Below are 230,686 nucleotides of genomic sequence, written 5' to 3' on the forward strand. Positions count from 1 at the left end.
TTTAATGTACTGGTTTCACAAGATGCCAAAACAGTAGGTAAAATGCTGACTGACTCAGAAGTCGTGCGTAAGTTTACATTTACCGGCTCTACCGGTGTAGGTAAGCAGTTGCTATCTCAATGTGCAGACACAATTAAACGCACCTCGATGGAGCTTGGCGGCAATGCGCCTTTTATCATTTTTGATAATGCAGATTTAGATGAAGCTGTAGAAGGACTAATGGCGGCTAAATTTAGAAATAGTGGGCAGGCATGTGTTGCTGCAAACCGTATCTTTATACAGCGTAATATTCTCGACAAAGTACTGTCAAAAATCACGCCTAAGGTTGCAGCGCTAAAAGTGGCAAATGGTTTTGAAGACGATGTTGATATTGGCCCACTCATTTACCCTAAAGCCAAAGAGAAAGTACAACAGTTAGTACAAGACGCACTCGATAAAGGTGCTACGTTGATTGGCGATAATAGTGACTTAGGTGGCAGCTTTCAAAACCCATTAATAGTAAACAACGTAACGACAGAGATGGATATTTACCACGAAGAAGTATTTGGTCCAGTATTAACGGTTATTCCTTTTGATGAAGAAAGTGAAGTGCTTGCACTTGCTAACGATGTACCATTTGGTCTGGCAGCCTACTTTTACAGCAAAAATATTAAGCAAATTTACCGAATTAGTGAAGGGCTTGAATTTGGTATGGTAGGTGTAAACGAAGGTGTTATATCAAACCCAGTAGCGCCTTTCGGTGGCGTTAAACAATCTGGTTTGGGCCGAGAAGGTGGGCATCAAGGGCTGGATGAGTACCTAGAAGAAAAATACGTTTGTATTAAAATATAACGGCAGTTAAGTATACGAGCGCGAATTTACTTCGCGCTTTTTTATGACGTTAATATGGCAGATATATGAACTTTACCTTTTACTGTTGCTACCCAAAGCGCTAAATGCTACCTTTGGGAACATATTTTTTGTTAATAAAACAACATAAAAAAACAAATAAAAAGTAAAAGGATTTCTATAAGTAGAAATAACCCCGTGTGTAAATGCCACCGTAAGGTGGCATTTTTTTGTTTGGATAGGTATAGGCTGTAATAAGCGCATTTTGAATAAAGGCATGGCTTATAGGTGCTAACTTATAGGTGTGTAACCGGGTAAGTTATCAAAATCTATCTCATCTAGCTGCTCTGGGTTAGCATATTCATTGATATAATTTTTATAGACTTGCGACTCAATAAAAATAGCAAAAATGTCAGCATCAAGATGGTTTTTAGCAACCATTGACCCTAAAATAAATAAACACTCACTGACCGGTTTTGCTTTTTTGTAGGGCCTGTCTACCGCAGATAGCGCTTCAAAAATATCCGTAATAGCCATTAACCTTGCAGGCACCGACATTTGCTCTTTGGTTAAACCTCTTGGGTAACCAGTACCGTCAAGTTTTTCATGATGACCTAAAGCATATTCAGTCACATTGCTTAAGTGTTTAGGGAACGGCAGGGCATCTAAAATATTTTTAGTTACATCCATATGACGTTTCATTACTTCACGTTCGGCTTCGGTTAACGTGCCTCTTCGTATTGTTAAGTTTTCAACTTCATCAGCTGAGAGCAATGGTGTATTAATATCATTTATAACGAGTTGGTATTTGTTTGCAATGCGTTCAATGTGCTCAAGTTCTGCATCACCTAAAAACTCGCCCCCTACATTCACACGCTGTAATAATGCACGGTCTAATGCCAACTGTTTAAGCTCGGTATCAAGTAGGCGTTCAAATTGTTGAACCTCGATAGGTTTTTGCAGCTTCATCGCACAGATGATTTTTTGCTGATACGCTATTTTTAAATCTCGGCTAATTATTTCAAATTTAGCATCTACATATTTTATTCGATCAAAAATAGTTTCTAGTTTTGTCGACTTTTCCATAATGTGATCGGGAGTCGCGATTTTCCCACAGTCATGTAACCAGCCTGCTATATCAAGTTCATGCCGGTCGGCCTCACTCATCGAAAATGAAGCCAAAGGGCCTTTATTTATATCATGTACGGCATCAGCTAGCATTAACGTGAGTGCTGGCACTCGTTTACAATGGCCACCGGTATGAGGAGACTTTTCATCTATTGCCATCGCAATTGTTTCAGCAAAGGTCGAAAAAAGATCTTCCATTCCCTTAATTAGTGTTGAGTTAGTTAGTGAAATAGCGCCTAAAGAGGCAAAAGATCGAATTAGAGTGACAAGCTCTTCACTAAAAGGAATGTTTTTATTTTGCGCATCTTTTACATTTATAAGCTGGATTACACCAATAATGTCATCTTCATGATCTTTTAAAGGAATTGTTAGCATGGACTCAGAACGATAACCCGTGCGTGCGTCCATTTTTCGAGCTGCGCTCATATCAAAAGGCAGGGCATCATACACGTCAGGAATGTTAATCACTTCGCCAGAATTTGCAGAGTGGGCAACAATAGCGGTTTCGTTTGGTTTGCCATCAATAAAAAGATCTATATTAGGAAAATCTACAGGGCTCCCTAAAGTGCCACCTAAATAAAGATTTAATGACTTATTTATTACCGTTTCAAACTTGAGTTGTTTGTTTGGGGTAATAGAGTAAATGCTGCCAGCATCAGAATTTGCTATCGACATCACAACTTGCAGTATTTCATCAAGTAACTTAGACGAGTTTTTTTCTGTTGTTAGCCTAATACTAATATCGATAAAATGCTGAAGGTTTGTTTTGTCTTTAATGTGCTGTCGCATATGTTTACTACTTTTTAGTATGTTTGAAGGCACCATTCCAATCCTTAGCTAGTGTTTGCAAATCAGTGCCCTTAATACGTTCGATAAAAATGGTATAAACGTCAGAGCTAAATACGGTCGTGTTGTGTAGTTCTTTAAATAAGCTAAGCGCTTGTGGCCAGTTTTTATTATAAAAAAGCGTCATGGCCTGCTGTGATTTTTTAACTTCATTTAACTGTTCTTCATCGAGCTTATCTGTAAAATTTATAGGCTCAAACAACAGTACAGCCGTTGTTTTTCCGACAACTTGCACTTTATCTATTAAACGAAATGAAATATGAGGGCATTCCTTCATCGTTTCTTCTGTAACAAGAATAGCTACGCCATAAAATTTGGTCAAGCTTTCTACTCTAGCACCTAAATTAACAGTATCACCAAGAACTGTATAGGCTTTACGGTAAACCGAACCCATATCACCTACATTCATATCGCCAGTACTTAAACCGATACCAATTTTTATTGCAGGCTGATTGTTTTCTGCAAATAACTGATTTACTTGCGTTAACCCGTTAATCATACCCATTGCGGCTTCAACACCATGGCGAGCGTGGTTTTCATCTTTTAGTGGAGCATTCCAAAATGCCATCACCATATCGCCTACGTACTTATCAATAGTCCCGTTATGATCAAATATGATTTTGGTAATAGCCGTAAGATATTCGTTTAAATATTCACTTAACTGATGAGGCGACATACTTTCTGATACTGAAGTGAAACTACGAATGTCGGCAAACAACACCGTCATATTTTTTCGCTCACTTTTTTGAGATAAACTTTTGCCCTGTAGTATCATCTGATTTATACGCTCAGGAGGCATATATTGGTCAAACATAGATTTTATTTTTCGGCTATGTTTCATTTCAGCGATAGAACCAACAATGATGTAATAACCCGCTAATATAATGATGAGTAAAAGGGGCATTAATAAAGATAAACTAATTTTTTGCACTGACCATAAATAAACGTTTAAAAATATAACGACACTTGTGACTGTAAGAGACAAAATTATAATAAAACGTGCGCTCTTACCGTGGCTAAAAAACGACAGTACGCTACCCGTTAATGCAATGATGAGTAAACTTGCTCCCAGTGACCAATTAGGTTTAGATGGCAGTAGCTCTGGGTGCATTAATCCTTCAAATATATTGGCATGAACCTCCACACCGGGATACTGTAAACCAACAGGTGTTGATCTTAAATCAGCGAGTCCAATTGCCGATGTGCCAATAAAGGCTACTGTGCCTTCTAATTCCTCTAAACCAATTTTTTTGGTCAAAATATCGGTAGCCGAATAATAAGGGAAGCTATGTGCACGCCCTTTGTAAGGAATTAATATTTGCCCATATTCATCAGTTTGAATCCACTTATCTTGAAACTTTATACCTTCGAATAAGGTTATACCATCTAATATATTGGAACGGGTTTCTATGTTTTCAGCAAGGGTATAAAGTCGAGCAACTTCAAGTGCTAAAGAAGGGTAGAGCTTATTGCCAACTCGATTTATAAGAGCTGCTTTACGTATAAAGCCATCTTCATCGCTATGTGCATTGATAAAACCGGTGCCCGTTGTAGCATTTTGTAACTGAGGGATATTTACAATAGCACCAGGAAACTGGTTTATCTGTGAATTAGTATGATCCGCATTTGCCCACACAACACTGCTTTTAGCTGGCAGGTTTTGATTAGTGAGTTGTTCATCAATTAATAAAAAACCAAGAACAGTATCATTTTTAGATAATGCGCTTGCTAGTTTTGTGTCTGCATCGACTTGTTTAGTAATTTCAGCAAAGGGGATGGTGTACTTTTTTGATAAATCAGGAATTTCAGACATAATTTTTGTAACAGGGTTTTCTTCCTGTTCAGAAAAAAATATATCGAATGCAATAACAATAACACCTGCATCAGTAAGCTTTGTAACAAGGTCGGCTACTTTTGATCGACTCCAAGGAAAGCGTCCTTGTTCTTGCATGCTCTTTTCATCGATATCAATTATTACAACGGTTTCATCAATACGCCTAGGCGTCTCTGAAAGTGTTAGTAACAACCGAGAGTCGTATATTATACCTTCTACGCGGTTCACTAACTTTGCAAGCGACCCAGTTGAAAATAGCTCTATTGATGCAATTAATAATGTAATAACAGCGCCAATGAAAAAGTGCTTTGAAGTAATTGGTTTTAAGGAGCTAATGAGTAACGCTCCTTGATAGACTAAAAATCAAAAACTCGTCCTTCTCGGCCGCACTCTATTTTTACCTGTTGAGCGTACTGCGTGTGTAAATATTTTTCTATAGCCAATAACTGTTCATCGGTTCTTGATGGATCGTGGCTAATAATAACCACATTTTTAATACTCGCTTTTATAGCAAGCTCAGCCACCTGATCTATGGTGCTATGCCCCCAACCATGTTTAAGAGGCAAGTCTGCATCTATAAATTGAGCATCATGAATTAGTAAATCAGCGCCTTCAATAAAGTTGACCCATTCGCTAATACTTGTGTTTGCTTTTTCTGGCGGATTTAGCTCATTGTCGGTAACGTAAGCCACCTTTTTTTCATCTGCTTTAATACAATAAGCAGTACCACCACCAGGGTGATTTAGTGGAGCAGTCGAAACCAAAAAATCATTAAGTGTAAATTGCTTTTGAGACGATAAATCAGTATTAAGCGTAATGCTGGCAGGTAAATCTTGATAACACACCGGAAAGTACGAACCACTCATTTGCTTTAATATGGCATCTTGGCTTTTTTTATCATCAACGTTACCCACAGTAATAGTTATATCGCGGTTGGGTTGGTAAATAGGTTTAAAAAAAGGAAACCCTTGAATATGGTCCCAATGGTTATGCGTTAGCAAAATATTGATAGGACTTTGTGTTTCTAGTAAACGTGTACCGAGCTCTACAATACCGGTACCAGAGTCTAAAATAAGATCTTTACCGTTACTTTGTTCGATGTACACACATGAGGTATTTCCTCCAAAAATGTGTGTATTACTTCCTGCTGAAGCCATTGAGCCTCTAACACCAAAAAATTCAACTTTCATAATTTAAGGCTAAGCTCCATCTTCTACAAAATTGAATTTAGAAATACTAACATTGTTAGAGTTAGTGTCATTACAGGTGCTGCTTACAACAACTTGGGTGTCATTTTGTAAGATGATTGAAGTAAATACATGTGTACTGGTACATTGGCTTGCTTCATAAAATCCGGCACCACTGGCTCCAAACGTATTATCTAAGGTACCGTCAGTTAAAATACGCGCTAACATTCCTTTATTGTTAGCCATGCCGGCTAAAATAAGTTGATTGCTACTATCGAGCGCTGCACCACTTAGCTCAGTGTTACCGCTTGACGCCAAAGTATATTCACCGACACCATTTACGGCAAAGCTAGTATCAAGCGCACCCGTAACGAGCAACCTAATAACATTGGCTTTATTTGGCGAATCAATAAGGTTTGCTATTAAATATAACTTACCCGTTGTGTCAGTTAAAATCTGCGCTATTTTATTGTTGGTATCTGTGGTTTCTTCACCTACATATTTAAAGACTTCAGTACCATTTGAGCTTAACTTCAATGCGATTAGCTTTGAAGTGCCACTTAATACTGCCTTACCGCCAATGAAAATATCCGCATTGTCGGTATGTACACGGTTATAGTACTCAAAAGCTGAGCCTATGATACTTCCGCCAGTGCCAAAGTTAGGCTCAAGGGTACCTTCTGGCGTCAACATTATAACGATTGGGCTAGGAGTGCCACTTATTACGATTGACCCAACAGTAATAATGTTACCGCTATTATCAAGTGCAATACCTGTCAGGTTTACCAATTCTGCACCACTGACAGAGGTTGTGTATACACCGTCTGTTGCAAATGAAGTGTCTAAATTACCAGACTGATCAACTTTAGCTACAAAGCCCGCTTCACCATTTTCACTATTTTTAGAGCCTGTAATAACTAAATTGCCGTCGCTTTGCTCGGTTAAAGCGACGCGCGACTTACTCAAATCTATGGCAATTTCTTTATGGCCACTTTCGCTAAAGCTAGTATCGATATCACCCGCACTCGTAAAGCGTGTTAGTACTAACTTAGTAATTGAGTCCGATTTAGCCGTTGATGCAAGAATATACTTACCGGCATGAGGGTCATTGCTAAGTTGTAAAACGTGCATTGATTCGTCGTTTGTCGCATCTACTAAATTATTAAGGGTAAAGTAACCATTCGTTTCAAAGTTACTAAATAATGTGGCTTGACTGTCTATTGCTGCAATAAACGGTTTTGTATTTGAATTATCATTAACACCAGCTACCCAAAGAGTGTCATTAGAGTCGATAGCTAAAGTGTTGGCAAATTGCTTACCACTTATACCATCAATTATATTAATGCCGGAGGTGCCATAGGCACTATCTAAAGTACCTTCATTATTAATCCGTGCTGAAAATAATTTTTCTGAGGCTGATACGCCAGTCGTCCCCGACAAACTAATGCCATTGTTACTAGGCTCGTGTTTAATACCTGTAATTTTAGCGCCGCCATTACCATTTCCACCATTACCATCAATATCATAAATTGCTATACCAGCATCACCAAAACTCGTTATAAGAGTACCCGTTTTATCAATAGCCAAAACCACGGCTTCTTTTTCACCACTGTTACGAGTTATGTAACCACCTGCAAAAGCAGTAAATTCAGAATCAACAACTCCGCCTACAGCAAAAAGTTCGTCGTCTTTATCATTATCAGATATATCAATTGTTAGTGCTGCGCCACCATTGAAGTTATTGTCATTATCGCCATCAGATTTTAAATAACGAAGTAGAGAGTCTTTTGTTCCCTCTGCATTGGTAACACTCCCAACCACTAAGTAATCGGAATCATCAAAGTTCTTAATTGCAAAGCCTTCATCATCTCGATTAGCGCCGCTAACATCGACAATAGCTGGAGTAGAGTTCTCAAAATCTAGATCTGATTTTTTATAATGTATCCATAAACTATCGTTTTGAGTGCCATCAAAGCGTTTACCTACAGCCAGTATCTTATCGTCATCAATTTCAAGGTCATTAATAACAAGAGTACTCGCTTGTGAAGTACAGCGAACTCCTGAATCATTCTCACCAGAGTCAGTACTTACAACGCCAGCAGTATTCATTTCCAATAAGCAGGCTTCAGTATTTGTGCCGTCAAAACTAGAATAAGCAATAAAGAGATCTGTACCGTCAGAAATAATAGCTGTGGCTTCTTCATCATCATCTAAATCTAATATTTTTATTCCATTACTATTAAAAGCATTATTTGTTATGCCAGCGTTGGTGTAAGACACAACAATAATATCTTTATCGTCGCCATCAACAAAACCAACAAAATAAAGGTTGCCATTAAGCTCAATACTGTCTTTAAACTCACCTCCAGAAAAAATGTTTGAAAGATCAAGCTCACCTGTAATCGGGCGGCCAAATGTCACATCTTCAGTTGGAATAAGAAGCTCAATTTCATCAGTAATATTAACGGTTATGTTAACGTTTGAACTTTCATTAGGTGTGCCATCATCAGTTATAGTGACATTTAAGATATATTGATTAGTTGTTTCAAAATCAAATGGGCTTTCACCTGCGGTTGATAAAACACCAGAGCTACTATTAATTTTAAATAAAGCAGTGTTACCGCCAGTTAAACTATAAGTTAAAGTCTGGTTCTCAATATCTGACGCGCTAACAGTCCCTATGATGTCGCCATCGGTAGCATTTTCATTAATACTAAAACTTTGAACCGATGCTACAGGTGCATCGTTAACACCAGTTACGGTAATGGCCACTGTGGCTGTATTGGTTCCGCCATTATTATCACTAATCGTATAAGTTATCGTGGCAAGTCCATTGGTATTGGCTTCAGGCGTATATTGAATTTGATTGCCAACTACTGAGACCGAGCCAATATCAGCTGAGGCTGAAGAGATTACCAAGCTGTCTCCATCAGAGTCAGTATCATTTGCTAATACGTTTATCAGTATTGGTGCTGCATCTTCAGCCATGGTCGCGGTATCGTTATTGGCAACAGGCGCATCATTCACGGCAGTTATCGTAATAGCTAGCGTGGCAGTATTCGTTCCACCATTATTATCACTAACAGTATAGGTAACTGTTGCTAAGCCGTTGCTATCGGCTGCTGGTGTGTATTGAATTTGATTGCCAACTACTGAGACTGAGCCAATATCAGCTGATGCTGCACTGATCGCCAGGCTGTCGCCATCTACATCTGAGTCATTTTCTAATACGTTTATCAGTATTGGCGCTGCATTTTCAGCCATAGTAGCGGTATCGTTATTGGCAACAGGTACATCATTCACGGCAGTTATCGTAATAGCGACCGTGGCAGTATTTGTTCCACCATTATTATCACTAACGGTATAAGTAACTGTTGCTAAGCCATTGCTATCAGCTGCCGGTGTGTATTGAATTTGATTACCAACTACTGAGGCTGAGCCAATATCAGCTGAGACTGCACTGATCACCAGGCTGTCGCCGTCTTCATCTGAGTCATTGGCTAATACGTTTATCAGTATTGGCGCTGCATCTTCAGCCATAGTAGCAGTATCGTTATTGGCAACAGGTGTATCGTTCACTGCAGTTATAGTAATAGTGACCGTGGTATTACCTGTTCCGCCATTATTATCACTAACGGTATAAGTAACTATTGCTAAGCCATTGCTGTCGGCCTCCGGTGTATATTGAATTTGATTGCCAACTACTGAGACCGAGCCAATATCAGCTGAGGTTGCACTAATTGTGAGGCTGTCGCCATCTACATCTGAGTCATTGGCTAATACGTTTATTAGTATTGGCGCTGCATCTTCAGCCATGGTAGCTGAATCGGCGTTTGCTATTGGAGCATCGTTTACGGAGGTAATAGTGATAGTTAACGTTGTTGTACTGGCACCACCGCTGCTATCGCTTACAGTATAAGTAACTGTTGCTACGCCGTTGTCGTTGGCTGCCGGTGTATATTGAATTTGATTGCCAACCACTGCGACTGAACCAGTATTTGCCGAGGCAGCACTGATAGTGAGGCTATCACCATCCACGTCAGAGTCATTTGCCAATACGTTTATTAGTATTGGCGCTGCATCTTCATCTACTGTCGCTGAGTCTGCGTTTGCAATAGGAGTATCGTTTACGGGAGCAATAATTATTGATAAGTTTGTAGTTGCAGTACCGCCGTTCCCATCACTTATTGTGTAGTTAATAATTGCTGTTCCATTTGTATTAGCAGCAGGCGTGTATTGGATTTTATTATCAACAACAGATGCAGAACCTATATCTGCAGTAGCAGCTGTTATTGTAAGAGTATCGCCATCAATGTCGGAGTCGTTAGCTAGTACGTTAACTAATAACGCAGGAGCATCTTCGTTCATCGTTGCTGAATCAGTAGTTGCAGTAGGGGCATCATTAACGGGTGTCACGGTAATCGTCACACTTGCTGTTCTGTCGTTTATACCTTCATTACCAGTACTATAGCCATCCGTAATGGTGTAAGTTAGTACTATCTCACCTGAAAAGTTTGCTGGTGGAGTAAACTGTATTTTTCCGGCGACAATAGTCGCTTCTCCAGCAATATTTTCTATGTTCGAAATACTAATCGTATCGCCATCTGCATCAGTGTCGTTAGCTAGCACGTCTAATAAGGATGCAGAGCTGTCTTCGTCTAACGTAAATTGATCGTTATTGGCTTCTGGAAAAGTATTAACGCCGCTTTCACTTAATGTTACTTGAGCTGTTGCAGTTAAGCCTTGCTCATTTGAAATTGAATAAGTAAAGCTATCTACACCAATAAAACCTAAGTCTGGCTGGTAGGTAAATGAGCCATCAACTTTTAATGTAAGCTCGCCATTTTGAGTTGCATTGATTGCCGTGGTGTTAACTGATAAATCGCCAGCCTCAATATTAAAATCGTTAATTAATAAGCCATTTTGTACTGTTACTTCAAATAGTTTATTTTTGCTAAATTGATAGGCATCATTTTGTGCGACAGGGCTATCGGGTTCGCTGTTTATTACTAAAGTTACTGTGGCTGTAGAGGTTGCACCTAATGAGTCTATAGCTTGATATCGAAATTGATCAACACCATTAAAATTAGCATCCGGCACATAACTAAAGCTGCCATCAATTGCTAATAATAGTTGGCCATGTGTTGGTGCCACAATAAATGTTTCATCAACTGAAAAACTGTCATTATTTGGGTCAGTATCGTTACTAAGCACACCATTGGTTGCTGTAACCACAAGTGTTTCATCTTCGCTTAAACTATAGCTATCATTTTTTGTTACAGGGGCTACGTTAGTGTTTGAGCTTACAATAGTTACATTTGCAATAGCCTGAGCACCTTGTGCATCAACAACTCTATACTGAAAGCTGTCTTGGCCTTGCATGTTCTGCTCGCCTTGGTATTCAAAGCTACCATTATCAAAAAGGATTAATTGCCCTCTTGTCGTTTCGCTAACAGGCGTTGTATCAACAGTTAAGTTATCTAAATCAATATCGCTATCGTTAATAAGTAAGCCAGGCGATAGGACAACTAAGGTTCCATTGTTTGTGATGTTATAAGTATTATCAAGCGCAATAGGAGCGTCGTTAACAGCTAAAATGGTTATCTCTACAACTGCGGTGTCTGTCATACCTAGCTCGTTAGCAACTTGATAGCTAAAGGCATCTTCACCATTAAAGTTTGCAATAGGGATATAAGTAAAATCCCCATTTTCATTTATATTAATGGTGCCATGCTGCGGTAGAATTAATGCATCTGCATTTACACGTAAATCGCCACTGTATTGATTCGTATCATTTGTTAGAACGTTGCCTTGCAGAGTTTGATCTTCATTTATCTGAAACTGATCGGCATTAGCTTCTGGTGCAAATGCAAGCTCTCCACCCACTGGTGCTATGTTTATTATATTAGCAAAGCCACTTTCACCACTGCCATCAATACCGGTAATAAGTACTTGATAACTTTTATCTGTAAGTGACTCGGTAATGCTTAATGCAGTATCTTGAATACTTAAAAATTGTTGCCCGTTTTCTAATTCATTAATATTAGTAGATGAAACTCCAGCTTGAGTTGCAATATAAACGTTATAACGATTAAGTTCGGGGTTAGCTTGCCACGAAAGATTAATATTATCTTCGTCTCGCTGAGCTGTAACACCTTCAATTTGATATGGTTGCCAGTTAAAAGTAATTGCATCAGCAAGGACTTGATTATTTAAAGTGTCAGTTATCCATATTTCTAGGCGTATCTCTCCTGGAGTTACACCATAAAGTGCAGGGCTGAGGCCTATAATTGATTTTTCGTAGTCAAAACCACAATCAGAAGAACACAGTGATATGCTTTTATTGACACTAGGGAGCACTAAATTAACTTCAGCAATGCCATCAGTATCCGAAGCTTCAAGTAAAAAAGAAACGTTGCCTTGCACAGTTTCGTTTGTTTGTGAAAAAACAATATTAGCGCGTGTATTAGCTATGCTTGATCCAACTACTCCTCTACTTGAAGTGACAGCACCTAAAACTTTTGTATTCTTGGTTTGATTACTCGCTATAACACCAGCTAAATTTATATAGCTAGTCACCGTTGGCGTTACTACTTCAGCCGTAGGTGATTGTATTGCCTCTTGAGCAGGGCTTTCTTCTGAGCCTCCACAGGCACTTAACAAAAACACCATAGAACCAAGCAAAAATATATTTTTTGCTGTCATTTTAAATACTCCATAATAAAAGCTTTGTATCCAATGTGTTTATGGTTCTAATTTAAAAGAACCGCTAGCATTTACATCAGGATTATTTATTTCGTTAAGATTAAAGTTGCCAGTAATATTGTCTAAGTCATTCAAAAATATTGCATCAACATCGCCCTCGGCTTTATTGTTGCCATGGGATGCAAATGTAACGGCTAAGTCAAGTTCGCTTAAATTTATTAAACCGCTGTAAGCCGCATACCAATTTCCGCCCGCGTCATTAAAACTAATTTCGCCATCAGGCACTGTGCCATTATCAAAATCAACGGCCATAGTCATAGCAAAGTCAGTAACAGCACCCACACTCGAATTTACATTAAAGCTTGATGCTTCATAGTTAAATACACCTTGGCGCTGAGCTATTTGATCGACTAAAGATGCGCTGCTAACTGTTTGAAATTGTTGTTCAGAATATATATCCATAGTATCTGTATCTGCTTCAAAAGCATTTACTTCAACTTCAGTTACAGATGCTTGTTCAGTCTCTTCTTCGTTGTCATCTTTAGGGTCGATCGTTACTATATTTTGATCAAACACACGTGCTGCACGCGTCGTTTTTAATACTTCACCAGAGGCTGTAATTTGTGCAAACGAAAATGCCTCGTTATCACCCAAAGAAACCACGCTATTATTTTCGAGTGTTAAATCTATTGCGCCATCCCATACAGCTAAAAACACATTGCCTTCAACGAGCTGAACTTCAAAATGTGTTCCACGTATACCAATAGAGCCAACGGGGGTTTTTACATTATAAGAGCCGCCATTTTTTTTAATCACACCCGAAATAGAGCGTAAACCACCTTTAAGTAACTCAATAGAAGCAGAACCTTGTTGGGTATTATCATCAAATTCGTAGTTAGCAATATTTAGTTCTGAATTTTCTTTTAAAGCGATTAAACCACCATCCGACATTGAAAATTGCGCTTTGCTTTTCTCTCCGGTCGTAATGCGATCTACACCAAAAACGGTATCTCTGCGCTGCAACTGCCGTTGTTGTTCAGAGCTTCCATCAACCGCTAGTACAGAGCCTCGCGCTAAAATAGTTTTACCAGCAGGATCATTTGCTTGTGTATAAAAACTTACACAAAGTAAAGTGGTAATTACAGGGAGTAAATGTTTCATAAATACCTTAAATTAAAATGAGTAAGAAGCGCTTAAATTGATATCTAAACGGTCATATTCGAATAAAGAAATATTACTGGATTTATCTTGATAGTTGGCAGCCAACTGTATTGCTAAATCACGATTAACTAAATAGCGAACAGAAGTTGAGAACATAAGAAGGTTATCGGCACGTTCTTGTAAAAATAAAGGGTGATCATCTTTATAATTAATCCATTGGTATCCAGCAAGAGATAACAACTGCCAATGTTGAGCTAGTTGAGTGTTCACTTGGTAGTACAAACTCGTAATATTACGGCTATTAAATTCACCTTCAGTAATATCGGCTTCTTCATTTTTAGCGTTAACGCTTAAACTTTGAAACCATTGCTTAGTTGCATAGCTAGCTCCTGCATTTAATGCATAAAACGAATTATCGAGCTTTTCATCAAACCTATTATTCAAAACACCAGCAGTCGCAGAGCTAAATAAATTAACTTGTTTATTCAACTTATAATTAGCACCTGCTGTTAAAGCTGATTCAGTACGATAAAGATCGCCATCAAGCATTAATGGAGTCGTCGATACTTGTGCAAACCAACTTATGTCATTTTGTTTATATTGATAGGCAGCATTAATATGCGCATTTATACGATCGTATTGGCTGAGTTCTGCAAACTTGTACCACCCGGTATTAACACTCAAAGTGATTAAACTTTTCTGATCTATAGGGTGAGAGTACTTTCCTCTATAATTTAGTCGCGCATAGTTGTCTTGCGTACTTTTACTTTCTGGCGATAATAAAAATTCACCAATATTAGGAATTATAATCGTATCTTCTGCCGTACCCGCATTTACGTTGCCATCAACGCCAAGGGCAAGCTCAATATTTTGCTTATAAGAACGTCCAGCTTCTTGCTTTTTAAGTATGGTTGTATCAAGTAACGACTGTGCTGAAGACTTTATGTTATTAGGTGTATTAGGTGAGTTAATCAGTATTAAAGCTTGGGTATCGGCAGCAGGTAAATTATTAACGGTTAAATAAGCACGAACTAAGTACAAGCGAGCTTCATACCATCTAGGGTTGTTTTCAACCACGCGTTCAAAAGCAAATACAGCAGGTGCCGCATTTCCTGTTTTAAGCGCAGAAACCCCAAGTAAAAAATCATAAACAGGCTCACCTAAGTATTGAAATTCACTGTTACTTTTTTCGTAAGCCTGAGTATATTTTTTTTCAGAAACTAATTTTTGCAGTTCAATCAGTAGCTTATTATATTCATCATTGCTTTGAGCCAATGAGTTAAAACTTATTAAGGCCAAATAACTACATAGTAAATTTCTTAAAAGCTGTTTAATCATGCTTAATTTTATATCCCATAGGAAGTTTGATGTTTTGTAATAAAGTGATGTTATACCAATCTGCTTATATGTGAGGTCTATTTAACGTTAAGAAAATCACGCTAGAACTAGGCGAAATTTTTGTATCTAATTGTTCTAAATAAAAAATTTTTAACAACGTTTTAGTGAAATTTAATTCGTTAAGTTGCTCAAATATTTATGCAGGTTGGTATTAGTACTAGAAATCTAGCACTTTTTGTACTTAAGTACAGCCAATGTAATCACATTGGTTAAATAAATGTTATTTAATTGCAGGCTAAATACTTGCTAATAAATCTTCAAGTTAAACTAATTAAAGGGGAGGGGTTGCTGATAAACTAATTTAGCTTAAAATATTAATTAATTTGGGTAACAAAGCTTGGGTATGCTGTATAGAATATTAAAAAATATAATTTAGGGGAATTATTAAAATATAAATAAAGGGTATTACTAGGAGAAAAAGTGGGGCGATTGACGGGGCTTGAACCCGCGACAACCGGAATCACAATCCGGGGCTCTACCAACTGAGCTACAACCGCCACTACACACACCTTGTTTGGTGTGGCGCGCATAATACATAAAATAATAAATGTTGTGAAGTCTAAAAGTGAAATAAATTAAAATAATTTATTTCAGGCAAATATAATTAGTATTTGGTCGTTAATAATTTTCCAAAGTAGGCTTCATTTTATCGCATAATTGCCTCTAAAAAATCGAATGTACTTACATTTAATAGTATTAATTCATTATTTCATGAGAATAAATTGTAAATTAATGTATAATAATGGCCGAAAACGCTTAATAAAAAACATTTGGAGTAAATATGGATTCAGTACTTAATTGGCTTAACGATAACTCAGGCCTAATCTTACACTACGGTATACAAGCTGTTGTTGCGCTTGTTATCTTTTTACTTGGTAGTCGTATCGCTAAGTTTTGTTCTAACTTAACTGAAAAAGGTTTTGCTAAAAAGAAAGTAGATAAAGCTGTAGGGTCGTTTGTTTCAAGCATTGTGTACACACTTGTATTTGCTGTTACTATTTTAATGGCACTTTCGCAAATTGGTATTGAAACAACTTCGTTCATTGCTATTTTAGGTGCTGCAGGCTTAGCTGTTGGCTTAGCATTACAAGGTTCATTATCTAACTTCGCATCAGGCGTACTTATTATTTTACTTCGCCCATTCAAGTCTGGTGACTTTGTTGAAGCAGGTAATAAAATGGGTACTGTTAAGAAAATCGAAATATTCTCAACTGAACTTCGTACTCCAGATAATAAAGTAATCATCGTACCAAACTCTCAAATAATGTCAGGCGCTATTACTAACTTCTCGCGTGAGTCTACTCGCCGTATCGATTTAGTTATTGGTGTTAGTTACGATGCTGATTTACGTCAAGCAAAAGAAGTATTAAAATCTGTATTAGATGCAGAAACACGCATACTTAAAGACCCAGCTTATACAGTAGCTGTATCTGAGCTAGGTGATTCTAGCGTAAACTTTGTTGTTCGCCCTTGGGTTAACGCTGCTGATTACTGGCCTACTTACTGGTCATTAATGGAAAATATTAAAATTGCATTAGATGATGCAAATATTGCAATCCCATTTCCACAAATGGATGTTCATTTACACAAGCAAGACTAATTTTAAATAGTTATTTGATTAAAGTTATTTTTAATTGTTGTAGTGATAAAACGGCTATAGACATAAAATTTCATGCAGTATTTGCTGCATGAAATTTTTTACATTATTACTTAGCTGTTTTGCTTGCTCTAACAAGTAACGCTTTAATAAAATAGATATACATTTATACAAAGGTTATTTTTTAATGAAATTAAAGCTTTTATCAATTTTAGTTGCAGCATCTGCTGCAACAAATGCATTCGCTGCAAACGCAGATCAAAAAACGTGGGAAGTTACCAGTGAACTTGGTGCTATTATCACAAGTGGTAATACAGAAACGACCACACTCAAAGGTGGTATTAAAGTACAGCACAACCTTGAAAACTGGAACAACGAATACAAGCTAGACGGCATCTACAAAGAAGATGAAGTTGAAGATGCTAATGGCGACAAAAATAAGCAGCGCACTAATGAAAAGTACTCGATTTCAGCGCAAGGCAATTACAAATTAAATGAAGATCATTCTCATCTATTCATTTATGGTTCACACGTTTCAGATTATTTTGGAGCATATAGAAGTGAGTCAGTAATTTCTGCAGGTTACGGTCTACGTTTATTAAACGAAAAAACCATGTGGTTAAGTGCCGAAGTTGGTCCTGGTTACAAATATTTTGAATACCCAGATGACAGCACTGAAATAGATGATAACGGTAACTCTCTTGCTGGCGAGTTTGAAGGCGAAGTAATTGCCTTAGGTAAATTAGATTACAACTGGCAAATTTCTGAGAGTGCACGTTTTACTCAATTAGTTGCTGTAGAGTATGGTGATACAAACACTAAAACTCGTTCAGAAACTGCATTGCTTGCAAAAATAAACGGCTCATTACAAATGAAAGTCGCTTTTAATGTCACTAACAACTCAGATGTTGCTGACGACAAAGAAAGCACTGACACAGAAACATCATTTACTCTGGTTTACAGTTTTTAACCAATGTAACTAAGTTAATGACACTAAAGTGACAAAAGGGACGAAAGTCCCTTTTTTATTTGCTCAAAATTAATGTATTATGGCCACCAATTTTGGTTGTAGACCTAGGGATATACCTACTCGTGAAAGTTTTTACACAATTTATTAGTGCTTTTATTCTACTTTGTAGTTTTAGTACTTTGGCTTTTACGCCAACAGCATCTCAAATTGAGCAATTTAAAAAGCTGCCAAAAGCTCAGCAAGAAGCCCTAGCAAAACAGTATGGTGTTGATGTTTCAACAATCACCGGTACAAACCAATCCAATAATCAAAATAATACAGAGCAACAAAACAGTATTGGCGAGCGCGCAGAGCCAGAAAAAGAAAAGCTAACAGATGAAGAGCGCTTCAAACCAAAAGCAGACGAACTAAAACCATATGGTTATGAGTTGTTTGCAGGTGAACCCACTACATTTATGCCAAGCGAAAATGCCGCAGTACCCGATACTTATATTGTAGGCCCTGGCGATCAATTAAAAATTAACTTTTATGGTAAAGAAAGTGACAGTTTTGAAGTCATAGTTGACCGTGAAGGACGTATTAGTATTCCTGACCTGAGCCCTGTAGAAGTGGCTGGTTTAACCTTTGCTGAAATTAAAGAACTAGTTAAAGTAAAAGTAGAGCAGGAAGTTATTGGTGTAAAAGCCTTTATATCGCTTGGCCAACTTCGTAGCATGCGTATTTTAGTGCTAGGAGAAGCGTATAAACCGGGTAGCTACAGTGTTTCTTCATTAACAACCGTTTCGCACGCATTATTCGTAAGCGGTGGCGTGTCTGACATTGCCTCTCTTCGTAATATTCAAGTTAAACGCGCAGGCAACGTAGTTGCAAACTTTGACCTTTACGACTTACTTATTAATGGCGATAGCAGTAACGATATCGTATTAAAGCCGGGCGATGCTGTATTTATTCCATCAGTTGGCGCTCAAGTAAGAGTTGAAGGTGCGGTTAAACGCCCAGCTATCTTTGAACTTAAAAAAGGTGAGTCTGCTAAGCAGTTATTAGCAATGGCCGGAGGCCTTAAACCAAATGCATATGCCAAAAGCGCAATTGTAGAGCGCTTTAACTTCGATCGTAAAGAAGTGCTATCGGTAGATTTTTCAAAATCGCAAATTAACTATATTCCACAAGATGGCGACCGTATTCGCTTTAATTCAGTTAGCTCGCAATATCAAAATTCAGTTAGCTTAATTGGTGCAGTAGCGCGCCCAGGTAATTATCAGTGGCACCAAGGCAAGCGCATTTCAGATGTACTTAAATCAGTACGTGGTGACTTACTACCGCAAGCCGATTTAAGCTACGGACTCGTAATTCGTGAAATCAATATAAATGGTGATATAGAAGCTCATCAGTTCGATGTAGCCCAAGCTATTATCAAAAATTCAGAGAATGACTTACAGCTTCAAGCTAATGACAAGATAGTTGTATTTAGCCGTTTTGAAGAAAAAGAATTAGAGCAATCAACTCTAGCAAATATGGCCCTTAGTCAAGAGCAGCAAGAGCAGCAACAAAAAGCAGAGCAATGGCATAAGTTTGAACAAAAAGAGTTCGAAAAATACATTGGCGTTAATCAAGAAGACGAAGAACTTGTTCTTGAAGACAATAAAATACTCACTATTGCTGAAATTTCTAAGCGCAAAGCAAAAGAAGAAGAAGACCAAGAACTCAAACCTGAAGATTACGCGTTATTTAGCCGCCATAATTTATTAGCTCCAATTATTGCTAAATTTAAGCAGCAAGCATCAGTGCAACAAGCAATGCAACTTGTGGAGATCAGTGGAAACGTTACTTTCCCTGGTATTTATCCATTAATGATTGGCGGTGAAGCAAAAGACTTAATAATAGCAGCGGGTGGCTTGTTAGAGTCAGCCTACGTGAAGCAAGCTGAAATTACACGTATTGTAGCCAGTGATGGTTCTAAAATAGAACACCTACGGTTTGATCTCGAAAGTGCGATGAAAGGTGAACTTCAAAGTAATATTACATTACAAAGCAAAGACAGCATCAATGTTTTTGCAATTCCAAACTGGCAAGAAAATGTAAAAGTAGAGTTAAAAGGCGAGCTTAGATTCCCGGGCACTTATACAATACGCCGTGGTGAAACGCTTACTGAACTACTTGAACGCGCGGGTGGCTTTTCAAAATTTGCAGAGCAAAAAGCAGCTGTATTTACGCGTACATCGATAAAAGAGCAAGAGCAAAAGCAACTAGCGCGTTTATCTACAGAGCTTCGTCGTGATATAGCTTCAAAAAGCTTTCAGAACTCCGTAAGCAGTAGTACGCTTTCATATGAAGAGATGAACAAGCTGTTAAACGACCTCGCGAGTGTTGAAGCCGTAGGCCGTTTAGTAATTGATTTACCTTTAATCGTAAATAATCAACAAAATTTAGTATTACAAGATGGCGATACACTATATGTACCAAGCAAGCGCGATTCAATTAGTGTAATTGGTGAAGTTAACTACTCAACATCGCATCTTTATAAAACAGGTGTAAGTGTTGATGATTATATAGCGCTAAGTGGCGGGCTCAAAGAGCGTGCCGCTGAAGATCGAATTTACATTATTAAAGCTAATGGTTCAGTGAAAATACCAAATACAGGTGGCTGGTTTGCAGCAAATAATGCTGACCAGTTAGAACCAGGGGACACAATAGTAATCCCAATGGATGCAGGGCATATGGATAAGCTAACGCTTTGGAGTACAGCAACGCAGATTCTTTATCAGCTAGGTGTAGCTGTAGCAGCAATTGGAAGTCTTTAGGTGAAAAATGAATAATCAAGATTATATAGAGGTGGATTTCCGAACTTTAATTTCTATATTATGGAAAGGGCGTATATTAATTGTAGGTATTACAGCTTTATTTTCTGTAATAGCCGTTTTATTCTCACTGTCTTTGCCAAATATTTATCGTTCTGAGGCATTGATCAGTGTCGTTGAACAGGGACAGGACTCACCTTTAAGTGGATTATCCTCCACATTTGGAGGACTGGCTTCCATCGCCGGAATAAATTTACAAGCTGGAAGTGGTAGTAAACGTGATATAGCAATCGAAACACTGAAAAGTAGGACGTTTATTAGTGATTTTATCAATATTAATGAGCTAAAGCCCTTACTAATAGGTGTTGAGGGCTGGAATGCTGAGAAAAACGAACTTATTTATGATTCTGAAGTTTATGATATAGAAAATAACATCTGGGTGCGTGAGGTCAGTTACCCTAAAACAAAAACACCTAGCGACTTAGAAGCATACCGCTACTTAATAAAGGAAAACTTGTCTATTTCGGAAGATGAAGACACTGGTTTTATTCGTGTATCTATAAAACATTATTCACCATATATAGCTAAAAGAATCTTAGATAGCCTTATTAACTCTATAAACAATAAATTACGAATGATCGATATTGAAGAAGCCAATAAAAGTGTAGTTTTTTTACAAAGTAAACTTAAAGAAACTAAGAATGTAGATATAAGAAAAATCATGTTCGATATGATTGAAGGGCAAGTGCAAAATCAAATGCTTGCAGAGGTAAGGGATGAGTATGTGTTTAAAACTATCGATCCTGCAATTGTTGATGAAGTTAAGTTTTCACCTAAAAGAGCCATTTTAAGTATTATGGGTGCAATTTTAGGTTTTTTTATAGCTGTATTCAGTCTTTTAGTGTTTTTTATATATAAACGACAAAAGTAACTAGTGTTAAACCTTGAATATTACTTTTTCTTTTCTATATGTCGCTTTTTAGCATTTAATCAGAGATCAAAAATTTGTCAAAAATAATCTTAAAAGAGTCATATTTATACCTTTTAGGAGAAGTAATAAGTAAAGGTATACCTGTTTTTTTACTTCCTTATATGGCTAAAAAAATGGGAGTAAATGAGTTAGCTAATTTTTCTTTGTATCAGTCAATTATCGCAATAGCCTCTGTAGTTATACTATTGTCAATGGATGGTGCAATTGCCCGCTATTATCACAGGTATGGTTTCAGGTCGATCAGTATACTCAGACGTATTGCTGTAACTATAAGTGCAGCACTATGTTTAGTAATTATTACAATCTCCTTGTTATTAGGTGAAAACCACATAGCAATATCGGCTTTAGCATCATTTTGCTATGTGTTACTTATGCTTAACTTCTCTATAGCTCAAGCTTCTAGGCAAGTACATAAATACTTTTTAGCACAAGTGATTAGTGGTGTGACTTTGCTATTTAGTATTATTATTTTATTCGAGTTTACGCAAGCAACATCACAGACCAGAGTTTATGCCGGGGCACTTTCTTGGTTTATTCCTTCTCTCTGGCTATTTTTTACGTTAAAAACGTATACGAATAGAATCAATAAGAAAATAAATAAAAAACATATTTTATATTTATTTTCTTTTGGTTTACCTCTCTTACTACATGCTCTATCAGGTGTGATTAGAGGACATGTCGAAAGGTTTATCATCAATGACTCTTTTTCCAAAAGTGCTCTTGCGGAATACTTTTTAGCAATTCAAATTGCAAGTATTTTTTACCTGCTTTTACTGGCACTAAATAGAGCTTTAGTACCTCATTTTTATGCGAAAATGAAAAATAGGGCCCTTAACACAATAGAAGTAAAGCAACTTGTTTTAAAGTCATTCCTAATTGTGCCTTTGTTTCCTATTTTTGTTTACTTAATTCCAGACTCATTATTTGTTTATATTTTTGGTGATGAGTATACAAATCTAGGTCAGTGGGTTGCTGTTCTAGTGTTAGGATACTCTTTAATGATCCCATACTTCATTCTGGTAAACCTTTTGTTTTATCAAGCAAGAAATAAGTTAATCTCATCGGTTAGCATTTTTGTCGCTTTGATACATATAGGGATATCTTGCATATTCTCATTATATTCAATGGACTTGTTGGTTTACTCATTGTTTTTTTCATCAATATTACAAATATGCATAATGTATTTTTGTACATTTAAAAATATAAGTAAGGTCAAACAATAAATGGAACTTTATATTGCCTCAAAACCCATGCAAATCACGGTTTCTAGTATAATTGCCGGTTCTAAAAAAGAAGGTAGTTGTTTAATAATTATTGATATGTTTCATGATGCAGAAGCTGTTTTTAATAATATTAAATCTGCAGGTGATTGGAAAAAAGTACTGTTTGTAAAAAATCGATTCATGTCATTTGTTAAAGGAAGTCGTTTAAAACCGACAAAAACTTATATCGATGGTGACATAGGTACTAGGTTAGCCTTATACCTCGCTTACTTCAAACTTATATCCAGAACAAAGCAGATTTATGTTTACGAAGAAGGAATTGGTACATATAGAAATGACATATATGTACCTAGCTATAAAACTAAAATTTTTGATGTGTTAGGTATAAGTACTGTATTTGGAGGAAGTTGGTTCTGTAATGGGGTTTATGTATTTGAACCAAAAGAGTATGCAGAGCGAATTAAAATAAAAAAGAAAAACTTTTCTATCTTAAAAATCACTAAAAGTATGAAGAGTTACTGCGAAGAAAACGTAGCTTATTTAAATAAAATTTATAACTTTGATCCAGCAAGTGTCGGTGAGGGGAATAAGTGTTTTATATATATAAGTGACTGGAGTTTTGATAGTCGTTTCATCGATATTGCAGATAGAGTTTATGATAAAAAGTTAGTTAAATTACACCCGAATATCAAAAATAGCTTAGGGCTTGAAGGGGCACTCGGTTTTGAGGTTGTTGAGAATAAAGTGCCTGCAGAGATTTTAATAAATGCACTTTCAAAGAGTTACTCACAAGTTCAAGTTTTACATCATGGTTCGAGTGTCGCGCACTATATGAAGTACGATAATGTGTCTTATTTAAAAGTTTCCAAGTGAGTTATTTTTGAGCAATGTTGATGTGTGAACCTTTTAACAATCTATCATTTAAGGCGTTTAAGTGAATTATTATACAATCGCTAATTATGGGTTGCTACTCATTGCGCTACTGCTCATTTTACTTATTGCTTACAGTGATATTTTGGGAAAAGTTAGTTTTAAAAGCTCAAGTGCGTTGTTATCTATTTTATTTTTATTAGTGCTTTTGATTTCCCGTGATAAAGGCTGGGATTTAGAGTTATATGAAAATATTTTTAATAATGTTAATGATATTGGAATTGGTGGGTGGATAGAGCCAGGTTTTCAGTTTTTAATATTAGCGGTTAAATCAATCAATGGGAACTTTCTCTTATTTAATACTATTTACTCATTGATTATATGTTGTTTTTTATATTCTATTGTAAATAGAGACTTAAGATATGCATCAATAGCAGTATTAATGTTTTTCTTTCTTTATTATTTTAGAGGACCATATGGGCAAATAAGGCAAGCATTAGCAATGCTGATCTTCTTATACTCGCTGAGATTTATTGTTGATAGAAAGATGCTATACATTTTTCTTAACTTTATAGCATTAATGTTTCATAGCGTTGCTATATTTAGTTTTGTTTTTTTAATTTTGGCCAGTTTTTTTAATTTAACAAAGAAGAGATATTTAATATTAATTTCTTTATTTTCAATTTTTTATCTTGCGGGGGTCTTTAGTAACCTCCTAACATACTTAATCGGATTAGATCCAAACCCAGTTTTAATGAAAGTACAATTTTATATTGAAAATGCTAATGTTCAGGGTGGCTGGTTAACGCCTGAATTTCTTAAGATATGGGTTATCTCTATATTAGTTTTGTTGATTGTCCCCGAGTTTGATAAACTTAACACATACCGCAAAATCTTAATTTTGAGCTTTCTTACTGGTTCATGTTTATACATGCTTTTAAGTTTTGATTTAAGGCTTGCATCACGTTCAAGTCGGCTTTTCCTGATTTCTGAATTTTTAATCATTGCTATGTTATTTGAGTATGTGAAAAATAGAGGAAAGCTATTCTTATTTATACTTCTTTATGGTTCTTTCTTTTTAATTTGGGAGTTCTATATTATGTCAAAAGCAGAGGTTATTTACTCGTGGAGTTAAAATGAATATTCAAATTTTAATGGCAACTATGGCTAAATCGTGTATCGGTGATATCGATTGGAAAAATAAATGCATAGTTTCACCGTTATTATTAATCAACCAATCAGATTTCGAAGGTACCGAAACTTTAGATGATATTACTATGATATCAAAAAAAGAAAGAGGCTCCTCAAAAAGTAGAAATCTCGCTATTGAGAATGCAAGCGGTGATATCTGCATCATTGCTGATGACGATGTTAGTTATTTAGAAAACTATGAGAGCATAGTCAAAGATGCTTATATTAAGTATCCAGACGCTGACATTATAACTTTTCAGATACAAACAACAGAAGGTAAGCCTTTTAAACCAAATTACTCTAACGAAGAGTATTATCACACTAAGATGAGCATTCTAAAATGCGCATCTATTGAGATTACGTTTAAAAGAGAATCGATTATTAAAAGTGGTTTGAAACTGGATCTAGAATTTGGCTTAGGTAGTAAATATCGTGTTCATGATGAGATTATTTTTTTGAAAGATGCACTAGATAATGGCCTTAAGTGTGTTTATATCCCATTACCTATAGTTGTTCATCCACCAGAAAGTTCTGGTACAGATTATAATGAGCAATTGTTGTTTTCAAAAGGTGCTGCATTTTACCGTCTGTTTGGCATTTCAGGACTTTTATATGATTTAGCTTTCTCAATCAAGAAATATTCAGAGTACAAAAATGTATTTAGTTTTATACAGTGTCTAAGGCTTATGGTTAAAGGTACATTGAGTTATTCTAAGGAACAAAGTAAATGACTAAAGTGAAATATTTAATTTTGGGTGGCGGTGTTTCAGGGCTAGCCTTCGCTAACTTTGTAAATTCAGAGGATTACCTAATTATAGAGAAAGAGCCTGAGTTAGGTGGTTATTGTCGAACTATTTACCAAGATGGTTTTGTTTGGGATTATGCAGGTCACTTTTTTCACTTTGCAACTGATCAACTAAAAAACTTTTTTAAAAACAAGATTGATGATAGTAAACTTGTTGAAAGAACTAAAGTCACAAAAATTTTCTTTGATGATGAGCTTATAGACTTTCCTTTTCAGTCTAATATACATCAGCTTAAAAAAGATAAATTTCAAGAATGTTTGTATGATCTTTATTTCCGTTCAGACAAAGAAAGCTATAATTCTTTTTTAGATATGCTTTATTCGAAATTTGGTAAGGCTATAACTGACTACTTTTTGAAACCTTATAATGAAAAGCTATATGCTTGTGATTTGAATACACTAGATGTTAATGCCATGGGGCGATTTTTCCCTTATGCTAACTTAGATCAGGTTATCAAATCTTTCAAAAAGCAGTCAGTTGAAAGCTACAACTCAAGTTTTCTTTATCCAAAAGAAGGGGCAAGGATTTTTGTTGATGCTTTAGCTGAGTCAGTCCCAACAACGAAAATTTCACTAAACGAAACTGTACAAAAAATTTGCTATGAAGAAAAGCTCGTTGTTACAAATAAAAGAACAATAGCATTTGATTATTTGATAAATAGTTCGCCTTTGAAAATGTTTTCTAAGCAATTAGATGTAGATAGAGTAAACCTGCTAGCTGATGATTTTAGCTATAACAAAGTACTAGTATTTAACTTAGGTTTTGATAAAAAATCACCTAACCAGGATACGCATTGGTTATATTTCCCAGATAAAAATATCAACTTCTACAGAGTTGGCTTTTACGATAATATTTTGGGTAGTGATAAGCTAAGTATGTATGTAGAGGTTGGTTACTCACCCGAAGATGACGTTGATATAGAGACACAACTACAATTAACGATAGATAATTTGAAGGCTGTGGGTATTATTGATGACCACAAATTGATTTCTCATTGTTCCATTGTGATGGATCCTGCGTACGTACATGTTAGTGACAAATCGAATTCTTCAAAACAAAAAATATTAGAAATTTTGTCTCAAAAAAATATTCATTCCATAGGTCGTTATGGAGACTGGAAATACTGTTCTATCGAGGACTCAATGCTTGACGCAATAAACCTAGCAAGTGAAATTAGCTAATGTTTAAAGAGCACCTAGTTAGTATTATAATGCCAGCTTATAACTGCGAGGCCTTTATCAAAGAAAGTATCGAATCTGTGATGGCTCAAACATATACACACTGGGAACTAATCATTGTTAATGATTGCTCAACAGACAACACTCTAGCAGTGGTCACTGAGTTTTCAGATCCTAGAGTTACTTTAATAAATAATGAAGTAAACTTAGGTGTAGCAAATAGCCGAAATATTGCGATAGAAAAAGCCGAAGGGCGTTTTATTGCCTTCTTAGATAGTGACGACCTTTGGTATAGTACTAAGTTAGAAAAACAAGTAATAGCCCTATGTAAAGCGGGTGAAAATACTGTCTGTTCCCACTCTTCATATGAAAGAATTGATGAATTTGGCAGTGTATTAACTCGAGTAAGTATAAAAAATAGCGTTAATTTTAAAACTCTTTTAAAGAGTAACTTTATTGGTAATTTAACAGGTATAATTGATCGCTCTAAAGTTGTATTACCTAAACAAAAAGAGATAAAACACGAAGACTATGTAATGTGGCTCGAGATTTTATCTAGTGGGCAGGATTTTTACTCGTTAGGAGTACCTGAAGTCTTGGCAAAATACAGAGTTAGAGCTGGTTCCATATCGGCTAATAAGCTTAAATCACTGACTTGGCATTGGCATATACTTCGTTACCATATGAGGTTGAATATATTTCAAAGCTCATTATTTATATTAAATTATTTATATTTTGCTAGCAGAAAGCGAGCATGATCTATCGTAAAATTATTTTTTAGGTGAAATTACGCTTTAGTAATAGCTCTTAAAATAGTCTCATATTGGAAAAGTTATGTTAAACAATAAAACAGTTTTAATCACGGGTGGCACTGGGTCATTTGGTAAGAAGTTTATAGAAACTATTTTAGCGCGTTACCCAGATGTAAAAAAAATAATCATCTATTCGCGCGATGAATTAAAGCAGTCTGTAATAAAACAAAAGTACCCAGCATACGATTACCCGCAATTACGTTTTTTTATTGGTGATGTTCGCGACAAAGAACGTTTAACGCAAGCGTGTGAAGGTGTAGATGTCATTATTCACGCAGCAGCTATTAAGCAGGTTGATACCGCTGAATACAATCCAACAGAATGTATTCGTACAAACATAGATGGTGCTGAAAATGTTATTCATGCCGCATTAGCGTGTGGTGTAAAAGATGTTGTAGCGCTATCGACAGATAAAGCATGTGCACCAATTAATTTATACGGTGCCACTAAACTTGCATCAGACAAATTATTTGCTGCTGCTAATAATATTCGCGGCTCGAAAGACATTAAATTCAGCGTTGTTCGTTATGGTAATGTAATGGGTTCTCGTGGCTCTGTTATTCCTTTCTTTTTAGAAAAACGAAAAGAAGGTATTTTACCAATCACACACAATGAAATGACTCGTTTTAATATATCGCTTCAAGACGGCGTTAATCTAGTTATGTTTGCCTTGGGTAACCATCTTGGTGGTGAGATATTCATCCCTAAAATCCCGTCATACAAAATTTTAGACATTGCAGAAGCCGTAGCACCTGAATGTGAAACGCGTGATGTAGGTATTCGCCCAGGTGAAAAACTACATGAAGAAATGATTACAGATACTGACTCGTTAAATACGATTGATTTGGGTCCATACTACGCAATTTTACCCTCTGTATCGTATACATATACCGAAGAAGAATACCTTGCTCACCATAAAGCTGAAAAAGTACCATTTGGTTTTAAATACAACTCAGGAACAAACACTGAGTGGGAAACAATTGAAGGCTTGCGTGAGCTTATTGTTGAACATGTTGACCCATCGTTTGAAGTATAGAGATAGCTAAATGATACCGTATGGAAAGCAAGATATAACTCAAGCAGATATTGATGCTGTGGTTAATGTATTAAAGTCGGACTTTTTGACGCAAGGGCCACAAGTCCCTGCGTTTGAACGTGCACTGATGGATTCAAGCGGCGCCAATCATGCCTTGGCTGTTAATAGTGCAACGTCAGCTTTGCATATTGCTTGTTTAGCGCTTGAATTAGGGGCCGGTGATATATTATGGACAACACCTGTCACTTTTGTAGCCTCAGCTAATTGTGGTTTGTATTGTGGCGCATCAGTAGATTTTGTTGATATAGATCCCGCAACTTATAATCTTTGCCCTGTAGCATTAAAAGAAAAGCTTATCCGCGCTAAAAAAGAAGGTATTTTGCCTAAAGTTTTAGTTGCAGTGCATTTATGTGGTCAGCCATGTGACATGAAAGCAATCCATGCGTTATCTATAGAATATGGCTTTAAAGTCATTGAAGATGCTTCACATGCAATAGGTGGACGTTATTTAGAACAACCAATTGGCTCATGTGAATACAGTGATATTACCGTGTTTAGCTTTCACCCTGTTAAAATTGTTACCACTGCAGAAGGTGGTGCGGCATTAACTAATAGCAAAGCACTTGCAGACAAAATGGCACTTTACCGAAGCCATGGAATAACACGTGACGAAGCATTAATGGAAAATGCATCGCATGGTGGTTGGTACTATGAGCAAGTGGATTTAGGTTTTAACTACCGCATGACAGAGCTGCAAGCTGCACTCGGTGTTTCGCAAATGAGCCGGTTAAGTGAGTTCGTTTCCGCACGTCATGAATTAGCAGTGCGTTATTACGATAAGCTGGCCAGTTTACCGATTGTACTGCCTTATCAGTTGCCTAACACTTATTCTGGCTTACATTTATATGTTATTCGTCTAAACCTAAATGAAATTAGCAAAACGCATAAAGAAGTGTTTGACGAGCTAAGAGAAAACGGTATTGGTGTTAACCTGCATTATATTCCAGTGCACCTACAGCCTTATTACCAAAAAATGGGCTTTAAACAAGGTGACTTTCCAAATGCAGAGAGTTATTACAGCAATGCTATTTCATTGCCGATGTTTCATGGTATGACCCATGAGCAGCAAGACGAAGTTATCAGTAAGCTAACACTAATATTAGAAGCCTAATCATGAATATAGCAATCATTCCTGCTCGTGGTGGAAGTAAGCGTATACCTCGCAAAAATATCAAAGAGTTTCACGGTAAGCCAATGATTGCTTATTCGATTGAAGCGGCTTTAGACAGCAAGTGTTTTGATAAAGTAATTGTCTCTACAGATGATACTGAAATAGCTGATATTGCAATACAATATGGGGCAGAAGTGCCATTCATGCGCCCTGCTAATATTGCGGATGATTATGCAACTACGCTTGATGTAATAAAGCATGCTGTCGAGTATACCGAGTTACAAGAATGGGGTGTTGAAAATGTATGTTGTATATATGCAACCGCTCCTTTTTTAATACCTGAGTTTATCCAGCGCGGATTTATAGAGCTGACATCGAGTAATATAGATTACGCCTTCAGTGCAACAAGTTTTCCTTTTCCAATTCAAAGAGCTTTAAAGCTTAATGATGCACACTGTGTTGAAATGTTTCAGCCAGAACATTTAAATACTCGTTCGCAAGATCTCGAAGAAGCATACCATGATGCCGGGCAGTTTTATTGGGGCACTGCGAAGGCATTTATAGCAAAAAAAGCTATTTTTGGGACAAGGTCGAAGGCTGTTTTGTTACCACGTAAACGAGTACAAGACATAGATACACCTGAAGATTGGGAATTGGCAGAAGCTTTGTTCCGAGCGATTGAATGCTAAAGGTCGTAATTAGGGCTGATGCGTCTTCTTACATAGGCAGCGGCCATATCATGCGTTGCTTAGTATTGGCTGATAGGCTAAAACTAGATGGTCACGACGTTTTATTTGCCACCCGCCCGCAAAACGGTGATTTAGTCACATTTATAAAACAGCGTGGTTTCTCTATTTATGAATTACAGCAACCTGCAAATTGGCTAGTACCAACCTCGACTGCGGATTATGCCGCGTGGTTGCAAGTCACTGAGTGTGATGATGCCCAAGAATGCGCTACTGCATTTGATAGTCCTGATTTAGTTATTACAGACCACTATGGTATTGGTGCACAGTGGCATAAGGTAGTAAGAAAAGCGTATAACTGTAAAATCATTGCAATTGACGATTTAGTAAGAGAGCACGCTGCAGACTTGATTATAGATCAAACATTGCTTAGAGAGCCAAGCGAATATCATTTATTAAACCCTAAGACCACCGCCTTAACAGGTACGCAATACGCGATTATAAACACTCATTTCTCATCTCGTCATTTGTCGCAGTTGGCAGCAGTAAATACATTAAAAAATAGACCTCGTGTATTACTGTCAATGGGAGGCATAGACGCCCCCAATGCAAGCTTACAAGTACTTAAAGTTTTAAAAGATAGTGTTAACCCGCCTATAACAACTGTATTGCTTAGCACAAGAGCACCTCATTACAAAAGTGTTACAAAGTTTGCTATAGAGCAAAGTGCGTGGTTGACTCACATCGATTTTGTAGATGACATGGCTACTCTCATGTGTGAGCATGATATTGCCATTGGCGCTCCAGGCTCAACGTCATGGGAACGTGCTTGTGTCGGGTTACCGAGTATTGTTATTGCACTTGCTGATAACCAGCAGACTATTTGTAAAAATTTAGAAGCCGTTGGTGCTGCAATTAGCGTTGAGTTAGAGGCGATTAGTAAAAGTTTAATGAAGGCCTATGAGCAGTTAATTACAGACTATTCAAAAATGCGAACAATAAACCTGCAGTTATGTGATGGGCAAGGTGTTAAGCGATTAATGAAGCATATTACTCAATTATTTAGCGGTTCACTAACCCTAAGATTAGCGACGCAGCTTGATGTTGAACAGGTGTATGCTTGGCAATGTAAACCCGAAACACGTCGTTATGCACTTAATAAAGACGTTCCGAGTTTGGCTGAGCATCGGGCTTGGATGACTAAAAAGCTAGCAAGTAAAAATGACTACTTTTATGTCATTGAGCTAACCAATAGCACAGATGAAAAAACGACTTCTGTAGGTGTGGTCAGGTTAGATATGACAGCCGTAGATACGTATATCATTTCCATCTTTATAGCACCAGATCACTTTGGTAAAGGGGTTGCGAAACTCGCTTTAAAACAAGTAGATATATTACATCCTACAAAAATTATACATGCTGTTGTACTAAAAGAAAATGCAGCATCACAAGCTTTGTTTAGCCGAGCTGGCTACCAACGAATTAATGAAGAGCAATTTACTCGACAACCTGTGGAGTGAGGGATTTATGAATAAATTTATTACTATCGATAACAGAAAAATTGGCCCTGGCTATGCGCCGTATATCATTGCTGAAATGTCAGCGAATCATAACGGTGATATCGAAAATGCCTACAAAATAATGGAAATGGCAAAAGAGTGTGGTGCAGATGCAATGAAGCTGCAAACTTATCGCCCTGATACCATAACAATGAAAAGCGATAACCCTGAATTCTTAATTAAAGGTGGGTTGTGGGATGGTAAAACACTGTATGACTTATATGAAGAAGCGCACATGCCGTGGGAATGGCATAAACCTTTATTTGAAAAAGCCAAAGAGTTAGGTATCACTATTTTTAGCTCGCCGTTTGACTTTACTGCCGTTGATTTACTCGAAGAGCTTGGTGCTCCTGCGTACAAAATAGCGTCATTTGAGGCCATCGATTTACCATTAATCGAGTATGTTGCGAAGACTGGTAAGCCAATGATTATCTCAACGGGTATGGCGAACGAAGAAGAAATACGTGAAGCAGTAGAAACAGCAAAAAATGCAGGGTGTAAAGAGCTTGTTGTACTGCATTGTGTAAGTGGTTACCCAGCGCCATCAGGCGATTATAATTTGGCGACTGTTGCAGATATGGCCACACGTTTTGATGTATTAACGGGTCTATCAGACCATACTATTGATAATACGACGGCTATTACATCAGTGGCGTTAGGCGCATGCTTAATAGAAAAGCATGTAACGCTTAATAGAAATGGTGGTGGACCGGATGATAGTTTCTCCCTAGAAAAGCCAGAGTTATTACAGTTATGTAGAGACTCTAAAATAGCATGGGAAGCGGTTGGTAAAGTAAATTACGAGCGAAAAGAGAGTGAGAAAGGAAATGCAATATTCAGACGCTCACTTTACGTGGTAAAAGATGTTGCTGAAGGTGAGTTATTTACACATGAAAATGTAAAAAGTATAAGACCTGGTTATGGCTTAGCTCCCAAGTACTTACATGAGGTACTTGGAAGCGTAGCCACGCAAAGTATTAAAGCTGGAACAGCTTTAAAAAAATTGTATGTAGAAAATAGAAAAAAATAATCTAACATACTTTTTTATGCAATTATTTAAGCTATTTCATGCTAATAGTTATCAAATGATGAAAGGTTTTACACAGAATTTATAATTCTGGGTACAAATAATTGCAAAGTTTTTTATAGCTAGATTGCTCATCTGGCTCTACTTCAAGTATAATACTCAGAGAATCAAGCCGTTAATGCTAAATTCTACAAGGATGGTGCATGTAAATGTATATTATTTTTATCAACCAAAAGATTTTAACGTGAATAAACTTTTTTCTAATTCATATATTTGCCATTTTCTTGGTATCGCTTTCACATCAATATGTGTTGTTTTATCTTCAATGTATCCAATATCTGAAGAGTCTGTTAGAAACTCGCTTATTTTAGTGTGTGGGAGTTATTTGGCAACAGCATTCGCTTTACCTTTAGTTGCAAAGTACCTATTAGTTGATCGTAAATATTATATAATACCCGTAATATTTTCTGTTTATGGTATCTCTTTATCTCTAATATTATTATTACGGTTTGATTATTCTTTGTATCTTTTAGCAATAGGAGCGGCTTTTAGTTTTGTTTGGCTTTTTATTACTACTATTTTGAGAACAGGACATAAAAAGCTTACTTTACATGTAATAGATAACTTTGACACGCAAGATCTAATTGACCATGAAAACCTCGACGTTTACTTTTTAACTGAACCATATAGTCAATCTGCAATTAAGGATGGCTTAGTTGTTGATCTCCACAAAAATATTACTCATCATCAAGAGAAGTTTATTGCTGATTGCAGCCTTAATAACATCCCAGTTTTCCATGCGGATAGTATCAAAGAGATGATTGATGGAAAGGTGCAAATAAAACATTTATCTGACAATTCAATTGGTACCTTACAGCCTAATCCAATTTATCAAATATTTAAGCGCCTTTGGGAGACTGTAATTATTGTTTTAACACTCCCCTTAACTCTTTTAATTATGGTTCTTACAGCTATTGCTATTCGATTAGAAAGTCGAGGCCCTGTTATATTTACGCAAGAACGTGTAGGACAAGCTGGTCGAGTTTTTAAAATTTATAAATTCAGAAGTATGACGGTAAAAACTAGTTGTGCAGAGGATAAGTTTGCTACTGAAGAGCATGCTAGAATAACTCGCATAGGTAAGGTGATTCGAAAAGTAAGAATTGACGAATTACCACAGTTTTTTAATGTTCTAAAAGGTGATATGGCATTAATTGGCCCACGGCCTGAACAAGAATCTTTTGTTAAGCTATTTGAACAAGAAATTCCATTTTATGGCTATAGGCATATAGTAAAGCCAGGTATAACTGGTTGGGCGCAAACTGTACAAGGTTATGCTGATGATACGGATTCAACAAAAGAAAAGTTAGCATATGACCTTTATTATATTAAACACTTATCTTTTTGGCTTGATCTTAATATTGTATTTAAAACCATCAGGACAATGCTAACGGGGTTTGGTGCAAAGTAACCAACTAGAAAGTGTGGAAAGACGTTAATATAAAATTTTGATATTCATATTTAAAAGCTCAATCGTTAAATAAATGGAAGAATCTCCGGTTTGAAATTGCAGCTATTGGTAATAGAAATTTTTAGTTATATATACCGATAGCTGGTATTTAGTAAGCCTCGACAGAAAGGGGTGATTAATATTGTCTTAAAATCACATTTTATCTGCTCGACTAAAGTTTAATATCTGTTAAGTTCTGCCGTATTTTTAAATTGCCAGCGTTATCTCTGCCAAAAAGTCACTTTAACATGGCGATTATTTTTAATACCTAAATTTAATAGTGAAAACATAAAACGAGTCATCGATTAATACAATAATGATTATTTATATAGTAACTTAAGCTTTGTGACTAAACTGAATAACCTAAGTCGCTACTCAGCAAGTAAAAAAATCAGGTAATTACTTACAAAGTGAATTTAAATTTTTGAAATGAGAAGGTGGCTGGGCAGTCCACGCTGTTAATAATTTAGCTTAAGACGATAGCTCACTTAAAAATTCAGTTAATCGAAGAACTCTCACAATTGCACCAATATAATTGCCTTCTTAGTGCTAGGTAAACTTAATTTATTATTTAAAAGTTATTAGCCACAGCACTGGTGCAGGAGCTATTACGGGGATTTACTTTAGACGACCACTTCAAATTTGATATACATACTGCGTAATTACCTTGATTACATTTAATTCAACTCAAAAGTTGTACTTACAGTAAAAAATAGATCTATAAATATTTACTGTTATAAACTACTTTCCAATTTCTATAATTGCACCTCGGTCCAAAACAGCCCTGTACTTATCTGCCAAAGCATTTTTTGCATCATCATCTCCATGCACAATTTTTATCAGGCTTGGCTTTTTATGCATACCTGTAACAAACTTAATTAATCCGTTTTGATCGGCATGGGCGCTGTACCCGCTAATTGTATGTACTTTTGCGTTTATAGTAATGCGAGCATCATTTATAAAAACATACCCATTACGTGGGCCATATTTTTGAATTTCGCGGCCTAACGTTTTATTACCTTGATAACCTACAAACAATACATCGGTGGTTTTATCATTTAAAAATCGCTCTAAGTAATTAACTATTCGACCTCCTGTGCACATACCGCTTGCAGCTAATATTATGGCTGGCGTTTGCCGCGAACTTAAATAGTTAATAATAGCCATGTGTTCTTTGTGTGAATCAACCGTAGTTAGGTTTTTAAAATCGAGCGGGTGTCTGCCATTTGCAACTTTACGTTTGGCCTCGCTATCCCATAGGTGCTTAAACTTTTTGTATTGCTCAGTAAAATTGGCTGCCATAGGGGAGTCGAGTATTACGTGAATGTTTCGCCACTTAGACTTTTTAGATGAGCTATGTATGAATTGTTCTAGCTCGTATAGCAGCTCTTGTGTGCGGCCAATACTAAAAGCAGGTACTAAAACAACACCATTGTCGGCTACGGCGCGTTCAATAATGCTTTTTAGCGTTTTTGTACGCTCTTTACGGCCTTGATGATTTTTATCACCGTAGGTCGATTCAATAACTAGAGTATCGGCTTTATAGGGCGGCTTAGGCGAAGGGAGTAGCGGGGTATATGGCGCACCTAAGTCTCCTGAAAATACAACACGGTGTTTGTTGTTATCACCATTTGTAATATCAATTTCAACGTAGGCAGAACCCAATATATGCCCAGCACGCTGAAATCTCGCTTTAGCTTTATTGAGCCCTTTGCAAGGTAGTTCAAACCACGTTTTATAATCAACAGCTACTATGCGCTTATTTAATAAGCTTAAGCAGGCAGCTATAATTTTAGGGTCGCGGGTTACACCTACTTTTAAAGCATCTTCAATTACCAAAGGTAATAAACTGGCCGATGCAATACTTGTAAAAATAGGGCCCTTAAAACCGGCTGCTAATAAGTAAGGAATTCGGCCAACATGGTCAATATGGCAATGGGTAACAATAAGGGCAGTAACATGGGTAATATTAAACTCAATTGAAAGATCGACTTTAGAGTCTTCGCCTTGAAATAACCCGCAATCAATAAGCACACTTGTTTGCTCGTTAACTACCAGCTCGTGGCACGAACCAGTAACGCCGTTAACCGCTCCGTGGTGAAGTATTTGCATTGTGCTTCCTTGTCATCAATTTGTTACATTGAATTTTAAGGTAGAAGTAAAGCCATAATTATTCAAGGTTCTAACGCTTGAGCTAAATTAATAACCTCACCTTCAACATATCACCTGTAGGTGCGAATTTACTTCGCGCTCTTACCTATATATTTATTTAAAAAATATTAATTAAATTTCTTAATAAATTTTCGCGGCTAAACTTTTGTTTAGCCCAATCTAAACATAGCTTTATAGGTACTAAACTAGCGTTAAAGCCTTTACTCCCTTTAAACTCAATAACAATATTTATTAAAGTGAGTGGCTATTAACCACTAAGGCTTATTTACATAGGGGCTTTATGTTGGCTATAATGTCGCAGCTGTTTAGTTTGGAATTGTATTTTTTGCAATTTAGTTATGTATTAAGGGCTACTATGGAATGTTGGTATTTAGTCGTATGCAAACCAAAGCAAGAAGAACGAGCCAAAACTAACTTGCAAAATCAAGGGATTGAAGCGTTTTACCCCAAATTAACTACCGAAAGGTTGGTTAAAGGTCGTCGGACCGTCAAATACACTGCTTTATTCCCTAATTATTTATTTGTATGCCTTGAATCAAAAAATGGTAATTTTTCTGCTGTAAAAAACACCCGTGGAATAGGCGGTTTTGTTTCTTATGGAGCAAATTATCAGTTGGTTTCTAAGCACATAATTGACCAGCTAAAAAATGAACGTTCACACACTACTGAATCACAAATACCAAAAACAGGTGATGTAGTAAGTGTGAATAACGATTCATTCAGTAATATACAAGCAATATACAAAGAGCCCGATGGCGACTTGCGCAGTATTTTACTCATTAACTTACTTAATCAAAAAATTGAAGTAAGTGTAGATAATAAAGATATTAAGCAATAATAACTAAAAACGTAGCAGCGGCTTTATGCCGCGTAAAATAGCTTTATATCAGTAAGTAGGAACTGTGACCTAAGGGCGGAAGCGTGCCCAAAGCACTTAAACCTACGTGCTAAGTTCACTTGTAGACGCACAGCTTGCTGGCGTGACGAGCAAAGCTCGTAATAGAGTTTATTCACAAAAGGGCTAAGAGCACACTGCACTTTAGAGAAGTAAGCAGCCTAAAGTACTTGTTTAAATGGCTTCTCATTTACTCCTCATTCGCTTCTCTTTGTGCAATAAGGCTTTAAGTGATTTATTCACAAAGAGGTTAAGAGGGCGCTGCGCTTTAGAGAAGTAAAAATAAATAATTACTATGTTTTATGTTTTATGTTTTATGTTTTCTCATTTACTCCTCATTCGCTTCTCTTTGTGCAATAAGGCTTTAAGTGATTTATTCACAAAAGGGTTAAGAGCACGCTGCGCTTTAGAGAAGTAAACAGCCATAAAGTACTTGTTTAAATGGCTTCTCATTTACTCCTCATTTTCTTCTCTTTGTGCAATAAAGCTTTAAGTGGTTAATCTGAAGATGTCGAGCACACTGAGCTTTAAAGAAGTAAACAGCCATAAAGCACTTGTTTAAATGTCTTCTCATTTACTCCTCATTCGCTTCTCTTTGTGCAATAAAGCTTTAAGTGGTTAATCTGAAGAGGTCGCGGGCACTGCGCTTTAAAGAAGTAAGCAGCCATAAAGTACTTGTTTAAATGGCTCCTCATTCACTTCTCTTTGTGCAATTGGTGATGAACGCGTTAAGTGTTTTGCTAAAAACGGCTATCAATTAAATTTATTCATAAAGACCTTATGAAAATACTGATATAATTTCAGTGCTAATTAAAAACTTAGTAACAAAGCTTTTACAAAGCAAAGGCTATTGCTTCACAATAGTGCACATGCTTTAATTAGTCGGTTAAAATACAAGTGCTCACCAAGGTTGGTGAGTAAGTGCAATATTAAAATAATTTTGGGATTCTACAATGGCGTTAAGCTGTAAATCACTCGCATCAATACTCGCAATACTAAGCATGACCGGCTGTACAATAGTACCAGGCAGCCACTTTGAAGGTATAGACTCAGGCGAGCAAACACAAAACCTCGAACAAGATCTCGAAAAAGTAAACATTCAAATAATCGACTCGCTACTAATAAATAAACAAAATCAAGCGCGTATAGCAGCTAAACCAATTTCAAGCACCGATGGTTTAAACGTAAGTAACTACGAATACAAACTAGGTGTTGGCGACGTACTAACAATAGGCGTATGGGATCACCCAGAGCTAACAATACCTGCAGCAGTACAGCGTACCGCAGAGTTTGACGGCTTTAGAGTACAACGAGACGGCACCATTACTTACGCTTACGCACCAAATATACCCGCCGCAGGTAAAACAATAAGCCAAGTACGTAATGAGCTTGTAAAACGCCTAAGCCGAGTAATAGAAGACCCACAAGTAGATGTAAAAGTAGTTGGCTTTAGAAGCCAAAAAACCTACGTTACCGGTGAAGTAAAACAACCTGGTGTATACCCAGTAACCGAAATTCCACTTACCCTAATTGATGCCTTAAACCAAGCAGGCGGCTTAACTGATGCAGCCGATTGGCGCACAGTAACATTTACCCGTGGCAACAAAACAGAAGTTATTAAACTTGATGACTTTTATGCCCATGGTGACATTTCGCAAAACCGCTTGTTACAGCATGGCGACATAGTCCATGTAAACCGTAACGATGCACAAAAAATATTTGTATTAGGTGATGTTAAAAAAGCAGGTTCAGTAACCCTTAACCGTTATGGTTTAAACTTGGCCGAAGCGCTAAGCGACTCGGGCGGCTTAAACGAAGCGACAGCAGACGCTAATGGCGTATTTGTACTGCGTAAAAGTGACGTAGAGCAAACCGGTATTATTGCAAACGTATACCAGTTACACGCTAAAAATATAGCGGCAATGGTACTAGCTGAGCAGTTTGAACTACAACCGCGCGATATTGTATACGTAACATCGGCACCACTTGCCCGTTGGAACCGTGTAATAAGTTTATTATTACCGTCGGTAGCATCGGTTGATAGCCTAGACGATATTTCATCAAACTAAGGGTTTTTAAAAATGTTTGATTCAGTTTTAGTAGTGTGTGCAGGTAACATTTGTCGCAGCCCAACAGGTGAGTATGTTTTAAAGCAAAAGCTTGAAGGCAAAAATATTAAAGTATCGTCTGCTGGGTTAACAGCGCTTGAAGGCAAACCAGCAGATGCAAAAGCAAAACAAATAGCACTTGCACATGGCGTTAATATGGATGCCCACCAAGGGCAGCAACTTACATCAAGTTTAGTAGCGCAAAACAGCGTAATACTCGTAATGGAAGAACGCCATTTAAACGACGTACATGCTCGCTATCCAGAGGCACGCGGTAAAACGTTTTTACTGGGTAAGTGGATTAATAACGCTGAAGTACCAGACCCATATCGTCAAAGCCAAGAGGCTTTTGAACACGTTTACACATTAATCGACAGCGCGTGTAGCGCTTGGCAAAAGTATTTATAAGGAATGGCTAATTTAATGAATACCCAGCCGAATAACAGCGCTAGTAGCGCTAATAATAAAAGCACTAGTAACACACAACCAACGCAAGAAATTGATTTAATGGCGCTATTAGGCGCATTGCTAGATCGCAAATATTTTATAGTAGCGGTAACTGCGTTGTTTATGTTTGTAGGTGTTATTTATGCAGTATTAAGTACCCCTGTTTACCAAGCAACAGCCATGATACAAGTTGAAGACGGCGGCGCATCAGTTCCAGGTTTTGACGATATGGCAGGCATGTTCGAAAGTACATCAGCTGCAGTAACCGAAATAGAGCTATTAAAGTCGCGCAGTATAATAGGTGAGGCAGTAGACACTTTAAAGCTTGATGTAACAGCAGAGCCCAAACTATTCCCGTTTATAGGTAGCAGAGCTTACCGTACTTTTACCCCAATGGAAGATGGCGATTTAGCTGAGCCAAGCTTTGGCGCTAATAGCTACGCATGGGGCGGTGAAAGCATAAATGTATTTAGGTTTGATGTACCACGCACTGCAGTAAATCAAGCATTTACATTGGTTGCACAGGCTAATAATAGCCTTACACTTTTAAATGGTGACGGTGAGCAAATATTATCGGGTAAAGTAGGCGAGGAGCTTACAAACGGTAAGTTTAACTTAACCATTCGTACTTTAAATGCACGCCCTGGTACAGAGTTTACAATTACCCGCAAAGATCGCCTTAATACTATTTTAGATTTGCAAACAGCTATTGGCGCAAGCGAAAAAGGCAAAGATTCAGGCATAATTAACTTAAGCTTACAAAGTACTAAACCAAGCTATGCTGAAAAAGTACTTGATAAAGTAGCTGCTATTTATGTGCGCCGCAATGTAGAGCGCAATAGTGCTGAGGCGCAAAAGTCGCTGGAATTTTTAGAAGTACAATTACCTGAAATTAAAAAACAGCTTGAATACGCAGAGCAACGCTTTAACGACTACCAAATAAAACGCCAGTCAATAAACATAACGCTAGAAACACAAGGCGTGCTTGAGCAAGTTGTAAAGCTTGAAACCAAGTTACAAGAGCTAAACTTAAAGCGTTTAGATATTGGCCGAAAGTTTAAAAAAGATCACCCTTCGTACCAAGGTATACTTGAGCAAATAGAAGCAGTTGAAAGCCAAAAGCAAGAGCTTGTTGGTGAGGTAGGTAACCTGCCAGAAACTCAACAAGAGCTACTACGCTTAAAGCGTGATGTAGAGGTAAGTAACCAAATTTACACGTTACTGCTTAGTAAAACACAAGAGCTTGATATCGTTCGTGCAGGTACCGTAGGTAATGTACGTATTATTGACTACGCTGAGGTAAATACCAGCAAGCCAGTTAAACCTAAAAAAGCATTAATCGTGGTAATGGCCACTATGCTTGGTGGTATGTTAGCCGTGGCTATTGTGCTTATACAAAAGGCAATGCACAAAGGCGTTGAAGACCCAAGCGAGATTGAAGCGCTAGGCCTACCGGTATACGCAAGTGTACCGCACTCAGATTATCAAGATAAGCTAAGTGGCTTTGCCGAGCGAGCCCGCAAAAACAAAGTTAATAAACCTAAAAGTATATTAGCGCTAGATAACCCAGCCGACCTAGCAATAGAGGCACTACGTAGCCTGCGTACTAGCCTACACTTTGCGATGATGGAAGCTAAAAACAATATTATTGCCATATCGGGCCCAAGCCCAAGTGTAGGTAAATCATTTATATCGGTTAACTTAGCCTCTGTGCTTGCACAAAGCGGTAAAAAAGTACTTATTATTGATGCCGATATGCGTAAAGGCTACTTACAAACACAGTTTGGTTTAAAATGGGACGATGGATTAAGTGATTACTTATCTGGCCGTTTAAACCTAGAGCAAGTTACTAAGCCAACTAAAGTTGAAGGTTTAAGTGTTATTACGCGGGGGCAAATACCGCCAAACCCGTCTGAATTATTAATGCATAGTAACTTTAGCAAATTAGTTGAAGAAGTAAGAGCAGCTTACGATATTATAATTATCGACACCCCTCCAATACTTGCAGTAACCGACCCCGCAATTGTAAGTGCGCATACAGGCACTACATTACTTGTAACCCGTTTTGGCCAAAACCATGTACGTGAAATAGAACTCACGCGCAATCGCTTTGAACAAAACGGCATAGATGTAAAAGGCGTGGTATTTAATGGGGTAGTTAAAAAAGCAAGTAATGCTTATGGGTATTATGGATACTACAACTACGAGTACAAAAGCGATAAATAGTTTTTAGTTTAAATTAGGTCCTATTTGGTGCTTTTAAATAAAAGTACAAAAAAATAAATTACAATGAAATAGTTTAAATTTATTTACTCAAAATAGAAGGCGTGGCTCTATGCTCTGTAGTATACCTGTATATTACTATGAAGAAATACAGCTACGGGTAGTGTAATTATCTACACTTATCGGAGTTAAGGGGGCTTATCATTAAAATAATAGATATCAGATTTAATCCATCAAGAATGTTCGGTTTTTTAGAGTTGTAAACTCGCTTTAAACGCAAAAATAGAGTCTTCTATAGAGTTTACTTCGCTGAGTTACTTATCCTTTTTACAGTTTGCGTGATTTTTATATACTAGTAAAAATAACTTATCAATAACCGTTTTTCTATTTGGGTAAATAATTTAGCTTAGTTTTAATATTAGACCTAATAGAAAAATACGATTAGTTACTACTGACTTGCGTAAAGACTCACTAATATATTTAATTTTATTTTCACTAGAAAGTGCAAAGTTCATGTTGCCGTTGAAAGTTAGTCATGTATAGGAATATTATAATTTTGAGATTAAATCAGATAGTTTATGAATAGTTTAAAGACATCAACTTTTTTGATGCTTGAGCGGTATATAAAAGTTGCATCTGGTGCTGTTTATATACTGTTACTAGCAAAGTTTTTGGGCCCTGAGTTGTATGGTTTATACAGTGCTAATTTAGCTGTCGCAGGGTTTTTAGGTGTGTTCTCGTTAGCTGGAATAGATGGTTTATTTCAGAAAAGACTATCAGAATCAAATAACCCTTCTGAGGTTTTTTTTAGCTTTTTTGCTATTAAATTTATTCCACTAATTATTATTATTTCATTATATTACTCTTGGAGTCATTTCTTTTCAGAAGATCCTAGGGAGTTATTAATTTACTTCCTACCATTTACAGTATCAATGATGATGTCTTTTTCTTATCAAGGGCTCCTTTATTTTGAAGATTACTCTAAAATTTTTATAGTGAGTTTTGGAGTCATTATTGTATCAAACTTATATCGTCTGTATATTTTTCAAACTGAAATTTCAATAGAATTTTTCATTTTGAGCTACTCTATCGAAGCATTAGCGTTTCCTCTAGGTTATTCATGTTTTTTTATTTTAAAAAACAAGCAGTTTATAATTCCTAAAATAAAAGTGATTAAAGGCATTTTGAGCGATGGTTGGTATCTAATCATCTCTACAATTATTATCGGTGCAGTTTCAAAGGTTTCGCTACTTTGGCTTGAAAAAAATTCTACTTTAGATCAAGTTGGTAAATTAGCTCTATCACTTAGGGTTTTAGATGCATCGTTAATTTTAGCTGTAGCAACTTCGATGATGGGGTTAAGACTGCTCTTAAAAAGTTATAATACAGATTACTATATAATTAAGAAAAATGAGTATCTAAAAAGAATGTATTTCTTATCGACTCTTGCTACTTTAGTTATTTTTGTTTTCTTCTACTACTTTGCTCCACTCTTTTTTGGAGTAGATTATGCTTATGATCTTGAAACATCTTTGTATATTAGTTTCTTAGTGTTTTTTAACTTTTTAGGTATATATAATGGACGATTATTGGTAGTTGAAGGCCTCTATCATTTTGCATTAATACGAAATACAATTGGGTTAATTCTATTTGTGTGTTTTTGTTTTTTATACTCTGACCGTTTTGATATAAAGATGGCTGTAGGTGGTTTATTAATGTTTTGGTTTTTTTCTTCATTTGTATTTATGGTTCTATTTAAAAGAACAAGAAGGATGGTGTTTCTTGAGTGTTAAAAGTAAAGTACTGAACAGGCTGGGTTTATCTAAAGTTTACTTTGATAAAACAAAATTTAATAATTCTATTACTGTGTTTGATACAAGCATAGGTACTATGAATGTAGGTGATGAAATCATTAATGATTCAGCTAAAAAATGGTTGAAATATTTATTTTCAAATGAACAGTTTATCAACCTAAGTACCCATGATGGGATAAGTAATGTTGGTATTAATAGATCAAGTACTAGTGACTACCGATTCGTTTGTGGATCAAATATTCTTAACTCTAATTTATTGACTTCTCAGCAGTGGAATTTTTCACCATTCGATTTTCTTAGGATTGAGCCTCTTACGCTTATGGGTGTTGGTTGGTCCAATTATCAAAAGAAACCATCTAGCTATACCAAATGGATTTATAACAACCGATTAGAAAAAGATATTATACATTCTGTACGAGATAGTTATTCATTAAGCATGCTCAATACTATTGGTGTGAAAAATGTTATAAACACTTCCTGTCCAACAATGTGGGGTTTAACTGAATCACATTGTAAAAAAATACCACAAGAGCAAGCTGAAAATGTTGTTTTTACTTTAACTGATTACAGAGCTGATTTAATTAAAGATTCTGAATTGATTAAAATTTTAATTTCTAATTATAAAAGTGTCTATTTTTGGATTCAAGGCAGTAGAGATTTATCGTATTTCAATCAATTAGATAAAAATCTAACGAAGCACGTTATATTAGTAGCACCAAGGCTTGATGCCTATGATGTCATTTTAGATAGTTCGGAGTCTCTAGATTTTGTAGGTACGAGACTTCATGCTGGAATACGTGCTATGCAGAAAGGAAGAAGAGCAATAATTTTAGGTGTTGACAATAGGGCGATTGAAAAACAAAAAGATTTCAATCTGCCCGTGGTTTTAAGAGAGAATATTCAGAAAGAATTAACTAATAAGATTAAAAGTAATTTTCCAACAAATGTTAGAATTCCTGAAGAGTCTATTAATAAGTGGATGGAGCAATTTAAATGTTAAAAGTGGCTCATGTTTTTAAATCACTTTCTGCGGGTGGGATAGAAAAATGGTTGACTGATATTGCTATACATAACAACACTTCAAAGGATTTTGAATTACATTTTTTGCTTCAAAGTAAAGATAAAGGATTCTTCGAAGAGCAAATTCCTAATAATTCAGTCCAAATAAAAAAAAGTGATTTGAAAAGAAGTTTTTTTAAATACTGTATAGAGATGTATAAGCAATTAAAAACTGAGAAGTATGATGTTGTTCACTCCCATGTTCATCATTTTAGTGGGATTGTAGTATTTATTGCATTTTTAGCTGGAGTAAAGGTTCGAGTAGCTCAAAGCCACAATGACAAGCGCGATGAGTATAAAAATGTGAGTTTTCAGAAGAAAGCATACTTCGCTGTATGTAAATTACTATTGAAGCTATTTGCTAATAAAAAAATAGCCGTTAGTGATAAGGCTTCCAAGTCACTATTTCAATTATCTAAGAATGTTTATATTTTACCTTGCGGACTTAGGTTGGTTGCACCTTTACCAGAACAAGTAAATAAAAATAATGAACCAATCATAATTGGACATGTTGGAAGCTTTTCAAAGCAAAAAAACCATAACTTTATATGTGAATTAGCAAAAGCTATTAATGATGAATTTCCCAATAGCTTTAAGTTTAAACTTGTTGGTGGTGGAGAGTTACTTACTTCTATACGAGATAAAGTACGGAGATTAAATCTAGATAATACTATCACTTTTCTCGGTCTACGGGATGATGTAAAGGAATTAATGTTATATGACTTTGATTATATAATCCTTCCATCGCTTCATGAAGGTTTAGCTATGGTAGCCTTAGAATCTCAGTATTATGGAAAGCCCTTAATCGTATCGGATACTTTATCCAAGCAACATACATTGTCTGATTATATTCTTTATAAAAGTATAAATGGAGTTGATGATTTCAAAAATACGATTCTAAACTTACAAATGCCTAAAGTAGAAAGTATACTTGAGTGTAGGAGTCGACTCGATAAATCCCCATTGAGTATCCGCTTTAATATGGAGAGGCTCAATGAGATATACGTCAGTTAGGTTGTTATAACCCATATGTATGCATACATTTTTTTTCCAATAATAGTCTCTATTATATTTTTCCTATACGATAATTACTTAGTCAGACTAAAGTCAATTGAGTTTAAAGCAGTTTCATTTATATTGTTATGCCTAACTAGCTTTTTCCTTTCGAGTTTATATGGATGGCGAGTAATAGAAGACGGATATGGTGGAATAGATGCAGATACGTATAAGTCTGTATTTGACGGGCTTTCTTATAGTTATTTTGATGCGCTCGAACAGCAGCGGTACGAAAAGGGATATGCAACTGTAGTTTGGTTTTTTAGGACTGTGATTGATAATTATCAAATTTTCCAATTTTTTTATTTTCTTGTTATGTTGTTTTTATATAGGTTGATTACTAAGTCCATCACAAGTTCTATATTCGGATTGTTTTCTTATTTTTTAATTGCTTTTTTCTTAATAATAAGTTTTAACCTTTCAAGAATGATGTTAGGTGTTTTTATACTTTTTTTTGTAGTTAAGTTTTTATCAAAAAATGAATACAAAAAGGCTGTATTGATTACTCTTCTTTCTTCATTGATACAAATGGTTTGTCTTTGGGGCGTTGTATTTATTATTTATTATTATGTATTGAATAAAGTGAAAAGTAAGACTCTTTTTATCTTCCTTTTTTTATTGGTCCTTGCTAATTCATTTTTGATTGTAGAAGTGTTCAAGGTAGTATTGATTAGTGTTAATTATGGGCATTACTTGTCTAAAGAAAGTGAGGGTTTTTCAGGAGCTAATTATTTATATGCAATCTATTTATCAATTATTTACTATTTATTTTTAAATAAGAGTGTTGTTAGTAATCCTGTATCTGATACGATTTTTAAGCTCCTACCAACAATGGTTTTTATTATTCCACTTTATTTTGCTATCCCTATAGCGTATAGATTTAACTTTATTTACATTCTCTTTTTTGCCTTCATTGTACCCGACCTTTTTATATTTCTAAAAAAGAATAATACTAGCTTTATATTGCGCATTATTATTGCCGTAGTCCCTGTTTTGTATATAACCTCTAAGGTTTATAATTTTTATACAAGAGATGTTTTAAGTGCTGAGAATTGGTCGTTACTACCTGCTTTCTATATTTTTTGAGAATGGTGTGTATGTTGTTTTATTGAAAGGTAGTTATATTGATTTTGTAGTATTAACTTAATTGAATTTGTATTTCGGAGGGCTCTATAAATTCACTTCGATGCGAAACTATATTGCGTAGAATAAAACCCACTTAATTACGAACTACTGTCATACAAAGGGGAACTAATAATGTTATAAAGAGTCTCCAATATTTTATTGAAGATATAAATTATCATAAGCATAAATTTTAAGTGTTATAAAGTACGGTTAATAAATTTTTTATTAAAGTATATACCCTTTGAAATATTTTCTTTCTTTATGATTAATACCATCGAGGTATCATTTTAGCATGGCTTCATATAAGACCTAGTTACGCTATGTAACACCGCATGTCATATCTAATTGATACTCATCGACACCTCTTATCTAGGATAAGTTGAATTTTTATTAACAGATTAAAAAATCTAAAACGTTAGGATGTCACGATGACAAATAAAGTTGTAATTGTACCGGCTTGTACAGACCTTAATCGAGGAGATCAGGCTTTAGTTTGGGAGGCTGCGTACTTATTGGAAAGCTCTTTAGAGGGAGATACCGACATTTCTATAGTTGACTACGGAAATAACGATGAAGACCGGGAAAAACAATCTAGGCAAACTAAAGACGCAGGCTTTAAAGTACTTAGAAACATAGTAGAGAATCCTAAGCGTATATCATCAGAGTCAACAGTGCACAGCTCTAAATTTGGTTTTTTCATAGCAGGTCTATTAGCTATTGCTGACTTTATTAGGCACTTGACTATTTTATTTTTTCCTGTTGATTTTCTATTTAAATTCTTATTTCCTAATGTTGAGCATCAAAAAACTTTTAAAGTATTTAAGGCTGCAGACTCTATCGTAGTTAAAGGGGGCGGTTTTTTACATACATATGGAAAGCTTGGTGATCTCTATTATTTATGGTTTGGCTTATACTATTTATTACTTGGAAAAAGGTTAAATAAAAAAATTATAGTTTTACCTAATTCAATTGGACCGATCACAGGATATGGAAATCGATTATTTACTAAATGGGTGCTAAATAAATGCGATTTATTGTACGTTCGAGAGCGAGTGTCACTTGATTTTTGCAATGAAATAGGGATAAAAAATGCAAAGTATGCATTTGACTTAGGCTATTACGCCGAAGAAAGTTTTCCTGAAGAGAATAATAAAAAGTTAATTCAAGCCTGTATTGAAAAATACAGCACGACTAAACGTAATGTAGGCATTACAGTTCGCCCATATAGGTTTCCTTCATCTGATAATCCTGGTGAAAAATACGAGAAATACATTAAATCTATAGCTAAATTTTGTAATGAAAATAAAAATGAATCTATGTTTCATTTTATTGTTCAAGTGCAGGGCCCGAGCGCCCATGAAACAGATCTTATTGCTATTAAAGATGTCGAATCTCGTCTCGACAATAATTGCGAGTACTCGATCATAGATTTGGATATAAATTACAAAGAAATTATGACTATATACGACAAGTTAGATTACTTAATCGGGACGCGTTTTCACTCTGTAATATTTTCACAAGTTCAAGGGATCCCTGCAGCTGCGATTGCCTATGGTGGTAATAAAACTCATGGGATTATGAAAGAAATTGGTTTACATGAATATGTAGTCGATATTAATGATATAGAATATAGTGCGTTGCAAGCTATCTTCGATAACCTAATAAAGAATAATTTAGATTATAAGGAAAAGCTTGCTGATGCATTTGAAGCCATTGAAATGGATAAAAAATCTGTAGCTTCTGAATTAAGAGGGGTACTTGAAAGATGAAGGTCGGTTTTTTTCATGATCATATATTTACCAAAGGTAATGGTGTAATCCATTCTAGTGGAACCCTGGCTGCACAGGTTTGGGATCGTTTTTTTGATGCTGGAGCAAAAAGCCTTATTGTTTGCGGCCGGTTTTCAGACAGCATAAAATTAGGACCAATAGCTGAAAGAGATAATGTTGGTTTTGTTTTTTCCAAGAATCTGTCGAATATTTCTTCTTTAACATTTGGTTCTAATTGCAACGAAGTAAAGCAAGCAGTAAGTGATGTAGACATCATTGTTGCTAGATTACCTAGTGAAATTGGATTTAAAGCGATTAAAGAAGCTAAAAAACAAAAGAAGAAAGTTCTCTGTGAAGTTGTTGCATGTCCTTATGATGGGTTGAATTATCATGGTGGGTTAATTGCGAAGGTATATGCACCTTTAATAAGGAAGCGAATGCAGTACTGGGTTAACCAGTGTGATGCTGCTCTATACGTGACGGAACATGCATTACAAGAAAGGTACAAATGTGATGGCGTTAAAGCGAATGCTTCAAATGTAGAGATTAGCACTGTCGTTGAAGCCGAGCAGTTGAATTCTAGGCATACCCGATTTATAAATCGAGTTAACAATGGTGCTGTTAAAGTTGGTTTAATTGGAACTATGCAAAATGATTCTAAAGGGATTGATATTGCAATAAAGGCATTACGCAAAATTAAAGGAGTAAGTTTTCATATTCTTGGAAGTGGTAATCCTGATAGATTTTCCGAACTTGCTATCAATTCAGATGTTACTTTAAAGTATGACGGTTTCAAATCAGTTAAAAGTGATGTTTTAGATTGGCTTGATGACGTTGATATTTATATTCAACCTTCTTTTCAAGAGGGGTTGCCAAGAGCTACTATAGAAGCGATGAGTAGGGCCTGTCCTATAATTTCGTCGGATGCAGGGGGGCTTTCTGAACTAACTATGGACTGTTATATTCATAGTGCTGGTGATCACTTGAAGTTAAGAAAAGATATAGAAGCCTTGCTCCATAATTCTGAGCTCATGAAAGACAGCTCTCTACACAGCATATCTGTTTCCTCTAAATATTTGAGTTCTACTCTAAAGAAAAAACGAGCGAACTTTTACTCGCAGTTTATTAAGGGTAATGAGTGCTAATTCAGCTGCGTATAGCAGAAAGGGTTCATTTTGGAGTTGATACAGTTGAAAAAGTTTTTATATGTAATTAATGCTGACTGGTATTTTGATTTGCACTGGGTCGAGAGAGCCCTATATTTTAAAGATGAAGGGTATGAAATACATATTGCTATGCCTATTAATGATCCTTTGATTTTAGATCGGTTAAATCAATTAGGTTTCTCAATACATGCTTTACCCCTTGAAAGAACAAGTATGTCTATTTTTAATGAGTTAAAAATACTAATTAAACTAAAGAAAATTATAATGTTAGTTAGGCCTGATTTAATTCATTCAGTCACAATAAAGCCTAACCTTTACTCAACTATATTATGTAGATTTAATAAAATACCACTAATATCTACATATCCTGGTTTAGGAACTTTAGGCGTATCAAAAAAGCTAAAATATACACTATCTAGAAAAATTATTTTTAGTATATTAAGGGCGTTTTCGTCGAATCAACAAAATATAGCATTTTTTGAAAATGATGAGGATTTAAGCCTTTTTTGTGATAAAAAGGTAATTCCAACAAGCAGATTAGAAAGGGTATTTGGCGCTGGAATTAATTTAGAGTCTTTCTCATTTTCTCCTAGTTATAGAGAAAACTCTGAGGGTTTAAATGTTTTTTTTGCTAGCCGGTTATTAAAAAATAAAGGGCTCACTCTTTTGTTTGACTCTGTTAAAGAGTTGAATGAGCAAGGTGTGAAGGTTCATTTGAAAATTGCCGGAATATTTGATTCTGACTCGCCTTTTGCTTACACGGCAGAAGAAATTGATAAAATGGCGATCTATCCGTTTGTTGATTGGCTAGGGAAAAGAAGCGATATCAAAAATCTTATTTCTGAATCTGATGTGGTTTGCTTGCCTACGACATATGGAGAAGGCGTACCTAGAATTTTGATTGAGTCGTGTGCAGTAGGACGACCTATTATTACGACTCCTCTTGGGGGCTGTAAAGATATTTGTTTAGATGGCTTGAATGGTTTTCTTGTTGAACCAAATTCTCGGCAGTCTATTTCATTAGCATTAAAAAAATTAGCGTTAAATCATGCTTTAATTAATGAGTATGGGTTTAACGGGCGAAAACTTGTTGAATCTAAGTTCTCAAATCAAAGTGTCTTTGAGCAGCATAAAGATAAGTATAGATTTATGTTAACTGAAAATGAGGTATAAGGATGATCGGAGTTACTGGTTATTCAGGCTTTGTTGGCAAGGTCTTACTTGCGCAGCTACAAATTTCAGATATCTTACTCTTAGGGCGTCAAAAATCACCGAATTATAACCAATTTAAGCTGTTTGATTTAAATTCTACTCAAAGTTTAGATCTAGTCGATGATTTACATCTTGTTGATACTATTATACATATAGCAGCACGCGTGCATGTTATGAACGATGGTTCAAGTGATCCGTTAGCTGAATTTAGAGCCGTAAACACTGAAGGAACTTTAAACCTTGCTAGGGAATCAGCACGGGCAAACGTTAAACGTTTTATCTTTGTAAGCTCGATAAAAGTAAATGGTGAAAGTACTACAGGTAAGCAGCCGTTTACTGCTTTTGATATCCCTAGCGCAGAAGATCCTTATGGGATCTCAAAATATGAAGCGGAGCAACAGTTATTAGAGCTGGGTAAGGAAACAGGTATGGAGATAGTGATAATCAGGCCACCACTAGTTTATGGTAAAGGTGTTAAAGCAAATTTTTATTCATTAATGAAATTTGTTTATAAAGGTTTGCCACTCCCTTTTAGATCTATAAAAAATAATAAGCGTAGTTTAGTGTCAGTTTATAACCTAGTTGATTTAATTAAAGTATGCATTGAACACCCAAATGCAGCAAATAAGATATTTTTAGCAAGCGATGACCATGACTTATCAACCGCTGAAATGGTTGCACTGATGGCTAAGGTACAAGGTAAAAAAAACTTAGCTATTCCAGTCCCTGTTTGGTGTTTTAAATTAGCCGGTAAATTACTTAATAAAGGTGATGTAATTGATAGGTTGACTGGTTCTCTTCAATTAGATATTACTCATACGAAGAATACACTTGATTGGGCCCCACCATACTCTGTTGAGCATGGTTTTAAACTTGCAGCTAAAAAGTCTTCAATAAAATAATTAATGGATTTATAAATGATACGTTTACTCGACTTTTTATTTTCACTTTTTGGTTTGCTTTTTGCTTCACCATTTTTAGTGATTTTATATATTATTGGTTTGTTTGACACTGGTTCACCTATATTTACGCAAGAGCGCGTTGGCCGCAATAAAAAACCATTTACGCTTGTTAAGTTTAGAACTATGGCGGTTGATACAGCTTCAGTTGCAAGCCACTTAGCTAGTACTGCATCAATAACGCCTTTTGGTAGTTTTTTGCGAAAAACAAAGTTAGATGAGCTTCCACAACTTTGGAATGTGCTAAAAGGTGAAATGAGCTTGGTTGGACCTCGTCCGGGTTTATTTAATCAAGAAGAGTTAACCCAAGCACGCGATGCCAAGAATATATTTGATGTACGCCCTGGTGTTACAGGCTTGGCACAGGTAAACGAAATAGACATGTCAACTCCAGAGTTGCTAGCTAAAACAGACAAAGAAATGATTGATACACTCACAATTGGTAATTATTTTAAATACATAGTAATGACAGTAACAGGGAGTGGGAGTGGTGATAGGGTTAAATAATTCGAAATATACTTCAGTTATTATGCTTTTATAATACCAGTCTCTCTTTATATTTGACACTTAGAACCTTACCTTATGTATCAGAGGAAAACTTGCAGTGGAAAGTTTTATTCGTACTATTTTGAATGCATCACGGGCTAAAAAGCGCTTAATTACTTTATGTATTGATTCGTTATTTATAATGCTGGCATTTTGGTTAGCATTAATAGTGAGACTTGATAGCCTAGAGCCCTTAAAACAATTAGATAACTGGCTTTTGTTGGCATTATTAACGCCTATAAGTTTATATACGTTTGTAAGTTTGGGGCTATACCGAGCTGTTCTCCGGTACATGAACTCGCAAGCTATATGGGCGATAGTACTAGGTACAGTTATAACAACTGTGATTTTAGTGTTACTTGCCTTTTTTATGGGTATTGATATACCTCGCACAATGCCATTTATATTTGCGTGGTTATGTTTGTTGACTGTGGGCGGTGCACGTGTATTAGTGCGCGCAATTATTGGTAAAATGACCACGAGTAAAAAAGAGTCTGTTATTATTTATGGTGCAGGTTCCGCTGGGCGACAATTAGCCACAGCTTTAAGTGCTGGGCCAGAGTATTTTGTTAGGGCATTTATTGATGACGATGTAACTAAACATGGCTCAATAATTCAGGGTATACCTGTCGTGTGCTTTAAAGATATTTATGAACTAATAAATAAACGTAAAGTGAGTAAAGTTTTATTAGCCTTACCTAGTGAAACTCGCGCACGCCGTAAAGAAATACTCGCTCAATTAGAGCCGCTCACCATTAAAGTGCTTTCTATCCCTGGTATGGCTGATGTTGTAGAGGGCAAAGCTAAGCTTGCTGAAATAACAGAAGTGGGCGTTGAAGATTTATTAGGCCGGGATCCAGTAGCCCCTAGAAAGGATTTAATGACTGCTAACATTTCTAATAAAGTGGTTATGGTAACAGGGGCTGGCGGCTCCATTGGCTCAGAGCTTTGCAGACAAATAGTTAAACAAAAACCAACAAAACTCGTTTTATTTGAGCTTAGTGAATTTGGCTTATATTCAATAGAAAAGGAGCTTAGTGAGTACATTACTAATAATAACCTTAATATTGAATTGATGCCTATAATGGGGTCAGTGCAGCGCATTAACCGCATTGAAACAGTAATGAAAACCTTTGGTGTGCAAACCGTTTATCATGCCGCAGCTTATAAACATGTGCCGTTAGTTGAACATAACGTAGTAGAAGGTGTGCGTAATAATGTGTTTGGTACTTATTATTGTGCTAAAGCAGCAGTTAATGCAGGGGTTGAAAATTTTGTGCTTATATCTACCGACAAAGCAGTGCGCCCTACTAATGTAATGGGCGCCACTAAGCGTATGGCCGAGTTAGTATTACAAGGCTTAGCACAAAAGCAGGGTGTTAATCACAAAACACGCTTTTGTATGGTGCGCTTCGGTAATGTATTGGGGTCGAGTGGTTCTGTTGTGCCGCTATTTCGCAGGCAAATAAAAGAGGGCGGTCCAATAACGCTCACACACCCTGATATAACACGCTTTTTTATGACGATTCCAGAAGCTGCTCAACTAGTAATACAAGCAGGCGCTATGGGTAAAGGCGGCGATGTGTTTGTACTTGATATGGGCGACCCTGTTAAAATTAAAGATCTTGCGACTAAAATGGTACGGCTTTCTGGTTTTGAAGTTAAAAGCGAAACTAATCCACATGGTGATATTGAGATTAAGTGTACGGGCTTGCGCCCTGGCGAAAAGCTCTACGAAGAGCTATTAATTGGTGATAACGTAGGTGAAACAACACACGAGCGCATTATGACTGCCAGTGAAGTAATGCTACCTTTAGCTGAACTTAATGTGTTTATAGAAGCGTTAGATATTGCGTGTCATAACTTTGATCACGAATCAATCCGTCAATTGCTGTTAGATGCACCAACAGGTTTTAACCCAACTGATGGTATATGTGATTTAGTTTGGAACGCTAAGGCTAAAAAGTTAGTTGAGGATGTCGCAAAAGATAATATAGTTAACATAAACAGTTAATTATATAAACTGTACAAGTGCGAAATAAGCCCCATCTAAAGTTTACGTATTTTGTAGGTGAGGTTTTATACCTCGCTTTTAATGAGGTTAAATAACATAAGAATGAGGAAGTTAGCATCTACTACTTGGTGTATATTTCAATATGTTCATCCTTCTCTTACTTATATTATTCTGCAAAAAATATTTAGTAATACATTCGATATTACATTCTAGCTAAAGTCTTTTAGCTAGAGCCTAATTTATAACTCTGATAAAATCATTTTATTACTTATTAACTAATCTTAAAGGATTAATATGAAAATTGCCGTAGTAGGTACAGGCTATGTAGGCCTTTCTAACGCTATGTTGCTAGCACAACACAATGAAGTGGTTGCATTAGATATAGACGAACAAAAAATATCGCTATTGAATGATAAAAAATCACCAATAGTTGATACCGAAATTAGTGAGTTTTTAACACGTAGTGATTTAAATTTTACAGCGACTACCGACAAAGTAGCAGCCTATAAAAATGCTGACTTTGTAATTATTGCTACACCCACTGATTACGATGTTGAAAATAACTATTTTAATACCAGCTCTGTAGAGGCTGTAATTAAAGATACAATAGCGCATAACTCTAATGCAGTTATGGTCATTAAATCAACGATTCCAGTTGGCTTTACGCAAAGTATTAAAGAAAAATTTGGTATTAATAACTTAATATTTTCGCCAGAGTTTTTACGTGAAGGTAAAGCACTACACGATAACCTATACCCATCGCGTATTGTAGTTGGTGAGCAAAGTGAGCGTGCAACTGTGTTTGCAAACTTACTTAAGCAAGGTGCTATAAAAGAAGACATTGAAGTACTGTTTACTGACTCAACTGAAGCCGAAGCTATTAAGTTGTTCTCAAACACTTATTTAGCTATGCGTGTCGCTTATTTTAATGAGCTTGATAGCTACGCTGAAGCTCATGGCTTGAACAGTAAGCAAATTATACAGGGCGTTAGCTTAGACCCTCGCATTGGTAGCCATTACAACAATCCATCGTTTGGTTACGGTGGTTACTGTTTACCAAAAGACACTAAGCAGCTACGTGCAAACTATGCAAATGTACCAAACAACATTATTGGTGCAATTGTTGATGCTAATACTACACGTAAAGACTTTATTGCAGACTCAATAATTAAGCGCAGCCCTAAAGTGGTTGGTGTGTATCGTTTAGTAATGAAAACAGGGTCTGATAACTTTAGAGCCTCTGCTATTCAAGGCATTATGAAGCGCATTAAAGCGAAAGGTATTGAGGTTGTAGTTTACGAGCCAGTACTTGAAGAAAATGAGTTTTATCACTCACGTGTCATTAAAGACTTAAATGAGTTTAAGCAAATATCTGACGTTGTTGTATCTAACCGTATGGTTGAAGAGTTGAGTGATATTGCTGACAAAGTTTATACTCGCGATTTGTTTGGTAGTGATTAATAAACAAAGTTTAAAGACTAAAGGTTAAAGGTTAAAGGTTAAAGGCTAAAGGCTAAAGACTAAAGGTTAAAGTATAAGTCAAAAACTAAGGTAAATTTATATTAGGGGGCGTTGTGCAATTTGAGGACTTAAATGTATGGCAACGCTCTGCCGATTTAGCTTGTGAAGTTTTTATTTATTTTAAGGCAAGTAAGCAATTTGGTTTAAAAGATCAAATTACACGCTCTGCATTATCAATTTCATCAAATATTGCTGAGGGTTATGAGAGAAAGACAGCTAAAGATTACTGCCGTTTTCTCTCTTACTCTAAAGGTAGCTGTGGTGAGCTTCGCTCACAAATATATATTGCCTTAAAAATTGGTGAGGTTGATGCAAAAACAGCAGAAATCTGGATAGAAGAGTCTAGGCAGTTATCAAAAATGATATCTGCCTTAATGAAAACTATTGAAACTTGGGATTAGGCTTTTAGTCTTCAACTTTCAACTTTATCAGCTTAAAGATTAGGAAATTATGAAATATTTAGTAACGGGTGCTGCTGGTTTTATTGGCGCGGCAACATGTCAAAAATTGTTAGCGGCTGGCCATGTAGTAGTTGGTATTGATAACCTTAACGACTATTACGATGTAAATTTAAAACTAGCTCGTTTAGCGCAGTTTGAAAGCCATGAAGCGTTTACATTTATTAAGCTTGATATAAGTGAACGCCCAGCAATGAGCGAGCTATTTAAAGCACAGCAGTTTGATAAAGTTATTCACTTAGCAGCGCAAGCCGGTGTTAGGTATTCAATAGAAAACCCTGATGCTTATGCTGATTCTAATTTAGTAGGGCATTTAAATGTGCTAGAAGGGTGTCGTAATAATAAAGTTAAGCACTTGGTTTATGCTTCATCTAGCTCTGTATATGGCTTAAACGAAAAAACCCCGTTTGAAACAACCGACAGTGTTGATCACCCAGTGTCGTTTTATGCTGCGACTAAAAAAGCGAATGAGCTAATGGCGCATAGCTATTCTCATTTATATAGCTTACCTACAACAGGTTTACGCTTTTTTACCGTTTATGGCCCATGGGGTCGCCCAGATATGGCACCGTATATTTTTACTAAAAAAATACTTGCCGGCGACACTATTGATATAAACAACAATGGCGATATGTGGCGTGACTTTACTTACATAGATGACATTGTAGAGGGTGTTGTTCGTACTGCCGATGTTATACCTGTTGCAAATCCTGACTGGAGAGTTGAAACAGGTTCGCCAGCTTCTAGCTCTGCTCCGTATGCCGTTTATAATATTGGCCACGGTAGCCCAATAAACCTAATGAAGTTTATTGAAGCCATTGAGGCTGAATTAGGTACTGAAGCTAAAAAGAACTTCCGTGAAATGCAAGCCGGCGATGTTTATAAAACTTATGCTGATACTACAGATTTATTTAATGCAACAGGCTATAAAGCGCAAGTTGGAGTTAAGCAAGGCGTAAGTGAGCTTATTAAGTGGTATAAAGACTTTTATAAATAAAGGTTACAATTTGTAAGTCATTTAAAAACACTGTTTTAAATTTAAGGCAGTGTTTTTTAATGTGTTTAGGTTGATTAACCTAAATGCATTAAACCATTGGTAAGCTAAATTTTACTGAAAGTTACTTTTTATTTACCATTCACCTATTTTTAACCTATTAGCTTTAAAAATTATTAATTTACAAATAAAGGACTACTCATGAAAGCTGTTATCCCTGTTGCAGGCCTTGGTACACGTATGCTACCAATGACTAAAGCAATTCCTAAAGAAATGCTGCCAATTGTAGATAAGCCACTTATTCAATATATCGTTAGTGAATGTGTTGCTGCTGGCATTAAAGATATTGTTTTAGTAACGCATAGTTCTAAAAATGCAATTGAAAATCACTTTGATACAAGCTACGAGCTAGAAGCCACACTCGAAAAACGAGTAAAACGTGCGCTGCTTGATGAAGTCCGATCAATTTGCCCGCCAGACGTAACCGTTATGAGTGTACGCCAAGGTGAGGCGAAAGGTTTAGGCCATGCAATTTTATGCGCCAAACCCATTGTAGGTAATAACGATTTTGTAGTGTTACTTCCAGATGTAATACTTGATGCATATACAGCAGATCAAAAAACTGAAAACCTAGCTGCGATGATTAAGCGCTTCAATGAAATACAAGCAAGCCAGATTATGCTTGAGCCTGTAGCGCAAGAAGATGTAAGTAAATACGGTATTGCCGATATTAATGGTGTGCAACTTACCCCTGGTATGAGCGCAGCAATTAAAACAATGGTTGAAAAACCGGCTGTAGATGTGGCACCTTCAAATCTTGCTGTTGTTGGTCGTTATGTTCTTAGTAAAAACATTTGGCCCCTGCTGGCTAAAACGCCTGTAGGCGCTGGTGACGAAATCCAATTAACCGATGCTATTGATGCGTTAATGACACAAGAAACGGTTGAAGCATTTCATATGAGTGGTGCTTCGCACGATTGTGGCGATAAATTAGGTTATTTAAAAGCAATTGTTGAATACTCAATGCGCGATGAAAAGCTAGGTAAAGATTTTACTCAGTATATAAATACCTTTGTTAATGATAAAAATTAATAACATAGTTAATTTATATCCCCTAGGTGAGATTTTATACGTCGCTTTTGGTAAAGTTAAGTTAGATGAGCGCAAAGTAAATTCGCACCTACAGGGTGTGTATTGTAGGTGAGGTTTTATATCTCGCTTTGGTAAAGTTAGGCTGCATTAGCGTGAGGTAAATTCGCACCTACAGGGTGTGTGTATTGTAGGTGAGGTTTTATACCTCGCTTTGGTAAAGTTAAATTACATTAGCGCGAAGTAAATTCGCGCCTACGGGGGGGTGTATTGTAGCTGAGGTTTTACACCTCGCTTTGGTAAAGTTAAATTACATTAGCGCGAAATAAATTCGCACCTACAGGGTGTTAAAAATTAGCAAATACACCTAACCTAGCAAACGTTTCCCCGTATACATCCTTTCCTTGATACAGCTCAGCTCCCCAACTTTTAGCGCCCATTATTGGTTTACTCAACTTGCGTGTGTACGTTGTTTGCAGTTCATAACTTGTTCTATAGCCACTGCGTTTATTTTCAAGTGTGCGAATTGTCGTATTTAAGCTTTCAATTTTACTTAATTGCCAATGCCAGTTTATGCTCATTGATTTAGCAGGAGTGTAGTCGGTGTAGTCATGCTCATCTCCCGCCCAGTGGCCAAATACATTGCCTGAGTTGCGGTTACCATCTAGGTAAATTCGGTTGGCGTACCAACTTTTTTGTAAGTTATTATGCTCAAAACGTAAGCTGTGGTCATTAGCAATAAAAGGTAAGTAAAGGCCAAAGCTATATGCATTGTTGCGAGAGCCACCTAGCGTGTCTTCAAGTGCTACTTCACCGTATAACTCATAAGGCAGTGCGTAAATACTATTGTTGTATGCGAATGTTATAGAGCCTAGCTGATCCCCTAGCTCGTAGTTACCACCTATTTCGTTGGCATCTTTGCCACCTACATTATCTTTTTCTCCCGGTGTAAAAAAACCTTCAGCAAAATCTTTTAACGTTACGCTTCGCGGGCCACCACCGAATTGCATTAGGCGGCTTAAACCTATTGTTAAGTTATCGGTTGCAGCAAAGCTGACATGCAAACCGTATAGGTAAGGTTTACCTTTTCCATAAGTACGTTCGGTAGCGTTTTGTTCTTCTTCATTCAAAATTCCGCTTTGCTCTGTCATTTTACTTATAGACATATCGTAGCGAATATTAAAGCTGGTTATTGGCTCTACATTACTAAGCGTTATAGAAGGCGTTGTTTTAGCTTGTGTGCTTAATAGCATGGCACTGTCGTTAAAAGGTGAGTACCAATGCTCACGATAACCTACATCTAACTGCGCGTATTTATTACCAAGATAAAAAAAGCTTTGTGTAGGTAATATTTCGTCTTCGTTGGCTATGCCTGCAACACTTACACCAAAGTAACGCCCGAAATTAGCGTAAGCGCCGCCTTCAACAATTAAATTAGTTTTAGTAGTTTGGCCGCGTTGGTTAGGCAGTGTTTTATCTTTTGTGCCAGCAGCAAGTGTTATTTTTGCAAATGTACCCGCGTCGCTTTGAATATAAGGGCTAAGCTGGTACGAAAGTGTTTGATATAGTTCTGGGTAAGTATGCCTTACTGTTTGCAGTACTCTATAAATATCATGCGCTTTATAAGGCTTGCTCATAATATGTGTGTTTTTACTTACGGCTAAAAGTCGTTGTACTTGGTGCTCAAGTTCTGGGGCTTGATTTAAAGGTAAATAAGGTGACACGCCACCTTTAGCAACAGCATTTGCACTGATTGCCATCCCGATAAACAGTGATATTTTTTTGAGCATAATTATTCCGTTAGCAAAAATTTGTTTAAGTAAAAACGTTAACGCGAGGTTAGCAATAAACGCCTAAGTAAGGAAGAAAAAAGCGATATATTAGTGGGGATATATAGGAGTAAGCTATCATTCACAGGGATTGACGCTGCGTTAAATTCGAGCGGGCTTTTGCATGTAGTGTTTTGCTATAAAGCAGGTGGTGAACGCATTTAATAAGTTATACCTACAAAAAATAGATTTATAAGTTATTTATTCACAAAGAGGTTAAGAGGGCGCTACGCTTTAGTGAAGGCAAAAGTAGGTAGTCTATTAAGTATAAATATTAAAAGCTTCGCTTTTCGCGTGAGCAAGTTTTACGCTTACCGGGAAAGTTTGACGCCGTGGTTAAAACGCGTAGCTTGCTGGCGTGACGAGCTAAGCTCGTAATTTATGTGCTTTAGTCTCTTCTCATTTACTCCTCTTTTGCTTCTCTTTGTGCAATAAGGTTTTAAGTAATTTATTCACAAAGAGGCTAAGAGGGCGCTGCGCTTTAGAGAAGTAAAAATACATAATTACTATTGTTTTATGTTTTCTCATTTACTCCTCTTTTGCTTCTCTTTGTGCAATAAGATTTTAAGTGATTTATTCACAAAGAGGCTAAGAGGGCGCTGCGCTTTAGAGAAGTAAAAGTAGGTAAGATAAATATTAAAAGCTGTGTTTTTTACGTGAGTAAGAACGGCGCCTTCTGATGAGGTTTTACATCTCACTTTTAAAGTCCTGATAAATAAAAACCCCGATGGTACATAGTACCATCGGGGTTTTTTAATCGTTTTAGTAAACCTAAACTTTAAATTCGTCTACCGACAAGCGAAGCTCTTCGGCAAGTTTTGCTACTTCTGAACTTGAAATGTTGGTTTGGTTTGCGCCTTCGGCTGTTTGCTCTGCGATGGCTACAATCGACTCAAGACGTTCGCTAATTTCTTGTGCTACTTGTTGTTGCTCAAGTGCGGCAGTCGAAATCTCTTCACTTACGTCGTGAGCTTGCGAAACCGCAAATGTAATTGAATCAAGAGCGCTACTTGCTAGGTCGGTTTGCTCAACACACGATACCGCACGTTGCTTACCTTTACTCATTGCTGTTACGGCAGCTTCTGCGCCTGTTTGAAGAGACTCAATCATTGATTGTATCTCTTGGGTCGACTCTTGAGTTTTACTCGCTAGAGAGCGTACTTCGTCTGCTACAACAGCAAAGCCTCGGCCATATTCACCAGCACGTGCAGCTTCAATTGCGGCATTTAGTGCAAGTAGGTTAGTTTGATCCGCTATGCCGCGTATTACATCTAAAATGCTGCCTATTGATGCGCTATCTTGATGTAGTTTATTAATTACTTGTGAGGCGTCGTCTACTTCACGTGCTAGCTGTTCAATCGTGGCTTTATTGTTATTCGAAATACCTTTAACGCGCTCAGCTTCTTTATCAGCATTTTTAATTTCGCTAAGTGCTTGTTGAGCGCTGTTGCTAACCGTTTGCGATGTACTGCTCATTTCGGTTGTTGCGGTTGCGGCTTGTTCAACTTGTGCTTGCTGGTTACGAATTGCTTGGCTTGATTCTGCGGTAATTGCAGATGTTTGTTCTGATGCTGCAGCTAGCTGAGTAGAGCGCGAAATAATGCCTTTAATTAGGCTGCGTAAGTTATCAATTAAGGTGTTACAACTTTTAGATAGTTCGCCAAATTCGTCTTTAGCGCTGTCGTCTAAACGTTGTGTCATGTCGCCACTGGCAACAATATCTAAAATTCGGTTAACTTCAGCCAGTGGTTTAGTAATACGGCTAACAGTAATAATAGCAATCGCTATAGCTAAAAGGGTGGCTATAATCATACCAACCCACGTCCATAAGTTTGCTGAGTCTACGTCGCTGCGTACGCCTTGCTGTAATTTAAAGGCAACGTCACTTGCTTGATTAACTAACTCATCAATTTGGTTAAGTGCCATTTTGGTGGCTTGCTCTGACTGGGCAAGCTCTGACTCTGTTAGGGTAATCGAATCAATTAATCGTTTTTTGTTTGCGGCTAAACCACTACTACCTTTTATATTGTTTTCTAAAGTATCAACATTTTCTTTTAAGCTTGAGTATAAATCGCTGTGAGTTTGCTCAATAGCCGGTTTAATTAAGGCAATGGTACGCGTTACTTCTTCTAGGTAATAGGTTTGCTCGTTTTTAACAATATCGAGTGTATTAAGCGTTTTAACGGTTAGCATATCAGTGCTGTTACTTACCACTGACATAAAGTTATTTTCTAAATTGTTTGCAGCTTGATAAGCACGAGGGTGGTTTTGCTCAAAGCCATCAATGTCAATAATATCGAGTACAACAGAATTGGCATCTTCTGCACTTAGCTCTATATTTTCTAATTGTGCTTTTAATGTTTTGTTTAATGCTAGCTGTTTGCTTTTATCTTCTAACAAGCTTTCAACTGTGCTTAAAAAGCTTAAGTAGGTTTTTTCTACATTTTGGCTACTTTGATTAAGCGTTGCATCATTTTTAACTACGTCTTGAAGTTCGCGATGAAGGGTATTGAATAACTGCTTTTGCTCAAGAACTTGTTTTTTAATGGGGGCTAGTTCATTTGCAGAAGTAGTGTAAAAGCTCGCTTGAGCGGCTTTACTCATTAAAATAAACTCGGCTTGTAGTTCTGAGCTTTTATTTAGTGCTGGAAGTGATAGTTGGTTCACTTTTTGAGTGGAGCGGTCAATATTTGCAATTTTTATTAAGGAGTTACCACCAATTATTAATAATAATAGTGTGATAAATATAAAACCACCCCAAATACGCTGGCTTACTGTCAGGTTCATAATATTTCCACTCAAAAGTACTTCAATTAAGACTTATCGGCGTTTGTACCAATAAGTTAAGTAATTAAAATCAATTACTTTAACTAATTTTAACTATTAATTGATAAATCTAACAGATGTACTGTTTTTTTTCAGTTTATTTAGACGAAAGGTGGGATTTTTCTACAATTACTTTTTTAGTACTTAGCTCCATTAGGGTCATGGTATTACCCCATACACAGCCTGTATCTAAGGCGTGAACCCGTGGATTACCTGTCCTACCTTCAAGCGCTGCCCAGTGGCCAAAAATAATATCGTGTTTAGTTTTAGCTATATTAGGATGGTTAAACCAAGGGGTTAGTGTTTGGCTATCGGTTATTGCACCCTTTGCATTAAGCTCGAGTTTGTTATCACTTGTTAAAAAGCGCATACGGGTAAAGTAGTTAACTATGTATCTAAATTTTTCAAAGTCATCAAGATTGCTTGACCACTCAATAGGGTGAGGCTGATACATGTGTTCAAAAAATGCTTTAGCATTGTTTGATTGATAACAGCTTTGTGCAAATTGCGCGTGCTTTAGAGCATAGTCAATAGACCAGTCGGGGTTTAATCCGGCATGAGATATAAAGCAGTTATGTTTTATAAGCTCTAAGGCCAATGGTTGGGTTTGTAAAAAAGCGATGTAATGCGCTAATTTTGGGCTTTCAAATATTGGGTTTAGTTTATCTTTTGGGTTGGTAGGTTTGTTAAGAAAGTAGCAGGCAACCATGTGAAGGTCGTGATTGCCTAAAGTGATGGTCATGCTATTTTGATGTTGGTAAATATAGTCTAAGCAGGCTAGGGATTCTGGCCCGCGGGCAACTATGTCGCCAACTAAATAAAGGTGATCTTTGCTTGGGTTAAAATCAACCCGTTGCAAAAGGGTGTTAAATTCACTAAAACACCCTTGTAAATCACCTATCGCATAATCTGCCATCAGTGGTTACTACTTAATGCAAAATGTTAGGACAAGCCAAACGAAACACATTAATAGGCGCCTGAAACTCAGAGCCAAACTCGTTGCGTAACGTGTAATGGCCTTGCATTGTGCCTACAGGTGTATCTAAAATTGCACCGCTGGTGTATTTATAGCTTTCGCCTGGGCCAATGTCTGGCATTTCGCCAACAACGCCTTCACCTTCTACTACTACTTCTTTGCCATTTGCATCGGTAATTAACCAATAGCGGCTCAGTAATTTTGCACTACATAAACTATGGTTTTTAATCGTTACTGAGTAAGCAAATACGTATTTTTCAAGCTCAGGTTGAGATTGACCTTCTACGTAAAATGTTTCTACAGATACCTTTACAGGCGATCCAATATTACTGCTTGTTGTCATAAATCCAGTTAGCTATATCAATAAATTGTTGTAAAGATAAGCGCTCAGCACGCAGCGTTATATCAATGCCAATGCTAGTAAGCTCTTCTGCAGTTAGTAAATTACCTAAACTGTTACGCAGTGTTTTACGGCGTTGATTAAAGGCTTCTAAACACACAGTGTTTAATATTTTAACGCTTTTTGCTGTACGTTGCTCTGGCTTTTTAGGTATTAAACGTATAACCGCAGAGTCAACTTTTGGCGCTGGTTTAAAGCATTCAGGTGGTACTTCAACAACCGGCATTGCGTTACAGTAGTATTGAGTCATTACGCTTAAACGGCCAAATGTTTTACTACCTGGGCCTGCTACCATGCGTTTTACTACTTCTTTTTGAAGCATAAAGTGCATGTGCTCAATATGATCTGAAAATTCAAAAAGATGAAACAATAACGGTGTCGAAATATTGTAAGGTAGATTACCAAACACTTTTAATTTTTTGTCATCGCGAACCAAGCTTGCAAAGTCAAACGTCATTGCATCGCCTTGGTTAACGGTTAATTTAGGACCCAAAAATGGGTGTTCAATTAATCGTTGCGCTAAATCTTTATCTAATTCAACAACCGTTAAATGGCCGCTTAATTCGGCTACTGGCTCAGTGATTGCGCCAAGGCCGGGGCCAATTTCTACTAGGTTGTCTTCTGGTTTAGGATCGATCGCAGAGACTATTTTGTCGATGATAGATTCATCAAATAAAAAGTTTTGCCCAAAACGCTTACGAGCGCGGTGTCCTAAATGTACTTTATCGGTCATTGATTTTGTGCTTTTTCTTGGGCGAGCTTAATTGCTTCGCGGATCGCTAATTCAAAACTGCCAACGTCAGCTGTACCAGTCCCTGCTAAATCGAGTGCAGTACCGTGGTCAACTGATGTGCGGATAAATGGTAAGCCAAGGGTAATATTTACCGATTTACCAAATCCTTTGTATTTTAGCACAGGTAATCCCTGATCGTGATACATAGCAAGCACTGCATCTGCTTCAGATAGGTATTTATCTTGAAATAAGGTATCGGCCGGTAGTGGGCCAATTAAATTCATACCTTCGCTTCTAAGTATCTCAAGCGTTGGCGTGATTGTTTCTATTTCTTCACGACCTAAATGGCCATCTTCACCGGCATGCGGATTTAAACCACACACTAAAATACGTGGTTTTTCTATACCAAACTTAGTTTGTAAGTCGTGATTTAAAATACCCGCTACTTTAGTTAAACGCTCTGGTGTAATGGCACGCGATACATACGCCAGTGGAATATGCGTGGTTACAAGTGCAACGCGTAAGCCCTCTGTTGCAAGCATCATAACTACATCAGCAGTATTTGATTGCTGCGCAAAATACTCAGTGTGCCCACTAAACGAAATACCTGCTTTGTTAATTATGCCTTTGTGAACCGGGCCCGTAACGACTGCATCGAAGGTGCCATCCATGTTTTTTTCGCTTGCTATACGCAAGGTATCTAACACGTATTGTCCGTTACCGTCGTTTAGTACGCCAAGTTCTACATCAACCCCTAAATCAACCTGATGAATATACAAGCTGCCAGCAGGTGCTGCGATGGCGGGTGCATTATCATCAAATTTAATTAAGTTTATTGTTAAGCCTAAATGTTTTGCACGCTCTTTTAATAGTTTGCCATCGGCAATCGCTATAAGTTGAACATCCCACGCTTGCTGAGCAAGCGTGAGTAGCAAATCTGGGCCAATACCGGCGGGTTCACCCGGTGTAATAGCAATTCTTAAGGTCATATTTATTAATCTGCTGTGAAAATTTCAACGTGAGCTTGCTCGCGCATTTCTTGCTGCCAGTTAAAACTTTCTTCCTTAAATTTACGGTTAAACAACATACCGTGAGCACGGTTACGTTTGGCTAGCTCAGTTTTATCAGCTACACGTTTACCAAGTAACTGCACAATGTGCCAACCAAACTGTGTTCTAAACGGTTCGCTTATTTCGTCTTGCTTAAGAGAAAGCAATGTATCTTTAAACGCAGGTACGTAGGTAGTTGGATCTGTCCAATCGTACTCGCCACCTTTAAGTGCAGAGCCTGGATCTTCTGAGTACTCTTTAGCTAACTTTCCAAAGTCAGCAGTGCCCGCGCGTAAGTCTTTTGCAAAGCCAGCAAGCATTGAGCGTGCTTTTTCTTCGCTTAAAATAATTGAAGGCTTAATAAGTATATGGCGTGAACGTACTTCAGTTGTTTCTACAATTTGTAAACCACGAACGTCTTGTACTTTAATGATATGAAAACCAGCGCCAGAGCGAAGTGGGCCTACAATAGCGCCTTTCTTTTGGCCTTTTACTGCTTCAGCAAAAAGTGATGGCATTTCGTTAATGCCCATGTAACCAAGCTGTCCACCTTCAAGTGCTTTAGAGCCGCTTGATGATGAAATAGCAATACGCTTAAATTCTTGGCCATCGTTTAATAGCTCAATAACTTTATCTGCGCGTGTTTTTGCGCCAGCAATTTCGTCAGCGTTCGCATCGTTAGGGATATCTATTAAAATATGGCCAATGTCGTACTCTTCAGCACTTTGACCTTGGGTTTCCATAATTTTTAAAAGGTTATCAACTTCTTGTTCGCTAATATAAATACGGCGATCGACGCTTGCACGTGTTACTTGCTGCGTTGTAATTTCTTTACGAATTTCTTCACGGTAAGCTTGAAAGCTTTCGCCCGAACCTTCAATAGTACGGCGTAAATCGGCAATTGTACCGCCTTGCTCTTGTGCCATGCTTGCAAGAGTTTGATCAAGTTGGCTGTCTGAGATTTGTAACCCCATACGTTCAGCCATTTGTATCATAAGGGCTTGATTAACTAAACGCTCAACAGCTTGTACACGAAGAGTTTCATCTTTTGGTAATTGCTGGTTTTGTTCTTCGGCTTGCTTTTTAACACGATTAATAATGGTGTCTACTTCGCTTTTTAAAATTACGCCTTGGTTTACAACGCCAATAACTTTATCTATTTCTACTGGTGCGGCCATTGCACTTTGACAAAGGCTGGCACTTAAAACTGCTGATGTTAATAATTTTTTTAAATTCATATTCTTTTTACTACTCTTGCTGATAGTACTGTTGTGATACTAGTTACTAAGAAAATACGGTCTACGATAGCCAAAAATACCTTGTTGTAATAATTTTTGTGCATCATAACGGCTTTTACTGCCAAGTCCTTTTAATACAAAATTCAAACTAATACCTGAATCAAAAGTTGCTTGTTCTTGGCCTATTGATTGATTTAAATCTGTTTCAATTTGGCGGTGCCCAGTAATTTGGATAGCCCAACAGCATGATTCATACTGTAATCCGCTCAATACTTCGATACTTCTGTTGTTTTCAAGATCTCGATGATAGCTTGCAATAAATTGCCATTCGTCGCTAATAGGAATACTTGTAAATACACCTGCTTGCTCGATTGTATTTCCTGAGACATCATTTGCATAGCGATGGTTCAATTGTACTAGCTGATTATTATCACCTTTATAATCAAGTGTTACATTTGACTGTACCATTTGCTTGCCATCTGTATCGTATTGAATACCTCCAGCGAGGTACCAACGGCGGTGCCAATGTAACATGGTTTGAGCTGCAAATAGTGCATTATAATTAGTGTCTGAGTTCAATCCTTGCTCTGTTGGCTTGGCGTCATCACTTAAATAAAATATTTGGCCGGCACTAAAATTAAATACTTCTTCTTGTTTTTTATCAAATAGGCGCGTTGTAGCACCTAAAGTAAACTGATTCGCTGCTGCTATGCGGTCAACACCTGAAAAGCGCACGTCTCTAAATAAACCATAATAATCGTCTTGTAGCTTGGTTGTATCAAACAAGCCAATGTCTGACTGGTCTTTATTAGGTGTATATAAATATTGAATTTGCGGCTCTAGCGTTTGTATAGCATCTTCAAAAAAGTAAGATGCGTCACGCTCAAAATTAAGCTGAGAATACAAACGTACTTTAGGAATAGTACGCGATACAGTATCGCTGTATTGCGTGCCTGTTAAGTTTCCGTTTTGCTTATAATTAGTTTGCAATAAGCTCACTTCAGATAAAAATGACCACGCATGCGTTGCGTAGTTGTAGCGGGCTTTTGGCTCTACGTGTACACGAGTTGCGCTGTCTATGGCCACTTCTGATGAATCATTAGTAAAATGGCTAATCTCGCCCGACACACTAAAATCAAAATTATCAAAACGCCAAGGCGCAGTTTGCGTAAAATTAACTTGTGGTATTGCAGTATATGACTCTAAGTGATCGCCCAATACTTCAAAGTTTTGTACTTTAATATCGGTGCGCCATGTATCACCCAAATGAGTAAGTGAGCCAGTACGATACAGCTGTGTATCGGTTTTACTTGCGTAATTTGAGCTTAAATCGGTGATGTAGTTATCATCGCTTACATTGGTTACATCAACGTTTGCGCGCCAGTTTTCACCCAGATAACTTTGCTGTTGCCAATGAAACATATAGCGTTCATTTAAGTCTGGCTCAGAATCATCACTATCTAAATATTCAATTCCTACTAAGCCTTCATGTTGCTCTGTTAAGTATCTAAATTCGGTTTGTAATTGCAGCCCTTTGTTAGACATATAACGAGGCGTAATAGTGGCATCAAAATTAGGTGCAATATTTAAATAATACGGCGTAATTGTTTCAAGACCGTATTTGTCAGAGCTTGAAATAGTCGGGGTAAGTAAACCTGATTTACGGCGCTCATCCAGTGGGAATGTAAAATAAGGTAGGTATAAAACCGGTGTATCGAGAATGCGTAATACGGCGTTATATGTTTCGCCCCAGCCTTCTTCGCGTGAAAGGTTTATTTCGTCAGCCTCAATTTCCCATACTGGGGTGTCACTTGGGCAAGTAGTAAAGCTTGCATTCATGAGTAATAGGCCAGACTGATTAACAGTGAGCTTTTCAGCGCCGCCTTTACCTTGTTGTTCGGTTAGGCTGTAGTCGGCGCCTAATAAACTGACTTCTGAATTATTTAAATCGGCATTTAATCCGGTGCTGTTTACTTTACTCACGTAATCTTGATAAGTAATTGGCCCCGTTGCATTTAATAAACCACGCTGTTTGTCTATCAACGCAGTTTGTGCGGACAAACTCATCTTAAGGGTGTTAATATCAACATTGCCGGTAAATTCAGCGCTTTGAGTGCCAAGCAGCTCAACATCATCAGCTTGAATATCAACTTCACCAAGGTTAAGGCCTTCAAGTGGTTGCCAAGCTCTGGTTTGCATTGAAATGCCACAAAGGTTGTGTGCCAGTTCAGTTTCGGCAAGCGATGGTGCGCTAACTACGCTTAGCATCAATATGCCCCAGGTTTTGCTCATTTATTGACCTTAATACTGTGTGTTTAATATAATATACACATAATAAAGGAAAATAATGGCAATTACAGTAATTGACCTAATTAACTTAGTGAAAAATAGATATCTTATAAAATGACACGCTTTGAGAATTTACAACAATTTATAAACTCACACCTTAATGCTAAGTCGCATACTTTAAACGCGATCACGGGTGATGCGAGTTTTCGCCGTTATTACCGTTTAAATCACGATAATAAGCATTTAATAGTGATGGATTCTGATCCAAAAAAAGTGAATAACGACCCTTATATTTCGCTAAATAAGGTATTTACTGAACAAGGTTTTTTACTTCCTACTATTATTGCAAGTGATGAAAAACAAGGGTTTTTTATTCTCAGCGATTTAGGCTGTACACACCTAGCCGACATGCTCGATGATGCAAACCGCACCGAGCACTATCAAGCATTAATTAGTTTAAGTGCTCAGTGGGCAAAAACGCCGCCAGCTTTTGCTATGCAAGCGTATAACGAAGACTTTATAAAGCTAGAACTTGATATATTTAACCAGTGGTTAGTGAATGATTTTATTAATGAGTCACTCAGCGCAGAGCAAAACGTAATGTGGCAAACAAGTTCAGCGCTATTAATAAAGGCCATGCTTGAGCAACCCACTGTTACCGTTCATCGCGATTACCATAGCCGTAATATTATGAATAGTAACGGCCAGTGGGCAATTATAGATTATCAAGATGCTGTACGCGGGCCGCTTTGCTACGATTTAGTATCGCTACTACGCGATTGCTACTTTAAACTGCCTCAAAAAGAGTTAACAAGCTTGCTTGATTTTGCTTATCAAGAATTTACAGCTCAAAACTTAATGGTTAACACTTCATTTGATGAATTTAAATATTGGTTTGATTTAACAGGCTTACAGCGCCATTTAAAAGCGGCAGGAATATTTTGTCGATTATATTTACGTGATGATAAAACAGGTTATTTAGACAATATTTTACCGACGCTTGATTATATTATTGAAGTAGCGGCAAACTATCCAGAGCTTAAAGCATTAAGTGAGTGGACTAAAAATACCATAGTGCCAAAAGTGACTGAAAAGTTAGCAAAGGAGCGCTCATGAAAGCGATGATTTTAGCTGCAGGGCGCGGACAACGTATGATGCCGCTAACGCAAAATATGCCAAAGCCAATGTTAAAAGTGGCAGAAAAACCACTTATTGAGCACCATATAAATAACCTCAAAGCTGCCGGAATTACCGATATTGTAATAAACCTTGCGTGGCAAGGTGATAAAATAAAAGACTACTTTAACGATGGCAGTCAGTTTGGCGTAAACATACTTTACAGCCAAGAAGTAGAAGGTGGCCTTGAAACTGCCGGTGGTATAATTGAAGCGTTACCACTGCTAGGCGACTCGTTCATTGTTATAAATGGTGATGTATACACCGATTATGATGTAAGTGCGCTTATGCAACTTCATTTACAACCCGGTGAGGCGCACATAGTGCTGATAGAAAACCCGCCACACAATCCAGATGGCGACTTTGCATTGAGCCATTTATCGGCCGAGAGCCAAAAATATACATTTTCAGGGATTGGCCGGTATCAGGCTGATTTTTTTAAAGGATTAACGCAAGGTATTCGCCCTTTAGGGCCTATTTTACGTGAAAAGCTAAATAAACATTTAGTCTCTACTGAGCTCTATATAGGGCAGTGGGATGATATTGGTACACCAGAGCGTTTAAACCAATTAAACACGCGCCTTGAGGCGTAATAACTCAATTTTTAAAAAGGCAGTATTATAGATGTGGGGAAAAATTCTCGGTTTTTGTTTTGGCTTTATGTTTGGCAAAATATTTGGTGCCATTTTAGGTTTATACCTAGGTCATTTATTTGATAAAAGCTTAAAAAATAACTTTGATAAAGCAGGCGGCTTTTCTAGCTTATTTAGTGGTGACGATGTTCACGAGCGCCAAGCTTTATTCTTTTCAAGCTGCTTTGCTGTCATGGGGCACATTGCTAAATCGAATGGTCGAGTTAGCGAAGTACATATAAAAGCGGCTAACTTGTTTATGGATGAAATGGGCTTAAAAGGCGAAGAACGCCGTGAAGCACAGCATGCATTTCAATCAGGTAAAGAGAGTGACTTTTCACTTAAAGAAACAGTACACGATTTTAAAGAACGCTTTGCTAAACGAAACGATTTAATACAGTTATTTTTAGAAATACAAATTCAGATGGCATTTTCTGATGGCGTGCTAGCCGAGCAAGAAAAGCAACTATTAGCAGAAGTAAGTAAACAGCTAGGCATTTCTAAAACACACTTTGCATTTGTATTAAAACGTTACCAAGCTGAGTTTAACTTTAGAAAGCAACAACAGCGCTTTAATCAGCAGCAACAAAACCAAGGTCAAAGTAGTAGTTACCGTGAAGGTTCTGGCCACCATGTACCGCCAAATAATAATATGAACCGTGCGCAAGCATTGGCGTTATTAGGCTTAAGTAGCGATGCAACGCAGCGTGATATAAAAGTAGCGTACCGTAAACTTATGTCGCAACATCATCCAGATAAATTAGTATCGCAAGGTTTACCAAAACACATGATGGAACTGGCTGTTAAAAAGAGCCAAGATATTCAAGCTGCTTATGAGTATTTAAAAAAGTCGGCGTAAAAAACCGTCTATTTCTTTTGTTAGGCGTGCGTGTTGATCTGGTTGATCGCGCAGGCCAAACAACTGGCGTTGGCGGTAATCAAACTTTGCATTTCGGTTAACCCAGCGCTGACGATTTTTAAGACTCATTAAGATGTCTGTGCTGTCATTTGCATAGTAAATATCAAGCAAGGCAGGTGTAACAAGTGAAGCCGTTTGGCTCAAGCTTTCGTTACGCTTTGTGTTAGGCAGGTAACTACTTAAACTTATAAACGCCTCAACTCTCTCGTCCGGAAAATCTGCATAGTACTCCAACAACACACCCGCACTCGTACCTTGTGCAATAACCACTATATTACTCGAGTCTTCCATTGCAGTTTGATACAGCGCATTAAAACGAGAAATGAGATTTATTTTGTAGTTATCGAGCACGTCATCAGTTACTTTTTCAATTGCATTAACGTAATGAGGTTCTTCTTTTATTTTTGCAGGCTGTGATTGTGCGCTTGCTGCTGTGTCGGGTGATGCAGGTTCATCGGCTTTACTAGGCGCAGCTTCGGCTTCGCTGGGCATTGCTTCGGCCATTTTACTTGCTTGCCAGTCAATGTCGGGTACTGTCATTGCGTAGGTGCTGTAACCTAAATTATTAAGCTCTTTGCGCAAGTAGCTCATACCTGAATTATTGGTAGGTGAAGAATGCCAGTCGGGTATAAGTATTACGATACCTCTAAAATTACTACTCATATACTCGCTGTAAAGGCTTAAAAATTCTGTTTCACCCGCCAATATAGGCTTTATTTCATCGCTTGGAAGTAGTCGCTCAATATCGCTATTTTCAATACTTGATAGGCTAGGTGGAGCAATATGTTCAGCTGCGCTGATGGGGTTAGCTAAAAGTAGGGCACAGCTGAGCTGTATATAAAAAGCCCCTTTTAAAAACCGTGGAAATAGCATAACGCACCTAACTAATGACAATTAGTTAGGTATCGGCAAGGTTATCTAAAAGTTTAATGTATAGAGCGAATTAGCTAGTAAATTTGAACCTGCTAAAACTCTAATTCGGCTTCAAAAGTAAGTACTTGCTCAGTTACAGGGTGCTTTAATTGCAGCATTTGTGCATGTAATTGTAAGCGAGGAGCGGCAGCAAGTGCCTCTTTGTGGGCGTAAAGTCTATCACCTAAAATAGGATGACCAAGGCTTAACATATGCACACGTAGTTGATGCGAGCGACCAGTGATTGGGGTTAGCTCTACACGGGTTGCATTTTCTTCACGCTCAAGTATTTTGAAATGCGTAAGCGAAGGTTTACCTCTGTCGTGATCAACCATTTGTTTTGGGCGATTAGGCCAATCACAAATAAGGGGTAAATCTACTGATCCTGTTTCAGCTTCAAGTTGTCCGTATACACGTGCTATGTAACGTTTAGCTGTTTCGCGCTCTTGAAACTGCATACTTAAATGTCTGTGCGCTGCTTTATTCATGGCAAGGCACAGTATGCCAGAAGTCGCCATATCTAAGCGGTGCACTATTCTTGCTGTTGGAAAAACACGATTAACACGATTAATTAAGCTGTCGGCATGTTTAGGATCTTTACCTGGGACAGTTAATAACTCACTTGGTTTATTAACTATCAGTAAGTCGTCATCCTGAAAAAGTATCGTTAAATACGGACTCATAGGGGGATTGTAATTAACTAACACGGCCGACCTTAGTAAATTTTGAAGGTCGCTATTTTAGTAGAGCAGGCCAACAGGCTCAAGTAAAAGTTTGGCTATATTGTTTTAACTAATAATCCAAGCCTTAGCTCCTTTAAAGCACTTTTATAACTTAATTTCTTGCGCTGTTAATAGTCGATATTCACCACTGGCCAAGTTTTCATCTAGGGTAATTCCCGCAATCTGCTCGCGATGCAGCTCAACTACTTTGTTATCTACCGCGTAAAGCATACGCTTAACTTGATGATACTTACCTTCACTTATTGATAAACGCAGGCCGTAATTAGCAAGTCTCTCTGCTATAGCTGGGCGGGTTAAATCTTTTTCGTTATGCAGCATGACACCTGTTCGTAATTGCTCAAGGGCTTCATCGGTAATCGGCTCTTGGGTTTCGACGAGGTAGGTTTTAAATTTATTGCTTTTAGGTGACGTAATTTTATGTGACCAATCGCCATCATTAGTAATAATAACTAACCCTGTGGTATCTATATCAAGACGACCTGCTACATGAAAGTCACTCATATTTGGCTCATCAAGTAAGTCAAAAACAGTTTTATGTAGCTCGTCACTGTTAGCACATACATAGCTAACAGGTTTATTTAGCATGTAATAGCGCTTACCTAAAAATACCAAAGGTGTACCTTGGTGTAGTACTTCATCTTGCTCGGCTAGCTGAAAATTATGTGAGGTAATTATTTCGCCATTAACGCTTACTTCTTTTCGCTTAATACTCGCGCGAGCTTGCGTGCGCGGTATTTCAGCTAAGTGGCTAATAAATTTATCTAAGCGGCAAGGGAATTTCATTTTGGTTCACATTTTTAGTCGGCTACAATGGGCGCGATTATAGCCGATAGTGAAATACCATGACAGTGCACAGCACACAAATTTTAAGCCTTTACCAAGCAAAAATAGACACAGGTGAACTGTGTTTTGATGCTGCACAGCAAAATGCAGTGGAGGCTTTAAATACGCTAAGCGAGCAACTTCAAGCTCACACACCATGGTGGCAAAAAGCGCCTTTAATAAAAGGTGTATATTTATATGGACCAGTAGGGCGTGGTAAATCCATGTTGATGGATTTATTTTATAAAAACCTACCTACTGAGCAAAAGCAGCGGCTGCATTTTCATCATTTTATAGCGCAGGTGCATGCCCAACTTTCGCAGCTACAAGGTCAAAAAAATCCATTGATTTTGATTGCAAAACAGTGGGCTAAAAACATACGCGTACTGTGTTTTGACGAGTTTTTTGTGAGCGACATTGGCGATGCCATGATTATGGCGAGATTATTTAATGCCTTGTTTGAACAAGGTGTTGTGCTGGTGGCCACATCAAACGCAAAGCCAGAGCAGCTTTATTACAACGGCCTGCAACGGGCGCGATTTTTACCTACTATCGATTTAATTAATAGTCATTGCCATATAATTAACGTGGCGGGGGAGGACGATCACCGCTTTAGATATGGTAAAAACAGTCGTCACTATTTTATTAATTTATCAAATCACGATTTTAAAAATGAGTTTTTAGCTTCATATCCGGCTGTAACATGCAGCAATACAGTTAGTGTGCATGGCCGCGATTTACCTTATTTATTAAGAGCCGATAATGCCTTGATGATTGATTTTATGGCGCTATGTTCAGGCCCACGTAGTGCTAACGACTATATGTTTTTAGCAACGCAATTTGATGTGTTATATGTATCGAACGTGCCGCAAATGGGTGTTAAAGCAACGGGTAAAGTTATTGTTCATGGTATAGAAGATAGTTACCAACGCGAAAAACAAACGCTTGATGAGCATACTTTTGACGACGAAGCACGGCGCTTTATTGCCTTAGTAGATGAGTTTTACGATTGCCATAAATTGCTGGTAATAAATGCGCAAACCGACATTGAACATTTATATAAAGGTAAAAAGTTGAGCTTTGAATATGCACGCACACAATCACGCATAGTCGAAATGCAAAATTGGTAACGCTTTAATATATATTGTAAACGAGCTTGCTCAAGTGAGAAGCGCTGATAGCTATTCATTGCCTTATTAAAATGCAATGCCTCTTAAAATCCTTGCGAATAAATCACTTAAAACCTTATCGCACAAAGAGAAGTAAATGAGAAGACATTAAAACAACAGTAATTATGTATTTTTACTTCTCTAAAGCGAAGCGCCCTCTTAGCCTCTTTGTGAATAAATCACTTAAAATCTTATTGCACAAAGAGAAGCAAAAGAGGAGTAAATGAGAAGACATTAAAACAATAGTAATTATGTATTTTTACTTTTCTAAAGCGAAGCGCCCTCTAAACCTCTTTGTGAATAAATCACTTAAGATCTTATTGCACAAAGAGGAGTAAATGAGAAAACATTAAAGCATAGAAATTACGAGCTTTGCCCATCACGCCAGCAAGCTGTGTCTACAAGAAAGTTTAACCACGGTGTTAAACTTACCCCTCTTGGCGCACTATATTCTCAAGGGCGCGAATATTAGTAATTAAGTCTTGGCGTTGTGGGTTTGCTTGCAACGCTTTTCTAAGATGTTTTAACGCTTCAGAATAGTCTTTAGAATCAATCGCTATTTGCGATAATCCAAGCCACGCCGATAGTTGGTAATCAGGTAGGGCTTGTGCACGAACATACATAAGTTTAGCTTGGGTAAGTTGGCTTTTACTGCGATAAATACTCGCTAAACTAAGTAGGGCATCACCTAAATTCGGGTTTATTTTAAGTGCGTTATTTAAGCTTTTAAGAGCACGTTTAGTATTACCTTGTTGCATAGCAATTTGTGCGCTGTATACAGAAAACTGGGCCTGTTCATCACGGGGTAGTTGCTTAGTTAATCTTTTTGCGCTGCCTATTAGATCTTTAGCTAAATCCCATTTTTGTTGAGATACAAGCCAGCCTAAAGTTTGCATCGTGGTATTAATAACCTCAACTTGCTGTTTTTTAGTGGCGTGTTTTAAACCTTGCTTCAATAAACTAACAGCGCGTTCAGTGCTGCCTTCACTTAAGTGTAGCTGGGCTGCTAAAAGCTGGTTACTGGTATCTTTAGGGTTGAGTTTTAAGGCCACTTCAATAGCAGCAAGCGCTTGCTTTTTTTGATCAAGTTGTAATGCTATTTGTGCACGTTGCAACCAAAGTTCAGCTTTATCCGGGATTTTATTGAGTAATTCTTTTAATAATGCATTTGCCTGGCTTAAATCACCCGATTCAATTAACGCAAACAATAGCCCTTGTTGATATTGGCTTGTTTCTGGCGCTAGCATCAGCGCTTGGCGGTAGGCCGCTACTGCGCTCCAAGGTTGGCTGTGCTGCACGTGTATATAAGCAAGTTGCGCATAACTTTGTGCATCAGCCTGACCAAGTTCAATAGTGCGTACTAAGTGTGTTTGTGCTTTGTCATACTTTGCTTGTTGCATGTATAAAAGGCTCAAACCTTGGTGTGCTTTTACTAAATCAGGTGAAGCTTTTAAACACGCCAAGTAAGCTAGTTCAGCGTTATTAAAGTCTTTTGTTGAAAGCAGTACTTGTGCACGTAATAAGTTTAAAGCAGTGCTGTCTTGGCTTATATCACGGCCTTTAAATAGCGCAGCAACTTCACTGTAATTACCGGCTTGTAATAGTGGTTGCACTTGGCGAGCAAAACCGCGCTCGGTCGGCTCAATAAGAACCTCTGTAGGGCCTAATAATTTATTATTTATAGCCAACTGCCATGTTGGATCGCTAGGCGATAACGTTACTTTTAGTGGCGCATTAGCATCATTAGCAGCGCTTGCATGTACGTTACTTGAACTTAATAAAGGTAATGAGCACATTACAGTCGTAAACAGTGCGGAAGTTAATGGTTTTAGCGTTTTAAATATATTCATATTTTTCATTTTAATAGGCTTAAGGTTTAAATTCGATTGGCCAAATAAAGCGAGCGCGTACGGTTTCACCTTCTTTTTTAGGTGCACTAAAGCGGCTTTGTTTAATAATTTTGTCGATAGCTGGTTTAAGTTCAGGATATGGATTTTGCACTACCTCAATTAAACTTACCTTGCCACTTTCATCAATAAATACATCGAGTTTTACAGTAAATACATCAACACCTCGGCGGGTTAAGCTTTTTGGTAAAACGGCCTTGACGGGAGTAAGCAAAGTGGGGAGACCATCGAGTTGATTTAAGCTAAATGCATCCCAATTTACACTCATTGATTGCCATTGTGGCGCGCTTACTTTTACGCTAGGTGTATCGGGTTTTACAATACTTAAATTGCTGTTGATCTTAATTTTTACGGCTTGAATAGACGCGCCTGCACCTTCTACCGCTAAGCTTTGCATTGGCTCACTTGTTTGCTGTTGCGATATTGATGGCGGAGGAGGAGGTGGCAGTGCCACCATGGCAATCTCACGTACAACCACTTTGTCTTGTATATGGTGTTCGGCAAGTTGTCCAAGCCATAAAAGTAGTAATGCAGCACTAAGTACAATGAGGCTAAGGCCAAATGCAAAAAGTGGATGGCGATTGTTTTTCGTTTTTTGAGGCGAGTCAATCGTGTGCATATTATTGCTTCGTAGCTAAGTTAACTTGCGCCGCGCCTGCCAGCTTTGCTTCGTCAATTACTTGAACAAGTAACTCTGTAGGTACTGTTTTATCAGCTTGAATAACCACAGGGCGTTGTTGCTGTTTGAGCATTTGCTCGACACTACTACGCACGCCAGCAACACCAATTTGGCTACCATCAAAAAATACTTGTTGAGAGTCGGTTATTGCTAAAAATATAACTTGCTGCTCAAGGCGACTGGCCGATACGGCTTGTGGTTTATCAACTTCAACGCCGCTTTCGCGTACAAATACGGTTGTAACAATAAAAAATATTAGCAATATAAATACCACATCAAGTAGTGGCGACATATCGATATGTTGCCCCGCTTCTTGATCTAGTTTGTGCTTTAATCGTGATTGCATAGTGTTACCCTAACTGTTTACTTAACGTATGTAATTTAGGGTTACGCTGCGAATACGCTAAGTAAGCTTGCATTAACCATGCAGGAATAGCGCACACAAGGCCCAATTGAGTTGTTAGTAATGCATCACCAATGGCGTCACTCATTAACTCGTTATGGCCCAGCGCCATTACTTTAAATGTATCAAGCAAACCAACAATGGTACCTAATAAACCAAGTAGCGGAAGAGCAGCCGTTAAAATAGAGCTAACCTCTTGCCAGTAGCCTTTGCGCTGCGCTTGGTATTGTTTAAGGTGCAGTAAGTCATGAAAAATCAGTTGGTATACAAATAAAGCGAGTAAAAGAATACACCAGCAAATAGGGTTACTAACGATTTTTTCAAACATTGGTTTCTCCTTTTTCTAGTTGGCTTAGCTGTAATGCAAAGCCTTCTAGTTGGCTGTAATACGCTTTTGCTTTACGCGATAACAGTGCATTTAATACCAGAGCTGGTATGGCAACGACTAAACCTAATTCAGTTGTTATAAGTGCTTGTGCAATACCGCCCGATACAACTTCTGGGTCACCTGAGCCAAATAAAGTCATCATTTTAAATGTTTCGATCATGCCGCTAACAGTACCTAACAAGCCAAGTAGTGGAGCTACTGCAGCTGTAACGGCAATAGCGCCAATAAAGTTATCGAGTTTATGCTTATCGTGAATTAACTGATTAAATAATTGATCGTCTCGTATTTGGCCTTTTTCGCTTTGCAGCGTTAATTTAAATAACTGCTGCTGCATGCCTGCAAATTCACTGCTATTTTCAGCTGTAAAAAATTGCTGTAATTGCATTTGAGAGTGCATTTTAATTTTACTTAAACGCAGTAGTTGCGCGGCTTTTAATAGCGCAATGGTTAGTGCAAAGCAGGCAAATAAAATAATAGGGATAGCCCACAAGCCGCCTTTTTCTAAGTGTTCGAGCGGGCTTTCTTGTTGGGCTTGGCTAGTTACTAAGTGTGTTAAGCTCGGATCGAAAGTAAGTAATGTTGAGCCTACACCGTTTTGCTTTAAAGTATTATCAAGTGGGTTATCGTTACTCGTTGATTGTACTAACGCTACTTTTAATGCATTAGATTCATCATCTAAATTTAATAACCCCATAAGTTTAGGTGTTTGCGTACTAAACCATGCAACAGGCCCTACTTGTAGGGTATTAGCTTGGCTTAATTCGCCATTACTTAGCACAACCGATTGTTTTTTAAACTGTGGATAAAGTGCCTGCTCTTGATTATTAATTAGCGATACAACATGGCTTAATAACTCGTTTTGGCTATTAGCCGACTCGTTACTGCTAGCACTATTGCTGGTATTTTGGCGTACAAAACGGCTAAGTAAGTTTAATTGATATTGCTGCTGCTGTTGCCAAGTATCTAATCGGGTTTGTAACTGATCAAGGCTTAATGTGTTTTCGTCAGCTAGGCGGCGATTAACGGCTGCTTGTTCGCGCAATTTACTGAGCGATTGCTGCTTGGTAAAAATTTGCTTTGCAAGGGTAGCTTGCTCTTTTGAAATACTATTTTGAGTTTTATTTAGAGTGCGTTGCGCTGTTTTAATATCACTTAAAATACTTTGCTTGGCATCATCACTGCTGGCTGCAAAAGAAATGTTTGCGCTAAAAAGTAAAACCGTGGCGCTAAATACTGCAATTATGCTGTTAGTAGCCATTATTTAGCCCCTTGCTGGTTTTTATTTACATAACTTAATATTGGGAGTGTTACCCAATCAGCAGCGCGCTTTTTTTGCTGTACAGCAATACCCAGTGCAACTTGCTCAGCATTAATGCTTGGGTCAAATTCCCACTGCCAACCTAAGTCACTTGGAAAACCAATACCTACGTAACTTAAATCTTCGCTTACAAACCATGCTTGTGCTGCACCTAAATAAAGCTGCTTTACCCACACTTCTTGCCCATCAGGATGCTTAATAGCCATTTCGTGAATAGAAATACGTTGTTGAAAATCATTAAGTAACACCAGCATTTTTAGCGCTGTTTGTAATTTGTCAGTTGTACTGAGCTGTGAGTCGCTTAAATCACCAGTGTTTTTCCAACTACTTAAAAGTGGCGGGGGGAGTTGCACTTGTAATGAAAGTAATTGCTGAGAAATACGTGCTAGTTGATCATTTAATTGCTGTTGATCATTTTCAAGCTCTGATTGCTTAGTAACAAGTTGTTCGCGTTTTTGGGCAAGCTCACTGGTGCTTTTTTTTCTACGCTGATTAAGCTCGCTAAGTTGCTGCTGCTCAGCATTTAGAAGTGTTAAGGTTTGCTCCATGCTGCTTTTTTGTTCAAGCCAATGAGTATTTAATTCTGTGTTTTGATTTTCTATTTGTAGCCATTTATTAACGAGTTGTTCTAGCTCACTAACAGTGTCGGCTTTTACTGCCATGGTGCTACAAAGCGCGATAACTACGCTAATTGGTTTAATTAAGCTTCGCATTACTTAACAACAATCCTGAAAGTTACTACAAGCAATTACAAGGACGTAATTACTGTTAATTTTTGAGTGTGTATACAATATAGGAATTTACATAACAATGCAATTGATAACAGTTATCGTTTACATTGCGTTGTTTGAATGGTAGGATTTCGCCGAAATTAAATATGTACCTTAAATTAACAATAGTTAAGTGCTTAATAAAAACTACGGAGTAACCATGAGTAAGCCATCGAATAAAGGGAATGCCTACATAAAGCCAATTGCAGCGGTTGTTACGGCAACGCTTTCAACTTGGGCAAGTGCACAGGATGTCCAAGAACTATCGGTAACTAAAGCAGAAACTAAAACTGAGTCTAGCTATGTTGTTGAAAAATCAACGTCGCATAAATACACTCAACCGCTACTTGATACAGCTAAAACTGTAACGGTAATTAATCAAGCGGTAATGAAAGATAGAAACGTAGATAGCTTGCGTGATGCTTTGCGTAATGTTTCAGGTATTTCTTTAGCAGCAGGTGAGGGTGGTTCACCTACTGGCGATAGCATGTCGATTCGTGGTTTTAGTGCTACAAATGATATTTTTGTAGATGGTATTCGTGATGTTGCAGGTTATACACGTGATATTTACAACATTGAAGCCGTTGAAGTTGCAAAAGGCCCAGGCTCAGCAGTTTCTGGTCGTGGCGCAACAGGTGGTAGTGTTAATTTAGAAAGTAAAAAGGCGAAGTTAGACAACTTTAACGACGTTTCGCTACGTTTAGGCACAGAAAACGATTACCGTGGTCGTTTTGATACTAACATTCAAGTAAACGACACAAGCGCACTACGTATAAACCTTCTTACTGATAAAGGTGATGTTGCAGGTCGTGATCATATTGAAAACGAAACAAATGCTGTTGCGTTTGCATTTGCAACAGGGCTTGGTACAAACAGCCGTTTTGATTTAAACCTAGAGTATCAGCGCCAAGACAATTTACCAGATTACGGTATTCCTTGGGTTTACAGTGATACGCCAGTAGCTGAACTTGCAGATAGCGCGCGCTCACCTTCTCCTGTCGATTTTGATAACTTTTACGGTAATATTTACCGTGATTATGAAGATATTGAAGCCTACTCAACGACAGCTCGTTATGAGTATGATTTTTCTCAAAATACTACGTTACGTGTGCAAGGTCGTTTAGGTAAAGTTAAACGTGAATCAGTAACAACTGCACCACGTTATTTCTCGGTTACAACAGATACTGACATTACCTTTGCAGATGAAAAAACACGTGATACAGAAAATTCACTTGCTGCACTTCAAGTTGATTTAATTGGTAACTATGAATTTGCTGGCTTTACTCACGATGTTGTAGTGGGTGTTGAACTTGCAAACGAAACGTTTACACGTCATAACTTTGTTGCAACTACACCTGATAACCTAATTGAAGATGGAATACGCAACGACTTATACAATCCTGATGCAACAATTGCATTTACGGGTGTGTATGGCCGTGACGGTACAAGCATTGAAGCTAAAGCTAAAAACCAAGCTATTTATGCATTTGATACAGTGACACTTAACAAGCAGTGGGAAGTTACAGGCGGAATTCGCTTTGATAGCTTCACTACGGATTATCACAACGATTACAATGACCCAAGCGCTTTAATTTCTACAAGTGACGACTTATTTAGCTGGAATGCAGCTGTAGTTTATAAACCTACAGAGAACGGCAGTGTATATTTAGGCGCAGGTAATTCATTCAATCCATCAGCGGAAAGCCTAACGGTATCTACGCGTTCAAATGCAGCTGATTTAGACGCAGAAGAAAGCCGCAGCTACGAGCTAGGAACTAAGTGGAGCTTAATGGATGGGCGCCTGCAAACTAATGCGGCACTATTTCGCACTGAAAAAACTAATGCCCGTACTGATGACCCATTTGCAGATAGTTCAAGTGACGAAATACTCGGTGGTGAACAGCGCGTACAAGGTTTAGAGCTTTCTGCTACTGGCTTAATTACTAAAGAGTGGACTGTAATTGCTTCATACACTTACCAAGATAGCGAAGTAACTAAAGCCTTAGGTGATGACGTATCGCAAATTGGTAACGAGCTTGCACGTACGCCTAAAAACAGCGGGAGTGTTTGGACTACGTACGATATGTCGGATAAATTATCGTTTGGTTTAGGTGCACAATATGTAGGTGAGCGCTACAACGGCACTACGTCTACACGTTCTCGTGCACCGGGTTATACTATTTTTGACCTGATGGTTGCGTACGACATATCAAAAGATTTGAGCCTGCAGTTTAACGGTGAAAACTTAGGTGATAAAGATTACGTTGATCAGTTAGGTGGTGGACACTTTGTACCAGGTGATGGTCGTAAGTTTAGCTTAACAGCGAGCTACTCTTTCTAAGAGTAAAATAAGTACGGCATAAAAGGGCAGAGTTAACTCTGCCCTTAATTATTTGATGAAAATGTGAGAGGGCGCACATGCTAGTTAAAATTCCAGAGCTATTAACAAAAGAAGAAGTGGCTTATTGTCATGAGGTTTTGCTTAAAGCGCAGTGGGCCGATGGCAGTATTACCGCAGGGCATCAATCAACCAAAGCAAAAAATAACTTACAGCTACCTGAAAATAGCCCTGAATGCCAAGAGCTTGGCGATATTATTATGGCAGCACTTGCGCGCAGTAATTTGTTTATGTCGGCTACACTTCCTGCAAAAATTTTTCCTCCGTTATTTAATTGTTACCAAGGCGGGCAATCGTTTGGTGTGCATGTAGATAATGCAATCAGGCAAGTGCCGGGTACGCCTGTGAAAATTCGTACAGATGTATCAATGACGTTATTTATTAATGACCCCGAAGACTATGAGGGCGGTGAACTTGTTATTGAAGACACTTATGGCTCACATAGCGTAAAGCTGCCAGCAGGCAGTATGGTGTTGTACCCTTCAACGAGCTTACATCGTGTAATGCCAGTAACGAGTGGGCGCAGATTAGCCTCATTCTTTTGGTTACAGAGCATGGTAAACAGCGACGAAAAACGTGGTTTACTCTTTGATTTAGATATGTCGATTCAAAGTTTGCGCAGCAAAGTAGAAGATAGCCCAGAGATTATTCAATTGACGGGGGTTTATCATAACTTGCTAAGACAGTGGGCGCAGACATAACGAAGATACTCGTTATTAAATATTGGATATAAGTAATTAAAAGCTGCGCTTTTCGCGTGAGCAAGCTCTACGCCTACAGCCAAAACTTAACGCTGTGCTGAAATTACTTGTAGACGCGCTGCTTGCTGGCGTGACGAGTGAAGCTCGTAATTTCTGGGTTTTGGTCTCTTCTCATTTGTTCCTCTTTTACTTCTCTTTGTGCAATAAGATTTTAAGTGGTTTATTCACAAAGAGGTTAAGAGGGCGCTGCGCTTTAGAGAAGCCAAGAGTAAGTAACAATCAGTTATAAATATTAAAAGCTGCGCTTTTCGCGTGAGCAAGCTAAACGCCTACAGCCAAAATTTACGCTGTGGTTAAATTACTTGTAGACGCGCTGCTTGCTTGCTGGCGTGACGAGCGAAGCTCGTAATTTATATGCTTTGGTGTCTTATCATTTACTCCTCTTTTACTTCTCTTTGTGCAAAAAGATTTTAAGTAATTTATTCACAAAGAGGCTAAGAGGGCGCTGCGCTTTAGAGAAGCCAAAAGTAAGTAACAATCAGTTTTAAATATTAAAAGCTGCGCTCTACGCCTACAACACAGCTATAAAATTGAACTCGGTATTTAAAGTACTCTGTAGGCGCGGTTTTATACCGCGCACTTACTTTAAGTTTGAAGCTTGCTTTACTTAACCCTTATAACCGTTAGGGTTATTTGACTGCCAACGCCATGTATCTTGCATCATTTCATCAATACCGCGCACTGCTTCCCAGCCAAGTTCATTAAGTGCTTTTTCTGGCGCTGCATAACATGCAGCAATATCACCAGGGCGGCGAGGTGAAACCTGGTAGGGTACAGCCTGATCGCTTGCTTTAATAAATGCATTAACCATTTGCAGTACAGAATACCCGTTACCAGTACCTAGGTTATAAACTAATGCACCCGTGCTGCTGGCAATTTTATCAAGCGCTTTTAAGTGGCCAATAGCTAAATCTACAACGTGTATATAGTCGCGTACGCCTGTGCCATCAATGGTATCGTAATCATCACCAAACACAGCAAGTTGCTTTAATTTACCGACCGCTACTTGTGCAATAAACGGCAGTAAGTTATTTGGAATACCGTTAGGATCTTCACCAATTAAGCCTGACTCATGTGCACCTACTGGGTTAAAGTAACGCAAAATAGCAAACGCAAAGCGCTCATCTGATTTAGCGATATCTTGCAGCATCATCTCAACCATCAGCTTAGATGTGCCGTAAGGGTTGGTAGTACCGCCTACAGGGAAATCTTCTTTAATTGGTAAGCTAGCAGGGTCGCCGTATACCGTAGCTGACGAGCTAAATACTAATTTAAATACACCTGCGTCGCGCATTGCATCAACAAGCGTAAGCGTACCTTGTACATTGTTTTGATAGTACTCAATGGGCTTTGCAACCGACTCGCCCACTGATTTTAAGCCCGCAAAATGTATAACACTATCAACCGTGTGTTTTGCAAATACTGAATCTAAAAAGAATTTATCGAGAATATCGCCTTGGTAAAAAGTGGCCTCTTTGCCTGTAATATTCTTTACGCGCGCAAGTGATTCTTGTGATGAGTTACTTAAATTATCAATAACAACAACATCGTTACCTTGCTGTAAAAGTTCTAAAACAGTGTGCGAGCCAATATAGCCAGCGCCACCGGTTACTAAAATAGTCATGAAAGCTCCGTGGGTACCTTTTATCAATTGAGTTAATTTCACCATAAATAGAGGTGATTTACATGCTTTATCTGTAATTTCTATAGTTTAAATAACATCTTTTTTTAATAACGGTAAATTAAGTACTTTTGATTACATTTTACTCAGTACAAGTAACACTTTATACGTAAGATTAAGTTATAGTTAATAAACAAGTGCTAAAATGAGCCTAGTAATAGCTAATGCTAGGTTTACTCCAATCTACACTTTTGTGATTGGTCTACCTCTTTGGAGAAAGATATGAATTTAGTTAAAAAAATAGCAACAACAATGTGTATCGCATTACCTGCGCTTGCCCATGCTGGTGAGTCTGTTGTTAAATGGCATGACTTTAATGATTATCGTGATGTGCGAGCGTCAAACCAAACAAAGAGCTCATATCATAAAAGTGTGGCAGCAAGTTTCGAAAAGCATATGGCTAAACTAGCCGAGCAATTGCCAAAAAATTATAAATTAAACGTAGAGTTTACTGATTTAGATTTAGCAGGTGATGTGCGTTATGGTGGTATTGACCAAATACGTGTTGTTAAGCCAATCTACTTTCCACGTATTAAAATGGATTATTCGCTAAGCGATAGCGACGGTACAGTATTAAGTAAAGGTAGTGATGTAGAGCTTAAAGACATGGGCTTTATGGATAAAATAAAAATGGGCCGCGATGAATCATTTTATTACGAAAAACGCTTACTAACAGAATGGTTTGGTGAGCAAATATTACCAAGTTTAGATTAACTTATAATAATGCCGCTAAATAGCGGCATTTTCGTTTTTAAGCTTTACTTAAAAGTAGCTAACAACGTGAGTATTTGCTGTAACTTAATAACGGTCGTTTTAAGTTTTTCTTCATCAAAACCATCGTTAGATAAGCTTTCAACATCAGCGGCTACATCAAGAACATAAGGCTTAAAACGTTTAGCTTCAAAGCTAAAACCAGCATCTTGTGCAAATAAGGCTTTAAATTTGCCATGGCCTTGTTGTTGTAATTCGTCTAATTTTTTATCGGCATCAAGTGCCTGACGATAAACAATTTTTAAGTTAGTGTTGAGTTGTTCAATTATAGAATCCATGGTTTTCCTAAAGCTTTGTGCTGCATGGCCGACATAATACGTGGATTACATTTAAAAGTCAGGTTGATTAAGGCTTATAATTATGAATATATCAGGTGGAAATTTACCAGCTATGTCTGGTTCAGGCCAAGGCAGCGAGCTTTACACTGCTGCTTTGTCTAAAAAACAGCAATTAGCTGATGGCGCTGCAGCGCTTGCACTTATTGAAGGTGCTGCACAATCGTCAAGTGCGCAAACACCGGCTAAATCGGTAACTGCATCATTGGGTAACAACGTAAATATATACGTTTAAATTAGCTTAAGATCGATAGGTGTTTTGCTTTTTTGACCACCGATTTCTCTTACTAATTTAGGCACTAAAAATCCAGGCAGAGCTTTTAATAGCTCTGCCATTATTTCAATTGCTTGCGCTTCATTAATATCAAAGTGGCTCGCCCCTTCAACTTTATCTAGCAAATACAAATAATACGGCAATACGTCTGCGTCAAATAACGTTTCGCTTAAATTTATTTGCGCATCAACCGTATCGTTCACATCTTTTAAAATTACAGCTTGGTTTAGAAGCGTTACGTTTGCTTGTTTAAGCTTTTGCATGGCAGCTTTAAAATCAGCGTCTATTTCGTTTGCGTGGTTTATGTGATTAATAAAAATAATTTTTAATGGCGATTTTGCTAATCGTTCACATAACTCATCGGTAACTCGCGCCGGTATAACTACTGGCAAACGGCTATGAATTCGCATTCGTTTTATTTGTGGTAATTGCTCAAGCTCATCCAAAAACCAGCTTATTGCATCGTCTTTGGCCATCAGTGGATCGCCACCACTTAAAATCACTTCGTTTATATTGCTATCTGATTTTATATAGCTCAGTGTTTCTAGCAGACTTTTTTTATTGAGTTGGTTTTCTTGATACGGAAAATGCCTTCTAAAGCAGTAACGACAATTTACAGCACAGCCGGTTTTAAACATCACTAAAACACGCGATTTGTATTTATGTAAAACGCCTGGTTGGTCGTTATCTTGCTCAAGTAGGGGATCTTTATTAAAACCCAATTTAGTCAAAAATTCTTGATGGCGTGGCATAACTTGTAGCAAAAGAGGATCGTTTGGATCGCCTTTGCGTATTTTTTTTATAAAAGGGATAGGCACGCGTACCGGAAATAAACTACGGGCTTTTAGGTCGTTTTCATGGACTTGGCTCGATAAACCGACCATTTCAAGCAAGGTTTTTGGGCAGGTAACTACATTTGCTAATTCTTTTTGCCAGTTTTTATGCAAATTTGCTTCATTTCTTTGTATCATTGGCATGTAGATTACTCGAAAAAATATAAATAGAGGAAACGATGGCGAATTATAGCACCAACGAGTTCAAGGGCGGCCTAAAAATTATGATGGACGGCGAGCCTTGCAGTATCTTAGAAAATGAAATGGTAAAACCTGGTAAAGGCCAGGCGTTTAACCGTGTTCGTATCCGTAAACTTATCTCTGGTAAGGTGCTTGAAAAAACCTTTAAATCGGGTGAATCAGTTGAAGGTGCTGATGTAATGGATACTGATTTAGCGTATCTATACACAGACGGCGAATTTTGGCATTTCATGAACAATGAAACATTTGAGCAAATTGCTGCTGACGAAAAAGCACTAGGCGATTCAGTAAAATGGTTAGTTGAAAATGATTTATGCACAATTACATTATGGAACGGCAGCCCTATTGCTGTTACACCACCTAACTTTGTTGAGCTTGAGATCACTGAAACAGATCCAGGCCTTAAAGGCGATACAGCGGGTACTGGTGGTAAACCAGCAACGCTTAGCACAGGCGCTGTGGTACGAGTTCCATTATTCGTACAAATTGGCGAAGTAATTAAAGTAGACACTCGTAACGGTGAATACGTAAGCCGTGTTAAGTAAGCTTTAACATTGTTTATAAAATCCCAGCTTACGCTGGGATTTTTTTTTGGAGAAAATATGTCAGCAGATCTTTGGGCCCCAAGCGCAAGCATTGAAACACTAAAACAACGCGCATCGATATTACGTCGCATCCGTGAATTTTTTTATGTACGTGATGTTTTAGAAGTAGAAACGCCAAGCTTAAGTGCTGCCAGTGTAACCGATGTGCACTTAGCTAGTTTTAATACCAAATTTGTAGGTCCAGGGCATGCTGGTGGGCTTCCTCTGTTTTTACAAACATCTCCAGAGTTTGCCATGAAACGCTTGTTAGCAGCAGGCTCAGGCGCTATTTTTCAGCTTTGTAAAGCATTTAGAAATGAAGAAGCGGGTAGCCATCATAATCCTGAATTTACTATGCTGGAATGGTATCGCCCAGGCTTTGATGAATTTACACTTATGGATGAAATGGATGAGTTAATGCAACTTGTTTTAGGTGTCGAGCCTGCAACTAGACTTACTTATCAGCAAGCGTTTGAACAAGTACTCGGCCTCGATCCTTTAACAGCAAGCATAGAGCAATTAAAGCAACTAGCGTGTAAGCAGGGGTTTGCTGATATAGCCAAAAATGAAACGCATAAAGATACTTTACTGCAATTATTATTTTGTATGAAAGTGGAGCCAACAATAGGACAAGAAAAACCGTGTTTTGTTTATCATTTTCCAGCTTCTCAAGCGGCCCTTGCACAAATTTGTGAACATGATGCACGCGTAGCAGGGCGCTTTGAGCTTTATTACAAAAATATGGAATTGGCTAACGGCTTTAACGAATTAACAAATGCTAGTGAGCAAGCTAAACGATTTAATGATGATAACACATACCGCGCTAACAACGGTTTAAAGCAAGTACCAATGGATACGCGTTTAATTAAAGCGCTGGAGCATGGATTACCACAATGCGCAGGGGTTGCTTTGGGGATTGATAGGTTGGTAATGCTCGCAACAAATAAAGAGAAAATTAAAGACGTAATAGCGTTTGATGTTCAAAGAGCGTGATGCTTAGCCTGTAGGCGTAGGTAGAATATTTGTAGGTGCGAATTTATTTCGCGCTCGTGTAATTTAACTTTATAAAAGCGAGGTATAAAACCTCACCTACAATAAAAATCAACCCCAACAACATACGCCAAACCTGTAGGTGCGAATTTATTTTGCGCTTGTGTAACTTAACTTTATAAAAAGCGAGGTATAAAACCTCACCTACAATAAAGATTAAACCCAACAACATACGTCAAACCTGTAGGTGCGAATTTATTTTGCGCTCGTGTAACTTGGCTTCAATATTTTAAAAAGCAGAAAGCGAGGTATAAAACCTCACCTACAATAAACATCAAACCCAACAACATACGCTAAACCTGTAGGTGCGAATTTATTTCGCGCTCATGTAATTTAACTTTATAAAAAAGCGAGGTATAAAACCTCACCTACAATAAACATCAAACCCAACAACATACGCTAAACCTGTAGGTGCGAATTTATTTCGCGCTCATGTAATTTAACTTTATAAAAAGCGAGGTATAAAACCTCACCTACAATAAACATCAACCCCAACAACATACGCTAAACCTGTAGGTGCGAATTTATTTCGCGCTCGTGTAATTTAACTTTATAAAAAAGAGAGGTATAAAACCTCACTTACAATAAACATCAAACCCAACAATATACGCCAAACCTGTAGGTGCGAATTTATTTCGCGTTCATGTAATTTAACTTTATAAAAAGCGAGGTATAAAACCTCACCTACAAATAAAAACACCGCGTTTAATTTAAACGCGGTGTTTTTATTTGCTTGCAGAAAGCTTTCATTTGAAAGCCAACGGCTGTGCTTTACAGATTAAGCGTAAACGTAACACCTGCTACACGAGGCTCACCTAATTGTGTATAGGTATGCGTTGCGTAACCATCTTGTGGGTCATTACCAAACTCAAAACCACGTGTAGGGACTGTTTCGTCAAACACGTTACGAGCCCATGCGCGTACAGCCCACATGTCAGCTTCGTAGCCAAAGCTTAAGTTAACTAAGTTGCTGCTTGGTGCCTGTGAGTTATGACTATCTGAGAAGTAGTAGTCGTCCTTACCTTCAACACCAATCATACCGTAAAGCTCACTTGTAAAGTTATAGCGAGCAGTAAACGCATACTGGTATTTAGGTGACTGTGCTTGCTCACGACCGTCTTGGTTTAAGCCAGACTGCGTTACAAAGTCGTCTATTTCTGTATTTAGGTAGCCAGCACTACCCGTTAAAAATAAGTCATCAGTTAACTGGTAACTACCTTCAATTTCAAGTCCGTAATTACTGCCAGAGCTGGCATTATCAACATAACCAGTAAATTGCTGACCTTCTACTTGCCATGCTTTTAACTGAATATCGTCGCGGTGCATGTAAAATGCAGCTAAGCGAAGCGTAAATTTGTCATCAAGCGATGAGCCTTTAACACCAAATTCGCCACTCCATAAATATTCAGGGTCGAAACTGGTGTGTTGCTGGAAAAAATCAGCGCTTAGGTTTAAGCCTTCATCTTTGGCTTTAGCAAGCGCTTCTGAGTTAATACCGCCAGCTTTGTAGCCACGCGTAATGCTGGTGTAGATCATAGTGCGATCAATCACTTGATATTCAAGTGCTATTTTACCGCCAACCATTACGTCGTCAGTGTCTTGTATAAAGCCATTACTATCGGTGTAGTCGCCTTGGTATTGCTCTACACGTAAACCTGTAATTAATGTTGTTTTAGGGCCAATTGGAGTCGCTACTTGACCATATACTGCAACGTTACTCGTTTCGTAAGTTGAAGAAAACGGGCTTGCTAACCATGTGTATTGGCGCTCTAAATCAACATCACGGTTTTGGTAATAAATACCCGCAACCCAGTTACCCGTTTTAGAATTAAACTGTAAATCTACAGACTGATTGTCGCGATCGCGGCTGTATAAATCAGTTGAGCTGTATCCATCTGGATGTAAGCCAGCAGCACATAACTTTGGCTCACTTGTATCGTTACATACCCAGTCTTCGTCAAAGCTGTAAAGTAATTCGGTATCAATAGCCGACAGGTTTAGATTTACATCAAAAGCGTCAAAACCCGTATAAGTATTATTAACACCTATAGCGTAGCTTTCTTGATTATCTTGCCCTGGCTCGTCGGCAACACTATTGCGGCTGTTATCAAGCGTAAACGCATCGTATCCGTTATTAATATCGATATAATGCAGGTTTAGCTCAGTATTTAAATGCTTTGTAAGCTGGCTGTTTATTTTAAAGCGGGCTACTTGTTCGTCTTGATTTTGTGTTTCGTCATTTAAGTACAAGTTATCTACGTAACCGTCTGACTTTCTGCGAAAGTAGCTAACGCGTGCGCTAGTGTCATCTGTTAAACCAGTGCTTGCTGCAATACCTGCTTCGCGGGTGTTGTACGTGCCAGCACCTACTTGTAATTTTAAACTTGGATCGCTCGTGGCTTTAGCTGAACCCATTTGGATCATACCGGCCATACCGTCTGCGCCAAAGCGTGTACCTTGTGGGCCACGATAAATTTCTACTTGGTCTATATCAAATAATAATGAGCTGCCACCAAGACCAGAATAGTTAATACCATCTATAACTAAGCCTACAGATGGATTAATAGGGTCTACAAATTGTGAGCGAAGTCCCACGCCACGAATTTGGATGTAACGACCACGCGACGCACCAGATGCAAAATTTACATTGGCGGCACTGCCTAACATTTCGTCTAAGTAACTTGCACCACGTTGATTAATTTCATCTTCGCTGAATAAGCTCGCACTCGCGCTTAAAGTTTGAATGCTTTCGCGCTGAAAATCGCCGGTTACAACAATTCTTTCTAGGTCGCTATCATCAGCGTTAGCTGCAATTGGTGCACCAAGCAGCGGTAAAAGTGCGGCAGTAATTAAAGACAAACGTAAGTTCATTGGGTTACTTAACTCCATTTTAGGGACTCGTATGGTAGCAATTATTTAAACACATGTGCTATAAACGCGGCAATTATACGTTAAATAATCAGGATTACTAATATGACCTTTAAAGTTGACTTCAAAGTACGTGATTACGAATGTGACTTACAAGGCATCGTAAATAACAGTGTTTATTTTAATTATTTAGAGCATGCTCGCCATGAATTCTTGTACGTACACGGTATTGATTTTGCTCAATTAGCGAAAGATAAAATTAACCTAGTCGTGATGCGCAGCGAAATGGACTATAAACATTCACTACTACCAGGTGATGAATTTTATGTGGCTGTGGAACCGCAGCGTATTAGTCGTTTAAAATTTGCGTTTAAGCAAACGGTTATACGTAAAAGCGATGAAAAAGTAATGCTCAATGCAATGGTTATAGGAACGTCTGTTAATGAAAAAGGTAGACCGTTTTTACCAGAGCAAATAGATAACGTATTTAAAACTACAACTTAGTACTTAATCGCATAACTTTTGAACTATCATAGAACAAAAATTTACATTTAAAACATGCATTTTTAACGGATAAAGGGCATAAATATTGTTACAATTACATTAATTAGACAATTAGTTAGTAGTAGCATGAAATTAGCAGCAATACCGATGCTTATAGTCGGTTTATGTGTTGGTTGCGCATCAACAGGGACGGTTACCAGTGAGCAGCTTAAATACACCCAATGGCAATTATCACGTGTTGATGGTTTAGCAATTCCACCTTCGTTTAATGCATCAATGAGCTTTATTGAAGCACTGCAAGTAAACGGTTTTGCTGGCTGTAACAAATTTTTTGGTGAAGGCTCGCTTGAAGAAAGTAACCTTACCGTAAGTAAATTAGGAATGACGCGCAAGTCGTGCGGCGAAGACCTTGATGAGTTTGAGCAGCAGTTATTACAAGCCTTAAAGCAAGGTGCTGAGCTTAAAATGCAAGACCAGCAATTAGTCATGCAAGGCGAGCAAACATTTGTGTTTATCCCTAAATAATTTTAAGTTTTTGAAAAACAGCCCCTTGCGGGCAGTTTTTAACTGACGTACACTCAGCGCAGATTTGATGGATAACACCTTCAAATTAACGAACAGAATTTATATATCAATACTTGTCGGAGTGCCAAAGCTAAGTAATTAGTTTTTGGCTGAGATCGCGAAAGCGGGATCCGTGAACCTGATCAGGTTAATACCTGCGTAGGGAACAAGCTGCCTAAAATGGGACGCTTGTGCGTCTTTTTTTATGCGCACAATAAAGTGATTTTGTTTATTTTAGGCTGCAAAGTAGCATGTACGCTACTTTACGATCTTTCTCTATTCCTCGGAATATCTGACAAGACAACCCTTAAGCAATGAGGCAAGTCATGTCAAATACTACAAATAAAGCGTCACGCCGAGAAACTCGTGCTGCCGCGTCTGAATATATTTATAACTTAACGGGTCAACCGTTTCCAAATTCTCATAAAGTATACGTTGAAGGCACTCAACCTGGTGTGCGCGTTGGTATGCGTGAAATCACATTAAGTGATACGTTTATTGGCGGTACAGATGAAAACCCTGTTTATGAGTCAAACGATCCGCTTCGTGTTTACGATACGTCGGGCCCGTATACCGATCCTAATTTTGAACTTGATGTACGCAAAGGCTTACCAAAATTTCGTGAACAATGGATTGAAAGCCGTGGCGACACCGAGGTTTTAGAATCAGTGACGTCGCAGTTCTCGCAGCAACGCATGGCAGATGAAGGGTTAGATCATATTCGCTTTGATCACCTTCCAAAAATTCGCCGTGGTGTCGCTGGTAAAAACGTAACGCAAATGCACTACGCACGCCAAGGGATTATTACCCCTGAAATGGAATACGTAGCTGTTCGTGAAAATATGGGACGTGCAGAAATTCGTAAAGAATTACTTGCCGCGCAGCATAAAGGCGAGTCGTTTGGTGCGAGTATTCCTGAATTTATTACCCCAGAATTTGTACGCGACGAAATAGCCCGTGGTCGCGCTATTTTACCAAATAATATAAACCATCCAGAAACAGAGCCTATGATTGTAGGTCGTAACTTTTTAGTAAAAGTTAATGCCAACATTGGTAATTCATCGGTTAGCTCATCTATTGAAGAAGAAGTAGAAAAAATGGTGTGGTCTACCCGCTGGGGCGCAGACACCGTGATGGACTTATCAACGGGACGTTACATTCACGAAACGCGTGAATGGGTTGTACGTAACTCGCCTGTACCTATTGGCACAGTACCGATTTATCAAGCGCTTGAAAAAGTAAATGGTGTGGCTGAGGATTTAACGTGGGAGATTTTCCGCGATACGCTTATTGAACAAGCCGAGCAGGGTGTTGATTACTTTACTATTCATGCCGGTGTACTGCTTCGTTACGTACCAATGACGGCTAAACGTGTAACCGGTATTGTGTCGCGCGGTGGCTCAATTATGGCTAAGTGGTGTTTAGCGCATCATAAAGAAAACTTTTTATACACGCACTTTGAAGACATTTGTGAAATTTTAAAACAATACGATGTGTGTTTTTCACTCGGTGATGGCCTTCGCCCAGGCTCGATTGCTGATGCCAACGATGAAGCGCAGTTTAGTGAGCTGCGCACATTAGGTGAACTGACTAAAATTGCGTGGAAGCACGACGTACAAGTATTTATTGAAGGCCCAGGGCATGTGCCAATGCACATGATTAAAGCCAATATGGATGAGCAATTAAAGCATTGCGACGAAGCGCCTTTTTATACATTAGGCCCGTTAACGACCGATATTGCACCAGGGTACGACCATATCACCTCAGGTATTGGGGCGGCCCAAATAGCATGGTACGGCTGTGCAATGCTTTGTTATGTAACACCTAAAGAGCATTTAGGTCTGCCAAATAAAGAAGATGTTAAAGAAGGCTTAATTACCTACAAAATAGCTGCACATGCCGCCGATTTAGCAAAAGGTCACCCAGGCGCGCAAGAGCGTGATAACGCCTTATCAAAAGCACGCTTTGAGTTTAGATGGCATGACCAATTTAATATTGGTTTAGATCCAGACCGAGCTCGCGAGTATCACGACGAAACCCTGCCGCAAGAATCAGGCAAAGTGGCTCACTTTTGCTCTATGTGTGGTCCTAAATTTTGCTCTATGAAAATTAGCCAAGAAGTACGCGATTACGCTAAAGATTTAGAAACACGTGGTATTGATCCTAATAACGCTGGCGACGCTATTGAAATAAAAATGGTTGATGTAGAAGCCGAAATGAAAGCTAAATCTGACCAGTTTAAGCAAACAGGCTCAGAGATTTACCATAAAGCGGTATAAAGTAATTATCGCTAGAAGTTAGATGCAGACGTAGGTGAGGTTTTATACCTCGCTTCTTTAAAAATTGAAGAAGTGCGAAGTAAATTCGCACCTACTAATAACTGCTTTGGAGGTTTGTATGGTTTATAGCATTGCGGTGGTTGGGTTTGGTTTAGCGGGCAGATTAGCTGCGCTTACGCTGAGCAAACAGCACCATGTCACTGTTTTTGAAGCAGACGATGAGCGTACACAAAATAGCGCAGGTAAAGTGGCAGCAGCAATGCTTGCTCCACTTGCAGAGTCGGTATTGTGCGAGACTGATTTAGCTTTAATGGGTCTTGATTCAATAAAGCGCTGGCCGGGTATTATTGCTGAACTTGAAAGTGACGTTTTTTTTCAGCAGCAAGGCACTTTGGTCATTGCGCACCAGCAGGACAAAGGCGATTTACAAAGCTTTGCACAGCGTATAAAACCGCTAGCTGATCACACTGCCGAGCATGTAAATGCTCAACAAATTACAATGCTTGAACCTGAACTTGCAGGGCGTTTTAACCAAGGTCTATTTTTACCCTGCGAGGGGCAAATAGATAACCAAGCATTTTATAAAGCCAGCTTTGCACAGCTCAACAAACGCAAAGTAAAGTTTGTATTTAATCAGCGCGTAACCATTGGCGACAACAAAATAAACAATCGACCCTTCGATTACATTATTGATTGCCGTGGGCTTGGTGCTAAAAATACTCAAGATGATAAACCGCTTAGAGGTGTGCGCGGCGAAGTAGCAAGGTTATACGCACCAGAGGTAAGTTTAATCAGGCCTGTGCGTTTAATGCACCCGCGTTATCCAATTTATATAGCGCCTAAACCTAACAGTGAATATGTAATTGGTGCGACCGAAATTGAATCGCAAGACAGCGGTGCAGCAACCGTGCGCTCAACCCTTGAATTACTTTCAGCGGCTTATACCGTACACAGCGGATTTGCCGAAGCACGGCTCCTTAATATTCAAACCGGATTACGCCCTGCATTTAGCGATAACCGCCCAGAAGTATCACAAGTTGGTAATGTAATTAGCATTAACGGTTTGTATCGACATGGTTATATGTTGGCGCCGGCATTAGTGGCGCAAGCAGTTTCACGAATAGAGTGAGAGTAGAATGAATATTACAATTAATGGCGAGCTACTTAATGTTAATAGCAAAGCACTCGTTGAGGTACTTCAAAGTTTTGGTGCAGTCGCGCCTTTTGCTGTGGCTGTTAATGGCGAATTTATTCCACAAAGTCGGCACAGTAACTATGTACTTAATGAGGACGACAGTGTTGAGTTGCTGTCACCCATTCAAGGCGGATAAAGCTCATGCAAACTAAAGACTGTTTAACTATTTATGGAGAGCAAATAAAGAGTCGTTTATTAATAGGCTCTGCACTTTATCCGTCGCCCGATATTATGACCCAATCACTAACCGCATCAGGCGCTGAAATTGTAACGGTGTCGCTTAGGCGCCAACAAAGTGCAGCAGCAGGCGATGATTTTTGGCAGTTAATAAAAAATACAGGCTTAAAAATACTGCCTAATACCGCAGGGTGCCACAGTGTCAAAGAGGCGATTACACTTGCAAAAATGTGCCGAGAGGTATTTGCCACCGATTGGATTAAGCTAGAGCTAATTGGCGATGATTACAATTTACAGCCTGACCCTTTTGCGCTACTTGAAGCCACAAAAATATTGATTGATGATGGTTTTAAAGTATTACCTTATTGCACCGATGACTTAGTACTTTGCCAGCGTTTAAATGAGCTAGGGTGTGAGGTGCTTATGCCGTGGGGGGCGCCAATAGGCACCGGTAAAGGCTTGTTAAATAGTTATAATTTAAAAACTATTCGAGAGCGCTTACCCAATACTACATTGATAGTAGATGCAGGTTTAGGTTTACCATCGCATGCCTGCCAAGCACTCGAAATGGGGTATGATGCGGTATTATTAAATTCAGCCATTGCAGGGGCGGGTTGCCCAATTACTATGAGCCGCGCATTTAAAGCCGCAGTAGAAGCAGGGCGCTTTGCATACAAAGCAAAGGCGATGCCGGAAAAAGACGTTGCAGCCCCATCAACCCCTACAATGGGTATGCCTTTTTGGCATCAGCAGTAAGGAAAGAATATGAATAACGTAGTATGGACAATTGCCGGATCTGATTCTGGCGGCGGTGCGGGCATTCAGGCCGATATAAAAGCAATGCAAAGTTTTGGTGTACATGGCTGCACGGCAATTACGGCGCTTACTGCGCAAAATAGTTTAGGCGTAGAGGCTATTAATGCAGTCTCTACCGATATTATTGAATCACAGTTACTAGCGCTTGAAAAAGACATGAAAGCCAAAGTGATAAAAATTGGCATGTTAGCCAATGTGCAGCAAATTCAGTTGATCAGCGAACATATAAGTCATTATAAAACTAAGTGGCCTGTGCCTCCCGTTATTGTATATGACCCTGTCGCTATTGCCTCAAGCGGTGACTTACTAACAGAAGAAGATACCGTCAGCGCAATAAAAGAGTGCTTACTGCCGCTGGTGGATGTAATAACTCCAAATACACACGAAACACAGTTATTAACCGGTGTGTATTTAATTGGCCCGGCTGCAATAAAAGAAGCGGCTAATAAGCTATTAAGCTGGGGTGCAAAAGCCGTTGTTATTAAAGGCGGACATTGGGATTACCCAAGTGGCTACTGCATTGATTATTGTATTGATAGTAATACGCAAAATGGTGAAGAATATTGGTTAGGCAATCAAAAAATACAAACACCGCATAACCACGGCACCGGGTGTAGCATGGCTTCGGTAATTGCTGCGTGTTTAGCTAAAGACTACCCATTAAAAGACGCCTTTATTTTAGCTAAAGCGTATATAAACCAAGGGCTAAAACAGTCTGTTCGATACGGCGAGGGGATTGGACCGGTTGCTCATACATCGTTCCCCACTAATTTAGCTGACTACCCACAAGTAATTGAGCCCGGTAGCTGGCTGGGCGATGAACTAGATTTTGATGTGCCGCTTGATTTTAATATGGCTGCTGATTTTGCACCTTGTGAAAGTAAATCGCTGGGCTTATATGCGGTTGTTGATAGCACCGATTGGTTAGAAAAATGCTTACAACAAGGCATTAAAACAGCGCAGTTACGCATTAAAAATAAAACGCAAGACGAGCTGGATGAGCTCATTAAGCTAGCTGTTGAGCTGGGCAAGCAATACAATGCACAGGTATTTATAAACGATTACTGGCAGCTAGCTATTAAGCATGGTGCGTATGGTGTGCATTTAGGGCAAGAGGATTTAGACATTGCTAGTTTAGCCGCTATTAAAGACGCTGGGCTAAGGCTTGGGCTTTCTACTCATGGCTTTTATGAAATGCTGCGTGCGCATAATTATCGCCCTAGTTACATGGCATTTGGTGCTATTTACCCAACCACAACAAAAGACATGACAGGGCAAATACAAGGTCTTGAAAAGCTGATTAAATTTGTACCGCTTATGCAAAGCTATCCAACAGTGGCAATAGGCGGTATTGACTTAAGCCGTGCTGAGCAGGTAGCGAAAACCGGCGTAGGCAGTGTTGCCGTAGTGCGTGCGATTACCGAGGCTGATAATTACGTAGAGGCTATAAGTGCTCTGCAAGTAGCCATAAGCAGTGCAAATTAATACTAACAAGGCTGGTAAACGTGAATGAGCTAAGCGAAAAAGAAACCCTTCGTTATAGCCGCCATTTGTTGCTTGAAGAAGTTGGGCTTGAAGGGCAGTTAGCACTTAAATCCTCAACGGTTGCAGTAGTGGGGGCTGGTGGTTTAGGTAGCCCAGCACTTTTGTATTTAGCTGCGGCGGGCATTGGAACGCTTATTTTAATTGACGATGACGAAGTTGAACTTTCAAATTTACAGCGCCAAGTGCTTTATAAAATAAACCACTTAGGGCAAAACAAGGTCGCTGCGGCGGGTAAAGTATTAGCGAGTCTTAATAATCAAATAGAAATAGTAACGCATTGCCAAAAGTTAGATGAGAATAATGCAGCTAACATGCTAAAAGGTGCCGACATCGTACTTGATTGCTCTGATAACTTTAGTACTCGCTATAGTATTAATCGTTATTGTATTGCTAATAAAACACCGTTAATTTCTGGTGCTGCATTGGTAACTAAAGGTCAGTTAATGGGCTTTGATTTTAGGCAAAGTGATAGCCCGTGCTATGGCTGTGTTTTTCCACAAAGCGAAGCTACACCGGTTATAAATTGCAGTAACGCAGGAGTAATTAGCCCGCTACTTGGTGTAATAGGCTCTATGCAGGCGCAACTTACGCTCAACTTATTAATGGGGCATGCAGAGGGATGTGTATTTATAACGTTTGATGCGCTTACTTTAAAGCAGCAGCACTTTAAAGTGATTAAAGATTCAGAGTGTAAAGAGTGTGGTAAATAGGTTTTTGAGGGGCTTGTGCCTGTTATTACATGTGGCGTTAAAGAATTAAAAGCTGCGCTTTTCGCGTGAGCAAGCTTCACGCCTACAGTACATCAAAATTCTTACACCAAACTTGTAGATGCACAGCTTGCTGGCGTGACGAGCAAAGCTCGTAATTTCTATGCCAGATGTCTTCTCATTTACATCTCTTTTGCTTCTCTTAGTGCAATAAGATTTTAAGTGATTTATTCACAAAGAGGTTTAGAGGGCGCTGCGCTTTAGAGAAGCCAATAAGTAAGTAAAGTATCAGTTATAAATATTAAAAGCGGCGCTTTACGCGTAAGCAGGCTTTACGCCTACAAAAATAAAAAAACCGCGTTTAAATAAACGCGGTTTTTTTATTTCTAATTAACGATTTATTTTAATCGTTAATTTTTGCAAACGCAGTACCTAAGCGAGTAACCACTTCTGGTAGTTGGTCATCCAGTATTTCAGCTTTATCAGCACCCCATGCTAGTACCACAGTAGAGCCTAATTTAAAGCGACCCATTTCTTCACCCTTTTTAAGCGTGATAGCGTTATCGCCAGTGGTTGGGTATTTCCAACTAAATACATCGCTACCTGCTGGTGGCGTGACAGTGCCTGCCCAAATAGTTTCTATGCTGGCTACAATTGTTGCGCCAACAAGTACCATTGCAAGCGGACCAATCTCAGTTTCAAAAATTGCTACCACACGTTCGTTACGTGCAAACAAGTTAGGCACGTTTTGCGCTGTAAGTGGGTTTACTGAAAATAAATCACCTGGCACGTAAATCATTTTGCTTAGTGTGCCATCAATTGGCATATGAATACGGTGGTAATCTTTAGGCGCTAAATAAATAGTGGCAAACTTACCGCCTAAAAATGGTGTTGTATCATCTTGTGAGCCGCCTAGTAGCGCTTGTAAGCTGTAATCGTGGCCTTTAGCTTGTATTAGCTGTCCGTCAACAATATCGCCTAGCTGGCTGATTGCGCCATCCACTGGATGAATGATGATATTGCTATCTTCTACCATTGGGCGCATGCCGTCTTTTAAAGGGCGAGTAAAAAATTCATTAAAGCTTTTATAATGAGCCGGATCTGGGTATTGGGCTTCGCTCATATCTACTTTATATTGCTTAATAAATAGTTTAATTAAAGTCGTTGTTAAAGCACCCGCTTTTGCGGCAGCTAATTTGCCGACTACGCGTGAAATAAAATGTTTTGGCATTGCGTACTGCATTGCGATTTTAAATTTGTCTAAACTCACAGTATTTTTCCTAAATTATACGCGAGGCGCACGGGCGCCTGCACGGCCATCGGCCATTGTTTCTAAAATTCGGTGGTAGCTGTCAAAGCGCAATTGAGAAATTCTTCCATCGGCTACTGCTTCTTTAACGATGCAACCCGGATCGTTTAAATGTTTACAGTCTCTAAAGCGGCACCCGCCTATAAATTCTCTAAACTCTTTAAAGCACCACGTTACACGCTCAACATCTAAATGCCATAAACCAAACTCACGAATACCTGGCGAGTCGATTAGGTTACCGCCACTTGGTAAATGGTGAAGTCGCGAAACAGTTGTTGTGTGCTGGCCTAAGCCGCTGTTTTCAGATACTTCTTTAGTTAATATTTCAGCGTTAGGCAATACAGTATTAACGAGGGTTGATTTCCCCACACCACTTTGGCCAACAAAAATATTATTTTTATCAACAAGTACTTCTTTTAATTTATCAATACCATCGCCTGATATATTACTAACAAGGAGTACTTGGTAATCAAGTTTACGATAGATATCGAGAACTTTTTGTATTTCGTTAAGGCCTGCTTCGTCAATTAAATCGGTTTTATTGAGCACTAAAATTGGCTCAATGCCCATATCTTCACAGGCTATTAAATAACGGTCGATAATACTGGGTGTAAACTCGGGTAATACAGCCGATACCATGAGTATTTGGTCAATGTTGGCTGCAATAACTTTAACACCGTCGTAAAAGTCAGGGCGGGTAAGTTGCGAGCGACGCTCTTGCGTGGCTTCAATTACACCGGCTAAATCACCCTCACTTACTTTGGCACGGCGAAATAATACTTCATCACCACATACTAAATTAGACACAGTACGGCGTATATTACAGCGAAGTACATCGCCATTTTCAGTTTCGACATCGGCGTGTTGGCCAAAACGACTGATCACAATTGCGCTCTCGACCTGACCTAAGTTATCGGTTTGCCATTCTTGCGCCCCTTTTTTAGCCGGTCTTGAGTCTGCGCTATTAATGCGCTTTTGGTGATTGGCCTTGATCTGACGCGATTGGCCTTTACTTAATTTTTTTTGTTTTGCCACTGGAGGCCTATAACCTTAGTTAAATGTCGCTTTTCCTAAAAAAAGCTTTAGCTCGACGGTTGATGCTAATATGATATATCGAAATGCGTTGGATCTAAAGGAAAGCACCGCTTAGGTAATTATGACTATTAATAAATCAAATTTAATTTGGCTCGATCTTGAAATGACAGGGCTCGAACCAGAGACCGATAAAATACTCGAAATTGCGACGGTTGTCACTGACGCAGACCTGAATATATTAGCCGAAGGGCCAACTATAGCTATTCATCAAAGTGATGAATTACTAAATGGCATGGACGAGTGGTGTACTACTCAACATGGTAAGTCGGGTTTAACAGCTCGCTGCAAAGCAAGTACCTTTGATGAAGCCTATGCTGTAGAGCAAACTTTAGCGTTTTTAAAGCAGTGGGTACCAGCAGGCACTTCGCCAATGTGTGGTAATTCAATTGGTCAAGACCGCCGCTTTATGAATAAATATATGCGCGAGCTTGAAGACTTCTTTCATTACAGAAATCTTGATGTGAGTACTATTAAAGAATTAGCACGTCGCTGGAAACCAGAAGTGCTTGCAAAAGTGAACAAAAAAGGCTCACACCTTGCTTTGGATGACATTAAAGATTCGATTATGGAATTAAAAGTCTATAGAGAAAATTTCTTTAATTTGTAAAAAAACACTTGCAAACAGACTGTATTATTGTAGAATCCTGCCCCGCTCAAGACGATAACCCACGCGGGGTTAGTGTGTTTGAGTGATTGAATTACCATCAATAAATGCGGTACTAGCTCAGTTGCTAGAATGTTGAACGCGACCTGTCGCGCTTAAGCGTAAAATAACTGAAGAAATAAAAAATGCGGTACTAGCTCAGTTGGTAGAGCGCGACCTTGCCAAGGTCGAGGTCACGAGTTCGAGCCTCGTGTACCGCTCCAATTTCTAACCAAAAGAAATTGAAGTGTTGAATGAAAATATAATGCGGTACTAGCTCAGTTGCTAGAATGTTGAACGCGACCAGTCGCGCTTAAGCGTTAAATAACTGAAGAAATAAAAAATGCGGTACTAGCTCAGTTGGTAGAGCGCGACCTTGCCAAGGTCGAGGTCACGAGTTCGAGCCTCGTGTACCGCTCCAATTTCTAACCAAAAGAAATTGAAGTGTTGAATGAAAATATAATGCGGTACTAGCTCAGTTGCTAGAATGTTGAACGCGACCTGTCGCGCACCAACGTAAATAACTAAAGAAGTAAAAATGCGGTACTAGCTCAGTTGGTAGAGCGCGACCTTGCCAAGGTCGAGGTCACGAGTTCGAGCCTCGTGTACCGCTCCAATCTTTTTATATCCTTTCAAAATTTTCTATATTAAAAATCATAAATAAAATTATAATTTAAAATCTCTCTTATCTACTTTATTCTATGTGCAATATTCAGCATTGAAGTTTTGGTTGTTAGAAGCTATCGCTTCGCGCGAGCTCAGCGCCACAAGAAAGGTGTCGTACTTTGAAGTTATGAGGTATGAGTGAGGTACAGAAGAGCTAATACTTTGAAACCTGAAGCTTTTGTTAAAATAGCTCCCCCTGAATAGTTGCTATAATACGTCTAGCTCCGCCTGAGTTACGATGTTCACCTAAATAAATGCCTTGCCATGTACCTAACGCTAAATAACCATTTGAAATAGGAATACTTAGCTCGCAGCCTAACGTACTGGTTTTAATATGCGCGGGCATGTCGTCATCACCTTCATAATCGTGGCGGTAGTAAGGTTGACGCTCAGGAACGAATTTATTGAAATGGCTTTCCATGTCCATACGAACAGTGGGATCTGCATTTTCGTTTATTGTAAGGCTCGCTGAGGTATGCTGAATAAATAAATGTAACAAGCCTATTTTGTAACTCGCCAGTTCAGGAAGTTGAGATAATATTTCGCCATCAATTATATGAAAACCTCGCAGGCGAGGTTTTAATGTAATTTGCTTTTGCTGCCAACTCATAGTTTATCGAAGCTAACTTCAATGTTTGCATTACCTGCGTCACAGCTAAATGGCATGATGATCTTTTTACCTTGGCTTTTATGAGTAATTGTATGACCTTTACCCGATACCACAATAGGCGTTGCCATATCAAAGTCGAAGCCTTTCTCGCCAAGTAAATTTTTAGCACCACCAGTTACCATGTTGGTTATTTCGCCAACCATATCGGTAACTTCTTCATCTATGGTATCAGGGCGTTCGCCAAGCATACGCTCCATGATGGTTAATGCTAATCCTTCATCAAATGTAATTGAAAATGATCCTCGCGTTTGCGGGCCAACCATACCAATCAAACCTGATACATCACCACAGGCTATCTCATCAGTTTTAATGCGAGGTTTACCCGGCTTCAATTGAGTTTGAGCCATAGTGCTTAAAACATTAATTAAAGAAGATAAAAAAGGATTGATGAATTCTACATTCATAGTGGCTACTCTTAAATTTGTTCTGTGAAATGACTATATAGTTTGAGTATAGTCACTAAGGATAACTTTGAAGGATTATGATGCTCTGCAAGATTCACATTTACCATGTGCTTCTATTGTTTGCCCTGATACGACAAAGCCACCTTCGGCAGCTAGATTATTAAGCTCATGCGAAATTACACTCGAGTGTAATTCTTTAACAAAGCCACATGTATCGCAAATTAATAATTGTACCGGGTGAATATGATCAAAATGATGGCACAGCATAAATGCATTTGTGCTTTCAATTTTATGAATAAAACCTAGTTCAGCTAAAAAGTCTAATGCACGATAAATAGTTGCAGGTTTAGCACCTGTTTCAGTTACTTTTAATTGCTCAAGCAAATCGTATGCACCAACACCACCTTGTGCACTGGCTAATAGACGAAATACTTTCTCGCGGATAGGCGTAAAACGCGCACCACGGTTGTCACAAACTTGTTTTGCTTTACTTACGAGTGATTCTATATTCATCATTACTCTTATCCTTATGCTACCGTGATATACTAACATACTGTGTTGTAGTTGCAGCGTTTTTATTAAGCGCTTTTTACCTAGGAAACCCAGTAATGCACGAACTATTGGCTATATTTATTTTCTTTTTTGCGGTTATTGACCCCATTGGCACTGTACCTGTATTTATTGCAGTCACACGTGGTGATGATGAGAAATTTAAACGTAAAGTTATATTTAAAGCGGTAGGCGTATCTGCATTAGTGCTCTTATTTTTTGTACTCGCAGGTGAGCAATTACTTAACGCAATTGAAATTCCACTTTCGGCTTTTCAAATAGCCGGCGGTATCATATTACTTATTTTTGCGCTTTCAATGATATTTGGTGAAAGTAAACCTGAAGCCGAAATTAAAAGTGTACGCGACAGCACTGAAACCGCTATTTTTCCGCTTGCGATTCCGTCTATCGCAAGCCCTGGCGCTATGTTAGGCGCCGTATTAATGACTCGTAATGAAGAATATACCTGGGTTGAGCAATTACTAACGTCTTCAATGATGCTTGCTGTATTAGCGGTTGTACTGGTTTTGTTACTGCTTGCAACGCATGTACATAAATTAATTGGTGATAGTGGTGCAAGTATAATAAGTAGAATTATGGGGCTTATTTTAAGCTCGGTTGCGGTTACCAATATTTTAAATGGCATAGCCCATTATTTTGGCTTGCAGGTATTTAATTAAAAGTAGTCCCTACTTAGAGGTGCAAGGCGTTACGCTATATTGCTGTTCTGGGTTTTTGGCGATCATTATGATCTAATGACGACTTAATATCTTCGTAGCTTCCTCTCAACGTTTTTTAAGTGTTCCCTTACTTCTTTCTATAGAGTGCTGTACAGAGAATAGGTATTAATATAGCCCTCAATCTATGTTGCTATCGTGATTAGTGATAAGAGTTACCCCACCCAGCAAAAATAAGCATGTTTCATATAAATAAAACTGCGTCATTTATAGTCTTGAATGATTTCATAAAAAATTTTACTAAGTAAGCAACCCTTCCTATATTTACTAGTGATATTGCCCCACATATGAAATAAATTTTTTTTAACAGTTTATTTAGTTATTACATTTTAGCTTTGTTATAAGGAATACTGACGGTGATGTAGTGTGGGAGTTTTTTTGTTTCCTTATTTAAAAGAGAAAATTATGAAAAATAAAACTGTAAAGCTCACGGTATGTTTATTAACTTTTTTAGCTCCAATTGCTCAAGCCAGTGATGAGGTAAAGCATATTCCTGGTTTTTTTATTGGTACTACACATTTTGATAGTGAGACTGAGTTTACGTTTGGTGTTGAATATGAATATAAGTTTACTCAAGCTTGGGGCGCTGGGGTGATATTTGAGCGTACAAACGATGCTCATCATGGCGATGGTACTGCTGTAGCTTTGGCTTCGCTTTATTATCATCCAACCAAAAGTATACGTTTAGGTGTGGGCTATGGTGAGGAGAGAATTGGCGGAGCTCACCCTCATAATGAAAATTTATACCGCATAAGTTCTGCTTATGATTTTCATATAGGAGATTTTGGAATTGCACCCACTATAGCTGTTGATTTTATTGATAATGAAGAAGCAATTGTTGTGGGTTTAGCTATTACCAGACCTTTTTAATGTGTTGACTTGTAACTGTAGAGTTAGGTTAAACCTAAATTATTAAGAGGTCTGAAATGTTAAATAAATTGTCTATTACAAGTAAAATATACCTTCTAGGGGTATCACAAATACTACTAATGTTTGTGATCGGAGTTATATCTTTAATACAAATGAATAAAATTGGTATAGAGCTAGTTGATATAGCTGAGCGAGATATACCGCTTAGCAATATGCTTTCTAAAATGTCTGAGCATAAATTAGAACAGACAATATTATTTCAGCGAGCTTTATTACAGGTAAGTTTAAATCCAGAGGGTGACAATGCAGAAATTGAGCAAAAACTCACTTCATTAACACAGAAAATTAAGAGTGAATTTGATAAGTCAGAAAAATTTGTCACTGACTCAATTGATAAATTGCATAGTGAAAAAGCGAAATTGAGTTTTAAGTCTCTCGCGAGCGATTTAAAGCTTTTAAATAAAGAGTATCAAAGTATTGCTGTGAGTATTAGTGATGTTATTGAGATGACTAAAACGCAGACCGTTTCTAGTGTGAGTAATAAAGTAAAATCAATAGAGGTTGCGGAAGATAAATTCGATAAAAAGCTTATAGCTTTACTGTCCCAGATCCAAAAATTTACCTTAAATTCAGCGCTCCAAGCTGAAAATGATGAAAAACAAGGTATTCATTTTATTCTTTATATATTTATATTCTCCGTCATTGTTGGCGTTGCTTTATCATATTTGATCAGTCGAGCAATTGCTTTACCAGTGAATAAGCTAAAAAATAGATTGATTGAAATAGCTGATGGCGATGGTGATTTAACTTTAAAACTTGACGAGAGCGCTGGTGATGAAACTGGAGATACAGCGAGAGCATTTAATAAATTTTTACTAATGCTAAGAGAAACAATAAACGAGGCTAATATACACCTCTCCCAATTAGATGAATCATCAAAGTTTGCTGTAACTGTAATGCAAGAAACAGTCGTTAATGTTGAAATGCAAAGAGCTGAGACAGAAATGGTTTCAACCGCTGTAGAGGAAATGAATTGTACTACCCAAGAGGTTGCTAGTAATACCCAAAATGCATCGGACGTAACTGAAGCAGTTAAAGAGCGTGTATCAAAGGGGAAATTAGAAGCTTCACAAGCAAAAGTTGTTATTCAGCGTTTAGCTCAAGAAATAGATGAAGCAAGCACTGTAATAGAGTGCCTTGTTACTGAAACGAACAGCATTGGTAGTGTTTTAGACACAATACAAAGCATTGCCGAACAGACTAACTTACTTGCTTTAAATGCGGCTATAGAAGCTGCACGCGCTGGTGATACTGGTAGAGGCTTTGCAGTAGTTGCGGATGAAGTGAGAGCGCTTGCTCAACGAACGCAGGTTTCAACCATTGATATACAAGGACTGGTTACTCGCTTACAAAGCGAAGCTAAAAATGCGGTTATTAGTATGAATAAAGGCATTAATAGTGCTGACGAGTGCCTGCAAAAAAGTACTCAAACGTCAGAAATATTTGCCAACTCAGCCATCGCTGTTAATGAAATTACAGACTTAAACTTACAGATTGCTACCGCAGCAGAAGAGCAATCTGCTGTTGTAAGTGAAATAAATCAAAACCTGATTAATATTACTAACATTGCAATAGAAACGTCTACAGGTGCAAAAAATACATCAGAAGCGAATGAAAGTATTGCCCGATACATCGCAAATTTAAGAGTGAATTTAAATAAATTTAAAGTTTAAATTATATTTTTGGCTTAGCGGCGTTAATGGAATCGAATTATTGCTCGTCAAAAAATATATCCCTAAGGTAGATAATCGCTTTATGAAATATGGTTATGTGCTTGTCTTGCTGCAGTTGTATTAGTTTCATTATTGCCGCACAGACAAATTAATCAATAATAGTCGCGTTAATATATTGAGCCTGTTAAATATTCAGTTTTAAGATTTGTTTTATCTAGGGGAATTAATCGCGGCGTGAGGTTTGTAACCTTGTGGGCTCGCTAAAAAACGGGGCAAAGTTTTTGTGTTCTGTTAATGTCCCTAATCTAAACCTATGTAGGCTACAAAGGTAAATCGCCCCAAGGGCGAATCCAAAGGGCAACATCTGTTTGGTATTTATACTGCGTTATCGCCTATTTATAGGGGTAGCCACATCACGTAGACTTTGCCTTACCTAAAAATAAACATAGCTGTTGAAAGTTTAACCTCACAGGTAAATGGGCTTTAGCAGAGTCATATGGTTTATTTTAATTTGTGTAGATTATTATTTTGGTTTTTAGGTGTTTTCTTTACATTGATGCTCGCTAGGCTTTTGTGTAAAATGCAGCGCCTTTTAAGCTGTGCTTAATAACTTTAATACCCTGAGGTTTGCTTTGAATAAATGTACTTTGGATAGACGCTTTTCTGTGGCACCAATGCTTGATTGGACTGATCGCCATTGTCGTACTTTTCATCGCAAAATGACTAAACATACTGTGCTTTATACAGAAATGATAACCACAGGGGCTATTTTATTTGGTCGAGGCGACTACTTACATTTTAATAAACACGAAGGCCCAGTTGCACTGCAACTTGGTGGCTCTGATCCTAAAGCGCTTGCGCAATGTGCAAAACTGGCAGGTGAGCGTGGCTATGACGAAATAAATTTAAATGTAGGTTGCCCGTCAGACAGAGTTCAAAATGGTCGATTTGGCGCATGCTTAATGGCTGAGCCTCAATTAGTTGCTGAGTGTGTTGCAGCAATGAAAAACGAAGTAAGTATTCCTGTAACTGTTAAAACGCGTATTGGTATTGATGAGCAAGATTCGTATGAGTTTTTATGTGCGCTTATTGAAGCATCTCATAAAGTAGGATGTGATGATTTTATTATTCATGCTCGTAAAGCATGGCTTAATGGTTTAAGCCCAAAAGAAAATCGTGAAGTCCCACCGCTTGATTACCCACGTGTTTATCAACTTAAAAAAGATTATCCGCAGCTAGACTTAAGCCTAAATGGCGGCGTTAAAACAATTGAGCAGAGCCTAGAACATCTACAACATATTGATGGTGTAATGATTGGGCGTGAAGCTTACAGTAACCCATTTATGCTCAATGACGTTGATGAGAAAATTTATGGTGATGCTGCAAACACACAATCACGCCACGACGTAGTGCGCTCAATGTACAGCTACATTGAAGAAGAAATGCGTTTGGGTGCTAATTTTTGGCATATTGCACGTCACATGCTCGGTATTTTTCAGGGGCAGCCTGGTGCACGAGGTTTTAGACGCCATCTTTCTGAAAGTGGTCATGGTAAGCAAGCTGATTTATCGGTAATGGATAAAGCATTAAGCTTTGTACCAGAATAAAGCTAAGCTTTAAAAGTTCTAAATTTAAGCCACTTTCGAGTGGCTTTTTTGATCCTAAATATTAGTCAAAAGCATGATTTATTGGCCAATTACACTCTATGCTGTTCAGCTGGAAGTCACTAAAAACTAGAGTGCTTGTTATTTATCACTATGATTTTAAATGCTTTATTTTTTTTGATGAACTTGGCACAACTCTTGGACTGTCCTTGTTGAAATTAATTAAAAATCAACAGGAGAATACCATGGGAATATTTAACCGCGTAAATGATGTAATTCAATCAAACATTGTCGCTATGCTTGATAAAGCAGAAGACCCAGAAAAACTTTTAAACTTGATGCTTACCGAGATGCAAGATGCGTTGAATGAGTGCCGTAGTACAGCAGCCGCTTTATTGTGTGAAGAGAAAATAATTAATCGCCAAATTGATACTAAAAAAACAGAATTAGCAGCTTGGCAAATTAAAGCAGAACGTGCGGTTGAGAAGGGCAGTGATGACCTTGCTAAGTCTGCCTTACTTGAAAAGCAGCGCGTTAACGAAAGCATTGAAAAGAAGCAAACTCAACTAGAAACACTGCAAGAGTCTATTGCAAAAATTAAGTCTGATTGTGAGCGTCTGCAGCAAAAAATGGCTATGGCTAAAACTAAGCAAGCTCAGTTAATGCAGCGTCATAATGTTGCTATTGCTAGAGGGCGAATCAGTACGCAACTACAAAGCGATAAAGTAGCTCATGCGTTGTCTCGTTTTGAACAAATAGAGCAGCGTGTTGAAGGTATTGAAGCTCAAGTAGAGGCTTATGAGCTGACTGATACAGCAAGCTCTATGAGTGCCCAAATTGAGTCGTTAGTTAAAAATGAAAAAATTGATGCTGAACTGGCTCGCTTAAAAGCGGACTTAAATACTAATTTAAAACAAACTGCTTAGGAGATTGCTATGAACAGCTTTAATCGTCAACGAGGTTGGTATAAAGATACTCTAAATAAAAAAATATCGGGTGTGTGTAGTGGTTTAGCTCATAGATTGGACTTTCCTGTATGGGCAACACGCGTAGTTACTATTTTATTATTTTTGAGTTTTCCGTTTGCAATTGCACTTGGTTATTTTATAGCGCATTGCTGCCTTGAAAATAAAGAGTATTAATACCAATAGGCATAAATATTTGAACAATTTAACGAATTAAATCACTCTATAACGTTGTTAAAAATTTTTATTTAGAACAACTAGATATAAAAATTTTTGCCTAGTTATAGCGCAATTTTCTTATCGTTAAATCGACCTCATATATAAGCCGGTTGGTATAAGGAGAATTACTATGAAAGCTTTGGCAGTATGTGTAATTATCTATTTATTACTGTTTACTGATTTAATAACGTTTGTGCAGATTGATTCTTGGCAGTTGCCGTTATGGATTGCTGATATTAGCTGGGCTGGGCTTGAGCTTGTAGGTGCTTTGGCCGCAATTGTTGCTGTAGTTGCTGTAGTGGCTTTAATTACTATGGGATTAGTTGGTGCGGGTGTAGTGGCATTAGCAGGGACTGTTTTAGCGCTTTTATTCGGATCTATAATGATTGCATGGCCGTTACTATTTGTTGCAGTGTTGTGCTGGCTTGTTGCCGATAACAAAAAAGTAGCCTCTTAATCCTTAATTTGACTGACTATTATAGGTTAACTATGTTAAATTTAGCCTGTAATTTAAAGTTTTCATAAGGATAAGAATGATGACGAAACTATGTTTTTCGATGGCTTCTGCATTAATATTTAGTTTTTTTTCGTCATCGTTGGCGGCGCACTCAGGGCACGATCATGGTTCTGATGTGGCTGTGCTCGAAGTAACTAACGCGCAAATTAGAGAGTTTTTACCTGGCAGTACTTCAACTGTAGGTTATTTAACGCTGATAAATCACAGTGGAGCCGCAGCAACTTTAACTAAGGCAACTATTGATGGCTTAGGGCGTGTTGAAATACACGAGCATTCACATGTAGACGGCATGATGAAAATGCAACAAGTTGAATCAGTTGAAATTAAAGCGCACGAAAGTGTCAGTTTTCAACCTGGGGGTTATCATTTAATGGTATTTGAACCACAAGAGCCATTAAAAGTAGGGCAAGAACGCAAACTCACGCTATATTTTAGTGACGGTAATCGCTTGTTCACTAATGCTCAAGTCGTGTCGCTTGAAGCGCAAGCTACGCAGTCAAAACCATCTACTCAACACGCTCATCACTAGGAGTACACATGTCGCAACACAAAGGAAAAATAGCAGGAATAGTTGTTTTACTGCTTATCATATTTTACGCAATTGCTGTTTATTGGAGCACTGAACCTTCACGTTTTGATGTTGTTGCAAACGCCAAAGAGCAAGCGCAGCTTCGTAATGAAAAAATAGTTACGGGTTATGTAACGACTTCTACATTAATTACAGTAGCAAATACCTTACTAGATAAACCCGGTGGCTACTTATCAAATGATGTAATACCACCAAGTATTATTATGGATGATATGCCGGCGTGGGAATATGGCGCGCTAGAAATGGTGCGTGATTTGTCGCTTTCTATGCGAAAAGATTTTAGCCGTTCGCAATCACAGTCTACTGAGCATGAAGCACTTAAAAAGGCGCAGCCACAGTTTAATATAAGCTCTGAAGCATGGGCATGGCCAAGTGCTGAAGGTGAGTATCAAAAAGGTATTGATTATTTAATGGTATATCGTGGACAAATTGCTAACGAGCATGAGCGCGATAGCCAATTTTACGCACGAGCAGATAACTTACGTAGTTGGCTTAAAGAAGCTGAAAAACGTTTAGGTAGCTTAAGTCAGCGTTTAAGTGCCAGTGTAGGGCAAGAAAAAGTGAACACCGATTTAGCGGGTAATTCATCTAATAAACAAGCAACTCTTGCTCCACTGCAGCAGCAAGTAAGAACACCGTGGTTAGAAATCGACGACGTGTTTTACGAGTCGCGCGGTGCTACTTGGGCGTTACTGCATTTTTTACAAGCGATAGAGTATGACTTTAATGATGTACTTGAAAAGAAAAATGCACGTGTAAGCGTTCAACAAATCATACGTGAACTTGAGGCAACTCAAGAAACAGTATGGAGCCCACTTATTTTAAACGGGAATGGTTTTGGCTATGTTGCTAACCACTCTTTAGTTATGGCAAATTATATTTCTAGAGCCAATGCGGCTTTAATCGAACTTAGCGAACTACTAGCTCAAGGATAAAAAATGAAAAAGTATTGTTTAGCAGCAGCCCTTTCAATGGCATGTTTAGCACCAGCAGCGCAAGCTGACACTCTACTAGGTTTATACGTAGGTGTTGATGGATGGAAATCAGATAACGATGGCCAATTTTCTTACAAAAATAATGCATCTCAAGATTTTAATTTTGAAGATGAGACTTTTGTAAGTTATTACGCGGCGCTTGAGCACCCAGTGCCGTTAGTACCAAATATCAAATTAAGGTATACAGAGCTTGAGTTAAATGGTTCTGCGCTGCTTACAGATACATTTAGCTTTAATGGTTCTGATTATGTTGTTGGTTCTACTGTAAATACGGTAAGTGATTTAACGCATATTGATTATATTTTTTATTATGAAATTTTTGATAATGACTTAATTTCAATAGACCTAGGTTTAAATGCTAAACAGTTTGACGGTGATATTGTTGTAAGCGGCACTACCCAAAATGGTGGTACTAACTTTACCGAAACCAAAGACTTCTCTGGTTTTGTTCCTCTTGCATACGGCCGTGCCGAAGCTGGCTTACCATTTACTGGTTTAAGTGTATTTTTTGAAGGTAGCTTTTTGGCTATTGACGATAGTAAAGTACAAGATTACCAAGTAGGCGTAGCGTGGGAACTTATTGATAACCTAGCAGTAGATGTTGCTGTTAAAGCCGGTTACCGCTCTATGGTATTAGAACTTGATGATGTAGATGATATTACTACTGATATTGATGCATCTGGCCCATTTGCGGGTATTCAGGTTCATTTTTAATTAGTATTTTCTAATTAAATGAAGCGTGGCATATTATTTTATTGCGTGCCACGCTAAATCAAACTCTCCCTCTAGCGCATTATTAATCAACTGCTTATAGACCTTATTGACAGGGAAATTAATGAGTTTAGATAGCTCATCACCTGTTTGAGTAAATTTGTAATAGCTTAATACCAAATCACTACTCTTTGCTTTTAACGTTACTTTTTGCGATAAAAATGAAAGGGTAAGTTCTTGCCCCGCTTTAAGCACTGCAGATTCAATTTCTTTTCTATACAGTAAATTAAGATCCATGAGCGTTAAAATATCAGGAAAGCTAATACCCGTTTTTCCTAAATTTAAAGATACTTTATTGCCTTTTCGTAGCAAATCAAACAACGATGGTTTTTTGTAAAAGCCGAGTAATATAAAGTGGCTGTCGTCTTTTTCGTTATAGCCTGAGAGCGACACACATTTTTGCAAAGAGTCTGCTTCTCGCTGTGTCATATGCTTTAAAGTTTGTAGGCTTTTAATTGAAAACGTACCAGGATTGAGTGTTTCTCCTGTTAAAATTTTTGCCCATAAAATTTGCATTGATTCATTAGAAGTATCTTCACACAGAGCTATAAAATGCTCTACCCAATCAACATCGGGCTGTTTACTACTTGCTACATCAGGGCAAAATCCCATAGCCACTGCTAAAATTGATTCTATATTTTGTTGTTGTTTAATGAGTAATAAATCTTGGCGCTTTTGAGCGCGAGCTAAAACAGAGTTTTCACTGTTGATATGATAAAGCGGCTTAATTTTGCCCTTAATATCGTAACTTTGCTCGTTAGTAGGTAGTACACCGTTACTACCTACTTTTGTTATAGGGTAACCAAGCAAGGACTCGATGATGTTGGCAAGATTAATTCTCGCCTGTGCTGTTTTGACTGTCATGACTGTGCATTATCCTTTGTGGATCACTAAGCTGTGCAACAGTTTGAAGGTTATTTAAACCCAGTGAAACTGTATTACTGAGTACGTACTCGCTCAAAATTGCAGTGTAACCAGATATTAAAGGAGCAGTTGTTTGACCTTTAATATTACATATTAACGTAACTATACCGTTTTGCTCGCTAAGGTTAAAAGTGCCTCTAATAATATGTTCAGCATTTAAAAGTATGTTGAAGCTGACTTTATTTTGGCTTACCGAAGTTATGATCATTTCACCATACCCCCATTTTCCTTTCCAAGACTGATGAGCCCCTAGGCCAGAACTGGGTTCGCCCAAAGTAAAACGTATGCTGGGGTCTACTTTTTCCCATGGAGACCATTTTTGCCATTGGCTAAAGTCGGTGATAAGCGGCTTTATTACTTTAAGATTGGCATTAATTTCGATTGTTTTATTTACACTATAACTTTGAGGCAGTATTAGCCCTACCAGTGCCAATACTAATAGTAATAACAGTACGCATTTGATTAATATTTTTAATGGTTTAATAAGCACACCTTTTATTAGTTTTTCAAGTTGAAATACAACAACTTTTTATTAATCGACTATAGTATGAATTAGATTATAAACCAAAAATAATTTATTGATTGCTACTTAGGAGAGCGAATGTCGTCAGATCAAAACGATTTTTTATTTTTTGAACAAGATTTTGAAGACGATGCTGTTGTTGAGCAGACTAAGTTTTGGGATATTTTAATTGTTGATGACGAACCTGAGATTCATTCTGTAACAAAATTAGCTTTGTCTGGCGTTGAGTTTTTAGGGGCTGGCTTGCGATTTCACGATGCTTATTCGGGTGCAGAAGCAATAGAAGTGCTAGCTAAAAATAAAAATATTTCGGTTATTTTTTTAGACGTTGTTATGGAAACTGACGATGCCGGTTTGCAGGTTGTAAAAAGGGTGCGTGACGAATTAAATAATCAGCATGTAAGAATTATTTTAAGAACAGGGCAAGCAGGTATTACACCAGAAGAAAAAGTAATACGAGAATACGACATAAATGACTATAAAACGAAAACAGAGCTGACTCGTTCTAAGTTAGTAACTTCGCTTATAACCGCTATTCGCTCATACGAGCAGGTATGTCAGCTTGAATATCAAAGTGATGCAATGAACACGATTGTTTCAGCATCAAAGTCTATTTTAGGACTTACTGATGTTAAGCAATTATGCAAAGAAATCATCAAGCACATGAGTATTATTTTAAAATGTTCACCTAGAGGGCTTGTTTGCAGTAAGTTAGATGGCGATGATTTTATTCAGGTCTTAGGTGGTTGCGGGCATTACGAAAGCTATTTTGGTAAAAAATTAATTAATGTTGATAGCAAAGTATTTGAACAAGTTGAGTCGTGTTTTGGTTTGTCAAAGCACCAACACATAGACTCAAGTTCAACATTTATATTAAAAAGTAAGCATCGAAAAGCGGCTTTATATATAGAGTGCGACCACATTCCCTTACAAGCACAGCTACAATTTGCTGAAATTTTCTTAACTAATGTAAGTGTAGCACTTGATAACATAAGGTTATTTGTAAAGTTAAGAGATGCTGCTTATAAAGATGTGCTTACTGGTATTTCAAATCGTACTAACTTTATTGAGCGTGTGGTGAGTTATCAAAAGCCACACGTGAACGATCATGTATTTGTATTACTTGATGTAGTTAATTTTGCAGATATTAATAACGGCTTAGGGCAAGAGGTCGGCAATAAAGTATTAATTGGCATTGTGCAAAGGTTAAGAGAAAATTACCCAACAGCTAAATTACTATCACGTATTGGCGCTGATGTTTTTGGTTTCATTATTCGCCAAGACGAATTTGACTTAAAAAAGTTGAATGAGCAATTAGGTATTTCATTTTACGCAGAAGAACATTTACTCCCTATCGATTTTAGAGTGGGCTTATGCCAACAACAAGACTTTCAAAGTAGCGGTATTGATACACTGAAAGTTGCTTATATTGCACTTGACCAAGCTAAAAAAGCAAAGCATAAAGAAGGCGTTTATTACAATATTGATATGCAAGATAAGATGGCTTGGCGGATAGGGATCATTAGGCAGTTACGTCATGACTTTGCTCGAAATAAATTAGAGGTATGGTACCAACCTCAACTTTCACTAGATGACTTATCACTAATTGGATGTGAGGCATTATTACGCTGGCCGGCAGGTGATGGCGTGTATATATCACCGGCTGTGTTTGTGCCACTTGCAGAGGATGCGGGCTTAATTGTTGATATAGGGCAGTGGGTATTAGAACAAGCTTGCCAACAGCAAAAGCGCCTAGAAAATATGGGCACAGAAATTTGTATTGCAGTTAATGTGTCTGTCCCACAGTTTAAAGTAAAAGGTTATGCGCAAACTGTTAAAAATACATTGTTAAAATATGGTGTTAAGCCAAAAAACATAGAATTAGAAATCACCGAGAGCGTAGTAATGGATGAGCTGGAAACGGTTATTAGTACGCTAAGTGAGCTAAAAGAACTCGGAATGGAAGTTGCTATTGATGACTTTGGTACTGGTTTTTCGTCGCTGAGTTACATTCAAAGTTTACCTTTGGATCGGTTGAAAATAGATCGTGCATTTATTAAAGATTTACCAAATGACGACACTGGCGCTATTGCTGCCTTAGTTATATCACTTGGTGCTAAATTGGGCTTAAAAACGATTGCTGAAGGGGTCGAAACACAAGAGCAAGCCCAGTTCTTAAAAGATTTAGGATGCGATGAAGTACAAGGTTTTATGTATGCTAAACCCATGCCTGAAAATGAATTAATAGAATTTATAAATAAACGCTAAAAAGATTAACTTATTATTTAAGCTAATGAACGATTTAGAATTTAAGGCGCGATATGCTTTGACTACTTTGTATATATAAACAATTTAGTAGGGTATAATTCGCGCCTTTTGTTATTCTACGGCCACAATTATGAGCACACTCAAAGCTAAGCGCGCCTTATTTTCATACCCTAAATACTGGGCTGAATGTTATGGCACCGCGCCATTTTTACCAACTACACGTGAAGAAATGGATGCACTTGGCTGGGATAGCTGCGACATAATAATAATTAGTGGCGATGCGTACGTCGATCATCCTAGTTTTGGTATGGCGGTAATTGGCCGTGTACTTGAAGCGCAAGGCTTTAGAGTGGGGATTATTGCCCAGCCAGCATGGGACTCTAAAGATGCATTTATGGAACTAGGCAGACCGAATTTATTTTTTGGTGTAACAGCTGGCAACATGGATTCGATGATCAATCGCTATACAGCTGAAAAGCGTATGCGCCACGATGATGCTTACACGCCAGATAACGTAGGTGGTAAACGTCCAGATCGCGCCGTAATGATTTACTCGCAAAAATGCCGTGAAGCATACAAAGGTATCCCAATTGTTATTGGTGGTATTGAAGCGAGTCTTCGTCGTATAGCTCATTACGACTATTGGCAAGAAAAAGTACGTCGTAGTATTTTGTTTGATGCAAAAGCTGATATTTTAATTTACGGTAACGCAGAGCGTCCGTTAGTTGAAGTTGCACACCGTATTGCCGCAGGCGAGACAATGGATACTATTCAAGATATTCGCGGCACGGCTGTTATCAGAAAAGAACCTTTACCAGGTTGGCGTGGAAGTGACTCCACCGCTATAGATAAAATTGGTAAAATTGATCCAATTCCAAATCCATACGGTGCTGATGATGTTGGCTGTAGTAAATCTGAATTTAAACAAGCGGGTATAGACTTAAAGGCAGAAGCTGCAAAACCAATTATGGTTCAGCCTGCGCGACCTAAACCGTGGGAAAAAACCTATGTTAAGTTACCTGCTTATGAACAAGTAAGTGTTAACAAACCTTTATACGCCCACGCTTCGCGTATTCTACATCAAGAAACAAATCCTGGTTGTGCAAGAGCACTGTTTCAGCGACACGGCGATCGTTCTATTTGGGTAAACCCGCCAGCATACCCATTAGAAACACATGAGATGGATGCTGTGTTTGGTTTACCGTATCAGCGTATTCCTCACCCAAGTTACGGCGACTCTAAAATTCCTGCTTACGACATGATAAAAACGTCAGTTAATATTATGCGCGGCTGTTTTGGAGGTTGTTCGTTTTGCTCAATTACGGAGCATGAAGGGCGTATTATTCAAAGTCGTTCGCAAGAATCAATTATTGAAGAAATTGAACAGATTAGAGATAAGGTACCCGGTTTTACTGGTGTTATCTCTGATTTAGGTGGCCCAACGGCAAATATGTATAAACTGCGTTGTACTAGCAAAAAGGCAGAAAGTACCTGTAGACGTTTATCATGTGTGTATCCTGAAATTTGTAAGCATATGGATACAGATCATACGCCAACAATAGACTTATACAAAAAAGCACGTGAAGTTAAGGGTATCAAAAAGGTATTGATTGCTTCTGGTGTTCGTTACGACTTAGCTGTACGCGACCCGCGTTACGTTAAAGAATTAGTAACGCATCATGTAGGTGGCTACTTAAAAATAGCGCCAGAGCATACAGAAGATGGTCCATTATCAAAAATGATGAAACCAGGTATGGGGGCGTACGATCAATTTAAAGAATTATTTGATAAGTACTCTAAAGAAGCCGGTAAAAAGCAGTATTTAATTCCTTACTTTATATCTGCTCACCCAGGGACAAAAGATGAAGACATGGTAAACATGGCTTTATGGCTTAAATCAAACGACTTTAAGCTTGATCAGGTACAAAATTTTTACCCATCACCGATGGCTAATGCGACGACTATTTACCACACAGAAATGAACTCTTTACGTAATATAAAAAACAATACAGAAGTTGTTCCAGTACCTAAAGGTGCTCGCCAACGTAGATTACATAAAGCTATTTTACGCTACCATGATGCAGCAGGTTGGCCGATGATACGTGAAGCACTGCGTAAAATGGGTAAAGCTAATTTAATTGGTAAAGGGCCTAACTGTTTAGTGCCTGAAGAAGGGCGTGATGAAAAAGCAGGTAAAGGTGGCAGTAAAGGCGGACGTCCTGCACTAACGCGACATACCGGTTTTAGCCAATTTAAAAAGGCAAACACTAAACCAAAAGTAGGCGGTAATCGTCAAAGTACACGTTAGTGATTCAATCTAATAATAACTAGGGCGTGTTGATCTTTGGTGGGTTAATTTGCAGCAGTATGTTTGGTTTTTAGGCAAGGCGGAGCCTATGTAGTGTGGTTATTCCCCATGAATAGGCGATAACGCAGCATAAATACCAAACATGCGCTGCCCTTTGGGTTCTTTCTAGGGACGATTAACTCTTTGTTGCTCGGTTTTTACTTAGCCCACTAGGTTACAAACCTCGCGCCGCGATTTAATCGCCCCTAGATTGAACAAATTTCAATCCACAAAGATCAACACGCCCTAGTAGATTAGTTTAATTACGCTAAGGTTTTTTAAACCTTTTTAATACGTAAATTAAGTAAACCTTGCTCTTTATTACTTATATTATTGTAGGTGATAAAGAGCGAGCTTTTAGAAACCCCTCTTGAGATAGCACGTATTTAGTGCCTATATACTTGCAGTTAGTTTTTTCTTAAAACGTTGATGATAACCACAAACGTAATTTTAGTGACCATAACGGCTGAATGCCTGTTAGCCCTTGCGTCATTTTATTATCTTTTAAGATTATATAAGATGGCGTGACTTGCCCTTGCCAATCGGCAAATATCTCACCGTGTTGATCGTTGACAGTGGTAAAACTGTAGCCATGATCATTTAGATACTCATGTAGTTTTTGATCCGAGCCTGATTTTATTGCGATACTCACGACAGGGTAGTTATTCTCGTTTGCGAGTTCGTTTATGGCAGGGGAGGTAATACTACAAATAGGGCACCAAGTTCCCCAAAAATAGACAAGTGTTGGTTTATCTTGGCTCATTGCTGACAAATCAATGTTTTGCCCTTTATAATCTATTAATTGTAATTGAGGATTTGCTGGCATAACAGGTTGTCGCCACCAATTGACAGCGTTATAAATTACGAAAAATATGAAACCATATATCAACACACTTTTTAATATTGATAGGCCTTTTTGTTTTGGCGTTTTTTTAGGTGTGTCTTTTTTATTTTTGGTACCCGTTGTCATAGTTGCAGCTTTACCCTAAGTGTTTTTTACTTTAGTTATTTGCAAAAGTTTCTAATTTAAACCAGCAACCAAGTAGCAGTACCTAAAAAGGCGAATATACCCACAATATCTGTCACCGTGGTTAGCACCACACTCCCTGCAAGTGCTGGGTCTATATTCATTCTTTTAAGAATAATAGGGATACTCGCACCAGCAACACCTGCCACCACTAAGTTCATAAACATAGCGAAGGCGAGTACGCCACCAAGCATAAAGTCCCACTGCCATAGGGCAATAACACCTGCTATTAACAACGACCACAAAACACCGTTTAACGCGCCAATAGCAAGCTCTTTCATCATCAAGAAACGTTGGTTTGTTTGATTTATATGACCTACCGCAATACCACGAATAACAAGCGTTAATGATTGGCTACCTGCAACACCGCCCATAGAAGGGACAATACCGTTAAGTACAGCTAAAATAGGTAAAACATCTAAAGTGCCTTCAAAAAAGCTAGCTACAAAAGCAGCTGCAAGTGCAGTTAGTAAGTTGACACCTAACCAAACTGAGCGTTTTTTAGAGCTTTTTAGTACTGGCGCAAAGGTATCTTCTTCATCATCAAGGCCGGCTAAGCCCAATAAACTATGCTCAGCATCTTCGCGGATTACGTCAACGATGTCATCGATAGTGACACGGCCAAGGAGCTGATCGTTATCATCGACTACGGGGGCCGATATCCAATTATGACGTTCAAATAATTGCGCGACTTCACTTTCATCCATTGAGATTGGAATGGATTCACAATCTTCATCCATTAAATCGCGAACAATCTTTTCTGGCGGGTTAGTTAATAATGTACTCAGCGATAAAGCGCCTATAAAGCAGTTATGCTTATCAACAACGTACAAGTCATCGGTACCTTCTGGTAACTCGCCACGTAGCCTAATATACCTAAGTACAACATCAAGCGTAACATCAGGGCGAATGGTCACCGTATCGGTGTTCATTAGCGCGCCAGCAGAACGCTCTTGATACGAAAGTGCTTGTGTTGCACGTTCACGGTCTTGAATGTCCATCGCGCTAACAACGTCTTTATAAACGGTGTCCGGCAGACTACGTAATACTTCACCTAAGTCATCGTGGCCCATATCTTCTGTTGCGGCTGCAATGTGCTTAGGTTCCATTTGGGCAATAATGCCTAAACGAACATCTTCTGAGAGTTCTTCAAGAACATCGCCTTGCACATCAGGATCAACCAACTGCCAAAGGAGTCGGCGAATTTTATGTGGTGATGATTCTAATAATAATGCGGTATCACAAGGAGCTGTTTTTGCGAGCATGCGCCTAACTTGAACAAATTGACCACTATTGAGTGACTTAGTCACCTGTTTTAGTTGCTGTAGTGGGTAATCTTGTTCAAAAGCTTCAGGCATTGGCGTCCTTTATAAATTTTTATATTACTTTATGGGGAGAGGTGAGTTAACTGGCGTCACTAACCGTATTTATTTTATATATCTGTTTTAGTTGGGGCATTAGTAATGCGAGCATTATTTTTATAACTGTTTATTCTTGTTCATTAAAACGTTGTGCTATTAATTCTCCAACAGCATGTAAAGCTTGCTCAGAATCGGGGCCTTTACATACAACTTTTACTTCTTTGCCTTGGCTACTTTCAAGTAACATTAATGCAAGTACGCTATCGCCTGCAGCTTCTTTGTCATCTTGAAATAATGTAATTGTCGCATCAAACTGCACTGCTAATTGGGCAAGCACGGTGGCTGCTCTGGCGTGCAATCCTAATTTGTTTTTTATTAAAAAAGTGTCTTCACAATGCATAACTTACTCTACCTAAGCTGAACAGGTGATTATTCAGCTATATTATTTTTCTTGTTCGCGATGGCGAATTTTAACATTGGGATGTGTCATTGCAAAACTTTCACCGATAGTTTGCGCTAAATATACAGAGCGATGTTGTCCGCCTGTACACCCAATAGCAATGGTTAAATAACTGCGGTTATTTCGCTCTAAGTGCGGTAACCATGTTTGTACAAATGTCTGAATTTGCCATGTGAATTTTTGCACTATGCTGTGATTGGCCAAATAATCTTTAACGGGTTGATCTAACCCATTTAAAGGTTTTAATTCAGGTTCCCAATGTGGATTTGGTAAAAAGCGTGCATCAAATACGTAATCTGCTTCTTTTGGTATACCGTATTTAAAACCAAACGATTCAAATGTGACAATCAGTTGCTTATCTTTTTTACCTAAAATCTTTTCACGAATAGATTCAGCAAGTTGATGAACACTCAAATCAGTTGTATCTATCATAAAGTCGGCGCGGGTGATTAATACATCAAGTAATTCTTTTTCTTTTTTGATGGCTAAATCAAGAGGCAACGAGTCAATTGATAGTGGGTGTAATCTACGAGTTTCAGAAAAACGTTTGATCAATGTTTGGTCGTCGCTATCTAAATAAAATAACGTAGGTTTTGCAAAGCCAGGCAAGTATTCAAGAATATCGTTAAATTCATCTTGTTGTTTAGGGATGTTACGCACATCAATGCTAACAGCAATTTTATCATAGCTATCAGACACACTGCGAACTAATGAAGGAAGCAAGTTAACTGGAATATTATCTACGCAATAATAACCTAAATCTTCTACAACGCGTAAAGCAACCGACTTTCCAGAACCAGAACGGCCGCTTATGATAATTAACTCCATTTAACACCCTTTATAAAACTATGATTGATTGACAATAACTTGGTAAAGCTCAGCATCTGATTTTGCACTGCGTAACTGTTTACAAAAATCTTTGTTGTTTAGTTTATCAGCAATGGTTGCTAGAGTCTTTAAGTGCTGCTGGTTATCGCCATCTGGTACGATGAGTGCGACGAAAATATCAACAGGGCGATTATCGATTGCATCAAAATTTATTGGAGTTTCGCTAACGAGTACTAAAGCCAAAGGCTCTTCTGCACCGCTCATTCTTCCATGAGGAATGGCAATGCCACGCCCTATACCTGTACTACCCAATTTTTCTCTGCTCATTAAAGCATTAAGAATATCTTGTTGCGGTAAATACGGAAGTTTGTCGTGAGCAAGTTCGCTAATGAACTCTAAAATTCTTTTTTTGCTATTAAAAAGGACCGCAGCTTTGCTGCAGTCCTGGCATATAAGTGAGCTTAATTTCATCATATTAGTGTCGAGCAAGCTTCTCTTTGTGTTTAATTACTTGTCGATCGAGCTTGTCGATCAACGAGTCAATGGCGGCATACATATCTTGATGTTCTGTAGAGGCAAATAGCTCAGCACCGCTTACGTGTATGGTGGCTTCTGCTTTTTGATTTAATTTTTCTACATCGAGAATGACATGAACATTATTAATATGATCAGAGTGTCTTTCTAGCTTCGCAAATTTGGTATTAATATAGTCTCTTAGTGAATCGGTTAATTCTACGTGACGACCAGTTAAGTTTAGTTGCATAAGCATTACCCTCTTTTTTTTGCGTCTTAAATCAAACTTTTACGTTGATTTGACGGTGGAATAGCCAGAGATTCGCGGTATTTTGCGATTGTACGTCTCGCTACTTTAATTCCTTGCTCAGCCAATATATCCGCTATTTTGCTATCACTCAATGGTTTTGCTGAGTTTTCTGCTGCGATTAATTTTCGGATAAGCGCACGGATTGCTGTAGATGAACATTCACCACCGTTTTCGGTGCTTACATGGCTTGAGAAAAAATATTTAAGCTCAAATATACCACGGGGTGTGTGCATATACTTTTGGGTTGTTACGCGCGAAATTGTTGATTCGTGCATTTCTACCATTTCAGCAACATCATTTAAAACCATTGGTTTCATGGCTTCAGGACCGTGTTCAAAAAAGCCTTGTTGTTGCTTAACAATACAATTTGTCACTTTTAATAGCGTGTCGTTTCTACTTTCTAAGCTTTTAATAAACCATTTAGCTTCTTGTAAATGCGAGCGAATAAACTGGCTGTCACCACTGGATTTTACAGTGCGAGACATTGCCGCGTATTGGCTATTAACACGAATTTTAGGCATGCTGTCTGGGTTTAACTCAACAACCCAGCGGCCTTTAATTTTTTTAACTGACACATCAGGAATAACATACTCAGATTCTTCTCTTACAATAGTATCTGCAGGTTTAGGGCTAAGAGTATGTATTAATGTCATTACTTCCTTAAGCTCTTCTTCTTTGAGCTTAGTTTTCTTCATTAATGTACGATAGTCACGAGCAGCTAATAAATCAATATGCTCGGTTAAAATCATTTTTGTTTCATTAATGTAAGGTGTTTCTTTATCAAACTGGTTAAGCTGAATACACAAACACTCTTGTAAACTACGTGCAGCAATACCGACAGGATCAAACAGTTGGATGCGCTTTAGTACTGCTTCAATTTCATCAAGTTCGACTTCGTTATCTTCTTCGTTTTCTTGATTAAAGCTTTCTAAAATCTCTTCGCAGCTTAGTGTTAAAATACCTGAATCATCAACTGCTTCTACAATCGCAATAGCGATGGCTTCGTCTGTAGGGCTAAATGGCGTTAGTTGTAATTGCCACATTAAATACTCATGAAGCGTCTCTGTTGAGGCGCCTTGGTATATTGATTCGTCTTCAGGCATTGGACCTGATGATGCTGCAGGGGCGGCACTCATGTACTCATCCCAGCTAACATCCATAGCCATGTCGTCACTTAGCGTGTCTTTTGCAAGTGCTTCACCACTATCTTGTTCGTATTCGCTTGGAGCATCATCGGCAGATGCGCTAACAGTTATGTCATCGGTATCAGCTTTTTGCTCGTTTTTACCTGCAGCGTCTTCGGAATAGTCTGGTTCTTCAACCTCTAATAGCGGGTTGCTGTCGAGAGCTTCTTGTATTTCTTGCTGGAGATCCAATGTACTGAGTTGCAACAAACGAATAGCTTGTTGCAGCTGTGGAGTCATTGTAAGTTGCTGGCCCATGCGCAGCTGTAGTGATTGCCTCATGTATCTCTAACAATCCTTTTATGTTGTTATAATTAATACTAGCAGATGCTTAAAGACATGGCGTAAATGTTACAGCCTAAATTGCTCGCCTAAGTAAACATCGCGTACTGTTTTATCATTTAATACGTGTTCTGGAGTACCTGATGCAATCAGCTCCCCATGAGAAACAATGTAGGCTTTTTCACAAACATCAAGGGTTTCTCTTACATTATGATCGGTAATCAATACACCAATCCCACGATTTTTGAGATGTTCTATTATTTTCTTTATATCTAATACAGAAATCGGGTCAACACCTGCAAATGGTTCATCCAATAATATAAATTTAGGATCGGCTGCCAGCGCACGTGCTATTTCCACGCGGCGACGTTCGCCACCCGATAATGCCATACCTTGGCTATCACGAATGTGTTGTATGCTAAATTCATCTAATAATTTATCGAGCGTGTCTTCTCGGGCTTGTTTATTTAACTCTTTGCGTGTTTCTAAAATTGCCATTAAGTTTTGATAAACAGTCAGTTTTCTAAAAATTGAAGACTCTTGTGGTAAGTAGCCAATGCCTAATCTAGCACGACTATGCATAGGTAAAAGAGTAATATCGTTATCATCGATAGAGATTTTACCTTTGTCGCTAGGTACAAGTCCCACAATCATATAAAACGTGGTGGTTTTACCTGCGCCGTTAGGACCAAGTAAACCAACAATACTGCCTGCTTTTACTTCAAGGCCGACGTTTTTGACAACTTCACGACCTTTATAGCTCTTTGCTAATAGTTCTGCTTTTAATGTACTCATGGCTGACCTTTATCGTCTTTTTTACTTTTTTTAGTTTCGATAGGCACTAAAATCGTGTGAACGCGGTCAGTTGAGTTTTCATCTTTTTCGGCACTGATTAGCTGCTGCTCTATATCGTAGGTAATGCTTTTAGCATTTATTTTTTGTCCCGCTTGCGATACTTGTGCATTACCAACAAGCGTTAAAAAACGCTTAGATACATCATAACGTACTTCGTCAGCACTGGCGCTCATAGTCGTGCCATCTGATTGCTTTTCTTCAAAGTGCGCAGGGCTACCTGTAGCAATTAATAATTGTTTATTATCGCCAAGTTCATCGCGTTTATGTACTTCTAAGCGGTCTGCTGTGATACGGCGGTTACCGTGAATAATTTCAACGTTTTTCTCAAAAATACCCACGTTAGCTTTTAATTGACCTTCTTGCTTATCGGCGCTTATTGAAATTTGATTTGCAGCCGGTTGCGTGTTTTGCTCTGCAGCACTACTATTAAACGCTAGTATAAGTGTAGGAATAATAAGTGATTTTAATATTTTATTGGTCATAATATATGGTTCGCGTATGGTTAATTAGTTTTATCACTTCGGTTTTTAAGTCGGCTTCTAGGCCTTTACCAGTGATTTTTAAATTGGGTCCAGTGATGATAACGGGTTGCTCCGAACGCATTGTTAATAGCTTTATATCTACCTGAATATTATCAGCATTGATTTTGTCTATCATGGCGTTATCGGTTAAGTTTTTGGCAACCACATTGCCTTCTAAAATTAATTGTTTGTCTTCGTATAATGTTGCTTCGTCTGCATTTATTTGCCACGTTTGCTTTTCGTTATATAAAGTAAAAATAGGTTTTTCAAAAAACGTAAAACCTAATTGTTGATATAGCTCCATTTTAGCCGCAGTGACTTTGTGGCTAATTTTACCTTGTTCGTCATAGGCTGTTTGTTTGAGTTCTATGGCTATGTAATCAGGCTTGGCAATAACTTCAGGCTCAGTCTGAGGCACAATATTTGTTTGTGTAAAATAAGGGTACCAAAGCCAAACCATACAGCTAATGAATAAAACGCTTAATATTATGCGCGCTGCATTCATGAACTAGTGCCTTGTGTAGTCAATGCTTTACCATTTTCAAGCATAAGTAAGTCGGTGAGCTCTCTTACTGCACCAAAGCCGCCAGGCATTTGCGTTACATAGTGTGATAAACGTTTAATAAGTGGATGGGCATCATTTACTGCAACAGCAAAGCCGACTAATTCCATAACGGGCATGTCAGGACCATCATCACCGATATAAGCAATTTGTTCATCGCTAAGGTTGAGTTTGTCTTTTAGCTCTTGATAGGCAATGAGCTTATTTTCTTGGCCTTGATAAATATGCTGTACGGTTAAGCTGCTCATACGTTGTTGCACTATTTGTGAATGACGACCAGTAATTACAGCCACTTCAAAGCCACTGTTTATAAGCGCTTTAATGCCAAAACCATCTTTTGTATTAAATGCTTTTAGCTCTTCACCTTGATTACCAAGATAAATACGGCCATCAGAAAATACACCATCAATATCGCATATAAGTAGCTTTACTTTTTTAGCGCGTGCTTTTGCATCATCGCTCAGCGGTTGATAGAGTTCTTCAAATTGCATTTATAACACTCCTGCTTTTAATAGGTCTTGCATGTTTAATGCGCCAATAGGTTGGTTTTTATCATTGACGACGATTAAGCCATTTATACGTTTGTGTTCCATAATATTAAGCGCTTCAGCAGCCAAAATATCTTGTGTAGCCGTAGTACATGACTTAGTCATAACAACATCTATTTGTGTTGTATGAATATCAATTCTCTGCTCTAAAATACGACGCAAATCGCCATCGGTAAATAATCCCACGAGCTGCTGATCTTCATCAACAATGGCTGTCATACCTAGCCCTTTAGCAGACATTTCAATAAGGGCGTCTTTAACTGTTTGTGAAACGCTAATAATAGGTGTATTTGCGCCGCTGTGCATAACATCTTTTAAAGTAAGTAATAAGCGCTTGCCTAAACTACCACCTGGGTGAGATAGCGCGAAGTCATCAGCTGTAAACCCGCGAGCTTCTAATAATGCAACTGCCATGGCATCGCCCATCGCAAGCGTTGCAGTGGTACTTGATGTAGGAGCTAGACCCAATGAACAGGCTTCTTTTTCTACTTTAATACACACATGTACATTAGCAAGGGTCGCCATGGTTGATTGCGTATTGCCAGTCATCGATATCATTTTGGCACCAAGTCGTTTTAAAACCGGAATGATATTTAAAACTTCGCTGGTCTCCCCTGAATTAGAAATAAGCATAACCACGTCATTTTTAGTGATCATACCTAAATCACCATGACTTGCTTCACCAGGGTGAACAAAAAATGCTGGACTGCCAGTGCTTGCAAGGGTTGCCGCTATTTTATTGCCAATATGACCTGACTTACCCATACCAATGACAATAATACGGCCTTCGCAGTCGTACATTAATTGGCACGCGTTATGAAAATTTTCATCTACATATTGTGCAATATCACTAAGTGCTTGGCGTTCAACATCTAAAACGCGAAGGCCTTGTTCAATAAAATTTAGCGTTGCCATCATTTACCCTACTTGACTAAAAATATACCCTTGGTAACCCAAAAACGCTATTAGCAATAAGCCGCCTTCTACTCTATTGATACGTTGGGTGCCTCTAAAGTTCAATGACATAATAATTAGGGCAAGTGTTGCGCCAATCATAATTAATACATCTCGACTTACTAATGATGGGTCAATGGCAGAAGGGTTAATAATACCGGCAAGTGGTAATACCGCTAGAATATTAAATATGTTTGAGCCAACAATATTACCTAGTGCTAAATCATCTTCATTTTTAAGTACACCTGCAACCGAAGCGGCAAGTTCTGGCAAGCTAGTACCAATGGCAATAATCGTTAAACCAATTACTAGGTCGCTTAAGCCAAAGTATTTAGCAATATCGACAGCCGATCCTATTAAAAAATGAGAGCTAACAGGTAGGAGTATCATGCCGACAACTAACCAAAATACCGCTTTTTTCGTAGGTACATCGTTTGGTACATCGTCGCAGGCTTCTGAGACAAATGGGTCATCTTGGTTTTTTGCACGCATAGATACAATAATTAACCCACCGATGAATACGATAAAGCCAACCAAAAGTGCAACACCTTCATTAAATGAAAAGTAGTTATCTGAGAACACATACCAAGTAACTAAAGATACGAGCATTACCAATGGCATTTCGCGTTTTAATGTACTTGATGAAACTGAAAGAGGGCGAAATAAAGCTGTGATACCTAACACAAGTAAAATGTTTGTAATATTAGAACCAACAGCATTACCAACTGCTGTGTCGGTTTTATTAGCCAAAGCGGCAGAGGCTGAAACCATCATTTCGGGTGCTGAAGAGCCCATAGCTACCACGGTTAAACCAACAATAAGTGTAGGTACACCAAAGTTTTTAGCAAGAGCCGCAGCGCCATAAACAAACCTGTCTGCACTCCAAACAAGAGCTGCAAAACCAAGAATTAAAATAACAAACGAGGTAACCATTGTGTTAAGCCAGTTATACAAAATACGGATGGCGCGAATAGTAACAAAAGCCAAGATGAAAGTATAAATAAAAGAGTAAGGTCAACTACGTAACAATGCTGCTTTTAAACAGCTAATTTAAAAATTTAAGCCGGGGTTAAGCTGTTTTGAGCGAGTCTTATAATCCTTTTCATGGGTGTATTACAAAATCTTACGAATTGTTTTTTCCATCTTTGACAAAAAAGCTTTAAAATAGGTGCACTAGTGAACATTTTTATGGAGAGCGACTTGTCGCAATCAATAGTAGAAGTCAAGGATGTTAGCTTTTCGAGAGGCAATAGAATCATATATAAAAATATGAGTTTTAGCGTTCCTAAAGGTAAAATTACTGCGATCATGGGGCCAAGCGGAATTGGCAAAACCACTATGTTGCGTTTAATTGGTGGTCAGCTTAAACCAGATTCAGGTGATATTTTATTTGAAGGTGGCAGCATTCCTAAAATGTCTCGTAAAGAGTTATACGAAGCACGTACTAAAATGAGCATGCTTTTTCAAAGTGGTGCGCTGTTTACTGATATGTCGGTATTTGACAATATTGCGTTTCCTATAAGAGAGCACACAAAGCTAAGTGAAGACCTTATTCGATTAGTTGTATTAATGAAATTGCAAGCGGTTGGGCTACGTGGCGCTAAAGATTTAATGCCCTCTGAGTTATCGGGCGGTATGGCAAGACGTGCTGCACTTGCGCGCGCTATAGCACTTGATCCAGAGCTAATCATGTACGATGAACCATTTGCAGGACAAGACCCTATTTCGATGGGCGTATTGGTTAAGCTAATTAAGTCGCTTAACGAAGTATTGGGTTTATCGTCTTTAATTGTGACACACGATGTGACAGAGGTAATGAGTATTGCCGATCACGTTATAATTATCGCCGATCAAGGTGTAATTGGTTGTGGTACTCCTGATGAAATGCGCAATCATGAATCTCCTTTAGTTCAACAGTTTTTAAAAGGCTTGTCGGATGGTCCTGTACCATTTCATTTTCCGGCTCAAGCTTATGCAGATGAACTGCTTGGAGAAAAAGCATAATGTTGGATTTATTTCAAAAGCTAGGGCATAAAACGCTAGGACGTTTTGCGGCTCTTGGCCGTTCGGCTTATATGCTGTTTAGTGCGCTTGCGCATGTTCCTAATTTTAAAAAAGGCACACCGTTACTTGTTCGCCAACTTTATATGGTCGGTTCGCAATCGTTGCTGATTATTATGGTGTCGGGTTTGTTTATCGGCATGGTGTTGGCTCTACAAGGTTACACCGTATTAGTTGGTTATGGCGCTGAGGATAGTTTAGGGCCGTTAGTGGCACTGAGTTTATTGCGAGAACTGGGCCCGGTTGTTACTGCATTACTATTTGCAGGACGCGCAGGTAGCGCATTGACTGCTGAAATTGGCTTAATGAAAGCAACAGAGCAACTTTCATCACTTGAGATGATGGCAATCGATCCGCTAAAACGTATTATTGCACCGCGCTTTTGGGCGGGTTTTATAAGCATGCCATTGCTTGCATTGATATTTTCAGCCGTAGCAATCATAGGCGCTCATTTAGTGGGTGTAGATTGGCTGGGGGTTGATACAGGTAGTTTTTGGTCAATCATGCAATCACAAGTGTCGTTTCAGCAAGACATACTAAACGGTATTATTAAGAGTTTTGTATTCGCCATAGTGGTGACCTGGATTGCGCTTTATAAAGGATATGACTGTGTGCCGACCTCAGAAGGGATCAGCAAAGCAACCACCGAAACGGTTGTTCATTCGTCATTAGCAGTTTTAGGTTTTGACTTTATTTTGACAGCGGTAATGTTTACCAGCTAATAGGGTATAGATAATGAATTCACGGAAATTAGAAATTTTAGTTGGTTTTTTTGTAGCACTTGGCATTTTAGCTTTTGCGATGCTCGCACTTAAAGTTGCCAATTCAGGTATTAGTGGCTCTGGCGAAACATATACGCTTAATGCCAAGTTTGAAAACATTGGCTCATTAAAAGCGCGTGCGCCGGTAAAAGTAGGTGGTGTTGTAATTGGTCGTGTTGAATCAATTTATGTACACCCACAAGAGTTTTTACCAGTGGTAAACATGACCATTGATGCACAGTATTTATGTCGTTTTTCAGACACAAGCTCAATCTCTATTTTAACGTCGGGTATTTTAGGTGAGCAGTACTTAGGTATTCACCCTGTAATTTCTCCAGATTCAGCTAAGCAACGTTGTTTAGGCGAAACAGTGACTGAAAACAAGCAAGATGAAGCAATTGACGATTTGTTTGGTGTGGAAAGTAAAGCACTAGGTGATGGCGATTCAATTACTGATACTAAGTCTGCCATTGTACTTGAAGAATTAATCGGGCAGTTTTTATTCAACCAAGGTAGTGAGTAATTATTATGTTGAAAAAGTTTTTAGCTATTGTAGCAATTGGCACAATGACGCTAACTCAAAGCGTAAGTGCAGCAGATGTTAAATTGGTTGATCCAAATAAAATGGTACGCCAAGTTGCCGATAATACATTTGCACGTATTAAAAAAGATCAGCCATTAATTGTTAAAAATCAAGAGCATCTTCGCGTAATCGTTGAAGATGAATTAATGCCTTATATCGACTACAAATATGCAGCACTTCGCGTACTAGGTAGTGAAGTATCTAAAGTACGTGCAATTACCGACGAAGCTGAAAAAGCCAAAGCAATTAAAGAAATTCAACGCTTTATTGGTGTTTTTAGAGAGTACTTAGTTGCTACTTATGCAGGTGTATTCACTCAATATACAAACCAAAAAGTTGAGTTTGGTGCAGAACAAGCATTTAAAGGCAAAGATGTCGTTGTCGTTAAAACTAAAATTATTGAAGATGGTAAACCTGATATCAGAATCGATTTTAAAGTACGCGAAGACCGTGACGGTGAATGGCGCGCGTACGATATGATTGCTGAAGGTATTAGTTTACTAGATGCAAAACAAAGTGAGCTACAAGGTATTTTGCGTCAGCAAGGTATTGATAATGTAAGTAACCTTTTAGAGCAAAAGAGTCAGCTACCAGTTCAGTTTAGAGGCAGTAACTCGAATGACTAAATTGGCAATAAGCCAAGTTGATGGACAACATTTTCGAGTAAACGGTGAGCTTACTCGAAATTCAATTGGCGATGAACAGCTTCTGAACAACAAGCTATTAACCAAGCATAAAATCATCTATTTCGACCTAAGTGGTGTATCTAGGGTTGACACAGCGGGCTTAGCTTGGTTAATTCACTCTTTTGCAGAATTAAAGCAGCAAGGCATTCGCCTTGAATTGCAAAACCTACCTGAGCAATTGCAAAATTTAATGCAACTGGGTCAGGTTACAACCCTATTTGAGTGAGAGTTATGGAAACTAGCCAAGTCGAAACATTATTACGCGAAGAACTTCAATTAGCTGAAGTACATGTAAAAGCCAATGGTAGTCATTATGAAGTTGTTGCAGTAGGTGAATGCTTTGACGGTTTAAGCCGAGTTAAAAAGCAGCAGCTAGTTTATGGCCCATTAATGAATACAATTTCAGATGGCACAATTCACGCAGTATCTATTCGTGCATTTACTCCTGTAGAGTGGAAGCGTGAACAAAAATTTATTTTACCGCAATAAATAGGGCCTCTTAATGGATCAATTTGTAATTCAAGGTGGTACTTCACTTGCTGGTGAAGTGACTATTTCTGGCGCTAAAAATGCCGCACTTCCTATTTTGTTTGCTTCATTATTAGCTGATGGAAAAAGTACATTTACTAATGTACCGCGCCTTCGCGATATAGTGACCACTGAAGCCTTATTAAAAACTCTAGGCGCTGATGTTAATTGGCACGGCGATACGCTAGTGATTGACGGCGCAACGGTTAATAAGACATTAGCGCCATACGACTTAGTTAAGCAAATGCGTGCCTCTGTACTTGCATTAGGCCCTTTAGTTGCTCGTTTTGGTGAAGCTCAAGTGTCTTTACCTGGTGGGTGTGCTATTGGTGCTCGCCCTGTTGATATTCATATTCAGGGTTTGGAGCGCATGGGCGCGGTAATTAACGTTGAAAATGGTTATATTAATGCCAAGGTAAACGGTCGCTTAAAAGGCGCTGAAATCTTTATGGAAATGGTAAGCGTAGGCGCTACCGAAAATCTATTGATGGCAGCTGCCCTCGCTGATGGTAAAACCATACTTGATAACGCTGCACGCGAGCCCGAAATAATTGATTTAGCTAACTGCTTAATTGCTATGGGCGCTAAAATTACGGGTGCAGGCACTAGCCGCATTGAAGTTGAAGGCGTTGAGCGTTTAGCAGGATGCGAGCACAGCATTTTACCAGATAGAATAGAAACAGGTACGTTTTTAGTCGCTGCAGCAATGGCAGGCGGTGAAGTACTTTGCAAAAACACTGACTTTCATTCTCTTGAGCCTGTGATTGAAAAGCTACGTGCAACAAATGCACACTTAGAAGTACATAACGACAGTATTTATCTTGATATGCGCGGCCGAGAACTGAGAGCCGTAAATATTAAAACAGCTCCACACCCAGGTTTCCCTACGGATATGCAAGCTCAGTTTACAGCATTAAATGTAGTAGCGAATGGTAGTGCGACTATTACAGAAACGATTTTTGAAAACCGTTTTATGCATGTACCTGAGTTGCAGCGTATGGGCGCTAATATTCGTTTAGAAGGGCATACCGCAATTTGTGGTGAGACTGAGAGCCTAACGGGCGCGCAAGTGATGGCAACCGACCTACGCGCTTCAGCTAGCTTAATCTTAACGGGTATAGTGGCACAGGGTGAAACGGTTGTTGACCGTATTTATCACGTTGATAGAGGCTATCAGCGCATTGAAGATAAGCTAAGTGCATTAGGCGCAAATATTAAACGTCGAAGTAGTTAAGTAGATATTTAACTAGCTAAGCTATTTTAAAAAGGTCGGATACGCAAATTGCTATCCGACCTTTTTATTGACGATTTATGAAAGTTGGTATTATTTTTTATTAAAGCTTTGTTTCAAGCTCAGCTACCACCACCATGATTTTTTCTATTTTACCATTCCGGTAAAGCTCAAATTCTATTTCTTTACCTGGTTCTGTATTACCTATTTCTTCCAACACTTTTTGTGGATTTGCTACCGAAAGCCCTGCAATTTTAATAACAATATCTTGCTCTTCAATGCCCGCTTGCCATGCTGGTCCCAAAGGGTCTAAATTAGTAATACGCATGCCAGTAACTGGGGTTAGGCTGTCGTTTACTTCCTTGCCGGTACTATCTACTGCTGTGCCCTCAAAGCCTAAATAGCCACGCACAACGCGACCATGACGAATGAGCTTACCCATTACTTTTTTAGCAAGTGAGTAAGGAACCGCAAAGAATATTCCTTGAATATTCAAGTTCTCACGCGTTTTAAACTGCGCAGAAGTAATGCCGACTAAATCACCATTGGAGTTAACTAATGCGCCGCCAGAGTTGCCCACATTAATAGCCGCATCCATTTGCAATAAGTTATTGTACGGACTGTCTGTAATTTTTTGCTTACCCGTTGCGCTAATAATGCCTTGCGTGATTGTTTGGCCTAAATTAAGCGGGTTACCTATGGCAAGTACAACATCGCCTACACTGGATACATAGCTATCATTTACAGGAATTACCGGAAGGTGATCTGCATTTATTTTAAGTAAGGCTAAATCAGTAATAGTATCAAAACCAATTAGCTGTACATCAAAAAAGCGTCTGCCATCGGTTAGAATAACCATAATTTGATCTGCATTATTAACAACATGGTAGTTGGTAAGAATGTAACCGTCTTGCGACATGATGACGCCAGAGCCTAGCTCTTGTACCGTGTTTTTTCTTTTATAACGAGGTTCTTTGGAAATACTTTCTGAAAAAATAGTAACCACAGAAGGAGCAGCTCGTTTAACTGCATCAGAAAAACTCAGGTGACTCGAACTCATTGCGCTTGGTAGGGGAACATTTGGAAGTAAAGCCGCTCGCATATTAGGGCTGAAAAAAACCACTAAAAAAGCAATACTTAGGCCTGCAAATAAAGGGGGAAGAATAAATTTTATTAGTTTCAGCACGATTTTCTTATTATGTAAGTGAGCAATCTCTTTATGATGACATAAAAAAAATAACAGCGGCAAGTGCCACTGTTATTTTTATTACATTAATAGTGCTATTTATTACTGAATTAAAATAAATATAGACTCACGACCACGTTGCACGCCAAGTACTATATTACCTTTTGTACTGTCGATGATTTTATTCATGTCGCGAATTGTTTCTACTCGTTGACGATTCACTTGCATAATAATATCGCCTTCTTCAAGGCCAACACGGGCAGACGGTGAGCGAGGATCTACAGAAGTAACCTCAACACCTTTATTACTGTTTTTTTGTACATTTTCAAGTGTCGCGCCTTGGAATGCAGGATGCAGCTCTTCACCGGTCGCTGTAACACCTGATGCACCATCAAGAGTTACTTTCACTGTTTTAATTTTACCATCGCGGTAAATGCCTAGTTTTATCTCACGGCCTTCACCTAGCGTAGCAATTTTACTACGTAGTTCATGAAAGCCACTAATGTCGCCACCGTTTATGCTAACAATAACGTCACCAGCTTCAATTCCAGCCTTACTTGCGGCAGTGTCGTCCATTACTTGCATTACATAAGCACCTTGTTTGACATCAAGTTGCTGTGCTTTTGCAAGTCCAGCATCAAGTGGACGACCAGAAATGCCTAACGAGCCTCGACGCACTTCACCATGTTCAATAATTTGATCGACTAGATTTTTCATCATATTAGATGGAATCGCAAAACCAATGCCCACGTTGCCGCCAGAAGCACCTAAAATAGCGGTATTAATACCAATCAACTCACCATTGAGGTTAACTAAGGCACCGCCAGAATTACCTTGGTTAATAGCTGCGTCGGTTTGAATGAAATCTTCGTAGCCCTCAATGTTTAAACCACTTCGACCAAGGGCGCTAACAATACCTGATGTAACTGTGTGGCTAAGACCAAATGGGTTACCAATAGCGACAGCAAAGTCACCCACCCGTAAATTATCTGAGTTAGCGAGTTTGATTTCGGTTAAGTCATCAGCGTCTATTTGTAAAAGAGCGATGTCTGATTCTGTGTCAGTACCAATTTTAGTAGCTTCAAATTCACGGCCATCTTCGAGAGTAACTACCATTTTTTCGGCGTCCTGGATTACGTGGTTATTAGTCACTACATAGCCCTCATCAGCATCAATAATGACCCCAGAACCTAATCCACTAAATTGGCGTTTTTGACTGCGAGGCTGTTGCTGTCCAAAAAAATATTCGAGTGGATCTGCACGGCGGCGTACTTCTTTAGAGCCTGAAACTTGGATACTTACAACACCAGGAGATATTTTCTCTAGCATGGGGGCAAGAGTGGGTAGTTGTTGACCATTTACTGCAATTGGCATTTTTGCATAAGACGCTACAGGGCTCATTAATAAGCTTGTAGATAGAATAGCTGCGCTGATAAGTGATAATTTCATTTTCATAGTCAGGGGTAACTCCACTTAAGATAAAGCAAAAACAAAAAGGGCTACTTTAAAAGCAGCCCTTTTTGGTTTATTAAGATAAAACAACAAAGCTGTTATATCTAAAGACTATGGGGTCTAAAAAAAGTTCATCAAGATACTTTAGAATGTTCTGAAACTTTATTTTGACCAGCAAATAAACCAGATTCACCCGATACATAATCAGCTGGTTGTGCTGCGGCTGAAGAACGATCTGAACGACGCTCTTTTAAAGACGCTTGTAGTTGTTCTGTTGTTTCTTTAGAAAAATAAGGTTCTGCTGGTGCTTTATTTCTATCTTCTAGAAGAAGTTGGTTTGTTTCTTCAACGTGACTAAGCAGTTGATCATAGTTTTCTTTCATTTTATTTACGAGCTTGCCAGTATTCGCTAAATGATCAGCTACATCTTGACGATACTGCTCTAACGCATTTTCAGCTTGCTCTGCCTGCTCTTTTAATTCATCTTGTTTGAATTGTTTTTTAGTAACAAATGCGCCAATAAAAAATGCTACAACAGCAGCAATAACAATTAAACCTACCCACATAACTGTGCCCATAAAAACTACCCCTTTGGGAAAATAACTAACGAATGCCGATTCAATTATAAATCATACTAAGTGTAATATACCCCGAGTTATGATGCGTGTTAATATGCTTTGCAAATTAAACTGTGTTTTAACTGTAAATAGATATGACTCCTTGGCAAACATACCAACAAGACTTAAAGCGAGATGACTTTGTACACGACGCAGCACAAGAAAATGCTGTGCGCCATTTACAACGTCTATACGATGACCTGACTCAGGCAAAGCCAAAACAAAAAGGTTTTTTTGCTAAGTTATTTAGTAAAGATGAACCTGCGCCTATAAAAGGTTTGTACTTTTGGGGTGGAGTAGGGCGTGGTAAAACTTATTTAGTTGACACTTTTTACGAATCACTACCGGGCACACGTAAAATGCGCGTGCACTTTCATCGATTCATGCACCGAGTGCATAATGAGCTTAAAAAACTAAACAATACGGCTAATCCATTAGAAAAAATAGCCGACACTTTCAAAGCTGAAACAGACATAATTTGTTTTGATGAGTTTTTTGTTCAAGACATTACCGATGCTATGTTGCTAGGTGGCTTAATGGAAGCGCTATTTGCACGGGGTATAGTACTTGTTGCTACATCTAATATAGTGCCTGATGAGCTTTACAGAAATGGCTTGCAGCGTGCCCGCTTTGTCCCTGCTATAGAACTGGTTAAGCTCAATACAGAAATAGTTAATGTAGACTCAGGTATTGATTATCGGTTGCGTACCTTAGAGCAAGCCGAAATTTTTCATAGTCCGTTAGATAAAGAAGCGGATAAAAACTTATTTGAATACTTCGATAAGCTATCGTCAGAGCCTGGACAATTAGATGAGCCGATAGAGATAGAAGGTCGTTTAATCAAAACGCGAAAAGTAGCTAAATGCGTGGTGATGTTTGAGTTTAGTGAATTATGCGAAACAGCGCGTAGTCAGGTTGATTACATGGAGATTAGCCGCTTATATAATACGGTGATTATTTCTAACGTAAAACAGCTCGGGCAAACTAATGATGATGCCGCTAGACGCTTTATTGCTTTAGTGGATGAATTTTACGAGCGCCATGTAACTTTAATTATATCGGCTGAAAAACCTATTACCGAACTTTATACCCAAGGTAATTTAAACTTTGAATTTAAGCGCTGTATAAGCCGTTTGCAAGAAATGCAGTCTCTAGAGTATTTAGCTAGAGAGCATTTGGTTTAAATTAGTAGGTAAAAGTGTAATAGGTTAGCCATTAAAAATAAGAGGTGCATATATAGTACTTCTTATTTCTAAAATTTCTTGTGGAAAAAACAACCGGCGAGTAGCAATGTGTTTTAAGTGCTGGTATACTCCCGCGTCTGCCACGTTGCGTTCTATGCCCTCATATAGTCTAGCCACTTGTGAGCGGCGCAAAAGTCTAAAACTCGAAGGGGTTATAGCAAACTTAGAGCAGTAGTTAATATTAACTACTTGTGGTTTTAATTGAAAAACATTGGATTTTTATAAATGAAAACGTTTGTTGCTAAACCAGAAACAGTAAAACGTGACTGGTACGTAGTTGACGCTGAAGGTAAAACTTTAGGTCGCATCGCTACTGAAATCGCTCATCGCCTACGCGGTAAGCATAAAGTTGAATATACACCGCACGTAGATACTGGTGATTATATCATCGTTATCAACGCTGAAAAAGTTACTGTAACTGGTAACAAATTCAAAAACAAAGTGTACTATTCACACTCTGGTTTTCCAGGTGGTCTTAAGTCTACTACTTTTGATAAACTTCAAGCTGCAAAGCCTGAAATGATCATCGAGAAGGCTGTTAAGGGCATGTTGCCACGTGGTCCTTTAGGCCGCGCTATGTACCGTAAACTTAAAGTTTACACAGGTACTGAGCACAACCATGCTGCACAACAGCCTCAGGTTCTAGACATTTAAGGAGCACCATCATGGCAAATCAATACTACGGTACAGGTCGTCGTAAAAGTTCAAGTGCTCGCGTATTCTTACGCCCAGGCACTGGTAACATCGTAATCAACAAACGCTCTCTAGAAGAGTATTTTGGTCGCGAAACAGCACGCATGGTTGTTCATCAAGCTCTTGAGCTAGTTGATATGACTGAAAAATTTGACCTTTACATCACCGTTTCTGGTGGTGGTACAACTGGTCAAGCTGGTGCTATCCGTCATGGTATCACTCGTGCACTTATGGAGTTTGACGAATCATTACGTTCACAACTTCGTAAAGCAGGTTTTGTTACACGTGATGCACGTAAAGTTGAACGTAAGAAAGTGGGTCTTAAGAAAGCGCGTAAGCGTCCACAGTTCTCAAAACGTTAATCTATACGTTATCAAGAATTCAAAAACCCAGCTTATGCTGGGTTTTTTGTTTTCAAATCAAAATGTTTACATTTGCAACTTAATATAAAGTTATTTATATCGACGGTGATACTGGGTGATTGCAGCAATTAATGATGATCAAATTGATTAATAACTGCGTATTAATCAAACGAAAGTTAAAAAACACTCAGATAGCTGCAAAAAAGTTAAATAATTATCGTAATTAGTTTAAATCCATCAGTTAATTGGTGGAATTTTTTGCTACAATTGGCATTGAAGTAAAATGAGTGAGTTTAACCGCACTATGTACAGTTTTTACTGTTTCCTCTTAGTGGTGTTGATCTTGGTCAGTATATTGTTTTTACAGAAGCGTTATTATAGTCGTTCGGCTTTATTCTCGAGCTTACTTAATCAAGTTTTGATCAAGTTAGTTTTATTCGAGCATAGGGCTTTGAATAACCTTGTTTTAATCAAGGGTTTTAATTATGATCGCTTCTATTTTAAAAATTCGAATAATTAACCTGCTGTAACTGATGTTCTCAATATAGCAAGTGTTGAGAATCATAGTGGAGATAAGTGGATGAGCAATGCGCCTGTAGACAATGGCCGACGTCGCTTTTTAACCATAGCTACCTCTGTTGTAGGTGGTGTTGGTGCGGCTGGGGCTGCTGTTCCTTTTATTGCGTCTTGGAATCCAAGTGAGCGAGCTAAATCTGCGGGTGCGCCTGTAGAAGTAGATATCAGCAAACTTGAACCGGGACAATTAATACGTGTCGAGTGGCGTGGTAAACCTGTATGGGTTGTATCACGGACCCCAAAAATGCTTGAGCAAATGAAAGAACATGAAGGTCAACTTCGTGATCCGCATTCGCAAGAGCCACAACAATTAGAATCATCAACAAATGATTACCGTTCATTACGTCCAGAAATCTTTCTGGCTGTAGGTATTTGTACGCATTTAGGGTGTTCACCTGGCTTTTTCCAAGGTAACTTTAGTGAGAAAGTTGAAGGAACCGATGATGGCTTCTATTGCCCATGTCATGGTTCTAAATTTGATATGGCTGGCCGTGTATTTCAATCGGTACCTGCTCCATTAAACTTAGAGATACCACCTTATACTTTTCTTGATGAGACCACTATTTTAGTGGGCGAAGAAAAAGGGGCAGCCTAATGTTTGGTAAGATTATTGGTTGGATAGACGACCGTATCCCAATGACACGTGTTTGGAACATGCATATTGCACAGTATCCAGCACCTAAAAACTTCAACTTCTGGTACTTTTTTGGCTCATTAGCCATGTTGGTACTAGTAAACCAAATCCTAACAGGTATTTGGTTAACGATGAACTTTGTTCCGTCTTCTGAAGGTGCATTCGCTTCAGTAGAATACATCATGCGTGATGTAGAATATGGCTGGTTATTACGTTACTTGCACTCAACCGGTGCATCAGCGTTTTTCATCGTTGTATATATGCATATGTTCCGTGGCATGATCTACGGTTCTTATCAAAAACCACGTGAGTTACTGTGGTTATTTGGTATGTTTATTTTCTTAGCGCTAATGGCTGAAGCATTCATGGGGTATTTATTACCATGGGGGCAAATGTCGTTCTGGGGTGCACAGGTAATCATCTCCTTATTCGGGGCTATTCCGGTTATTGGTGATGACTTAACACTTTGGATCCGTGGTGACTATGTAATATCAGGTGCAACGCTTAACCGCTTCTTTGCATTACATGTAATTGCACTACCACTGGTTATTGTAATCTTAGTTTTCTTACACATTGTTGCTCTACACGAAGTGGGTTCAAATAACCCTGAAGGTATTGAGATTAAACGTAAGAAAGGCTCAGTAGCTGAAGAAGATAAGCCTAAATTTAAATTTCATGAGTATTACACTGACAAGAAAGATATTGTTGATGCGATACCGTTCCACCCTTACTACACAGTTAAAGATATTGTGGGTGTGGTTGGTTTCTTAATATTGTTCTGTTGGGTTGTGTTCTTTATGCCAGCGATGAATGGCTTCTTTTTAGAAGGTCCAAACTTCGAGGCAGCTAACCCACTTAAAACACCTGAGCATATTTTCCCGGTTTGGTACTTTACGCCATTCTATGCAATCTTACGTGCAATCCCTGATAAGTTAATCGGTGTTGCGGCGATGGGTGCATCGATTGTGGTACTTGCGTTACTACCTTGGGTAGACCGTGGTAGAGTTAAATCGGTTCGTTACCGTTGTGGTTTCCATAAATGGAACATTGCAGGTTTTGTTGTAACTTTCGTTCTTCTAGGTTGGGTGGGTGCAACTCCACAAACTGATATGAAAACGATTATTTCTCAAATCTGTACTGTGACTTACTTTATGTTCTTCGTACTGTTGTTTGTATACAGTAAGAACGAAAAAACTAAGCCATTGCCAGAGAGGTTAACGAAATGATGAAGAAGCTTATTATTGGTTTATTTGCTTTATCAGTAAACTTGTTGCCGAACATGGTTATGGCAGCGGGTCCATCGGTTCCTTTAATGGAAGCGAACAACGACCTTACTGATCAACCATCTTTACAACGCGGTGCAAAGTTGTTCATGAACTACTGTCTTGGTTGTCACCAAATGCAGTATCAACGTTATGAACGTACTTTTCGTGATATCGGTATCCCAACAGAGGTTGGTTTAGAGCAGTTGATTTTTGACGGCTCTAAAGTAGGTAGTCATATTACTAACGCGATTACAAAAGACGATGCAGCAAAATGGTTTGGTGCGGCTCCGCCGGATTTAACTCTAATTGCTCGTGTAAAATCACCAGATTATATTTACACGTACTTAAAATCGTTTTATAAAGATGAATCTCGTCCGTTTGGGGTTAACAACATTGTTTTCCCATCGGTAGGTATGCCTCACGTTCTTCAAGAACTACAAGGTTTACCAACACCTATCACTAAAGAAGTACAAGAGCATGGTCATACTGTGACTAAAGTTATTGCTACTGAAACAGATGGTACGGGCGAATTAAGCATAGATGAATACGACCAAGCGGCTCGTGATTTAACAAACTTCCTTGAGTACGTGGGTGAACCTTCACGTCTTGAATCGGAAGCGCTAGGTATTAAGGTAATAGGATTTTTAATTATCCTGTTTATCTTGGCATTTATGCTTAAGAAAGAATACTGGAGAGATGTTCATTAGGTTGAACATTTTTAAAGGTAATTTTGCAATAGGGGCTTAAGCCCCTTTTGCTGTTTTAGTTATTTAATGGAGGTATAGGCATGGCCGTAGCTGCCAATAAGCGCCCTGTAATGACCCTTTTTTCTGGTGCTAACTGTATGTATAGCCACCAAGTACGTATTGTACTTGCGGAAAAAGGTGTAAGTGTAGATATTCATTTGGCTGAAAAAGATAACTTGCCAGAAGCACTTCACGAAATTAACCCTTACGGTACAGTGCCAACACTGATTGACCGTGAGCTTGGTTTATACCAGGCAAACATCATCATGGAATACCTTGATGAACGTTTTCCTCATCCTCCACTAATGCCTGTTTACCCGGTAATGCGTGGTCGTAGCCGCTTAATGATGCATCGTATTGATACTGATTGGTACAGCCTAGCTGACAAAATCAGTAACAACACGTCAGACGCTGCTCAAGCTCGTAAAGAGCTAACAGAAGCATTGCTTGCTGTAGCACCTATTTTTAGCGAAGCACCTTACTTTATGAGTGAAGAGTTTAGCTTAGTAGACTGTTATTTAGCTCCACTATTATGGCGTTTACCAGAGTTTGGTATTGAGCTTAATGGTGCAGGTTCTAAAGAGCTTAAAGAGTACATGATCCGTTTATTTGAACGTGAGTCATTCCAAGCCTCTTTAACTGAAGCTGAGCGTGAGATCCGTTTATAATGACGCCTAATCGTCCTTATTTATTACGTGCTTTTTTTGATTGGATAGTCGATAACGAGTGTACACCGCATTTAGTGGTAGACGCTGGATTTGCAAATGTACAAGTGCCAACACAATTTGTTCAAGACGGACAAATTGTTTTAAACATAAGTCCATCAGCGGTCACACAGTTTTCGTTAGACTTAACCCAACTTAGCTTCAGTGCGCGCTTTGGTGGTCAGCCAATGCAAGTGTATGTACCTCTAGGTGCTGTGCTTGCAATATACGCGCGTGAAAATGGCGAAGGAACAGTCTTTACCGCAGATGAGTTTTTAGAGGACGAAGACGATTTTGTGCCAGAGCTTGAAAGTGTTGATTCATCAGCTGAGTATATTGATGAAACACCACCAGAAAAGCCTGAGAAGAAAAAAGGCTCTCATTTACGTGTTATTAAATAATAAGTAAATGCCAAAAAAAACCGCTGAATAAGCGGTTTTTTTATGTCTGTATTTTGTGTTTACAAGTATTCAAATACTTTAATTACACGCTCTACGCCAGAAACATTGCGGGCAATATTTACAGCTTGAGTTGACTCAGAGTCAGATACTAAGCCCATTAAAAAAACTTCAGCATTTTCTGTCACTACTTTAATGTTATTACTGCTAATGTCTTTTGCTGTTAGTAGCTGGGCTTTTACTTTAGAAGTTAGCCAAGAGTCGTGAGTTTGTGTAGTAATGCCAGTATTTGAGCCAATACGAATTTGGTTATGTATTTTACGAATACCTGAAACGCCCTCAATGGTGCGCTGCGCTTCATTTCTCATTTCTTCGTTAGATACTTGGCCAACAAGTAAAACAATACCGTTAACGCTTACAGCGCTTATATTGGCAAACTTTTCAAGACGTTCTACTTCGCTAAGTGCAATACTGGCTTTTATTTCAATATTGTTATCGTCAATTTGAGAGCCAATAGTACGGCGGTCGTTCGCTGCAGTTACTGCACTGGCTGTACCTGCAACAACAGCGGCTGCGCAGCCTTGCAGTAATACAACAGTACCTAAAACAATAAGAGAGTGTTTAAACATAATTTTCATCCTGAGGGAAAAGCGTTAAATCAACAAGTTCGCTTAAACAATGTAAGTTAACTAAATGGGATTCGATAATGCGGCTAGGGCGTTTAGATGGCGATCTAATTTCAACATCGTTAGGTCCAAGTAGGCCTACCAACTCGCCACCATCATCACCAACCATAACTATGACCTTCATATCTTTAGTTAGTGCAGCTTCAACGGCAGAAATAACATGTTTTTCGTTGCCGTTTATAGCCAATACAAGCAATAAATCACCTTGTTGGGCAAAAGCGCGGACTTGGCGAGCAAATGTATCGTGATCGTCTACTTGAGTACTTTGCCCAAGATTAACGTTTTCTTGCGATAGAGCAATTGCAGGTAAGCAGGGACGTTCGGTTTCATAATGATTAACCAACACACCCGCCATATGCTGAGCGAGCATGTGGCAATTTGCAGTACCGCAGCAAATGAGTTTATTTCCGTTGATCAGACTTTGTGCAATAGTAAATGCAGCTGACTCAAGCGCACTAGGTAGCACTTCACCAGCAGCGATTTGAACTTGAATGCTTTCTGTAAAAATTTCTTTAATTGTGTCTTGCATAGCCTACCAATAATTTATCTTTGTATTTGCGTTTAAAATACATTTTTAAGCCAATTAATATTAGGAGATGCTTCTCCTGTAATGGCTACATAATCAATTCTTAGAGCTTGGTTAGTTAAATTTTTAGCTGCTAAGTAATGATAAATACTACGTTTTAATCGAGCTTGTTTTTGTGGACTAAGCGCATAGTTGGCACCGCCACGAGCATTATTTTTGCGAAACTTAACCTCAACGAATACAAGGGTATCGCCTTCTTTCATAATGACATCAAGCTCACCAAAGGGGCAGTAATAATTACGTTCTATGGGTGTTAGCCCTTGAGTAACTAAGTATTTTTGCGCTTCAAGCTCATAATACTGGCCTTTTTCGCGACTATTGTGCCACAGCTCTTTAAACCACGACATGCCGCCCCCTTAATTAAATTTAATTGATAGTTTGTATGTCACCCGCTGATTGCATAAACAATGGTACCGGGCGTTGTGTTTCTAATTGCACAGGCTTAATGCGACGGTTTGTATATTGAGCCCAGTCGAGCGTGCGTTCTATATGGCCGCTGGTATTAACAGATAACTTACCGCTTAAACCACTATATTGATTGCCTGGCATTACGCTTAACTGCCTGATGTCATGTAATATTGATACAGCATCGTACGCCATTGCAAATAAGCGTTGGCTAATATCTACTTGCTCTGGCCATAACGAATCATACTGCTGGCGTAAGTTATGTTGTTTAATTTGCGAATCGAGCATCCACGGCAATTCAGTGAAGTATAGGCCGTCTAAGTCGCCTTTGTCAGTACTGTCAATTTGTTTACTATGACTTTTAGAGCTGGCATAAAGTGGAATACGATCTGCAAATGTACTTACGTTTACATCAAGGTAAGGTTTAATTAAGCGTGTTTCTATTGCATCACCCAAAATATAAATAACGTCAATATCACTGCGTGAGCGCGTTTCACTTTCTACTTCTTGTTTAAATAATGCTTTAATCGTTTTTATGCGCTCTTTTGATTTATCAACTTCTAACAAGCTGGTAATTGTATTAGGCATATCTTTTTTATCGTTATAAAAACCTATTTGCGGCTTGGTTTCGCTATAGCGTTGCCACTGTAAGTTAAAGTAATCAACCAAGCGTTGGCCATTTGCGTTATTTGGTGCAAGCAACATAGGTTTTTGATAGCCCTTAGTTAAAAAGTGTTCTAAGGCTTGTTGTACTTCGTGCTCAGGGTTTAGTGCAAAATAATAATGCTGAAGCGAAATTCGCTCACCATCAAAGGTGTTTAAATGTAGTACCGGAGTATCAATAAGAGTTTGTGCATTGGCAAGTTTATCAATATTTGCTTTAAGTAGAGGACCAATTACAAAGTCAGGCTTTATTTCTTCAAGTTGTGCTGCAATTTCTTCTGTACTTAAGTTTTCATCAATAAAAATAGTGTCGTTGATATTTTGCGTATCAAGTGCAGCTAATACGCCAGCTTTAAGGGCATCACCTAAACGTTCGTTAGGGCCCGATTGTGGAAATAACACAACTAAGCGCTCTATATTGATAGGAGCAAGTTCAGTAAGCATTTCATCTTGTTCAGGTAATACAGTAAAAGCCGGATGCCCAATATAGCGTCTGCGCCAATTGTTGATCGCTTGATCTAACTCTACGCCACTACTTGCATATACTTGATGATATAACGCTAGGTTAGCCCACCCTTGCTGAATAACCGAACCACGGTTAAAGCGTTCAAGCGCGTAAGAAGAAAGTTGCTTTAAGTTATCCCACAAATTTTGATTAAGTTGAGGGATTTCTATATTATTTTTTGTTGCTGTTTCAGAGGCCCTAAAAAAGTAGGGTGCAGCTTTTTTCGGAAAATTTTGCGATGCGTAAATACTGGCCGTTAAAAACTGATGCCAAGCAAAATGCTCAGGTTGAGTCAGTTGTCCGTCTAGCGACTGTAAAATAACCAAAGCTTGATCATTTTTATTCTGTTGTTTTTGTGCAAATGCAATATAAAGACGGTTCTGAATTTGATCAACACTTGCGGTTAATTCAAGCTCATTCCCAATTATCTCTAATAAAGGCCAGTTTTGCTCACTAATTGCTGCATCACGGGCGCTATACAATAACTGTATTTTATCGGCACCTTGGCGGTTTTGCGCCAATTGATAGATAGATTGCGCACTGGTTGCCTGATTTTGCAGTGCATTAGTGCGGTTACTTACGTTATCGCTGTTTTTAGTTGGTTTTTCGGTTGTGCTACACGCCGATAACCCTGACAATATAATTAATAGACTAACTAGTTTAAGTCGCACAATGATTTCCCAATACGTTAACGCGATTTGCTTATATTACTGACTGACGCAGGAGACCTCAATGTTAAATGAGGAGAATTCACAGAAAATTGGCACTCTTTACATTGTTGCCACCCCAATTGGCAATTATGACGACTTAAGTCACCGTGCCATCGCGACATTATCGCAGGTTGACTTAATAGCTGCTGAAGACACTCGCCATACTGGCAAGCTACTTAGCCACTTTGGTATTAAGGCAAAAACGTTTGCATTACATGACCACAACGAAAAGCAAAAAGCACAGCAAATTATCGATCAACTAAATCAAGGTTTAAATATTGCTTTAGTATCCGACGCTGGTACACCGCTTATTAGTGACCCAGGTTATGCCGTTGTAAACTTATGCCGCGAACAAGGCGCTAATGTTACACCCGTACCCGGTGCATGTGCTGCAATTACAGCCGTATGTTGTTCAGGCTTGCCAACCGACCGCTTTCAGTTTATTGGTTTTACGCCCGCTAAAAGTAAAGCTCGCCAAGACTTTTTTACCGAAGCAGTTAACTCGGGCATTACTAGTATAATGTACGAAAGTACGCACCGTATTATGGCAAGCCTTGATGATTTAGCGCTAGCCCTTGGCGATGAGCAACAAGTTGTATTTGCTAAAGAGCTAACTAAAACGTTTGAAACATTTTTTAACGGTAGCGTAAGCGAGCTAAAACAGTTTTTGACGGATGATCCTACTAAGCAGCGCGGCGAAATAGTGCTGATGCTTCCAGGTAAACCAAAGCAGATAGACGATGTTCCGCCAGAAGCGCGCAAAATGCTGGCACTTCTTGAAAGTGAAATGCCAATGAAAAAGGCATGTGGCGTTGTAGCCGAATACTTTGGAATGAAGAAAAACGCTTTATATAAAACAATTATTGAAGAAAAAGAGTAAATTTTACTGCGCTTGGTATTAGCCTCATGTATACTGCGCGCCGAGTCAGCCAAGATGATCGCTGCCTGTGACGAAAATGATCAGGGGGAGGAAAGTCCGGGCTCCATAGGGCAGAGTGCCAGCTAACGGCTGGGGGGCGTGAGCCCACGACAAGTGCAGCAGAGAGGAGACCGCCAATCTTCGGGTTGGTAAGGGTGAAAGGGTGCGGTAAGAGCGCACCGGGCCGCTAGTAATAGTCGGTTGCAAGGTAAACTCCACTCGGAGCAAGACCAAATAGGGTTCCTTATGGCGTGGCCCACGTTGGAACCGGGTAGGTTGCTTGAGCCATAGAGCGATTTATGGCCTAGACGAATGATTATCACTTTCTTCGGAAAGGACAAAACCCGGCTTATACGGCTGACTCACTCATTCAATAAAAAGCCCGCAGTTAATACTGCGGGCTTTTTTGTGTTTAAATTTTAGGATAAGTATTAGTTTTGAGCTGTCTGCTGTGGCACTAGGTAGAGTTTCAATAAAAAGTGATAATCGGGCGATGAGAAATCATGATGTATGAAGTCAAGATTTGACCCCAGTGGCTTTCCAGTGGCTTTGAGACCCCAGTGGCTTTTAGTGTGAATGAATTAGATGGACTACGTAGTTATCACAGCTTTAGGCATACGTTCATAAGTAATATAAGAAATAACCACTCGTTTGATCTTTCACTGATTCAGTAAATAGTTGGTCATGAACTTTCAAAGGGTGGGATAACTGATAAGTACACGCATGGCGGGGCTGGTTTACAAAGGCTGAAAAAAGTAGCTGATGCTTTTAAAATAAATATTCTTTAAAAACAGCCTATATTTGAGATACTCTTCATAAACAGCGATATTTTAATATGTTTTCTAACTTTTGACTCAGGGTTAGGGCATTTATATAGTAAAAATTTAAGGATGAATATGTGGCACCAAGCTCAAGTAAATAATGAAAGTGATGTAGAGCAAAAGATTATTTATCCTATGCTCAATAAAGCCTATCCCGTAGGTCTTGGTGTTGATGATATGTACATTAAAACTAAGGCAAATATTCGAAGGCTACAAATAGGTAAAGGACAAGAAGGGAAACTATATTTTCCTGATTACTTAGTTGTTATTGATGGTTACCCCGCTATTTGTATTGAGGCAAAAGCTCCAAAAATTGAACTTGATGAAGCATATAGGGAAGCACGTCTTTATGCGACAGAAATAAATTCATCAATCCAGTCAGGCGTTAATACTTGTCAATTTGTATTGGCAATAAATGATAAGGAGATTTGGTACGGGTACTCAGATCAAGCCGAGCCAGTAAATAAAATTAAAATCATTGATTGTGATTCAACTAGTGAATCTTTGAACGAGTTGCAAGTTTTTCTATCAATAGATAAAGTTAAAAGTCACTTGCAAAAGGAGTTAAGTAAAGTTTCAGCTTCATCTTCTTACAGTCGAGCAAAGTCATTACTAGGGGGAGCTGGAATTCAAGGTGAAGAGCTCGATAGGAATAGTTTCGGCGCAACTGTAACCTCTGCAATAGCTAATATCTTTAATCCTTTATCTTATAATGATAGAAAGTATGTCTCTCAAAATGCATACGTAAGTTCACGCCGAAAACAGCGTTATATTGAGCCCATAGATAAGTTAATTCGTGCTGCAAATCCAACTTCAATTAGTGATGCAGTTCAATTAGAGGATACTGAAAAGCCCAGTGAAATAATTTCAAAGTTGAACGATATAAAATCTTTAGACCGACAAGTTATGTTACTTATTGGTAGTGTTGGTTCAGGAAAGTCTACATTTATTGATTATCTTTTTAATAAAGCGCTAGATAAATCACTTACAGAAAAAGTAGCACCTGTAAGAATCGATATGAATAACTCCCCCCTAAGCCAAGACGAAATTTATTCCTGGCTTAGGCAGAAAGTAATTGAAGGGTGTAAAAATACGTTAAAAGAGATTGATTTTGACGATATATCCATTATCGAAAAAGTGTATGCTACAGAAATAAATAAAGCTAAAAAAGGTGATCTCTCATATTTCGATGAAGGCTCGTTAGATTGGAGAAGAGGGTTAAGGGAAGAAATTTTAAGATTAAAAGGCGATGAAATTTTAACTACCAACGCTTTCGTTAGATTTTGCTGTGCCGAGCGTGGTAGAACTCTAATTATAGTTTTAGATAATTGTGATAAAAAAGAAACCAAAGAACAGCTATTAATGTTTCAGGTAGCTCAGTGGATACAGGATTCTTTAAGGTGTCTAGTGATATTACCACTGAGGGACGAGACCTATGATAACTATAAACACTTACCCCCTTTAGATACTGCGTTGAAGGATTTAGTTTTTAGAATTGAACCTCCCTTATTACAGCAAGTATTAGTTAGCCGGGTAAAGTTATCCCTCAAAGAATTAGAGGGGGGAGCTAATGAAACTCTTTCTTATGAACTACCAAACGGGTTTCGTGTTGAGTATCCAAAATCGGATAGGGCTTATTATTTGACTGCAATTTTAAGTTCCATTTTTGAATATAATAACTTTGTAAGAAATATTATTGTTGGCCTGAGTGGTAGAAATATTAGGCGGGCTTTGGAAATATTTATAGAGCTATGCAATAGTGCGCATTTAGACTCCTCAGAAATCCTTAAAATCAGGCATTCAGAGGGTACCCATAAAATCGCATTTCATAAAATTCTAACTATATTACTTAGGATTAATAAAAGGTACTACGGAAGCGAAGGATCGTATATTAAAAATTTGTTCGATCGAAAAGACGATACTTCCCCAATAAACAGCTTCTCTAGGTTCTTAATTTTAACTTGGTTAAAGAGTAACAACCAAACTAGCCGAGGAAAATTTAAAGGTTACCATCCAATTAAAGACGTAGTAAAAGCTTTAAATGAAATAGGTATAAGTGAAGATACACTATTTGAAGAAATTCTATATTTAGTAAAGGGCAATTGTATTGTAAGCGAGGATTTTAAAACAGAAAACCTATGCTTAAGTACACTGATAAAAATCACTCCATCGGGTGAAATACATTTAGATCTAGCATCAAATATTACCTATCTTGCAACAATATCTGAAGAATCTCTCACAGAGACTCCAATAGCTGAAAAGGTGAAAAAGCGGATTATGCACTTAGATAATCAGATGTCTTATCAAAATTCTTTATTAAACGCTATAGACTTTTATGAGAGTTTAAAAAAGAACAAAGATGAACAGTTACCACCTTTTGAAGAATATATATTCGGCACTGAAAAAGTAGATTTAAACTTAAGCGAAATTGAAAAGAAAGTCGAAGCTGCAAAACACCGAGCCTCTGACGATCCTTGGTTTATGGCTGAAAAAACTTATGTGCGAGGCTCAACACACAGAGCTATTGTACAAAACAAAGTTGATTATTGTTGTTTCGTTAACTTTGAAGATGGTGCCATGAGTAGAATAAAAAATGAAGATATTGAAATTGAAATTGATAGTTTTGATGTTGGTGATATGGTCCAAGTAGAAATTTTGTGGGTTAATACTAGTCAAAGAAAAATAGGCGCAAAGGTTTTAGAGTTATTAGAAGAGGAAAAAGGTGACTTTTAAGCTGAAGTGGTCAACTAACGTTAATACATATTAACGTTAGTTGGTTATTTAATTATTGAGTCGAAAGCGCTACTCATTTTATATTGAGGTAAAAATTAAATAGTGAGTTGAGCCATCCTCAAATAATATTTTTCCCTTGTTCTGGATCGCGAGACTGCTCTGCTTGTTCGCGTATTTCATCGGTATCACTGCTTACATCATCAAGTGTTTTAGCTTGCTTAACAGTTTCATTCTTTCCGCTTTGTATTTGCGATGGTTGTTTTTGCTCTAAGCTAGAAACACTTTCATTAGGGGCTGTGAGTATAATTCTTTCTCGTGCGTCATCGGGCATGCTGATATTTTGTGTTGTAAATTCATTGACCAGCTCTCGCATAAGTTGTGAGCCTACTTTTAATGGGCTGTGCTGCTCGCTATTAACCCAAAAATACAAAACAAAGTTAATTGTTGATGAGCCTAAGTTTTTTATTAAAACCTGCGCAGGTGGGTCGCTAAGTACCGCATTTTGTTGATTGGCAATATCTAGCGCAAGAGTTTGTGCGCTGCGTATATCGTTATCGTAGCCAATACCAATTTCTACTTTGCCGCGCATTTTTGGATTGGCAGTCAGGTTTTTAATAGTATTTTTATATACAGTCGCATTGGGTATTTGAATATGATTGCCATCGTAATCAACAAGCGTGGTTGCTCTTGCGGTTACTTTTTTAACAATACCTAATCGGCCATCCACTTCAATTACATCGTCAATTTTAAAAGGTCTTTGTACGCTCAGTAATAAACTGGCAATAAAGTTCTCTGCTATGTCTCTAAAAGCAAAGCCGAGTATTAAACCTATCAACCCAGTCCCACTCATAATCGCAACAGCAAACTGAGTAAGCCCTGCTAAACGTAAAAATAAGTACACGCCAAATAAAATAATTAAAGTGCTTATACTGCGCCTTACAACTAAATGAACCAGTTTACTGTCAGTCATATAGTCAATGGGCTTTATAAGCAATCGAGAAAGTGGTCCTGAAATTAAGTAACTGAGTATTAAAAGCATTATGCCGAGTAAAAGAGTGGGTAATATTTGCGCTGTTACGTGAAGTAATTGCACGCCTTGCTCATAAAAGAAATTCCACGAAAGTGTATCAACTTTGATCACGTCAGTTATTGGTGTTGTATTATTTAGCGCTACACTGCTTTTTAGGGTACCGAGCATGGCTTATCTTCCGTGTTAGAGTCATTTATAGATAAATATTAGCAAGTTTGGTACCAAACGCTTATAACTTGGCAAATATTTTGCTGTAGTAACGTAATACAAATATTGAGGTTTAGAATGAAAGAAGCTAAACGAGGACAGCAAGCAGAGCAGCCTGCACATATCCCTTTTATAGGTTGGTGGGATATTGTTAAACGTATTTTTAAGCAAATGAGTGAAGATAACTTATCTATAGTGGCAGCCGGTGTGGCATTTTATGCGTTACTTGCTATTTTTCCAGCCATTGCGGCGATGGTATCAGTGTATGCGTACTTTTCATCCCCAACAGATATAAGTGAGCACTTAAGTAAAATAGTTACTTTGCTTCCACCAAGCACCAGTGAACTGATTTTATCTCAGGTTTCTAGCCTTGCTAAAACATCAAGTGCAAGCTTGAGCTTAAGTGCAATTGGTACGCTCATACTTACTATTTGGAGTAGTTCAAAGGGCAGCCAAGCACTTATTACTGCATGTAATATTAGTTATCGTGAATATGAAAAACGCTCATTTTTTCAGGCTCAACTAGTGCGCTTTTTATTTTCGGTAGGAGCGATTGTAGTCGCAATTTTTGCGCTATTAATTATTGGTATTTTACCTATTGTACTTAATTTAGTGGGACTAAAAGAAAGTATAGATTTATTAATTAAACTCATTTCTTGGCCATTATTGGCTTTTACCTTTAATTTTGCATTGGTACTTTTATATCGTTATGCCCCACATCGTAAACCTGCTAAATGGCGTTGGATCACAATGGGGTCGTCTATTGCTACCGTGCTGTGGATTTTAGCATCTATAGGTTTTTCATTTTATGTGTCGCGTTTTTCTAGTTACAACGAAACGTATGGCTCACTAGGTGGTGTAGTGATCATGCTGATGTGGTTGTATATCAGCGCTTATATAATCACATTAGGTGCTGTAATTAATGCAGCTACTGAGCAGCAAACAGGTAAAGATAGCACTGTAGGGCCGGCTAAAGAGCGTGGGCAGCGAGGCGCCTATGTAGCAGATCACCTCGATGTAAAAAATGAATAGCTATTAATTAGCTAAATTAGTAAGTGCAGTAATTTGCTCTTTAAATTCTTGTGCTGCAGGACCAAGCCTATCGTTGTCGTTGCACATTAAATATAAATTAAGAGTGCGGGTTGTACCTTGGTCTAAATTAAGTGCAATGAGGGTTTGATCTTCAATTAAGTGTGCAATTTGTGTTTTTGGCAGCCAAGCGTAACCTAAATTTTGACTAACCATATCAATAGAGTTGCGTAAATGGCTTACTGTCCAGCGCATATCTGCACCTAACCAGCCATCATTGTGACTGGTGTGGGTTGCTGAGTCGCGAACTACTATTTGTCTATGTAGCTTTAAATCACGAAAGTTGAGTTGTTCAGTATGTTGGTGTAATACATGGTCTTTATGCGCAACCGCTATAAACTCTATATCGCATAACGTACTGCAACTAATTCCATAGATAGGAATTGACGAAATAGCTAAATCAACCACTGAGTTATGTAATAATTCGTTTGCACCGGTTAGCACGCTTTCTACTAAATCAATTTTTAAAAGAGGGTAAAGCTCACTCGTTTTAGCAAGTGCTTGATATAAAATAGCGTGTGGAAAAACCTCATCAACAGCTATTTTTAATGTGCTTTCCACGCCTTCGCTTAGTGTACTTGCTACCGATTCTATTTTAGTCGCTTCTTCAATTAAAAACTCGGCTCTGCGTAAAATCAGCTTACCGCTATCGGTTAAAAATGCTTTACGGCCTTTTACTTCAAGCAACTTAATTTGCAAGGCGGCTTCAAGTTTTTGCACAGCATGGTGTACGGTTGACTGACTTTTATGTACAGCTGCGCTTGCGCCTGCAAACCCGCCATGATCCACAACCGCTTTAAACATTCGCCATTGCTCTAATGTTGCTTTTGCCATTTTAAAATCCTGTTACTACTTTATATCTGATTGCTTAACTTGACCGCGCAGACGCATTATTTATTGCGTAACAGTGATTTTTTGTCTATTTATTTTAACAAAGCTACTTTTTTATCAGCTAGAAGTGCCATAAAACTGCTTTTATTTAAAGGTCTTGAAAATAAATAACCTTGACCGTAATCGCATCCTGCTTCAAGTAGTAGCTGCATTTGTAATTTAGTTTCAATTCCTTCGGCGATTACTTTTAAGCCCAACTGATGCGCCATAACAATGATGGCTTCACACAATGCAAGTTCTTGGCTGCCTACTTGAATATTATCAACAAAACGTTTATCTATTTTTAAATAGTCGGTGTCCATTTCTTGTAAGTAAGCGAGCGACGAATACCCGGTACCAAAGTCATCAAGAGCAAGCTGCATACCTGATTTTACTATTTCTTTTAGGCGTCTTTGCGTAAGTGCTTCAGGGTTAACCATTAAGCCTTCAGTTATTTCTGCGACAATTGACGAAGCAGGCAGCTTTGCTGCTTTTAGCATATCGTACCATTCATCTATGCCACTCTCTGGCGTGGATAATTGCACTGGCGATACGTTTACACTTATTTGAAAAGTATCATCGGTTAGTGTTTTTATATCGTTAAGTGTTTGCAAAGCTTGGGCAAATACAAATTGACCAATTGCATTTATTTGCCTGGTTTCTTCAGCAAGTGGGATAAATGCGATAGGGCTAATTAGGCCTTTTTCGGGATGTTGCCAACGAATAAGCGCTTCAGCTTTATGAATATGTAAATCATTTAAAGCAACTATGGGCTGATAAAATAACTCAAACTGTTCAAGTTCTATGGCACTTCGTAAGTCTTTTAATAGCACCATGCGCGCGTGTGCATATTCGCGCATGTCAGCAGAGAAAAACTCAAAACAGTTACGACCATTACTTTTTGCTTTATACATAGCCTGATCGGCTGCCTTTAAAAGCTGTTCAGTATTTTCACCATCATTAGGAGCGCAAGCAATGCCTATGCTTGCACTAATAAATAACTCTTCGTTTTCAAGATGCAAAGCTGACGATAGACTAAGTAAAATATTACTCGCAATTTGATTAATATGGCGCGTACTTTTAATGTGACTAAATACAATAACAAACTCATCTCCCCCAATTCGTGCCACAAACTCAGCGTTTTTTGCCGACTGGACTATACGCTGAGATACGAGTTTTAATAAGTTATCGCCATAGTGATGGCCTAATGTGTCATTAATATCTTTAAAGTGATCAATATCTAAAAGCATGACAACCAATTGATTATCTGGAGTAACAACATTTGAAAATCGTTGATTTAATCGCTCCTTTAACTCTAAACGATTTGGTAAGTCAGTTAGGTGATCAAAATGAGCTTGTCGCCAAATGGTTTCATCAGCTTGTTTTTTTTCTGTAAGGTCTGTGAATATCGCGATACGACGAATAGGTGCGTTGTTTGTATCATAAATAGTATCGATTGTGAGCCACTCAGAATAAAGCTGCCCGTTTTTTTTACGGTTAATAACCTCGCCTTGCCAGCGGCCTGTTTGCTGTAATTCAGACCACATTTTATTGTAAAAATTCTTATCATGTTTTCCTGATGAAAGAATTGAAGAGGACCGGCCAATTACTTCTTCTTTACTATATAAAGTCGTTTTGCAAAATGCAGGATTTACATCAAATATGATACCCGTTGGATCGGTGATTGCCATGCCTTCACTACTGTTGTTATACACTAGTGAGGCAAGGTGGAGTGCTTCTTCATTTACTTTTCGTTGTGTTATATCTCGTAGTACAACAACGTATTCATTTTTACTTTGCATTGCGCTAATACGTGCTTCAAAGCTGCGTTTAGGATCTGATTTTTCGAGTGTGAATTCTAAATTACTCGAAACATCAAGTTTAGATAACTGCGATAACAAAAGCTGAACATTGCTGTGTGAAAGAATTGATGATAAATGAGGTACTACAGTGCTGTTAGGATTTACTTGAGGCTTAAACTGTCCTGTTATGTTGAGAATATCGCCATGGATGTTAATTCTAACGTAACTATCGGGCAGAGTATTAAGCAAGCTAGTAAGCTCATCATGCTTGTTTTTTAAATTAGCTTCAGCTGTTAACCGAGTTTGCGCCATTGATTTAAAACGCTGATAGAGAGTATTTAGCTCTGGATTATTGGGTTGTATTTTTTGTGAGGGCATCTCGCCCTTAGCCAATACGTTTGTTGCATTTGTTAGATTATTAATTGGGTCAATAATGCTGGTTTTAAGTAGTTTACGTGCAATTAAACACAGTATCAGCAGCGATAAAATAAACACACCAATCGCTATAAAAAAATTATTATTTATTTGCTTTAAAGCATGCGTAACAGGAAGTGCGATATGTATATTTAAGCTGTTATTACTCGGATCGCTGTAAATAACAGAGTGGTGAAGCATTCGGGCTTCACCTTCAATAGATTTTATTTTTGTTGATGCCTCATTATTAATCGAAGAATCAGTTGCTAATAAAGTCTGTGCAATATTATCGCCAAGAGCGGCCGTTGTAGGTGGATAACGCGCTAAAATTTTTCCGTTAGAATCAGCAATTGCAGCAATAGAGCCTGGCGGAAGTTCAATGTCATTAAAAGCATTGTTCCACCAGTCAAGCGCAACAACGATAACTACAACGCCCTGAATTACATTTTTTTTATTAATAATAGGTAACGCAAAATTAAGGGTGTTTTTTTGCAGACTTCGGTCGTGCTGAAAATAACCTACCGACAATTGGTTACTTTTTAAGGCGTTTTGGAAATACGCCCGATCGGCAATATTAATTGTTTTGGCTAACCCGCTTGTTGTACATATAACAATGCCATTTGGATCAATAATCCCGATATTGGCAACATGTGCGTAAATAGATCTAAATTGATTAAAATAATTAGGGCAGGTCGTTGCTAAATTTTCTTTCTTACTTTCCTCTTTAGCCAAATAACGCGCTAAACGGTCAATATCATCGACTAAGTGCTTTTGCTGTAAAATTAATTGCTTAGCAATATTTTCTACTTTTTTTTCACTTTGCTCAATAGAGTGATCGCGTTCAAGCAGCAGTGTAAAAATAATTACAGCGGTGCCCGGAATACTTAGCAATATAAGTAAACGATAAAGCTGATGTTTGAGAGAATAAGTAAAAATAACCATTCCTTAGTTTTGTATTTTGCAATAACAATTGTAGCCAAATTCACTCCAAATAACCATAGTAATTATAAGGTTGAAAATGTAACCAATGAATCATTATAGTTCTATTTTTTGGAATGTTAAGGTCGATTTAAAGACATAGTTGTTTTGTTTAATGAATGATTTAATAACCTCATAAACTTATTCTTTAGAGTGAATTAATAAATGAAAATATCAAAAATACTTACAGCTTATGCAACTCAAGATGGCGATGGTGTAAGCATTAGCCGTATACCTGGGTTTGATGGTAAATATTTAGATCCCTTTTTAATGATTGATGAACTTAAGTCAGACGACAAAAAAGATTATATGGGAGGCTTTCCTGAGCATCCGCACCGAGGTATTGAAACGTTTACTTATATTCTAAAAGGTGGCTTTGAGCATCGTGACCAAATGGGTAACAGAGAAGCAATTAAAGCAGGCGATGTGCAATGGATGAGTACAGGGCGCGGCGTCATGCACAGTGAAATGCCACTCGCGGATGCTGTTGACGGTTTGCATGGCTTTCAAATTTGGATCAACATGCCAAGCGCAGAAAAAATGCGTGATTCACGTTATCAAGATACTACTAAAAACCCAGCTCCGAGTTTTACTAACACACAAGGTGTGACGTTAAAAGCACTGGCGGGATCGTGGCAGTTTGAAAGTGAAACGCTTACAAGCGCTCTGCAGAGTTTAGCTGCCAATGCGGCGCTTGCTGATATTACATTACCTGCTGGTAAAAGCATGAATTTAGAACCTATTAGCCAACAAAAAGTAATGCTTTATATTCATAGCGGCTCACTAATAATGAGCGACAATCAAACAATACCAGCGGGTAAGTTACTTATTTTGGAACCAGGGAGTGACATTAATATTAGCTCTGAGCACGGCGCTGGTGTTTTGGTTTTAGCTGGCGATCCACTTAATCAGCCGATTGCTCATATGGGGCCGTTTGTAATGACGACTCAAGCTGAAGTACAGCAAGCAGTGCGTGATTATCAAAACGGCGAGTTTGGCAAAATTTAACGGTATTTTTAGGAGAGTTTTATGGGATTATTAGTTAACGGTCAATGGCAAGATAAATGGTACGACACTGATTCAAGTAATGGTAAGTTTGAGCGCGAGGCGGCGCAGTTACGTCACTGGATAACTGTTGATGGTAGCGCTGGAATAACGGGCGAGGCCGGTTTTAAAGCTCAAGCGAACAGGTATCATTTATATGTGTCACTTGCGTGTCCTTGGGCGCATCGAACGCTTATATTTAGAGCATTAAAAGGGTTACAAGATTTAATTACGGTGTCGGTTGTTAGTCCTGATATGCTTAATAGTGGTTGGGCTTTTGATACGCAAAACCACAGTACTGGTGATGCTTTATTTAATAGTAACTACTTACATCAAGTTTATACAAAAAATAATCCAAAGTACTCCGGGCGAGTAACCGTTCCCGTATTGTGGGATAAAAAGCTCAATAAAATTGTCAGTAATGAGTCTGCCGATATTATACGTATGTTCAATAGTGCGTTTAATGAGTTAACAGGTAATAACGATGACTACTACCCTGAGGCGCTGCAACCAAAAATTGATGAATTAAACGCGTTGATTTATCCAAGTATAAATAATGGTGTTTATCGTACAGGGTTCGCAACAACTCAGGATGCGTATGAAGAGGCATTTAATGATGTATTTAAAGCACTCGATACAGTAGAGGGGATACTGAGAAAGCAGCGTTATTTAGCCACAAATGAACTCACAGAGGCAGATTGGCGATTATTCACCACTCTCATTCGGTTTGATAGTGTGTACGTTGGTCACTTTAAATGTAATTTACGCACAATTGAAAGCTATCCTGCACTGAGCGGATACCTCAGAGAGCTATACCAGGTTAAGGGAGTAGCACAGACAGTTGATTTTTATCATATTAAGCGTCATTACTACTTTAGTCACACAATGATCAACCCAACACAAGTTGTGCCAAGTGGTCCAAGTATTGATTACTTATCTGATCACGGTAGAAATGTTTAGCGTTTAAGCAAACAGCCTAACAAGCCAGCCGTATTTTCTTACCAAGCTGGTTTCGCCTTTCCCTGCTTGTACAGCTGCGCCAGCTAAAAAGGCACTTGTTAGTCCCACTTTAGTTGCGGCAAAACGCTTTAGTCTATATTGAAACGCTGCATGATGTTGGCGTTTTAACTCACTGCGCGTATCCATTTGCTTACTCAGAGCATCAACGTTTTCATTAGGTGCTTTAATTAAGTAGTTAACCAACATATTAATTTCCTTATAAGTTAAACAGTTGTTTTAAGCTTTTAAGTGTTTTACTAAAGCCAATTTTATTGCTTAGGTAAACCGTATTTTTCCAAAGCCATGCTAAACAAGCAACTTGCAGCAAAGTAGCTGTTGCAATACTTAGCCATACTGACCCAAAAAGATCATATACACCGTATCCAACAGCACCTAGAAATCCTGCCCACAACAAAACCAAACCACTGGCAAAACAGCCTAAAAATATAGTGATCAATGCAAGCGATCTAAGCGATAACCGCCATTCAGCTTTAGCAAGCTGATGGGTGATCTTTCCTTGAGTTTGGTAATCATCCTTGAGCTGCTTAGAGTACTCTAAAAGCTTTGCAATATGATCTTGCCAATCGTCCTTTTGGCTCTGCTGCTCAGTTGTTTGGTTTTGCGCTTCACCATCCTTGGCTGCGCTTGTTTGTGGGTTATTCATCACTGATTACTTACGACGAAATAGTGATGTAATCAGCATACCCGCAGCAAAAGCAATACCCGCGGTTGCTAATGGATTTTCAGAAGCAAATGCACGGGTTTTAGCTGTACATTCACTTAACTTTTCGCGTGCAATAAGTTGTTTTTCGCTTAGTGCTTCTGCTGAACTCGAAGCGCCTTTACGAACACTGCTTTCAGCTGTTGCTGCTTTGCTAGAAAGTGCATCTACCGCATCGTGCGCTGCTGATGTTGCTTTCTCTGTAAGAGGTGATTCAGTATTTGTTAGTTTAACGTCAGGCTTAACATCTGAAGTTGTGTTTGGTTTCGTATTTGTTGCAGTAGCCATAATCAATCCTTAATAAGTTAAAAATTTAAATAGTGATTTAGATGATGCAATGATTAAACCAAAACTGTTATTTATTTTAAGTTGTTGAGTTTATTGGTTTTTATTGTTTGTATGTAACTTTTCATATTTGGTAATTTAAAGTAAACAGTAACTATTACTACACGGTTAGGTAAATTTTACAAAGGGAGTAAAAATGCTTAAAAAGTTGTAAATATTCATTGGTTATTCAGTAAGCAAAGCGTGTAAACAGAAAGTTATAAAAAACAGAATAGATATTTTTTTCATCACAATCCCACTTTTTCCCACGTAATTCAAACGCTTCGCTTGAGCCCTTATTTTTTCTAGCTTTGGGACTTACTAAAGCTGGTCAGCTTACTTGACAAAATGGCTTGTCAAGCCCTAAACTGGAGCACTGTGGTAAAAAGTGGTTTTTAGTGGATCACACTGGATAAAAATAAACAAAAGTTGAATAAAACAATTTTAAAGTAGGTTTTTTATGTTTCGTGGCGCGAGTTCACTGAGTTTGGATGATAAGGGGCGTTTTGCGGTACCGACTAAGTACCGAGAATCTCTATTGTCTGAAGATCAGGGAACGGTTATTTGTACCGTCGCATTAAATGAGCCGTGTTTATGGTTGTATCCGCTGGCTGAGTGGCTAGAAATAGAAAGCCGTTTAGCTAAAATTTCCAATATGAACCCACGAGCCCGTCGAATGCAGCGTATGTTGCTCGGGAATGCTACTGAATATCAACTTGATAAAAATGGTCGAATTTTGCTTGCGCCGTCACTGAGGGCTCATGCATCACTTGGCAAAAAAATCATGCTAGTTGGTTTGATGAATAAATTTGAAATTTGGGATGAGGCGCGTTGGCACGAGCAAATGCAGCAAGATACTGAGCTTGAAAGGCTTGGCGATTTTGAACCTAACCAAGATTTAGATAATTTTACACTCTAACAGCACAAAAAAAGGCAAATAATAGCTAATGACAGCGCAATTTGAACACGTATCCGTATTAATGGACGAAACCATCGATGCCCTCGCAATTAAGCCAGACGGTATATACATGGATGGTACGTTTGGACGTGGCGGCCACTCTGGACAAATTTTAGCACGCCTAGGTGATGAAGGTCGCCTGCAAGCAATTGACCAAGATCCACAAGCGATACAATCAGCCGAAAAATTTGCTGATGATCCACGTTTTGCGATTGCACATACTCGTTTTTCAAATTTATACGAAGTAGCAGAGCAGAACGATCTAATTGGTAAAGTGGATGGCATTTTATTAGACATTGGTGTCTCGTCGCCACAACTGGATGACGCTGCGCGTGGTTTTAGTTTTATGAAAGATGGGCCACTTGATATGCGTATGGACCCAACAACAGGTCGCAGTGCTGCACAGTGGTTAGCAGAAGCCGAGTTAGATGATATTACCCACGTAATTAAAAAACTGGGCGAAGAAAAGTTTGGTAAACGCATTGCACACAAAGTACTCGAAGTTCGTGAGCACACGCCAATCACAACAACCAAGCAACTTGCTGACCTTGTTGATGAAGCAGTACCTGTAAAAGATAAGTTTAAGCACCCTGCAACACGTACTTTTCAGGCGATTCGTATTTATATCAATAGCGAGCTTGAAGAGATTCAAACAGCGCTACAGTCTGCAGTTAAAGTGCTAAAGCCAGGCGGACGTTTAGTGGTGATTTCGTTTCACTCACTAGAGGATCGTATTGTAAAACAGTTTATTAGAAAACAGAGTAGGGGAGAAGTGTTACCCAGAGGTCTGCCTTTAACTGATGCACAAATAAATAAAAACCTGACGTTAAAAGCAGTGGGTAAGGCTATTAAGCCAAGTACTGTTGAAGTAGAACGTAATCCACGTTCTCGTAGTTCTGTACTTAGGATTGCACAGAGGTTGGGATGAGTAAAAAAGCGAGCTATCGTCAACCCAATTTATTCTTTGAAATATTAAAAGGCCTAGGTGCTAACAAGCTAACCTCGGCCTTGTTGGTTGTGATATTCGCTTCTAGTTTAGCTGTTGTGCAAACAACACATTTAGCTCGTGGGCAACTTATAAAGCAAGATCAATTATTACAAGAACGTGATGAACTCGATTTAGAGTGGCGCTACTTACTTGTTGAAGAAGAATTTTATTCGCAACATGCACGCATTGAAGAAGTTGCTATATCACAATTAAAAATGAAACGACCTACGAGTCAAGATGAGCAGGTAATAATAGTACAATGAGAAATAGAGGCAAAAAACCAGTCACTAATTTAATCACATGGCGCTTTATGCTGGTGTGTACAGTTGTGTTTATGGTGTTTGTAACACTCGTATCTCGCGCTGCTTATTTACAAGTGATAGAACCTGATAAAGCACGTTCAGAAAGTGATAAACGTACGGTACGTGTTGAAAAACTGCATGTGCAACGCGGAATGATTTTTGACCGCAATGGTAAAGAATTAGCGGTAAGTGTGCCTGTGGTAAGTGTGTATGCTGATCCTAAAGCATTACATAAATCGCTTGTATCTAAAGTAATCAAACAAGCCCGCAAAAGCGGCGAAGATCACTTATCTTTAACTGAAAACACTGTTGAGCTTGATAAGCGTACTGCACTTTATTATAAAAACGATTTACGTTGGCGCGAGCTTGCAGATGTGCTGCGTATTGATCCTAAAAAGATTAATTCTCGACTTTTAAACGATCCTTCGCGTCGCTTTGTGTATTTAAAGCGCCAAGTTACTCCTGCTGTAGCAAATTATATTGGTGATTTACGCCTCCCTGGTATCCATTTACTAGATGAATCTAAACGCTACTACCCTGCAGGTGAAGTTACCGCGCATGTAATTGGCTTTACCAATATCGATGGCAAAGGCATTGAAGGTATTGAAAAGCTATACGAAAACGCTTTAACGGGCGAGGAAGGCCGCCGTACCATTCGTAAAGACGCACAAGGGCGTGAGGTAGAAGTACTTGACGAACGTGAACGTGTAGAGCCAGAAAGTATAGAATTAAGTATTGATCAACGAATTCAAGCCATTGCGTACAAGGCCGTAAAATCAGCTGTACTGACTTATAAAGCCACATCGGGCTCAGCTATGGTAGTTGATGTTAAAACCGGTGAAGTACTGGCAATGGTAAATAGCCCTTCATTTAATCCAAACAACTTAAGCGATGCTGCACCTCATAAGCGTCGTAACCGCGCAATTACAGATTTGTTTGAACCAGGCTCAACTGTTAAGCCTCTAGCCATTTTGGCTGGGCTAGACTACGGCGCCATTCAGGCAGATGACACGATTGATACCTACCCAGGTTGGATGCGTTTAGGTGGTAGTTTAGTGAGAGATACCCGTAATCACGGCGAACTAACACTGCGCGAAATACTAAAGTACTCCTCAAACATGGGAGTTGCGAAGGTTACTCAGTTAGTGCCTAAAGATTACCTTGTTGGCTTATACCAAAAAGTAGGGTTTGGCAGTGACACTGGAACAGGCATGGTAGGCGAAAGCAGCGGTTTGTTTTATCCAAATCGTCGTTGGTCTGACTTTGAAATTGCCACTTTATCATTTGGTTATGCAATTTCGGTAAGCACTGCGCAAATGGCGCGCTTTTATACCATGTTAGGCGCTGGTGGAGTTAACCGACCTCTGACTATTTTAAAGCAAGACAATATACCTGAAGGCGAACGTATTTTTAAACAAAAAGACGTAGAAGCCGTGGTGCACATGATGGAAAGTGTATTTGAAAAAGACGGTACTGCTCGCAACATAAAAGTTGATGGGTATCGTGCAGCTGGTAAAACAGGTACATCTAAAAAAGCCGTAGCAGGTGGTTATGGTGATGAATATGTAGGTTATTTTGCAGGTGTAGCGCCGGCAAGTAATCCTCGTTTAGCCGTGGTAGTTATGATTAATGAACCAGGTGGTGATGTGTACTATGGAGGTGCCACCGCTGGCCCTGCATTTGCAGAAATCATCTCTAACGCATTAAGAATATTAAACATAGCGCCTGACAAGGAAGAGGTTGCGTACGTACAAGGTAAAGATAACGATGCGTGATTTAAAGGATATTTTAAAATACATCGAAATAGATGCGCCCTCGCAGCTGGTAAAACATTTACGCCTTGATAGTCGTGAAGTAACGCCAGGTGATGTATTTGTTGCTATTAAAGGCCATGCACTTGATGGCGGACAATTTATTAATAAAGCAATTGAAAATGGCGCAACAGCTATTATTGCTGACAGATTATGTGAATTTGAAACAAGTTTTGAGCCACTATATTTAGTTTCGGAGCTTGATAAAAAGCTTCCAGAATTAGCAAGTCGCTTTTATAGCCAGCCAAGTCAGGCTCTTGATTTAATTGGCGTGACAGGTACAAACGGTAAATCGACAACCACAGCAATGATTGCCCACTTGGCGCAATTTTGCAGTACTGATTCGGCTATTATAGGGACTTTAGGTTACGGCCACCCTGATAATTTAATTCCACTGATTAACACCACGCCTTCTGCGGTTGATTTACAGCATATTTTGAGTGATTTAAATTCGCAGCATAAAAAGCTAGTAGCCATGGAAGTATCATCTCATGGGTTAGTGCAGCAACGTGTTGCTAAATGCGCATTTAAAGCTGCTGTGTTTACTAATCTTTCGCGTGATCACTTAGATTACCATGGTGATATGGCAAGTTACGGTGATGCGAAACTAATGCTTTTCCGTGATTTTGAACCGCAAGTTGTAGTGCTTAATCAAGATGATTTTCAAGCTGAGCAATGGCTTGAAAAGTATGATTTTAATAACCTAATTTGTTATGGGCGTAAAAACTTAGCTCCTAAAAACAGTCAATATGTTTACTTTTCTAATGTTGAGTATTCAAGTGAAGGTATTTCGGCGCAGTTGTCGACTAGTTGGGGGGATTTATCAGTTAAATCGCCTCTGTTTGGCGAATTCAACTTATATAACTTAACGGCAGCGCTCGCTACATTACTAGGGCTTGGTTATCCGCTTGAGCAATTAGTTGCAGGTTGTGCGCAGTTACAGCCAGTAGCAGGGCGAATGCAAGCATTTAGCCAAGCAGGTATGCCAACGTGTGTTGTTGATTACGCCCATACGCCCGATGCACTAGCCCTTGCGTTACAAGCATTGCAGCTGCATGTGCCAGGCGGTGTAAGTTGTGTATTTGGTTGCGGTGGTGACAGAGATAAAGGCAAGCGCGTATTAATGGCGCAAGCTGCAGAGCAAAATGCGAATAAAGTGATTATTACCAGTGATAATCCTCGCTCAGAAAATCCTGATGACATTATTGCAGATGTGGCAGCGGGTTTAACCCATCCTCAAAACGCACATTTAGAGGCTGATAGAGCAACTGCAATTAGGTTTGCTATTGAAAACGCGACTGCAGATGACGTTATTTTGATTGCAGGCAAAGGCCACGAAGATTATCAAATTATAGGCGATAAGCGAATCGACTTTTGCGATCGCCGATATGTACAAGAACAACTAAAAAAAGCAGTAAGAGGGATAACACAATGATCCCAATGGATTTTGATTGGTTAGCTAATGTGCTAACAACCGATTATCAAGGTGATAATCAACACGTGCTTAATATAAATACTGATACTCGTACAGTGTGCGATGGCGAAGTGTTTTTAGCACTGAAAGGGCCAAATTTTGATGGGCATAAATTTATAGCTGAGGCTAAACAAAAAGGCGCTATTGGCGTTATTGTTCAGCACAAAGTTGATGTAGATATTCCACAATTTATAGTAAGCGATACACGTATTGCACTAGGTGTAATTGGCACCGCTGTTATGGCCCAGGTGGCGCCTAAAACAATTGCAATTACAGGGAGTGTAGGCAAAACCACCGTAAAAGAAATGTGTGCGGCAATTTTGTCGGTTCACGGTGATGTATTAGCGACTAAAGGTAATTTTAATAACGATATTGGCGTCCCACTTACGTTATTGCGCTTAGAGCCTCAACATCGTTTTGCGGTTATTGAACTGGGTGCAAATCACTTAGGTGAAATTGCCTACACCACTGCAATGACAAAACCAGATGTAGCCGTTGTATGTAATGTTGCAGCAGCCCACTTAGAAGGTTTTGGTAGTTTAATGGGCGTCGCAAAAGCTAAAGGTGAGATTTTTGATGGCCTTAAAGATAACGGCGTTGCGATTGTTAACTGTGATAGTGAATTTAGCCAATATTGGTTAGATAAGCTTGAAGGGCGAAGTGTTAAACGTTTTTCTACAACTGAAAAACTAGATATTTGGGCAGAGAACATCACGCTTGATGCCAATGCGCGTGCAAGCTTTACGCTTTGCACTAAAAACAAGCAAGTACCTGTTACTTTAGCATTGCCTGGTAAACATAACATTGGGAACGCGCTTATTGCAGCCGCATTAACTAGCGAGTTTGATGTAACTCTTGAAGAAATAGCCAATGCACTTGCCACAATGGGTGATGTAAAAGGGCGCGTTAATTTAATTGAAGTGTCTGATTTACTCACCGTGGTTGATGATACCTATAATGCCAATGTTAAGTCGGTAAAGGCTGCGATTGACTTGTTAAGTGATATGCAAGGTCACCGCATTTTAGCGCTCGGAGACATGGGTGAGCTAGGTGAAGATGCACGTACGTACCATCAAGAAGTTGGCGAGTATGCACTTGAGCAAGGGATTGATGAGTTATTTACATTAGGTGTGTTAAGTAAATACGCAAGTGATGTGTTTGAACTACCTAATCGCCACTTTTCGAGCCGCGAACAGATGCAGCAAAAAATTCAAGAAAGTATTAATAAAGTGAATACTAAAACAACAATAGTAGTGAAAGGATCGCGCAGTTCTCGCATGGAATTATTAGTAACCGATTTAGTTAATGGCCAGCAACAAGCCATCAATGGAGTATCATAATGTTAGTTTGGCTGGCAGAGTATTTAACACAGTATTTTAGTGGTTTTCATGTTTTTTCGTATTTAACGCTACGTGCCATTTTAGGTATTTTAACTGCGCTAATTATGTCTCTTTATTTAGGACCTAAGTTAATTCGTGGTTTGCAACGTATGCAAATAGGCCAAACAGTTCGAGACGATGGTCCGCAATCGCATTTGTCTAAGTCGGGTACGCCGACTATGGGCGGCTTACTTATTTTAGCGGCCATTTTTACCAGCACGCTACTTTGGGCCGATTTATCAAATAAATACGTATGGGCAACACTGTTTGTAATTGGCTCTTTAGGTATTGTTGGCTTTGTTGATGATTACCGTAAAGTTATTCGTAAAGATCCAAAAGGCTTAATTGCTAAGTGGAAGTACTTTTGGCAGTCAGTCATTGCATTAGTTGTAGCTACTGCTTTGTATTTTACCAGTGCACAAGCATCTGAAACATCACTTGTTGTTCCATTTTTTAAAGACGTGTTACCGCAATTAGGTTTGTTTTATATCGTGCTTACGTATTTTGCCATAGTAGGTACATCAAACGCGGTAAACCTGACCGATGGTTTAGATGGCTTGGCGATTGTGCCAATTATTTTAGTGGCTTCGGCATTGGCAATTATTGCTTACTTAACAGGTAATATTAACTTTTCGGCTTACTTACATATTCCACATTTACCGCTGGCGAGTGAGCTTGTGGTTGTATGTACTGCCATTGTGGGCGCAGGGCTTGGCTTTTTATGGTTTAACACTTACCCAGCACAAGTATTTATGGGCGATGTTGGCTCATTAGCACTTGGTGGTGCATTAGGTATTATTGCTGTTTTAGTACGCCAAGAGTTACTGCTTATTATTATGGGCGGTGTATTTGTAATGGAAGCGCTATCGGTAATATTACAAGTGGGGTCGTATAAATTACGCGGACAACGCATTTTTAGAATGGCGCCGATTCATCATCATTATGAATTAAAAGGTTGGCCAGAGCCTCGCGTTATTGTGCGCTTTTGGATTATTTCTGTTGTGCTAGTGCTTGCTGGCTTAGCTACTTTAAAGATTCGATAAATGCAGTATTTAAACGAGATAAAAAACAAACAAATAACAGTGCTCGGACTCGGTGTAACCGGTCTGGGCATTGTGCGTTTTCTATTATCTCATGGCCTCACACCAAAGGTCATTGATAGCCGAGTAACCCCGCCGGGGATTGATTGGTTAAAAGAGCACGCGCCAACTCTAGATACCCACTTTGGTAATTTGGATGACGCAGAGCTTTGTTCAAGCGATATGATTATTATAAGCCCTGGGCTTAGCTTAAAAATACCAGCTGTTGCAAATGCAATTAACGCAGGTGTTGAAGTGATTGGCGACGTTGAGTTATTTGCACGTATTAATTCAAAACCGGTTGTTGCAGTAACGGGCTCTAATGGTAAATCAACCGTGGTTACGCTCGCTTATGAAGTATTAAAACAAGCCGGCTATAAAGTTGCTTTGGGTGGAAATATTGGCACAGCGGTGCTTGATTTGCTCAGTGATGATTTTGACGTGTATGTACTTGAGTTATCTAGTTTTCAGCTAGATACCACAACGAGTTTAAAACCTGTGAGTGCAACGGTATTAAATGTGTCTGAAGATCACCTTGATCGCTACGACAGTTACCAAGCTTATATAGACTCAAAGCTAAGTATTTATGACGGTGCAGAGCTTATTATTGTCAACGCAGACGATATGCAAACACATCCAGTTGAGCGCGGTTCTACCCCCCTAATCAGCTTTGGTGCTCAACAAGGTGATTACCATTTAGCGCAACATAATGGCGAAACTCACTTTACGGTTAAAGGCGATGCCTTTTTACCTGTTGATACGCTTGCGGTAGTGGGTAAGCACAATTATTTAAATACGCTTGCAGTAATGGCGCTCTTAAGTCCGTTTGAAGTAAGCAAAGAGCAATATAAAAATGCATTAGGTCAATTTAATGGGTTGGCTCATCGCTGCCAATTTGTAGCTGAGCTTAACGGTGTAAAGTATTTTAACGATTCAAAGGCAACTAATGTTGGAGCGACCATTGCTGCAATAGATAGTTTAGCTAGTGGCGGTGAAAATCTGATTGTTATTGCTGGTGGCGATGCCAAAGGCGCTGATTTAAATGCGCTTAAACCTTACATAGAACAGCATGTAAAAGCATTAATTTGTTTTGGTAAAGATGCAAGTGACTTAGCTGCGATTACCAATAAGAGTTATTTAACTAACAATATGGAAGAAGCCGTTACTTTGGCCAAAGTACTTAGTAGTACAGGCAATATTGTTTTATTAGCACCCGCATGTGCCAGTATTGATATGTATAACAACTATATGCAACGCGGTGATGACTTTGTTCAGTGTGTAATGGCAGGGGCGTTATGATTGCTTTTGCCGATATAAGAGACGCATTAACACCTAAGCCTTCGGCGCAGTTATACGATGTACCGCTATTGTACTGCGTAATAATGCTCATTGGTGTTGGTTTTATCATGGTGACCAGCGCATCGATGCCTACCGCAGAGCGGTTATTTGATGACCCGTACCATATTACCATTCGCCACAGCATGTTTTTGGCAATGGCTTTTGTGCTTTTTTGGATAAGTGTTTGTGTGCCAATGGAGTGGTGGAAACGATCAAACCCTTATCTATTAATACTAGGTATGGTGCTATTAATAGCGGTATTGATTATTGGGCGTGAAGTAAACGGCGCTAAACGATGGATACCTATTGGACCTGTTGGTTTTCAGGTGGCTGAGGCCGCTAAGTTGTACTTTTTTAGTTATATTGCGGGTTATTTGGTAAGAAAACGCGAAGAAGTACAAGAAAATATTAAAGGCTTTGCAAAGCCAATTGCTGTATTTGCAGTGTATGCACTGCTTATTCTGCTGCAGCCAGATTTAGGCACAGTGGTTGTTATGTTTGTAACAACGGTTGGTTTATTGTTTTTAGCTGGTGCTAAGTTATGGCAGTTTTTTGTACTTATTTTAACGGGCGTTGGTCTGGTTGTATTACTTATTATTGTTGAACCATATCGTATGGCGCGTGTTGTAGGCTTTTTAGACCCTTGGGATGATCCTTTTGGAAAGGGTTATCAGTTGGTGCAATCGCTAATGGCATATAGCCAGGGGGGTTGGTTTGGCCAAGGCTTAGGTAACAGTGTACAAAAGCTACAATATTTACCTGAAGCACATAACGATTTTATTTTTGCCGTTATAGGTGAAGAACTTGGCTTAATAGGCGTTGTAAGTATTTTAACTGTATTAGCTACTTTAGTATTTAGAGCCTTATTAATAGGCCAACAAGCCCTTAAGTGCGGCAAGGAATACGAAGGCTACTTTTCATTTGCCATTGGTATTTGGTTTGCATTTCAAACCATGGTGAATGTAGGTGCGAGCGCGGGTATTTTACCGACGAAGGGTTTAACCCTGCCGTTTATTTCTTATGGCGGCTCAAGCTTATTAATTATGACGATTGCCACGGGTATTTTATTACGCGTAGATTTTGAAACCAAAATGGCAACCAAACAAGCCACCTCACGCGGAGGTAAGCGATGAGTAAAAAATTAGTAGTAGTGGCTGGTGGAACTGGCGGACACATTTTTCCCGGTATTGCAGTAGCCGATTATTTAAAACAGCAGGGCTGGCAAGTTAGCTGGATCGGCACACCAGATCGAATGGAAGCGAGCGTTGTACCTAAGCACAATATAGATATTGATTTTATTAACGTTAAAGGTGTTCGTGGTAACGGATTAAAGCGTCTTATTAAAGCCCCATTCATGGTAATTAATGCAGTATTGCAGGCGCGTAAGGTATTGAAAGAACAGCGTCCTGATGTAGTACTTGCAATGGGCGGTTATGTTACGGGTCCAACGGGAATTGCCGCAAAAAGTTTAGGTATCCCGCTGGTTATTCACGAGCAAAACGCTGTAGCGGGTATGAGCAATAAACTGCTAGCTAAGGTGGCTACACGAGTATTAGCTGCATTTCCAAGTGCTTTTGCACAGGGTCAAGCCGAGCTAGTAGGTAACCCAGTTCGCCAAAGCGTTATGAATATAGTCAAACGCGATGTATCAAGCCCTATTAATATTTTAGTAGTGGGCGGCTCGCTTGGTGCACAAGTGCTTAATCAAACATTACCAGAAGCATTTAAAGCACTAAATAATACAGCTCCAATAAGTGTATGGCATCAAACAGGTAAGGGTCATTTAATTACCGTAGAAGCCGCTTATAAAATGCATGCTTTTACAGGCAGTAATGCAAAAATAGCTGAATTTATTGATGATATGGACGCAGCGTATAGCTGGGCCGACATTGTTGTTTGCCGTGCTGGTGCGTTAACTGTTAGCGAAATTGCAGCGGCAGGTAAAATGGCCGTTTTTGTTCCGTTTCCCCATGCTGTGGACGACCATCAAACAGCGAACGCACAATATTTAGTGATGGCTAATGGCGCATTATTAATGCCACAAGGGCAGTTTAATAAACAATCAATTGTTGAACTATTAAGCCCGTATTTAGCCCAACCTTCATTAATTACTGAAATGGCTACAAATGCAAAAAAACAAGCCATTTTAGATGCCACAGCAAGCGTAGCAACGCACTGTGAGCAAGTAACAAATAAGAGAAAATAAGTGAAAGAAACGTCAGTACAAGAAAAACACACACGTCCTGCAATGCGCCGAATAGAAACCATTCACTTTATTGGTATTGGTGGAGCAGGTATGGGCGGTATTGCTGAAGTACTCGCTTTTGAAGGCTACCGTATTACAGGTTCTGACATTGCCCATAGCGCTATGACAGATCGTTTAATTAAAGCCGGTGCAGAAGTATTTATTGGCCATCATGAAAATAACGTGAAAGATGCCAATGTAGTCGTTGTTTCAAGTGCGATTGATGAAACAAATCCTGAAATTATTGCAGCTAAAGCCGCAAGAGTCCCCGTTGTGCGCCGCGCAGAAATGTTGGCTGAATTAATGCGTTTTCGCCACGGTATAGCAATTGCGGGGACGCATGGTAAAACAACGACAACAAGCTTAATTGCGAGTATTTATGGACAAGCAGGGCTTGATCCAACCTTTATTATTGGTGGCTTGTTAAATAGCGCAGGTAGTAACGCAAAAGTAGGCAAAAGTGATTTTTTAATTGCAGAAGCTGATGAAAGCGATGCGTCGTTTTTACACTTACAGCCAATGGTATCGGTGATCACAAATATTGAAGAAGATCACATGGATACTTATGGCGGCAGTCTTGAAAAAATGAAAGACACGTATGTAGATTTCATTCATAACTTGCCGTTTTATGGTTTAGCTGTTGTATGTATTGATTCTGAAGTTGCTGCTGAACTTATCCCGCGCTTTGGTCGCCCAGTTATCACGTATGGTGAATCGAAGGATGCTGATTACCGCATGAGCGACTTTAGCCAATCAGCTAATACATGCACATTTACAGTAACTAACAAACAAGGTGAGTGTTTAACTGCCACGTTGAATATGCCAGGTAGACACAACGCACTTAATGCAACCGCTGCGATTGCTGTGGCAAAAGATCAAAACATTGCGAATCATGCAATTTTAGAAGCGCTGCAGAAGTTTGAAGGTATTGGTCGTCGTTTTCAACACTATGGTGAATTTGAAAACGAGCGTGGCAATGTGATGTTAGTTGATGATTACGGGCATCATCCCTCAGAAGTTGCAGCAACAATTGCAGCAGTACGTGAAGGTTGGCCTGATAAGCGTTTAGTAATGGTATATCAACCTCATAGATTTTCTCGTACACGCGACTTATACGAAGATTTTGTAAAAGTACTTGCTGATGTAGATCAGTTGCTATTGCTTGATGTGTATAGCGCTGGTGAAGATCCAATTGTTGGTGCAGATAGCAAAAGCTTATGCCGTAGCCTTCGTCAACGTGGCAAAGAGCCGCTACATGTAGCAACAAATGCAGAGCTTGCAGGCGTTTTGGCCGCAAATTTACAAAATAATGATTTAGTATTAACCCAAGGCGCTGGTAATATAGGTCAGTTAGTTAAAACATTAGCTGCGACGGGTATGTCGATAGAAAAACTTAAGCAAGGTGAAGTATGACTCAGGTAAACACACAATTTGGTAAAGTAGCGGTACTGCTAGGTGGTAACTCAGCAGAACGTGAAGTGTCTTTACGATCGGGTCAGGCTGTTTTAAATGCGCTGCAAAATAGTGGCATTGATGCAATTGCATTTGACCCGCAAAGTCGTTCTTTGTGGGAGTTAAAAGAATTAAATGTAGAGCGCGTTTTTATTGCTTTGCATGGTCGTGGTGGCGAAGACGGAACTGTACAAGGTGCGCTTGAGTTTATGAACCTGCCTTACACGGGCAGTAATGTACTGGGTTCAGCACTTGCTATGGATAAAGTACGTTGTAAGCACTTATTTAAATCAGCGGGTTTAAGCACTGCACCTTATACCGTAGTTGACGCTAAAAAAGGCTTTGATGCTGCAGCTATTATGGGTGAGTTTAAAAAGGTAATGGTTAAGCCATCGCACGAAGGCTCAAGCATAGGTATGGCGCAAGCAAGTACAGCACAAGAACTTGAAGACGCACTAGCTAATGCATTTAAGTTTGATAATCAAGTGCTTGTAGAGCAGTGGATCACGGGACGTGAATTCACAGTTACAGTGCTTGGCGATGAAGTACAACCAGTCATCGAGATGACGACACCAAATGGTTTTTACGATTACCAAGCTAAGTATCAATCAAATACAACGCAGTATCATTGCCCTGCAGATTTATCAGAGCAAGATACTAAGTACTTACAAGCTATATCGCTAGATGCATTTGATTTAGTGGGCGCAAGTGGTTGGGGCCGTGTTGATGCGATGCAAGACGAGCAAGGTAACTTTTACCTGCTTGAAGTAAATACAGTACCTGGCATGACTGAAAAGTCGTTAGTGCCAATGGCAGCAAAAGCGAATGGGGCAACTTTTGAACAATTAGTTGTTCGCATTTTAGAGCAAACGCTTTAATATGCATCCCCTTTTAGAAAAAGCTCAGGAAATCAAACTGAAACTTAATTGGTCTCTGATTTTTGGTGTGAGCTTTTTTCTGATAGTTGTAATTGGCTTAGTGCAAATTACGACAGGTGTATCGGATTGGTTAGTTGAAAACAAAGATGCTCAAATTAAGCACCTTACAGTGCAAGGGCAGCCTAAATACACAGATGAAACGGCAATTATAAAAGCGATTAAAAAAGCCGATTTAAGTAGTTTTTTTGAACTTGATGTTAAGCATGTGCAGCAGCTAGTTCAAGACTTACCCTGGGTTGCTACCGCTTCGGTGCGTAAACAATGGCCTGATACTATACAAGTATATGTTGTTGAACATGAAGTAGTAGCACATTGGAATAGCGACTTATTGCTCAACCAAAGTGGTCAAGCATTTCAAGCCAGCAGCGATAAGTTAGATGATGACTTACCGCAGTTATACGGCCCAGAAGGCAGCGAAGAAGAAGCGTGGATTGCTTTTAAGCAATTTGATGAAATGCTAAAAGTTAACGGCTTAACGTTAACAAGTTTGGCATTGTCGGAGCGCTTTTCGTGGCAACTATGGTTAGATAACGGAATACGTTTAAATTTAGGACGTAAAGATAAAGCCAAGCGTGTACAACGTTTTATAGACGTTTATCCACGAATGGAACAACGTGCAGATGCACAAGTAGATACAATAGATTTACGGTATGATACCGGCCTTGCAGTCAGCTTTAAGCCAGTGCAAGAAGAACAATTACAAAATAAGAGTAAGGCATGACTAAGTCAGCAGAAAGAAACCTAGTAATAGGGTTAGACGTTGGCACCTCGAAAGTGGTTGCCACGGTAGGTGAAATCACCGCAGATAACAAGCTCAGCATTGTTGGTGTGGGCAGCCAAGTATCTCATGGTATGGATAAAGGCGGCGTTAACGATTTAAACTTAGTGTCTGAGTCTATTCGCCGAGCAATAGACGAAGCCGAGTTAATGGCTGATTGTCGTATTAGCTCTGTGTATTTGGGTATTTCTGGCAAGCATATACAATGTCAAAACGAAAGTGGCGTGGTGGCAATTAATAACACTGAAGTCACTGAAGAAGACATTGAAAATGTAATTCATATTGCGCGTTCTGTGCCTATTTCGGCAGAGCGTAAAATGCTGCATGCATTGCCGCAAGAATACAGTATCGACATGCAAGAGGGCATTAAAAACCCATTGGGCATGAGTGGTGTTCGTATGGAAGCGCGTGCACACATTATTACGTGCTCAAACGATATGGCAAAAAATATCGAGAAATGCGTAGAGCGCTGTGGTCTTGAAGTTGATCAGCTTATCTTTACTGCGTTGGCATCATGTTATTCAGTGCTTACGCCAGATGAAAAAGAGCTTGGTGTTGCAGTACTTGATATTGGCGGCGGTACTATGGATATCACCATTTATATTAATGGTGCGCTTCGTCACTCTGCCGTTATACCTGTGGCTGGTAACCAAGTTACTGGTGATATTGCAAAAATATTTCGTACACCTATATCACATGCAGAGTCACTCAAAGTACAATACGCATGTGCTAGTAGTCAAATGGCTAGTAGTGAAGACACGATTGAAGTACCTAGTGTAGGCGGACGACCAGCAAGACTGATGTCGCGCCATACATTATCTGAGGTGGTAGAGCCTCGTTTTAGAGAATTATTTGAGCTTGCGATGGAAGAAATTCGTCGTTCAGGCTTAGAAGACCAAATTGCGGCAGGTCTCGTTATAACAGGCGGAACTGCTAAAATGACTGGCGCGATGGAAGTGGCAGAAGACATCTTCCAAATGCCAGTAAGGATAGGCAAACCAATCGGGATGGTTGGTTTGACAGACTACGTAGATGATCCTTCGTACGCAACCGCTGTTGGTTTGTTACAATACGGGCGTACCATGCAATCGATGAATGCACAAAAGTCGAAAGCAGAGGATAACAATAATTGGTGGAACCGCATTACTAAATGGTTCCAAGGCGAGTTTTAAGACTCAAGTCGGAGAGTAAACATGTTTGATATAATGGAACAACACAGCGAAGAAGCTGTAATAAAAGTAATCGGCGTGGGCGGTGGTGGCGGTAACGCTGTTGAGCACATGGTTAAACAACAAATAGAAGGCGTGCGTTTTATAGCCGCTAATACGGATGCGCAAGCATTACGTAACTCTGCTGCCGATATTACAGTTCAGCTAGGCACGCAAATAACCTCTGGGTTGGGTGCGGGCGCAAACCCTGAAGTAGGCCGTAAGTCGGCTGAAGAAGATGCAGATACAATTCGTGCCAGCCTTGAAGGCGCCGATATGGTATTTATTGCAGCCGGTATGGGCGGCGGTACAGGTACTGGTGCAGCACCGGTAGTTGCTAAAATTGCTAAAGAACTCGGTATTTTAACCGTTGCAGTTGTAACACGTCCTTTTGATTTTGAAGGTAAAAAACGTGCAGCAGCCGCTGAACAAGGCATTAACGAATTGTCAGAAATTGTAGATTCACTTATTACAATTCCGAACAATAAATTGCTTAAAGTTTTAGGAAAAGGGACTACACTTCTAGATGCCTTCGCTAAAGCTAATGACGTATTATTTGGTGCGGTACAAGGTATAGCAGAGCTAATTACACGTTCTGGTTTAATTAACGTGGATTTCGCCGATGTTAGAACTGTAATGTCTGCAATGGGTACTGCAATGATGGGAACGGCGTCTGCGTCAGGCCCTGATCGTGCACAAGAAGCAGCAGAAGCGGCTATCTCAAGCCCACTACTAGAAGACGTTGATTTAACAGGTGCTAAAGGTATCTTAGTTAATATCACCGCAGGTATGGACATTGCGATTGAAGAATTTGAAATTGTTGGTAATCACGTTAAAGCACTTGCGTCAGAAAACGCAACGGTTGTTGTTGGTGCGGTAATCGACCCAGAAATGACTGATGAGCTACGTGTAACGGTTGTTGCAACTGGCTTAGGCGGCGATCGTCGTCCACAGTTTGGTATCGTTGATAACGGCTTTAAAAAAGCATCAGGTTCTGATGTTGCAAGCACATCAAACCAAACGAGCAGTATGTACGTACCAAGCTTTGCAAGCCAAGATACAAACACTGAAGAAAACACTGCTAAAGCGCAAACGCAAAGCAAAGAAAAAGCGCCTACAACTAGTTCAAGCAGTGCATCAAGCTCTTCAGCACAAAACAGTAAAAAAGCGGATAAATCAGAAGGTGGTGATTATTTTGATATCCCCGCTTTTTTACGTAAGCAGGCTGATTAACATTTAATAATACTTTTGTTTGAAATATGTACAAATATTGAAAGGCAAAAGGATTTATGTTAAAATACGCCATATAACTGTAACTGATTTAAAAGTGAGCATACCTATGATTAAACAGCGTACGATTGCAGAAGTAGTCAAAGCCATAGGAATTGGACTTCATAAAGGTGAGAAGGTCACAATAACTCTCCGACCTGCGAGCGCAAATACTGGGATTGTATTTCGTCGTGTCGACCTTGATCCGGTTGTTGATTTTGAAACAACACCTGAAGCCGTTGGTGATACGCAGTTGTGTACCTGTTTAATTAACAAAGATGGTGTTCGCTTATCGACTACTGAGCATCTTATTGCAGCTGTTGCTGCAATGGGAATTGATAATCTAATTGTAGAATTAGATAGCTCAGAAGTGCCGATTATGGATGGTAGTGCATTACCATTCATATATCTGTTACAAAAAGGCGGAATTGAAGAGCAAAACGTTGCTAAACGCTTTATCCGTATTAAAGAAAAAGTACGCATTGAAGAAGGTGATAAGTGGGCTGAAGTTGAACCATATGATGGTTTTCATATCGACTTTGAGATTGCATTTAACCACCCAGCTATCAATGAAAGTCGCCAACGTATTGGGTTGGATATAACAACGCAAAGCTTTATTGAAGAAATTAGCCGTGCGCGTACTTTTGGATTTATGAAAGATATTGAATACATGCATGCAAACAACCTAGCGCTAGGTGGTAGCATGGATAGTGCTGTGGTACTTGATGAGTTCAAAGTTTTAAATCCTAACGGTTTGCGTTATAGCGACGAGTTTGTTAAGCACAAGATATTAGACTGTGTTGGTGACATGTTTATGACAGGCCATAACCTTTTAGGTAAAGTAACTGCATTTAAATCGGGTCATGATTTAAATAATAAATTACTTCGTAAAATTATGGCTACAGAGTCAGCATGGGAGTGGGCAACATTTGAAACGCCTGTGACGATGCCTGCACCCGGTCTTGAGTTAGCTCCAGCCTAAAAGCAGTAAAAGAGCAGCTCGAAAAACAGTTATAAAAAATGACGCTAATTAGCGTCATTTTTTTGCGTGAAATTTAATAGCTCTATACTTTATTATAACTCCAAAAGAGCTTGTAACTGATTTAAACTAGCTACGGTATAGGTTGGCTTTATTCCGTCGGCTAATTGCTCACCAGGGTGTTGTAACCAGCAAGTATCAATACCTGCATTGTTGCCGCCAAGTATGTCACTTGCAGCAGTATCACCCACCATAAGTATCTCGCTTTTATCTGGGTTACCCATTAGCTCAAATGTGTGCTCGAAAATCGCTTTATTCGGTTTTGCTATACCTACAAGTTCAGATATAACTAACCATTCAAACATATCTTTTAAGCCAGTATGCTCAAGGCGTACGGTTTGTAAGCGGGCAAATCCGTTAGTAATAATACCTAATCTAGCATTTGGCTTAAGTTTATTTAAAAGCTCAATAGCACCAGGTAATGGCTCGCAAATTTGCGCCATAGAATCTAAAAAAGCATCGTTTAGCTCTTTTGCTGGCACATTAAGTTTTGAAGCCCACTCATTAAAGCGTGTTACTTGTAAGTAATCTGCGCTAATAGTGCCATTTTGATAATCAACCCACAGCTGCTTATTGGTTTTTTGATAATGAATATAATCGTCTTGGCTAAAATCTACGTTGTAAGCTTTAAACATGCGAGTCATGCCCGCTAAAATATCAAACCTAAATAAGGTTTCGTCTGCATCAAACAATACATAGTTGTACTTCATTAAACTTCCTAAATTAATTTGTTTGGCCGTATAGCTCAGGGTGTAAAAAAGGCGCCATAGCTAAAGTGAGTGCTTGTGTATAGGTACTTTCGCGCGTGGCATGATTGTTGGTAAGTAGACCAATAGCGCCACCTTTTTGTTTAACGTTGGTGGTATTAAATGCTTTGTCCATTACATCGCCAAGTTCTTCACCTTTAAGTAATGCATTATAAAGTACTTGGGGTAGAGGAAGGTTGCTGCTACGCCCTACAATTTGATTTAAGGCATTATCAATAACAACATAAGCAAATGTTGCAGGCCCATAGCTAAATTGCTCTGCACCGCCCTCCATGGCTACATAATAGTCAGCCTGATGGTGAGTTTTACAGTAATTTACTCGATTTTGAGCGCCAATTCGGGTTTCGTCTTCACCAATAGGTTGATCAGGCACGCCTGAGAGAGCATTCACACCTTCACAGTCAATGATACATTCTGGAAAATACATAGTAAAAATATGTTTAGCGGCATTTATTTTTACAGGATTTTTAGAACCGACAATAATTTTTAATTGTTGTGGCATGCTGATCTCACCTTGAGCAAAATCAGCAGTGTACGTGAGTTAGCTTTAACAAAAAAGAGCTATACGACTAACTTAATATTAAATAGGTAAATCGAGTGGTGCTAGGTTTTCCAGTGCACGCTTTTTCAAAATAATATCTTTAATTAATGGGGTAAGCACAAGCTCCATAGCCAAGCCCATTTTGCCGCCTGGTACTACAAGCGTATTAATACGAGACATAAAACTGCCTTCAATCATGCGCAAATAATAAGGAAAATCAACATCTTCAATTCCCCTAAAGCGGATAACAACAAAGCTTTCATCAAGCGATGGAATGTCTTTTGCGCTAAATGGGTTTGATGTATCAACAGTAGGCACGCGTTGAAAATTAATATGGGTACGAGAAAACTGCGGGGTAATATGATTTATATAGTCATCCATACTGCGCACAATAGAGCCCATAACCGCTTCGCGAGAATGGCCTCGTTCGGATGTATCGCGTATTAATTTTTGAATCCACTCAAGGTTAATAATTGGAACCATGCCTATTAATAAATCGACATGCTTTGCTACGTCTACATCTTGATCAACTACACCACCGTGTAACCCTTCATAAAACAAAATATCAGTATTACTATCAAGGTCTTGCCAAGGAGTAAATGTACCCGGTAATTGATTGTATGGAACGGCTTCATCAAAGGTGTGTAAGTATCGGCGTAACTTACCTTGGCCTGTTTCACTATAGTTTTCAAACAACGCTTCTAAAGCACCAAAGTCATTTGCTTCTCGGCCAAAGTAACTAATGTGTTTATTTTCTTGTTGTGCTTCACGTACTTTTTTATCCATTTCAGGGCGAGTGTAACGATGAAAGCTATCTCCTTCGATAAAAGCCGCTTCAATATTAAGGCTACGGAAAATATGTTTAATTGCATTGGTTGTGGTGGTTGTACCCGCACCAGACGAACCCGTAATCGCAATAATAGGATTTTTAGCTGACATGTTAATTCTCTTTTTTAGGACCAGGTTTTATAACCAGACTAAACTTAACATTATTTTAAGCCGTTTGGGTATCTTAAGAGTTGACTGACTTAGCTCAAGTGACGCCATCAGCAAATAACGTTATCATGAGGTGCTTAAAATTAAAACGAGAGAAAGCATGAAACTTATTAAACCATTACTTGGGGTCTTTTCTATAGCAGCGCTTAGCCCAATTATGGCGCAGGCTAGCATGCCAAAAAGCCAAGTATTACTTGCTGATTTAAATACACCTTTCGGGGTACAAGTTAGTATAGTGAGTGATAAAAACAGTTATAACAACCAACCGTACTTAACAAGTACAGGTTTATACTTTACTCATGAGGTGATTGCAGGTGAGCAAAGCCAAACCGATATTGCTTATTATGATTTAACATCAAAAAAAGTTATTAATATCAGTAACTCTCCCGTAAGCGAATATTCACCAACGGTTATGCCAAGTGGTGATGCAGTATCAGCGATTGTTGTAGAGGCAGATGGTAAGCAAAAACTGTGGCAATACCCACTCAAAAGCGAAGATGCGCCAAGTCGTATTTTTGATTGGATTGAACCTGTTGGGTACCATGCATGGGGTGTTCAAAATGATTTAGTAATGTTTATTTTAGGAAAGCCTCATACTCTTCAATATACTTCTGTTGCACAAGCGAAGGGGAAAATAGCTGCCAGTAATATTGGCCGAACGCTTATTTATAACAACTCTACAGCTGCATTTTTATTTAGTTACACTAAAAACGAGCAACATATTTTAGCGAGTTTTAATCCACAGGATAAACAAGTTGAAGACCTACTAAGGTTACCTGCTCAAGTTCAAGATTTTATTTTGAAAGATGATGCAACTATCGCTTATGCTATTAAAAACCGCGTTTATCAGCGTAAACTTGATGGAAGTGATGAAGTATCGCAATGGCTTAATTTAAGCACCTACTGCGAAACAAATATAACAAGAATGAGTTACAACAATGAAAAACTCGCTTTTGTATGTGATATAACGCAGTAAAGCAGACAAATAAATTCAGATTTTATTGTGTGTATGCGTTAATCTAATACGCAAATTAACTAATAGGGATTACACGTGGCTTATAGTGCAGACGAGCTGACAGAACAGCTCATTAAATTACAGTGTAGAAGTAATTTTAAGATTAAAAATATTGCAGAGTACATGTTAGTAAACTCTAAAGAAGCATTTTATACCCACAGCGAAAGCGGTAAGGGTAAAATAGTAATTCGCCCAGCATTTGAGGTGTTTAGCGATGACTTTAGTGATATTGATGGCGTAACGCGTGCGCAAGGCTACTTTCATAGCAGCGAGATGACACGCTTTCCTACACGTATTTTTAAAAGTGCTCAGCCTATTCACTACGGTGTGGCATTTAAAATAAACTCTGAGCAAGCAGCAAAAGACTTTATTGCTAAGCTAACGATGATTATTGGTAATTAATAAAGCAAAAATATAAACGTAAAAAGCCGCTGAATTTATATTCAGCGGCTTTTGTGTTTTTATAGCTTAATAAACCTAAGGGTTACTTACTTTTTAAGAAGCTATTAACCGATTCTAGTTCACGTGTTTTAAGCGCGATACAATCGTTTGTACTTTCTTCAAGCTTACTTAATGTACGAGCGTAACCGGCTACATCAGCTACTTTTTCGTTAAAAAAGGTCTTTGTTTTAGCTAAGCTTTCTGCATTACAACTCGCCGTTGTAAAGTACGGTAAGTTAGGAATAAAGAAAGGCGGTAAGCTTGCTGTTACTTTATCGTAGTTACTGTAAACCCAATCAATAAATAACGCTTGGCGCTCATCTGTATAACTTTGACCTGACAAAATAGTACGCATGTCAGAGGCAGTTACTTCATCCGTTAAGCTATAAGCTAATACCGCTTTTTGTAATTCAGGTTTACCAAAAAAGCCCATTGCAGCAAGCATGTTAGTGCGTACTTGTGGATCTTTCGTTGTTTTAAACGTTGTCATGAATTGATCAAGCAGCGCTTTGTCACCATGAAAAGCAGCAAGAGTTAAGTACGTACCCGCTAAGTAAGGGTCTACTTTTTGTGGATCATTTAAATAAACTTGTGTTTGTTCTTTCGCTTTATTAATGACGTTTTGATCTTCACCATCAAAACCTAAGCGTGATACCACGGCCGCACGAAGTTGTGCAATAGCTCCGTCTTCTCCCGCTTTAGCTTCTAAACCATATTTTTTAGCTGCAGGCGTTACTGCATTACGAATAAATTCAGGCCATAGGTCTTTATTGCTATCGTCTTTAAAAGTACGTTGTTGCGATACTAAGTAACCTAGCGCTGTATTTGCTACGCGAGGGTGGCTATCGCTTACGAACACTTCAAGTGTTTGCATTAACTTAGCAGCAGATATAACACCAGCGTCAAGTAGTGCATCAGTAGCCGATAACAACGCTAAGCGTTCACGGTCACTCAGTACGCTTGGCGCCTTTTTAACAAGTGCGCTAAATTGTGCGTCATCCATTACCCAGCGGTAGTAGCCTAGTGCACCCTGATCTGGATAAATCCATTCTGGCTCAAAGTCTAAGTCTAGCGTTTGGCTTTGTTTATTAAGTAATACATTTGCTGTTTTTACTTTATCGCCAGCACCATATTTAATTGCAACCGGTACATTCCATAACTGCTCTGGCGCATCAACGCCTGCATTTACAAAGCGGCTTTGTGAAATAGTTACTTTGCTACCTTGTTGAGTTACTTTAACTAGTGGGAAAGAAGACTGTTCAATAAACGATTTTAAAACACTCGCTACGTCTTGATTTGATGCTTTACCAAGTGCTTCCCATAGGTCGGCCGCTTCTGCGTTTTTATATGAAAACTCTTTTAAGTAGCTTTGAATACCTTTTTGAAATGCATCTTCGCCAATCCAGTTTTCAACCATAGCAAGTACTGAGCTGCCTTTACTGTAAGCAAGACCTAAACCGTCCATAATGTCAGCTTCGGTTTTAATTGGCTTACGAATAGGCTTGGTGCTTAGGCGTGCATCAAGTGCCATTACGTTGTTTTGTGGCAGGTCTAAGTGCGATTCAAACTCAGGGTTAAGCTGCTTAGTAATTTTTGCAGCCATCCAGCTAGCAAACGCTTCGTTTAACCATAAGTCGTTCCACCATTTCATGGTTACTAAGTTACCGTACCATTGGTGAGCAAGTTCGTGAGCAATAATTGATACATTACGTTGTTTTTTACTGCGTGTTGCGGCAGCTAAATCAACCAATAAAATATCTTCTCTGTAGGTCACTAAGCCTGAGTTTTCCATTGCGCCAAATGGAAACTCTGGTACCGCTACTGAGTCTAATTTTTTGTAAACGTAAGGGATACCAAAATACGCTTCAAGTGCGCCCAGTACTTTTGGCATATTTTCTTTTGCGTATTGGGCTAAGTGAATTTTACCTTGTGGGGTAATTACACGACCAGGAATTGGCATGCCTTTAATTTCTAATTCTTCAAACGGGCCAACAGCCATCGCTACTAGGTATGAAGGGATTGGCGGTGTTTTATCAAAAAAGTGTGTGGTCATATCGCCATTAACTGTTGTTTTAAGCTCTGGCGTATTTGAATATACTTTTTGTGATGTAGGCGCAGTAATCGTTAACTGAAATGGAATTTTGTAACTTGGCTCGTCAAAAACAGGAAATGCACGGCGTGCATCACTCATTTCAAATTGAGTAAATAAGTAAGGAGTGCCTTGGTCTAATGTTTTGTATAAACCAACACTTTGACGGTTATATGGCGCTGAAAAATCAACTTTAAGTGTGTATTTACCTGGTTGAATTTGCTCATCACAGCTAAATTTCACTTTACCTGTTTTAAGCATTTCATTGTTTAAATCACAGTTTTCGTCGCCAAGCAGTTGCGCCATTTTAACAGCGTAAGCTACGCCATTTAACTCAATGTATTTTGTTGGTTTTAGTACTTCTAGGGAAATCTCTGTCATCCCTGTAAATGTATCTTGGCTCGGGTCGAGTGTTAACGACACCTGTTGTGAACTTGGTTTTGCGAGTTTTTCAATAACGAATTCGTTAGCGTTTGCAGCACCCATTGCCAAAGCAACGCTCACTGTTAAGAGGCTTTTAAGAAACATAGTGATCCCTAGATTGTTGTTGTTAGAAACGACCCTAAATAGGCTTTTTTATGCTCATATAATTAGGGGGTTAGATATCCTAACAGTTTTTTTAAATAGAGTAATTGATTATAACGGTGACTTAAAGGGGAAATAGTAACAAAGTTTGTCAGTGGCTTTCGCGTGTTATAAAACGCTGCCAATGCAGGTGTGAGTTAATAATACGTATTTGTTGGACAACGGTATTTAATAAGTGGGTATCGCTAAACACATCGTGTGGATACTCGTTAAAACCCATCAAGTAATTAAAGGCATCTTTAGAGTTAGCTTGTAGGGCGTATATACGCACTTGTTGCTCAAAGTTAAGACGAAGGCTGCTTATTGCTGTTTTCATACCGAGTTGATCTACGTTTGGTATATCACATTTTTGCAGGTAACCAGCTCGCTCACCTTCGCCTGAAAACCAAATGCGGACTTTCTCACTGTACCTGCCAGTTTTAGCCGGTAAGTCGAACATTAATCGGTGTTGGTTTTGCGATTTGATGAACGTTATATATTCATTAAATCCAGCATTTATAAGTGCTTGATGTACAGGAACTAGACGAGGTTTTATTTTACCGTGGGTATGAAAATTAAAGCATAAGACGTTTTTTTCAAGGGACAGATCATCAAGCGTTAAATAACCAATCTCATCGCTATAAGCACCACTATAATATGCAATTAAAGGGAGCCAAAAATGCCAGTGTTTTGGTTGCTCTCGTGCAACTTTAAAATCACCGTATATATATCCATTATAAAGAGTGTGCAGTTCCATGGCTGAAAAGGGCCGGCGACCAAGATGGGTTTTCAACGTAATACCTTGAAAATAATGATGTGTTTTATTTTATACCCAACTAGCAGTAGATGCTAGTCGGGTTTTATTCGCTTTTAACGTAAAGCGTATAAAGTATTATTCACTCAATGCACGAGCTAAACCTGTAGGCTCAATTTCTGTGCATACTTGGTCATCATTCCAGTTAATGCCAACAAGTGCGTTGTCTTCGTTTAAGTCTTCAACCCATGCATCTAAAAACTCATCAAGATTGATTTCTACTGGGCTGTAATCTTTCCACTCTTCTTTACATTGTGCTTTAGCTGCTGCTTCACTTTCCCAAAGCAGTAATACGTCAGTTTCATCAAATTGGTTAGAATCGCACACTACAAAGCCATTATCTTCTGCACCAAGTGCCCAAATTACTTCGCTAATACGTACTTTTTCTACGAAGTTAACTAGTTGTGATTCAATTTCGATATCGCTCATGTGTTTACCCTTTTAAATTAGTGACGAGGATTAGTGTCTATTGCTGCTTGGCGCTCGTCATATTGCTTATGAAAAGCAACAAGCGCTGAATGCTGACTAAAGTCAGCTAATTCGCGAAAGCAAATCCAATCAAGCAGGCAGTATAAACTGATGTTGAGGTATTCACAGCTTTTAAATTCTTCATCGCTTAAATGGGTATTTAAAAAGCTTAATGTTTGTTCAATACGTTCGTTTTGCAGATTAAAAAATAATTTATCGCTTTTGGTGTCAAATCCAGAACGTTTACATAACACCATTTCTACTAACGAATCGTTACAAGCATTTATAGTCGTAAGTAAGTGCTCTTGAGGCCACGTTAGTTTTGGCTGACCTGTTTTTTCAAGTAAATAACGCAATATAGAATTAGAGTCACTAAGAGTTAAGTCGCCATCTACCAGTATTGGGATTTTTCGAGCTGGATTTTTACTGGCCATAGTAGGGCGATCTTGCTCAGAAAATATATCGAGACTTACAAGCTCTAGTTTGCAGCTGTTTTGTTGTGCCCAAATTCTAATGCGGCGCACGTAAGGTGAAGGTACAGAACCAATTAATTGCATAATTACTCCATAAAAAAGCCGCATAAGCGGCTTTTATCAAATGTTACTTACAGTACAGTTAAATTTATTCTGAACGGCTAGTAACTTCAAGTAAATGATAACCAAATTGAGTTTGCACAGGGCCTTGTACTTGATTAATTGGCGCAGAAAACACAACTTTATCAAACTCTGGAACCATCATACCAGGGCCAAACTCACCAAGAGCACCGCCATCCTGACCTGAAGGACAATTAGAATGTGCTTTTGCTAGTTCAGCAAAGTCTTCGCCTTGCTCAATTTTTGTTTTTAAGTCTAAGCATTGTGCTTCACTGTCTACAAGTATATGTCGTGCGCTTGCTACTGTCATAAAATCTCCCGAGTATAGTGTGGTGTTTTTTTAACCGAATTGAAATATCATTCTAGTTAGTTTCAACTAATTGTACCAGTATAAACTTATTTATCAGAAAACGCAGTTTCAATTGCAGTAATCATTTGCTCTGAATTAGGTGCCACTTTGCTGTTAAACCGTAAAACTGTTTTACGATCAGCAGACACTAAGTATTTATAAAAGTTCCAATTTGGAGAGCTAGTTTGCTCATTCAAATATTTAAAAATTGGATTTGCTTCGCTACCACGAACTTTGCTGGTGGCAAACATGGGAAAAGTTACACCATAATTTACAAAGCATACTTTCGCTGTTTCTTTTTCATTGTCTTCTTCTTGAAAAAAGTCATCAGAGGGGAACCCTAATACGACTAAACCTTGCTCTTTGTATTGTTGATATAGCGCTTCAAGGCCTTTAAATTGATATGTAAAACCACAATTACTTGCCGTGTTTACTATTAACAAAGGTTTATTTTTAAATTGGCACAAGTTAATAGATTCTTTTGAGCGAAGCTTTCGTATATCTACATTGGTAAAATCTTGGCAGTCCTGTGTAGAGGTTTTATTTATGATTGATGGTGTTTGAGCTTGAAGGGGAGCATTAATAAGTAAAGCCGTTAAACCTATTATAATTATTTTAAGCATTACATTACCTAAACTTTACGATTGTTTGATTGGATAATCATACGCTAATATGGAACAAATTGATCAACCCTCTAATGACCTATGACAATCCGTTTAGCAACTATTAATGATCTTAATGAAATTGTAGCCATTTACAACGAAACTATTGCAGGGCGAATGGTAACTGCAGATACGCAAGAAGTGAGCGTTGACGAAAAGCGTGACTGGTTTAATAGCCACAACGATAAAAGGCCTATTTACGTTTACTGCGAAAATAACCAAGTACTTGCTTGGGTAAGTTATAAATCGTTTTATGGGCGCCCAGCTTACGACGGCACAGTAGAAATGAGCATTTACATTACCAGTAAAGCGCAAGGTAAAGGGCTTGGTAAAAAGCTAATGATATTTGCTCAAACACAAGCTAAGCAATTAAATATTAAAGTATTACTCGGCTTTATTTTTAGTCATAACTTACCGAGTGTTAAATTGTTTAAGCATTTTGATTTTGCAATATGGGGTGAGTTGCCAAGCGTTGCCATAATGGATGATAAGGCGTATAGCCTTACTATTTTTGGAAAACATCTGGAATAAATTATTTTTCATAATGTTGTAATATTTTTTTACAAAATAAGACGAAGGGTTTATGCCAATTAAATAAAAATAGTCTACGCTATTATCATATTAAGTTTATTAATTTGAAGTGTAGCTTGATGATTCGAAAAATATTAATTGTTGATAGTAGCAGTGTCATCGCAATGCGTGTGAAAGTGCTTTTAGAATTAATAGGATGTGAAGTCGAATTAATTCATTTCAGCATGCTAGACATGTATACCAATATAGGCGACTACGACTTAGTTGTTGTTGCCCATGGTGTGCCTGTTGATTCTATAAAATCGCTTGTTAGCCAAGTAGCGCAAGAGCGTTTTATGCTGCTTGCTCCAAAAGCACAAAGTGGTGAGCAACTAACTGCGTTTAGTGAGCTAAATCATGTTGCGCCTGACGCAACCGTGATCTACCCATTTTTTTCTAATAAAGAAATTACTTCTCTTTTAGAGAGCCTACTAGAATTAGGCTCTAATCATATTTTGCAATTACCCGCTATTTTACTCGTCGATCATGTTCCTGAGCGCCTCGAAAAAATGAAAAACAGCTTGATTGGTGCTCATATCGAGACCCATACAGCAACCACCTCTGCAGAAGCTTTAGAAATTACGAAAGAAAAGAAAATCGATATACTGATAAGTGATTTTGTTTTAGATGACGGAACCGGTTTAGAAATTTTTTCAAACTTAAAAATAATGCAACCACATTGCCGTTGCTTATTATTTACCTCACGTCCCGATCAAGTTTCAATGATTGAAGCTATTCGTCAAGGTGTAGAAGACGTACTTATTAAGCCATTGAACGACAGCTCATTATTACAATCAATACATAAACTGTGGCAAACAGAGTTATTGAAACGCCATAACGCAGAACTTGTCGAAAGGCTACAAGATACGGTTGATGCCCTGATTGAAAAAGACAGCCTACTTCAGGTTATTTATAAGCATACGCCTGATGCAATTATGTTGTTTGAGAAATGCGGTAGAGTGATAGAAGCTAATGATGCTTGTTTAAAACTATTTAACTTACCGTTTAACGAACTAGAAGGTAAATCAGTATTTAGCTTTTTAGATGATGATTCAACGTTAGGTATTAAAAATAAAATTTCGACATTAAATAGTAATCGCCAATTTAGCTGCGACTTACGTTTATCTAAAACTGCAGGGGGCTATATACCGTTAGTGGGATCTTTTAATGAGATAGATCACCATGGTGAAATAGCACTTGCCGTAATATTTAAAAATGTAACCCACCTTAAGCAAAAAGAAGATTTACTACTTGAAGCAAAAGATATCCTTGAAGAGCAAGTAAGAGCGCGTACTTCACAGCTTGAACATGCAAAAAATATTGCTGAAGCTGCAAACTTAAGTAAATCAGAGTTTTTAGCAAACATGTCGCATGAACTTCGCACACCAATGCACTCTATTTTAAGCTTTTCGCGTTTTGGTTTAAGCAAATTAGAAACTGGAGATTTTGCAAAAGAGAAACTAATTAAATACCTATCGCGAATAGAGAGTAGTGGTGAGCGTTTACTGTCGTTACTAAATAATTTACTCGACCTATCTAAGCTTGATGTGGGTAAGTTTCCATTTAATCCTCGTCCATATAATTTAGCGAACATTATAAAAACAAGTATTGATGATGTATCTGGTACGGCAATGGAAAAAGAAATTGAGGTTGTATTCACCGCGCAGCCGCTACCTGTAATTTCGCAGTGTGATGAAGAGCAAATAAACCAGTTACTTCGAAACGTATTAGGTAATGCACTCAAATTTAGTGAACCAAAAAGTAAAATACAGATAAATTTAGAGTCAGATAGTCGATTTGCTACCATAGAGGTTACCGATAATGGGGTCGGTATACCAGAAGATGAGCTGGAACATATTTTTACTAAGTTTGTACAAAGCAGCAAAACAAATAGCGGTGCCGGTGGTACCGGATTGGGCCTTGCATTGTGTAGAGAGTTTGTGTCTTTACATCAAGGTGAGATCACTGCACGTAACAACGAAAATGGTGGTGCAACTATATCTATACAGGTGCCATTAGAAATAAATCTAGATGATCATTTGGCTGAAGATCAATTAATACAACACAGTAATTAATTGCTAGTTAGCATACCAAGTAACTTTTTTTGAGAATTTGAATGGATGATAAATTATGGCCTTAACTAAAATACTTGCCGTTGATGACGAACCCTTTAACCTTGAAATTATTGAGGAGATTTTAGAGGATCTTGATTTTGAATTACAAGTAGCAACAAGTGGTCCTGAGTGTTTAAACATGGTTGAAGGCTATATGCCTCAGGTTATATTGCTCGACGTAAGTATGCCGCAAATGAACGGCTATGAAGTATGTAAGGCACTTAAAGCAAACCCAAATACAGCACACATTATTGTTATGTTTGTGTCTGCTCGTGGCACAGTTGAAGAGCGTATGGAAGGCTACTCGGTTGGTGCAGAAGACTATATTGTAAAACCCTTTGGCCATGATGAACTTAAGTCAAAGCTTAAAAATTTAAACCAAGTACTTGTTGAAAAACAAAGCCTTGAAAAGCAAGTTGAAGATGCTACATCAACTGCATTTAATGCCATGGCTAACAGCAGTGAAATGGGGCAGATAGTTAACTACGTTGAAAACATAGGCTTTATTAACGACCCTCAAGAGCTAGGTAAAGCGCTTATAGATTGCCTGCAATCTTTTGATTTGCAAAGTAATGTTGAGTTTAGAGAGAACGATGAAATTAGTCACTTTGCATTAAGCGGCGTGTGTTCACCTATTGTGGTGGAGCTATTTGAAATGCTTAAAAACAAAGGGCGTTTACATGAATTTTCGCATCGAATTTTAGTTAACTATGAATTGATTAGCTTACTTATTTTAAATATGCCTGATCACGATCCAGATAAACACGGGCGTATACGCGACCACGTATGTTTTATTGTCAGTGTTACCGAGCAGCAACTACGCGCCATCATGACTAAGAAAATGCTTGAATCACAACAAGCAAAACTTAATGCCGTAGCAAGTACAGTTCACAGTAAGTTTCATGGCTTAATTAGCTTATTGAATGACAACCGTCAAAACAACGAAAAAGTGTTTAAACAGTTACAAGAAGAGCTCGAAGAACGTATCCCATCAATGGGATTAGATGAAGATCAGGAGGTGTTTATTTATAAAAAAGTAGATGAAACTATCCAAAACTCAGTGGCCAGAGAGGAGTCTGTTAAACAGGTAAAAGCAGCTTTTGCTGAAATTGAGCAAGACCTGTCATTGCTTTTAAAGAGCTAAATATATTTAATTAAATAATGTTACTTTAAGGCTTACTCCAACTGCATTATGCATCTCTGGGTAAGCCTTTTTCTACGATTCTGATTAACCTAGCCGTTTTACGAATTTGTAATCGTTGTTTATCGTTTTGTTGAGCAAGCGCCCATTCAATATGTTCTAAAACAAGCTCGCTGGATATTTGGCTTTTATCTTGTAAAGCATGAATAATAGCCGGGCTAAACTCTGCATTACCTAAACCGACCGCTATATTACGTAACCAACGTTCGTGACCTATGCGGCGAATAGGGCTGCCTTCGGTATTTTTTAAAAATGTAGGCTCATCCCAAGCAAATAGCTCAAGTAAATCTTTATTTTTTAATTGAGTACGAGGATGAAAATCATTTTCATCCGTTATTTGTCCATAACGATTCCAAGGGCATACCAACTGGCAATCATCACAACCATAGATACGGTTGCCTAATAAAGTTCGGTATTGTTCGGGTATGGGGCCTTGGTGTTCTATCGTTAAGTACGATATGCATTTACGTGCATCAACAACGTAAGGCTCTACAATTGCACCTGTTGGGCAAAGAGTAATACAAGCAACACATTTTCCGCAGCCTTCAAACGTGTTCTCTGCATCTATTGGTAGAGGTAAATCAATAAATAGTTCGCCTAAAAAAAACCACGATCCTGCTTCTTGATTAATTAATAACGAATGCTTACCACGCCACCCTAAACCGGCTTTTTCGGCAAGTTGACGCTCAAGTACCGGGGCTGAATCTACAAATGGCCTAAAGCCATATTCGCCAATTTCTTGCTCTATTTTTTGGCCAAGTTTTTTTAAACGATTACGCATTAATTTATGGTAATCACGACCCAGTGCATAACGACTTATGTATGCTTTTTCTTTATTTTTTAAGGTTTTTGCAAAGCCAGCATCGGGAGGAAGATAATTCATTTTTACGGATATAACACGCTGTGTACCAGGTACTAATTCAGCAGGGCGAGCGCGTTTCATGCCGTGAGCAGCCATATAATCCATCGAGCCGTGGTAGCCAGCATCAAGCCAGCGTTGCAATTGGGCTTCGTGCTTAGATAGGTCAATATCAGTAATACCTACTTCGCTAAAACCAAGCTCTTGCCCCCAGGTTTTTATTTGCAGGGCTAATTTTTCATAGTCTGGGGTAGGGTTGCTCACACGCTTTACACACTTAAATTAATAGCTGCGTAATTTACCATATTTCTCTGAGCCCGAAAACGCTTCTTAGCGCACGAAGCGCTTTAACTGTTGTTGGGTTTGTAAGCTTAATTGTTGAGATTGCTCGCTATCGGCTAATGCCGTATCTATTTGCTGTTTAGCTTGCTCACCTAAAGCTACTATTTGCTCTACCGATTGGTGAGTATTAGTTTGAGTGCCCTCAAGCATATGTACAGCACTGGCTATTTGTTGTAGTTGCTGTTGGTTGTGCTCAAACTCACTAAGCATTTTTGTAAAACCCTCGGAGGTTGCACTAATTGAGCTTTGTGCATTATTGGAGTGAGTCATTAATTGCTCTGACTCTTTATTTGTTTCATTTACTAGCTCATTCATTTGAGTAATAAAGTCGCTTATTTGCCTAGTTGCGCCACTTACCTTTATTGAAAGTGTGCGTACTTCGTCTGCAACTACGGCAAATCCTCTGCCAGCTTCACCCGCTCTAGCTGCTTCTATTGCGGCGTTAAGGGCTAACAAATTGGTTTGATCAGAAAACTCTTCAACCATTTTTAAAATACTGCGAATGTTTTCACTGTTCTCTTTCAGTCCCGCAATTGTATTTGAAAAGCTACCTAGCATATTAGTAATAAGTTTAACCTGCTTTACTAAAGCTGCGAGCTCTGATGCAGATAGTTTTACAAAGTTAAGGTGTTCATTATTAACGTTATGCACGCTATCTGTATTATTTACTATGTTTTGTAAGCTTTGGGTTATTTGCATACTGGCATTAATAATACTGTGGCTTAACTGTATTTGTTGCTCACTTGATTGCTCAGTATTTTTCATCGATTCGGTGACTTGTATATTACTGTGTGCACTAGCTTGAGCACTGTTATATGTTGTGCTGAGTAACTCACTTAAATGGGCAGTAAATATATTATATTGTGAACTTAAATCTTTAAATTCGTCATACGAAAAGTGGGGAAGTTTTGCTGCTAAATTTGCATCTTGTTGGTTTATTTTTATCAAAGTATCGCGCATAGCAGTAACAGGGCGAACAATTAAAAAACGCATATAAAAAAGAGTAAAAATAAAACCAGATATAATAACAAGCGTAAGCAGCCAAAATAGCCCTGTACTTTGCTGTTGTTCGCTTAAGCTCTGATGCAGCCAAAATAACGTAATTGCTTGGAACAATAATACAAAACTTAAATTACCGACTATTTTACGCGTTAACGTAAAAAAGAATGTTTGCTCTATATAGTTATAAATTTTCATAAAACTACTCATTATGCTTAAGCCCTACGATTCTTATTTTAGTTAGGGAGGTGTAAGTTAGCTTTTTTGTAACGATAACAAGTAAGCTTTGGTTCGCGCTGGGTAATTTGTAAAAATTCCGTCTATGCCATACTCAAGCATTAGCGCTATATCTTGTTCTCTATCGACCGTATAAGCATAAATCTTTAAGCCTCTTTTTTTTGCATCATCGGCAAAAGCCTTATTTATAAAGGTTTTATCTGCATGTACGCTATAAGCGTTTAAATCACTTGCAAACTTTGCATAGTTAATTGGAATAGAAGAAGTAAGGGCGCCTATTTTAAGCCATGGTAGCTTGCTTTTAAGCCACTGTAGTTGATGATGATCAAACGATGATACTAAAATATTTGCTTTCGATATTTTGTTAGCTTCAATGTTTTCTTCAAGTTGAGCCACAAACCTTTCTAGTTCAAATGTATGTTTAAGCTCAATATTTAATAAAGATTTATTATTATTCCAATCAAACAACTGCTGAAGAGTGGGAATTTTTTCACCATTTCCAGCATCAAGTTTAGAGAGTTCATGTGCCGTAAAGTTACTCACCCTACCTTTACCGCTGGTGGTTCTATCGAGCCATGAGTCGTGTATTATCATGTAATCATCGATGGAACTTTGAATATCTACTTCAATACCATCAACACCTACTTTTAACGCTTCTAAAATAGCGCTTTTGGTGTTTTCAGGAAAATCCCCACTGGCACCACGGTGTGCAAATACTTTCATTGTCGAGCCTTTTTAGTGATTGACCACGTTTCAAAACAAGCGGCACTAACAATAAGTGCTCCACCAACTAACGTCATAACAGTAGGACGTTCATGAATAATTACTATAGCCAGTATGGTGCCATAAAGTGGTTGTAAGCAAGAAATTAACCCCGCAGTTGCCGCTGATAAATGCTTTAAACTTGCTGCAAATAACGAGTGCGGTGTAGCTGTAAAAATAACACCCGCTATGGCAATTAAAATTAGGTCGTGATTACTAACCTCATATACCGGCACTTCTATAAATGCGCACAGCATAATGCTTGCCACTAAGGTTTGATAAAACATAGTTTGCGGGCCACCATATTGGCTAAAGTAGCGCTTATGGGTAATGTTTCTGATTGAAAAAAACAATGCCGATATAACACCTGTTATTACACCTAAGGTCACATTGTCGCCTAAATTTGCACTTGGTACTAACAGGTAAATACCTAAAACAACCACCGCCGCACTTATTATATCTTTTGCTTTTGGCCTGCTTTTATTAAATAAGGGTTCTAAAAACACCGTCATTACGGGATAGCTAAAAAATGCCAGCATTCCAATAGTTATACCGGCCATTTGCATACCAGCAAAATAGGTAACCCAGTGAATACCCACCGCAACACCTAAAAATAACGCAATAAGGTAGTCTTTAGGTTTGTTGAGTTTAATTTGTTTTTTTTGAAAATACAGCATGGCTAAAATAGCCATTCCTGCAATTGCAGTTCTGTAAACGGTAATATCTAAAGCATTTAAACCAATAAGCTTGGCAAATAGAGCGGTTCCGCCAAAAAGTAATACCGCTATGTGCAAATAAATTAAACTTTGCTGCTGAGATTGCATTTAGTTTCCTTGTTGTACTTTTTGAACATATTAACATTGCTTAAAAATTCTTAAGATGAATTTTTTATCGCATGACAAATGTCATAAAAGTTGATGACACTTCACACTCTTATTATTTTTATACGCTGGCATAGTTACCTTACTCAACAGGGGATAATTATGAATTCTTTAATTTTAATCAGCTTAACTATTAATGAAGTGCTAGAGGCGTTAAGTTTTACGATTACGTACGCAGATTGCTTTATGCTGGCGTGCATTTTTATGTTATTTATATTTATTAATAAAAATAGTCCTATAAGTAAAAATAATATGCCTGAGGTATTAGTATGAGCTCGCTTAACTCCTTTTCTCAACAAAGTGATAAAGGTTTTTGGAAATATGGGCATTTAATTTTTACAGGCTTTTATTTACTCCCACTAACAATTAATTTTGCGAGCTTTACTGCTAACCAAATAACGATGTCTTTAGCCTTTTATGTTGCTTTTATTCTTTTATATGTAAAAGCAATAAACTGCAAAAGTGCAGGGGTGACCAAGTTGTTTGTAGCCATGCTATTAATTTGTTTTTGCGCCACTTTTTACACCACTGGTACTCCTACTTTATTTGGCTTTGCAGCGTACGTAGCAGGCTATGCATACAGCTACCATCAAAGAATTTATGCTGCACTCGCGATTATATCTACGGTTTTATTAAGCGCATATATTGGTGATATAGGGAAGGTGCAATACTTTTTAGCCGTTGCTTTGATTTTATGTGCAGCCTTATTTAGTTACGGTATTGCAGCTAAAAGAGAGAGCCTGTACAAAAAACGTGAGCAAGAAAGCGCTAACCAATTAGAGCAATTAGCAGCAATTGCTGAGCGTGAGCGGATAGCCCGCGACTTGCACGATATTTTAGGTCACTCATTGTCATCTATTGCTTTAAAAGCTGAGCTTGCCAATAAATTAAACCAAGGTGAGCGTTACGCTCAAGCAAATAGCGAAATTGCACAAGTGGCCGATCTTGCAAGGCAGTTACTTAGTGATGTAAGAAGCGCCGTTAGTGATTTAAAACAGCTTAACCTTGTCAGTCAAATAGCACAGCTAAAACAAAGATTAATAGAGCAAGGTTTTAACGTAAAAGTGAGCGTAAATTTAGATACTCTGCCCGCTAAGGTAGAAGGGTTCGCTGGGTTAATAATTAAAGAGGCTGTGACTAATTTATTACGTCATAGCAGCACAAAAAATTGCGAAATAAGCATAGAGCAAACAGCGCAACAGCTTCTTATTAAAGTGATTGATAACGCGCCATGCAATACATTAAAAGTAGGTAATGGTTTAAATGGCATTACAGAGCGAGCAGAGCAATTAAAGGGCAGTGCTAAATTTACCTGTGGTGATACTTTTACGCTAAATGTGATATTGCCAATCACAGCTAAGGATTTACAATGATTAAAGTTTATTTAGTGGAAGATCAAGCGCTTGTTCGTGATGCAATCGCAGCACTATTAAGTCTCGATTTTAATATAGAGATAATTGGGCAAGCAAGTAACGGGCAAGATGCACTTAATGCAATTGAAGCGCTTGATAGTGATTTACATCCCGATATAATTTTAACCGATATAGAAATGCCAACCATGAATGGTATAGAGCTGAGTGAAAAAATAGCCGCTAAGTTTCCCGCTATAAAAATGGTTATTATGACTACATTTTCTCGTGCGGGTTATATTAGGCGAGCGCTTACGGCAGGTGTTAAAGGTTTTATTTTAAAAGAAGCACCCAGTGAAGAGCTAATAAATGCGCTTAAAAAAGTAATGCAGGGGCAAAAAGTGATAGACCCAGAGCTTGCTATTAATGCATTGGACGACGCAGATCCACTTACCGATAAAGAACGCAAAGCACTTAAACTTGCAAGCGACGGGCTTAAAACAAGCGACATAGCCAAGCAGTTATTTATAAGCGAAGGTACTACACGTAATTATTTATCAGACGCTATTGCTAAGCTAAACGCCACTAACCGTATAGATGCTGCACGTATAGCTAAACAAAAAGGATGGCTTTAAATAGTGGGTTTATAAATTATAAGCAAAGTATTACTATGTTATACCAATCTGCTTATATATGGGGTCTATTTAACGTTAAGAAAATTACGCTAGAACTAGGCAAAAATTTTTGTATCTAGTTGTTCTAAATAAAAATTTTTTAACGACGTTATAGTGAAATTTAATTCGTTAAATTGATCAAAGATTTATGCAGGTTGGTATTACTTATAAAAGTAACGAACAGCGCTTAAAGTTAGCTTAAAAAGCGTTAAAAGAGGGTTTAATGGCAAATCTAATAGAACTAATAACTAAAAATAGTACTGCAATACTCACTATGAATACCGCTGAAAACCGCCACAACCCAGCATTTTTGGCTGAGTTTAATTTACATCTTGACCATATTGAAGCAGATCAAAACATTAAGTCAGTTATTTTAACGTCTGCGAGTGACAAAAACTGGTCATTGGGTATCGACCTTCAATGGATGTCCAATCCAAGTATTTTACCTGCTGCAATTTCTGACTTTATGATTCAAATAAGTGACTTGTTTAAGCGCATAGTTACTTTTCCTATGCCTATTATTGCTGCGTTAAACGGGCATACCTATGGCAATGGTTCGGTGCTTGCGTGTGCGTGCGATTTTAGATTTATGAAGTCAGATAAAGGCTTCTTTTGTTTTCCTGAAGTGGACGTAATGGTGCCGTTTGTACCGTCGATGTTTCCTATAATTAATAAAGCAATTTCGCAAACATTCTTTAATCGTTTAGCTATGTCAGGAGAGCGTGTTGGTGCACAGCAGTTGCTAGAGAACAAAGTAGTTGAAGCTGTGTTTGCAAATAACGATGAACTACAAGCAGGTGTACTTGAGTTTGCCCAGCAGTTTAATAAAAACCGCTGGATTTACGCTCAAAATAAATCACAAATGAATAAGCAAATTTTGCTTACAATGAAAGAAGAAGACCCAAGCTTTATTGATAATATAAGCAAACTGCTGTGGAAAAACCTACAAAAAAATAAATAACATGAACTCTGGTTAAGAGATTTACTAACGTATTGAATCATGGTGATATTTAAATTTATTTTCTCTAGCCAGAGATTTTTAGTGAAAACAAGGCGAATTTACGCGTCAATAGCTGGCCTATTGCAAGTATATTCAACGCTGTTAGCGCTGAATATAGCTGCTCGAGATAGATTTATTATCCAGAGCTCAGGTTATAATAGCGCGAAAGGGTTTTAGCATTGCTACCAGATGACTAAATACTTTGCAGTTAAGGGGTCGTTAAGCCCCATTGCGCTAGATTTTTAAACTATACAGCAAGATAAACAGCAAGGTAAAAGTGCTTTCTTAAAAGTTTAATCGCTTTTACCTGTCTCATTATAACTATATGGGTTAAAATACCTACATAACCAACTAACAAGATAGTGAATGTCAAACCAAGATCCAAATCTCAGTCGAGAACAAGAAAAGTACGAAAACCCAGTCCCTAGTCGTGAGTTTATACTTACTCACCTTCAAGAGCGTTCAAAACCTGCTAACTACGCGCAATTATGTGAAGAACTAGCAGTAAACGATGACGAACGCCAAATAGCATTTAAACGCCGCCTTCGCGCTATGGAGCGTGACGGACAGCTGTATTTTAATAAATTTAAATGCTATGCCCTAATTGACGAAGCCGGTTTAACCAAAGGCAAAGTAATAGGCCACAGAGACGGTTTTGGCTTTTTAGAAGTTGAAGGCGAGAGTAAAGATTGGTTTATTGCTAAGCACCAAATGAATATGGTGTTACATGGCGACATTGTACTAGCTAAAGGCACTAAACGTGGTTCTGGCTCAAAATGCGATGCACGTATTATAAAAGTGCTTACTAACGAGCGCGCGCCAATTGTTGGCCGTTACTTTGTAGAGCATGGTGTTGCCGTTGTGGTGGCTGAAGACCCGCGCATAACGCAAGATATAATGATTTTACCAGGCAACGAAAACGGTGCCCGCCATAACCAAATGGTGCAGGTTAAAATCACTCAAAATCCAAGCCGCAACATGAACGCGGTAGGTAAAATTATTGATGTACTTGGTGAGCATTTAGCCCCAGGTATGGAAATTGAAGTAGCACTGCGCAATCACGATATTCCACATGTATGGCCAGAAGAAGTTGAAGCACAAGTTGCTCACCTAGGTGAGTTTGTTGAAGACGCTGACAAAAAAGGCCGCGTAGATTTACGTGACTTACCACTTGTAACCATTGATGGCGAAGACGCTCGCGACTTTGATGACGCCGTATACTGTGAACCTAAAAAATCGGGTGGCTGGCGCTTATGGGTTGCCATTGCCGATGTATCGCATTACGTAGGAATGAACACGCCGCTTAACAAAGAAGCAATTTTGCGTGGTAACTCAGTGTATTTTCCTGAGCAAGTAATTCCGATGCTACCAAAAGTGCTTTCTAACGGATTATGTTCGCTTAATCCAAAAGTAGATCGCTTATGTATGGTTGCCGAAATGACCGTATCGAGCGCGGGTAAACTTTCGGGCTATAAGTTTTACGAAGCGATAATGAACTCGCATGCACGTTTAACTTACACCAAAGTAAATGCCATTTTACAAAACGACGAAAAACTACGCGAAGAATACTCAGCCGTAGTGCCACATTTAACTGACTTACAGCAAATGTATATGGCACTTAAAGCTGCACGCCAAGACCGTGGTGCCATTGAGTTTGAAACCTTAGAAACACGTTTTGTATTTAACGCTCAGCGTAAAATAGAATCAATAGTGCCTGTTATTCGTAACGATGCGCACAAACTGATTGAAGAATGTATGATTTTAGCCAACGTATCGGCGGCTAAAATTCTTGAAAAGCACGAAGCAAGCGCGCTTTATCGTGTGCATGACGAACCAGATAGCGAAAAGCTAGGTAACTTTACTAAGTTTTTAGGCGAGTTAGGTATCGAAAGCACATTAAGCGACGAGCCAACACCAAAAGAAATAACCCAAGTATTAGCGCGACTAGGTGACCGCCCAGAAGCCGAGCTTATTCAAACTATGCTACTGCGTTCAATGAAACAAGCTGTATATCAGCCAGATAACATTGGTCACTTTGGTTTAGCGTTATCGGCTTACGCGCACTTTACATCGCCAATACGTCGTTACCCAGATTTAGTAGTACATCGTGCTATTAAAGCAGTAATAAAAGCACAAGGTCAGCAAACGTCTGGCGAATACGCTTATACCGACGACGAAGTTGATCAACTTGGTGAGCAGTGTTCTACCACAGAGCGCCGCGCCGATGATGCAACTCGCGAAGTAGCCGACTGGCTTAAATGTGAGTTTATGCAAGATCACGTAGGTGACGAGTTTGACGGTGTTATTTCATCGGTCACTAACTTTGGTTTGTTTATTCGTTTAGACGATTTACAAATTGATGGGCTTATTCATGTTACTAATTTAGGCGACGAGTTTTTTGCGCATGATGCTGCAAAACACACCTTAATAGGTGAGCACTCTCACAAAGTTTATCGCCTTGGCGATAAAGTAACAGTAAAAGTTGCGTCGGTTAGTTTAGACGATCGCCGTATCAACTTAACGCTTAAAGGCGATGTTGCACAAGACAGATACTCACGTCGTCGTGCGCCAAAAAAAGGTTCAGGTAAATCAGAGCATGCGCCAGCAAGTGTGCGTTCGCAATTAAAAGCAGGCAAAGTACCGGGTAAAAAGTCGCACAGCGATGACAAGCCAAAAGGTAAAAAAAAGCCAGCAAATAAAGATAAAGGCAAGCCTGCAAATAAGTCTGCAACTAAACCCGCAGATAAAAAAGCAGCAGACACTGTCGTAAAGAAAAAGCCGAAGAAGAAGGCAGTTAAAAAGCCTAAAAGAGCTGGCAAAAATGCCCGTAAAAGTACTAGCCCAGGAGCAGATAATACGTGAGTAATGAATTAATTTTTGGCTTTCACTCTGTTGAAGCAATTTTAGAAAGCGAGCCAGAGCGCTTTGTAGAAATTTACGCCCTTAAAGGTCGTGACGACAAACGCTCAACTCCGATTATTGATGAAGCACGTAAGTTTGGTATTTCAGTACAGTTTATGCAGCGTAAAGCCCTTGATAGCAAATCAAAGGGTGAGCAGCATCAAGGTATTATTGCCAACGTAAAAGCAGCGCCAACGTTTAACGAAAAAGATCTTGATGCAATAATCGCTCGTGAAGACACCCCGTTTTTACTTGTGCTTGATGGTATTACCGATCCGCATAACTTAGGCGCATGCCTACGTAGTGCAGACGCTGCTGGTGTTCACGCTATAATTGTACCTAAAGATCGCTCTGCCAAGCTTAACGGCACAGCACGTAAAGTAGCTTGTGGCGCAGCCGAAACAGTACCGCTAATTCAAGTGACTAACCTTGCACGTACGCTTCGCGAAATTAAAGATGCAGGCGTATGGGTTGTAGGCACTGCTGGCGAAACTGATAACCACGTATTTGATGCAAGCTTAACGGGCCCAATGGCTATTGTTATGGGCGCAGAAGGCGAGGGCATGCGACGCTTAACGCGTGAGCATTGCGATATGCTCGTTAAAATCCCAATGGCGGGTACTGTTTCAAGCTTAAACGTATCGGTAGCCACGGGTATTTGTTTGTTTGAAGTATTACGCCAACGTAACGCAAATAACTAATACCTAATAAATAATACCTAATTTAAATTAAGTATTAAAAAAGCCGAGATTGAAATTCAATCTCGGCTTTTTTGTATCTGTAACTTACGCTTTTAACTTTACATCAATTGATGCTCTATTATAGCGATAGGAAAATAACTCTATAGCAAGGCAAAAATAACGAAATATAGTTGTTCTTATATGAGTTATTTTTAACGTAGCTAGTGAATCATTTCTCCTATACAAAGCACAGGTAAACGGTTTAATAACAAGGCAATAATTTAGATGTGTAGTGTTCTTACATAAAAAATTATTAACGCTGTTAGTGAACCGTTTATCTCATACAAAGCGCAGGTAAACGGTTTAATAACAAGGCAATAATTTAGATGTGTAGTGTTCTTACATAAAAAATTATCAACGCTGTTAGTGAACCACTTATCCTATACAAAGCGCAGGGAAACGGTTTAATAACAAGGCAATAATTTAGATGTGTAGTGTTCTTACATAAAAAATTATTAACGTAGTTAGTGAACCGTTTAACCAGCTTTCAATTTAGAATGAGTAAGTGTAGCCCATCTGTACAGTACGCGGCTTACCTGGTTGAATGCCACCGTTTGAACGGTTAGCAACGTATGTTTTATCAAACAAGTTATCAACGCTTAGGTATACTTTTTGATTTTCATCGATTAAGTATTTAGCAGCTAAATCCCATACTACGCGGCTATCAATTGCGTTTAAGCCCGACTGCGTTAAGTTAGCATGCGCATCAGATACGTAACGTATTTGGCTGTTAACTACAAACGCAGAAAACTCAGCACCTAACGATAACGCTACTTGGTTTTCTGGTACGTAAGGCATTGCATCGCCTTTTTCTACCGTGCCCCAAATTTCTGAATCAAAATCGTTTTTAAACTCAGAGTCTGTGTAGGTATACGTTAATTTAACTGGGAACATAGCTGTATCAGTTGCAAACGTACGTGCTGCACTAAATTCAAAGCCCGCTACTTCTACTTCACCGTAGTTGTATTGGTCGCCAATGTTGTCGTCGCTACAACCAACCGCTGCAGTACAGTTACCGTGCATGTTGCTGTAGTCAGAGTAAAACGCAATTACTTCACCGCTAAAGCCATCCATATTAAAGCGAGAGCCAAACTCAATGTTTACACTTTCTTCTTCTTCTTGGTCAGCATTACCAGGTGCTGCTGGTGCATAACCTTTTTGAATGCCCGCAAGTAGCGTTACGTTTTCGTTAAGCGTGTAAGTAGCACCTAGTGACGGAACTAAAATTTCAGTGTCGTTCGACACATCTTTAGTTAAACCGTTGCTGCGTGTTGGATCTGATTTAGACCACTCTTCACGCGTAATAGTAATATCTTCATAACGAAGACCTGCACTTACTACTAATGCATCAATTGTCCACTCGTCTTGAATAAATAAGGTACTTGCTTCTGCGCTATCTACACGGTTGCTGTCAGAGCCCGGAACGCCTTGCTCTGTAAGCGTTAAGCTTAGGTCTTGATTAAGTGTGTATTTGTCTTCCCATTGAAAACGATCCATTTCGTCTTCGTGGTAACGTACGCCAACAGTTACATAGTGATCGCCTGCAGGAATATGTAATTCAGACTGAATACCTTTAGCTTGATAATCGCGGTTATTAGCTTTAATACCAATACCTTCAATACCTTCGCTTGTCGGGTTTGCTTCAAATTCACTGTATTGCTCAAGGTAGCTTTCGCTTACTTTACTGGCTTTATACCAGTTACGATGAAAATCGTTTAAGTAAGCCGTAGCTAAAAACTCATAGCCATCACCAAAACGGTACGCGTAGTTAAGTTGGTATGCGTTGTGGCGGGTGTTCATTTCATCGTTTTGCGATGCAGCATAACGACGGTAAGGACTTTCTTGATAGTCTTCGTCAGTTAAGCCCATGTATGTTTCGTCTGATGTTTCGTCAGAGTACTTAATTTTTAGCTCTAAATTATGCGCATCGTTTTGACCAAACGTATGACCAAACTTTAATAGTAAATCTGTTTTTTCAAAGCCGGTGTTGTCATTACCTACTGGCAGTTCTTTAAAGCCGTCTGCGCCGTAAGTAAATACTTCAATTAAGCCTGCTGTGTTGTTTTTTTCTTTACCAAAGTAAGCGTGACCTTTGTAGTAACCATCACCACCAAGGGCTGCATCTACCATACCTTTTGAGCTATTTGACTCAGTAGGTAAGCTGCGCGAAAGTAAGTTTAAAACACCACCCGTAGTACGCGGGCCATACTTAACTGATGCCGCGCCTTTTAATACTTCAATAGACTCCATACGACCCGTAGTAGGGAAGTAGTAAGCAGAAGGTGCTGAGTATGGTGCTGGTGCAACTAATACACCGTCTTCCATTACTGATATTTTATCGTTACGGCCAGTACCTGTGCCGCGCATACCAATATTAGGGCGAAGGCCGTAGCCGTCTTCTTCTTGCACGTAAACGCCCGGAACAGACGCTAAAACGCGAGAAATATCAGTAAATTTGAATTTTTGAAGTTCTTCATCAGAAATAAACGTAGCCGAACCAGGAATATCGTTAATTGCCTGCTGAGAGCCAATAACGGTAATTTGCTCAAAGCGTTGTTCTTTATCGCTGGTGTCTTTTGCTATTGCAGTAGCACTAAAAGACAAAGCAACCGCAGTTGCCAAGGTAGATACTAAAAACTTAGGGTTCATTGTGTTCCTAATCATGTCAATTATCTTAATTGGCGTAATTTGAACACGTTAACGAATACGAATCAATGTTATTAAGTATTTAATTATTCAGTTTAATAGAACTAAAAATACCTACTTATGCAACTTTGTTAACTAAATCGTTTCTTTTGTATTAGTTTGTAATTGCTTTGCTCGTTATAAAGTTTTGATTAGCTATAACCTAAACGTAGCGCTATAAACTCTGCGAGCTTATCTACTGCATGGTCAGATTCGCCCGAGCTTTTAATTAAACTAATACCAATATTACCAAGAGTGGGTAAATGTTTGGTTTGAACTTGATAGTTAAGCTCACTCGGTACTGTGCTTTTAGCAAGTACCGTAATACCTAAGCCTTCTTTTAATGCAGCAATAAGGCCGGTTAAATCGGCGTTGCTATATACAATTCGGTATTTTATGCCTGCATTTTTTAATGCATCAATTGCACGACGACGATAAATACACCCCTCTGGTGCGGTAACTAGCGTAACCACGTCGTTTTGCGCAAGTGACAGGTCGCCCACCCACACCAGTTCGTCTTGCATAAAAATAGGAAACTTATCAGAGTTAAGTCGCTCATTTAGCGCAAGTACTAAATCGAACTGATCTTGGCGAGAAGCCGAAAGTAAATGTTTACTTAAACGCGACTTAACTTCTAACGACACCTCAGGGTAGAGCGCCACAAAGTCGCCAATAATAGAAGGTAAAATACGCGCTGCAAATTCGCTCGGAATACCCAAGCGCACTTTACCTGCGATGTTTTCTGATGTGAACTGCTGCAAAATAGCATCGTTGTGTTGCATCATTTGTTTTGCCATAGGCAATAATAGCTCGCCGTACTGGTTTAATACTTGGCGCTGTCCTTGTTTTTTAAATAGTTTATAGCCAAGCACGTCTTCTAAGCGCTTTATTTGCAAACTGACAGCAGGTTGCGACAAGCCAAGTAAATCGCCTGCTTTAGCAAAGCCACCTATTTCAACTACCATCACAAAAGTACGTAAACCGTCGGTTGATATGTTTTTCATATTTAAAATTACAATTTATATGGCTATATATATAAGTATTATTTATCAATTGATAAAAAATTACAATTTGTTGTTGGTAGGCGTGGGCAATATACTTTTGTAATCGAAAATACACAGGTGTTTGTTATGACTTTTAACCCAATAATGTTTGCCCGCCACAGCAACGCAAGTAGTGCGGTTACTAACGCTTTGCAAACTAACAACAATCACGTTGTAATGGATTTTAGCGGCACCGAAACCAGTGTATTTTTAAGCACTATTTTAGGGCTCGATTTAACTAAGCTTACCGCCAGCGGTTTAGGCTTAAAAGGCACGCTTGATGGCGACTATAATTCTGACTACAGCTTTGCTGTTTATTACTTTAGCGAAACCGCCTTTAGATTTGTACTGCCACACAACGCAAGCCTTCAACTACAAGCACTTATAAACGAGCAACAGCTACGTTTTGATATTGATTATGTAGTACGCACCGACCTAGCAAGCTTTATTTTAAGTGGCGACAACGCGTTTGATACTCTAGTAAATGCTTTTAAATTAACACCCGGTTTGCGCCTTTCTGACGCGCAACTATGCTACGGTGCGCAAAGTGGTGATGTATTTATTACCGCCATTGATAAAAACGACGAACAACACTTTGTGCTTATAGCAAAAACGCCAGAGCTACAAAAATGGCAAAGCTACATGCAAGCGCAAGGTTTTGCACTTATGCATAGTGAAGCCGCATAACGAATACAAACAACAGGTGAACATAACAATGTTTACCTGTTTTTAATTGCAATTAAGCAATTAAAGTCTATTTAAGCCACGCCCTAAACAGGGTTAATTTAAACGTGAAGGAATGTTATGACTTCTAAAACTGTACTACATGCTAAGCACCTAGAAGCGGGCGCTAAAATGGTTGATTTTCATGGCTGGGAAATGCCAATCAACTACGGCTCACAAATAGAAGAACACAATAGCGTGCGTACCGACGCAGGTATGTTTGACGTATCACACATGACTATTGTTGATATTAAAGGGCCTCAAGCACAAGCATTTTTACGTAAGCTAGTAGCTAACGACGTTGCAAAATTAACCGTACCAGGTAAAGCGCTTTACACAGGCATGCTTAACGAGCAAGGCGGTGTAATAGACGACTTAATTATTTATTTCTTTAGTGAAACCTTTTACCGCCTAGTTGTTAACTCAGCAACGCGCGAAAAAGATCTAGCGCATTTGGCTAACGTATCAAGCGACTTTGACGTAACGGTTACAGAGCGCCCTGAGTTTGCAATGATTGCAGTACAAGGCCCTAACGCTAAAGCAAAAACAGCCACTCTTTTAAATGCTGAGCAACAAGCAGCTGTTGAAGGTATGAAGCCGTTTTTTGGTGTTCAAGTAGGTGATTTATTTATTGCCACAACGGGTTATACTGGCGAAGACGGTTACGAAATAGTAGTACCGAACGACCAAGCAGCCGATTTATGGCAACAACTGCTAGACGCAGGTGTTAAGCCTGCTGGTTTAGGTGCACGCGACACGCTACGTTTAGAAGCAGGTATGAACCTTTACGGCCTAGATATGGACGAAAGCGTATCACCACTTGCAGCTAACATGGCATGGACCATTGCATGGGAACCAGAAGATCGAGACTTTATTGGCCGTGACGTACTTGTTAAGCAACGCGCAGAAAAAAGCACTGACAAACTAGTTGGCTTAGTGTTTGAAGAAAAAGGCGTTTTGCGTAGCGGTTCTAAAGTAATTGTTGACGGTGGGATAGGTATTATTACTTCTGGTACTTTTTCACCAACACTTGGTTTTAGTGTAGCCCTTGCACGTGTACCACGTTCAACAGGCGATACAGCTCAAGTAGAAATGCGTAAAAAATTAGTAAACGTTAAAGTAGTAAAGCCTAGCTTTGTACGTAACGGTAAATCAATAATTTAAATAATTTGGTTATACCAATCACAATAATTATTGCGATTGGTATCCTCCCAATATAAACCAAAGGACAAATAAAATGAGCAACATTCCTAGCGAGTTAAAATACGCACCTTCACACGAGTGGGTTCGCAGTGAAGGCGACGGTACATTTACTGTTGGTATTTCTGAGCATGCACAAGAACTTCTTGGCGACATGGTATTTGTTGAATTACCAGAAGTTGGCGACGAAGTAGACGCTGGCGAAGACTGTGCAGTAGCAGAGTCAGTTAAAGCAGCATCAGACATTTACGCACCTATCAGTGGCGAAATTGTTGCTATTAACGAAGAGCTTGAAGATTCACCTGAAACAGTAAACAGCGACGCTTACGGCGACGGTTGGTTATTCCGTATTAAAGCATCTGACGAGTCTGAGCTAGACAACTTATTAGACGCTGAAGGTTACTCGCACACTATCGACGAAGAATAATCATTTTTTGAAGATAACTAAAAGCCCCGTTTAATGTATAAAAATGGGGCTTTTATGATTTTACAGCTCACCACCCCATACTGAGTGAACTGTTAAATCGTCAAATATTTTAATTAATGCTAGTTACCCATTAGCATTTAGGATCATAGGAATCTGGATTCATGTCAAACGCCAAATCTCTTGAAGAACTAGAGCAAAAGCAAGATTTTATTCGCCGCCATATTGGGCCAAGCCCAGCACAAGTAAGCGATATGCTAAGTGCTTTAGAAGTATCGAGTGTGCAAGAGCTCATTGATCAAACTGTACCGGCTAGCATTCGTCTAGAGCAACCGCTAACAGTTGGCGAAAGCCGTACTGAAGTTGAAACACTAAGCTACTTAAAATCAGTAGCCAGCAAAAATAAAGTTTTCAAATCGTACATTGGCCAAGGCTACCACCCAACTAACGTACCGCACGTAATTTTACGTAACGTACTAGAAAATCCAGGTTGGTATACAGCGTACACACCGTATCAGCCAGAGATTGCTCAAGGGCGTTTAGAATCATTATTAAACTTCCAAACTATGACCCTAGATTTAACCGGACTTGATTTAGCAAGCGCATCACTGCTTGACGAATCAACAGCGGCTGCAGAGGCTATGGGCCTTGCAAAACGCGTATCAAAAGCTAAAAAAGCCAATGCATTTTTTATCGCTGACGACGTACACACACAAACAATCGACGTAGTAACAACGCGTGCCGAGCAGTTTGGTTTTGAAATAATTGTAGGTAAAGCAGAAGATGCCGTTAACCACGACATTTTTGGCGCATTGTTCCAATACCCAACTACATCAGGCGAAGTGGTAGACATAACTGACCTAATTGCTGGCGTACAAAGCAAAAAGGCCATTGCCTGTGTTGCTGCCGACATAATGAGTTTATTACTATTAAAAGCACCGGGTAAATTAGGTGCCGACGTAGTACTTGGTTCGGCTCAGCGTTTTGGCGTACCTATGGGTTACGGCGGTCCACACGCTGCATTTTTTGCAACACGTGACGCATACAAACGTTCATTACCAGGTCGTATTATTGGTGTATCTAAAGACCGCTTAGGTAACGACGCACTACGTATGGCAATGCAAACGCGCGAACAACACATTCGCCGCGACAAAGCCAATTCAAACATTTGTACAGCGCAAGTATTACTTGCCAACATGGCAGCGTTTTACGCGGTGTACCACGGCCCACAAGGCTTAAAAACTATCGCGCAGCGTATACATCGCTTTGCTGATATTTTAGCAACAGGCTTAAAAGCTAAAGGCATCGCACTTAAGCACAGTACTTGGTTTGATACGCTAACAGTAGTAAGCGATAGCAAAGACGACGTAATAGCACGTGCAATTGCAAAAGGCGTAAACTTTGCAACAAACCACGAAGGCGAGTACTCAATTTCGGTATCAGAAACAACAACACGCGCCGATATTACTGAGTTATTCGATATTATTTTAGGCGAAGGCCATGGCCTAAGTGTTGACGCTATTGCAGCCGACGTTGAAGCAAATGGCAGCGAGTCAATTCCTGCAAGTTTAGTACGTGACGACGAAGTACTAACGCATCCAAACTTTAACAGCTACCACAGCGAAACAGACATGCTTCGCTACATTAAGCGACTAGAAAGCAAAGACTTATCGCTTAATCACTCAATGATCTCGTTAGGCTCATGTACTATGAAACTAAACGCGACTGCTGAGATGATCCCAATTACGTGGCCTGAGTTTGCAAACCTTCACCCATTCTGCCCGCTAGATCAAGCAGAAGGTTACCAAATAATGATTGGCGAGCTACACGACTGGCTAGTAAACATTACCGGTTACGATGCAGTATCACTTCAGCCAAACTCTGGCGCACAAGGTGAATACGCAGGCTTAATCGCGATTCGTAAATACCACGAGTCACGCGGCGACGCACACCGTAATGTATGTTTAATCCCAAGCTCTGCGCACGGTACTAACCCTGCATCAGCGCAAATGGCGAGCATGAAAATTGTGGTAGTTAACTGCGACAAAAACGGTAACGTAGACATGGCTGATCTTAAAGCGAAAGCTGAAGAAGTGTCTGAAAACTTATCGTGCATTATGATCACATACCCGTCTACACACGGCGTATACGAAGAAACAATTCGCGAAATTTGTGACATTATTCATGAGCACGGCGGCCAAGTTTACATGGACGGCGCAAACATGAACGCACAAGTTGGCGTAACAAGCCCAGGCTTTATTGGCTCAGACGTATCGCACTTAAACTTGCATAAAACGTTTTGTATTCCACACGGTGGCGGTGGTCCAGGTGTTGGCCCAATTGGTGTTAAATCGCACCTTGCGCCATTTATGCCAAACCACAGCGTAATTAACGTGCCAGGTACTAGCATTGGTAACGGTGCAGTATCGGCAGCGCCTTACGGCTCAGCCGCTATTTTACCTATTTCATGGGCTTACATTACCATGATGGGGTCAGAGGGCTTAAAACAAGCCACTGAAATGGCAATCGTTAATGCTAACTACTTAACGCATGAGCTAAGCAAGCACTTCCCAATTTTATACCGTGGTCGTAACAACCGTGTTGCTCACGAATGTATTGTTGACCTACGCCCGCTTAAAGAGCAATCAGGCATTACTGAAATGGACGTAGCTAAGCGCTTGCAAGACTACGGCTTCCATTCACCCACTATGTCGTTCCCAGTAGCTGGTACATTAATGATTGAGCCAACTGAGTCTGAATCAAAAGGTGAAATTGACCGCTTTATCGAAGCAATGGTGTCAATTAAAGGCGAAATCGAAAAAGTAATCTCTGGCGAATGGTCAATCGAAAACAACCCGCTAGTGTTTGCACCGCATACACAAGGTGACGTGTTAGGTAACGAATGGGATCGTGCATACGACCGTTTTTACGCTGCATTCCCAGTGCCTGCAGTGGCTAAAAACAAGTTCTGGCCAACCGTTACTCGTATAGACGACGTATACGGCGACCGTAACTTGGTATGTTCATGCCCACCGGTAGAGACATACCGCGATTAAGAGCAGAGACTAATTTTTGAACTTTAATGGGTAGTAAATCCCATTATAGTTTGGGAATTTATCAAAATTATAAAAGCCGTTGCAGCAATGCAACGGCTTTTTTGTGTGTGGTGATTGCCATAAATGATATGGGCGTAGGTTGGGTAGAGTGAAACGAAACCCAACAAATCACAAATATACATACTCGCTCAAAAGCCAAGAGTATGTGTTATTTGTTGTAGGCGTTTAGCTTGCTGACGCGCGGGCGTCAGCCCGAATAAGTATTTGAATAGGTGTTTGGAATTACTATTACAGATAACGCGAATACGTTTCGCGCTTTTAGAGAAGAAACCTTATTCAAGGTTTTGTCGCGCTGGCTTGGTGAGCCAATGCGGGGCTATAGATTTTCAAACTTAACTCTGCTGCTAGTAATTCATCCTTGAAGCTGGGTTACTGTCGGCATCCATGCCTTCACTTCCTCATACTGCGAAGCTGCGCTTCGGTTATTCGTCACCTCTCAGCGCACCCGAGCATCATGCTTAATCCTTCAATGCACAATTGATGTGAACGTAAACGCCATGAAAGCACATCCATGTGCAAGCATGGCTTTCATTTCATTGCCTACATGGATGTAGGTACTTAGGATTTGTCGGGAACAAAATCCTGCCATGAAATGCATTACTCATCAATTGCTTATTTTCAGGACGTGATGACGGGGGAGGGTGTTAAACGTGAGATTAGTGCTTGGACTTGGCAAGATGCAAGACCTGACATTCTGTATTTCTAAGTAGAGATGAGGGAAACTGCGTTATATAGGAGGTTAGCATTTAGTTTTAAAGGATCTATTTTGTTATTTATATTCAATGCTTACCTGCTAATGAATAAAATCATGGAAAAAAAACACAGAGTGTGTAAAATTAAATTACACACATTGTGTTTTTTAATTTGAGGTTTAAATTATGAGTTCTAATTTGGCATATGCTCTTACAAAAGTACAATTTAGTCGCATTACAGAAAGTACATTTAATAAGAACTCAGACAACTTAATTGAAGAATTAAATGATATATATCCGATTTCTGTGACTAAGCAAATTGAGAGTGTTGAATTTCAGTTTAACCGAGAGACTAATGAACAAAAAACTATTAAAAATAATGTTCCTATAGTTACATTGAAATCCGCAGATAAGAAGTGGGGTGTTAATATGACTCAAGACCATGTGATTCTTCATACAAATGCCTATATATCATTCGAAGATTTTGAAGAAAGATTTTCGTTTATATTATGCAAAATAAAAGAAACAATGTTAATTAAGCATATGGAGTTTGTTGGCCTTCGTTATATAAATAAATTTGATGAAGATAGTTTTTCAAAAAACTTTAAACGTAATGAATTCTTACAACCAAATTTATGTGGCTTTAACATGGCTGGATCAAATTTAGCATCACGCTATGCGGACGGAAAGTTAGGAATAAATATTAACAGTGGTGTTACCGTAAATAATACAAAGCTACCACCAGATATAGCCGAACTAAATAATGATTTAGGAAGTGAAAACCCTATATTAAATGGAGCGTGGGCGCATTTAGATATTGACTGTTACTCAGTCAATCATGAGTTAATACCATACGATTATAACAATATAATTGAAACTTTAAATGAATTACGCGACAGAGCAAAAAGTATCTACTGTGATATTGTTATAAGTGAGCAATAAAAAGGATTTTGTATGCAAAGTAATTATAGTCAAGCAATAAATTTGAATAGTAGAACAGCTATCACTAGTAATTCTACTTATTCTTACGTACCTACTTCGGACACTGTAGCAAGGAAAATATGTAGATATACTACTACTTTAGCTGTTATTGCAGTATCGACATTAGGCACTTTACATGCGGATGCTCGTCACAATAATACACAAGTGCTAACTACTTCAGTAATTCAAAAAAAGCCTACTTATTTGATTGAAAACTCCGTAGCAATAAAAAAAGAAAATAATAAAGAAGACTTATTAACGACAAAAAGTGAGCTTTTACAGAATAATTTTGGTTTCAAGACTGCACAATGGGCGGCTGTTTTAAAAGTAGAAAGGAAAACAATCTACAATTGGGCAAAAAATCCAGAAACAAAAATTCAGGATAAAGTAGTTGCTCGTATAGATATATTCAATAAATTCTATGATGAAATTAATAAAAAACATGCTCAATATTTGCCTTTATTTACCTTTGGTCGATACTCAGACTCAGAGGTAGCAAAAATAATAACGAGTGAAGAGCTCTCTGTTGAGCTATTAGTAGAAAGTTATGAACGACTTTATTCTGAATTTGATGGAGCTTACAAACGCAATGCCTATAAGCGCTCTCAGTACGTACAGGTTTAGTCAATGGTAATTAAAGTGGAGAATCTAAGAAGTAATTGGATTAAGTCTGGATGGAAAAGAGGAGCTTTTGTAGATCTAAAAGATCACTTGGATTTATTGAATAAATTACCGCTAAAATTAAAAAATATAATAAACGAAAAAGATAAAGCTTATTTAATCCCTCTACTTTATGATTGTTCGCTTATTGAGGAGTGTTTCATTAAGGAGCCTTGGGTACAGGTACTTATATGTTGGCCATGTCCCGAAGTTAACGGGAATTTCAAATTTGGCAAAAACCCTAGACAAATACACTTCCCAACCATTAATAATGGCGAAGAAAAATACATGCATGCTGATGCTATAGGCTTTTGTCAATTTGAAAGAGAGGATCTACTTAAAGCAACACCATCAAAAGATTTTTTATGGCCAGAGAAAGGTCTTCCGCAATTATTAAACTGGGTGGCTGAACGTTATAATCAACCAACTTTTCCTGACGAATGGAATACTCGTATGGGGAGGCAAAAAAGAAATTTAGATAAATTATGGAAAAATAAAAATTTTATTAAAAGTTGTTCTGGCCTTTATTTTAATATTCATCCATTTGATGAAATTAAAAATACGGATGAATATTCTTTAAAAGCTTATTTTGTTGTTTCTTCAACCCTTACGGGTAAAGAGCACAGAGACTTTAGTGATAATCATGAAGCCGCTTTAATACAGAAGCTAAAAGGTATTATAAGTACTATCCCTAATATTAATATAGCTTTTATTGATTCTATAAAAGAAGATCAATTCACTAAATCAATGGAGCGAGACTTTCAACGTTGGCAATTAGAACATCTGAGCTATAAAAATTTAGAGGATGCACCTTTACCAGCTGAGTTAGATATAAAGTGATTGAGCTAGATTTTTTGATGACCACTTCCATGAAAAATCTATTTGAGGTTGTTAATTTCTCAATGCTAACATCCAAACTCTCGGAGTTTTCCAAGTTAGTTCTCGCATCAATTTAAATTTTATACCGCCCGTATTTCTTCTTTTTTTTCAGAATTTAAATTTATTTCACTGACCACTGGCTAATCTCGAGATTTTCCTGACTAACGACTTAGATTCTGTAATTTCGCCATTTTAATTACTTGATGACGTTTTGCTTCATCTAACCATAAATGATACTGGTTAAACCAAAGGGGTTACCCATTAGAAAGTTCCGGTCAAGCAAGCAGCTGTGTTTTCCGATCTTTTTATTCAAAAACCAAGAGTTCTTATTATTTAAGCTCAATTTAAATATGACTATGCACCTAGTAATAACGTCGATTGATGAGAATATGTACTAGTCACCCAAATCTTAACTTCATACATCAATGGTCTTTTATTGCTCATTGAGTCAATTACTACGTCTAGACCACGGCGAATAAAGTTTAAGAATGCGTTTATCATGTGATTGACCGCGAACCAATGGGGTCAAATCTTGACTTCATACATCAATGGTCTAGGTTTATAGTTTATTGCTCATTGAGTTTATTATTATGTCTAGACCGCTGCGAATAGAGTATGAAAATGCGTTTTATCATGTGATGAATCGCGGCAGAGGGCGTGAAAATACCTTTTTGAGTGATGACGATTTTAAGCACTTTTTATACAGCATTGAACAAGCAAGCCTTCGCTTTAATATTGAAGTGCATTCGTATTGTTTAATGACCAATCATTACCATCTACTAATAAAAACCCCTGATGCAAATTTAGGCAGAGCCATGAAGCATATTAATGGCCTCTATACGCAATATTTTAATAGAACACATAATACAGATGGTGCATTGTTTAGAGGTCGTTACAAGGCGGTGCTGGTGGATGCTGATAATTACTTACTACATGTTAGCCGTTATATACATCGTAACCCTATAGAAACAAGTACACCGCTAGTAGATGAACTCATTGACTATAAATGGTCTAGTTATTCAGCTTTTATTAAAAGTGGTGCGACACCTAAATGGTTAGTTCGAGACTTTATATTTTCGCTTCAAGGAAAAAAGCGTAAATATGCTGCTTACAAACAGTTTGTTGAATATGAAAATAATAAAGAAATAAATACGTTTTATGGTGCTAAAAAGTTATTTTCGGTGTTGGGCGGCGATGAGTTTATTCAGAATATTAAGGAGTATATTGCGAAATCAGACAACGAAAAAAGCGTTGTTGTTCAGAGGCGTTTAACTGATGATGTTATTGCGTACTTAGCTAAATATTTTTGTATAGATACACATAGTATTGTAACGGTTAAGAAAGGGCGTAAAGAGAAAAATTTACCACGTATGTTTGCCATAAAGTTATGCCAAGATTTAACTGGGCAAAATTTAAAAGCATTAGCCGTTGTTTTTAATGTTCAACATTATTCAGCCATATCCCAAACGGTATGTAGGCTAAATAAGTTAATAATTGAAGATGATAAGATCAACTTACAGTTCGAAAAACTTCGAGATAGCTTGATGTATGAAGTCAAGATTTGACCCCCTGTTGATTATCGCGCATCCATGCGAGACATTACTCATCAATTGCTTATTTTCAGGGCGTGATGACGGGGAAGGGTATTAAACGTGAGATTGCTGTTTGGTCTTGGCAAGAAACAAGACCTGACTCTCTGTATTACCTCCTAAAGCACGTCCTACGTGTAGGTCGTCATTTATGGCGACAAATTAAGATATGAAAATCAAAAACTAACTTTTTAACCCTAACTCAATTCTTAACTTTTCAATATCTTTATGTTGCTCAAAAAAGCTCACAACAGCCTCAATCTGATACAGCTTTTCACCTTCAAAATTAGCTAGGTAATGTTTAATCTCTCTAAAACCACACGTTAATTTCATTTCCGTCGGGATTACTGTTAACGCAGCAAACACCTCTTCAATCGTTTTATCTTCTAGTAAAAAGCGAATAAATTGCATTACAGCTAAGTTCTGTGGATTCTCTGAGTGTTTTTCGGCCTCCGCAACACGGTTAAGAACTTGTTCTGGCGCTTCATAAAGTAAAGCCAGTTCAGCTATATTTGCTTTTGAATCAGCTATTAGTTTTTTAATCTCACCATTTTCTGAGCTGTGAAATGTTTCAAGCAACATTGAATTCGATTTTAGAGCTGTGAAAAAGTCTTTTTTCAAGCCATATGTAGCACTCTGGTTACACATCGCTTTAGCAACCCGTATTTGAATCTCTTCATTCAACGAGTCTTTAAACTGCTCAATCAAACGAGTGTAGCTATTGAGGGCATCTTCAAACTTTTCTTGCTGACCATAAGTAACACCTTGGTTGAGCATTGCTTTAGCAACCAATACTTGAATTTCTTCATTCGACGAGTGTTTAAATTGCTCAATTAAGTGAGTGTAGCTATTGAGTTCATCTTCAGGTTTACTTTGTTGACCATAGGTAATACCTTGGTTAAACATTGCTTTAGCAACCCGTATTTGAATTTCTTCATTCGACGAGTCTTTAAATTGCTCAATCAAACGAGTGTAGCTATTGAACTTTTCTTCAAGCCTGCCTTGCTGACCATAGGTAATACCTTGGTTCAACATAGCCATAGCCACCTCAATTTGAATCTCTTCATTCGACGAATCTTTAAATTGCTCAATCAAAGCTGAGTAACTGTTGAGTTCATCATCAGGTTTTTCTTGCTGACCATAAATAATTCCCTGGTTAAACAATGCTCTACATAACAATTCCGCATGAAGATGCGTGTGCTTCTCACTACTCAAAACATTAATAGCTAAATTTAGATATTTTAGAGCTTCTTTATAGTTCTTTTTCCCATAGCTAACATTTGCTAGGTTTAAATATTCACGCGCAGTTGTATGCTCTTTACTTATTTTATTAGTGCTATTTTCTAATATTCTTAATGACTCAGGGTTTGGCTCTTGTTTCTCTGCGATAGACTTTTGTACATCATCAGCCGCTGCTTCAACTTCTTTTTTCTTCTCTTCGATAATCTCATGAGCTTCATCTATATATTTCTTCAAGTCTTCAACAGATGTATTAGCCTCACTTAATTGCTTTTCCAAAAAAACTTGCGTATTGGCTAAAATTTTATCCGCATTACTGCTAATAAAGCCTTCCATCTGTTGATGCGCTACATTTTCTGCTTCTTTTCTACTTAGCTTATAAATAAGTAAACCGCCCAATGCGAGAAAAATCGTTAATATAGAAAACCACCAATTTATTGAGTCTTTTAAATCACCAATTCGTCCATCAAAACCAGTAAATTTATTAGCTTGTAGATTCTTTTGAGCATCGAGTTGAGATTGGAATCTAGATAGTTGAATTGTTAGCGCTTGCTGCGCCGCTTCTAGGGTTTTAACATCATTACCGAGTGTTTTTTGTTGTTGTATTTTTTCATCCAAACTAGCAAGTTGGCTGTGCATATTAAATAATTGCTGGTATACCAAATCATGGTTATTTTGCGTATTAGGTAACGAAGGAGCTATATTTACAGGAGGTGCGACTTGCGTAGCTGCGACAATATTTACGTTCAGCAAAGTCGATAAAAATAAAAAAAGTAAGATTAAACGCATCCATCATCCCTAAAAAAATAAGCCAGCTTGGCCAATACAAATCGATAACTTATTGTAACCCTATTAATTTAACTGAGTTTAACAATACATACCATCTAAAAAAAATCACCTAAAAAACCAAAGGGGTCAAATTTTGACTTCATACATCAATGGTCTAAAAAATCAGCAGGGTCAGAACTTTCTTTTTGCCTTTTGTGATTAAGAAAAAAGGCAAAACTTGCCTCTAGTAACCCCATTTAAAAAAGGGCAATATTATTGCCCTTTATCATGCGCTTAAACTAGTTGTTATAAACTATAGCGCTTCTAAGCTTTGCTCTAGCATTGCCTTTATTTGTTTTACTATTTTAGCTTCTGTTTCAGGTTCGAATTGTTGTATACGTGGGGTATGAATATGCCCTGTAGGTATACTTGAATTAAGCGCATCGCGCAGGCGAATGCTTCGGTACGATATTTCGTTAGACAAGTAACCACCGCCGCCGCCATTTACCGCAATACTATTTTTAAGCTCGCCGTACGAACCCGCTTTATAGGTTTTTTCAAGCGTGGTGACTTCATGATTGTCGATAACCTTATAAGGGCCTTTAGCTTGTTGCATGTAAGTTACAGGCAAGCTAAATTTTACAAACTCGTTGCCCGGGAGTAGTCGGCCATTAAGTTTTGGTATTACTGGGTTTGTTTGCGTTCCACCATACACAATGTTGGCATTATCGGGGGCAGTTACACTGCGACGCTTACCCGGGAAGTGCTCTAAATCAAATTCTGTTCTGCCCATACTTACGGTTACTACCATGTCTACATTATTAAGTGCGTAGTAGGGGGCAAGTAGTGATTCTATTATGCCTTGATCAAAGTCTTCGTAGCGCACCGGCACCATAACGGTATTAATTTCTGCGCTGATGCCGTTGTAATTAATAATTTGGCCGTCGAGTAATAACGCCGCAACACCTGAGGGGTTACTTTGGTTTATGTTTTTATCGAGTAAAAATGGGTCAAAGCCTGTAAGTAATATTTTTTTAGTGCTGCCTGATGAAAAAGCAAGATCGGTACGTCCTCTGCTGCCTTCCTCAAGTATGGTTAGTAAAGTATTTAGTTGAGCCTGCGTAATTGAAAATTTAGGCGATGTTGTGCGTATTACTTTGCTTGAAAGCAGGCGTGCCCAGTAGAGCTCACGGTCGTCGTAGTTATTGGTTTTTACTATGCGTTGCTTGGCGTTTTCCCACAGTTCAAAGCTAAAGCTTTGTACTAATGTTTTTGCACTTTTAAAGTCGTTTAATTCTTTAAATTGTTGCTCAAAGTTTGATACTTGTGTGGTAAATGCATTTAAAACATTTGGCATTGCTGATTGGGCTTTGTTGATACGTTGTTCTTCAACAGTTAAAGGATTACTTAAAGCAGCGAATGAAGAGGCAATTAAGCTAGTCGCTAATAATACTTTGATCATAATATTCCTAATATAAGGTTATTGTTTTATATGTAATTTACTATCCTACGATTGTTAACTTAGGGCAACCAATTAACGTTGAATCGACTGATATTTGCTTTTGCAGTACATTCGTTTTGTTTAACGGCCAATTAGCATTATCGGCTAATAAAAATCCCTGAGTCTAAAGTGATCTTTATGGGTTCTACTTTAAGTTTTAATAAAAAGTAAAAAGCCGTTGCAGCAATGCAACGGCTTTTCATTATGGTTTTATGCGCTTGCGGTGACACGAGCGTAAGCCAAAATATAGTTTTAAACCTTCCTAATTAATCGTCAGGCCCTTTGAGCGTAAATTTTAAATGTTTACGCATATCTTTTAAAATAACGCCTTTTTTGAGCATTGCGCCGCTTAAACGCTTTTGCCACTTTAATAAATCTGGCTCTGCGGCTGTTAATGCTTGCTCGTTTTCAAACTGAAAACACAGCAGTAGTGTACTTGGAAATAAGTGATATTCCACATCAAACCAGCATTGCAGCATGCCTGGGAGCTCAGCGCGGCCTTGTTCTTCTAATTTTTCAGCAGTATTGAGTACAAGTGCTTGCTGCTTTATTTGCACTGCAGAGAGTTTTTTCATTATTAAAATCCAAGTTAGCGGCTAAAAAATGCAGCCGGAATGCAGGCATTATACGCAAGCTTGTGTGCAGGCAACAACTTTGAAAGGGAGTTAATGTTTAATAGAGTGTATCTGCTTAAAATCTGGAGTGTATGTCGCAAGGCGCCTTTGGCTTTTCCAACCTACGTAGGTCGGATAAGCGGCGCAGCCGTGCCATTCGACATTTCAAATTTTATTACAGAGCCCTATTTTGGATATTAATATTAATGTGTTTTAACTCTATGGTTAAATAACCTTGTTTGAGGTTTTTTAAGTTGCTTGCGACAACTAAGGGAGTAGCTGTCGCAAGCCGCCTTTTGAGTCTCTCCGTATTACGTTTAATACTTATAAGAGGTATTAATAGGGACTGTTTATTTGGAGCGGCGCTTGTCTAGCACATAACGTACGGCCATTCTTGCAACACCCGCACCAATACCTGAGACTACTGCCCATGTAACTGCCTCTTTAAGATCTGTTTCTTCGCTTGGTCTATCTTTTGGTGCTGGTTCGTTGGTAACCTTTTCCCACGATTTTTGTAAAGTTTTCCTTGTTAACATACCTGCAGATGCAGCGGCGAGTCCTATACCTATCGTCGTAATTAGTTGTTTATTACTCATAATGTTCTCCTTTTTATAAATAACGGCAGCGTTATTTATGTGCAACTCTTTAAGTAAGAATATTAATAACAGCAATTTACGTACCGATATACGTCTGGGTAATAAGCACAGTTATATAAAAAACTCACTCAAAGTTTTACAAATTTAAGCGTAGAGCTTTGAGTGAGATTACGACAAAAGTAAGAGCGTTTAACTGAAAGGTTATTTTACTCACGCTTAGGAGGTTTATTAAGCTTGTGCTTCAGTTCCTAGTAAGGCACCGATATAGGCGAGTTCTTCGCTAAAAATACCATTCAAAAGAGCATTTTGATCAATTATTACAGCGTCATTAGGTTGGGCTTTGTATTCTTGTTGGCATCTTGCAAGCTCGATGGATAACCATTGGCAGGCGTTGCTAGCTGTGTTTATTGCTGTTTTTAAAAATGATGACCATTTTATTTTTTGTAAATTAAAGCGCGACAGCAATAACACTATAAGACTGCTGTTCAGGTGTTGGCATGTTGTCAGTGTTTATTGAAGTGCTGTTTAAAAGCTTGGTATTGACCATCGCTTGTTGTAGTGTCGCTTGCTGTGATTGACTTAAAAAGTAGTTTTCGTAATCCATGAGTGGCCTATATCTGCTAATAGCAGGGCAGTATAAAAAGGAAATTTAGCACAGTATTCTACGATTCATGCGCACCGAAAAATGAGCAACAGTGATAACAAAATTAGACTGACTCTTTACTGAATTAATAAAACACAATTGTAACAGGGTAGGGGAATTGAAGAGGGCAAGCGTCTTTGTTTTAACCTTCAAATCGCATGAAAAATAATGCTCTGTTGGTGTTTCTAATTTTATTGGTAAACACGGTAATAACAATTAACAAGAGGGTGATAAAAATCTCCCTTTATTTCGCAAGGCATTTTGTTTTTTGTAGGTAGGAGTTTTTTACAAAATTTAGCAATTTTTACTCTAATAATAAGAGTGTTAGTACTGGTTTTTATTTTATGTTGCTGATTTTAAATGATAATATAATTGGTTTGAGTTTTGCTTGGTAGTAAGTGTATTTTCTTAAATAAATAAAGGAGTTATTATGAGTACCGTTATTACTGGGTTATTCGAAAGTGCATCACAAGCAACACTCGCAATTTATAGATTAGAAGCTTTAGGTATTAATGAAGCTGATATAAGCATTGTAGCCAACGACTCATACGCAAAGGAAGATTTTGCTGTAGACGAAGGTACTAAAGCTTCTGAAGGCGGCCTTATTGGCGCAGCTTCAGGTGGTATTCTTGCTGCAATTATTGGCGGTTTCACTGCCGTAGGGACTGTAGCAACAGGTGGTACGGGCTTATTAGTTGCCGGTCCATTAGTCGCTGCATTTGCTGCTGGTGGCGCAGGCGCTGCAGTAGGTGGTACTTTAGGTGCTGCAATTGGTGCGTTTATCCCTGAGCACGAAATTAAGTATTATGAAGATGCCATTGAAAAAGGCTCTATATTAATTGGTGTTAAGTACGATAGTGATAATAAAAACGCTATTGAAGAAATACTTAACAACGCAGGCGCAAGCAACATTTCTAAGGCGTAGCACCGGCTAGTTAATTAAAAACTATTTATTAGTTAATAAAAAAGGTGAAACTTAGTTTCACCTTTTTTGTGCTATTTTTAGCTTTGCGAACCCATAAAACCTAACTTTAAGTATCGCTCATAATTAAGTTACTATTTGAATTATATTAACCATTGCAGCCGAGAATACGTTGAATTATTTAGCTCACCTTTATCTAGCACAACCTACAGCCGATTCTCACTTTGGGAACTTGTTGGGTGACTTTGGTGGTAAAAGGCACGTAGAGCAATTGCCAAATACGGTTATAAATGGGCTCGATAACCATTACTTAGTCGATAAATTTACCGACTCTCACTGCGCAGTTAAACACGCTAAGCAGTACTTTTCACCCGAGCGTAAACGCTTTGCTGGCGTGGCTATTGATGTGGTATTTGATCATTTTTTAATTGTGCATTGGCAACGATTTAGCAAGCAACCTTTAAGTGATTTTAAGTACACCAGTTATCAGCTTTTAAATAACCGCCTACCCGTTATGCCACCGCGAATGCAGCATGTTGTAACAAGCATGACTAAAAACGATTGGTTTAAAGAATACGAAACCATAGATGGAATAGGGCTAGCACTTGACAATATTGCCAAGCGTATTCGCTTTACCAACACTTTTGCGGGCGCGGCTGATGACATAGCACGGAATTACGATGAATTAGAAGCCGTGTTTTTAGCATTCTTCCCAGAGCTAATTAAGCATGTAAGTGAGTTTGACCTTGAAAGCACCCCAAAAAATGGCATAAAGCGCATTATTTAAAGTTTTCATCAATTGTTAACCTTTTGTGATAATTTAAGGTAAAAAAAACGCTACTCTAATACAAATTAATTTTTGAGTGTTTTTAATGAATCGCAATTACTTGGTTATTGTGAGCTTTGCTGTTTTAGCGGCATTTCAATCTGGTGCTGTATTGGCTTTCGATTTTGACTTAAAGTCGGTACGAACCACTATTTCAAACCCAAATACTAGCCATGCGTTAATATACGATGACCTTGCTGGAAATAATCAAAAAACACTGTTTTCGTTAGAGCCCATAAACAATCAACGTGTGGGTGTGTTTTTTGATATTAACGACATTGAAATTGGCTACTCTGCCGATATTTTTGAAGATGATGTTGAAACAAAAACACAAGATATACTGCTTTCGTATAGAAAATTTAAAAATTCTAAAATCACTTTTAACTATCAAACGCTTGAAGGGCTGCAAAGCACGGCTAGCAATTTAAGCGGCAATCAAACGGATCAAATTTTCTCGCAAAATACACGTTCAACCAAGTTTGAGCTATCTGGCCAACACAACTTTTATACCTTTAATAATAAAGAGTCTTTGTTTGAGCATTTTTTTCTTAATAGACCAAAGCTAAGCAGCAAATTTGACTTGTCGTTAAGTGTTGTTGGCGCGTGGTCTTTCAAGCATGTATCTCTTGAGAATAAAGATAATATTGTGTTTCAGGCTGATTTTTTAAATTCGTCTGCACCACAGGTCACTAAGTTAATTTCTAATTCGTACGGGGCGAGTATTGGCTCGCTTTTATCATTTTCGTTGCCGCATAATGTTCACGTATTTGCTGAATACAAAGTAGGTAAGGGAAATATTCGAAATACAGACCCTGGGCTGGGGTTAAAAGATTCGGGCGGTGAAAAAGTAGCGGCATACGGCGGTGGTATTTCTTGGACTTCAAGTAACAAAAAACTCATGGTAGTACTACGTGCGTGGGAGCAAACAGGTAGGCATATAGATACTTCTTTTGGTGACTTGTCAGTAATTAAGTTTTTTTAATATTGAGTGCTGGGGCTCTCACTTAAGTTTTTGCAGAATTTTAGGGATAAGTAATTACACCTGCATGTAATTACTTAATAGTAATGAGTGCTTAGTTAGTCTTTCATTGAGCGCCATGCAAATGTAGATGCTGCAATAACGATCGCAATGGCAATACCTAAGTAGAGTGTTTCTATTGTGCCGCCGAACTCAACTGCGTGCTCTAAAAATAGTATTACCAGTACAACCGAAGTTACTTGTACCAGAGTTATTTTTAAATCATGAAAGTCTTTAATATTAAAAGCAGCAAGAAATTTACTTTCCTCAGGCTTAGATGGTGTTATAAATAGTCGGTACAAGCTAATAGCAATAACTTGTAAGGTAATTCCGATTAGTAGCAAATCAAGAATTTTCAGTAGTTCAACTATTAGGGCTTTACCGGCTTTAGCTGAATCAGGCAGGTCAAATAGCGTTGTTATTACTATATTAGCTACAATATTAATGCATGAAACATAAACGAGTAATGATGATATTGCAGCGGTAATAACGGCGATTACGACCAAAAACCGACTTGTTTGGAATATATTTTCCATGTTGCTCAACTTTATAATTAGACCTGACTTATACGAAACGTAGCTTAAGTTAGATCCCTTACGAACTTTTTACTTTTATATTTGCTTTAACATATTGGCTATTTACTTGTTAAGCATAGAAATAACAAATTTAACTGGAATATTATGAGTAAGAATAACGATGTACCTCAGGCTTATGTTAAGCAAGAGGAAGGTTATAGAATAAAAGCCTTAAGATTATATCCTTGGGTATGCGGGCGTTGTGCTCGTGAGTTTGAATACTCAAATTTACGTGAGTTAACGGTGCATCATGTTGATCATAACCACAGTAATAATCCTGAAGACGGAAGTAACTGGGAGTTATTGTGTATTTATTGCCACGACAATGAGCACAATAAATACCACGAGCATATTATGTATGGCGGGTCGACTACAGATCGCAAAGTTGAGGCTGCGACGCATTCTCCATTTGCCGATTTAAAAGCGATGCTTAATAAATCAAAGTAATATTAGTTAAATTAAGAGCTTAAACCTAAAATTTTATTAATTTAAATGGCATTTTGAGGGTGAACGGTTATAAACCGAAGCAACCTCAAAATTAACTTTAAATTGGTTTTATTAAAGCTCTTTTGCTGTTTTGTCTTTTATGTCAAACCAGTTTGAATTGGCTGAAGTAATCAAGCCTGGTACGTCTTTTAGCCATTGTTTTTGAACCGATTTATCAAGATTTAAATAAAGTTTGTTTTCAACAATTTTGAAAGCTTCAGGATCTACGTCAAACTTTTTCTCCATTGATACACCAAACGCACAAAAGCCACCAAATTGTGGTACGTACTTTTCTGGGTTAGCTCTAAATAAGTCGCGGTGCTTAGCTGAACTGAACTTATAAATGGCATTTTTATGTGTTGCAGTATATTCAGAGCTGCCTGTTACCGCTTTGTTTTGGGTAAAGTAAGCAACGGTATCGTAA

General features: G+C 38.6%; 209 protein-coding genes, 4 tRNA genes, 1 other RNA gene and 1 riboswitch (2 of these 215 only partly in view). Of the genes, 128 read left to right on the forward strand and 86 right to left on the reverse strand.

Annotated features, from left to right (window positions below; all coding sequences use genetic code 11):
- Positions 1-831, forward strand: the 3' portion of a protein-coding gene (locus I6F45_RS02160) for an NAD-dependent succinate-semialdehyde dehydrogenase (protein WP_197159549.1). Its footprint begins 597 nt before the window's first position; the window shows 831 of its 1,428 coding nt (coding positions 598-1,428); its start codon lies off the left edge, out of view; the stop codon is at positions 829-831.
- A 288-nt stretch (positions 832-1,119) separates the two neighbouring features.
- On the opposite strand, the gene I6F45_RS02165 is transcribed toward I6F45_RS02160, so the two are convergent.
- From I6F45_RS02165 to I6F45_RS02195, 7 genes are all read right to left on the reverse strand, one after another.
- Complete coding sequence (locus I6F45_RS02165; RefSeq protein WP_121953548.1) at positions 1,120-2,781, reverse strand: HD domain-containing phosphohydrolase; 1,662 nt, start codon at positions 2,779-2,781, stop codon at positions 1,120-1,122.
- Positions 2,753-4,864 carry a CHASE2 domain-containing protein gene (locus I6F45_RS21565; protein ID WP_331460629.1) on the reverse strand — a complete coding sequence of 704 codons (2,112 nt, stop codon included), beginning with the start codon at positions 4,862-4,864 and terminating at the stop codon, positions 2,753-2,755. The genes I6F45_RS02165 and I6F45_RS21565 overlap by 29 nt, the downstream gene beginning before the upstream one ends.
- A 128-nt stretch (positions 4,865-4,992) precedes the next feature.
- Positions 4,993-5,826 (reverse strand): MBL fold metallo-hydrolase, encoded by an 834-nt coding sequence (locus tag I6F45_RS02175; RefSeq protein ID WP_165740586.1) that lies wholly within the window; start codon positions 5,824-5,826, stop codon positions 4,993-4,995.
- A 9-nt stretch (positions 5,827-5,835) separates the two neighbouring features.
- A complete protein-coding gene (locus tag I6F45_RS02180; RefSeq protein WP_197159550.1) occupies positions 5,836-12,528 on the reverse strand; it encodes an Ig-like domain-containing protein in 6,693 nt (2,230 codons plus the stop codon).
- 39 nt (positions 12,529-12,567) lie between these two features.
- Complete coding sequence (locus I6F45_RS02185) at positions 12,568-13,689, reverse strand: FecR family protein (protein WP_007582324.1); 1,122 nt, start codon at positions 13,687-13,689, stop codon at positions 12,568-12,570.
- 12 nt (positions 13,690-13,701) lie between these two features.
- A complete protein-coding gene (locus I6F45_RS02190) occupies positions 13,702-15,027 on the reverse strand; it encodes a surface lipoprotein assembly modifier (RefSeq protein WP_197159551.1) in 1,326 nt (441 codons plus the stop codon).
- A 481-nt stretch (positions 15,028-15,508) separates the two neighbouring features.
- Positions 15,509-15,584 (reverse strand) — tRNA-His (locus I6F45_RS02195).
- Positions 15,585-15,868: 284 nt separating this feature from the next.
- Here I6F45_RS02195 and I6F45_RS02200 point away from each other — a divergent pair.
- The 16 genes from I6F45_RS02200 to I6F45_RS02275 all read left to right on the forward strand — a co-directional run bounded on the left by I6F45_RS02200 (position 15,869) and on the right by I6F45_RS02275 (position 34,473).
- A complete protein-coding gene (locus tag I6F45_RS02200) occupies positions 15,869-16,687 on the forward strand; it encodes a mechanosensitive ion channel family protein (protein WP_007582322.1) in 819 nt (272 codons plus the stop codon).
- A gap of 184 nt (positions 16,688-16,871) precedes the next feature.
- Positions 16,872-17,654, forward strand: coding sequence for a DUF481 domain-containing protein (locus I6F45_RS02205; RefSeq protein WP_197159552.1), 783 nt, complete (start codon positions 16,872-16,874; stop codon positions 17,652-17,654).
- Between the two features lie 122 nt (positions 17,655-17,776).
- On the forward strand, positions 17,777-20,455 hold the full coding sequence (locus I6F45_RS02210; protein WP_197159553.1) for an SLBB domain-containing protein: 2,679 nt from the start codon (positions 17,777-17,779) through the stop codon (positions 20,453-20,455).
- Positions 20,456-20,462: 7 nt separating this feature from the next.
- The gene (locus tag I6F45_RS02215) at positions 20,463-21,383 is read left to right on the forward strand and encodes a Wzz/FepE/Etk N-terminal domain-containing protein (RefSeq protein ID WP_024589841.1); all 921 of its coding nucleotides are present in this window, start codon (positions 20,463-20,465) and stop codon (positions 21,381-21,383) included.
- Between the two features lie 74 nt (positions 21,384-21,457).
- The gene (locus tag I6F45_RS02220) at positions 21,458-22,666 is read left to right on the forward strand and encodes an oligosaccharide flippase family protein (protein ID WP_165721195.1); all 1,209 of its coding nucleotides are present in this window, start codon (positions 21,458-21,460) and stop codon (positions 22,664-22,666) included.
- On the forward strand, positions 22,667-23,539 hold the full coding sequence (locus I6F45_RS02225; RefSeq protein WP_024589839.1) for a hypothetical protein: 873 nt from the start codon (positions 22,667-22,669) through the stop codon (positions 23,537-23,539).
- A 61-nt stretch (positions 23,540-23,600) separates the two neighbouring features.
- On the forward strand, positions 23,601-24,671 hold the full coding sequence (locus I6F45_RS02230; RefSeq protein WP_024589838.1) for an EpsG family protein: 1,071 nt from the start codon (positions 23,601-23,603) through the stop codon (positions 24,669-24,671).
- A gap of 1 nt (position 24,672) precedes the next feature.
- A complete protein-coding gene (locus I6F45_RS02235) occupies positions 24,673-25,458 on the forward strand; it encodes a glycosyltransferase family A protein (RefSeq protein WP_101162755.1) in 786 nt (261 codons plus the stop codon).
- Complete coding sequence (locus I6F45_RS02240; protein ID WP_101162756.1) at positions 25,455-26,714, forward strand: protoporphyrinogen/coproporphyrinogen oxidase; 1,260 nt, start codon at positions 25,455-25,457, stop codon at positions 26,712-26,714. The genes I6F45_RS02235 and I6F45_RS02240 overlap by 4 nt, the downstream gene beginning before the upstream one ends.
- Positions 26,714-27,469 carry a glycosyltransferase family 2 protein gene (locus I6F45_RS02245; RefSeq protein WP_165721194.1) on the forward strand — a complete coding sequence of 252 codons (756 nt, stop codon included), beginning with the start codon at positions 26,714-26,716 and terminating at the stop codon, positions 27,467-27,469. The genes I6F45_RS02240 and I6F45_RS02245 overlap by 1 nt, the downstream gene beginning before the upstream one ends.
- A gap of 76 nt (positions 27,470-27,545) precedes the next feature.
- The gene (gene pseB, locus I6F45_RS02250) at positions 27,546-28,559 is read left to right on the forward strand and encodes a UDP-N-acetylglucosamine 4,6-dehydratase (inverting) (protein ID WP_024589834.1); all 1,014 of its coding nucleotides are present in this window, start codon (positions 27,546-27,548) and stop codon (positions 28,557-28,559) included.
- Positions 28,560-28,569: 10 nt separating this feature from the next.
- Positions 28,570-29,730 (forward strand): UDP-4-amino-4,6-dideoxy-N-acetyl-beta-L-altrosamine transaminase, encoded by a 1,161-nt coding sequence (pseC, locus tag I6F45_RS02255; protein WP_165721193.1) that lies wholly within the window; start codon positions 28,570-28,572, stop codon positions 29,728-29,730.
- 2 nt (positions 29,731-29,732) lie between these two features.
- A complete protein-coding gene (gene pseF / locus I6F45_RS02260) occupies positions 29,733-30,419 on the forward strand; it encodes a pseudaminic acid cytidylyltransferase (protein ID WP_197159554.1) in 687 nt (228 codons plus the stop codon).
- Positions 30,413-31,936, forward strand: a complete 1,524-nt coding sequence (gene pseG / locus I6F45_RS02265; protein ID WP_197159555.1) for a UDP-2,4-diacetamido-2,4,6-trideoxy-beta-L-altropyranose hydrolase — start codon at positions 30,413-30,415, stop codon at positions 31,934-31,936. The genes pseF and pseG overlap by 7 nt, the downstream gene beginning before the upstream one ends.
- Before the next feature lie 7 nt (positions 31,937-31,943).
- The gene (gene pseI, locus I6F45_RS02270) at positions 31,944-33,005 is read left to right on the forward strand and encodes a pseudaminic acid synthase (RefSeq protein WP_165721190.1); all 1,062 of its coding nucleotides are present in this window, start codon (positions 31,944-31,946) and stop codon (positions 33,003-33,005) included.
- A gap of 241 nt (positions 33,006-33,246) precedes the next feature.
- Entirely contained in the window at positions 33,247-34,473 is a 1,227-nt protein-coding gene (locus I6F45_RS02275) for an exopolysaccharide biosynthesis polyprenyl glycosylphosphotransferase (RefSeq protein WP_331460631.1), read from the forward strand.
- 780 nt (positions 34,474-35,253) lie between these two features.
- Here I6F45_RS02275 and I6F45_RS02280 read toward each other — a convergent pair.
- Positions 35,254-36,624 carry an MBL fold metallo-hydrolase RNA specificity domain-containing protein gene (locus I6F45_RS02280; RefSeq protein WP_197159556.1) on the reverse strand — a complete coding sequence of 457 codons (1,371 nt, stop codon included), beginning with the start codon at positions 36,622-36,624 and terminating at the stop codon, positions 35,254-35,256.
- A gap of 415 nt (positions 36,625-37,039) precedes the next feature.
- Here I6F45_RS02280 and rfaH point away from each other — a divergent pair, with 415 nt between their 5' ends.
- The 18 genes from rfaH (at position 37,040) to galU (ending at position 59,142) form a co-directional block, all read left to right on the forward strand.
- The gene (rfaH, locus tag I6F45_RS02285) at positions 37,040-37,522 is read left to right on the forward strand and encodes a transcription/translation regulatory transformer protein RfaH (RefSeq protein WP_197159557.1); all 483 of its coding nucleotides are present in this window, start codon (positions 37,040-37,042) and stop codon (positions 37,520-37,522) included.
- A 1,010-nt stretch (positions 37,523-38,532) separates the two neighbouring features.
- Positions 38,533-39,648 carry a polysaccharide export protein gene (locus I6F45_RS02290; protein ID WP_197159558.1) on the forward strand — a complete coding sequence of 372 codons (1,116 nt, stop codon included), beginning with the start codon at positions 38,533-38,535 and terminating at the stop codon, positions 39,646-39,648.
- 12 nt (positions 39,649-39,660) lie between these two features.
- On the forward strand, positions 39,661-40,095 hold the full coding sequence (locus I6F45_RS02295; protein WP_197159559.1) for a low molecular weight protein-tyrosine-phosphatase: 435 nt from the start codon (positions 39,661-39,663) through the stop codon (positions 40,093-40,095).
- Positions 40,096-40,110: 15 nt separating this feature from the next.
- Positions 40,111-42,360 (forward strand): polysaccharide biosynthesis tyrosine autokinase, encoded by a 2,250-nt coding sequence (locus I6F45_RS02300; RefSeq protein WP_197159560.1) that lies wholly within the window; start codon positions 40,111-40,113, stop codon positions 42,358-42,360.
- Between the two features lie 575 nt (positions 42,361-42,935).
- Complete coding sequence (locus I6F45_RS02305; protein ID WP_197159561.1) at positions 42,936-44,150, forward strand: oligosaccharide flippase family protein; 1,215 nt, start codon at positions 42,936-42,938, stop codon at positions 44,148-44,150.
- Complete coding sequence (locus I6F45_RS02310) at positions 44,140-45,171, forward strand: polysaccharide pyruvyl transferase family protein (protein WP_197159562.1); 1,032 nt, start codon at positions 44,140-44,142, stop codon at positions 45,169-45,171. Before I6F45_RS02305 ends, I6F45_RS02310 begins: the two co-directional genes overlap by 11 nt.
- Positions 45,165-46,244 (forward strand): glycosyltransferase, encoded by a 1,080-nt coding sequence (locus I6F45_RS02315; protein ID WP_197159563.1) that lies wholly within the window; start codon positions 45,165-45,167, stop codon positions 46,242-46,244. The genes I6F45_RS02310 and I6F45_RS02315 overlap by 7 nt, the downstream gene beginning before the upstream one ends.
- A 15-nt stretch (positions 46,245-46,259) precedes the next feature.
- On the forward strand, positions 46,260-47,372 hold the full coding sequence (locus I6F45_RS02320) for an EpsG family protein (protein WP_165721181.1): 1,113 nt from the start codon (positions 46,260-46,262) through the stop codon (positions 47,370-47,372).
- Positions 47,373-47,839: 467 nt separating this feature from the next.
- A complete protein-coding gene (locus tag I6F45_RS02325; RefSeq protein WP_197159564.1) occupies positions 47,840-49,180 on the forward strand; it encodes a polysaccharide pyruvyl transferase family protein in 1,341 nt (446 codons plus the stop codon).
- A complete protein-coding gene (locus I6F45_RS02330; protein WP_165721179.1) occupies positions 49,177-50,325 on the forward strand; it encodes a glycosyltransferase in 1,149 nt (382 codons plus the stop codon). The genes I6F45_RS02325 and I6F45_RS02330 overlap by 4 nt, the downstream gene beginning before the upstream one ends.
- 45 nt (positions 50,326-50,370) lie before the next feature.
- Entirely contained in the window at positions 50,371-51,519 is a 1,149-nt protein-coding gene (locus I6F45_RS02335; protein WP_197159565.1) for a glycosyltransferase family 4 protein, read from the forward strand.
- A 2-nt stretch (positions 51,520-51,521) separates the two neighbouring features.
- Entirely contained in the window at positions 51,522-52,460 is a 939-nt protein-coding gene (locus I6F45_RS02340) for a UDP-glucose 4-epimerase family protein (protein WP_197159566.1), read from the forward strand.
- A gap of 15 nt (positions 52,461-52,475) precedes the next feature.
- On the forward strand, positions 52,476-53,024 hold the full coding sequence (locus tag I6F45_RS02345; RefSeq protein WP_197159567.1) for a sugar transferase: 549 nt from the start codon (positions 52,476-52,478) through the stop codon (positions 53,022-53,024).
- A 97-nt stretch (positions 53,025-53,121) separates the two neighbouring features.
- Positions 53,122-55,077: a polysaccharide biosynthesis protein gene (locus tag I6F45_RS02350; protein ID WP_197159568.1), complete on the forward strand. Its 1,956-nt coding sequence runs from the start codon at positions 53,122-53,124 to the stop codon at positions 55,075-55,077.
- A 294-nt stretch (positions 55,078-55,371) separates the two neighbouring features.
- Positions 55,372-56,538, forward strand: a complete 1,167-nt coding sequence (locus I6F45_RS02355) for a nucleotide sugar dehydrogenase (RefSeq protein ID WP_197159569.1) — start codon at positions 55,372-55,374, stop codon at positions 56,536-56,538.
- A gap of 113 nt (positions 56,539-56,651) precedes the next feature.
- Entirely contained in the window at positions 56,652-56,999 is a 348-nt protein-coding gene (locus tag I6F45_RS02360; RefSeq protein WP_197159570.1) for a four helix bundle protein, read from the forward strand.
- Positions 57,000-57,048: 49 nt separating this feature from the next.
- Entirely contained in the window at positions 57,049-58,053 is a 1,005-nt protein-coding gene (locus I6F45_RS02365; protein WP_197159571.1) for an NAD-dependent epimerase, read from the forward strand.
- Positions 58,054-58,251: 198 nt separating this feature from the next.
- Positions 58,252-59,142 carry a UTP--glucose-1-phosphate uridylyltransferase GalU gene (gene galU, locus I6F45_RS02370; protein WP_197159572.1) on the forward strand — a complete coding sequence of 297 codons (891 nt, stop codon included), beginning with the start codon at positions 58,252-58,254 and terminating at the stop codon, positions 59,140-59,142.
- 344 nt (positions 59,143-59,486) lie between these two features.
- Here galU and I6F45_RS02375 read toward each other — a convergent pair whose 3' ends face one another.
- From I6F45_RS02375 to lptD, 8 genes are all read right to left on the reverse strand, one after another.
- Positions 59,487-60,929, reverse strand: coding sequence for a capsule assembly Wzi family protein (locus I6F45_RS02375; protein WP_197159573.1), 1,443 nt, complete (start codon positions 60,927-60,929; stop codon positions 59,487-59,489).
- An 810-nt stretch (positions 60,930-61,739) separates the two neighbouring features.
- On the reverse strand, positions 61,740-63,755 hold the full coding sequence (locus tag I6F45_RS02380) for a methyl-accepting chemotaxis protein (RefSeq protein WP_197159574.1): 2,016 nt from the start codon (positions 63,753-63,755) through the stop codon (positions 61,740-61,742).
- A gap of 136 nt (positions 63,756-63,891) precedes the next feature.
- Positions 63,892-64,710 (reverse strand): symmetrical bis(5'-nucleosyl)-tetraphosphatase, encoded by an 819-nt coding sequence (locus I6F45_RS02385; RefSeq protein WP_197116432.1) that lies wholly within the window; start codon positions 64,708-64,710, stop codon positions 63,892-63,894.
- 13 nt (positions 64,711-64,723) lie between these two features.
- Positions 64,724-65,113 carry a Co2+/Mg2+ efflux protein ApaG gene (apaG, locus tag I6F45_RS02390; RefSeq protein ID WP_007585091.1) on the reverse strand — a complete coding sequence of 130 codons (390 nt, stop codon included), beginning with the start codon at positions 65,111-65,113 and terminating at the stop codon, positions 64,724-64,726.
- The gene (rsmA, locus tag I6F45_RS02395; RefSeq protein WP_007585090.1) at positions 65,097-65,903 is read right to left on the reverse strand and encodes a 16S rRNA (adenine(1518)-N(6)/adenine(1519)-N(6))-dimethyltransferase RsmA; all 807 of its coding nucleotides are present in this window, start codon (positions 65,901-65,903) and stop codon (positions 65,097-65,099) included. Before rsmA ends, apaG begins: the two co-directional genes overlap by 17 nt.
- Positions 65,900-66,892: a 4-hydroxythreonine-4-phosphate dehydrogenase PdxA gene (pdxA, locus tag I6F45_RS02400; RefSeq protein WP_007585088.1), complete on the reverse strand. Its 993-nt coding sequence runs from the start codon at positions 66,890-66,892 to the stop codon at positions 65,900-65,902. The genes rsmA and pdxA overlap by 4 nt, the downstream gene beginning before the upstream one ends.
- Before the next feature lie 5 nt (positions 66,893-66,897).
- Entirely contained in the window at positions 66,898-68,190 is a 1,293-nt protein-coding gene (surA, locus tag I6F45_RS02405) for a peptidylprolyl isomerase SurA (RefSeq protein WP_197159575.1), read from the reverse strand.
- A gap of 39 nt (positions 68,191-68,229) precedes the next feature.
- Positions 68,230-70,482: an LPS assembly protein LptD gene (gene lptD / locus I6F45_RS02410; RefSeq protein WP_197120188.1), complete on the reverse strand. Its 2,253-nt coding sequence runs from the start codon at positions 70,480-70,482 to the stop codon at positions 68,230-68,232.
- Between the two features lie 111 nt (positions 70,483-70,593).
- On the opposite strand from lptD, the gene I6F45_RS02415 reads away from it, so the two are divergent.
- The 3 genes from I6F45_RS02415 to djlA are packed head-to-tail and all read left to right on the forward strand — an operon-like array spanning position 70,594 to position 73,146.
- A complete protein-coding gene (locus tag I6F45_RS02415; RefSeq protein WP_197120187.1) occupies positions 70,594-71,595 on the forward strand; it encodes an aminoglycoside phosphotransferase family protein in 1,002 nt (333 codons plus the stop codon).
- Complete coding sequence (gene murU / locus I6F45_RS02420; protein WP_197120186.1) at positions 71,592-72,248, forward strand: N-acetylmuramate alpha-1-phosphate uridylyltransferase MurU; 657 nt, start codon at positions 71,592-71,594, stop codon at positions 72,246-72,248. Before I6F45_RS02415 ends, murU begins: the two co-directional genes overlap by 4 nt.
- Before the next feature lie 31 nt (positions 72,249-72,279).
- Positions 72,280-73,146, forward strand: a complete 867-nt coding sequence (gene djlA, locus I6F45_RS02425; RefSeq protein ID WP_007585079.1) for a co-chaperone DjlA — start codon at positions 72,280-72,282, stop codon at positions 73,144-73,146.
- On the opposite strand, the gene I6F45_RS02430 is transcribed toward djlA, so the two are convergent.
- From I6F45_RS02430 to rsuA, 3 genes are all read right to left on the reverse strand, one after another.
- Positions 73,129-74,079 carry a DUF3530 family protein gene (locus tag I6F45_RS02430; protein ID WP_197159576.1) on the reverse strand — a complete coding sequence of 317 codons (951 nt, stop codon included), beginning with the start codon at positions 74,077-74,079 and terminating at the stop codon, positions 73,129-73,131. The two genes, djlA and I6F45_RS02430, sit on opposite strands and share 18 nt — an antisense overlap.
- Positions 74,080-74,171: 92 nt before the next feature.
- Entirely contained in the window at positions 74,172-74,825 is a 654-nt protein-coding gene (rluA, locus tag I6F45_RS02435) for a bifunctional tRNA pseudouridine(32) synthase/23S rRNA pseudouridine(746) synthase RluA (RefSeq protein ID WP_024589793.1), read from the reverse strand.
- A 120-nt stretch (positions 74,826-74,945) separates the two neighbouring features.
- Positions 74,946-75,644: a 16S rRNA pseudouridine(516) synthase RsuA gene (gene rsuA / locus I6F45_RS02440; protein WP_197159577.1), complete on the reverse strand. Its 699-nt coding sequence runs from the start codon at positions 75,642-75,644 to the stop codon at positions 74,946-74,948.
- Positions 75,645-75,703: 59 nt separating this feature from the next.
- On the opposite strand from rsuA, the gene zapE (I6F45_RS02445) reads away from it, so the two are divergent.
- On the forward strand, positions 75,704-76,813 hold the full coding sequence (gene zapE / locus I6F45_RS02445; RefSeq protein ID WP_197159578.1) for a cell division protein ZapE: 1,110 nt from the start codon (positions 75,704-75,706) through the stop codon (positions 76,811-76,813).
- A gap of 467 nt (positions 76,814-77,280) precedes the next feature.
- Here zapE (I6F45_RS02445) and I6F45_RS02450 read toward each other — a convergent pair whose 3' ends face one another.
- The 6 genes from I6F45_RS02450 to I6F45_RS02475 are packed head-to-tail and all read right to left on the reverse strand — an operon-like array spanning position 77,281 to position 82,260.
- On the reverse strand, positions 77,281-78,702 hold the full coding sequence (locus tag I6F45_RS02450; protein ID WP_197159579.1) for a tetratricopeptide repeat protein: 1,422 nt from the start codon (positions 78,700-78,702) through the stop codon (positions 77,281-77,283).
- Positions 78,703-78,721: 19 nt separating this feature from the next.
- Positions 78,722-79,378 carry an energy transducer TonB gene (locus I6F45_RS02455; protein WP_010555258.1) on the reverse strand — a complete coding sequence of 219 codons (657 nt, stop codon included), beginning with the start codon at positions 79,376-79,378 and terminating at the stop codon, positions 78,722-78,724.
- Position 79,379: 1 nt separating this feature from the next.
- Positions 79,380-79,784, reverse strand: a complete 405-nt coding sequence (locus I6F45_RS02460) for an ExbD/TolR family protein (protein WP_165729239.1) — start codon at positions 79,782-79,784, stop codon at positions 79,380-79,382.
- Between the two features lie 4 nt (positions 79,785-79,788).
- The gene (locus I6F45_RS02465; protein ID WP_002960812.1) at positions 79,789-80,169 is read right to left on the reverse strand and encodes a MotA/TolQ/ExbB proton channel family protein; all 381 of its coding nucleotides are present in this window, start codon (positions 80,167-80,169) and stop codon (positions 79,789-79,791) included.
- Complete coding sequence (locus I6F45_RS02470; protein WP_197159580.1) at positions 80,162-81,487, reverse strand: MotA/TolQ/ExbB proton channel family protein; 1,326 nt, start codon at positions 81,485-81,487, stop codon at positions 80,162-80,164. Before I6F45_RS02470 ends, I6F45_RS02465 begins: the two co-directional genes overlap by 8 nt.
- Positions 81,487-82,260, reverse strand: coding sequence for a DUF3450 family protein (locus I6F45_RS02475; protein WP_197159581.1), 774 nt, complete (start codon positions 82,258-82,260; stop codon positions 81,487-81,489). Before I6F45_RS02475 ends, I6F45_RS02470 begins: the two co-directional genes overlap by 1 nt.
- A 217-nt stretch (positions 82,261-82,477) precedes the next feature.
- Between I6F45_RS02475 and I6F45_RS02480 the strand changes: the two genes are divergently transcribed.
- Together I6F45_RS02480 and I6F45_RS02485 are read left to right on the forward strand one after the other, a co-directional pair.
- Positions 82,478-84,658 (forward strand): TonB-dependent receptor, encoded by a 2,181-nt coding sequence (locus I6F45_RS02480; RefSeq protein ID WP_197159582.1) that lies wholly within the window; start codon positions 82,478-82,480, stop codon positions 84,656-84,658.
- A 77-nt stretch (positions 84,659-84,735) separates the two neighbouring features.
- A complete protein-coding gene (locus tag I6F45_RS02485; protein ID WP_197159583.1) occupies positions 84,736-85,416 on the forward strand; it encodes a Fe2+-dependent dioxygenase in 681 nt (226 codons plus the stop codon).
- A 667-nt stretch (positions 85,417-86,083) separates the two neighbouring features.
- On the opposite strand, the gene galE is transcribed toward I6F45_RS02485, so the two are convergent.
- Entirely contained in the window at positions 86,084-87,100 is a 1,017-nt protein-coding gene (gene galE / locus I6F45_RS02490; protein ID WP_165724766.1) for a UDP-glucose 4-epimerase GalE, read from the reverse strand.
- Positions 87,101-87,379: 279 nt separating this feature from the next.
- Between galE and I6F45_RS02495 the strand changes: the two genes are divergently transcribed.
- Complete coding sequence (locus tag I6F45_RS02495) at positions 87,380-87,871, forward strand: DUF3016 domain-containing protein (protein ID WP_197118535.1); 492 nt, start codon at positions 87,380-87,382, stop codon at positions 87,869-87,871.
- Positions 87,872-87,915: 44 nt separating this feature from the next.
- On the opposite strand, the gene I6F45_RS02500 is transcribed toward I6F45_RS02495, so the two are convergent.
- Positions 87,916-88,206: a hypothetical protein gene (locus I6F45_RS02500; RefSeq protein WP_002960798.1), complete on the reverse strand. Its 291-nt coding sequence runs from the start codon at positions 88,204-88,206 to the stop codon at positions 87,916-87,918.
- Positions 88,207-88,288: 82 nt separating this feature from the next.
- Between I6F45_RS02500 and I6F45_RS02505 the strand changes: the two genes are divergently transcribed.
- Entirely contained in the window at positions 88,289-88,498 is a 210-nt protein-coding gene (locus I6F45_RS02505) for a hypothetical protein (protein WP_197118536.1), read from the forward strand.
- Here the strand turns inward: I6F45_RS02505 and epmB are convergent.
- Positions 88,495-89,508 (reverse strand): EF-P beta-lysylation protein EpmB, encoded by a 1,014-nt coding sequence (epmB, locus tag I6F45_RS02510; RefSeq protein WP_197159694.1) that lies wholly within the window; start codon positions 89,506-89,508, stop codon positions 88,495-88,497. The genes I6F45_RS02505 and epmB overlap by 4 nt on opposite strands.
- Before the next feature lie 41 nt (positions 89,509-89,549).
- Here epmB and efp point away from each other — a divergent pair, with 41 nt between their 5' ends.
- Positions 89,550-90,116: an elongation factor P gene (efp, locus tag I6F45_RS02515; RefSeq protein ID WP_010555265.1), complete on the forward strand. Its 567-nt coding sequence runs from the start codon at positions 89,550-89,552 to the stop codon at positions 90,114-90,116.
- 57 nt (positions 90,117-90,173) lie between these two features.
- Positions 90,174-91,148 carry an elongation factor P--(R)-beta-lysine ligase gene (gene epmA, locus I6F45_RS02520; protein ID WP_197140353.1) on the forward strand — a complete coding sequence of 325 codons (975 nt, stop codon included), beginning with the start codon at positions 90,174-90,176 and terminating at the stop codon, positions 91,146-91,148.
- 828 nt (positions 91,149-91,976) lie between these two features.
- Here the strand turns inward: epmA and I6F45_RS02525 are convergent.
- Positions 91,977-94,094: a TonB-dependent receptor gene (locus I6F45_RS02525; RefSeq protein ID WP_197159584.1), complete on the reverse strand. Its 2,118-nt coding sequence runs from the start codon at positions 94,092-94,094 to the stop codon at positions 91,977-91,979.
- 84 nt (positions 94,095-94,178) lie between these two features.
- On the opposite strand from I6F45_RS02525, the gene I6F45_RS02530 reads away from it, so the two are divergent.
- The 8 genes from I6F45_RS02530 (at position 94,179) to I6F45_RS02565 (ending at position 101,863) form a co-directional block, all read left to right on the forward strand.
- Positions 94,179-94,577 (forward strand): acyl-CoA thioesterase, encoded by a 399-nt coding sequence (locus I6F45_RS02530; RefSeq protein ID WP_197140349.1) that lies wholly within the window; start codon positions 94,179-94,181, stop codon positions 94,575-94,577.
- Between the two features lie 126 nt (positions 94,578-94,703).
- A complete protein-coding gene (locus tag I6F45_RS02535) occupies positions 94,704-95,102 on the forward strand; it encodes an META domain-containing protein (protein WP_010555269.1) in 399 nt (132 codons plus the stop codon).
- 107 nt (positions 95,103-95,209) lie between these two features.
- A riboswitch (TPP riboswitch) is annotated at positions 95,210-95,324 on the forward strand.
- A gap of 143 nt (positions 95,325-95,467) precedes the next feature.
- Positions 95,468-97,420 carry a phosphomethylpyrimidine synthase ThiC gene (gene thiC, locus I6F45_RS02540; RefSeq protein WP_169044136.1) on the forward strand — a complete coding sequence of 651 codons (1,953 nt, stop codon included), beginning with the start codon at positions 95,468-95,470 and terminating at the stop codon, positions 97,418-97,420.
- 118 nt (positions 97,421-97,538) lie between these two features.
- A complete protein-coding gene (locus I6F45_RS02545) occupies positions 97,539-98,549 on the forward strand; it encodes an FAD-dependent oxidoreductase (RefSeq protein ID WP_197159585.1) in 1,011 nt (336 codons plus the stop codon).
- Positions 98,550-98,556: 7 nt separating this feature from the next.
- Positions 98,557-98,751, forward strand: coding sequence for a sulfur carrier protein ThiS (gene thiS / locus I6F45_RS02550; protein ID WP_197159586.1), 195 nt, complete (start codon positions 98,557-98,559; stop codon positions 98,749-98,751).
- A gap of 5 nt (positions 98,752-98,756) precedes the next feature.
- Complete coding sequence (locus I6F45_RS02555) at positions 98,757-99,548, forward strand: thiazole synthase (protein WP_197159587.1); 792 nt, start codon at positions 98,757-98,759, stop codon at positions 99,546-99,548.
- A gap of 9 nt (positions 99,549-99,557) precedes the next feature.
- Positions 99,558-101,093, forward strand: a complete 1,536-nt coding sequence (gene thiE, locus I6F45_RS02560) for a thiamine phosphate synthase (RefSeq protein ID WP_197159588.1) — start codon at positions 99,558-99,560, stop codon at positions 101,091-101,093.
- Positions 101,094-101,113: 20 nt separating this feature from the next.
- Entirely contained in the window at positions 101,114-101,863 is a 750-nt protein-coding gene (locus I6F45_RS02565) for a HesA/MoeB/ThiF family protein (protein ID WP_165729218.1), read from the forward strand.
- 400 nt (positions 101,864-102,263) lie between these two features.
- Here the strand turns inward: I6F45_RS02565 and asd are convergent, their stop codons facing one another.
- Both asd and rsgA read right to left on the reverse strand, forming a co-directional pair.
- Positions 102,264-103,130, reverse strand: coding sequence for an archaetidylserine decarboxylase (gene asd / locus I6F45_RS02570; RefSeq protein WP_004336058.1), 867 nt, complete (start codon positions 103,128-103,130; stop codon positions 102,264-102,266).
- Positions 103,131-103,145: 15 nt separating this feature from the next.
- Positions 103,146-104,204, reverse strand: a complete 1,059-nt coding sequence (rsgA, locus tag I6F45_RS02575) for a small ribosomal subunit biogenesis GTPase RsgA (RefSeq protein ID WP_010554253.1) — start codon at positions 104,202-104,204, stop codon at positions 103,146-103,148.
- Between the two features lie 121 nt (positions 104,205-104,325).
- Between rsgA and orn the strand changes: the two genes are divergently transcribed.
- The 4 genes from orn (at position 104,326) to I6F45_RS02595 (ending at position 105,523) form a co-directional block, all read left to right on the forward strand.
- Complete coding sequence (gene orn / locus I6F45_RS02580) at positions 104,326-104,871, forward strand: oligoribonuclease (RefSeq protein ID WP_007585019.1); 546 nt, start codon at positions 104,326-104,328, stop codon at positions 104,869-104,871.
- A gap of 184 nt (positions 104,872-105,055) precedes the next feature.
- Positions 105,056-105,131, forward strand: a tRNA-Gly gene (locus tag I6F45_RS02585).
- A 121-nt stretch (positions 105,132-105,252) separates the two neighbouring features.
- A tRNA-Gly gene (locus tag I6F45_RS02590) sits at positions 105,253-105,328 on the forward strand.
- A gap of 119 nt (positions 105,329-105,447) precedes the next feature.
- Positions 105,448-105,523, forward strand: a tRNA-Gly gene (locus tag I6F45_RS02595).
- Positions 105,524-105,754: 231 nt separating this feature from the next.
- Here I6F45_RS02595 and I6F45_RS02600 read toward each other — a convergent pair.
- The 3 genes from I6F45_RS02600 to I6F45_RS02610 all read right to left on the reverse strand — a co-directional run bounded on the left by I6F45_RS02600 (position 105,755) and on the right by I6F45_RS02610 (position 107,160).
- Positions 105,755-106,183, reverse strand: a complete 429-nt coding sequence (locus tag I6F45_RS02600; RefSeq protein ID WP_165721147.1) for a secondary thiamine-phosphate synthase enzyme YjbQ — start codon at positions 106,181-106,183, stop codon at positions 105,755-105,757.
- Entirely contained in the window at positions 106,180-106,647 is a 468-nt protein-coding gene (locus I6F45_RS02605; protein ID WP_007580265.1) for a chemotaxis protein CheX, read from the reverse strand. The genes I6F45_RS02600 and I6F45_RS02605 overlap by 4 nt, the downstream gene beginning before the upstream one ends.
- Positions 106,648-106,722: 75 nt before the next feature.
- Positions 106,723-107,160, reverse strand: coding sequence for a transcriptional repressor (locus I6F45_RS02610; protein WP_007580267.1), 438 nt, complete (start codon positions 107,158-107,160; stop codon positions 106,723-106,725).
- Between the two features lie 95 nt (positions 107,161-107,255).
- Here I6F45_RS02610 and I6F45_RS02615 point away from each other — a divergent pair, with 95 nt between their 5' ends.
- From I6F45_RS02615 to I6F45_RS02660, 10 genes are all read left to right on the forward strand, one after another.
- Positions 107,256-107,876, forward strand: a complete 621-nt coding sequence (locus tag I6F45_RS02615) for a MarC family protein (RefSeq protein WP_101216903.1) — start codon at positions 107,256-107,258, stop codon at positions 107,874-107,876.
- A 462-nt stretch (positions 107,877-108,338) separates the two neighbouring features.
- Positions 108,339-108,803, forward strand: a complete 465-nt coding sequence (locus tag I6F45_RS02620) for a hypothetical protein (protein ID WP_101216902.1) — start codon at positions 108,339-108,341, stop codon at positions 108,801-108,803.
- A 56-nt stretch (positions 108,804-108,859) separates the two neighbouring features.
- Positions 108,860-110,536 (forward strand): methyl-accepting chemotaxis protein, encoded by a 1,677-nt coding sequence (locus I6F45_RS02625; protein ID WP_231609594.1) that lies wholly within the window; start codon positions 108,860-108,862, stop codon positions 110,534-110,536.
- 674 nt (positions 110,537-111,210) lie between these two features.
- Complete coding sequence (gene dusA, locus I6F45_RS02630) at positions 111,211-112,143, forward strand: tRNA dihydrouridine(20/20a) synthase DusA (protein ID WP_024607445.1); 933 nt, start codon at positions 111,211-111,213, stop codon at positions 112,141-112,143.
- A 242-nt stretch (positions 112,144-112,385) separates the two neighbouring features.
- Entirely contained in the window at positions 112,386-113,066 is a 681-nt protein-coding gene (locus tag I6F45_RS02635) for a PspA/IM30 family protein (protein ID WP_197159589.1), read from the forward strand.
- Between the two features lie 9 nt (positions 113,067-113,075).
- Positions 113,076-113,282, forward strand: coding sequence for a PspC domain-containing protein (locus tag I6F45_RS02640; RefSeq protein WP_008172691.1), 207 nt, complete (start codon positions 113,076-113,078; stop codon positions 113,280-113,282).
- Between the two features lie 172 nt (positions 113,283-113,454).
- Complete coding sequence (locus tag I6F45_RS02645) at positions 113,455-113,781, forward strand: hypothetical protein (RefSeq protein ID WP_010554260.1); 327 nt, start codon at positions 113,455-113,457, stop codon at positions 113,779-113,781.
- Positions 113,782-113,860: 79 nt separating this feature from the next.
- The gene (locus tag I6F45_RS02650) at positions 113,861-114,370 is read left to right on the forward strand and encodes a copper chaperone PCu(A)C (RefSeq protein WP_024590184.1); all 510 of its coding nucleotides are present in this window, start codon (positions 113,861-113,863) and stop codon (positions 114,368-114,370) included.
- Between the two features lie 8 nt (positions 114,371-114,378).
- Positions 114,379-115,365 (forward strand): DUF2333 family protein, encoded by a 987-nt coding sequence (locus I6F45_RS02655; protein WP_010554262.1) that lies wholly within the window; start codon positions 114,379-114,381, stop codon positions 115,363-115,365.
- A gap of 3 nt (positions 115,366-115,368) precedes the next feature.
- Complete coding sequence (locus tag I6F45_RS02660; protein ID WP_197139776.1) at positions 115,369-116,139, forward strand: TIGR04219 family outer membrane beta-barrel protein; 771 nt, start codon at positions 115,369-115,371, stop codon at positions 116,137-116,139.
- 33 nt (positions 116,140-116,172) lie between these two features.
- On the opposite strand, the gene I6F45_RS02665 is transcribed toward I6F45_RS02660, so the two are convergent.
- Positions 116,173-117,060, reverse strand: coding sequence for a TIGR03899 family protein (locus I6F45_RS02665; protein WP_024590186.1), 888 nt, complete (start codon positions 117,058-117,060; stop codon positions 116,173-116,175).
- Positions 117,029-117,610: an SRPBCC family protein gene (locus I6F45_RS02670; RefSeq protein ID WP_007580289.1), complete on the reverse strand. Its 582-nt coding sequence runs from the start codon at positions 117,608-117,610 to the stop codon at positions 117,029-117,031. Before I6F45_RS02670 ends, I6F45_RS02665 begins: the two co-directional genes overlap by 32 nt.
- A gap of 111 nt (positions 117,611-117,721) precedes the next feature.
- Between I6F45_RS02670 and I6F45_RS02675 the strand changes: the two genes are divergently transcribed.
- Together I6F45_RS02675 and I6F45_RS02680 are read left to right on the forward strand one after the other, a co-directional pair.
- On the forward strand, positions 117,722-119,911 hold the full coding sequence (locus tag I6F45_RS02675; RefSeq protein WP_197159590.1) for a bifunctional diguanylate cyclase/phosphodiesterase: 2,190 nt from the start codon (positions 117,722-117,724) through the stop codon (positions 119,909-119,911).
- Between the two features lie 130 nt (positions 119,912-120,041).
- Complete coding sequence (locus I6F45_RS02680; protein ID WP_007580292.1) at positions 120,042-122,219, forward strand: YgiQ family radical SAM protein; 2,178 nt, start codon at positions 120,042-120,044, stop codon at positions 122,217-122,219.
- A gap of 457 nt (positions 122,220-122,676) precedes the next feature.
- Here the strand turns inward: I6F45_RS02680 and I6F45_RS02685 are convergent, their stop codons facing one another.
- The 13 genes from I6F45_RS02685 to I6F45_RS02745 form a co-directional block, all read right to left on the reverse strand.
- Complete coding sequence (locus tag I6F45_RS02685; RefSeq protein ID WP_165721143.1) at positions 122,677-123,228, reverse strand: protein disulfide oxidoreductase; 552 nt, start codon at positions 123,226-123,228, stop codon at positions 122,677-122,679.
- A gap of 56 nt (positions 123,229-123,284) precedes the next feature.
- Complete coding sequence (gene mgtE / locus I6F45_RS02690; protein ID WP_010554268.1) at positions 123,285-124,643, reverse strand: magnesium transporter; 1,359 nt, start codon at positions 124,641-124,643, stop codon at positions 123,285-123,287.
- Between the two features lie 130 nt (positions 124,644-124,773).
- A complete protein-coding gene (locus I6F45_RS02695; protein WP_002957937.1) occupies positions 124,774-125,046 on the reverse strand; it encodes an HPr family phosphocarrier protein in 273 nt (90 codons plus the stop codon).
- A 42-nt stretch (positions 125,047-125,088) separates the two neighbouring features.
- Positions 125,089-125,934, reverse strand: coding sequence for an RNase adapter RapZ (gene rapZ / locus I6F45_RS02700; protein ID WP_010554269.1), 846 nt, complete (start codon positions 125,932-125,934; stop codon positions 125,089-125,091).
- 18 nt (positions 125,935-125,952) lie between these two features.
- Positions 125,953-126,405: a PTS IIA-like nitrogen regulatory protein PtsN gene (gene ptsN, locus I6F45_RS02705; RefSeq protein ID WP_024594001.1), complete on the reverse strand. Its 453-nt coding sequence runs from the start codon at positions 126,403-126,405 to the stop codon at positions 125,953-125,955.
- Positions 126,406-126,409: 4 nt separating this feature from the next.
- Positions 126,410-126,697, reverse strand: a complete 288-nt coding sequence (gene hpf / locus I6F45_RS02710) for a ribosome hibernation promoting factor (protein ID WP_007580301.1) — start codon at positions 126,695-126,697, stop codon at positions 126,410-126,412.
- 26 nt (positions 126,698-126,723) lie between these two features.
- The gene (locus I6F45_RS02715) at positions 126,724-128,223 is read right to left on the reverse strand and encodes an RNA polymerase factor sigma-54 (protein WP_165739998.1); all 1,500 of its coding nucleotides are present in this window, start codon (positions 128,221-128,223) and stop codon (positions 126,724-126,726) included.
- Between the two features lie 69 nt (positions 128,224-128,292).
- A complete protein-coding gene (lptB, locus tag I6F45_RS02720) occupies positions 128,293-129,018 on the reverse strand; it encodes an LPS export ABC transporter ATP-binding protein (protein ID WP_007580304.1) in 726 nt (241 codons plus the stop codon).
- Positions 129,015-129,560: a lipopolysaccharide transport periplasmic protein LptA gene (lptA, locus tag I6F45_RS02725; RefSeq protein WP_197159591.1), complete on the reverse strand. Its 546-nt coding sequence runs from the start codon at positions 129,558-129,560 to the stop codon at positions 129,015-129,017. Before lptA ends, lptB begins: the two co-directional genes overlap by 4 nt.
- On the reverse strand, positions 129,550-130,104 hold the full coding sequence (lptC, locus tag I6F45_RS02730) for an LPS export ABC transporter periplasmic protein LptC (RefSeq protein WP_007580308.1): 555 nt from the start codon (positions 130,102-130,104) through the stop codon (positions 129,550-129,552). The genes lptA and lptC overlap by 11 nt, the downstream gene beginning before the upstream one ends.
- On the reverse strand, positions 130,101-130,652 hold the full coding sequence (gene kdsC / locus I6F45_RS02735) for a 3-deoxy-manno-octulosonate-8-phosphatase KdsC (protein ID WP_007580311.1): 552 nt from the start codon (positions 130,650-130,652) through the stop codon (positions 130,101-130,103). The genes lptC and kdsC overlap by 4 nt, the downstream gene beginning before the upstream one ends.
- Entirely contained in the window at positions 130,653-131,624 is a 972-nt protein-coding gene (locus tag I6F45_RS02740; RefSeq protein WP_165727702.1) for a KpsF/GutQ family sugar-phosphate isomerase, read from the reverse strand.
- Positions 131,625-131,627: 3 nt separating this feature from the next.
- Complete coding sequence (locus I6F45_RS02745) at positions 131,628-132,596, reverse strand: calcium/sodium antiporter (RefSeq protein WP_010554272.1); 969 nt, start codon at positions 132,594-132,596, stop codon at positions 131,628-131,630.
- A gap of 255 nt (positions 132,597-132,851) precedes the next feature.
- Between I6F45_RS02745 and I6F45_RS02750 the strand changes: the two genes are divergently transcribed.
- The 7 genes from I6F45_RS02750 to murA are packed head-to-tail and all read left to right on the forward strand — an operon-like array spanning position 132,852 to position 137,516.
- A complete protein-coding gene (locus I6F45_RS02750; RefSeq protein WP_165727701.1) occupies positions 132,852-133,667 on the forward strand; it encodes an ATP-binding cassette domain-containing protein in 816 nt (271 codons plus the stop codon).
- Positions 133,667-134,446, forward strand: coding sequence for a lipid asymmetry maintenance ABC transporter permease subunit MlaE (mlaE, locus tag I6F45_RS02755; protein WP_002957949.1), 780 nt, complete (start codon positions 133,667-133,669; stop codon positions 134,444-134,446). The genes I6F45_RS02750 and mlaE overlap by 1 nt, the downstream gene beginning before the upstream one ends.
- 13 nt (positions 134,447-134,459) lie before the next feature.
- Positions 134,460-135,008, forward strand: a complete 549-nt coding sequence (gene mlaD / locus I6F45_RS02760) for an outer membrane lipid asymmetry maintenance protein MlaD (protein ID WP_002957950.1) — start codon at positions 134,460-134,462, stop codon at positions 135,006-135,008.
- Positions 135,009-135,013: 5 nt separating this feature from the next.
- Positions 135,014-135,694, forward strand: a complete 681-nt coding sequence (locus I6F45_RS02765) for an MlaC/ttg2D family ABC transporter substrate-binding protein (protein WP_165739997.1) — start codon at positions 135,014-135,016, stop codon at positions 135,692-135,694.
- Positions 135,687-135,980 carry an STAS domain-containing protein gene (locus I6F45_RS02770; RefSeq protein WP_010554274.1) on the forward strand — a complete coding sequence of 98 codons (294 nt, stop codon included), beginning with the start codon at positions 135,687-135,689 and terminating at the stop codon, positions 135,978-135,980. Before I6F45_RS02765 ends, I6F45_RS02770 begins: the two co-directional genes overlap by 8 nt.
- Before the next feature lie 5 nt (positions 135,981-135,985).
- A complete protein-coding gene (locus tag I6F45_RS02775) occupies positions 135,986-136,243 on the forward strand; it encodes a BolA family protein (RefSeq protein WP_002957953.1) in 258 nt (85 codons plus the stop codon).
- Between the two features lie 13 nt (positions 136,244-136,256).
- Positions 136,257-137,516 (forward strand): UDP-N-acetylglucosamine 1-carboxyvinyltransferase, encoded by a 1,260-nt coding sequence (murA, locus tag I6F45_RS02780; protein WP_165727693.1) that lies wholly within the window; start codon positions 136,257-136,259, stop codon positions 137,514-137,516.
- Positions 137,517-137,616: 100 nt separating this feature from the next.
- Here murA and I6F45_RS02785 read toward each other — a convergent pair whose 3' ends face one another.
- The 3 genes from I6F45_RS02785 to I6F45_RS02795 form a co-directional block, all read right to left on the reverse strand.
- Positions 137,617-138,699, reverse strand: coding sequence for a trypsin-like peptidase domain-containing protein (locus I6F45_RS02785; RefSeq protein ID WP_007580320.1), 1,083 nt, complete (start codon positions 138,697-138,699; stop codon positions 137,617-137,619).
- A 102-nt stretch (positions 138,700-138,801) separates the two neighbouring features.
- A complete protein-coding gene (locus I6F45_RS02790) occupies positions 138,802-140,154 on the reverse strand; it encodes a Do family serine endopeptidase (RefSeq protein ID WP_010554276.1) in 1,353 nt (450 codons plus the stop codon).
- Positions 140,155-140,285: 131 nt separating this feature from the next.
- Positions 140,286-140,729 carry a YhcB family protein gene (locus I6F45_RS02795; RefSeq protein WP_007580324.1) on the reverse strand — a complete coding sequence of 148 codons (444 nt, stop codon included), beginning with the start codon at positions 140,727-140,729 and terminating at the stop codon, positions 140,286-140,288.
- Between the two features lie 134 nt (positions 140,730-140,863).
- Here I6F45_RS02795 and zapE (I6F45_RS02800) point away from each other — a divergent pair, with 134 nt between their 5' ends.
- The 8 genes from zapE (I6F45_RS02800) to I6F45_RS02835 all read left to right on the forward strand — a co-directional run bounded on the left by zapE (I6F45_RS02800) (position 140,864) and on the right by I6F45_RS02835 (position 147,393).
- A complete protein-coding gene (gene zapE, locus I6F45_RS02800; RefSeq protein WP_010554277.1) occupies positions 140,864-141,952 on the forward strand; it encodes a cell division protein ZapE in 1,089 nt (362 codons plus the stop codon).
- A 285-nt stretch (positions 141,953-142,237) separates the two neighbouring features.
- A complete protein-coding gene (gene rplM / locus I6F45_RS02805) occupies positions 142,238-142,666 on the forward strand; it encodes a 50S ribosomal protein L13 (RefSeq protein WP_007378318.1) in 429 nt (142 codons plus the stop codon).
- A gap of 8 nt (positions 142,667-142,674) precedes the next feature.
- On the forward strand, positions 142,675-143,067 hold the full coding sequence (gene rpsI / locus I6F45_RS02810) for a 30S ribosomal protein S9 (RefSeq protein WP_024590200.1): 393 nt from the start codon (positions 142,675-142,677) through the stop codon (positions 143,065-143,067).
- Between the two features lie 580 nt (positions 143,068-143,647).
- Positions 143,648-144,238, forward strand: a complete 591-nt coding sequence (gene petA / locus I6F45_RS02815) for a ubiquinol-cytochrome c reductase iron-sulfur subunit (RefSeq protein WP_007580333.1) — start codon at positions 143,648-143,650, stop codon at positions 144,236-144,238.
- Positions 144,238-145,503 carry a cytochrome b gene (locus tag I6F45_RS02820; RefSeq protein ID WP_007580335.1) on the forward strand — a complete coding sequence of 422 codons (1,266 nt, stop codon included), beginning with the start codon at positions 144,238-144,240 and terminating at the stop codon, positions 145,501-145,503. Before petA ends, I6F45_RS02820 begins: the two co-directional genes overlap by 1 nt.
- Positions 145,500-146,249, forward strand: coding sequence for a cytochrome c1 (locus I6F45_RS02825; protein ID WP_007580337.1), 750 nt, complete (start codon positions 145,500-145,502; stop codon positions 146,247-146,249). The genes I6F45_RS02820 and I6F45_RS02825 overlap by 4 nt, the downstream gene beginning before the upstream one ends.
- A gap of 80 nt (positions 146,250-146,329) precedes the next feature.
- Positions 146,330-146,956, forward strand: a complete 627-nt coding sequence (gene sspA / locus I6F45_RS02830) for a stringent starvation protein SspA (protein ID WP_002957965.1) — start codon at positions 146,330-146,332, stop codon at positions 146,954-146,956.
- Positions 146,956-147,393, forward strand: coding sequence for a ClpXP protease specificity-enhancing factor (locus tag I6F45_RS02835; RefSeq protein ID WP_024593995.1), 438 nt, complete (start codon positions 146,956-146,958; stop codon positions 147,391-147,393). Before sspA ends, I6F45_RS02835 begins: the two co-directional genes overlap by 1 nt.
- Before the next feature lie 59 nt (positions 147,394-147,452).
- Here the strand turns inward: I6F45_RS02835 and dolP are convergent, their stop codons facing one another.
- The 4 genes from dolP to I6F45_RS02855 are packed head-to-tail and all read right to left on the reverse strand — an operon-like array spanning position 147,453 to position 150,906.
- Positions 147,453-148,019 (reverse strand): division/outer membrane stress-associated lipid-binding lipoprotein, encoded by a 567-nt coding sequence (dolP, locus tag I6F45_RS02840; RefSeq protein WP_165727690.1) that lies wholly within the window; start codon positions 148,017-148,019, stop codon positions 147,453-147,455.
- Positions 148,012-148,605 (reverse strand): SIS domain-containing protein, encoded by a 594-nt coding sequence (locus I6F45_RS02845; protein ID WP_002957968.1) that lies wholly within the window; start codon positions 148,603-148,605, stop codon positions 148,012-148,014. The genes dolP and I6F45_RS02845 overlap by 8 nt, the downstream gene beginning before the upstream one ends.
- A gap of 32 nt (positions 148,606-148,637) precedes the next feature.
- Entirely contained in the window at positions 148,638-149,009 is a 372-nt protein-coding gene (locus I6F45_RS02850) for a YraN family protein (RefSeq protein WP_010554278.1), read from the reverse strand.
- Between the two features lie 19 nt (positions 149,010-149,028).
- Positions 149,029-150,906 (reverse strand): penicillin-binding protein activator, encoded by a 1,878-nt coding sequence (locus tag I6F45_RS02855; RefSeq protein WP_197159592.1) that lies wholly within the window; start codon positions 150,904-150,906, stop codon positions 149,029-149,031.
- Between the two features lie 61 nt (positions 150,907-150,967).
- Here I6F45_RS02855 and rsmI point away from each other — a divergent pair, with 61 nt between their 5' ends.
- The 3 genes from rsmI to I6F45_RS02870 all read left to right on the forward strand — a co-directional run bounded on the left by rsmI (position 150,968) and on the right by I6F45_RS02870 (position 155,418).
- The gene (gene rsmI, locus I6F45_RS02860) at positions 150,968-151,825 is read left to right on the forward strand and encodes a 16S rRNA (cytidine(1402)-2'-O)-methyltransferase (RefSeq protein ID WP_166419362.1); all 858 of its coding nucleotides are present in this window, start codon (positions 150,968-150,970) and stop codon (positions 151,823-151,825) included.
- Between the two features lie 42 nt (positions 151,826-151,867).
- Positions 151,868-152,232: RNase P RNA component class A (gene rnpB, locus I6F45_RS02865), an RNA gene on the forward strand.
- A 528-nt stretch (positions 152,233-152,760) separates the two neighbouring features.
- Positions 152,761-155,418 carry a type I restriction enzyme HsdR N-terminal domain-containing protein gene (locus I6F45_RS02870; protein WP_197159593.1) on the forward strand — a complete coding sequence of 886 codons (2,658 nt, stop codon included), beginning with the start codon at positions 152,761-152,763 and terminating at the stop codon, positions 155,416-155,418.
- A 118-nt stretch (positions 155,419-155,536) separates the two neighbouring features.
- On the opposite strand, the gene I6F45_RS02875 is transcribed toward I6F45_RS02870, so the two are convergent.
- The gene (locus I6F45_RS02875; RefSeq protein WP_197159594.1) at positions 155,537-156,616 is read right to left on the reverse strand and encodes a mechanosensitive ion channel family protein; all 1,080 of its coding nucleotides are present in this window, start codon (positions 156,614-156,616) and stop codon (positions 155,537-155,539) included.
- 117 nt (positions 156,617-156,733) lie between these two features.
- Between I6F45_RS02875 and I6F45_RS02880 the strand changes: the two genes are divergently transcribed.
- Positions 156,734-157,687 carry a YihY/virulence factor BrkB family protein gene (locus tag I6F45_RS02880; RefSeq protein WP_007582878.1) on the forward strand — a complete coding sequence of 318 codons (954 nt, stop codon included), beginning with the start codon at positions 156,734-156,736 and terminating at the stop codon, positions 157,685-157,687.
- A 3-nt stretch (positions 157,688-157,690) separates the two neighbouring features.
- Here I6F45_RS02880 and I6F45_RS02885 read toward each other — a convergent pair whose 3' ends face one another.
- Positions 157,691-158,578, reverse strand: coding sequence for a LysR family transcriptional regulator (locus tag I6F45_RS02885; protein WP_197159595.1), 888 nt, complete (start codon positions 158,576-158,578; stop codon positions 157,691-157,693).
- An 89-nt stretch (positions 158,579-158,667) separates the two neighbouring features.
- Complete coding sequence (locus I6F45_RS02890) at positions 158,668-161,772, reverse strand: bifunctional diguanylate cyclase/phosphodiesterase (RefSeq protein WP_197159596.1); 3,105 nt, start codon at positions 161,770-161,772, stop codon at positions 158,668-158,670.
- A 201-nt stretch (positions 161,773-161,973) separates the two neighbouring features.
- Between I6F45_RS02890 and I6F45_RS02895 the strand changes: the two genes are divergently transcribed.
- Positions 161,974-162,816 (forward strand): pirin family protein, encoded by an 843-nt coding sequence (locus I6F45_RS02895; RefSeq protein WP_165727684.1) that lies wholly within the window; start codon positions 161,974-161,976, stop codon positions 162,814-162,816.
- Between the two features lie 21 nt (positions 162,817-162,837).
- On the forward strand, positions 162,838-163,812 hold the full coding sequence (locus I6F45_RS02900; RefSeq protein WP_166419356.1) for a glutathione S-transferase family protein: 975 nt from the start codon (positions 162,838-162,840) through the stop codon (positions 163,810-163,812).
- 3 nt (positions 163,813-163,815) lie between these two features.
- On the opposite strand, the gene I6F45_RS02905 is transcribed toward I6F45_RS02900, so the two are convergent.
- Genes I6F45_RS02905 through I6F45_RS02915 form a run of 3 tightly spaced genes read right to left on the reverse strand, consistent with a single transcriptional unit; the run spans position 163,816 to position 164,860 of the window.
- Entirely contained in the window at positions 163,816-164,058 is a 243-nt protein-coding gene (locus I6F45_RS02905) for a hypothetical protein (protein WP_007582895.1), read from the reverse strand.
- Between the two features lie 10 nt (positions 164,059-164,068).
- The gene (locus I6F45_RS02910) at positions 164,069-164,515 is read right to left on the reverse strand and encodes a hypothetical protein (protein WP_024590208.1); all 447 of its coding nucleotides are present in this window, start codon (positions 164,513-164,515) and stop codon (positions 164,069-164,071) included.
- Between the two features lie 6 nt (positions 164,516-164,521).
- Positions 164,522-164,860: a hypothetical protein gene (locus I6F45_RS02915; RefSeq protein WP_010554292.1), complete on the reverse strand. Its 339-nt coding sequence runs from the start codon at positions 164,858-164,860 to the stop codon at positions 164,522-164,524.
- Positions 164,861-165,356: 496 nt separating this feature from the next.
- Here I6F45_RS02915 and mraZ point away from each other — a divergent pair, with 496 nt between their 5' ends.
- From mraZ to lpxC, 16 genes are all read left to right on the forward strand, one after another.
- Positions 165,357-165,815 carry a division/cell wall cluster transcriptional repressor MraZ gene (mraZ, locus tag I6F45_RS02920; RefSeq protein ID WP_007582904.1) on the forward strand — a complete coding sequence of 153 codons (459 nt, stop codon included), beginning with the start codon at positions 165,357-165,359 and terminating at the stop codon, positions 165,813-165,815.
- Positions 165,816-165,843: 28 nt separating this feature from the next.
- Complete coding sequence (gene rsmH, locus I6F45_RS02925) at positions 165,844-166,782, forward strand: 16S rRNA (cytosine(1402)-N(4))-methyltransferase RsmH (protein WP_008167099.1); 939 nt, start codon at positions 165,844-165,846, stop codon at positions 166,780-166,782.
- Positions 166,779-167,105, forward strand: coding sequence for a cell division protein FtsL (ftsL, locus tag I6F45_RS02930; protein WP_007582915.1), 327 nt, complete (start codon positions 166,779-166,781; stop codon positions 167,103-167,105). The genes rsmH and ftsL overlap by 4 nt, the downstream gene beginning before the upstream one ends.
- Positions 167,102-168,919: a penicillin-binding transpeptidase domain-containing protein gene (locus I6F45_RS02935; protein ID WP_197159597.1), complete on the forward strand. Its 1,818-nt coding sequence runs from the start codon at positions 167,102-167,104 to the stop codon at positions 168,917-168,919. The genes ftsL and I6F45_RS02935 overlap by 4 nt, the downstream gene beginning before the upstream one ends.
- The gene (gene murE / locus I6F45_RS02940; RefSeq protein ID WP_197159598.1) at positions 168,912-170,390 is read left to right on the forward strand and encodes a UDP-N-acetylmuramoyl-L-alanyl-D-glutamate--2,6-diaminopimelate ligase; all 1,479 of its coding nucleotides are present in this window, start codon (positions 168,912-168,914) and stop codon (positions 170,388-170,390) included. The genes I6F45_RS02935 and murE overlap by 8 nt, the downstream gene beginning before the upstream one ends.
- Positions 170,387-171,769, forward strand: coding sequence for a UDP-N-acetylmuramoyl-tripeptide--D-alanyl-D-alanine ligase (locus I6F45_RS02945; protein ID WP_197159599.1), 1,383 nt, complete (start codon positions 170,387-170,389; stop codon positions 171,767-171,769). Before murE ends, I6F45_RS02945 begins: the two co-directional genes overlap by 4 nt.
- On the forward strand, positions 171,769-172,851 hold the full coding sequence (gene mraY / locus I6F45_RS02950; RefSeq protein WP_007582922.1) for a phospho-N-acetylmuramoyl-pentapeptide-transferase: 1,083 nt from the start codon (positions 171,769-171,771) through the stop codon (positions 172,849-172,851). The genes I6F45_RS02945 and mraY overlap by 1 nt, the downstream gene beginning before the upstream one ends.
- Positions 172,852-174,186: a UDP-N-acetylmuramoyl-L-alanine--D-glutamate ligase gene (gene murD, locus I6F45_RS02955; protein WP_197159600.1), complete on the forward strand. Its 1,335-nt coding sequence runs from the start codon at positions 172,852-172,854 to the stop codon at positions 174,184-174,186.
- Positions 174,183-175,358: a cell division protein FtsW gene (gene ftsW, locus I6F45_RS02960; RefSeq protein ID WP_007582927.1), complete on the forward strand. Its 1,176-nt coding sequence runs from the start codon at positions 174,183-174,185 to the stop codon at positions 175,356-175,358. The genes murD and ftsW overlap by 4 nt, the downstream gene beginning before the upstream one ends.
- A complete protein-coding gene (murG, locus tag I6F45_RS02965; RefSeq protein ID WP_197159601.1) occupies positions 175,355-176,431 on the forward strand; it encodes an undecaprenyldiphospho-muramoylpentapeptide beta-N-acetylglucosaminyltransferase in 1,077 nt (358 codons plus the stop codon). Before ftsW ends, murG begins: the two co-directional genes overlap by 4 nt.
- Positions 176,432-177,883, forward strand: a complete 1,452-nt coding sequence (gene murC / locus I6F45_RS02970; protein ID WP_002957994.1) for a UDP-N-acetylmuramate--L-alanine ligase — start codon at positions 176,432-176,434, stop codon at positions 177,881-177,883.
- Positions 177,880-178,800 carry a D-alanine--D-alanine ligase gene (locus I6F45_RS02975; protein ID WP_024592944.1) on the forward strand — a complete coding sequence of 307 codons (921 nt, stop codon included), beginning with the start codon at positions 177,880-177,882 and terminating at the stop codon, positions 178,798-178,800. Before murC ends, I6F45_RS02975 begins: the two co-directional genes overlap by 4 nt.
- A 1-nt stretch (position 178,801) precedes the next feature.
- Complete coding sequence (locus I6F45_RS02980; protein WP_007582934.1) at positions 178,802-179,581, forward strand: cell division protein FtsQ/DivIB; 780 nt, start codon at positions 178,802-178,804, stop codon at positions 179,579-179,581.
- Positions 179,578-180,810 carry a cell division protein FtsA gene (gene ftsA, locus I6F45_RS02985; protein WP_197118615.1) on the forward strand — a complete coding sequence of 411 codons (1,233 nt, stop codon included), beginning with the start codon at positions 179,578-179,580 and terminating at the stop codon, positions 180,808-180,810. Before I6F45_RS02980 ends, ftsA begins: the two co-directional genes overlap by 4 nt.
- Positions 180,811-180,831: 21 nt before the next feature.
- Positions 180,832-182,079, forward strand: coding sequence for a cell division protein FtsZ (gene ftsZ, locus I6F45_RS02990; RefSeq protein WP_007582938.1), 1,248 nt, complete (start codon positions 180,832-180,834; stop codon positions 182,077-182,079).
- 106 nt (positions 182,080-182,185) lie between these two features.
- The gene (lpxC, locus tag I6F45_RS02995; RefSeq protein ID WP_007582940.1) at positions 182,186-183,097 is read left to right on the forward strand and encodes a UDP-3-O-acyl-N-acetylglucosamine deacetylase; all 912 of its coding nucleotides are present in this window, start codon (positions 182,186-182,188) and stop codon (positions 183,095-183,097) included.
- Positions 183,098-183,189: 92 nt separating this feature from the next.
- On the opposite strand, the gene yjjG is transcribed toward lpxC, so the two are convergent.
- From yjjG to I6F45_RS03010, 3 genes are all read right to left on the reverse strand, one after another.
- Positions 183,190-183,864 (reverse strand): pyrimidine 5'-nucleotidase, encoded by a 675-nt coding sequence (gene yjjG / locus I6F45_RS03000; RefSeq protein ID WP_010554302.1) that lies wholly within the window; start codon positions 183,862-183,864, stop codon positions 183,190-183,192.
- A 13-nt stretch (positions 183,865-183,877) separates the two neighbouring features.
- Complete coding sequence (gene yjjX, locus I6F45_RS03005) at positions 183,878-184,423, reverse strand: inosine/xanthosine triphosphatase (protein ID WP_197159602.1); 546 nt, start codon at positions 184,421-184,423, stop codon at positions 183,878-183,880.
- A 78-nt stretch (positions 184,424-184,501) separates the two neighbouring features.
- Entirely contained in the window at positions 184,502-185,401 is a 900-nt protein-coding gene (locus tag I6F45_RS03010; RefSeq protein ID WP_165739829.1) for a phosphoribulokinase, read from the reverse strand.
- Positions 185,402-185,558: 157 nt separating this feature from the next.
- On the opposite strand from I6F45_RS03010, the gene I6F45_RS03015 reads away from it, so the two are divergent.
- Positions 185,559-186,434 carry a hypothetical protein gene (locus I6F45_RS03015; RefSeq protein ID WP_197118616.1) on the forward strand — a complete coding sequence of 292 codons (876 nt, stop codon included), beginning with the start codon at positions 185,559-185,561 and terminating at the stop codon, positions 186,432-186,434.
- A gap of 75 nt (positions 186,435-186,509) precedes the next feature.
- On the forward strand, positions 186,510-186,875 hold the full coding sequence (locus tag I6F45_RS03020; protein ID WP_007579906.1) for a hypothetical protein: 366 nt from the start codon (positions 186,510-186,512) through the stop codon (positions 186,873-186,875).
- Positions 186,876-186,957: 82 nt separating this feature from the next.
- Here the strand turns inward: I6F45_RS03020 and I6F45_RS03025 are convergent, their stop codons facing one another.
- The 6 genes from I6F45_RS03025 to I6F45_RS03050 all read right to left on the reverse strand — a co-directional run bounded on the left by I6F45_RS03025 (position 186,958) and on the right by I6F45_RS03050 (position 192,414).
- Positions 186,958-189,531 carry a M1 family metallopeptidase gene (locus I6F45_RS03025; protein ID WP_197139809.1) on the reverse strand — a complete coding sequence of 858 codons (2,574 nt, stop codon included), beginning with the start codon at positions 189,529-189,531 and terminating at the stop codon, positions 186,958-186,960.
- Positions 189,532-189,679: 148 nt separating this feature from the next.
- Positions 189,680-190,360 (reverse strand): hypothetical protein, encoded by a 681-nt coding sequence (locus tag I6F45_RS03030; protein WP_024590219.1) that lies wholly within the window; start codon positions 190,358-190,360, stop codon positions 189,680-189,682.
- Positions 190,361-190,459: 99 nt separating this feature from the next.
- Positions 190,460-190,810, reverse strand: coding sequence for a DUF2750 domain-containing protein (locus I6F45_RS03035; protein WP_165740589.1), 351 nt, complete (start codon positions 190,808-190,810; stop codon positions 190,460-190,462).
- Between the two features lie 17 nt (positions 190,811-190,827).
- Positions 190,828-191,406, reverse strand: a complete 579-nt coding sequence (locus I6F45_RS03040) for a glutathione S-transferase family protein (protein WP_007579913.1) — start codon at positions 191,404-191,406, stop codon at positions 190,828-190,830.
- 64 nt (positions 191,407-191,470) lie between these two features.
- Entirely contained in the window at positions 191,471-191,752 is a 282-nt protein-coding gene (locus I6F45_RS03045) for a peptidylprolyl isomerase (RefSeq protein WP_002958009.1), read from the reverse strand.
- An 86-nt stretch (positions 191,753-191,838) separates the two neighbouring features.
- Positions 191,839-192,414, reverse strand: a complete 576-nt coding sequence (locus I6F45_RS03050; protein WP_024590220.1) for a glutathione peroxidase — start codon at positions 192,412-192,414, stop codon at positions 191,839-191,841.
- A gap of 81 nt (positions 192,415-192,495) precedes the next feature.
- On the opposite strand from I6F45_RS03050, the gene I6F45_RS03055 reads away from it, so the two are divergent.
- The 3 genes from I6F45_RS03055 to I6F45_RS03065 all read left to right on the forward strand — a co-directional run bounded on the left by I6F45_RS03055 (position 192,496) and on the right by I6F45_RS03065 (position 196,281).
- Positions 192,496-192,984: a GNAT family N-acetyltransferase gene (locus tag I6F45_RS03055; protein WP_007579917.1), complete on the forward strand. Its 489-nt coding sequence runs from the start codon at positions 192,496-192,498 to the stop codon at positions 192,982-192,984.
- Positions 192,985-193,103: 119 nt separating this feature from the next.
- Positions 193,104-195,098, forward strand: a complete 1,995-nt coding sequence (locus I6F45_RS03060; RefSeq protein WP_197159603.1) for a hybrid sensor histidine kinase/response regulator — start codon at positions 193,104-193,106, stop codon at positions 195,096-195,098.
- 55 nt (positions 195,099-195,153) lie between these two features.
- Positions 195,154-196,281, forward strand: a complete 1,128-nt coding sequence (locus I6F45_RS03065) for a response regulator (RefSeq protein ID WP_165727670.1) — start codon at positions 195,154-195,156, stop codon at positions 196,279-196,281.
- A 46-nt stretch (positions 196,282-196,327) separates the two neighbouring features.
- Here the strand turns inward: I6F45_RS03065 and queG are convergent, their stop codons facing one another.
- The 4 genes from queG to I6F45_RS03085 all read right to left on the reverse strand — a co-directional run bounded on the left by queG (position 196,328) and on the right by I6F45_RS03085 (position 200,361).
- The gene (queG, locus tag I6F45_RS03070; RefSeq protein WP_121955309.1) at positions 196,328-197,461 is read right to left on the reverse strand and encodes a tRNA epoxyqueuosine(34) reductase QueG; all 1,134 of its coding nucleotides are present in this window, start codon (positions 197,459-197,461) and stop codon (positions 196,328-196,330) included.
- Between the two features lie 66 nt (positions 197,462-197,527).
- The gene (locus tag I6F45_RS03075; protein WP_101216875.1) at positions 197,528-198,748 is read right to left on the reverse strand and encodes a methyl-accepting chemotaxis protein; all 1,221 of its coding nucleotides are present in this window, start codon (positions 198,746-198,748) and stop codon (positions 197,528-197,530) included.
- A gap of 45 nt (positions 198,749-198,793) precedes the next feature.
- Entirely contained in the window at positions 198,794-199,498 is a 705-nt protein-coding gene (locus I6F45_RS03080) for a glycerophosphodiester phosphodiesterase (RefSeq protein WP_165727668.1), read from the reverse strand.
- The gene (locus I6F45_RS03085; RefSeq protein ID WP_197159604.1) at positions 199,495-200,361 is read right to left on the reverse strand and encodes a DMT family transporter; all 867 of its coding nucleotides are present in this window, start codon (positions 200,359-200,361) and stop codon (positions 199,495-199,497) included. Before I6F45_RS03085 ends, I6F45_RS03080 begins: the two co-directional genes overlap by 4 nt.
- Before the next feature lie 326 nt (positions 200,362-200,687).
- Here I6F45_RS03085 and I6F45_RS03090 point away from each other — a divergent pair, with 326 nt between their 5' ends.
- The 5 genes from I6F45_RS03090 to rlmB all read left to right on the forward strand — a co-directional run bounded on the left by I6F45_RS03090 (position 200,688) and on the right by rlmB (position 207,043).
- Positions 200,688-201,791 (forward strand): sensor histidine kinase, encoded by a 1,104-nt coding sequence (locus I6F45_RS03090; RefSeq protein ID WP_197159605.1) that lies wholly within the window; start codon positions 200,688-200,690, stop codon positions 201,789-201,791.
- Positions 201,788-202,402 carry a response regulator transcription factor gene (locus tag I6F45_RS03095; protein ID WP_121955314.1) on the forward strand — a complete coding sequence of 205 codons (615 nt, stop codon included), beginning with the start codon at positions 201,788-201,790 and terminating at the stop codon, positions 202,400-202,402. The genes I6F45_RS03090 and I6F45_RS03095 overlap by 4 nt, the downstream gene beginning before the upstream one ends.
- Before the next feature lie 262 nt (positions 202,403-202,664).
- Positions 202,665-203,402, forward strand: a complete 738-nt coding sequence (locus tag I6F45_RS03100; RefSeq protein ID WP_197159606.1) for an enoyl-CoA hydratase/isomerase family protein — start codon at positions 202,665-202,667, stop codon at positions 203,400-203,402.
- A 405-nt stretch (positions 203,403-203,807) separates the two neighbouring features.
- Positions 203,808-206,303: a ribonuclease R gene (gene rnr / locus I6F45_RS03105; RefSeq protein WP_197159607.1), complete on the forward strand. Its 2,496-nt coding sequence runs from the start codon at positions 203,808-203,810 to the stop codon at positions 206,301-206,303.
- A complete protein-coding gene (gene rlmB / locus I6F45_RS03110; protein WP_007378377.1) occupies positions 206,300-207,043 on the forward strand; it encodes a 23S rRNA (guanosine(2251)-2'-O)-methyltransferase RlmB in 744 nt (247 codons plus the stop codon). Before rnr ends, rlmB begins: the two co-directional genes overlap by 4 nt.
- A gap of 531 nt (positions 207,044-207,574) precedes the next feature.
- Here rlmB and I6F45_RS03115 read toward each other — a convergent pair.
- Both I6F45_RS03115 and I6F45_RS03120 read right to left on the reverse strand, forming a co-directional pair.
- Positions 207,575-209,731: a TonB-dependent receptor family protein gene (locus I6F45_RS03115; RefSeq protein ID WP_197159608.1), complete on the reverse strand. Its 2,157-nt coding sequence runs from the start codon at positions 209,729-209,731 to the stop codon at positions 207,575-207,577.
- Between the two features lie 188 nt (positions 209,732-209,919).
- Complete coding sequence (locus tag I6F45_RS03120; RefSeq protein ID WP_024607170.1) at positions 209,920-210,771, reverse strand: LysR family transcriptional regulator; 852 nt, start codon at positions 210,769-210,771, stop codon at positions 209,920-209,922.
- A 126-nt stretch (positions 210,772-210,897) separates the two neighbouring features.
- Between I6F45_RS03120 and I6F45_RS03125 the strand changes: the two genes are divergently transcribed.
- From I6F45_RS03125 to I6F45_RS03155, 7 genes are all read left to right on the forward strand, one after another.
- Complete coding sequence (locus I6F45_RS03125) at positions 210,898-211,497, forward strand: hypothetical protein (protein WP_197159609.1); 600 nt, start codon at positions 210,898-210,900, stop codon at positions 211,495-211,497.
- A gap of 117 nt (positions 211,498-211,614) precedes the next feature.
- A complete protein-coding gene (gcvT, locus tag I6F45_RS03130; protein ID WP_007579945.1) occupies positions 211,615-212,697 on the forward strand; it encodes a glycine cleavage system aminomethyltransferase GcvT in 1,083 nt (360 codons plus the stop codon).
- Positions 212,698-212,770: 73 nt separating this feature from the next.
- Positions 212,771-213,160 (forward strand): glycine cleavage system protein GcvH, encoded by a 390-nt coding sequence (gcvH, locus tag I6F45_RS03135; protein ID WP_165727660.1) that lies wholly within the window; start codon positions 212,771-212,773, stop codon positions 213,158-213,160.
- Between the two features lie 161 nt (positions 213,161-213,321).
- The gene (gcvP, locus tag I6F45_RS03140) at positions 213,322-216,213 is read left to right on the forward strand and encodes an aminomethyl-transferring glycine dehydrogenase (RefSeq protein ID WP_197159610.1); all 2,892 of its coding nucleotides are present in this window, start codon (positions 213,322-213,324) and stop codon (positions 216,211-216,213) included.
- A 938-nt stretch (positions 216,214-217,151) separates the two neighbouring features.
- Positions 217,152-217,907: a TIGR04255 family protein gene (locus tag I6F45_RS03145; RefSeq protein ID WP_166377951.1), complete on the forward strand. Its 756-nt coding sequence runs from the start codon at positions 217,152-217,154 to the stop codon at positions 217,905-217,907.
- A gap of 12 nt (positions 217,908-217,919) precedes the next feature.
- The gene (locus tag I6F45_RS03150; protein WP_166377954.1) at positions 217,920-218,570 is read left to right on the forward strand and encodes a hypothetical protein; all 651 of its coding nucleotides are present in this window, start codon (positions 217,920-217,922) and stop codon (positions 218,568-218,570) included.
- Positions 218,571-218,573: 3 nt separating this feature from the next.
- A complete protein-coding gene (locus I6F45_RS03155; RefSeq protein WP_166377956.1) occupies positions 218,574-219,446 on the forward strand; it encodes a hypothetical protein in 873 nt (290 codons plus the stop codon).
- A 393-nt stretch (positions 219,447-219,839) separates the two neighbouring features.
- On the opposite strand, the gene I6F45_RS03160 is transcribed toward I6F45_RS03155, so the two are convergent.
- Entirely contained in the window at positions 219,840-219,986 is a 147-nt protein-coding gene (locus I6F45_RS03160) for a hypothetical protein (RefSeq protein ID WP_166377958.1), read from the reverse strand.
- Positions 219,987-220,075: 89 nt separating this feature from the next.
- Here I6F45_RS03160 and I6F45_RS03165 point away from each other — a divergent pair, with 89 nt between their 5' ends.
- On the forward strand, positions 220,076-221,050 hold the full coding sequence (locus tag I6F45_RS03165) for a transposase (RefSeq protein WP_166377961.1): 975 nt from the start codon (positions 220,076-220,078) through the stop codon (positions 221,048-221,050).
- 207 nt (positions 221,051-221,257) lie between these two features.
- Here the strand turns inward: I6F45_RS03165 and I6F45_RS03170 are convergent, their stop codons facing one another.
- The 6 genes from I6F45_RS03170 to I6F45_RS21310 all read right to left on the reverse strand — a co-directional run bounded on the left by I6F45_RS03170 (position 221,258) and on the right by I6F45_RS21310 (position 226,396).
- Complete coding sequence (locus I6F45_RS03170) at positions 221,258-223,102, reverse strand: tetratricopeptide repeat protein (protein ID WP_166377963.1); 1,845 nt, start codon at positions 223,100-223,102, stop codon at positions 221,258-221,260.
- A 292-nt stretch (positions 223,103-223,394) separates the two neighbouring features.
- A complete protein-coding gene (locus tag I6F45_RS03175) occupies positions 223,395-224,543 on the reverse strand; it encodes a hypothetical protein (RefSeq protein WP_197159611.1) in 1,149 nt (382 codons plus the stop codon).
- 305 nt (positions 224,544-224,848) lie between these two features.
- The gene (locus I6F45_RS03180) at positions 224,849-225,157 is read right to left on the reverse strand and encodes a hypothetical protein (protein ID WP_197159612.1); all 309 of its coding nucleotides are present in this window, start codon (positions 225,155-225,157) and stop codon (positions 224,849-224,851) included.
- Between the two features lie 389 nt (positions 225,158-225,546).
- Positions 225,547-225,792 (reverse strand): DUF4235 domain-containing protein, encoded by a 246-nt coding sequence (locus I6F45_RS03185; protein WP_002958040.1) that lies wholly within the window; start codon positions 225,790-225,792, stop codon positions 225,547-225,549.
- 228 nt (positions 225,793-226,020) lie between these two features.
- Positions 226,021-226,263 carry a hypothetical protein gene (locus I6F45_RS21305; RefSeq protein WP_231609595.1) on the reverse strand — a complete coding sequence of 81 codons (243 nt, stop codon included), beginning with the start codon at positions 226,261-226,263 and terminating at the stop codon, positions 226,021-226,023.
- On the reverse strand, positions 226,241-226,396 hold the full coding sequence (locus tag I6F45_RS21310; RefSeq protein WP_231609596.1) for a hypothetical protein: 156 nt from the start codon (positions 226,394-226,396) through the stop codon (positions 226,241-226,243). Before I6F45_RS21310 ends, I6F45_RS21305 begins: the two co-directional genes overlap by 23 nt.
- Positions 226,397-226,865: 469 nt before the next feature.
- Between I6F45_RS21310 and I6F45_RS03195 the strand changes: the two genes are divergently transcribed.
- From I6F45_RS03195 to I6F45_RS03205, 3 genes are all read left to right on the forward strand, one after another.
- Complete coding sequence (locus I6F45_RS03195) at positions 226,866-227,360, forward strand: hypothetical protein (RefSeq protein ID WP_197159613.1); 495 nt, start codon at positions 226,866-226,868, stop codon at positions 227,358-227,360.
- Between the two features lie 169 nt (positions 227,361-227,529).
- Positions 227,530-228,144 carry an acyl carrier protein phosphodiesterase gene (locus I6F45_RS03200; RefSeq protein ID WP_197159614.1) on the forward strand — a complete coding sequence of 205 codons (615 nt, stop codon included), beginning with the start codon at positions 227,530-227,532 and terminating at the stop codon, positions 228,142-228,144.
- An 85-nt stretch (positions 228,145-228,229) separates the two neighbouring features.
- Entirely contained in the window at positions 228,230-229,165 is a 936-nt protein-coding gene (locus tag I6F45_RS03205; RefSeq protein WP_165741775.1) for a hypothetical protein, read from the forward strand.
- A 95-nt stretch (positions 229,166-229,260) separates the two neighbouring features.
- On the opposite strand, the gene I6F45_RS03210 is transcribed toward I6F45_RS03205, so the two are convergent.
- Entirely contained in the window at positions 229,261-229,737 is a 477-nt protein-coding gene (locus I6F45_RS03210) for a YqhA family protein (RefSeq protein WP_007581432.1), read from the reverse strand.
- 144 nt (positions 229,738-229,881) lie between these two features.
- Here I6F45_RS03210 and I6F45_RS03215 point away from each other — a divergent pair, with 144 nt between their 5' ends.
- Positions 229,882-230,223 carry a YajD family HNH nuclease gene (locus I6F45_RS03215; RefSeq protein WP_007581433.1) on the forward strand — a complete coding sequence of 114 codons (342 nt, stop codon included), beginning with the start codon at positions 229,882-229,884 and terminating at the stop codon, positions 230,221-230,223.
- Positions 230,224-230,334: 111 nt separating this feature from the next.
- Here the strand turns inward: I6F45_RS03215 and I6F45_RS03220 are convergent, their stop codons facing one another.
- Positions 230,335-230,686, reverse strand: partial view of a YHS domain-containing (seleno)protein gene (locus I6F45_RS03220; protein WP_165740886.1) — the 3' portion only. It continues 119 nt past the right edge of the window; 352 of the gene's 471 nt are visible here — the last part of the coding sequence; the start codon falls outside the window, past its right edge; its stop codon occupies positions 230,335-230,337.

The sequence above is a fragment of the Pseudoalteromonas sp. SWYJZ19 genome (assembly GCF_015864375.1).
Taxonomy (GTDB): domain Bacteria; phylum Pseudomonadota; class Gammaproteobacteria; order Enterobacterales; family Alteromonadaceae; genus Pseudoalteromonas; species Pseudoalteromonas arctica.

Bases quoted from the DNA above. Each gene is read 5' to 3' on its own strand.
- I6F45_RS02165 (WP_121953548.1), bottom strand. From the start codon at position 2,781: ATGGTGCCTTCAAACATACTAAAAAGTAGTAAACATATGCGACAGCAC.
- I6F45_RS02175 (WP_165740586.1), bottom strand. From the start codon at position 5,826: ATGAAAGTTGAATTTTTTGGTGTTAGAGGCTCAATGGCTTCAGCAGGA.
- I6F45_RS02180 (WP_197159550.1), bottom strand. From the start codon at position 12,528: ATGACAGCAAAAAATATATTTTTGCTTGGTTCTATGGTGTTTTTGTTA.
- I6F45_RS02185 (WP_007582324.1), bottom strand. From the start codon at position 13,689: ATGAAACATTTACTCCCTGTAATTACCACTTTACTTTGTGTAAGTTTT.
- I6F45_RS02190 (WP_197159551.1), bottom strand. From the start codon at position 15,027: ATGATTAAACAGCTTTTAAGAAATTTACTATGTAGTTATTTGGCCTTA.
- I6F45_RS02200 (WP_007582322.1), top strand. From the start codon at position 15,869: ATGGATTCAGTACTTAATTGGCTTAACGATAACTCAGGCCTAATCTTA.
- I6F45_RS02205 (WP_197159552.1), top strand. From the start codon at position 16,872: ATGAAATTAAAGCTTTTATCAATTTTAGTTGCAGCATCTGCTGCAACA.
- I6F45_RS02215 (WP_024589841.1), top strand. From the start codon at position 20,463: ATGAATAATCAAGATTATATAGAGGTGGATTTCCGAACTTTAATTTCT.
- I6F45_RS02225 (WP_024589839.1), top strand. From the start codon at position 22,667: ATGGAACTTTATATTGCCTCAAAACCCATGCAAATCACGGTTTCTAGT.
- I6F45_RS02235 (WP_101162755.1), top strand. From the start codon at position 24,673: ATGAATATTCAAATTTTAATGGCAACTATGGCTAAATCGTGTATCGGT.
- I6F45_RS02240 (WP_101162756.1), top strand. From the start codon at position 25,455: ATGACTAAAGTGAAATATTTAATTTTGGGTGGCGGTGTTTCAGGGCTA.
- I6F45_RS02245 (WP_165721194.1), top strand. From the start codon at position 26,714: ATGTTTAAAGAGCACCTAGTTAGTATTATAATGCCAGCTTATAACTGC.
- pseB (WP_024589834.1), top strand. From the start codon at position 27,546: ATGTTAAACAATAAAACAGTTTTAATCACGGGTGGCACTGGGTCATTT.
- pseC (WP_165721193.1), top strand. From the start codon at position 28,570: ATGATACCGTATGGAAAGCAAGATATAACTCAAGCAGATATTGATGCT.
- pseF (WP_197159554.1), top strand. From the start codon at position 29,733: ATGAATATAGCAATCATTCCTGCTCGTGGTGGAAGTAAGCGTATACCT.
- pseG (WP_197159555.1), top strand. From the start codon at position 30,413: ATGCTAAAGGTCGTAATTAGGGCTGATGCGTCTTCTTACATAGGCAGC.
- pseI (WP_165721190.1), top strand. From the start codon at position 31,944: ATGAATAAATTTATTACTATCGATAACAGAAAAATTGGCCCTGGCTAT.
- I6F45_RS02280 (WP_197159556.1), bottom strand. From the start codon at position 36,624: ATGCAAATACTTCACCACGGAGCGGTTAACGGCGTTACTGGTTCGTGC.
- rfaH (WP_197159557.1), top strand. From the start codon at position 37,040: ATGGAATGTTGGTATTTAGTCGTATGCAAACCAAAGCAAGAAGAACGA.
- I6F45_RS02290 (WP_197159558.1), top strand. From the start codon at position 38,533: ATGGCGTTAAGCTGTAAATCACTCGCATCAATACTCGCAATACTAAGC.
- I6F45_RS02295 (WP_197159559.1), top strand. From the start codon at position 39,661: ATGTTTGATTCAGTTTTAGTAGTGTGTGCAGGTAACATTTGTCGCAGC.
- I6F45_RS02300 (WP_197159560.1), top strand. From the start codon at position 40,111: ATGAATACCCAGCCGAATAACAGCGCTAGTAGCGCTAATAATAAAAGC.
- I6F45_RS02305 (WP_197159561.1), top strand. From the start codon at position 42,936: ATGAATAGTTTAAAGACATCAACTTTTTTGATGCTTGAGCGGTATATA.
- I6F45_RS02315 (WP_197159563.1), top strand. From the start codon at position 45,165: ATGTTAAAAGTGGCTCATGTTTTTAAATCACTTTCTGCGGGTGGGATA.
- I6F45_RS02320 (WP_165721181.1), top strand. From the start codon at position 46,260: ATGTATGCATACATTTTTTTTCCAATAATAGTCTCTATTATATTTTTC.
- I6F45_RS02325 (WP_197159564.1), top strand. From the start codon at position 47,840: ATGACAAATAAAGTTGTAATTGTACCGGCTTGTACAGACCTTAATCGA.
- I6F45_RS02330 (WP_165721179.1), top strand. From the start codon at position 49,177: ATGAAGGTCGGTTTTTTTCATGATCATATATTTACCAAAGGTAATGGT.
- I6F45_RS02340 (WP_197159566.1), top strand. From the start codon at position 51,522: ATGATCGGAGTTACTGGTTATTCAGGCTTTGTTGGCAAGGTCTTACTT.
- I6F45_RS02345 (WP_197159567.1), top strand. From the start codon at position 52,476: ATGATACGTTTACTCGACTTTTTATTTTCACTTTTTGGTTTGCTTTTT.
- I6F45_RS02355 (WP_197159569.1), top strand. From the start codon at position 55,372: ATGAAAATTGCCGTAGTAGGTACAGGCTATGTAGGCCTTTCTAACGCT.
- I6F45_RS02365 (WP_197159571.1), top strand. From the start codon at position 57,049: ATGAAATATTTAGTAACGGGTGCTGCTGGTTTTATTGGCGCGGCAACA.
- galU (WP_197159572.1), top strand. From the start codon at position 58,252: ATGAAAGCTGTTATCCCTGTTGCAGGCCTTGGTACACGTATGCTACCA.
- I6F45_RS02375 (WP_197159573.1), bottom strand. From the start codon at position 60,929: ATGCTCAAAAAAATATCACTGTTTATCGGGATGGCAATCAGTGCAAAT.
- I6F45_RS02380 (WP_197159574.1), bottom strand. From the start codon at position 63,755: ATGAACCTGACAGTAAGCCAGCGTATTTGGGGTGGTTTTATATTTATC.
- I6F45_RS02385 (WP_197116432.1), bottom strand. From the start codon at position 64,710: ATGGCAGATTATGCGATAGGTGATTTACAAGGGTGTTTTAGTGAATTT.
- apaG (WP_007585091.1), bottom strand. From the start codon at position 65,113: ATGACAACAAGCAGTAATATTGGATCGCCTGTAAAGGTATCTGTAGAA.
- rsmA (WP_007585090.1), bottom strand. From the start codon at position 65,903: ATGACCGATAAAGTACATTTAGGACACCGCGCTCGTAAGCGTTTTGGG.
- pdxA (WP_007585088.1), bottom strand. From the start codon at position 66,892: ATGACCTTAAGAATTGCTATTACACCGGGTGAACCCGCCGGTATTGGC.
- surA (WP_197159575.1), bottom strand. From the start codon at position 68,190: ATGAATTTAAAAAAATTATTAACATCAGCAGTTTTAAGTGCCAGCCTT.
- lptD (WP_197120188.1), bottom strand. From the start codon at position 70,482: ATGAGCAAAACCTGGGGCATATTGATGCTAAGCGTAGTTAGCGCACCA.
- I6F45_RS02415 (WP_197120187.1), top strand. From the start codon at position 70,594: ATGACACGCTTTGAGAATTTACAACAATTTATAAACTCACACCTTAAT.
- murU (WP_197120186.1), top strand. From the start codon at position 71,592: ATGAAAGCGATGATTTTAGCTGCAGGGCGCGGACAACGTATGATGCCG.
- djlA (WP_007585079.1), top strand. From the start codon at position 72,280: ATGTGGGGAAAAATTCTCGGTTTTTGTTTTGGCTTTATGTTTGGCAAA.
- I6F45_RS02430 (WP_197159576.1), bottom strand. From the start codon at position 74,079: ATGCTATTTCCACGGTTTTTAAAAGGGGCTTTTTATATACAGCTCAGC.
- rsuA (WP_197159577.1), bottom strand. From the start codon at position 75,644: ATGAAATTCCCTTGCCGCTTAGATAAATTTATTAGCCACTTAGCTGAA.
- zapE (WP_197159578.1), top strand. From the start codon at position 75,704: ATGACAGTGCACAGCACACAAATTTTAAGCCTTTACCAAGCAAAAATA.
- I6F45_RS02450 (WP_197159579.1), bottom strand. From the start codon at position 78,702: ATGAATATATTTAAAACGCTAAAACCATTAACTTCCGCACTGTTTACG.
- I6F45_RS02455 (WP_010555258.1), bottom strand. From the start codon at position 79,378: ATGCACACGATTGACTCGCCTCAAAAAACGAAAAACAATCGCCATCCA.
- I6F45_RS02460 (WP_165729239.1), bottom strand. From the start codon at position 79,784: ATGCAATCACGATTAAAGCACAAACTAGATCAAGAAGCGGGGCAACAT.
- I6F45_RS02465 (WP_002960812.1), bottom strand. From the start codon at position 80,169: ATGTTTGAAAAAATCGTTAGTAACCCTATTTGCTGGTGTATTCTTTTA.
- I6F45_RS02470 (WP_197159580.1), bottom strand. From the start codon at position 81,487: ATGGCTACTAACAGCATAATTGCAGTATTTAGCGCCACGGTTTTACTT.
- I6F45_RS02475 (WP_197159581.1), bottom strand. From the start codon at position 82,260: ATGCGAAGCTTAATTAAACCAATTAGCGTAGTTATCGCGCTTTGTAGC.
- I6F45_RS02480 (WP_197159582.1), top strand. From the start codon at position 82,478: ATGAGTAAGCCATCGAATAAAGGGAATGCCTACATAAAGCCAATTGCA.
- I6F45_RS02485 (WP_197159583.1), top strand. From the start codon at position 84,736: ATGCTAGTTAAAATTCCAGAGCTATTAACAAAAGAAGAAGTGGCTTAT.
- galE (WP_165724766.1), bottom strand. From the start codon at position 87,100: ATGACTATTTTAGTAACCGGTGGCGCTGGCTATATTGGCTCGCACACT.
- I6F45_RS02495 (WP_197118535.1), top strand. From the start codon at position 87,380: ATGAATTTAGTTAAAAAAATAGCAACAACAATGTGTATCGCATTACCT.
- I6F45_RS02500 (WP_002960798.1), bottom strand. From the start codon at position 88,206: ATGGATTCTATAATTGAACAACTCAACACTAACTTAAAAATTGTTTAT.
- I6F45_RS02505 (WP_197118536.1), top strand. From the start codon at position 88,289: ATGAATATATCAGGTGGAAATTTACCAGCTATGTCTGGTTCAGGCCAA.
- epmB (WP_197159694.1), bottom strand. From the start codon at position 89,508: ATGATACAAAGAAATGAAGCAAATTTGCATAAAAACTGGCAAAAAGAA.
- efp (WP_010555265.1), top strand. From the start codon at position 89,550: ATGGCGAATTATAGCACCAACGAGTTCAAGGGCGGCCTAAAAATTATG.
- epmA (WP_197140353.1), top strand. From the start codon at position 90,174: ATGTCAGCAGATCTTTGGGCCCCAAGCGCAAGCATTGAAACACTAAAA.
- I6F45_RS02525 (WP_197159584.1), bottom strand. From the start codon at position 94,094: ATGGAGTTAAGTAACCCAATGAACTTACGTTTGTCTTTAATTACTGCC.
- I6F45_RS02530 (WP_197140349.1), top strand. From the start codon at position 94,179: ATGACCTTTAAAGTTGACTTCAAAGTACGTGATTACGAATGTGACTTA.
- I6F45_RS02535 (WP_010555269.1), top strand. From the start codon at position 94,704: ATGAAATTAGCAGCAATACCGATGCTTATAGTCGGTTTATGTGTTGGT.
- thiC (WP_169044136.1), top strand. From the start codon at position 95,468: ATGTCAAATACTACAAATAAAGCGTCACGCCGAGAAACTCGTGCTGCC.
- I6F45_RS02545 (WP_197159585.1), top strand. From the start codon at position 97,539: ATGGTTTATAGCATTGCGGTGGTTGGGTTTGGTTTAGCGGGCAGATTA.
- thiS (WP_197159586.1), top strand. From the start codon at position 98,557: ATGAATATTACAATTAATGGCGAGCTACTTAATGTTAATAGCAAAGCA.
- I6F45_RS02555 (WP_197159587.1), top strand. From the start codon at position 98,757: ATGCAAACTAAAGACTGTTTAACTATTTATGGAGAGCAAATAAAGAGT.
- thiE (WP_197159588.1), top strand. From the start codon at position 99,558: ATGAATAACGTAGTATGGACAATTGCCGGATCTGATTCTGGCGGCGGT.
- orn (WP_007585019.1), top strand. From the start codon at position 104,326: ATGACTATTAATAAATCAAATTTAATTTGGCTCGATCTTGAAATGACA.
- I6F45_RS02600 (WP_165721147.1), bottom strand. From the start codon at position 106,183: ATGAGTTGGCAGCAAAAGCAAATTACATTAAAACCTCGCCTGCGAGGT.
- I6F45_RS02605 (WP_007580265.1), bottom strand. From the start codon at position 106,647: ATGAATGTAGAATTCATCAATCCTTTTTTATCTTCTTTAATTAATGTT.
- I6F45_RS02610 (WP_007580267.1), bottom strand. From the start codon at position 107,160: ATGAATATAGAATCACTCGTAAGTAAAGCAAAACAAGTTTGTGACAAC.
- I6F45_RS02615 (WP_101216903.1), top strand. From the start codon at position 107,256: ATGCACGAACTATTGGCTATATTTATTTTCTTTTTTGCGGTTATTGAC.
- I6F45_RS02620 (WP_101216902.1), top strand. From the start codon at position 108,339: ATGAAAAATAAAACTGTAAAGCTCACGGTATGTTTATTAACTTTTTTA.
- I6F45_RS02625 (WP_231609594.1), top strand. From the start codon at position 108,860: ATGTTAAATAAATTGTCTATTACAAGTAAAATATACCTTCTAGGGGTA.
- dusA (WP_024607445.1), top strand. From the start codon at position 111,211: ATGCTTGATTGGACTGATCGCCATTGTCGTACTTTTCATCGCAAAATG.
- I6F45_RS02635 (WP_197159589.1), top strand. From the start codon at position 112,386: ATGGGAATATTTAACCGCGTAAATGATGTAATTCAATCAAACATTGTC.
- I6F45_RS02640 (WP_008172691.1), top strand. From the start codon at position 113,076: ATGAACAGCTTTAATCGTCAACGAGGTTGGTATAAAGATACTCTAAAT.
- I6F45_RS02645 (WP_010554260.1), top strand. From the start codon at position 113,455: ATGAAAGCTTTGGCAGTATGTGTAATTATCTATTTATTACTGTTTACT.
- I6F45_RS02650 (WP_024590184.1), top strand. From the start codon at position 113,861: ATGACGAAACTATGTTTTTCGATGGCTTCTGCATTAATATTTAGTTTT.
- I6F45_RS02655 (WP_010554262.1), top strand. From the start codon at position 114,379: ATGTCGCAACACAAAGGAAAAATAGCAGGAATAGTTGTTTTACTGCTT.
- I6F45_RS02660 (WP_197139776.1), top strand. From the start codon at position 115,369: ATGAAAAAGTATTGTTTAGCAGCAGCCCTTTCAATGGCATGTTTAGCA.
- I6F45_RS02665 (WP_024590186.1), bottom strand. From the start codon at position 117,060: ATGACAGTCAAAACAGCACAGGCGAGAATTAATCTTGCCAACATCATC.
- I6F45_RS02675 (WP_197159590.1), top strand. From the start codon at position 117,722: ATGTCGTCAGATCAAAACGATTTTTTATTTTTTGAACAAGATTTTGAA.
- I6F45_RS02680 (WP_007580292.1), top strand. From the start codon at position 120,042: ATGAGCACACTCAAAGCTAAGCGCGCCTTATTTTCATACCCTAAATAC.
- I6F45_RS02685 (WP_165721143.1), bottom strand. From the start codon at position 123,228: ATGACAACGGGTACCAAAAATAAAAAAGACACACCTAAAAAAACGCCA.
- mgtE (WP_010554268.1), bottom strand. From the start codon at position 124,643: ATGCCTGAAGCTTTTGAACAAGATTACCCACTACAGCAACTAAAACAG.
- I6F45_RS02695 (WP_002957937.1), bottom strand. From the start codon at position 125,046: ATGCATTGTGAAGACACTTTTTTAATAAAAAACAAATTAGGATTGCAC.
- rapZ (WP_010554269.1), bottom strand. From the start codon at position 125,934: ATGGAGTTAATTATCATAAGCGGCCGTTCTGGTTCTGGAAAGTCGGTT.
- ptsN (WP_024594001.1), bottom strand. From the start codon at position 126,405: ATGAAATTAAGCTCACTTATATGCCAGGACTGCAGCAAAGCTGCGGTC.
- hpf (WP_007580301.1), bottom strand. From the start codon at position 126,697: ATGCAACTAAACTTAACTGGTCGTCACGTAGAATTAACCGATTCACTA.
- I6F45_RS02715 (WP_165739998.1), bottom strand. From the start codon at position 128,223: ATGAGGCAATCACTACAGCTGCGCATGGGCCAGCAACTTACAATGACT.
- lptB (WP_007580304.1), bottom strand. From the start codon at position 129,018: ATGAGTACATTAAAAGCAGAACTATTAGCAAAGAGCTATAAAGGTCGT.
- lptA (WP_197159591.1), bottom strand. From the start codon at position 129,560: ATGACCAATAAAATATTAAAATCACTTATTATTCCTACACTTATACTA.
- lptC (WP_007580308.1), bottom strand. From the start codon at position 130,104: ATGAATGCAGCGCGCATAATATTAAGCGTTTTATTCATTAGCTGTATG.
- kdsC (WP_007580311.1), bottom strand. From the start codon at position 130,652: ATGCAATTTGAAGAACTCTATCAACCGCTGAGCGATGATGCAAAAGCA.
- I6F45_RS02740 (WP_165727702.1), bottom strand. From the start codon at position 131,624: ATGGCAACGCTAAATTTTATTGAACAAGGCCTTCGCGTTTTAGATGTT.
- I6F45_RS02745 (WP_010554272.1), bottom strand. From the start codon at position 132,596: ATGGTTACCTCGTTTGTTATTTTAATTCTTGGTTTTGCAGCTCTTGTT.
- I6F45_RS02750 (WP_165727701.1), top strand. From the start codon at position 132,852: ATGGAGAGCGACTTGTCGCAATCAATAGTAGAAGTCAAGGATGTTAGC.
- mlaE (WP_002957949.1), top strand. From the start codon at position 133,667: ATGTTGGATTTATTTCAAAAGCTAGGGCATAAAACGCTAGGACGTTTT.
- mlaD (WP_002957950.1), top strand. From the start codon at position 134,460: ATGAATTCACGGAAATTAGAAATTTTAGTTGGTTTTTTTGTAGCACTT.
- I6F45_RS02765 (WP_165739997.1), top strand. From the start codon at position 135,014: ATGTTGAAAAAGTTTTTAGCTATTGTAGCAATTGGCACAATGACGCTA.
- I6F45_RS02770 (WP_010554274.1), top strand. From the start codon at position 135,687: ATGACTAAATTGGCAATAAGCCAAGTTGATGGACAACATTTTCGAGTA.
- I6F45_RS02775 (WP_002957953.1), top strand. From the start codon at position 135,986: ATGGAAACTAGCCAAGTCGAAACATTATTACGCGAAGAACTTCAATTA.
- murA (WP_165727693.1), top strand. From the start codon at position 136,257: ATGGATCAATTTGTAATTCAAGGTGGTACTTCACTTGCTGGTGAAGTG.
- I6F45_RS02790 (WP_010554276.1), bottom strand. From the start codon at position 140,154: ATGAAAATGAAATTATCACTTATCAGCGCAGCTATTCTATCTACAAGC.
- I6F45_RS02795 (WP_007580324.1), bottom strand. From the start codon at position 140,729: ATGGGCACAGTTATGTGGGTAGGTTTAATTGTTATTGCTGCTGTTGTA.
- zapE (WP_010554277.1), top strand. From the start codon at position 140,864: ATGACTCCTTGGCAAACATACCAACAAGACTTAAAGCGAGATGACTTT.
- rplM (WP_007378318.1), top strand. From the start codon at position 142,238: ATGAAAACGTTTGTTGCTAAACCAGAAACAGTAAAACGTGACTGGTAC.
- petA (WP_007580333.1), top strand. From the start codon at position 143,648: ATGAGCAATGCGCCTGTAGACAATGGCCGACGTCGCTTTTTAACCATA.
- I6F45_RS02820 (WP_007580335.1), top strand. From the start codon at position 144,238: ATGTTTGGTAAGATTATTGGTTGGATAGACGACCGTATCCCAATGACA.
- I6F45_RS02825 (WP_007580337.1), top strand. From the start codon at position 145,500: ATGATGAAGAAGCTTATTATTGGTTTATTTGCTTTATCAGTAAACTTG.
- sspA (WP_002957965.1), top strand. From the start codon at position 146,330: ATGGCCGTAGCTGCCAATAAGCGCCCTGTAATGACCCTTTTTTCTGGT.
- I6F45_RS02835 (WP_024593995.1), top strand. From the start codon at position 146,956: ATGACGCCTAATCGTCCTTATTTATTACGTGCTTTTTTTGATTGGATA.
- dolP (WP_165727690.1), bottom strand. From the start codon at position 148,019: ATGTTTAAACACTCTCTTATTGTTTTAGGTACTGTTGTATTACTGCAA.
- I6F45_RS02845 (WP_002957968.1), bottom strand. From the start codon at position 148,605: ATGCAAGACACAATTAAAGAAATTTTTACAGAAAGCATTCAAGTTCAA.
- I6F45_RS02850 (WP_010554278.1), bottom strand. From the start codon at position 149,009: ATGTCGTGGTTTAAAGAGCTGTGGCACAATAGTCGCGAAAAAGGCCAG.
- rsmI (WP_166419362.1), top strand. From the start codon at position 150,968: ATGTTAAATGAGGAGAATTCACAGAAAATTGGCACTCTTTACATTGTT.
- I6F45_RS02870 (WP_197159593.1), top strand. From the start codon at position 152,761: ATGTGGCACCAAGCTCAAGTAAATAATGAAAGTGATGTAGAGCAAAAG.
- I6F45_RS02875 (WP_197159594.1), bottom strand. From the start codon at position 156,616: ATGCTCGGTACCCTAAAAAGCAGTGTAGCGCTAAATAATACAACACCA.
- I6F45_RS02880 (WP_007582878.1), top strand. From the start codon at position 156,734: ATGAAAGAAGCTAAACGAGGACAGCAAGCAGAGCAGCCTGCACATATC.
- I6F45_RS02885 (WP_197159595.1), bottom strand. From the start codon at position 158,578: ATGGCAAAAGCAACATTAGAGCAATGGCGAATGTTTAAAGCGGTTGTG.
- I6F45_RS02890 (WP_197159596.1), bottom strand. From the start codon at position 161,772: ATGGTTATTTTTACTTATTCTCTCAAACATCAGCTTTATCGTTTACTT.
- I6F45_RS02895 (WP_165727684.1), top strand. From the start codon at position 161,974: ATGAAAATATCAAAAATACTTACAGCTTATGCAACTCAAGATGGCGAT.
- I6F45_RS02900 (WP_166419356.1), top strand. From the start codon at position 162,838: ATGGGATTATTAGTTAACGGTCAATGGCAAGATAAATGGTACGACACT.
- I6F45_RS02905 (WP_007582895.1), bottom strand. From the start codon at position 164,058: ATGTTGGTTAACTACTTAATTAAAGCACCTAATGAAAACGTTGATGCT.
- I6F45_RS02910 (WP_024590208.1), bottom strand. From the start codon at position 164,515: ATGAATAACCCACAAACAAGCGCAGCCAAGGATGGTGAAGCGCAAAAC.
- I6F45_RS02915 (WP_010554292.1), bottom strand. From the start codon at position 164,860: ATGGCTACTGCAACAAATACGAAACCAAACACAACTTCAGATGTTAAG.
- mraZ (WP_007582904.1), top strand. From the start codon at position 165,357: ATGTTTCGTGGCGCGAGTTCACTGAGTTTGGATGATAAGGGGCGTTTT.
- rsmH (WP_008167099.1), top strand. From the start codon at position 165,844: ATGACAGCGCAATTTGAACACGTATCCGTATTAATGGACGAAACCATC.
- ftsL (WP_007582915.1), top strand. From the start codon at position 166,779: ATGAGTAAAAAAGCGAGCTATCGTCAACCCAATTTATTCTTTGAAATA.
- I6F45_RS02935 (WP_197159597.1), top strand. From the start codon at position 167,102: ATGAGAAATAGAGGCAAAAAACCAGTCACTAATTTAATCACATGGCGC.
- murE (WP_197159598.1), top strand. From the start codon at position 168,912: ATGCGTGATTTAAAGGATATTTTAAAATACATCGAAATAGATGCGCCC.
- I6F45_RS02945 (WP_197159599.1), top strand. From the start codon at position 170,387: ATGATCCCAATGGATTTTGATTGGTTAGCTAATGTGCTAACAACCGAT.
- mraY (WP_007582922.1), top strand. From the start codon at position 171,769: ATGTTAGTTTGGCTGGCAGAGTATTTAACACAGTATTTTAGTGGTTTT.
- murD (WP_197159600.1), top strand. From the start codon at position 172,852: ATGCAGTATTTAAACGAGATAAAAAACAAACAAATAACAGTGCTCGGA.
- ftsW (WP_007582927.1), top strand. From the start codon at position 174,183: ATGATTGCTTTTGCCGATATAAGAGACGCATTAACACCTAAGCCTTCG.
- murG (WP_197159601.1), top strand. From the start codon at position 175,355: ATGAGTAAAAAATTAGTAGTAGTGGCTGGTGGAACTGGCGGACACATT.
- I6F45_RS02975 (WP_024592944.1), top strand. From the start codon at position 177,880: ATGACTCAGGTAAACACACAATTTGGTAAAGTAGCGGTACTGCTAGGT.
- I6F45_RS02980 (WP_007582934.1), top strand. From the start codon at position 178,802: ATGCATCCCCTTTTAGAAAAAGCTCAGGAAATCAAACTGAAACTTAAT.
- ftsA (WP_197118615.1), top strand. From the start codon at position 179,578: ATGACTAAGTCAGCAGAAAGAAACCTAGTAATAGGGTTAGACGTTGGC.
- ftsZ (WP_007582938.1), top strand. From the start codon at position 180,832: ATGTTTGATATAATGGAACAACACAGCGAAGAAGCTGTAATAAAAGTA.
- lpxC (WP_007582940.1), top strand. From the start codon at position 182,186: ATGATTAAACAGCGTACGATTGCAGAAGTAGTCAAAGCCATAGGAATT.
- yjjG (WP_010554302.1), bottom strand. From the start codon at position 183,864: ATGAAGTACAACTATGTATTGTTTGATGCAGACGAAACCTTATTTAGG.
- yjjX (WP_197159602.1), bottom strand. From the start codon at position 184,423: ATGCCACAACAATTAAAAATTATTGTCGGTTCTAAAAATCCTGTAAAA.
- I6F45_RS03010 (WP_165739829.1), bottom strand. From the start codon at position 185,401: ATGTCAGCTAAAAATCCTATTATTGCGATTACGGGTTCGTCTGGTGCG.
- I6F45_RS03015 (WP_197118616.1), top strand. From the start codon at position 185,559: ATGAAACTTATTAAACCATTACTTGGGGTCTTTTCTATAGCAGCGCTT.
- I6F45_RS03025 (WP_197139809.1), bottom strand. From the start codon at position 189,531: ATGTTTCTTAAAAGCCTCTTAACAGTGAGCGTTGCTTTGGCAATGGGT.
- I6F45_RS03035 (WP_165740589.1), bottom strand. From the start codon at position 190,810: ATGAGCGATATCGAAATTGAATCACAACTAGTTAACTTCGTAGAAAAA.
- I6F45_RS03040 (WP_007579913.1), bottom strand. From the start codon at position 191,406: ATGCAATTAATTGGTTCTGTACCTTCACCTTACGTGCGCCGCATTAGA.
- I6F45_RS03045 (WP_002958009.1), bottom strand. From the start codon at position 191,752: ATGACAGTAGCAAGCGCACGACATATACTTGTAGACAGTGAAGCACAA.
- I6F45_RS03050 (WP_024590220.1), bottom strand. From the start codon at position 192,414: ATGCTTAAAATAATTATAATAGGTTTAACGGCTTTACTTATTAATGCT.
- I6F45_RS03055 (WP_007579917.1), top strand. From the start codon at position 192,496: ATGACAATCCGTTTAGCAACTATTAATGATCTTAATGAAATTGTAGCC.
- I6F45_RS03060 (WP_197159603.1), top strand. From the start codon at position 193,104: ATGATTCGAAAAATATTAATTGTTGATAGTAGCAGTGTCATCGCAATG.
- I6F45_RS03065 (WP_165727670.1), top strand. From the start codon at position 195,154: ATGGCCTTAACTAAAATACTTGCCGTTGATGACGAACCCTTTAACCTT.
- I6F45_RS03075 (WP_101216875.1), bottom strand. From the start codon at position 198,748: ATGAGTAGTTTTATGAAAATTTATAACTATATAGAGCAAACATTCTTT.
- I6F45_RS03080 (WP_165727668.1), bottom strand. From the start codon at position 199,498: ATGAAAGTATTTGCACACCGTGGTGCCAGTGGGGATTTTCCTGAAAAC.
- I6F45_RS03085 (WP_197159604.1), bottom strand. From the start codon at position 200,361: ATGCAATCTCAGCAGCAAAGTTTAATTTATTTGCACATAGCGGTATTA.
- I6F45_RS03090 (WP_197159605.1), top strand. From the start codon at position 200,688: ATGAGCTCGCTTAACTCCTTTTCTCAACAAAGTGATAAAGGTTTTTGG.
- I6F45_RS03095 (WP_121955314.1), top strand. From the start codon at position 201,788: ATGATTAAAGTTTATTTAGTGGAAGATCAAGCGCTTGTTCGTGATGCA.
- I6F45_RS03100 (WP_197159606.1), top strand. From the start codon at position 202,665: ATGGCAAATCTAATAGAACTAATAACTAAAAATAGTACTGCAATACTC.
- rnr (WP_197159607.1), top strand. From the start codon at position 203,808: ATGTCAAACCAAGATCCAAATCTCAGTCGAGAACAAGAAAAGTACGAA.
- I6F45_RS03115 (WP_197159608.1), bottom strand. From the start codon at position 209,731: ATGAACCCTAAGTTTTTAGTATCTACCTTGGCAACTGCGGTTGCTTTG.
- I6F45_RS03120 (WP_024607170.1), bottom strand. From the start codon at position 210,771: ATGAAAAACATATCAACCGACGGTTTACGTACTTTTGTGATGGTAGTT.
- I6F45_RS03125 (WP_197159609.1), top strand. From the start codon at position 210,898: ATGACTTTTAACCCAATAATGTTTGCCCGCCACAGCAACGCAAGTAGT.
- gcvT (WP_007579945.1), top strand. From the start codon at position 211,615: ATGACTTCTAAAACTGTACTACATGCTAAGCACCTAGAAGCGGGCGCT.
- gcvH (WP_165727660.1), top strand. From the start codon at position 212,771: ATGAGCAACATTCCTAGCGAGTTAAAATACGCACCTTCACACGAGTGG.
- gcvP (WP_197159610.1), top strand. From the start codon at position 213,322: ATGTCAAACGCCAAATCTCTTGAAGAACTAGAGCAAAAGCAAGATTTT.
- I6F45_RS03145 (WP_166377951.1), top strand. From the start codon at position 217,152: ATGAGTTCTAATTTGGCATATGCTCTTACAAAAGTACAATTTAGTCGC.
- I6F45_RS03150 (WP_166377954.1), top strand. From the start codon at position 217,920: ATGCAAAGTAATTATAGTCAAGCAATAAATTTGAATAGTAGAACAGCT.
- I6F45_RS03155 (WP_166377956.1), top strand. From the start codon at position 218,574: ATGGTAATTAAAGTGGAGAATCTAAGAAGTAATTGGATTAAGTCTGGA.
- I6F45_RS03160 (WP_166377958.1), bottom strand. From the start codon at position 219,986: ATGATAAACGCATTCTTAAACTTTATTCGCCGTGGTCTAGACGTAGTA.
- I6F45_RS03165 (WP_166377961.1), top strand. From the start codon at position 220,076: ATGTCTAGACCGCTGCGAATAGAGTATGAAAATGCGTTTTATCATGTG.
- I6F45_RS03170 (WP_166377963.1), bottom strand. From the start codon at position 223,102: ATGCGTTTAATCTTACTTTTTTTATTTTTATCGACTTTGCTGAACGTA.
- I6F45_RS03175 (WP_197159611.1), bottom strand. From the start codon at position 224,543: ATGATCAAAGTATTATTAGCGACTAGCTTAATTGCCTCTTCATTCGCT.
- I6F45_RS03180 (WP_197159612.1), bottom strand. From the start codon at position 225,157: ATGAAAAAACTCTCTGCAGTGCAAATAAAGCAGCAAGCACTTGTACTC.
- I6F45_RS03185 (WP_002958040.1), bottom strand. From the start codon at position 225,792: ATGAGTAATAAACAACTAATTACGACGATAGGTATAGGACTCGCCGCT.
- I6F45_RS21310 (WP_231609596.1), bottom strand. From the start codon at position 226,396: ATGGATTACGAAAACTACTTTTTAAGTCAATCACAGCAAGCGACACTA.
- I6F45_RS03195 (WP_197159613.1), top strand. From the start codon at position 226,866: ATGAGTACCGTTATTACTGGGTTATTCGAAAGTGCATCACAAGCAACA.
- I6F45_RS03205 (WP_165741775.1), top strand. From the start codon at position 228,230: ATGAATCGCAATTACTTGGTTATTGTGAGCTTTGCTGTTTTAGCGGCA.
- I6F45_RS03210 (WP_007581432.1), bottom strand. From the start codon at position 229,737: ATGGAAAATATATTCCAAACAAGTCGGTTTTTGGTCGTAATCGCCGTT.
- I6F45_RS03215 (WP_007581433.1), top strand. From the start codon at position 229,882: ATGAGTAAGAATAACGATGTACCTCAGGCTTATGTTAAGCAAGAGGAA.